Genomic DNA, 230,686 nt, shown 5'->3' on the forward strand with positions numbered 1-230,686 from the left:
CCTTCACCGCGAGCGCGCCGACCGTCCCCGCCGTGGTCTTCTGCACGACGGTCCGTCCGCCGAGGTCGAGGGACCGCAGCAGGCCGGGCGAGTTGACGGCGTCGAACCCGGGTGCGGGCGGGCCGTCCTTCAGCGCCACCCAGTCCGGGTGGCGGGCCTTGAGCGCCAGCGCCTCGTCCAGCGACTCGGCGAGAACGATCTTCTCCGCCCCCTGGGCAAAGGCCCAGGCAGCCACCGTGAAAGCGCGCATGACGTCGACCACGACCGCCACGGACGGGGCTTCGACCAGTTCGGAAATGCCAAGGAATCGAGCGTCCATCGAGTCATGATCACGCATGCCCCACCCGAAGCACCCGGACAGTGACGCGCCTCACTCGGACGGCTCGCACACGGTCTCCGCAGCCACACGGGACACCTACGGCACTCTTTCGCACGGGAGTTGACCGGGGTACGTTCCCGCCCATGCCGATGCGAATGCGGAGAACCCGCGGAGCCCGACTGCCGTACGGAACACTCGTTGCCGCGGCCACGGCCGCGCTGCTCGCGACCCTGGTCACACCCGCCGGCGCACAGCCGGAACCCGCCGCGCCCGCTGCCCGCGAGTCCCGTGAGTCCCGGCCCGTTCACTCGTACGCCGACGCGATCCGCGAGTCCGTCTGGGTCGACACCGGACTCGACGGCGACGGCGACGGGCGCGCGGACCGGGTCGCCGTCGACATCGTCCGCCCCCGGGAGACCGCGGCGGCAGGCCGGAAGATCCCGGTCATCATGGACGCCAGCCCCTACTACGCCTGCTGCGGACGCGGCAACGAGGGGCAGAAGAAGACCTACGACGCCGACGGAAACCCCGTCCAGTTCCCGCTCTTCTACGACAACTTCTTCGTCCCGCGCGGCTACGCCTTCGTCGCCGTCGACCTCGCCGGCACCAACCGCTCCGACGGCTGCGACGACGTCGGCGGCCGCTCCGACGTCCAGTCGGCCAAGGCCGTCGTCGACTGGCTGAACGGCCGCGCCCGCGGCTACACCACCCGTACGGGGGACGCCCGGGCCCGCGCCACCGCCTGGAGTACCGGGAACGTCGGCATGATCGGCAAGAGCTGGGACGGCACCATCGCCAACGGTGTCGCCGCCACCGGCGTCGAAGGGCTGAAGACGATCGTTCCGATCGGCGCCATCTCCTCCTGGTACGACTACTTCCACTCCCAGGGAGCCCCGCTCTACAACGCCAACCCGAGCTGGCTCTCCGAGTACGTCAACAGCTCCGAGGCGCAGGCCCGCTGCGGCGCCGTCCAGGACCGGATCACTGCCGGCACCCCGTACAGCGGCGACCGGACCGCCGCCTGGACCGAGCGCGACCACGTGCGGAACGCGGGCAAGGTGAAGGCGAGCGTCTTCGTCGTCCACGGACAGCAGGACCTCAACGTGCGCGCCGGCCAGTTCGGCCAGTGGTGGGACGCGCTCGCCGCCCACGGAGTCGAGCGCAAGATCTGGCTCTCCCAGACCGGCCACGTCGACCCCTTCGACTTCCGGCGCGCCGACTGGGTCCGCACCCTGCACCGCTGGTTCGACCACCACCTCCTCGGCTACGACAACGGCATCGACCGCGAGCCGGTCGCCGACATCGAGCGCGCTCCGGACCGCTGGACCACCGACCGGCAGTGGCCGCCCCGCGCCACGGCGACCACCACCCTGCGCCCGGCCCCCGGTACGGCAGCCGGGCCCGGCGTCCTCGGCCGCGCACCCGCCGCCCCCGGCTCCACCGCGACCTTCACCGACGACCCGGGCCTCGGCGAGCTCGACTGGGCGGCCCGGATCGACGGTGCGACCCCCGAGAAGGCCGGGTTCGTCACCCGCCCCCTCTCCCGCGACCTGCGGATCTCCGGCTCCTCCAAGGTGACGGTCACCGCCACCCCGACCACCGCCACCGCGCACCTCACCGCCGTCCTCGTGGACCTCGGACCCGACACGATCCGCGACTACGGGGCCGCCGGCGAGGGCATCACCACCCGCACCGACCGCAGCTGCTGGGGAGCGAGCACGCCCGGCGACAGCGCCTGCTTCAAGGAGACCGAGGCCCGCACCGCGGATGTCGGGTACACGGTCGTCAGCCGGGGCTGGGCCGACCTCGGCACCTGGGCCGACCCGGGCAGGGAGCGCCCGCTGACCCCCGGCAGGGCGTACACGATGACCCTGGACCTCGCCGCCACCGACCATGTCGTGACGGCCGGCCACCGTCTCGCCCTGATCGTCGGGGGCACCGACAAGGACCTGCTCGACCCTCCGTCGACCACGCCGACCCTGACGCTGGACCTCACCCGCACCTGGGCGAAGCTGCCGCTGGTCGGCGGCGCCGAGGCCTTCGGTCGGGCGACCTCCGGTCCGTACCCGGCCGTTCCGCCGGCCACCGCGCTCGTCCCCTCGTCGATCGGCGCCGTACCGCCGGTCGCCGTCACCGGTCCGCGACTGCCGGGATTCGGAGCCACCCGATGAACACCCTTACCCCACGCCGGAGTTCACGCCGCACCGTCGCCCTCGTGGTGGGCGCTGCCGCGCTCGCGCTGCCGCTCGTCACCGTCCCGGCCAAGGCGGCGGACAGCGCGCCCGCGAAGCCGATCCCGCGCACCGGATTCGAGACGAGCCGGGGCGCCCGGTGGACCACCGAGGCCGAGGAGGGGGACTTCCTCGCGGCCGTCGACCGGGCGAGCGCCCGGCTGTCGCTCCGGGTGATCGGCACCACCGCACAGGGGCGCCCGCTCCGGCTCGCCGCCCTCGGTACGGGCCGCACCACCGTGCTGCTCGTCTGCAGTCAGCACGGCGACGAGCCCGCGGGCCGCGAGGCCTGTCTGAGCACGGTGCGCGACCTCGCCCACGCCCAGGACCGGGAGACCTCGCGCTTCCTCGCCCGGACGACCCTCCTCGTCGTTCCCACCGCCAACCCCGACGGCCGGGAGGCCGACACCCGGGGCAATGCCGACGGCATCGACGTCAACCGCGACCACATCGCCCTGCGCACCGCCGAGGCGAGGGCGGTCGCCGCCGTCATCCGTGACCGGCGGCCCGAACTCGTCTACGACCTCCACGAGTACGGTGCCACCCCCCGGTACTACGACAAGGACCTGCTCGCCCTCTGGCCGCGCAGCCTCGACGCCGACCCGCACGTCCACGACGAGTCCAGGACGCTCTCCGAGGAGTACGTCAGGCCCGCCGCCGGGCTCGCCGGCTACAGCAGCGGCATCTACGGCATCTGGACCGACCCCCTCACCGGCAAGCCGCTCAAGCAGGTCGCGGGCGACGGCCAGGAGCGGATCCTGCGGAACACGGCCGGCATCAAGCACTCCGTGGGCCTCCTCGTCGAGACCCGGGTGGACGCGCTCGACGAGGCCGAACAGAACGACCCGGCACGCAATCACCGACGTCGGGTCGCCACCCAACACGCCGCCCTGGAGGGCGCCTTCGCCTACATCGAGGAGCGCCGCGGGCCGCTCACGGCGGCCACCGCCGCCGCCCGCCGCGCCGGATACGCCGACCGGGGCCCGGTCTTCCTCGGCGGCGCCGACAACGACCCGCCGGAGCCCGCGGAGGTCCTCGCCGACCCGCCCTGCGGCTACCGCCTGGACGCCGCGCAGTACGCCGAGGTGGGCGACGAACTCGCCCTGCACGGCGTGGTCGTCCGGCGGGAGGGCGCGGGAGTGTTCGTACCGCTGGGCCAGTCGCGGCGCGCGCTCGTTCCGCTGCTTCTGGACGGGCGGGCCACCTATCACCTCGTCAGTGGGAGTCCTGTGGAGGAGTGTTGACGATCACGCACCGCAGGGCCGGGATGGCGTGATTCCGACGTTTGCCGAGGTAAAGTTACCAACTGGTACTGACCATGCCTCGAACAGGTCCCCACGGCCTGGAAGTTGGAGAAACACCATGCGTTACATGAAGACCGCGCGGCGTGCCCTGACGGCGGCGCTCGCCACGACGCTGCTCGCCGGCGGCGTGCTGCTCGGCCAGACGGTGACCGCCGAGCCGGCGGCCGCGGCCAGGATGACCTGCAACATCACCCAGCTGAAGCACGACGCCCACAAGGAGCGCGAGCGCGCCGCCCAGCTCAAGCGTCTCGGTGCCCACACGGAGGCCCGCAGGGCCCTCGCCCGCGCCGACGCCCTGGAGAAGCGCGCCCGCCAGTGCCAGGACGCCGACAACAACAGCAAGCCGCCGCTCTGGAAGTAGGAACACACGCCGGGAAAGCGATCCGGTGAGCAAACGCGGGGCGGGTGCGGTCCGAAAGGACAGCACCCGCCCCGCGGTCGTTCCCGCCCCTACGGTCGTTCCTGCGCCCGGTCGGGTGTGACCGGCGGGGACGGCCGGTCGCCCTTCCGTCTCAGGCCTCCACCAGCTCCGCCGCCCGCTCCGCGCACCCCCAGGACACCGTCACCCCCGCGCCCCCGTGCCCGTAGTGGTGCACCAGGCGCCCGCCGTCCGGCAGCGGCACCGCCTCGATCCGCACCCCGCCGACCCGCGCCGGACGCAGGCCCACCCGGTGGCCGAGCACCCGCGCCCCCGCGATCTCCGGCCGCACCCGCGCACACCGCGCCACGATCGCCGCCGCCGTCGCCGCATCGGGCTCAAGACGCTCGTCGCCCTCCTCGGCCGTCCCGCCCAGGATCAGCCGCCCCGGCTGCGGGAAGAAGTACGTCGTCTCGCTCGACCCGGCGTCCGCCGAGGTGAACCACTCCTCGATCCCCGGGTTCTCCACCAGCACCAACTGCCCCCGCACCGGCCGCAGTCCGGGATCCGGTACGAGCTCCCGCGCCGCCGAGCCGGTGCAGTCGACGACCACCCGCGCCCCGGCCGCCGCCTCCTCGAAGCCGGTGACCGTACGCCGCTCGACGACCCCGCCGGCCGCCTCGAACCGGCCCCGCAGCCACGCCAGATGGACCGGCATGTCGATCAGCGGCAACCGCGCCGCCAGACCCACGTCGTACGGCCCCGGCACCTCCTCGGGTGCCAGCTGCCGCAGGCCCGGCACCTCCCGCGCCCAGGGGCCGAGCCGGTTCAGAACGGTGTCCGCGTGGACCCCGGCCACCCAACGCACCCCCGTCCGCTCCGGATCGGCGGCCAGCTCTCCGTACACCCGCAGCGAGACCAGCGCCCAGGCCCCGGCCTCGGCCTCCGGTGCGATCCGGTACGGCCACCACAGCGCCCCCGCCACCGCCGAGGTCGTCGCCGTCGTCTCGTCCCGCGACCAGACCCGGACCCGAAGGCCGCGTTCCGCCAGCGTCACCGCGGTCGTCAGCCCGACGACCCCGCCACCCACCACGATCACGTCGCTGTCCATGACCGGGACCGTACCGGGACCGGGACATTTCCGGGACGGACCGGCCACGCGAGCGCGGAAGACTCGATGGCATGCGCGGCGCCTACACGACCCTCGACCTCGCCCCCGCCACCCGTGCGGACGGCGTCCTCCCCGGGAGCCCCACCGGCCCCCGGCACGATCTCGTCGACCTCGTGGTCGACGGCAGGCCGCTGCTCCGGCTGCTCGACCAGGCCGACGGCGTCGACACGGTCTCGCCCCTGGCGTCCGACGTCCCGCCCGTCCTCCGCGCCGACCACGTCGAGCGGCTCCTCGGCCGTGACCCCGGGCCCGGCGACGGCCGCCGGGTGATCTACTCCTGCCCCGACTGCGAGGACCTCGGCTGCGGAGTCGTCACGGCCGTCGTCGAGCACCACGGCGAGGACGTCGTCTGGCGCGACTTCGCCTGGCAGACCGGCCCCACCGCGGACGCGGCCCGCGACGGCTACCCCGGCGTCGGCCCGTACCGCTTCCACGGCGCGGCCTACCGGTCCGTACTGCTGCGGCTCCTCGAATCCTCGGCGTGTCGTTCCGTCGCCTAGGATTCGTTCCCTGATGACTGCAACCCTCGTCGCCAAGGACCTCGCCGCCGGCCACGGCGAACGCACCCTCTTCGCCGGCCTCGACCTCGTCGTCGCCCCCGGCGACGTGATCGGCCTCGTCGGTGTCAACGGCGCCGGCAAGTCGACCCTGCTGCGGCTGCTCGCCGGCATCGACACCCCCGAGGAGGGCGAGCTCCGACTCTCCCCGCCCACTGCTGCCGTCGGCCACCTCCCGCAGGAGCCGGAGCGGCGCGCGGGGGAGACCGTGCGGGAGTTCCTCGCCCGGCGCACCGGCGTCGCCGCCGCCCAGATCGCGATGGACGAGGCCACCCAGGGCCTCGTCGACGGCACGCCCGGCGCCGACGACGCGTACGCGATCACCCTGGAGCGCTGGCTGAACCTCGGCGGCGCCGACCTCGACGAGCGCGCCGAGGAGGTCGCCGACTCCCTCGGCCTGACCGTCGGCCTCGACCAGCCGATGACCTCCCTCTCCGGCGGCCAGGCCGCCCGCGCCGGGCTCGCCTCCCTCCTGCTCTCCCGCTACGACGTCTTCCTGCTCGACGAGCCCACCAACGACCTCGACCTCGAAGGACTCGAACGCCTCGAAGCCTTCGTGAAGGGGCTGCGCGCCGGGACGGTCGTCATCAGCCACGACCGCGAGTTCCTCACCCGCACCGTCACCAAGGTCCTCGAACTCGATCTCGCCCAGCAGCAGATCACGCTGTACGGCGGCGGTTACGAGGCGTACCTGGAGGAGCGGGACAGGGCCAGGCGGCACGCCCGCGAGGACTTCGAGGAGTACGCCGGCAAGAAGGCGGCCCTCGAAGCACGCGGCCACATGCAGCGGTCCTGGATGGACAAGGGCGTGAAGAACGCCCGCCGCAAGGCCACCGACGGCGACAAGCTGGGGCGCAACGCGCGCAGCGAGGCCAGTGAGAAGCAGGCCGCGAAGGCCCGCCAGACCCAGCGCATGATCGAGCGCCTCGACGTCGTCGACGAGCCCCGCAAGGAGTGGGAGCTGCGGATGGAGATCGCGGCGGCGCCGCGCTCCGGCTCGGTCGTCGCCACCCTGCGTGAGGCCGAGGTCCGCCGGGGCGACTTCTCCTTCGGCCCCGTCACCCTGCAGATCGACTGGGCCGACCGGGTCGCCGTCACCGGGGCCAACGGCGCCGGGAAGTCGACCCTGCTCGCCGCCCTGCTCGGCCGGCTGCCGCTGGACTCCGGCGACGCGGTCCTGGGCTCGGGGGTCGTCGTCGGCGAGGTCGACCAGGCCCGGAAGCTCTTCCACGGTACGGAAACGCTCCTGGAGGCGTTCTGCGCGGCCGTGCCCGAGACGGAGCCCGCCGAGGTCCGTACCCTGCTCGCCAAGTTCGGTCTCAAGGCCGTCCACGTGATGCGGCCCGCCACCACGCTCTCCCCGGGCGAGCGGACCCGCGCCGCCCTGGCCCTGCTCCAGGGCCGGGGCGTGAACCTGCTCGTGCTCGACGAGCCGACCAACCATCTGGACCTGCCGGCCATCGAGCAGCTGGAGTCGGCGCTCGACTCGTACACCGGCACGCTGCTGCTGGTCACCCACGACCGGCGGATGCTCGACGCGGTCCGCACCACACGGCGCGTCGAGGTCGCCGACGGCAAGGTCACGGAACTCGGATGACGGTCCCGTGCGACCGGGGGCCGCGATGAGCGTCTCCTTCGGCTGGGGCCCCGTCGAGGCGCGGGTCCTCGCCCCCTCGGCCGCCTGTGTGGTCGTGGTGGACGTGCTGTCCTTCACCACCGCCGTGGGCGTCGCCGTCGAGGCCGGCGCGGCCGTGTACCCGTACCGGTGGCGGGACGCGACGGCCGTGGCGTACGCGAAGAGCGTCGGGGCGAGCCTCGCCGTGGGGCGCCGGGAAGCGACCCCCGAGCACCCCTGGACGCTCTCCGCGGCCGCCCTGCGTGCCGCGCCCGTGCCACCGCGGCTGGTCTTGCCCTCGCCGAACGGCTCCACCATCGCGGCCGAGGCGGGCGACGCGACCGTCGTCGCCGCCTCCCTGCGCAACCACTCGGCCGTCGTCCGCTGGCTCACGGACCGGGGATACGGCTCCGCCGAACGCCCGCTCGCGGTCATCGCGTCCGGCGAGCGGTGGCCCGACGGTTCGCTGCGCCCGGCGCTCGAAGACCTGCTCGGCGCGGGCGCGGTCCTCGCCGGGCTGCGGGCCGCGGGCCCGCACGACCTCACCCCCGAGGCGACCGCGGCCGCCACGCTGTGGTCGGCCACGGAGGACCCGGTCGCTGCCTTGCACGGCTGCGACTCGGGCCGTGAACTGTACGAGTACGGCTTTCCGCAGGACGTGGCCGTGGCCGCCGAGACCGACAGCTCGACGACCGTCCCCGTTCTCGTGGACGGCGCATTTCAGGAGGCACCATGACCGACGACGTCATCACCCGGCTCATCGCGATGCTGGACGACCTCGACGCGGACGTCGACGCGACGATCGACCTCGCCGACGAGATCGCGGCGAGCGGCGACCGGGCGCTGCTGCCCCGCCTGGCGGCCGAGCTCGACCGGGCGATCGCCGAGCGGAACGCGTACGCGCGTGAGCTGCTCGGCGGGGTCGTCGCGGGTGTCGGTGGCGTCGAGACCCTCCCGGTCCTGGTGCGGGCCTCCGCCGTCGACCTCGGCGACGACCAGGACGGACTGGCGACCGAGATCGTCGACCTGGTCCAGGCGGACCCGAAGACGGCCCGCGGTCTTCTCCAGCCCCTCACGGAGGACGACGACCTGTCCATCGCCAACCGCGCAGACTGGGCGATGCGCTTCCTGCCGTAGGGCCTGTCCGACGACTCCCGTCGGGTCGGGCCGGCCCTGGCCGCGCCCGTACGTGAAGAGGCCACAGCCCGGTGGGCTGTGGCCTCTTTCCTGCGGACGCGGGGGTCAGGGTCTACCAGAAGTTGCTGCAGTCCACGTGGCCGGTGCCGCTGTCCTTGATGCAGACGCGGTAGTAACTGGTGCTGCCGCCCAGCATGTTGGACCAGTCCGAGCCCGGGTCGGGGAACGTCACCTCAAGGCTGCGCTGGAACCCGGTGCCGTAACCCGACCACTTCTCGATGGAGCCGTACTTGTCCCACCAGGCGTTGGGGCCGGACGGGTCGGTGACGCGGACCCAGGCGGCCTGACACGCGGGGGACCAGCGCAGCTCGGCCTTGAGGCTGCCGTCGGCGGTGGCGGTCTGCTTGGTCACGGCATCGCCGTCACAGCCCATGGAGACGGGGCCCTTGTTGTCGCAGCCGGCGCCGGAGCAGCCGGCGGCGTACGAGGTGCCGGCGAGCGGAACCAGGGCCATGGTCATCGCGGCGGCCGAGACCGTCGCCATCTTCGCGATCATGCGCTTCATGGGCGTGCAACCTCCAGGAGCAAGGAAGATTTCAAGCCCCCCGTGGAGGCCGAAGCTGATCATGGTGGCTTGTTCTGAGCGCGTCAACGGGTAAATCGGGCGACCTTCCTGATGTCCTTGACGCCCGTACGTGAAGAGGCCACAGCCCGGTGGGCTGTGGCCTCGTTCATACGGACGCGGGGGTCAGGGTCTACCAGAAGGGGGTGCAGTCCACCTGGTCCGTGGCGGCGGGGTCGCTGATGCAGGCGCGGTAGTAGGCGGTGGGGCTGCCCAGCATGTTGGTCCAGTCCGCGCCCGAGCTGGGGAACGTCACCTGGAGGCTGCGCTGGAACCCGGTGCCGGAGCCCGACCACTTCTCGATGTGGCCGTACCGGTCCCACCACGACTCACCGTTGGTCGTGACCCGGGCCCAGGCCGCCTGGCAGGTGGGGGACCAGCGCAGCTCGACCCTGAGGTTGGAGTTGGTGCGGGACGTGGCGCTGCCCTTGGTGACGGCGTCGGCGTCACAGCCCGTGGAGACGGGGCCGCGGTTGTCACAGCCGGTGCCGTAGCAGCCGGCGGCGTACGAGGTGCCGGCGAGCGGGATGAGGGCCATGGTCATCGCGGCGGCCGAGACCGTCGCCGCCTTCGCGATCAGGTGCTTCATGGACGTGCAACCTCCAGGAACAGGAAGATAGTTGCGCCCCCCCGTGGAGGCCGAAGCTGATCATGGTCGCCTGTTCTGCGCGCGTCAATGAATTAATTCCGGCCACCTCGGGGCCGTGGTCGAAGGGCGCGAAACCGCCCCCGTGGCCCCTTGGAAGGGTCGCGGGGGCGGCTCCGGCGAACCGGTCGGAATATGTCTCCGACCTGCGCGTTCTATCGGCGCTTGCGGTCTCCCTCGCCCAGCAGGCCGGCCTTGCGCAGCGCGTCCGCCATGGCACTGTTGCCGGGCGCGGGCGCCGCCGAACGATCTCGGCCACCCCGCTCCCCGCGGTCGTTCCGGTTCCCGCCCTCGGCCCCGCGGCCGCCGCCCTGCCGCTGCTGCGGCGGCCGGCCGGAGCGCTCGCCGCCCCGGTCCCCCCGCTCGCCGCGCTCACGCTTGGGCGCCCCGCCCTGGCCGCTCTGGCCCGGCTCGTCGTCGAGCCGCAGTGTCAGCGAGATCCGCTTGCGCGGGATGTCCACGTCGAGGACCTTCACCTTGACCACGTCGCCGGGCTTCACCACGTCGCGCGGGTCCTTGACGAAGCTCTTCGACAGTGCCGAGACGTGCACCAGACCGTCCTGGTGCACACCGATGTCCACGAACGCCCCGAAGGCGGCCACGTTGGTGACGACCCCCTCCAGGACCATGCCGGACGCCAGGTCGCCGATCTTCTCGACGCCCTCCTTGAAGGTGGCCGTCCGGAACGCCGGACGCGGGTCACGGCCCGGCTTCTCCAGCTCGCGCAGGATGTCCGTCACCGTCGGCAGACCGAAGGTCTCGTCGACGAAGTCGTCCGCCCGCAGCGAGCGCAGCGCCCCCGTGTCGCCGATGAGCGCCCCGACCTCGCCGCCCGTCGCCTTCACCATCCGGCGCACCACCGGGTACGCCTCCGGGTGCACCGACGAGGAGTCGAGCGGGTCGTCGCCGCCCCGGATGCGCAGGAAGCCCGCGCACTGCTCGTACGCCTTCGGGCCGAGGCGGGCCACGTCCTTGAGCGCCCGGCGGGAGCGGAAGGGGCCGTTGGCGTCCCGGTGCGCGACGATGTTCTCCGCGAGGCCGGAGCTGATGCCCGAGACCCGCGAAAGCAGCGGCGTGGAGGCGGTGTTGACGTCGACGCCGACACCGTTCACGCAGTCCTCGACGACCGCGTCGAGCGAGCGCGAGAGCTTCACCTCGGCCAGGTCGTGCTGGTACTGGCCGACGCCGATGGACTTCGGGTCGATCTTCACCAGCTCCGCGAGCGGGTCCTGGAGCCGCCGGGCGATGGAGACCGCGCCGCGCAACGACACGTCGAGGCCCGGGAGTTCCTGCGAGGCGAAGGCGGAAGCCGAGTAGACCGAGGCGCCCGCCTCCGAGACCATCACCTTGGTCAGCTTCAACTCGGGGTGCTTGGCCAGGAGTTCGGCCGCCAGTTTGTCGGTCTCACGGGAGGCCGTGCCGTTGCCGATCGCGACCAGCTCGACCGCGTGCTCCTTCGCCAGACGCGCCAGCCTGTCCAGCGCCTGGTCCCACTTGTTGGCGGGGACGTGCGGGTAGATCGTGTCGGTGGCCACGACCTTGCCGGTCGCGTCGACCACGGCGACCTTCACACCCGTACGGAAGCCGGGGTCGAGGCCGAGCGTCGCCCGGGTACCGGCCGGCGCGGCGAGCAGCAGATCGCGCAGGTTCGCCGCGAAGACGCGGACCGCCTCGTCCTCGGCGGCCGTCCGCAGCCGCAGCCGAAGGTCGATCCCGAGGTGGACGAGGATGCGGGTCCGCCAGGCCCAGCGGACCGTGTCCTGAAGCCACTTGTCACCGGGGCGCCCCCGGTCGGCGATCCCGAAGCGACCCGCGACGATCCCCTCGTACGAGGAAGGGCCGGCGATCTCGGAGGGCTCCTCCGGCTCCAGGTCCAGGCTGAGCACGTCCTCCTTCTCGCCGCGCAGCATGGCGAGCACCCGGTGCGAGGGCAGCGCCGTGAAGGGCTCGGTGAAGTCGAAGTAGTCGGCGAACTTCGACCCCGGCCCCTCCGTGCCGTCGCCCTGACCGTCCCGCACCTTCGCCACCAGCCGGCCGCGGCCCCACATGCGCTCGCGCAGCTCGCCGATCAGGTCGGCGTCCTCGGAGAACTTCTCGGCGAGGATCGCCCGCGCCCCCTCCAGGGCCGCGGGGGCGTCCGCGACGCCCTTGTCCGCGTCCACGAAGGCCGCGGCGGCGGCCGCCGGCTCCACCGACGGATCGGCGAGCAGCCCCTCCGCCAGCGGTTCCAGACCGGCCTCACGGGCGATCTGGGCCTTCGTCCGGCGCTTCGGCTTGAAGGGCAGGTAGATGTCCTCCAGGCGCGCCTTGGTGTCGGCGGCCCGGATCCGGGCCTCCAGCTCCTCCGTCAGCTTGCCCTGCTCGCGTACCGAGTCGAGGATCGCCGACCGGCGGTCCTCCAGCTCGCGCAGATAGCGCAGCCGCTCCTCCAGGGTGCGGAGCTGCGCGTCGTCGAGCATCTCCGTCGCTTCCTTGCGGTAGCGCGCGATGAACGGCACGGTCGAACCGCCGTCGAGCAGCTCGACGGCTGCCTTCACCTGTCGCTCGCGTACGCCGAGTTCCTCGGCGATCCTTGCTTCGATGGACGTCGTCACGGTGTCCCGACTCGCCTTCTCGTGCCTCAAGCTTGCGAGTGCATTGTGCCGGGTCGGTCACCCGTACGCGGTAACCGACCCGTCCCGCGCGCGTCCCGGGGCGCGCCGACCCCCGGACGGGCGCGGCGTACGTCCCCGCGCCCCGGCTCAGTACTTGCCGACGAGGTCCGCCGGGAAGGCGCCCGCGACGGCCGCCGTGACCAGGAAGCCGCGCCCCAGCTCGGTGAGCCGCTCGACCCCGGCCGCGCCGAGGTGCTCGTACGGGGCCGCGTCGAGCCGGTCGGTGTGCTCTTCCAGCTCGGCACGCAGGGCCGTACCCGCCTCGGTCAGCTCGCCCTCGGCGTCGAGCAGCCCGCGACCGCGCAGCCGCTCCGCCGCGGCGTCCCAGTCGGCGCGCCGCCAGCCCCGGGAGCCGAGTGCCCAGCGCGGGGCCATGCCCTTGCCGGTGGCGGTGTGGGAGACGAGGGCCTCGACCGGGTCGAGCCCGGCGGAGAGCAGGGCCGCGAGGTGCCCGTCGCCCCGGTGCTCGCGCAGCAGGGTGGCGGCGTGCCAGTAGGCGAGGTGGGGCTCCTCGGGCACCGGCAGGTCCGCGTTGGCCGAGTACAGCGGCCGGGCGTGCCGGGTGCAGGCCTCGGTGGCGCGCAGGGCGAGCCCCGCAGCCTCCGCCATCTCCGGCGAGGCGACGGTCTCCTCGCCGAGCAGCCGGCGCAGGGTCGCGTCGACGGTGCGCAGCCGGGCGTCCAGGACGTCGGCGGGGGAGGAGGTCTCCCAGACGGCCGGGAGGTGCCGGGCGAGCAGCTCGTGGTTGTAGTTGTAGAAGGTCGCGGCGACCGTGCCCGCGCCGGCCGCGCCGAGGGCGGCGCTGCGCGCGGCGAGCCGCATCGCGGACTGGTCGGTGAACCCGAGGGCGCCGAACTCGCGGTCCAGGTCGGGCGAGAAGTACAGCGTGGAGTGCATCGGGTTGAGGGCGTTGTGGCAGCGGCGTCCCGCGCGCGGCGGCAGAGCAGTCGTCGTCATGACCCGAACGTTACCGACTGGTCGGTACGACGGGAACAGCCGGAGCCTCCTCGTGCGCGGGTAAGCGGACCCATGGCAGAAAAGGTGGGATCGGCGTCATTGCGGCCGTCCCGGGCTCCTCCCAGGATGGAGGCATGACGCAGCGACCCGTTCTCGTCGTCCTCTTCGACGGCGTGCAGAGCCTCGACGTCACCGGCCCCTACGAGGTGTTCGCCGGTGCCGGCCGCGCCGCCGGCGACCCGGACACCTACACGATCCGCACCGCCTCCCTGGACGGCGGACCCGTCCGCACCCACAGCGGACTGCGTCTGCTCCCCGACACCACCCTCGACGAGGCGGTCGCCGACGGCGCCCCGCACACCCTCGTCGTCCCCGGCGGCGAGGGCACCCGGGAACCCGAGCCGGCCCTGATCGACTGGCTCCGCACCCACGCCCCGGGCGCCGGGCGTCTGGTCTCCGTCTGCACCGGGGCACTGCTCCTCGCCGAGGCGGGGCTCCTCGACGGACACCGGGCGACCACCCACTGGGTGGCCTGCGACCATCTGGCCCGCTGTTATCCGGAAGTCGAGGTGGACCCGGACCCGATCTTCGTACGGGACGGACGGCTCTCCACCTCCGCCGGGGTCACGGCCGGCATCGACCTGGCCCTCGCCCTGGTCGAGGAGGACCTCGGCCGGGACGTCGCCCTCACCGTCGCCCGTCACCTGGTCGTCTTTCTGCGCCGCCCCGGCAACCAGGCCCAGTTCAGCGTCCAGCTCGCCGCCCAGACCGCCCGCCGGGAGCCGCTGCGCGACCTTCAGCAGTGGATCACCGAGCATCCCGACGGCGACCTCTCGGTCGAGGCGCTCGCCGCCCGCGCCCGGCTCTCGCCCCGCCACTTCGCCCGTGCCTTCCAGGCCGAGACGGGCGCCACCCCCGGCCGCTACGTCGACCGGGTACGCCTCGAACACGCCCGCCGTCTCCTGGAGGAGACCTCCCGCGGGGTCGAGGAGGTCGCCCGTGCCTCGGGCTACGGCACCCCCGAGGCGATGCGCCGCGCCTTCACCAAGGCCCTCGGCACCCCGCCCGCCGACTACCGCCGTCGCTTCCATTCACCCGTCAACTGAAAGGCAGCAGCATGCAGATCGCCGTCCTGCTCTACCAGGGCTTCACCACGCTCGACGCCGTCGGCCCGTACGAGCTCCTCGCCCGCATCCCCGGGGCCGAGACCGTCTTCGTGGCGAAGGAGACCGGCCCTGTCCGCAACGACCAGGGCAGCCTCGCCCTCGTCGCCGATAAGACCCTCGCCGAGGTCCCGCGACCCGACATCGTGCTCGTCCCCGGCGGCCCCGACTCCCGCGCGGCCATGGACGACCCGGAGATCCAGGCCTGGCTCCGTACCGCCGACGAGACCAGCACCTGGACGACCTCCGTCTGCACCGGCTCCCTGCTCCTGGCCGCCGCCGGCGTCCTCGACGGCCGCCGGGCCACCACCCACTGGCTCGCCTTCGAGGAGCTCAGGGCGCTGGGCGTCGAGCCCACCGGCGAGCGGGTCGTCTTCGACGGCAAGTACGTCACCGCCGCCGGCGTCTCCTCCGGCATCGACATGGCGCTGCACCTGATCGGCCGGATCGCCGGGGACGAGACGGCCCAGACCATCCAGCTCCTCACCGAGTACGACCCTCAGCCGCCGTACGACGCGGGTTCGCCGGAGAAGGCCCCGGCCGAGATCGTCGCGCGGTGGCGGGGCGTGAAGGCGGAGGACCTCCCCCAGGGGAGCTGAGCGACGGCCGTCCGGACCTCGGCTCCCGTACACGACTCCGGACCTCGGCTCCCGACGCGGATCCGGACCTCAGCTCCCGTACGTGAAGCGGGGCGCCCGGCGCTCCAGGAAGGCGGCGACACCCTCCGCGGTGTCGCCGCTGCCGCGTGCCTGCTCCGCCCAGTGGGCGTCCCGGTCCAGCCGCCCGTCGGCGAACTCCTTGGCCGCCGACTGGGTCAGCAGCGAGCGCGAGGCGAGGACCCGGGCGAACTCGCCGACCCGCTTGTCCAGCTCGCCCACCGGGTGCAGCTCGTCCACGAAACCGGTCCGCAGAGCTCGCTCGGCGTCGATCAACTCACCGGAGAACAGCAGGTACTTGGCGGTCGAAGGGCCCACCAGGGCGGCGAGCCGCCGGGTCGAGGAGGACGGGTAGACGATGCCGAGCTTCGACGGGGTGATCCCGAAGCGGGCGCCCTCCTCGGCGAACCGCAGATCGCAGGCGGCGGCGAGCTGACTGCCGCCCCCGACGCAGAAGCCCCGGACGGCCGCCAGGGTCGGCCGGGGGAAGGCGGCGAGCGCCTCCTCGGCCCGTACCGCCAGCGTCTGCTGCTCGTCCCCGGGCTCCCGGAGCGCCGAGATGTCGGCCCCGGCGCAGAAGGTGTCGCCCTCGCCCGTCAGGACAAGGACCCGGACGGCGGGGTCGGCGGCGAGCCGGTCCAGTACGTCCGGCAGCGCGCGCCACATGCCGGCGCTCATCGCGTTGCGCTTGGCGGGGTTGGCGATGACGACGGTGGCGATCCCGTCCGTGACGCTGTCCTTCAGCTGCGGATCCATGGGCCGGATGCTATCCGCCGTACCCGAACGTACGACCAGGAAGGGGTCTGCGCCGAGGAGGCACGGCATGGCCGAGGACGCCCGCGAGACGCACGGGGAGCCGGATCCGGTCCGGGACATGGTGCGCGAGGGGAAGCGGCTCAACCGGAGCTTCAGCTGGCTGGCCTGTTCCTGACCGGCGGTCTCTTCCGGCTGGTCGGCAGCGTGGTGGTGCGGGGGCCACAGTTCGGCTGGACGCTCCTCCAGGGGGCCTTCGGCCTGTTGCTCGGTCTGCTCGTCCTGTTCGACTGGCCGGACAGCAGCCGGTACGTTCTCGGGGTCTTCTTCTCGCTCGCGCTGCTCTTCGACGGCCTCGGGCTGATCGCGATCGGAGTGGGCGGGCGACGGATCGTCAGTATGGTGACGCCGGCACCGGTGGCCGGCCCGCCCCCGGAGTCGTCAGAAAGCGCACCCGATCAGTCGAACAACTGACATCGGCATACTCACCCGATCGCAAAGCAGCCGATAAGTGTCGACTTCTGGTCAGTAGGCCGGTCCACCCGCGCGCATTGCCAAGACTCGATCCGTGGCGAGAATCGAGCACGAGGGTGGGAACCGTACCGTGGAGAACCACGGGGGTGGCCCCGCCCGGCAACCGTCCTACGAAGGAGTCTGGCGCTTCACCGCTGCCGCGGTCGACGTCTCCGTCCCGCAGGCCCGGCACGCCGTACGCGACCTGCTGGTCCGCCAGGGCGTCCCCCTCCATGAGGAGATCATGGACGGCCTGCTGCTGATCGTCTCCGAGCTGGTGACCAACGCCGTGCGGCACGCGGCGCTGCTGTCCCCGGAGATAGCGGTGGAGGTGGCCATCGGCCCCGAGTGGATCCGGGTGTCCGTCGAGGACAACCACCCGTACCGCCCCAAGGCCCTGGAGGCGGACTACGGGCAGACCGGCGGCCGCGGGCTGCTCCTGGTCCGCGAGATCGCGCAGGAGGCCGGCGGCGCGTGCGACGTCGAGCACACCGCGAGCGGCGGCAAGATCATCTGGGCGGCGCTGCCCCTGGCCCCGATGGCACCGGGGCCGGGAGCCGCCATTCACCAGCCGGTCGTCACCAGCCCCCGGACGGACCCGTCAGTTCCCTGACGGCCGGCCGCGCCGCGTCGAGCACCGTCATGAACCAGGCGGAGAAGGGCGCGGCGGCATGGCGCTCGGCCAGCTCGGCGGCGGTGACGAAGACGGTGTCCTCGATCTCCTCCGGGTCCGGCCGGGGCTCGGCCTGCACCAGGCCGACGAACAGGTGGTTGAACTCCTGCTCCACCAGGCCGGAGGCCGGGTCCGGGTGGTTGTAGCGGACGGTGCCCGCCTCCGCGAGCAGCGTGGGCGAGACGCCGAGCTCCTCGAAGGTCCGCCGGGCGGCGGCGGCGAACGGCGCCTCGCCCGGGTAGGGGTGGCCGCAGCAGGTGTTCGACCAGACGCCGGGGGAGTGGTACTTGCCGAGCGCGCGGCGCTGGAGCAGCAGTCGGCCCGACTCGTCGAAGAGGAAGACGGAGAAGGCGCGGTGCAGCAGGCCGGGCGCCTGGTGGGCGGCGAGCTTCTCCGCCGTACCGATGGTCGTCCCGTCCTCGTCGACCAGTTCGAGCATGATCGGCGCCGGGGCTCCGGACGGCTGGACACCGTTCGACATGATCTCCGGCGAGATCTGAGCCGCGGTGGCTGGTGTGGTCGGCATACCCATCCTTCGCTTCGGTCCTCGCCCCGGTGGGGCCACCTCAGTCTGCCGTACAAAAGCGGCTTGTCCGTACTTCGGAGGCCGGACGTGGCCGCTCCCACCGCACCGGAGTACAACCGGCGCGGCGGGAGCGGAGGGGCGGTTTCGGGGCGACTAGACCCCGAAAGCCGCCGGATAGACGAGCGTGCCCGGCGGAACGGGGACGGAGTCGTCCAGGACGAGCGCCATCATCGCCTCGTCAGGGGCCTCGAAACCTGGCTTGATTCCATACTCAGACGCACGTACGAACCCGAACCTCGGGTAGTACTCCGGATGGCCCAGGACGAGCAGGAGCGGCTCGCCCCGCAACCGTGCCGCGTCGAGCACCGCCCGGACGACGGCCTGCCCGGCCCCCGTCCGCTGGTACGCGGGCGCCACCGAGACCGGGGCGAGTGCCGCCGCGGGGGCGTCACCGACCCGGCAGCGGGTGATCAGGGCGTGCGCCGCGATCGAGCCGTCCGGGGCCTCGGCCACGTACGACAGGCCCGGGAGCCAGGCGTCGGGGTCCCGCCGGAGCGCGTCGACCAGATCGGCCTCCGTCTCCGAGGCGTCGGCCTCCGACCCGAAGGCGGTGGCCACGACCTGCCAGATCGCCGAGGCGTCCTCGGCGGTCTCCGGGCGGGTGCGCCAGCGCTGATCGGCGGGCCGCAGGACGAATCCCGCGTACCCGTAGTCGGAGCCGTGCTCGCGCCGCAGCGTGATCTCGGCGCGGGCCCCCGCCACCGCCTCGGCCATGCCGGGCACGGTGGTGTCCGCCGCGTCGGCGTGCGCGGCGAGCGGACCGTAGTACTCGTCCCAGTCGCTCTCGGGCTGCGGGACGGTCCCCAGGACGTGGTAGCCGGCCCCGACCGCCGCCGCCGCGTTCCCGGCGACGGTGCGGAGCGCGTAGTGCTCCTCCCAGAAGGCACGGGCCACCGGGCCCGGCTCCTGGGTGGTCCAGACGCACTCGGTCAGCACCAGGGTGCCTCCCGGTGCGAGCAGCCTGCGCCACTCGGCGAGCGCCCGGTCGAAGCCGAGGACGAAGACCGAGCTCTCGGCCCAGACCAGGTCGAAGGAGCCGTCGGGGAACGGCAGTGCGCCCATGTCGGCGCGGAGGGTGCGGATCGAGCCGTCGAGCCCGCGGGCGGCGGCGGACCGCCGCAGCTCCGCGAGGAACGGCTCGTGGGTGTCGACGGCGGTCACCTCGGCGCCCGCCTCGGCGGCCAGGAGCAGCGCGGAACGGCCGGGGCCGCAGCCCAGGTCGAGCACGCGCGGACGCTCGGGCAGCTTCCCGGAGAGCGCGAGGAGTCGACGCGTGGTGGCGTCGGAGCCGGGACCCTGCCGCGGAAGACCGTGGTGCAGGGCGAAGAAGGAGTCGTGCAGAGCGTTGTCGGACAACGTGGGAAACCCTTTGTGAGAGGGCCCCGGCCGACGACGTGACGGACCGGTGGGAACCGGGATCAGGTCAGCCGGAGACCCGGAAGCTGAGGAAGGACCGGGTGCTGCCGCTGGGGGCAGCCTCCATCGCGACGGTCATCAACCTCAGCTCCTCTCTCCACGCGTTCGTACGAAAAGACTAGCAGGGGGCGGTTCTCACAGACAGAGCTTCGCCTCGTGCTCCGCGTGCCCGACCGGCTCCAGCTGGAAGGTGCAGTGCTCCACGTCGAAGTGCGAGCCCAGGCATCCCTGGAGGGAGTGGAGCATCTTCTCGTGCCCGACCGAGTCCAGCGCGCCCTGGTCCACGACCACGTGCGCCGAGAGCACCGGCATCCCCGAGGTGATCGTCCAGGCATGCAGGTCGTGGACGTCCTCGACGCCCGGCAGGGCCAGGATGTGGGCCCGTACCTCCATCATGTCGACGCCCTTGGGGGCCGCCTCCAGAAGGACGTCCAGCGTCTCGCGCAGCAGCTTGACCGTACGGGGGACGATCATCAGACCGATCAGGATCGAGGCGATCGGGTCCGCGTACTGCCAGCCCGTCACCAGGATGATGCCGGCCGCGACGATCACGGTGACCGAGCCCAGGGCGTCCGCGAGCACCTCCAGATACGCGCCGCGCACATTGAGGCTGTCCTTCTGGCCCCGCATGAGCAGCGACAGCGAGATCACGTTGGCGACCAGGCCGATCGCCGCGACCGCGATCACCAGACCGCCCTTGGTCTCGGCCGGCTCGAAGAACCGCTGGATCGCCTCGTACAGCACGTAGCCGCCGACGACGAGGAGCAGCAGACAGTTGGCGAGCGCCGCCAGGATCTCGGCCCGGGCGAACCCGAAGGTGCGGTTCCCCGAGGGGGGCCGGTTGGCGAAGTGGATCGCGAGCAGCGCCATCGCGAGGCCCACCGCGTCGGTCGCCATGTGCGCCGCGTCGGCGATCAGCGCGAGCGAGTCGGAGAGCACGCCGCCGATGATTTCGATCACCATCACGGAGAGCGTGATGCCGAGCGCGATGCGCAACCGGTTCTTGTACGCGGCCCCGGCCGTCCCCGTCGGCGCCGGTCCGCCGTGACTGTGCCCGTGGTCGTGTCCAGCCCCCATGACATGGCCTCCAGATCGTCTGTTCGCAAGTGCCCCAAGTCGCAAGTGAACTACGGGTGGGGGGTATGTGCAACACGGTACTGAACACCGTTGTCATATGCTCTGACCTGCGGCGATGCATTCAGGACCGGCCGTGGCGGGAAGGCGCCGCCCGGAGCCCTCGCGACCGGATCCGACCGTCGTTCGTGAGGCGGGCCACCGGTCGCCCATGGTGATCTCCACCGGATCGGGCCCACCCGTGAGGACACGGGTGGGCCCGGGGGAGTCCGGCCCGCGAAGCCTCGGTGAACTCATGCTCTGTTTCATCCGATAGCCTCAGCCGACGTGTCGCCGCCCCGTGCCGGGCCGCACCGCCGCGCCCGGGGCCGCCAGGGTCCCGCCGGCCCCTCCGTCAGCTCCAAGGAGTGAGTTCGTCTGTCGACCGCCATCCTCACCGGCCCGCCGGCACCCGGATCCTCGCTCGACGGAGATCTGCGGTCGCTCGGCTTCGACGTCAAGGCAGCCTCCGGCGCCGATGAGACCGGCGCCCTGCTGGCCGCCGTCCCGGCGGGCGAGCGCGTCGCACTCGTCGACCCCCGGTTCGTCGGCCATGTGCACGCGCTGCGCCTCGCCCTCACCGACCCCCGGTTCCCCGCGGCCGCCGCACCCGGCGCGCTCACCGTGCAGAACGGGGCCCGCCCCGCGCTCGCCCGCGCCCTGACCGGCGCCTCCGGCACCGACGACCTCACCGGCGCGCTCGCCGACGCCCTCGACGCCGACGGCGTCGCCGTGCACCGGCCCCAGCTCGGCACGCTCGTCGCCACCGTGCCCACCGACGCCGAGGCCCGCCACGAGGCCCGCGCCGCCGTGGACGCCGTCGACGACGAGGCCGTACGCCTCCGCTCCGCCGTGAAGGCCCACGACGGCTTCTTCACCACCTTCTTCATCAGCCCGTACTCGCGCTACATCGCCCGCTGGTGCGCGCGCCGCGGACTGACCCCCAACCAGGTCACCACCGCCTCGCTGCTCACCGCCCTGATCGCGGCCGGCTGCGCGGCCACCGGCGAGCGCGGCGGCTACATCGCCGCCGGCGTCCTGCTCCTGGTCTCCTTCGTCCTGGACTGCACCGACGGGCAGCTCGCCCGGTACGCGCTGAAGTACTCGACGATGGGCGCCTGGCTCGACGCCACCTTCGACCGCGCCAAGGAGTACGCCTTCTACGCGGGCCTCGCCCTCGGCGCCGCCCGCAACGGCGACGACGTCTGGGCCCTGGCGCTCGGCGCGATGATCCTCATGACCTGCCGGCACGTCGTGGACTTCTCGTTCAACGAGGCCAACCACGACGCCACCGCCAACACGAGCCCCACCGCGGCCCTCTCCGACCGGCTCGACAGCCTCGGCTGGACCGTCTGGGCCCGCCGCATGATCATCCTGCCGATCGGCGAGCGCTGGGCGATGATCGCCGTGCTCACCGCCGTCACCAACCCCCGGATCGTCTTCTGGGCGCTGATCATCGGCTGCGCCTTCGGCGCCTGCTACACCACGGCCGGGCGCGTCCTGCGCTCCCTGACCCGCAAGGCGAAGCGCACCGACCGGGCCGCGCAGGCCCTGGCGGACCTCGCGGACTCCGGCCCGCTCGCCGGGATCGCGGGCCGGATCCTCGGCCGCACCGGAATCCTCATGCTTCCCCCGCTGGTCCTCGCGGTGATCGCCACGGGCGCGCTGCTCGCGGCGGTCCTCGGCCGCCCCTTCGGGTCCCAGCAGACGATCGTCGCGGCCGTCCTCTACGTGGTGTTCTCCGGCGCGGCCGTCGCCCGCCCCCTCAAGGGCCCCCTCGACTGGCTGCTGCCGCCGCTCTTCCGCGCCGCCGAGTACACCACCGTCCTCGTGCTGGCCGCCCGCTCCGACTCCCCGCAGGCCCTCCCGGCGGCGTTCGGGCTGGTCGCGGCCGTCGCCTACCATCACTACGACACGGTGTACCGCATTCGCGGAGGCACCGGCGCGCCGCCCGCCTGGCTGGTGCGCGTCACCGGCGGACACGAGGGGCGCACGCTCCTGGTGACCGTCCTCGCCGCCCTGCTGGCGGACCGCGGCGACGACTTCACCTTGGCCCTGACCGCTCTCGCGGTGGCCGTCGCACTCGTGGTGCTCGTGGAGTCCGTTCGCTTCTGGGTCTCCTCCGGAGCACCCGCAGTTCACGACGAAGGAGAAACAGCATGATCGGCCTCGTACTCGCAGCCGGTGCCGGACGGCGTCTGCGCCCCTACACCGACACCCTTCCGAAGGCCCTCGTGCCCGTCGACGGCGAGACCACGATCCTCGACGGAACGCTGAAGAACTTCGCCGAGATCGGCCTCACCGAGGTCGCGATCGTCGTCGGCTACCGCAAGGAGGCCGTCTACGACCGCAAGGAGGCCCTGGAGGCGAAGTACGGCCTCCGGATCACCCTCGTCGACAACGACAAGGCCGAGGAGTGGAACAACGCCTACTCCCTGTGGTGCGCCCGCGAGGTCCTCAAGCGCGGTGTGATCCTCGCCAACGGCGACACCGTCCACCCGGTCTCCGTCGAGAAGACCCTGCTCGCCGCCCGCGGCGACGGCAAGAAGATCATCCTCGCCCTCGACACGGTGAAGAACCTCGCCGACGAGGAGATGAAGGTCATCACCGCCGAGGGCAAGGGCGTCCAGCGCATCACCAAGCTGATGGACCCGGCCACCGCCACCGGCGAGTACATCGGTGTCACCCTCATCGAGGCCGAGGCCGCCGAGGAGCTCGCCGACGCCCTCAAGGCCACCTTCGAGCGCGACCCCGACCTGTACTACGAGGACGGCTACCAGGAGCTCGTCAACCGTGGCTTCACCGTCGACGTCGAGCCCATCGGTGACGTCAAGTGGGTCGAGATCGACAACCACGACGACCTCGCGAAGGGCCGTGAGATCGCGTGCCAGTACTGACCCGACTGATTCCCTCGCCGGTCGTCGTCGACATCCGCCGGGGAGCGCTGGACGACCTGTCCGCGCTCCTCGCGGACCAGCGGATCTCCAGCAACGGCAAGATCGCCGTCGCGATCAGCAGCGGCTCGGGCCTGAAGCTGCGTGACCACTTCGCGCCCGAGCTGCCCGGCGCCGACTGGTACCCGGTCTCCGGCGGCACCATCGACGAGGCCGTGAAGCTCGCCGACGCCATGCGCGGCAAGCGGTACGACGCCGTGGTCGCCCTCGGCGGCGGCAAGATCATCGACGTGACGAAGTACGCGGCGGCCCGGGTCGGGCTGCCGCTGGTGGCCATCGCCACCAATCTCTCGCACGACGGGATCTGCTCCCCGATCTCGACCCTGGACAACGACAACGGCCGGGGTTCGTACGGTGTGCCCACCCCGATCGCCCTGGTCATCGACCTGGACGTGATCAGGGACGCGCCGGTCCGCTTCGTGCGGTCCGGCATCGGTGACGCGATCTCCAACCTCTCCGCCATCGCCGACTGGGAGCTCTCCCACCAGGTGACCGGCGAGCCCGTCGACGGCCTCGCGGCCGCCATGGCCCGCAGCGCCGGAGAGGCCGTGCTCCGCCACCCCGGCGGCGTCGGCGACGACGACTTCCTCGTCACCCTCTCCGAGGGCCTCGTGATGTCCGGCATCGCGATGTCGATCAGCGGGGACAGCCGCCCCTCCTCGGGCGCCTGCCACGAGATCAGCCACGCCTTCGACCTGCTCTTCCCGACCCGCGCCGCCAGCCACGGCGAGCAGTGCGGTCTCGGAGCGGCCTTCGCCATGCACCTTCGCGGCGCCCACGACGGGTCCGGCCAGATGGTCGAGACGCTCCGCCGGCACGGACTTCCCGTCACGCCGGAGGAGATGGGCTTCAGCGTGGACGAGTTCGTCCAGGCGGTGTCCTTCGCCCCGCAGACCCGGCCGGGCCGCTTCACCATCCTCGAACACCTCGACCTGTCCGACGACCAGATCAGGGACGCGTACGCCGACTATGCCAAAGCCATCGGTAGCTGAGCTCCGCCCGGTCGTTCACCCCCCGGGTGTGAAGGACCGGCGCAGCGGGGAGCACTGGGGCGGCCGCCTGTACATGCGGGAGATCTCGCTCAGGATCACCCGGCGGCTCGTCGGCACGAAGATCACGCCGAACCAGCTCACCTATGTGATGACGCTCGCGGGCGTCCTCGCGGCACCGGCCCTGCTGGTGCCCGGGATCCCCGGGGCGCTGCTCGGCGCGCTCATGGTCCAGCTCTACCTGCTGCTCGACTGCGTCGACGGCGAGGTGGCCCGCTGGAAGAAGCAGTTCTCCCTGGCGGGTGTGTATCTGGACCGGGTCGGCGCCTACCTGTGCGACGCGGCCGTGCTCGTCGGCTTCGGCCTGCGCGCGGCCGACCTGTGGGGCTCCGGCCAGATCGACTGGCTGTGGGCCTTCCTCGGCACCCTCGCCGCCCTCGGCGCCATCCTGATCAAGGCCGAGACCGACCTCGTCGGTGTCGCCCGGCACCAGGGCGGTCTGCCGCCGGTCAAGGAGTCGGCCTCCGAGCCGCGCTCCTCGGGCATGGCGCTGGCCCGCAGGGCGGCCGGGGCGCTGAAGTTCCACCGGCTCGTCCTCGGCATCGAGGCCTCGCTGCTGATCGTCGTCCTGGCGATCGCGGACCAGGTCAGGGGCGATCTGTTCTTCACCCGTCTCGGTGTCGCGGTCCTCGCCGGCATCGCGCTGCTCCAGACCGTGCTGCACCTGGTGTCGATCATGGTCTCCAGCAGGCTGAAGTGAGGCCGGCCGTCAGTACGCCGCTCAAGGTGGGAGCCGTCGTCATCACGATGGGCAACCGCCCCGACGACCTGCGCGCGCTCATCGACTCGGTCGCCAAGCAGGAGGGCGACCGGATCGAGGTCGTCGTCGTCGGACAGGGCACCCCGGTCGCCGGGGTGCCCGACTGGGTGCGGACCGTCGATCTTCCGGAGAACGTCGGCATCCCCGCCGGCCGGAACGTGGGCATCGAGGCCTTCGGCCCCGGCGGCACCGACGTCGACGTCCTGCTCTTCCTCGACGACGACGGGCTGCTCGCCCACGCGGACACCGCCGAACTGGTCCGGCAGGCCTTCACGGCCGACCCGCGGCTCGGCATCATCACCTTCCGGATCGCCGATCCGGAGACCGGGATCACCCAGCGCCGGCACGTCCCGAGGCTCCGCGCCTCCGACCCGATGCGCTCCTCCCGGGTGACGACCTTCCTCGGCGGCGCCAACGCCGTCCGCACCAAGGTCTTCGCCGAAGTGGGCGATCTGCCGGGCGAGTTCTTCTACGCGCACGAGGAGACCGACCTCGCCTGGCGCGCGCTCGACGCCGACTGGATGATCGACTACCGTTCGGACATGGTGCTGTTGCACCCCACCACAGCGCCCTCCCGGCACGCCTCGTACCACTTCAACGTGGCCCGCAACCGAGTCTGGCTGGCACGCCGCAATCTGCCCGCGCCCCTGGTGCCGGTGTATCTCGGCGTCTGGCTCCTGCTCACCCTGGCCCGTCGGCCCTCGCTCTCCGCCCTGAAGGCATGGTTCGGCGGATTCCGCGAAGGCTGGAAGACCCCCTGCGGACCGCGCCGCCCCATGAGGTGGCGTACGGTGTGGCGGCTGACCCGGCTGGGTCGCCCCCCGGTCGTCTGACATCGTGGTACCGACGTGCCGCGCATTGAACACGAAAGTTTCGACTTGTGAGTGACACACAGCAGGGCGGGGCGGTCGCGACGAGCGCGCCCCCGTCCGTCGACCAGGGCCTGACGCCGGCCGCGCTGGCCGCCAAGTACGGCCTCTCGGTCAGCGGCGCCAGGCCCGGACTGTTCGAGTACGTCCGTGACCTGTGGAGCCGGCGCCACTTCATCATGGCCTTCTCCTCGGCGAAGCTGACCGCCCAGTACAGCCAGGCGAAGCTCGGCCAGGTGTGGCAGGTGGCGACCCCGCTGCTGAACGCCCTGGTCTACTACCTGATCTTCGGGCTCATCCTGGGCGCGAGTCAGGGAATGAGCAAGGACGTCTACATCCCGTTCCTTGTCACCGGCATCTTCGTGTTCACCTTCACCCAGAGCTCGGTCATGGCCGGCGTCCGGGCGATCTCCGGGAACCTGGGCCTGGTCCGGGCCCTGCACTTCCCCCGGGCCTCGCTGCCGATCTCCTTCTCGCTCCAGCAGCTCCAGCAGCTGCTGTACTCGATGATCGTGCTCGTGGCGATCGTGGTCTCGTTCGGCAGCTACCCCTCCCTCCGGTGGCTGCTGGTGATCCCGGGACTGTTCCTCCAGTTCGTGTTCAACGTCGGACTGGCCATGATCATGGCCAGGATGGGCTCCAAGACCCCCGACCTGGCACAGCTGATGCCGTTCGTGATGCGCACCTGGATGTACGCGTCCGGCGTGATGTTCTCGCTCCGCACGATGCTGGCCGACAAGCCCGCGTGGATCGCCGACATCCTCATGTACAACCCGGCGGCCATCTACATGGACCTCATCCGCTACGCCCTCATCGACGGCTACGGCTCCGAGAACCTGCCCGCGCACGTCTGGATGACAGCGCTCGCCTGGGCCGTGGTCTTCGGCATCGGCGGCTTCGTCTACTTCTGGAAGGCCGAGGAGAAGTACGGCCGTGGCTGACACGAACACGAACGCGAACACGAACCGGTCCGAGGTTCCCACCGTCATCTGCGACGACGTCCACATCGTCTACCGGGTCAACACCGGTGGCGGTGGCAAGGGCAGCGCCACCGCGGCGCTCAGCCGGATCGTCGGCCGCGGCAAGGCCGAGGTCAACCGGGGCGTCCGCAAGGTCCACGCCGTCCGCGGCGTCACCTTCACCGCCTACCGCGGCGAGGCCATCGGCCTCATCGGCTCCAACGGCTCCGGCAAGTCCACGCTGCTGCGCGCCGTCGCCGGGCTGCTCCCCACCGAGAGCGGCAAGGTCTACACGGACGGCCAGCCCTCGCTCCTGGGCGTCAACGCGGCCCTCATGAACGACCTCACCGGCGAGCGCAACGTGATCCTGGGCGGCCTCGCGATGGGCATGAGCCGCGAGGAGGTCCGCGAGCGCTACGAGGGCATCGTCGACTTCTCCGGGATCAACGAGAAGGGCGACTTCATCAGTCTGCCCATGCGCACGTACTCCTCCGGCATGGGCGCCAGGCTCCGCTTCGCCATCGCCGCCGCCAAGAACCACGACGTCCTCCTCATCGACGAGGCGCTGGCGACCGGTGACCGCAAGTTCCAGATCCGCTCCGAGGAGCGCATCCGCGAGCTCCGCAAGGAGGCCGGCACGGTCTTCCTGGTGAGCCACAGCAACAAGTCCATCCGGGACACCTGCGACCGGGTGCTCTGGCTGGAGAAGGGGCAGCTCCTGATGGACGGCCCCACGGACGAGGTCCTCAAGGCGTACGAGCGGGAGACCGCCCGCTGACTCCGAACCCCGAGAGCCGCCCCCACCTTCCGGTGGGGGCGGTTCCGTTTTCCGCGCGTCGCGCCCCACCTGGAATGTTCATGCTGGCAACATCGGGCAGGATGAGGCCATGCCAGCGATCTCGGGGGGAAAGACCTACCACCACGGCGATCTGCGCAACGCGCTGATCTGTGCCGCCGTCGACCTGGCCACCGAGGGCGGCCCCGAACGGGTCGTCCTGCGCGAGGCGGCCCGCCGGGTCGGCGTCTCGCCCACCGCCGCCTACCGGCACTTCGACGGACGGGGCGAACTCCTCCGCACCGTCAGGAGCCACGCCCAGTGCGTGCTCGCCGACGCCATGGAGCGGGCCGCGGGCCGCGAGCCGGGCGCCGACGACCCGGCCCTCGCGGCGGAGCGCCGGCTCGCCGCCCTCTGCCGGGGGTACGTCGGCTTCGCCGTCGACCAGCCCGGCCTCTACCGGGCTGCCTTCTGCGTGCCCCGCCCGGCGGAGGCGGACGAGCCGATGTCGGGGCGGCAGGCGCCCGAGCCCGAGATCCGCGCGTTCACCCTGCTCCGGGAAGCCCTGGAGGCCCTCGCCCGCGTCGGCACCGCGCACCCGACCGTCCGACCCGCCGCCGGTGCCGCAGCGTGGTCGGCCGTGCACGGACTGTCACTTCTGTTGCTCGACGGGCCTCTTCGGCGCCTTCCCGCACAGCGAAGGAACGCCGTCGTCGAGACCACCCTCGCCATGGTCGTCTCCGGAACGCGCGCTCTCTGAGCTCCTGTGGAGCCGAACTTCCTTGCGGTGCAGGAGGGTTGACGACCCGTACGAGTGAGGTCCGGGGTGCCCGGCACCCCCGAATGGCGACGGCCGTCGTACAACGTAAGCTGGACCGGTCTGTTTCGCGGCAAGTAGGGCGATACCCCACGGCCATCGGGCCTCCGGCGGCGGCTCTACGGGCAGGGGTCGGCGGCGTGTCCGAAATAGGATGGATTGACTCGGCAGTGTAGAACGGGAGACGTGACGGCCATGACGCAGAATCTCCAGCTCCACGAGGGTCTCGCCGTCCCTCCGTCGGGCAGTGACCTGTGACGGAAACCCGGCAGGCGCGCACCGACGCCTCCTCGCGCGCCACCCTCGGCAAGGCCGCGGACGAGAACTTCCCCGTGGCCCCCTTCTTCCTGCCCCGGGCCTGGCGCGACGACCTGATGGCCGTCTACGGCTTCGCCCGCCTCGTCGACGACATCGGAGACGGCGACCTCGCCCCCGGCGGCGCCGACGCCCGCCACCTCGGGCTCGACCCCGAGACGGCGCGGGACCGGCTCGCCTTCCTCGACGCCTTCGAGGCCGACCTCCGCCGCGTCTTCGACGGGACCCCCCGCCACCCGCTCCTCCAGGCCCTCCGGCCGACCGTGCTGCGGTGCGGGCTCACCCCCGAGCCCTTCCTCGGCCTGATCGCCGCCAACCGCCAGGACCAGCAGGTCAGCCGCTACGAGACGTACGACGACCTCCTCGCGTACTGCGAGCTCTCCGCCAATCCCGTCGGCCGGCTCGTCCTCGCGATCACCGGCACCGACACCCCCGAGCGGATCCGGCGCTCCGACGAGATCTGCACCGCCCTCCAGATCGTCGAGCACCTCCAGGACGTCGCCGAGGACCTCGGCAACGACCGGATCTACCTTCCCGCCGAGGACCTCAAGCGGTTCCACGTCACCGAGAGCGACCTCGCCCGGCCCACCGCCGGCGCCTCCGTCCGCGCCCTGATCGCCTTCGAGGCCGAGCGGGCCCGCGACCTGCTCCACGCGGGCGCCCCGCTCGTCGGCAGCGTCCACGGCCGGCTCCGGCTGCTCCTGGCGGGCTTCACCGGCGGCGGACACGCGGCACTCGACGCGATCACCGACGCCGGATACGACGTGCTGACCGGACCACCGAAGTCCACCAAGCCGAGCCTGATGCGCCAGGCAGGAGCGGTTCTGCTCCGGGCGCGGAGAGAGGGGTGAGCGCGACCGTGGAGGCACAGCCCCAGCCGTCCGCACCGGTCCAGGCCGCCTACCGCTACTGCGAGGCGGTCACCGGACAGCAGGCACGGAACTTCGCCTACGGAATCCGGCTGCTGCCGACCGAGAAGCGCCAGGCGATGTCCGCGCTGTACGCGTTCTCCCGGCGCGTCGACGACATCGGCGACGGCACCCTCGCGCCCGAGGCCAAGCGGGAGCGCCTGGAGGCCACCCGCGCCCTGCTCGACCGGATCCGCGCCGGCGGGATCGACGAGGACGACACGGACCCCGTCGCCGTCGCCCTCGCCGACTCGGCCCGCCGCTTCCCGATCCCGCTCGAAGGCCTCGACGAACTCATCGACGGCGTCCTCATGGACGTCCACGGCGCGACCTACGAGACCTGGGACGACCTCAAGGTCTACTGCCGCTGCGTCGCCGGCGCGATCGGCCGGCTCTCCCTGGGCGTCTTCGGCACCCAGCCCGGCGCCCCGGGCGCCGACCGCGCCCCCGAATACGCCGACACCCTGGGCCTCGCGCTCCAACTCACCAACATCCTCAGGGACGTACGCGAGGACGCAGGGAACGGGCGGACCTATCTGCCCGCCGACGACCTGGCCAAGTTCGGCTGCGGCGAGGGCTTCGGCAGCGAGACCCCGCCCGCCGGTGCCGACTTCGCCGGGCTGGTCCACTTCGAAGTGCGGCGCGCCCGCGCCCTGTTCGCCGAGGGCTACCGGCTGCTGCCCATGCTCGACCGGCGCAGCGGCGCCTGCGTCGCCGCCATGGCGGGCATCTACCGCCGCCTCCTCGACCGGATCGAACGCGACCCCGAGGCCGTGCTGCGCGGCCGCGTCTCGCTGCCGGGCCGGGAGAAGGCGTACGTCGCGGTGCGCGGCCTCTCCGGCCTCGACACCCGCCACATCGCCCGGCGCGCCGTCAGGGGGCGTGCCTGATGAGCCCGTACGCCCCCGCCCGCCGGGCAACCTCGGGCACCGTACCGGCGTCCCTGCCGTCGGCGGCTCCGGCTGCCGCGACCCCGACCATGGCGAGCCGGCCCGCACCGGCGCTGCCCGCGACGACCCGAACGGAGGCCGTGTGACCCAGGAAGGAACCGGGGAGCACACCCGGCAGCCCCACGCCGTCGTCGTCGGCGGCGGGCTCGCCGGGATCACCGCCGCGCTCCAGCTCGCCGACGCCGGCGTCGGCGTCACCCTCCTCGAAGGCCGGCCCCGGCTCGGCGGCCTCGCCTTCTCCTTCCGCCGGGGCGACCTCACCGTCGACAACGGCCAGCACGTCTACCTCCGCTGCTGCACCGCCTACCGCTGGTTCCTCGACCGGGTCGACGCCGCCCGGCTCGCCCCGCTCCAGGACCGCCTCGACGTTCCCGTCCTCGACGTCGGGCACCCGCGCGGACCGCGGCTCGGCCGGATCCGCCGCGACAACCTCCCCGTACCCCTGCACCTGGCGCGCAGCCTCGCCACGTACCCGCACCTCTCCCTCGCCGAGCGGGCCTCCGTCGGCCGCGCCGCGCTCGCCCTGAAGAAGCTCGACCCCGCAGACCCGGCGCTCGACGGCATCGACTTCGCCACCTGGCTCGGCAGGCACGGCCAGTCCCCGCGGACCGTCGACGCCCTCTGGGACCTCGTCGGCATCCCCACCCTCAACGCCCCCGCCCCGCAGGCCTCCATGGGCCTCGCCGCGATGGTCTTCAAGACCGGCCTCCTCTCCGAGCCCGGCGCCGCGGACATCGGCTGGGCCCACGTCCCGCTCGGCGAACTCCACGACACCCGGGCCGCGAAGGAACTCGACGCCCTCGGGGTGCGCACCGTCCTCCGTACCAAGGCCGAGCGGATCTCCCGTACCGACGACGGACGTTGGGCCGTCGACGTACCCGGCGAGACGATCACGGCGGACGCCGTCGTCCTCGCCGTCCCGCAGGAGGAGACCCACGGCCTGCTGCCCGAGGGCGCACTCGAAGACCCCGACCGGCTCCTCGACATCGCCACCGCGCCCATTCTCAACCTGCACGTGGTCTACGACCGCAAGGTGCTGAAGCGGCCCTTCTTCACCGCCCTCGGCTCCCCGGTGCAGTGGGTCTTCGACCGCACCGACTCCTCCGGGCTCACCGGCGGCGGCCAGTACCTCGCCGTCTCCCAGTCCGCCGCCCAGGACGAGATCGACGAACCCGTCGCCGCCCTGCGCGCGAAGTACCTCCCCGAGCTGGAGCGGCTGCTGCCCGCCACCCGCGGCGCCGGGATCCGCGACTTCTTCGTCACCAGGGAGCGGACGGCCACGTTCGCCCCCACCCCGGGCGTCGGCCGGCTCCGCCCCGGCGCCCGCACCCAGGCACCGGGGCTCTTCCTGGCCGGGGCCTGGACCGCCACCGGCTGGCCCGCGACCATGGAGGGTGCCGTCCGCAGTGGTTTCAGCGCCGCGGGCGCAGCGCTCTCCGCCCTCGGCCGCCGCCATGACCATCCGCTGCAGGAGGCGGCATGAGTGTGAGTACCGGAACAAGAGGAGAGACCGTGCCGACTGTGCCGCCGGGTAATCCGGCCGTCGACACCGCGGACGTGTCCGCACTGCTGGAGCGGGGGCGGACCCTGTCCACCCCCGTACTGCGGGCGGCCGTCGACCGCCTCGCGCCGCCCATGGACACCGTGGCCGCCTACCACTTCGGCTGGATCGACGCGCAGGGCAACCCCACGGAGGGGGACAGCGGCAAGGCCGTCCGTCCCGCGCTCGCCCTGCTGTCGGCCGAGGCCGCGGGCGTCGCCCCCGAGGTCGGGGTCCCCGGCGCCGTCGCCGTGGAGCTCGTCCACAACTTCTCGCTGCTGCACGACGACCTGATGGACGGGGACGAGCAGCGCCGCCACCGCGACACCGTGTGGAAGGTGCACGGCCCCGCGCAGGCCATCCTGGTCGGCGACGCCCTGTTCGCCCTGGCCAACGAGATCCTGCTGGAGCTCGGCACGGTGGAGGCCGGCCGGGCGACCCGCAGGCTCACCACCGCCAGCCGCAAGCTCATCGACGGCCAGGCGCAGGACATCTCCTACGAGCACCGCGAGCGGGTCACCGTCGAGGAGTGCCTGGAGATGGAGGGCAACAAGACGGGCGCCCTGCTCGCCTGCGCCGTCTCCATCGGTGCGGTCCTCGGCGGTGCCGACGACCGGACCGCCGACAAGCTGGAGGAGTACGGGTACCACCTCGGGCTCGCCTTCCAGGCCGTCGACGACCTGCTCGGCATCTGGGGCGACCCGGAGGCCACCGGCAAGCAGACCTGGAGCGACCTGCGCCAGCGCAAGAAGTCCCTGCCGGTCGTCGCCGCCCTCGCCGCCGGCGGCGAGGCCTCCGAGCGGCTCGGCGAACTGCTTGCCGCGGACGCCAAGTCCAACGACTTCGACACCTTCTCCGAGGAGGAGTTCGCCACCCGCGCGGCCCTCATCGAGGAGGCCGGAGGACGCGAGTGGACCTCCCAGGAGGCCCGCCGTCAGCACGCGATCGCGATCGAGGCCCTGGACGAGGTGGACATGCCCGCCCGCGTGCGGGCGCAGCTCACCGCGCTGGCCGACTTCGTGGTCGTACGGAAGAGATGATCACCATCACCCTGATATGAGTTCGCGGTCGCCGGCCGGTGCCACGCGGCGCCGGCCGACGGCAGACCCGTAGAAGCAGAAGTTACCGACTGCGCAAAGGGGAAGCCATGACAGCGACGACCGACGGAAGCGCCGGGGCCATGGGCCCCCGGGCAGCCGCGGCCAGCAAGACGAACGACACCGACGCCTTCGCGTCGGGGCTCGGCGGGACCGCCGCGCCCGGCCTCGACGGGGCCGCCGCGCGGGCGGCGGAACGGGCCGTCGGGCACCTGCTCGCCCGACAGGACCCCGAGGGCTGGTGGAAGGGCGACCTGGAGACCAACGTCACCATGGACGCCGAGGACCTCCTCCTCCGCCAGTTCCTGGGCATCCTCGACGCCGACACCACCCGCGCCGCGGCCCTCCACATCCGCCGGCAGCAACGCGAGGACGGCGCCTGGGCCACCTTCTACGGCGGACCCGGCGAGCTCTCCGCCACCATCGAGGCCTATGTCGCCCTGCGGCTCGCCGGAGACCTGCCCGAGGCCCCGCACATGGCCCGCGCCGCCGCCTGGGTCCGCACCGGGGGCGGGATCGCCGCCGCCAGGGTCTTCACCCGGATCTGGCTCTCCCTCTTCGGCTGGTGGCGCTGGGAGGACCTGCCCGAGCTGCCCCCTGAGCTGATCTTCCTGCCCAAGTGGTTCCCGCTCAACATCTACGACTTCGGCTGCTGGGCCCGGCAGACCATCGTGCCGCTCACCGTGGTCTCCGCCAAGCGCCCGGTCCGCCCCGCGCCCTTCCCGCTCGACGAGCTGCACACCGATCCGGCCCTGCCCAACCCGCCCAGGCCGCTCGCCCCGGCCACCGGCTGGGACGGGCTCTTCCAGCGCCTCGACAAGGCACTGCACGGCTACCGCCGGGTGGCGCCGCGCGCCCTGCGCAGGACGGCGATGAACCAGGCCGCGCGCTGGATCATCGAGCGCCAGGAGAACGACGGCTGCTGGGGCGGCATCCAGCCCCCCGCCGTCTACTCGGTCATCGCCCTCCATCTCCTCGGCTACGACCTCCAGCACCCCGTCATGCGGGCCGGACTCGAATCGCTCGACCGGTTCGCCGTGTGGCGCGAGGACGGCTCGCGGATGATCGAGGCCTGCCAGTCGCCCGTCTGGGACACCTGTCTCGCCACCATCGCGCTCGCCGACGCGGGGCTCGAACCCGACCACCCGGCCCTGGTGAAGGCCGTCGACTGGATGCTCGACGAGGAGATCACCCGGACCGGGGACTGGGCCGTGCGGCGGCCCGGACTGCCCCCGGGCGGCTGGGCGTTCGAGTTCCACAACGACAACTACCCCGACATCGACGACACCGCCGAGGTGCTCCTCGCCCTCCGCCGGGTCAGGCACCCCGACCCCGACCGGCTGGAGGCGGCCGTCGCCCGGGGCGCGCGGTGGACGCTCGGCATGCAGTCGAAGGGCGGCGCCTGGGGCGCCTTCGACGCCGACAACACCAGTGCCCTCCCCAACAAGCTGCCGTTCTGCGATTTCGGCGAGGTGATCGACCCGCCCTCCGTCGACGTCACCGCCCACGTGGTGGAGATGCTCGCCTTCGAGGGACTGGCCCGGGATCCCCGTACCCGCAGGGGAATCGACTGGCTGCTCGCCGAACAGGAGCCGAACGGCGCCTGGTTCGGCCGCTGGGGCGTCAACCACGTGTACGGCACGGGGTCCGTGCTCCCCGCGCTCACCGCGGCCGGGCTGCCCGTCTCCCATCCGGCGATCCGCCGGGCCGTCCGCTGGCTCGGGTCCGTCCAGAACGAGGACGGCGGCTGGGGCGAGGACCTCCGCTCGTACCACGACGAGGCGTGGATCGGGCGCGGTGCCTCCACCGCCTCCCAGACCGGCTGGGCGCTGATCGCGCTCCTCGCGGCCGGCGAGCGGGACTCCGAACCCGTCCGGCGGGGCGTCGCCTGGCTGGCCGAGACCCAGCGCGAGGACGGCTCCTGGGACGAGCCGTACTTCACGGGCACCGGCTTCCCCTGGGACTTCTCGATCAACTACCACCTCTACCGTCAGGTCTTCCCGCTCACGGCGCTCGGACGCTACCTGCACGGGGAGCCCTCGCCCGGCAAGGCCCGCTGATGGGGCGCGAGCCGGGCCCCGGCGCCCCACCGCCGCTGCTGATCGCCTGCGCCCTCGGCATCGAGCAGCTCGCCCTGCGCACCGGGGACCGCGCCGGCGCCCCCGGGCCCGTCACCGTGCTCCGTACGGGCATGGGGCCGGACAAGGCCCGTCGGGCCGTCTCCCGGGCCCTCGGCGAGCACGGATGGCGGGACGCCGCCGTCATCGCCTCCGGCTTCTGCGCCGGACTCGCCCCCGGCATGCACCCGGGGGACCTGATCGTCGCCGACGAGACCCGCGGTCCCGACGGCACGATCTCCTGCACCGGGACCGAGCTCCTGGTGAAGGCCCTGGTCAGGGCCGTGCCCGGGCGGGCCGTCCACACCGGGCCGCTGACCGGCTCCGACCATGTGGTGCGCGGCCCCGAGCGGGCCGCGCTGCGGGCCACCGGCGCCATCGCCGTCGACATGGAGTCCGCGGCGACGCTCGGCACCGCTCGCGGCGGTCCCGGGCCGGACGGCGAGCCGGCCGCCCGCCCGGTTGCGGCCGTCCGAGTGGTCGTGGACGCTCCAGAACATGAACTGGTACGGATCGGCACGGTACGCGGGGGAATATCGGCCTTCCGTGTTCTTCGTGCCGTCCTTCCCGCATTCTTCGAATGGCACCGTTCTTTGCTGCTCCCCAGGAGGTGAGCGAGTTATGGCCATGCCGCTCCGTCAGTCCATCCGGGTCGGGACCTACCTCATCGAACAGAAGCTCCGCAAGCGGGACAAGTTTCCGCTGATCGTCGAGCTGGAGCCGCTCTACGCCTGCAACCTCGCGTGCGAGGGCTGCGGAAAGATCCAGCACCCGGCGGGTGTCCTCAAGCAGCGCATGCCGGTCGCACAGGCCGTCGGCGCGGTCCTGGAGTCCGGCGCGCCCATGGTGTCCATCGCGGGCGGCGAGCCCCTGATGCACCCTCAGATCGACGAGATCGTGCGCCAGTTGATGGCGAAGAGGAAGTACGTCTTCCTGTGCACCAACGCGGTGCTGCTCCGCAAGAAGCTGGACAAGTTCACGCCCTCGCCGTACTTCGCGTTCGCCGTGCACATCGACGGCCTGCGTGAGCGGCACGACGAATCCGTCGCCAAGGAAGGCGTGTTCGACGAGGCGGTGGCGGCCATCAAGGAGGCCAAGCGGCGCGGTTTCCGCGTCACCACCAATTCGACCTTCTTCAACACCGACACACCGCAGACCATCATCGAGGTGCTCAATTACCTCAACGACGACCTCCAGGTCGACGAGATGATGATCTCGCCCGCGTACGCGTACGAGAAGGCCCCCGACCAGGAACACTTCCTCGGCGTCGAGCAGACCCGCGAACTCTTCAAGAAGGCCTTCGCCGGCGGAAACCGGCGCCGCTGGCGCCTCAACCACTCGCCGCTCTTCCTGGACTTCCTCGAAGGAAAGGCCGATTTCCCCTGCACGGCCTGGGCCATTCCCAACTACTCGCTCTTCGGCTGGCAGCGCCCCTGCTATCTGATGAGCGACGGATACGTCCCCACGTACCGCGAACTCGTCGAGGACACCGACTGGGACAAGTACGGCCGCGGAAAGGACCCGCGCTGCGCCAATTGCATGGCGCACTGCGGCTACGAACCCACCGCCGTCCTCGCCACCATGGGGTCCCTCAAGGAGTCCCTGCGTGCGATCAGGGAGACAGTCTCCGGGAACAGCGCGTGAGAGCGGGGAAGGAGAGCGGGCGATGAGCGGCGAGTTCGACCTGCGGGCGCTGCTGGCCGAGCGCGGCGGCGAGCGGTACGAGCTGCACGCCCGCTACCTCAACCACCAGCTGCCGCGCATGCTCCACACCATCGGCTTCGACAAGGTGTACGAGCGGGCCGAGGGCGCCCATTTCTGGGACGCCGACGGCGCCGACCACCTCGACATGCTCGCCGGCTTCGGCGTGATGGGCCTCGGACGACACCACCCCGTCGTCCGCAAGGCCCTCCACGACGTGCTGGACGCCCAGCTCGCCGACCTCACCCGCTTCGACTGCCAGCCGCTGCCCGGACTCCTCGCCGAGCGGCTGCTCGCCCACAGCCCGCACCTCGACCGGGTCTTCTTCGGCAACAGCGGCACGGAGGCCGTGGAGACCGCCCTCAAGTTCGCCCGGTACGCCACCGGGCGGCCCAGGGTCGTCTACTGCACCCACGCCTTCCACGGGCTCACCACCGGCTCCCTCTCCGTCAACGGCGAGAACGGCTTCCGGGACGGCTTCGCCCCGCTGCTGCCCGACACGGCGATCGAGCTCGGCGACCTCGACGCCCTGGAGCGGGAGCTGCGCCGGGGCGACGTGGCCGCCTTCGTCGTGGAGCCGATCCAGGGCAAGGGCGTCCACGAGGCGCCGCCCGGCTTCCTGCGCGCCGCGCAGGAGCTGCTGCACCGGCACGGCGCGCTGCTCATCGCCGACGAGGTGCAGACCGGCCTCGGCAGGACCGGCGACTTCTACGCGTACCAGCACGAGGAAGGGGTCGAACCGGATCTCGTCTGTGTCGCCAAGGCGCTCTCCGGCGGCTACGTGCCGGTCGGCGCCACCCTCGGCAAGGACTGGATCTTCAAGAAGGTCTACTCGTCGATGGACCGAGTCCTGGTGCACTCGGCGAGCTTCGGATCGAACGCGCAGGCCATGGCGGCCGGGCTCGCCGTCCTCGCCGTCATGGAGGACGAGGGGACGGTCGCGCACGCGCGCCGGATCGGCGACCTGCTCTCCGGGCGACTGAAGGAGCTCGTGCCCCGGTACGAGCTGCTCCACGAGGTCCGCGGGCGCGGGCTGATGATCGGGATCGAGTTCGGCCGGCCGTCCTCGCTGGGGCTGCGCGGGCGCTGGACGATGCTCCAGGCGGCCCGCAAGGGCCTCTTCGCCCAGATGGTCGTCGTCCCGCTGCTCCAGCGGCACCGGATCCTCACCCAGGTCTCCGGGGACCACCTGGAGGTGATCAAGCTGATCCCGCCGCTGGTCATCGACGAGGCCGACGTGGACCGGTTCGTCACCGCCTTCACGGCGGTCATGGACGAGGCCCACGGCGGTGGCGGGCTGATGTGGGACTTCGGGAAGACCCTGGTCAAGCAGGCGGTCGCGCAGCGCTGACCGTGCGAAAGCCGAACTTTTGCCTCTGAGGCAAGAAACTTGCCTCAGAGGCACGTTCCTGGCGGAATGGACGCATGGACCACGTCCCCGGGGAAGCCTCCCCGGACCCCGCCACCCCGGGCGTCCCGCCCGACGTCGCCACCTCCGGCGCCCTGCCCGACGTCGCCCCGCAGCTGCGGGCCCTGCGCCGCCGCCGGGGGCTCACCCTGGAGGCCGCAGCCCAGCGGGCCGGCCTCTCGCCGGCCCACCTCTCGCGTCTGGAGACGGGGAACCGGCAGCCTTCGCTTCCGATGTTGCTCGCCCTCGCCCGTATCTACGGTACGACGGTCTCCGAGCTCCTCGGCGAGACGCTGTCCGAGCGCGACCCCGTCGTCCGGGCCGGCCGCTCCGAACCCGTCGAGGCCGACGGCTGGATCTACCGCCAGGTGGGCGGCGCCGGACGCGCCCTGCAGTGCCTGCGGGTCCACGTGCCGTACGCCACCCGGGCCGACATCGTGCGCGTCCACCCGGGCGAGGAGTGGATCCACGTCCTGGAGGGCCGGGTGCGGCTCTCGCTCGGCGAGGCCGTCCATGTCCTCGATCCCGGGGACAGTGCGCACTTCGACTCGCTCACCCCGCACCGGATCGGGGCCGCGACCCCCGGTGGGGCCGAGCTCCTCTTCGTCCACACCCTGATGCAGAGCCCCGTCGCCGAGCTGTGTCTCGGCGACGGGACCCCGCACCGGCGCTGACCCTGCCCGCCTCTTCCAGGAAAGAGACCGAGATGTCCGAGAAGTCACGAACCGTCACTGGCGAGGAGCGCGGGGAAGGCAAGTTCCCCAAGGGTCTCGTCCTCCGCCTCTTCGCCTATCTGATCGCCGGGCACCTCTTCGCAGGCTTCCTCTACCTGCTCTTCATGCTGGGCGGGCAGAACCAGTAGATCCCGCTCAGGCCTCGGTGAGGAGCCGCTCCCGCAGGCGCTCGCGGGTCTCCGGAGAGAGCTTCAGACCCTCCGTGAGGTAGGCGTCCACCGAGCCCCAGGTCGCCTCGATCGTCTCGAAGGCGCCCCGCAGGTACTCCACCCGCGCGTCGAACAGCGGGCTCAGCAGCTCCATCACCTCGGGCGACATCGCGTCCGGGTCGGTGGAGCTGCGGCGCACCTTGTAGCGGCGGTGCGGGGCGTTCGACTTCACGTAGTCGGCCTCGATTGCCTCCCGCTCGACCCCGAGGGCGAGCAGGGTGATCGCGATGGACAGCCCGGCGCGGTCCTTGCCGGCGGCGCAGTGCATCAGGGCGGGGAGGCTGTCCTCCGCCATGGAGTGCAGGACCCGGCTGTGCTCCTCGGTCCGCTCGACAATCATCTTCCGGTACGAGTCGGACATTCGGGTCGCGGCCTTGCCGTCGCCGAGGAGCTCCCGCAGTTGCTCGATGTCGCCCTCGCGGACCAGCTTCCAGAACTCCTTGCCCGCGGCCGGATCGCTGAGCGGTATGTTCACGTTCCGCACGCCGGGGAGGTCCACGTCCTGGCCCTCGACCTTCCGGTCGACCAGGTTCCGGAAGTCGAAGACGGTGTGCAGTCCGAGCGAGTCGAGGAAGACGACGTCCTCCTCGGTGGCGTGGGCGAGGTGGCCGCTGCGGAAGAGGCGGCCGGGGTGCACGGCACGCCCGTCCGTCGTCGGCAGGCCGCCCACGTCCCGGAAGTTGCGGACCTCGGCCAGCTCGGGTTCGTTCGCTTCGATGGGCGGGACCTGCGGCAGCTGCTGCGTCACGGATGCTCCTGATGGTCGACGTTCGGATGCCCGATGCGCGATCGGCTCCGGGGGCAATCATCCAGGTGGGGCCGCGATGACGCACCCCCCTGGACGGGAATGGGGGATCTGTCCGAATTGAGGCGTTGTGTGTAACGCGCCCTGTTTACGGGCGAGATGGGCCCGAGCGCGTGAGCAGGGTCATAGAAGTGACGGATCGTGGCCGTCGGCCCGGAGCAATTGCCGTACGGAAAAAGGAGATCGAGGGCCCGTCATCCACGGAGGGTGACCGGAATTCCGGGTGAAAGGCCGTACGGGGAAAGCCGTTGGAAATCATTGGCTTGTTCGCGCAGACCCCGCTCGTCTAGCGTCACCGTCAATCCGGTCGGACCGCCGAATCCTGCCACCGTCCGGAATTCCACTCATCCCATGCGTGGCAGGAGCGGGGGACCCAGGAAGTACGCCGGTCCCGCGACGCAGGACGGCTTGGGGTGAAGCCGCGTGAGAACGCGGCCGGGCATCTCCAGTCCGAACCCGACAGCTCACCTCGCAGGCGCCGGAGAGGAATTCGCCATGCCCGCGAAGGGTAAGCACCGCCGCATCAAGTCCAACCGCCTCACCCGCGGAATCGCCGCCGCCGGTACGGGAGGCGCCGTCGTCGCCCTCCCGCTCCTCGGTGCCACCGGCGCCCACGCCGCCGAGCAGGCCGCCCCGGCCACCGCTCCCGGCCAGGCCGTCACCGCCGCCGCCCAGGTGAAGGCCCCCGCCTCCGCCAAGGCCGCGCCCACCACCACGAAGGCCGCGCCGAAGACGTACTCCGTCGTGCGTGGCGACTACCTGTCGAAGATCGCCGCCGAGCACGACCTCACCGGTGGCTGGAAGAAGCTGTACGCGGACAACCGCCAGGTCGTCGGCGACAACCCCTCGCTCATCCTGCCGGGCATGAAGCTCACCCTCGGCGCCAAGAGCACCGCCAAGGCCGCCGCGCCGAAGAGCACCGCCAAGGCCGCCGCCCCCAAGAGCTCCGCGAAGAACGGCGACACCGCGCGCGCCTCCCGGAGCAGCGAGCGCGCCGCCGCCCCGGCCGCGAGCACCCAGTCGTCCGGCTCCTCCTCGTCGGCCGGCGCGACCTCCGCCTCCGGCTGGTTCGCCCCCGTCAGCGGCGGCATGTCCACCCCGTACCGCGCCGCGGGCTCGATGTGGTCCTCCGGCTACCACACCGGTGTCGACTTCATGGCCTCCACCGGCACCACGATCGTCGCGGTCGGCCCCGGCACCGTCTACTCCGCCGGCGACGGCGGCGCGTACGGCAACCAGGTCGTCATCCAGCACGCCGACGGCACCTTCTCGCAGTACGCCCACCTCTCCTCGATCTCCGTCTCCGCCGGCCAGACCGTGAGCGGCGGAGAGCAGATCGGTCTCTCCGGCGCGACCGGCAACGTCACCGGACCGCACCTGCACTTCGAGATGCGCACCGGGCCGGAGTACGGCTCCGACATCGACCCGATCTCCGCCCTGCGTTCGCACGGCGTGAACATCTGACGCCCCGTCGTCACTCGGGGGCCCGGCACGCAGGCGTGCCGGGCCTCCGGCGTGTTCCCGCTCTATTCCGGCTTGGCAAATTCTTTATCGGTGGCATATGTCACCCAGCGTCAACCCCTCCTTACGGTCGCGTAGGTCACATCCGAAAGGGAAGGATGTGCTCCCGTGGCAGACGATTCGAGATCAAGAGACAAGAACGCATTCGGGTCGTACGCGGCGATCGGTGACAGCTTCACCGAAGGTGTCGGAGACCCCGGGCCCGACGGGACGTACGTCGGCTGGGCGGACCGCTTCGCGGTGCTGCTCGCCGACCAGCTGCCGGAGCACGACGGCTTCCGCTACGCCAATCTGGCCGTACGCGGACGCCTCCTCGACCAGATCGTGGCGGAACAGGTCCCCCGGGCGAAGGAACTCGCCCCCGACCTGGTGACCTTCTGCGCCGGCGGAAACGACATCATCCGCCCCGGCACGGACCCCGACGACGTCGCCGAGCGCTTCGAGCGGGCCGTCGCCGATCTGACCTCCGCCGTCGGCACCGTCATGGTGACCACCGGCTTCGACACCCGCGACGTGCCCGTGCTCAAGCATCTGCGCGGCAAGATCGCCACCTACACCGCCCACGTCCGCTCCATCGCGGACCGCTACGACTGCCCGGTCCTCGACCTGTGGTCCCTGAAGTCCGTGCAGGACCGGCGCGCCTGGGACGACGACCGGCTGCACCTCTCGGCCGAGGGACACACCCGGGTGGCCCTGCGCGCCGCCCAGGTCCTCGGCCTTCCGGTGCCGGCCGACCCGGACCAGGCGTGGCCGCCGGAGCCCCCGCGCGGCCCGCTGGAGGTGCGGCGCGACGACATCCACTGGGCGAAGGAGTACCTCGTGCCGTGGATCGGGCGCCGGCTGCGGGGCGAGAGCTCCGGCGACCACGTCGAGGCGAAGCGCCCCGACCTCATGCCCCTGTAGTTCCGGGGCCGGCCGGCGGGTGTACGACGGCGGGGATCCGCTCCAGGACCCCGCCGGCGAACACGTCGTACAGCGGCAGCGTCTCCAGGTGGACGTAGCCGATGTGACAGTCGCAGAGGGCGAGGGGGCAGGCGCGGGGGCGCAGGGCGGAGCGGTACGAGCCGTCGTACAGGTTCCCCAGCTCGGCCTTGACGAAATGGCAGCGCCGCACCGTCCCCTCGCCGTCCACCGAGATCACCGACTCCCCGGTCCGGCAGGGCAGCCCCGCCGAGCGGTGCGGATGACGGCTGTACGGGAAGAGCGGGTCGATCCCCGTCCACTCCGCGGCCTCCGCGTCGGTGTACGTGTGCCCCTCCGCCGCGTTCACCCAGAGGTAGACGTGCGGCGGCAGTTCGGCCCGCAGCCGCCGGGCGTGCTCCGCGTGCTCGGGAAGCCCGACGACGCCGACACTGAAGCGGACGCCCCGCTCGGTCAGCTCCCCGCACTTGGCGAGGAAGCGCTCGTACGGCGTCTGCCCGGGGTGGTACGTGCACCAGAGCGCCACGCTCTCCGGGTCCGCCTCCGCCAGCCAGTCGGTCCGGCAGCTCAGATTGGTCTGGATCGCGACCCGCTCGACGTGCGGGAGGCGGGACAGCTCGACGAGCGCCCGCCGGTACCAGGAGCGGACCAGCCCCTCGCCCCACGGGGTGAAGAGGATCCGCAGCCGGTCCCCGGTCTGCGCGGCGGCCCAGCCGGTGAACCGTTCGAGCGCTGCCCGGTCGGCGCGCAGCTGCTCCCGGCTGTCCCGGCGCTTGGCGAAGGGACAGTAGGGGCAGTCGAAGTCGCAGGAGGAGAGCGGCCCGCGGTAGAGGAGCGTCAGGTCCATGTGCGCCCTCTACTTCGGCTCGTACGCGGCCATCGCGGCCCGCACCGAGGAGGAGAAGAGCTCGGGGCCGAGGCCGTCCGAGTGGGCGAGCCCCTCCGGCGACAGCCGCACGAGCCCTTCCGGTGCCCCTTCGTCCAGCCAGCCCAACGCCTCGAACCGGCCCAGTTCCGCCGGGAAGTCCACGAACGGCGAGGTACCGAACCGCTCCTCGTAACCGGCGACCGGCATGCCCTCGGCCTGGAGCAGCGACTGGAGCAGATGGCGGCGGCGGGCCTCGTCGGCGTCGACCCACCGGCCGACCTCGGCCCGTGAGAAGTCCGCGGTCTCCGTGTAGGCGTCGATGATCGTGCGTATCTCCCGCATGTCGACCGCGTAGTCGAAGGAGTAGTGGAGGGCCGAGGTGTACGAGCGGGCCCCGCAGCCCAGGCCGATCATCCCGTCCGTCTGACAGGCGTAGTCGTCGGGGCCGAGCGGTGCGGCGTCCGTCCGCCGGAACATCCGCATCGACACCTGCTCGTAGCCGTGCGCGAGGAGGTGGTCCCGGCCGCACCGGTAGAGGCGCAGTCGCTGCTCGTCCCACTCCCGGTCGGCGGCGGGGGAGATCCGGCCGAGACCGGTGAGCGGCCGGACGTACAGCGGATAGAGGTACAGCTCCTCCGGGCGCCAGGCGAGTGCGGCGTCGAGCGAGGAGCGCCAGGACTCCTCGGTCTGGCCGTCGATGCCGTAGATCAGGTCGATGTTGAGGACCGGGACGCCGGTGTCCCGGATCCGGCCGAGCGCCGATTCGACGTCGGCGCGGCGCTGCGGGCGGACGGCGGCCCGTGCCTCGGCCTCCACGAAGCTCTGCACCCCGATGCTGAGCCGGGTCGCGCCCCGATCGGCGAGCAGGGCGAGGCGGTCGGCGGTCGCCGTCGCGGGCGAGGTCTCCACGGAGAGCGGCACCGCCCGCAGATCCACCCCCATCCGCTTCTCGGCGATGTCGCAGAGCCGCTCCAGCTCGCCGGCGGTGAGGAAGGTGGGCGTGCCGCCGCCGAACGCGGCCGTCGCGAACCGCACGGGAGCCTCGTCGCCGAGGGCCTCGCGGACGGCCGTGGCCTGGCGGTCGAGGGCGTCGAGGTAGCGCGTGGTCAGCTCGTCGGGGGCGCCGATCCGGGTGAAGAGGTTGCAGAAGCCGCAGCGGACCTCGCAGAACGGGATGTGCGCGTAGAGGGAGAGCGCGTCCTTCGGCTCGTCCCGCCAGAGCGCGGCGAGGGAGGGCGCCGGGTCGGGGAGCGGCCGGTACGCCGTCTTGTGCGGATAGGCGTAGACATAGCTCCGGTACGGACGCGGGACGGTGCCGTCGCTCATGCCACGGCCTCCCGCTCCGGGCCCGCGAGCTCGAACTGCGCGTACGGGACGGTCCACACGACCTCGTGGCCGAGCCGGTGCCCGGTGTGGCCGTCCTCCCCGTACGCGGTGCCGTGGTCGGAGCAGACGATCGCGAAGCACGGGCGGCGGCTGCTCATCGCGGCGAAGAGCCGACCGATGTGCCGGTCGACGTACTCGAGGGCGGCCGCGTGGGTGGCCCGGGAGTCGCCGGCCTCGCGGGTGGCGTCCGGCAGGTGGAACCAGTTGGGCTGGTGCAGGGCGGACACGTTGACGAAGAGGAAGAGCCGCCGCTCGTGCGGGAGACCGGCGACGACCTCCTCGGCGCGGGTCACCTGGGACTCGAAGGAGGTCGGGGAGGCGACACCGAACGCGGGCTCCCAGTGGCTCTCCTGAAAGAGGCCGGGGAGCACGGAACCGAGCGGCGGCTGCTTGTTGAAGAAGCCGACGCCGCCGACGCAGACCGTCCGGTAGCCCTCGCCCGCGAGAGCGGACACGAGGTCCGGGGTGTCGTGGACGTAGGTGCCGTCGGCGGTCGACTCACTGCCCGCGAAGCGCGCCGCGAACAGGCGCGGGTGTGGGCCCGGAGTGGCCGGGGTCGGCAGGAAACCGGCGAAGATCGCCTGGTGGGAGGCGTAGGTGAAGCTGCCGGGCGCGTGCCGCCGCTCCCAGACGCCGCCGGGCAGATGACGGGCCAGGTTCGGGATGCGGCCCTCGGCCGCGAGCTCGACCGCCACGTCGTACCGCAGCGTGTCGAGGGTGACCAGGAGCAGATCGTGGCTCCCGACGATCGTGTTCATGTCGGGCTGGTTCACGCGGTGCTCGTTCCTGTGGTGCGGGTGATGCGGGTGGTGGTGTGCGGGGTACGGCTGTCCGGGAACTGGGCGGCGACCTGGGCCGCGTACGTGTCGAGGCCCTCGGCACCGCTGCCGGGCAGGCCCGTGAGGCCCGGCAGCAGATCGCCGAACGCGTTGACCTCGCCCACGGCGAAGCGGCGCCAGCCCGTGGCGGGCAGCAGGTCGACGCCGACGCACCGGGTACCGGGGAAGACGGCGGCGGCCCGCTCGCACACGTCGAGCGCGTCCGACCACCGGGCGCCGGCCCCGGCGATCGCGGCCCGGGCCGCGTCGAGGTCGCCCCGGGTGCCGCCCAGATGCAGATTGGTCATGGGGGAGCGGCTGGTGCGCAGCACCGCGTGGGTGGCCCGGCCGTCGATCACCACCACCCGCAGGTCGGCCGCCCGGCCGCCCTGGGCGGCCTTGGGCAGCCACCGCTCGACGTGCAGACCGTCCGGGGCGAGGGCGTCCACGATCGCGGCGACCTCGTGCTCGCTCGTGTAGCGGCGGACCCGAAGGGAGTTGAAGAGGGGCCCGTCCGGCCCGCGCTCCACCGAGGTGGTGGCTTGGACCCGGCCGGCGGCGTTCGTCTCGACCGCGAGCACTCCCGAAGCGGAGGAGCCGTGCGCGAGCTTCACGAAGAACCGGCGCAGACCGGACTCGGCGGTCAGGCACTTGACGTCCTCCCAGCCGCGCACGGCCGGGGCGGAGGGACCGGAGGTCGGCGACTCGGGCACCGCCACCCCGGCCGCGTGGAGCAGGCCGTGGCTCAGCCGCTTGTCGAACAGGGCCGCGAGCTCGGTGGGGTCGTCCACGAGAACAGCGCCCGCCTCGGTGACCGACCGGGCGAGATCCGCGGTGGCGGCGACGAACCGCTCGTACCAGCGGCCGGTGCCCTCGACCCGGGCCGGATCGTCGACCTCCCGAAGGAGCCGGTCGGCCTCCGGATCCTCCCCGGGCGAGTCCAGGCGTACGGTCTCGCCCTCCGCGAACCGTGCCCGGCCGTGCAGGACCTCGGGCCAGGACACCACCCGCGCCTCGGGCAGCCCGGCGGTCCGCAGCGCGTCCTGGAAGAACGCGACGCGGCGACCCGCCGGATCGCCGACGACCACGAGGCGCGGGCGGGCGGTCATTCGGCGACCGCGACGTACCGCCAGACCCGGCCGTCCTCCTCGTCGTCCGCCTCCTGCGGGTCGTCGAGGTCGACGACCACGCCGTGCGGGGCGAGCGCGGCGAGCACGCGCGAGCGCATGTCCTCCGACAGGTAGTGGTGGGAGAGGTCGAGGTGAGTGAGGTGGGTCAGCGGCTGTCCGTCGAGCAGGGCCGCCGCGCCCTCGTCCGTGAGGACGCCCATCGACAGGTCGAGCCGCTCGATCCGGGCGAGGACGGGGGCGCCCGCCACGGCGGCTGCCACGGCGTCCTGGATCACGCTGTTGCGCAGCCCGAGCGAGCGAAGGGCGGGGAACGCCGCGCCCGAGAGCAGCGGCGCGAGGTCGTCCGCCGTGCTGTCGCCGCCGTACTCGTCGGTGCCGAGCCAGAGTTCCAGCTTCTCCAGGGCGGGCAGGTCACTGCCCACGATCCCGCGAACGACCTCGGCACCCAGACCGCCGGTCTCCACGACCAGGCTCTCCAGACCGGTGTGCCGGATCGAGGGGAAGACGAGGTTCGTGCCACCGCGGACCCCGAACTCCCGCAGGGCCGGGTAGGCGGCGAGCAGCGGGGTCACATCGGACTGGATGATCCAGGAGATCTCGCAGTCCTCGCCCGCCATGTCGCCGAGGAAGACCGCCTCCAGGGTGGTGAACCGGTTGTTGGCGGCGATGAGCGCCGTGACGATGTCGGCCGACGAGTTCTCGTACGCCTCGTCCCAGCCGCCGACGACCAGGGCGCGCACCCGGCCCACGTCGACCGTCTTCAGGAACCGCTCGAACCGCGCACCCCACTGCTCGTCGTCGTCCTCGCAGTAGGTCGGCGAGGAGAGCCGCCAGGCGACGGCCGCGGCGTCGGGCAGCTCGATCTCCGTGTCCGTGTCCGGGAAGTGGAACACGGGCAGGCCGTGGAATTCCTCGATGTAGTGGCCAACGGTCATGACTGCGCTCCCGGCAACGGACGGCGTGGATCGGCTGATCCCAAGAGTTCTACCAAGCGGCACCGACAGCGCCCGCCGGTGGGTGGGCCTCCAGGGTGAGCGGGGTCGATTGTCAGACCCGGCCTCTAGCGTCGTTCTCGTGTTCGGCCGCACCGCGCCGAACGGGGAGGGGAGAGCCATGTACCGGCAGGGAGACGTACTGATCGCGCCCGTCGCGGAGACGGCCGTTCCGGAGCGGGTGAAGACGGTGGCGGGGGAGCCGAGGGACGCCCGGGGGCGCCTGGTCCTCGCCCTCGGCGAGGTGACCGGCCACGCCCACGCGATTCCCGGCCCCGGCCGACTCGTGCGGGAGCCGGGGCCCTTCGGCCCTTTCCTGCTCGAACTGCCCGAGGGCGGCCGGGTGGTGCACGAGGAGCACGCTCCGATACCGCTGCCCAAGGGCTGGTACCGGGTGGTGCGCCAGCGGGAGTACGTGCCCGGGGCGTACCGGATCGTCGCGGACTGACCGAGAGAATCCCTGGGGGCTTCCACATGAACCACGCCGACATGAACCACACCACCGCACAGGACAAGTGGCGGTCCGTCGCCGCGGCCACCGGGCCCGCCGACCGCGCCGCCGCGGAGGCCGGCGTCCGGCTCGCCTACCGCACGGCCGGCCTGGCCGAACCCGCGCGCGTGCTCTGGGCGGACTCGCCGCTCGCGGCCGTCGCGCTCGTACGGGGGCTGAGCGATCAGGGCCGTTCGGTACGGGACGAGGTGCGCACCCGGCCGTGGGCCGAGGAACGGCGCCGACTCCACGACGCCCTCGGCCCGGCGGGCTGGGCGGCCCACTGGCAGGCGACCGGGGCCCACCTCTGGGACCTCACCCGAAGCCTGGCCGACCGGATACGGGCGGGGGTGACGGAGGCCGCCACGTCGGCCGGCTCCGTGACGCCGGCCGACTCCGATGCGTCCGAGTCCGCCTCGTCCGGCACCGCCTCGTCCTCGCGAGCGGCCACCGCCGTGCGGCTCGTGCTGCTCGACGCGGTGCTGGGTCAGCACGACGCCGCCTGGCTCGCCGCCTTCGACGGTCAGGGGGACCGTCTCGCGGGCCTCGCCGTCGTTGCCGGACACGCGGGCTGGTGGTGGCCGTACGAGAACGTCGCCGTGGTCTGCGAGCGGCCCGTGGAGCTTCACCGGGACGAGGCGGGGCGCCTCGACCGGGGCGACGGCCCCGCGCTCGCCTTCGCCGACGGATTCGCCCTGCACGCCTGGCGGGGCATGCCGGTGCCCGCCGAGTTCCTCGCCGGTCTCGCAGGCCTCACCCCGGAGCGGATACGGCAGGAGGAGAACGCCGAACTGCGGCGGGTGATGCTGGAGTACTACGGCTACGACCGCTACCTCGCCGCCTCGGGAGCCCGGCACCAGCACCGCGACGAGACCGGTGTCCTGTGGCGCATCGAGCTGGACGACGACGAGGACGTGGCGATGGTCGAGGTGGTCAACTCGACGCCCGAGCCCGACGGCAGCCACCGCACGTACTGGCTCCGGGTCCCGCCCGCGACCCGGACCGCGCGAGAGGGCGTCGCGTGGACCTTCGGGCTGCACCCCGACGCGTACGAGCTGCTCGTCCAGACCTGAGCGCGTGATCCGGGAGTGGGCGGCGCGGCCGGTCCGGAGGGTGACTGGTACGGAGAGGTGAAGGGGGCCGACGGTCAGGAGTGGCGTACGGGAGGCGGCGGCGCCGGGTGCTGGGATGTGGCCGCCGGAGCCCCGGCACCCACCCTCGAAGGGACCGCCTGTGACGATCCGCCGGCCCAGCGCCGCCCGTACCGTTCGTCTGCTCGCCGCCACCGCCGTGCTCGGCGGTCTGCTCGTCGGCACCACGGCCCCCGCACTGGCCGCCGCGCCCGAGCGGACGGCCCCGCGTGCCGTCCGGGCGGAGGCGCCCGCGACGGTCACCGTCACCGGTCACGGCCGCGCGGCCGCCGCGCCCGATCTGGCGATCCTGTCCGTCGGGGTCGAGGCCACCCGCAAGACCGCGAAGGAGGCCATGGCCGCGCAGAAAACCGCCGCCGAGGCCCTCCTCGCAGTGCTGGACAAGCAGGGGATCGCCGAGCGGGACATCCGTACCGACAGCCTCTCCCTGTCCCCGGTCTACACCCAGAACGCCGCGGGCGAGAGCAAGGTGACCGGGTACCAGGCCGGGCAGTCCTTCTCCGTGAAGGTCCGGGAGATCGACCGGGCCGGGCAGGTCATCGGCGCCGTCAACGACGCGACCGGGGACTCCGTCCGGATCAACGGGGTCGTCTTCGACGTCGCCGACCCGTCGGCGCTGCGGGTGAAGGCACGGGAGGCCGCCTACCGGGACGCCTACGACAAGGCGGCGCAGCACGCGCGGCTCAGCGGCCACGAGCTCGGCCGGCTGGTCTCGCTCAGCGAGGGTGAGTCCGCGCGCCCCGGCCCCGGCGCCGTCGGCGCCATGCCCGCGGACGAGGCGAGCGTCCCGCTGGCGCCGGGCGAGATCGAGGAGCAGGTCACGGTCTCGGCGGTCTTCGAGCTGGTCTAGGGGCCGACCGGACCGACGGGGCCGATCGTCTCCCTCTCCGCCCCTGCCACCGGCGCGGTCTCCGTCTCCGTCTTCAGATCCGAGAAGGGGGCGGGGAGCCCGGCCGGGTCCCCGTCCTCGTGCGGCAGGTTCAGTTCCCGGGCGAGGGCGGCGTCGGCCCAGCGGAGCATCGCGGTCCGCGAGAGGGAGCCGGCGTAGGCCGTCGTCTGGACCGCGAGGCCGTCGAGGAAGGCGGTGAGCCGCCAGGCCGCCGCGGCCGGGTCCGTACAGCGGAACTCCCCGGCCTCGGCACCCTCCGCGATCACCCGGGTCAGCGCCGCCTTCCACTCCTGGTCGAGGGAGGCGGCGACCCGGCGCAGTCCGGGGTCGCGCAGGGAGGCCGCCCAGCCCTCGATCCAGAGGCGCCAGCCCTTGGCCTGTCCGGTCGGCGCGTACCAGCGCACCGCGGCGCGGAGTCGTCGTACGGCGGTGGAGCGGCGCCCGAGGAGTCGGCGCAGATGGGCGAGGTCGGCCTCGGCGGCGTGGGCGAAGGCCGCGGCGACCAGTTGTTCCTTGGACGAGAAGTGGTAGAGCACCAGGGCGTTGCTCACCCCGAGCGCGGAGGCCACGTCGGCGATCCGGACGGCCGCGACCCCGCGCGCCTCGATCTGCTCGACGGCGGCCCGCAGCAGCTCCTCCCGCCGCTCGGCCACGCTCAACCGCACTCTCGCCACGCCACGCAGCCTACACAGCACATGACGCGAGCATGATTGTCAACGGCTCCGGAGTGTGGCCGCATCAGTACCAGCCGTAGCGTTCGGCGATCTGCGGCAGTCGCTCCTCCACGAGCGCGTGCGCCGCGGCGCGCGGGCTCGTGCCGTCCGCCGCCGCCCGGTCGAGCATCCCGCCGACGAGCGTCCGCATCGCCGTGCGCACCCGGTCGAAGGACTGGTCGGCGTCGGCCTCGATGTCGCCGAAGAGCGTCCACCACCACCAGGCGTTGGTGCAGGAATTCACGACCACGTCGGGCAGCACCGTGACCCCGCGCGCGGCGAGGGCCTCCTCGGCCTCCGCACGGACCGGCATGTTGGCCGCCTCGGCGATCCAGCGGGCCGTGATCCGTCCCTGGTTCCCGGCGTCGATCGCGTACGACACGGCCGCCGGGACCAGGACCTCCGCCTCGGCCGTGAGCCAGGCGTCCCCGGGCTCCTCACGGTCCCCGGGGCGCAGCGCGGAGCGGTCGACGGCCCCGTGGGCGTCGCGGGCCGCGAGCAGTGCCTCGACGTCGAGGCCGTCGGGGTTCACGATCGTGCCCCGGACGTCGGCCACGGCCACCACCCGCAGCCCGGCCCGTGCCAGGAACCGGGCGGTCGCCCCGCCCATCGTGCCGAGGCCCTGCACGGACACCCGGGTCCCGGCGTACTCCCGGCCGGCCCGGTCGAGGGCGACGAGCACGGACTCGGCGACCCCGAGACCGCCCACCAGCTCGTCGAGGCCGATGCCGTCGACCTCGATCGCGAAGGCGTCGGCGAGCCGCTTCCGGGCCGCCGCCTCGTCCTCCAGGAGCGGGTACACGGCCTGCACCGAGGAGACGAGGCCCGCCTCGGCCACGGCGCGGTCCACCAGGTCCTGGGTGAGCCCCAGGTCCTCCCCGGTGGTCCAGAACCGCTCGACGTACGGCCGCATCGCCCGCAGATAACGCACGAGCACGCCGTACGCCTCGGGGGAGCGGGGGTCGCAGTCGATGCCCCCCTTGGCGCCGCCCAGTGGGACGTACCGGCCCTTCGGGTCGTAGTGCAGGGCCTCCTTCATGGTCATCCCGCGGGCGAGTCCGGCGACCTCCTCCGCCGTGCACCCCTCCCGCATCCGCAGACCGCCGCTGGCCACTCCGCGCACCAGCCGGTCGATCACCAGGTGGCCCCGGCGGCCGGTCACGTGGTCGGTCCAGCCGACGGAAAGCAGGGGGGCGGTACTCATCGGGCATCTCCTCGGGAGGACGGTCCGGCCGCCCTCGGCGAGGGTAGCCATACTGAATGGTGGTTCAGTATGGCCGACCGTCCCGACCGTTCGCCGCGCGGTCCGCCCATAATGGAACGACCCCCAGAGATCAGGAGGTCCTGTGACCGGTACCGGCTCCGACCGTTCGCCGCGGGCCCGGCTGCGCGCGCTGCGCCCCGAGTCCTTCGGCGCGGACCCCACGGGCGAGCGCCTCGCCCGTATCCACCGCTCGCCGAACTTCGCGGACGGGATCTTCCAGAACCCCGAACCTGCCCGACGCGGCCCCTCCGGCTCCAGTGTCGAGTTCGCCAAGATCTACTTCGACAAGGAAGGCCGTTCGCGCCGCGCCCCCACCGGCACGATCCCCGTCCACCCCACCACGGTCGCCGACCTGGCCAGGCCCCCGGCCACCGGCCTGCGTCTGACCTGGATGGGGCACTCCGGCGTCCTCGCCGAGATCGACGGCCACCGGGTCCTCTTCGACCCCGTCTGGGGCGAGCGCTGCTCCCCCTTCCCCTTCGCCGGCCCCAAGCGGCTGCACCCGGTGCCCGCGCCCCTCGCCGCGCTCGGTCCGGTCGACGTCGTCGTGATCTCGCACGACCACTACGACCACCTCGACCTGCCGACGATCAAGGCGCTCGCCACCACCGACACCGTCTTCGCGGTGCCGCTGGGCGTCGGCGCGCACCTGGAGCGCTGGGGGGTGCCCGCCTCCCGCCTCCGCGAGCTGGACTGGAACGAGGCCACCGAGATCGGCGAGCTGCGGCTCACCGCCACCCCGGCCCGGCACTTCTGCGGCCGCGGACTGCGCAACCGGCAGATGACGCTCTGGGCCTCCTGGGTGGTGACGGGACCCTCCCACCGGATCTTCCACAGCGGGGACACCGGATACTTCTCCGGATTCAAGGACATCGGCGCGGCCCACGGCCCCTTCGACGCCACCATGATCCAGATCGGTGCCTACTCGGAGTTCTGGACCGACATCCACATGACCCCGGAGGAGGGCATGCGGGCGCATCTGGACCTCCAGGGCGGCGGTCCCGCCGGGGTGATGCTGCCGATCCACTGGGGCACCTTCAACCTCGCCCCGCACCCGTGGGCCGAACCGGGGGAGGGCACCGTCGAGGCCGCCGCCGGAGCCGCCCAGCGGATCGCCCTGCCCATCCCGGGCGAGCCCTTCGAGCCGGGCGCCGAGCAGGTGCCGGACAGCCCCTGGTGGCGTCCGGTCGCCCGGGTCCCCTCGGGTGGCTGGGCAGCTCCGGCTCTCACCGACGGTAATCGGTCACTCACCGGCGTGTCGGACGGGAACGCGGACGCGAACACGGCCGCGAACGAGGACGTGGACGCCGGGTCGACGTCCGGCGAGCCCGGCACGGACGCCGGCCGCGGGGCACCGGAGGCGGCACGGACCCCCTGAGGGCCGAGCGGACCGGTCGGTCCGCACCCCGCCCGGGGATTCCGGTCGGGGGCGATTTCCGAAGAGGGCGGAGGCGTGGGAACGCCTCCGCCCTCTTCCGTTCCCGGCGCTCGACGCCCCTTCCCCGTCGCGACGTCGACTTTCGGCCGAAGCTTCTCGGCCTGTTGCGGAAGAGGTGATACCAGAGCGGGCGGCTCTACGGGTAAGTTTGCCAACTGCGCACCGCACATGAACGGTTGACGACTACAGTGTGTGGTTGGTGATCATCGGTAGGCTCATCGCAGTCATGTCGTCCACCATGTGAACCACCCCCGCAGGACCCCTTGCAAGAACCCCCGTAACACCCTTGCAAAGCCCCCGAGTCCACCCCCTCAGCACACTTCGCACCACGCCGAAGCACACCCCCGCAGTACGCCGATTCCTGGGCACGTACGTACCAAGGACACTCATGTCTCAACTTCGCGCACCCGCCTCGCGGTCCGATCGACGCGAGGGCGGGCGGCACGGCCGGTCAGGCGCCCGCCCCGCCCCCGGTACCGGTAGCAACCCCCCGGCGCAGTCCCCCGCGTCGCACACGACAGAAGCCCGCATACGCCCCCAACTCCTCCGCACCTCCGTGCTTCCCGCCGTCGCGGTGGCACTGGGCGGAGCCGCGGCAGTGCTCTTCACCATCCGCTCCACCGGCGCCACGCCGACGCCCGGCCTCTGGGCCGCGCTCACCGGCGCCGCCGCCCTCACCGTCGCCTCGGTGACGGCTGCCGCGCTCGGCGCGGACAGGGCCGCCAAGGCCGTCCTCGACCGCTGCAACACCCTGCGCCGCACCAGCAGCAACAGCCAGGGCGAACTGCGGACGATCGTCGAACAGTTGCGCAAGGGCGAGGGCATCGCGCCCCGCCCCGCGCTGCCGACCGGCACCGCGTCCGGCGACGAGTTCGACCTGCTCTCGCAGGAGCTGACGCGTTCTCACGAGGCCGCCGTGGCAGCCGTCGTGCAGGCGTCCCGGCTCTCCAGCAGCGTCGGCAACGAACAGAAGGTCGAGGTCTTCGTCAACCTCGCCCGGCGCCTGCAGTCCCTGGTCCACCGCGAGATCCAGCTCCTCGACGAACTGGAGAACGAGGTCGAGGATCCGGAGCTGCTCAAGGGGCTGTTCCACGTCGACCACCTGGCCACCCGCATCCGCCGGCACGCCGAGAACCTCGCCGTGCTCGGCGGCGCCATCTCCCGCCGCCAGTGGTCGAACCCGGTCACCATGACCGAGGTGCTGCGCTCCTCGATCGCCGAGGTCGAGCAGTACCCGCGTGTGAAGCTCGTACCCCCGATCGACGGTACGCTCCGGGGCCATGCCGTGGCCGACGTCATCCACCTCCTGGCCGAACTCGTCGAGAACGCCACGCTGTTCTCCGCGCCGCACACCACGGTGCTGCTCCGCGCGCAGTACGTCACGGCCGGCCTCGCGATCGAGGTCGAGGACCGCGGACTCGGCATGCCCGTCACCGAGCAGAACAAGATGAACGCCCTGCTCGCCGACCCCGACCAGGTCAACGTCGCGCATCTGCTCCAGGACGGCCGTATCGGACTCTTCGTCGTCTCGGCGCTCGCCCGCCGCCACGGCATCGCCGTACGCCTGCAGTCCAACATCTACGGCGGAGTCCAGGCCGTTCTCGTCCTCCCGCAGGGCCTCCTCGGCGCCGACCCCGAGGGTCTCGCCCAGCACGAGCGCCAGGCCGCCGCGACCGCCGGTTCCGCCGCGGTCCCGCCGAACCAGGTGCAGATGCAGCCCCAGCCGACGGCGCAGTCGCAGGCGCCGTCGCAGCCCGCGCCCGTGGTCACCGCCCCGATGACGGCCCCGGCGCCCATGACGGCGCCCATGCCGGCGCCGGCCCCCATGACGGCTCCGATGGCCCCGGCACCGGCCCACCCCTACGCGCCCGTCCCCGCGGCCATGGGCACGACGGCCCCCACCGGACTCGTCCCGCAGCCCGTGCCTCAGTCGGCACCTCAGTCGGCACCGCACTCCATGCCGCAGTCCGCGCCCTCCCCGGAGCGGACCGCCGTCCGCCACGAGAAGACCCACGACCCGCTCACGCACCCCCGTACCACCGAGCGGTCGAACGGGTACGCGGACTCCGGCCGTACGCCCGCGATACCGGCCCAGGCGGCCGGCGGCGCACACCCGGGCCCCCCGGCCTCCCTCATGTCGCCACTCCCCCCGGCGGCGCCCGAGCCCAACGGCCGGCCCGTGCTCCCCAAGCGGCGCGCCCAGGAGCACATCGTCCCGCAGCTGCGCGACGAGCCCGTGGCCCGCAAGCCCGAGGAGCACGCCCTGCACGACCCCGGCTTGATGGCCGCGTTCCAGCGCGGCATCGGTCTCGCCGAGTCCCAGCCCGCCCCCCATGAATCGCTGCGTCCAGGCGACGCGCACAAGGAGTAGACACCATGGCGAGCAATGTGCCGACCGGCCATTCCTCGGATCTCGACTGGCTGCTGAGCGGCCTGGTCCAGCGGGTCCCGTACACCCGCAACGCCGTTCTGCTCTCCTCCGACGGCCTCGTGAAATCCGTCCACGGTCTCGACCCCGACGCCGCCGACCACATGGCGGCCCTCGCCTCCGGGCTCTACTCGCTCGGCCGGAGCGCGGGCGCCCGGTTCGGCGACGGCGGCGAGGTGCGCCAGGTGGTCGTGGAGCTCGACTCCACCCTCCTGTTCGTGTCCACCGCGGGCTCCGGCACCTGCCTGGCCGTCCTCGCCGGGCGCGAGGCGGACGCCGCGGTCCTCGGGTACGAGATGGCGATGCTCGTCAAGAGCGTCCGGCCGTACCTGGTCACCCCCGCCCGGCAGGCAGCCGGAGCGGTGGGCGGCATCGGCCAGTGAACGTGACGACCCCCCAGGAAGGGCCCTGGCTCGACGACGCGGCCGGCCGGCTGATCCGCCCGTACACCGTCAGCGGTGGCCGGACCAAGCCGACCACCGCACTGGATCTGCTGTCCATGGTGATGGCGACCGGGTCGTCACCCCAGACCCACATGGGCCCCGAGCACAGCCTGGCCCTCGGGCTGTGCGACGGGCCCACCTCGGTGGCCGAGATCGCGGCACACTTACGGCTCCCCGCCGTGGTGACCAAGGTCCTGCTCTCCGACCTCGTGGACTGCGGGGCGCTCACCGCCCGCGCTCCCCGGTTCCACGCCAACCCAACCGACCGTTCCTTGCTGGAGGCAGTGCTCGATGGCCTACGACAGCGGCTCTGAGCGCCACGACAGTCTCGCGACCGACCCGTTCCCCACCGCGCTCAAGATCCTGGTGGCGGGCGGCTTCGGCGTGGGCAAGACGACCCTCGTGGGCGCGGTCAGCGAGATCGAACCCCTGAGCACCGAAGAGCTGCTGACCTCGGTCAGCGCCGCCACCGACAGCCTGGAGGGCGTGGAGTCCAAGACCACGACCACCGTCGCCATGGACTTCGGCCGCATCACGCTCGACGACCGCCACGTCCTCTACCTGTTCGGCACCCCCGGCCAGGAGCGCTTCTGGTTCATGTGGGACGAACTCTCCGAGGGCGCGCTCGGGGCGGTCGTCCTCGCCGACACCCGCCGGCTCCAGGAGTGCTTCTCCGCCGTGGACTTCTTCGAACGACGGGGCATCCAGTTCGTCGTGGCGGTCAACGAGTTCGACGGCTCCTTCCGCTACGAACCGGACGAGATTCGGGCCGCGCTCGACCTCAAGCCGGAGGTGCCGGTCGTCCTCTGCGACGCCCGGATCTCCAGCTCCGGCATCCGCACCCTGCTGACCCTCGTCCAGCATCTGCTCACCACCATCCCGGCCGCCGTGCCGAGCTACGGAGCCACGCCATGACGTACGACCCCACCGGTCACCTCCTGCTGACCCCCGTCGACAAGGACGCGCCCGCCCGTGTGCAGCGGCTGCGCGAACTCGGTCTCGGGGAGCGGCCGGAGCCGGCGTTCGACGAGTTCGCCCACCGCCTCGCGGACGTGACCGGCGCCCCGTTCTCGATGGTCAACTTCATCGACGAGAACCGGCAGTTCTTCGCCGGCCTGCACACCCCCGAGGGCACTCACTCCGGCAGCGACCTGGGCGCGGCCGCAGCGGGCGCCGGCGGCGTCGGCCGCTTCATGGCCCGCGACCACGGCTACTGCCCGCACGTGGTGGTGCGGCGCAAGGCGCTCGTCCTGGAGGACGTCTGCGACTACCCGCGCTTCGCGGGGAACCCGGTCGTGGACGAGATCGGCATCCGCTCCTACATGGGGGCGCCGCTGATAGACCGCACCGGTGTCGCGCTCGGCACCATCTGCGTGGTCGACACCGACGTCCGGCCGTGGGGGCGCGCCGGTCTTGAGACGATCAAGGCGATGGCGGCCGAGCTGATGGAGCAGATCAACCGTCGCGAGGACGGCATGTTCTGACCGGCGTATCCACGACCGGCGCGTCTCCGACCGTCAGCCTCTGACCGTCGTATCCGAGATGCCCCGACATGCCGGGAGCCCCGGTGCGGCGATGGCCGTACCGGGGCTCCTGGCGTATCGGGGGGCGACGCGTCAGGCGTGCACGGGCTCCGGCTCCGGTGTGCGGACCAGCTCGGAGAGGCGCTCCGACCAACTGCCCTTGTCCTGGCCGAGGGCGACCTCGGCCAGCCGGAGCAGCTGGATGTCGGAGGTGCCGGCCGGGGCGAAGATGTGGTGGGCGTCGCGGAGGTACCGCTCGATGGCCCGGTCCGTGAAGAGACCGGCGGCGGCGTGGATCTCCATGGCGTTACGACCGGAGTCGATCGCCGACTCGACATTCACGAGCTTGGCGTTCATCAGCTCGGTGTCGCAGGAAAGCCCCTGGTCGAGCAGGTGCACTGCGTGGTACGCGGCCAGCCGGGCGGTCATGAGACGGGACTGCATCTGGCCCAGCTTCAGCTTGACCGTGGGGAGGTCGTGGAGCGGCTTTCCGTACCGGATGCGCTCGGAGGCGAAGCGGGTGGTCTCCTCCAGGATCGCCTGGTGGATGCCGAGCGATACGGCGGTGAGGTTGGCCCGCCCGTACAGGACGCTGGAGGAGTACGCGACGGAGAGGCCGTCGCCCTCGTCGCCGAGACGGTTGGCGGCCGGAACCCGGCAGTTCTCGAAGATCAGCTCGCCGAAGCTGAAGCCGTGGAGCCCCATGGCCGGTTGCTGCGGTCCGGTCCTGAACCCCGGGCGATCGGATTCGACCAGGAATGCGGTGAGGCCCTTCGAACCGGGACCGGTCCTGACCACGACACCGTGCAGATCGCCGACGTGGCTGTTGCCGACGTAGACCTTGCTGCCGTTGAGGATGTAGTCGTCGCCGTCCCGCACCGCGCTGGCGGTCATGCCGAGGACATGACCACCGGACTCGGGCTCGGTGACCGCGATGGTCGGCAGGCACTCACCGGCGGCGATGGCCGGAAGCCAGGTCTTGCGCTGCTCGTCGCTGCCGAAGTGGACGATCTTGGCGGTGCCCAGCTGTGAGGCCTGGACCATGGCGCCCATGGCGCCGCTGACCCGGGACAGCTCCTCGATGATGATGGTCTTGGCCAGGTGACCGGCGCCCATGCCGCCGTACTCCTGGTTGATGGTGGCGCCCAGCCAGCCCTGCTCGGCGATCAGCCGTGACAGCTCGTGATGGACCGTCCGGGACGCCTCCATCTCGGCTATCCGTGGCCGAACCTCACGCTCTGCGAAATCGCGCACCGTCTCCCTGAGCTGATGATGCAGTCGACTGCTGAAGTAGCCGTCCATCCGGAGTACCTCTCCTGCGAAACGCCTGATCGGTTGTCCGGTCAGGTGGTGCATCGGCGGTGGCCCCGTCGCGTACAGGCCGACCCATTCATGGTGTTGATCTTTCTGGGACGGAGCAATATCGCCACGATTTTTGTCCGAAACCCGAGTGGTTGACGATGGAACCTGACTGTGTTTCGCGTGGTCTTGGCCTACTCGGCCCGATCCGAGCGGCATTCCGCTTAGGCGTATTCCTGCCACGTCCCCCCGGCGGCGAGGGCGCCGAAGCAGGGCCATGAGAGCGACCGGTACGCCACATGAGCGGCTTCATGACCGATTCCGGAAGTCTTCCCCTCTTCTTCCTGTACGGCTGGTGCCCCCCTCCGCCCCACCGGACCCCGCGTTCGCCCTCCAGGGGGAGGCGCGCGAGCACGCGCCCCGGCGCACAGAAGCGTCACGGAGAGTGAGTGCTCCGCTCCGCGCGCACGCCCGTCTCCGGGTGCCGGGAAAGGGTTCGTGACCACCAGGGAAAGTGCGGTATTGTTCTCATGCGCGTCCAGCCGGGGGAAACCCCAGGTCAGACGGGCAACGGGACGTGGCGCAGCTTGGTAGCGCACTTGACTGGGGGTCAAGGGGTCGCAGGTTCAAATCCTGTCGTCCCGACCATGCGGAAACGCAGGTCGGAGGCCGTTCTCTCGTGAGCGAGAGGGCGGCCTTTCGTGCGTTCCAGGCCTTGGTGGTCGCAGTGTGGTCGCATGCCCCGTCCGGGGCTGGTTCGCCGTGCTGCTGGTGGCGGGCGGTGCGGGGGAGCGGAGCCGGCCGAGGGCTTCGCGGAGACGGTGGAGGTGGTCGCGCGGTGGTCGCAGCCACGCGGGCCGGTCCGAACGGATAGCCGTCTGCTGGGCTCCGCTGAGGACGTGGTCGATGGTGTCGACGGCCTGATGCGCTGCCTGTTGGGTGAGGTGGCTGTAGAGGTTCGCGGTCGTCGACAGGGTGGAGTGCCGCAGCGTCTTGGAGACCACGGTGAGCGGGACGCCGGCGGAGATGGTGATCGTGGCGGCGAGGTGGCGCAGGTCGTGGACCGTGACCCGGGGGACGCCCGCTTCCTCGGACAGCCGGTGGAGTTGGTCGAGCACCAGATGCGGTCCGAGCGGGCGGCCGTCGGGTCGGCAGAAGACCAGCCCCGCGAACGGATCGTCGGGGTCGCCGCGAAGAGCTGGAGCGGATCGAGCCCGGCGGCGGAGCGCGGTGGCGACGCGGGGTGAGATGGCGATCCAGCCTCTGCTCGACCGGGTCTTCGGTGTCGTGAGAACGAGGCGGTTGTTGTCGACGGCGGAGAGCGTGCAGCGGATGTAGAGCACGCCCTGGTTGAGGTGGACGTCGTCCCAGTGCAGGCCGAGGGCTTCGCCCTTGCGCATGCCGGTGCCGATGAGGACCTCGAACAGATCGGCCATCTCCGGGTCGGCCTCGTGGCAGTGGGTGAGGAAGCGGGCCGCCTCCTCTGCGGTCCAGATCCGCCGCTCCGGCGACGGCGGTCGACGCAGGACCGGGGGAGAGGCCGGGTTGTGGGGGAGGCGGTGCTGGCGGACGGCGTCGCCGAGCGCGCTGGAGAGGGTGGCCAGGCACCGATACAGGGTGGTGCGGCCGCGGCCGGCGGCGAGCTGGCCGGTGACGAAGGCCGCGATGTGGCGGTGGGCGAGCTGGTCGAGCTTGAGGGTGCCGAACGCGGGGACGAGGTCGTTGCGCACGTAGTCGCGGTACCGGGCCATCGTCGTCGGCTTCAGCACGAGCGCCTTCGCCGCCAGCCACGCGTCCAGGTAGGCGGCGACAGTCTGGTTCGGGTCCGCATCGAACCCGCCGGCCGCACCCTCAAGGAACCGCCGCAGTGCCTCTTCGGCCGCATCCTGACTGGCGAAACCACCCCGGCGCACCGTCGACCTGCGGTGACCCGGGGCAGGGACGTCGACGGCGAAACCCCACGTCCCGTGGGTACTGTCGGTGAGCAGATGAGGACAGCGGGCACCGACCTGGTGACGCTGGGGGTCCCTGCAACCACAGCGACGGTAGATGCGGCCGCGGCCGACGCTGGTTCGCATGGCGATCGCCTCCACGAGGCGGAGATGGGCCTGACATCCTCAGCCTGCGACCACACGCGACCACCACGCCTGTCGGCGAGGTCGTGACCAGCAATTCTCCCTTGTCTGTGCGCCAAGGGACCCGCAGACGCGCAGTAGATTCCTCGAGTGCTGGTGGTACACGCCTCGTGTGGCCGCTGACCAGCGGAAACGGCCACGATTCGGCTGTGGACCAGTTGCCCGTCATGCGCAGAGCATGGTTGTAGACGGCACGCGCGTACGTCTTGTAGAGCTCGGCGAAAGCCTCGCGGTCGGCCGCCCGGATGCGGGACCACCCGGTGGACCGGCCGGCAGAAGGAGGCGTGGCATCGCTCCGTGCCACGCCTCCATGCCCTGTCCGCCGCCGTCCGGGGGCGAAGCGGGTCAGACCTTGACGGTCACGTACTTCTTGCCCCGGTCGTTCTCGATGACGACCTCGGCGACGTCGTCCATCGGGACCGCCGCCGAGCCGTCGAGGTTCGAGCCCTTCTCCTCGTCGGCGACGAGCCAGCTGCCGGCGATCTCGCGATCGCCGTTCTTCGCGACCACCACCAGGCGGCAGCGTTCGCCCGCCGGGACGCCCGTGACCGAGGCGTTGAGGCGGATCCAGTCGGCGGCGGGCGTCACCCGGAGGCGCATCTCGCCGCCGGTCTCCGCGCTGCGGCCCTCGAAGAACTTGACGCTCACCGGAGGGGCCGTCGGCGAGGTCGCCGTGACGGAGGGTGGCGGAGGGACGGCCTGAGCGGTCCGGTCGCCGGTGTTCTGGCCGATCAGGACACCGCCGCCGAGGAGGGCCGCGGAGGCGACGGTCGCGGCCACGGCCAGGAACGCCCGCCGCCTCAGCGCCTGGGCGGCGCGTTCGCCGCGCACCTGGCGCAGCGTGCGCTGCAGCAGCAGGTCACCGCCCTCCGGGGGACCGTCGAGGAACGCCTCCGGGGGGACCTCGCCGAGCGCGGACTCCATGTCCCGCAGTTCGTCCAGTTCTTCGCGGCACTTCCGGCACGACGCGATGTGTTCGTCGACGGTCCGCACCTCCTGCTCGTCGAGAGCGCCGAGGACGTAGGCGCCGAGCAGCGCGCTGTCGTGTTCCTTGATGCTCATACCGCCACTCCCTTCAGTTCCACGGCCCTCACTGCCTTCGGTCGGTCCACGTACATGTCTCTCAGTGCCCTCAGCGCGTAGTGCGACCGGGACTTGACCGTCCCGGGCGGGATCCCGAGTGCCTGCGCCGCCTCCGCGACGCTCCTGCCCCGGAAGTAGATCTCCAGCAGCACGTCCCGGTGATCCGGGGAGAGCCGGTCGAGTGCCTCCACGACGACCATCGAGTTCACCACGGCCTCGGCGTGGTCCTGCTCGACGGGCTGGGTGGTCACCGATTCGGCGACCTCCGTGGGACGGGCGGCCTTGGCCCGGTACCGGTCCGTGACGATGTTGCGGGTCACGGTGAGCAGCCAGCCGCGCACCGAACCCTTGCCGTTGACGAGGGCTTCCGGATGCTTCCAGGCCCGGATCAGGGTCTCCTGGACCACGTCCTCCGCGGCGCTGCGGTCGCCGGTCAGGCGCTGCGCGTACGCGAGGAGGGCCCTGCCGTGTTCCTCGTAGAGGGACCGGATCAGTGCCTCGTCACCGGTGTCCTGTTTCTGCCGACTGCGCAGCCGCAATGCCGCCATCCCTTCTCTCCGTCCTCTCCTGGGCCAACGCGATGGACACGAACGGGAGGGCGCGTCGGTTCAACCGGTGGGCGAAGTCGGCCGGATCCCGTCACCGGGCCCGGCACTCGCGGCCCTCGTTGACGCAGCGCACGAGCTCCGCCATGCGGTCCCGGGTCATCAGGTTCACGAACATGGCGTGATCGGTGACGGGGTTCCGGAGCTGCTCCGGGAAGGAGTCCACGGCGAACGGCGTGCCGTCGGGGAGGTCGTACGCGAGGGTGATCCGCAGTTGCGGCACGGGGAACGTGGCCCGGGGGCAGGTGCCGTCGGCAGCGGGGAACTGCACATGGGTGCGGTGGCCGGGGCTGTCGGTGGCGAGGCCGTTCCAGCAGCTGGGGAAGTCCAGGGTGCGGGTGGGGCGGCTGCCCCGCGGGCAGCGCGCGTACTTGGTGGTGAAGCGGTCCGGGTAGCCGAAGCAGCCCCATTGGGCGCGGATGTCGGCGCTCGGGGTGGTGGCCGCGACCGGGTCGCCCGTCACCAGCCGCAGGAAGCGGGGCATGCCGACGACCGCGCCGGTCGCGTTGCCCCGGAACTCCACCCGCACCGAGGACGCCATGAGGATCTCGCCGCTGTTGCCGTGCGCGCCGCCGCCGGCCGTGTGGGCGTCGGCGCCCGTGCGGTCGAGGCGGCGCAGCACGGGCCAGTAGTACGTGGACCGGTCGCCGCCCGCGCAGGTGGTGCCGGCGGCGTCCAGGCTCCGGTCGGTGGAGAGGGCCTCGGTGGAGAGGTTGCCGACGTAGTCGTGCGTGTGGTGCGCGCCGTTCACGATGCCCGGGGAGATGACGAAGTTGTCCGCGTTGCGGTGGCCCTGTTCGTTGCGGCCGCAGTCGATGGTGAAGGTGCCGGTGCTGGCGTCGGGTCCCCGGGCGGGCGCGCGCGTCGTCGCCACCGTCGCGATGTCCACGTACTGGTCGTCGGCGGGTACACCGGCCGCCCGGGCGGCGCCGTCGGCGCCGAACGTCGCGATGCCAAGGAGCAGGGTCAGCCCGAGCGTCACGGGCAGAGCGATCCAGAACAAGCGGGAACCGGGGGAGGGAAGAATGATCGGCACGGAAGCAGAGTTCCACCAGTGGCGTGGGTGGGCAAGATCGCCCGTCTCAGCTGGCCGGAACCATCTTCAGACCCTCCGGCGAGCATCAGCGGAACAACTGCCCCCGGACGGCTCCGTCCGGGAACTCCCGGGTGGTCAGGTTGACGTAGAAGCCGGTCGGATCCTCCTTGAGGCGGGTGATCATCGGGGCGTCCGGGGTGCTGACAGCGCCGGAGATCGCGAAGACGTTCTTCGGCACGGGAGAGAGGAACAGCGGCAGCCGAACGTCCCCGTTCTCGCCCAGGCCTCCTTCGTGGATCCGCCCGGACAGCGGCGGTCCGGTGTTCACCCAGGCCAGGGAGTAGTCGACGCGGTCCGTCCGCGGGTGCAGAAACGTGGTGCCGTGCCCGTCGGGGTCGCCGGCCTTCTTCGGGTCACCGGCCGGGATCTCCTGTCCGCCGTCCGCGAGGGCGCGCATCCTGCCGCCGTGAATGATGCCGAGCGGGTTCACCGGCTTCGCGAACGGCCGGAGCTGGCCGCGTACGGCTCCGCCGGGGAAGGCGTCGGTGTGCAGGTCGACGTAGAAGCCGTCCGGGTCGCGGCGGAGGCGTTCGGCGAGTGCCGCGGAGGACAGCGAGGTCTGTCCGGCGGCGGAATACACCGAGGTCGGCATCGGTGTGGCGAACAGGTCGGCCACGACGGCGCCGTCCGACCCGACGGCGCCCTGGTGGAGGTGAGCCCGGGCCGGCCTGTCGACGCCGTTCCAGGAGAGGGCGAAGGTGACACGGTCGCCCTTGACCTTGACGAGCGCGATGGCCTTGCCGTCCCGGTCGCCCGCGGCCCTCCCGTCCTTCCCCGGCACCTGCTGGTCGCCGCTGAGACGGGCCACCAGCGACACGGCCGTCCCGCCGCCCGGGGAGCCCCCAGGACCGTCGTCGGCCGTCGCCGGGGTCGTACCGGCGAGGCCGGCACATACGATCACGGCCACGACCGCCGCGGTGAGCCTGCGCATGTCTGTCGTCCTTCCAGAAGTGGGATCCCTTCGCGTCGAGCACGCACGCGCCGCCCCGCGGGTTCAATCCCGTCCCCCCTCCGCCCGGCACGGGCACGGCTCGCGAGCGCACTGAACCCTGACGGCTCCCGGGACGTGTGGGCCGCGGGGAACACCACTCCTCGCTTTCCGCACGTACGAGAGAGGACATCACCATGCGCGCATCCAAGGCTCTGCTCGCCGTACCGCTGGCGCTGGCGCTCGCCGCCTGCGGCGGCGGGAGCGACGGCGGCCCGAACGGCGACGGGGGACGGAAGGCAGCGGGGAAGCCCGTCCGCGGGGCGACCGTCACGGTGGCGGACTCCGGCCTCGGCTCCATCCTGGTCGACGGCCAGGGCCGCACCCTGTACGCCTTCACCAAGGACAAGGACACCTCCGGCAGCTGCGGCACGGAGTGCATCGCCGTGTGGCCCGCGCTGACCGGCTCCTCCCCCGCCACTGCGGGACGGGGCGTCGAGGCGGACCTGCTGCGCGGGGAGAGGCAGCCGGGCGGCGCCGTGCACGTCGCGTACGGGGACTGGCCGCTCTACTACTACGTCGGCGACGCAGCCGCCGGGGACGTCAACGGCCAGGGGCTGGACGGAGAGTGGTTCGCCGTCTCGCCCGACGGCAGGCTCGTCCGCACCGCCCCGTGAGCGGGCACCGGCCCGCGCCGGCCCCGGGGCCTTCGTCCCGGACGACACCCACCACGAAACACCCCCAGGGGGAGCCTTGGCCGAGATCGACATGCCGGGAGACGAGGTCGAACGCCTCGGCGGACTTCTGCGGCGGGTGGTGGAACTCATCGACACCAAGCCGTCCGGGTTCACCGCCGAGGACGTCGGACCGCCGCTGGCGCGCTCCGGCGGCAACTTCGACGACGAGTGGAACGACGGGCGCACGCAGGTCAAGCGGAACACCAAGGACCTGACGAACGCCTGCGAGGCCATCGTGAAGGCCTTCGACGACTTCGACCGCCAGATGGGCGACTCCCTGAAGGGCGACGGCGACGGCGGCCGTCCCCGCCGGTGACCCGCCGGCGGAACCAGACACGACGAGTTTGAGGAGCACGGTCCCATGACCACTGGTTCGCACAGCTTCGGGATCGGCATCCCGGAGAACTGGACGGAGTACGACCTCCACGGCGACACGCTCGCCGAGCGCCGCGCCGAAATGCTGCGGCACGCCCCGCAGAAGGAGACCAGGGACGCCATCAACGGGGCGTTCCGGAGCGCGCGGCGGATCATGGACGGCGCCCGCAGGCGCGGGGCCGTCTACGCGGCGGGCACCACGACCATGTACGAGGACGGCCTGCTGATGGCCGGGCTGATGGTCTTCAGCCTGACCCCGCCGGCCGGCGCGGACTTCTCCGCGAAGGGCCTCGCCAGGGAGTTCTCGGCCGCCGGGGGCCGCCGCCGCGAGGGCACCTCACGGACCCTCACCACGCATGCGCTTCCCTGGGTGGGGCCGGTCGGCCGGATGAGCGGCATCGAGGAGACCGAGATCGCCGAGGGCGTCTCGTCCAAGCTGGTGGTGACGCACACCTTCGTGCCGGTTCCCGGGGGAGGACGCGTGCTGGTCATCACCTGCTTCAGTCCGAACATCCCGCTCGCCGAGCCGCTGTACGACCTCTTCGACGCCATCACGTCGACGTTCTGCTTCGGCGACGGGGAGCCGGAGACCGTGGGCACGGCGACCTGACCGACGCCGCCGTCGCGGAAGGGCCCGGCCGTTCCTGATCGGAACGGCCGGGCCCTTCGGTGTGCGGCGTCAGTCGGTCAGTCGACCGTCGTCGCGGGAACGCGGACGGTGGTGAACCGGCCGTCACCGAGCTGGAGATGGGCCCGCCCCGGCTCGCTGTCCTGGCCGAGCAGACCGCGCGGCAGACGGGCGCCCACCAGCTCGCCGTCGCCGATCGCGCGCGGCGCGAGGAGTGCGCCACACCGGTTGCGGCGCACGACGGCCTGCCAGCCGCCGATGCCGCCGAGCAGCGCCTCGTTGTTGCCGGCCACGATCAGGCCCCAGCCGTCCCCCGCGCTGCCGCGGGCGAGCGCGACGAAGTCGTGGTCCAGCTCGGAGTTGATCATCATCTCGGCGTCGTCGACGAGGATGGCCCCCGCGGGGGTGTCCACCTTGCCGAGCGCGGTGCGGAAGTCGGCGACCGCGAGGTCCACGTCCGTGAAGACCTCGACGACGCCGGGCCGTCCGGCCAGCCGGCGCAGCGGGGAGGTGCGCGGAGCGATCACCACGATCTTCGTACCGAGCGAGGTCAGCGACTTCGCCATGGTGAGCAGGAGCGTGCTCCGGCCGGACCGGGGCGGACCGGCGACGACGAAGGACGGCACCTGAGACAGGTCCGTGCCGAGCGCGCTCAGTTCGTCGCCGCCGACGCCGATCATCGCCCACAGCGGGGAGACGTCCCTCGGCCGGCGCGCGAGGGCTTCCACGAAGTCCAGCTCGTCGGGGAGCACATCCACGCGGAACGGCCTGCGCGCCGCGGTCACGTCGCCGTCCCGCTCCCGGAGCCGGTCCGCGAGCGTGCCGAGCGCCCGGGCCTGTCCCGCGCCGCCGTTGTCGGAGCCGGGGATCAGCGCGGTCTGGACGCTGTTGCCGTCCTTGGCCAGGACGCCGCGTCCGGCGGGCAGGTCCTCGGGCACGCTGCGGGAGTTGAGGCCGACCATGGAGTAGTCGGAGCGCTCGTTCAGCCGCAGGACGAGCTTGTCCTCGGTATGGGAGGAGAAGCGGTTCTGGCCGAGGATCCGGTCTCCGGTCGCCACCACGTGGATGCCCGCGCCGGCTCCCTCGCGCAGCAGGAGCGTCATCGCGTCCATCACGGAACCCTGGTCGTAGCCGGAGAAATCGCGCTCGAACGCCTCGAAGCGGTCCACGAACAGCACGATGTGCGAGGGCCGTTCCTCCTCGGGCAGGATGCGGCGCAGTTCGGTGAGGTCGGCGACGCCCTGCCGGCCGAGGAGGTCACGGCGCCGGCCGATCTCCGCGCCCAGGCGGTTCAGAAGGCGCACCACCCGCTCGACCTGGGTCCGGTCCACCACGGCGCCGCAGTGCGGCAGCGGGGTGAGGGCCTGGAGGGCGCCGTTGCCGCAGTCGAGGCCGTACAGGTGGACGTCGGCGCTGCCGTGCGTCTCGGCGAGGGCGGCGGCCAGGGTGCGCAGGGTCTGGGAGCGGCCGCTGCGGGGTGAGCCGATGACGTACAGGTGTCCCGCCCGGTCGAGGTCGAGGGTGAGGGGGCGGCGCGCCTGCTCGGTGGGCACGTCCACGATCCCGTACGCCACGGGGGCGAGCCGCCCGTGCTCCGCCTCGGGAAGCGGGGGCAGGTCGGCGAGGGTGAGAGCGGCGGGGAGCGGGGGGAGCCAGGGGCGGCGGGCGGGCGGGACGGCGAGCTGCTCGGCCGCCCCCCGTACCGCCGCGACGAGGACCGAGAGGTCGGTGACCGGCTGGAAGGCGTCTTCCCGGGCCGGCGGGCGGGGCATCGGGTCGCCGAGGCCCTCCCAGTGGAGTTCGGTGAGCACCGGGGCGGGGCGGTCCTCGCCCGTCGTCGCCTCGTCGAGGCGGCGACCGCCGATCCTGCCGGTCTGGAAGGGCAGCAGCGCCGCGTGGCCGAGCCGGGCGTGGGCGCGGCCGGGGGTGCGGGGCGAGAGCTGTCCGGAGTCGGGGGCGTCGATGATGTCGCGGCTCTCGCTGGTGTCGGTGGTGCGCAGCGCGATCCGCAGGTTGGTGTTGGCGCGGATGTCGGCGGTGACCGCCCCGGACGGGCGCTGGGTGGCGAGGACGAGGTGGATGCCGAGCGAGCGGCCCCGCTGGGCGATGTTGACGAGGCCGGAGACGAAGTCCGGGAGCTCCCGGACCATCGACGCGAATTCGTCGATGACGAGGACGAGCCGGGCCATGGGGGCGAGTTCGGGGCGGCGGGTGCGCTTGTCCGTGTAGTCCTCGATGTCCTTGGCGCCGGCCTCGGCGAGGATGTGCTCGCGTCGCTTCAGTTCGGCGCCGAGCGAGACGAGGGCGCGCTCGACGAGGTGGGTGTCGAGGTCGGTGACCATGCCGACGGTGTGCGGCAGGTCCTCGCATTCGGCGAAGGCGCTGCCGCCCTTGTAGTCGATGAGGACGAAGTTCAGTTCGTCCGGCCGGTTGGCGACGGCGAGGCTCGCCACGAGGGACTGGAGCAGTTCGGACTTGCCCGAACCGGTGGTGCCCGCGATGAGCGCGTGCGGGCCGTCGGTGGACAGGTCGACGGCGAACGGGCCGTCGACGCCCTCCCCGAGGACGGCGCGCGTGCCCCGTCCCGAGATCACCCAGCGCGCGGCGACGGCGTCGGGGGTGGGCGGTTCCAGGCCGAGTACGTCGAGGAGGCGGGCGGAGGCGGGTAGCAGGTTCTCCTGGGTCTCGTCGCCGACGTCCCGGATCGGCGCGAGCGCCCGGGCCACGCCCACGCACCAGGCACGGCTCGGCGCGTCCATGCGGACCTCGTCGACGGGGTCGGCGGTGTCCTGCTCGACCCGCAGCCACTCGGGTCCGGCCACGGCCACGGCGCGGCACTCCTCGGGCAGCAGCCGGGCCTCGTCGTCGACGCAGAGCGCGTACACGCCGACGGCCGGTCCTTCGCGCAGGAGCTGGACGACGCCGGGCAGAGAGCGCAGTCTGCGGGCGCCGTCGAGGACGACAAGGATGTCGGGTTCGCCCGCGGCGCCCCCGCGGGGTGCCCGTTCCCCGGCCTGCCGGCGGGCGGCGACCACGGCGGTGAGTTCGGCGATGCGCCGGCCCACGGACTCGGCGTTCGCCCCGACGAGGGCGACGGTGTCCTCGCCGAGGGGCGCGCAGTGCGGCAGCCAGTGCACCCAGGACCAGCGGTCGGCGCCCGTGCTGCCGGACAGTACGCAGATCCGCAGGTCGGAGGGGCTGTGCAGGACGGCGACCTGGGCGATCAGCCAGCGTGCGAGCGGCTCGGCGGCGGTGCCGCCGGCGATGCCCATGACCCCGTACGCGCGCAGCGGGACGGTGACGGGCACGGCGTAGGTGGTGCGGTCGATCCTGCGGCGGTGTTCCGGCTCGGAGGGATCCTGGAGCTCCACGAGGGCGGGCCGGTCCGCGGCGCCCAGGCGCATCAGCAGGAAGTCGTCGTCGCGCCAGCGGCGCTCCCACAGGCGCTGGCGCGGTCCGGTGGCGATCAGCAGGGCGGCGGCCGGGTCGGGGGCGGCGAGTCGGCGGGCCCGCTGTTCGGCGAGGACCGCCTCGGTGACGTCGTCCTCCAGGGCGGCCTTCCGCTCCTCGTACTCCTTGAGCTGTTCCTCGTGGCTCTCCTTGCCGCGGCGCTTGTTGGAGAGCTGGGAGATGATGGCGATCACCGGGGAGAGCAGGCCGAAGACCAGGAACCTGGGGTTGTTGAAGATGGCGACCGAGACGGCGGCCATCAGCAGGGGGGCGAAGATCAGGGTGAGTTGGAGCTTGTTGCGGGCGGGCTTCCCGGGTGGGACGGGGAGCTGGAAGCGGTTGGCGACCGGCGGGGGAAGGAGCCGGGGCGGCCGGTTGTAGTCGAGGCCGACGCCGTCGTCGGAGGACTGGAGCGCGGCGTCGGGACGGGAGGGTTCGGTGAGTTCGAGCAGGACGGGGCCGACGGTGAGGACGTCTCCGAGGGGCCACGCGGTCCAGTCGCGCACTTCGGTCCCGTCGCGGGTGACGCGGTCCTGTTCCGCGGCCCGCACGGTCGCGGTGCCGTCGGCGAGGACCTTCAGGCGGGCCGCGGTCCCGGCGAGCCCTTCGGCCCTCAGCCGGATGCGGCAGGTCGTGGCCGAGCCGATCTCGTAGTCGCCGGGCGGGAGCCGGAACACCGTTCCCGCGTCGGACCCTCCGACGCCCCGCAGTTCCACCACGCCGTCGGGTTCGGGACCCGGCTCGGGTGCGGGTGCTCCGAGGGACAGCAGGGTGCCGGCGCGCAGGTCGGTCGCGGCCATGGGCTGGTCGGCGGGGAGCCGGGTGGCTCCCCGGTAGAGGACGGGCCGCTCCCCCGAGGTGCCACCGCGCAGGCGCCGGTGGAGGTGTTCGGCGAGTTCGCCCGCCGGGGACTCGGGGTCGGCCTCGATCATGATGTCCGCGGTCTGGCCCTGTTCCGGGTCGACGGCGGTGACGGTCAGGCGCATCGTCGGTGCTCCTTGGGCGCGGTGGTCACCAGGGGTGGGGGTGGGGCGAGCCGGCCGGGCCGGTCCGGGAGGGGGCCCGGTCCGGCCCGGCCGGTGCCGGTGCGGGGTCAGCCCCGGAGGCTGGCACCCATGTCGCTGTCGAACTGGGTCATGCCCTCGCCGTACTTCTTGATGTACTCCGAGATGCCCGTGAGGCCCTCGGTGACCTTGCCGTAGTTGCTCGTGTACTCCTCGACGAACGGCCTGAAGTCGCGCTGGGCGGAGGGCGTGTTGTAGCCGTCGGCCGTGAGGGCGTCCAGGTCCGTCTTGATCTTGTTGAGCTGGGCGACCGCGATGTCGTACTCGTTCATGGTCTGCTGTGCGGCGGACGCGGTCTTCTCGTCGTTGACGATGTAGTCGGCCATGGGTGTTCTCCCGTTTCCCGTCGGATGGTGTGGAGCTGGGTCGCGTGGTCCCGCGCCCTCTAAACGGAGGGTTCGGGAATTCGGTTCAGACCTTGATGGGGGCTTCTTCCGGCGGATTGGCCAGCTCGGTGTCCTGCGTGGCGTTGAGACCTCCCAGGGTTTTCTGGGGAAGGGAGGCGAGAGGGACCTCGGGGCCCTTGGTCTTGAATCCGTAGTCGTTCTCGATCTTCTTTCCGGCCAGGGAATTGCCGACGCCGTAACCGAGTTTGATGCCCGCGTTCTCCAGCGCGGTCTGGGGGTCGGTACCCTTGGCGCCGACCTCGTACCCGACGCTCACGGCCTGGCCCACGGCGCCCTTGATGATGCTGGTGAGGGCCTCGTAGCCGTACTCGTGGAGGCTGGTGACCGAGGTGGGGCCACCGGTGTTGGCGTGGTAGTCGTGGATCGGTGTGTGCTGTTCGTTGTACGAGCCCGCCGCGTCGAGCTTGGTGAGGGTCGTGCCGCCGGCGTCGGTGACCTCGACGGCGCCGTTGTTCTTGAGGTCGACGTGGAACGTGGCCGGCTGGCCGTTCTGGCCGGTGGTGGTGACGGTGCCCGTCACGCCGTCCGGGGTGACGGTGAACGTGGTGGTCTCGCCCGCGGCGGTGCCGGTGAAGGTCGCGGTTCCGTCGGGGTTCTGGGTGATGGTCGTGCCCCCGGCCGGGTCGGTCGTGGTGGCGGTGCCGTTGTTGACGGTGGTGGTCGGGCCGGCGCCGCCGGGCGGGGTGACGACGGGCTGGGTTCCCGGCCCGCCGGTGACGGTGGTGCCGTCGCTGAGGGTGACCTGCTGGGGTCCGCCGGGCTGGGCCGGTGCGGCCACGCCCGGCCCTCCGAGGGTGCCGTCCGGGCCGATGGCGACCTTGTCGTTCGGGCCGTTGCCGCCGCCCGCGACGGAGACCTCGAAGGCGCCGCCGCCGGTGGCCTTCACGTCGAAGGGGCCGCCGTGGACGGTGCTGCCGCCCGTGCCGCCGACCGGGACGTCCAGGCTCGGGCCGCCGTTTCCGGCGCCTGTCACCGTGAAGGTCTCGGGGCCTGGTGCGGGGGCCGGGTCGAGCGGGTTGTGGGGGCCGTCGATGACGCCCGCCTTCTGGCCCGCGGTGCCGGCGTTCTCCACGTCTCCCGGGCTCTTGGAGACGGTGGTGGTGCCGGTGCCGACGGTGGTGCCGCCGCCGTAGAAGCCGTCGTGGTGCAGGGTGGGTCCGCCGCCCGGTGTGGGCACGGTGATGCCGCTGTTGCCGTCGCCGCCCACGGTGCTGATGGAGGTCTGCCCGGGGCCGTTGCCGAGGGGGTTGCCCGCGGTGTCGATCGGCGTGTGGGTGGCGGGGTCGAGGTGGGTGCCGGAGGGGCCGAGGCCGGTGACGCCGCCGGGGGCGAAGGTGCCGGAGGCGGGTCCGTACGTGACGGAGAACTCGCCCTCGGGGCCGCCCTGGTTCGGTCCGTGGACGACGGTGCTGCCGGGCTCGGACACCGGATCGGCGCCATGCGTGGTGATGGTGGGACCGTTCGGGCCGTTGGACAGGGTGTTCTGGCCGCCCGTCATCTCCGGGGAGCCGAACAGGCCCCAGCCCTCCTGCTGCGGGGTGTTCACCGTCACCTGGGTGTGGGTCGCGGTGATGGCGGCGTCGCTCGGCGAGTTGTGGACGGTCAACTGCCCGGTGCCGTCGATGGTGTGGCCGACGCCGGACTCGTGGTGGATCGTGGTGGTGGTCGGGCCGTTCCCGTCGTTGCCGAGGGTGGTCGTGACGCCGTTCGACTCGTACGTGACGGTCTGGCCGTCCGTACTCAGCGTGGCGCCGTTGCCGTTGGTGACCGTGGTGGGTGCCGGTGCCGCCACCGGGCCGATGCCGCCGGGCGCGGGGGCGGGGCGCGGCGGGACCTGGACGCCGGAGCCGTCGGGGTTCTGTGTGGTGATCGTCCCGTCGGGGCCGGAGGAGACGGTGGTGATGCCACCGCCCGCCGGCTGGTGGGTGAAGGTGGCCTCACCGTTCGGGCCCGTGGTGGTGGTGACGCCCTGGCTGTCGATGCCGTTCGCCCCGACGTCGGCCTGAGCCCCGCCCGCGGTGGTGTCGGTGAGCGTGGCCACGGGGGTGTTGCCCGCTCCGGTGCCGGCGGTGACGGTGACGGGGCCGCTGGTGGCGGTGCCGGTGTGGTCCACTCCGAACGCGCCGCCGTTGTCGGTCGCGGTCGTGCCGTTCGGCCCGTGGGTGACGGTGGTGTGGGGGCCCGCCGGAGCCTGGGTGGTGACGCTGCCGTCCTGGTGGACGGTGGCGCCCGCGGTGCCGGTGCCGCCGACGGACGTCTGGGCGCCGTCTCCGGTGAGGGTGGAGGTGCTGCCGCCGGAGGTGGTGACCTGGGTCGGACCGTTCGCGGTGGCCGGGGCGACGGTGACGGACGGGGGCTGTCCCTGCTGCCCGACCGTGGTGGGCCCGTCGGCGCTCGTGGTGACGGAGGTGCCGCCCTGGCTGATCGTGGTGGCGCCGCCCGGAGTCTGGTCGACGTGGACGGGGTTGAGGGTGCCCACGGATCCGGTGGTGCCGTTCGGGCCGTGTCCCGCCTGGAGGGGACCTGAGGAGACGGCCGTGCCGTCGGTGCCGACCGTGACCGTGGTGCCGCTGCCCGCGCCGCCGACCGTGACGGTCTGACTGCCGGGCCCGGCGGGCGCCGACTTGGTGACGGTGCCGTCGGCGTGGACGCTGGTGGTGCTGCCGTCGGCGGTGGTGACCTGCGCGGGGGTGGTGCCGGTGGGTCCGTCGACGGTGACCGCCGCGGGCTGTCCCTGGGGGCCTGCCGTGGTGGGTCCGCCGGCGCTCGTGGTGACGGTGGTGCCGCCCTGGCTGACGGTCGTGACGCCGCCCGGGCCCTGGTGCAGCTGCACCGGGTTCGGACCGCCGCCGATCGTGCCGGTGACGCCGGCCGGGCCGTGACTGGCCTGGACGGGGCCGGAGCTGACGGTCGTGGTGCCGTTGGCGATGGTGACGGTGGTGCCGTTGCTTCCGTGGACGGTGACGCTGTGGCCGCCCGTCCCGTCGACGGAGATCGTGGTGTTGCCGACGTCCACGGCGCTGCCGGGGGCCGGCTGCGGGACCGCCGGTGCCACCGGGTTGCCCTGGGCGTCGGTGGCGGTGAAGGTGCCGTCGGGGGCGACGTGGATCTCCTGGCCTCCGTGCGCGATGCTCGCCGATCCGTCCGGGTCGACCGTGGTGGAGCCGGCGATGGTGACGCCGTCGGCGCCGTGGCTGATGCCGTCGAGGCTGAACTTCCCGTTCGGGTTGAGGGAGAGCGACGTCCCGTCCGGTGTGCTGAACGTGATCTCCAGCGGGGAGAACGCGATCGTCCCGCCGCCGCCCGCGGCCGTGCCGCCACCGGCGCCGTCGGTCGTGATGCCGCCCGTGGCGAGACCGCCGCCGGGACCGACCGTCACCTGCGGCTGACCGCCCGGCGGGGTCACGTCGAGACCGCCGCCCGGCTTGGTGACGACCGAACCGCCGTCCGGAGTGGTGAAGGCGACTCCGGCGGGGCCCGGGGCGCCCACCGCGATGTCGCCGTTCGGGCCGACCGTGAGCGGCGGCTGGCCGCCGGACGGGTTCAGGTCGAAGGTGCCCTGCGGGGTGACCGACAACGACGTCCCGTCCGGTGTCCCGAGCGTGATGTCGGCCGGGGAGAAGGCGATCGTCCCGCCCCCGCCGGCGGCCGTGCCGCCACCGGCGCCGTCGGTCGTGATGCCGCCCGTGGCGAGACCGCCGCCGGGACCGACCGTCACCTGCGGCTGACCGCCCGGCGGGGTCACGTCCAGGGTGCCGCCGGGGCCGTTGAACTGGACGATGTCGGGGCGGGGACCTCCGGTGTCCACGGTGAAGCCGGTGTGGTCGAGGGTGGTGACGGGGCCTCCGGGGGTGGTGATGGTCGCGCCGCCCGCCGGGGGGATGCTGGTGGTGACGTTGCCGTCCGTGACGGTGAGCGGCCCGCCCGCGCCCTGCGGGGGCAGGGTGACGGTCTGGCCGCCACCGTCGCCGTTGGCGACGTTCACTCCGCCGTCGGCGGCCACGGAGACCTGCGTCCCGTCCGGGAGGGTGACGCCACCGCCGGGTGGGCCCGTGGGCGCGTGGATCGTGGTGTTGCCGAAGTTCACGTCGACGGACCCGTCGGCCGGGTGGTGGAGCGCCACCGGCTGGCCGCCGCCCGCCGGGTTGTTGAAGACCGAGGTGACGCCGTTCTGGTTGTCGACGTTCACGCCGCCGCCCCCGACCGACGTGGAGCCGCCGTTCTCCGTCACGGTGACGCCGGTCGGCGTGGTGATCGTGTTGTTGTTCACGGTGAACTCCGGCGTGGGGGCGCCGTCGCCGGGCGAGCTGAACGTCGTCGTGCCCGCGGCGTCCTTCGAGACGCCGCCGAAGGGGCCCGAGGTCGAGAAGGTGCCGCCGGGGCCCAGCTCCGTGGAGAGCGCGGGCTTCGTCGACGGGGACGGCGCGAACTCGCCGCCGAAGACGCCTGCGGCCTTCTCCTTGAAGGTCGGGCCCTCGACCGGGGTGGACACCGTGGTCGTGGTGCCGTTCGAGGTGATGGTGTCCCCGGCCGGGCTCTCGATGGTGTTCGTGCCGTCCACGGTCGTCGAGGTGAAGCCGTCCGGCGTCGTCGTCTTGGTCGACGTCGCGTCGGGGGCCGTCGGCGCGAAGGGGAGGTCGTCGGCGGGAGGGGCCTCGGCGGCCTTCGGGGCGGGCGGGGTGGTCTTCGTCTCGGTCTTGGCGCCGTCCGGTGTCGTGACCTTCGTCTTGATCTCGCCCGTGGACGGGTCGGACTTGGTGGTGCCGTTGATGCCGTGGAAGCCGGTCTTCTGTCCCATCCCCTTGGCGTCGACGAACAGGACGTTGGACGGCTTGAACTGTCCGTTGGCGACACCCAGGCTCTCCAGGGAGAACGCCTTGCCGATGTTGCTCTTGAATTTGCCTTTGGTGACGAAGGCGTCCTTGATGCTGTTGGCGAACTTCGTGCCGCCGAAGACGGTGAGCGCCCCGGCCGTGGCCGCGCCGAGCGCAGCGCCCTTGGCCGCCGACGCGGCGTCGAACTTCTTGCCGTCGAACACAGCCGTCAGGCCGCTCGCGACGAAGCCCAGGGCGAACTCGGTGCCCGCGTCGATCGTGAACTTGGCACCGAGGGCCAGCGCGGGCGATGCCTTGAGTCCGATAAGCCCCTTGCCCAGCGGATCGATGATCTTACGGACGAACGTCGAGCTCTTCAGGGCGCCCGTGACCGCCGCGGAAGTCGTCCCGATCCCCTTGCCCACCTTGGCCAGGAACGGCGCGAACTTGGCCAGCTTCCCGGCCGCCGCGACGACCTTGCCGAGCCCGCCGAGCAGCACCCCGCCGGGCACGAGCGTGAGCAGGCCGATGATGATGTCGCCGGCGTCGATCTTCCCTTGTGACACCATGCGGATCACCGACACCGCGAACAGCACCGCGCCCAGGATGAGCCCCACGACCGGCAGGAACACCGCGACGATCGCGACGAGGATGCCCGCGATGATCTCCACCAGCGGGTTGTCCGCGAGGAAGTCGCCGAACGCCTTCACGAAGTCCCGTGCCGGAATGGCCTGCTCGGCAGCCTCATCGAGGATGACGGAGGCCTTCCGGGACCCGTCCTCCCGCAGGCGCTGGGCGTCGCGGCCGAGCGCCACGGCCGCCGACAGCTGCTCCTTCGCCGCGTCCACCTCGCCCTGCCGCTCCCGCTGAGCCTCGGCCTGCTCCGGTGTCGCGTCGGGAGCGACCGCCGGCACCTCCGTACCGGCGGTCCCGGCCACCTCCTGCCCCTGGTCGATCGCCCGGTCCAGCATCGACTGGGCGTCGGTCAGGGTGGTGGCGTACTCGTCGTACGCGCTCGCGGCCGTACGGAAGGAGTCCCTGGTCTTCTCCAGGAGCCCCGGCAGGTCCTTGCCCACACGCGTCTTCAGGGCGTCCATCGCCTGGCCCTTGCCCCGGCGGATCGCCCCGTCGTCGCGCAGCAGGTCGACGGCCTCGCCCGCTCCGTCGCCCAGTTCCCGATACGTCCCGGCCAGGGTCCTGATCGCCTCGGGGTCTCCCGGGGTGGGATCCTCTCCGAACCCCAGAACCTCCCAGCCCGTGGTGTGCCGACGCGCCATCTCCCAGCTCCTCCCGGATACGAGCCATTCGGCACCTCCTCACGAGGCGTGCCGCGATTCGGTTCAGCTCGTTTGAACCGACCCGCGGTCAGGTGCGTTTGACGGCCGACGCGACCAGCGGTGCGCGTCACCAGGCCCCTGCCGGAGGAGGACGAGAAAGATGCGTGACGCCCCGAGGAAGACGAACGACGCGCGGCGGACGGCGCGGCGGCGCACCACGGCACGAGTGACGGCGGTGTGCGGCTTCGTGGCCGTGGCCGCGCTGGCGCTGCCCGGACCGGCCCACGCACGGGACTCCGTACGGGCTCAGGCGTCCGCCGCGGCCTTCGCCTCCGTCCAGAACCGGCTCCCTCAGGCCGTGCGTGCCGAGGAGTTGACGAAGTACTACGTGATCAAGGCCCCGCAGAACAGAGGCGGTCAGCAGGAGACCCTGTTCGAGATCGCGCGGCGCACGCTCGGCGACGGCAACCGGTTCGAGGAGGTGCTGGTCCTCAACAGCGGGCGCCCGCTTCCGGACGGCTCGGTGTTCGTGAGTCCCGAGCAGCTCGTCCCGGACTTCGCGCTGATCCTGCCGGAGGACGCGAAGGGGCCGGGCGTGGAGTTCGGCGTGCTGCCCGAGGCGGCCGTCGACGCGTCGGCGAGCACCGGGCAGAGCGCGGCCCCCGCTGTCCGTACCACCACCACCAGCCGGACGGCGGGATCCTTCGGCGTGTTCGGCAACCGGATCCAGCTGCCCTGGCTGATCGGTGGCGTCGGCGGCGTCGCCGCCCTGACCGTGGCGATCGTCGCGCGCCGTCGCATCGCCCGAGCCGCCCGCGCGTCGGGCTCCACGATCGCCCGGGGCGCCCGTGTGCTGCGGCCTCGACTCCCACGCGGCCTGGCGCTCGCGCTCCGCCGTCGCCGGCGCACCGTGCTGGCTCGGCGGCTCGCGGCGGACACCCGCACGCCGGTGGTGGTGCGGCAGGCACTGCGCGAGCTGATCCCCGCTGCCGGCGCGGAGCCGAAGACGGAGCGGCCGGTACGCGTCTACAGCGTGCTCGCCGAACCCACGAAGCTGCTCGCCTCGGTGTCGGGCGGCCACACGGCCCCCGCGCCGTGGACCGCGCTGGACATGAACCGCTGGGAGCGCACCGGGCTGCCTGTCGTCGTCGAGAGCGATCCGACGGCCGACCCGACACTGGCGCTGCCCCACCTCGCCAGGCTCGGAGTGAGCGACCGGGGGGCGCAGGCCATGGTGGACCTCGGGCAGATCAACGGCGCGCTCAGCATCCGCGGCGACCTCACCGTAGCCCAGGACACCGTGGCGGCGCTGGTGCGCGGGCTCCTCGAACTCCCCCGGCAGAGCACGGTGGTCGTGTCGGTGGACCCGAGCGCGAGCGCACTGCCCGGCCTCAACGGTGTGGTGCGGGTCCGCGGGGTGGCGGAGGTGCGGGACAAGGCGCCCGAGGAGGTCCTCAACGCCGCCGAGGAGCTGGGCGTCGGTCTGGTGCGCGGGGTCGCCCGAAGCGGCGAGGTCACCGGATTCATCGTGCTCCAGGACGCGCCGACCGCCGAGGAGGCACGGGCTCTCGCGGACCTGTCCGCGCCCGCGGGCGGCGGCTGGATCGTACTCGCCGTCGGTGACGTGCCCGGCGCGCACTGGCGGTGGTACGCGGATTCCGACGGCACCGTGGACCTGGGCGTGCTCGGCCTCCGCGTGACCGTCCCCACACAGACGCTGGCGGGCGCGGGCACCGGACGGGTGTGACCTCCCCGGCACGCATTCGGAAAAGAAATACTCCCGGAGTCTGAACCCCCGGCCCGCACGGGCCGTTTGCGAAGTGACGCGCTTCTGGGCGGCGGACCGAAACGGTATCCGCATCAAAGACTCCGCCCCGGCAGTCGGCCGGCCTCCTCCCCGCTGCCGGGGCGGGCCCCTTCGAAACACGGCGGCGACACCGTCCTCCAAGAACGCGGAAATACGGAAACTCAGAAATTCGGAAAGAGGGATCCTCATGCGTAAATTCACTGTGGTTCCGGCGGTACTGACGGTCGCGGCGGTCATGCTGACGGCGGCTTGCGGGGCCTCCCCGGACACGGCTGTGACCGGCGCCGGCTCCCCCGAGCGCCCGGCCGCCTCGGACACCGGGGGGCAGCCCTCGAAGGCGGGGCGCCTGAGCGTCTGGCAGAGCAAGGAGCTGGGCCCGGTCGTCACGGACGGCGCGGGGTTCACCCTCTACCGCTTCGACCAGGACACGGCGAATCCGCCCACCTCGAACTGTGCAGAGGGCTGCGCCGCGACCTGGCCTCCGGTGCTCGTCGACGACGTCACGGCGGGCCGCGGCCTGGACGCGGCGCTGCTCGGTTCGGTGAAGCGCGCCGACGGCTCTCTGCAAGTCACGCTCGCCGGCTGGCCGCTCTACCGCTACGCGCAGGACACCGCGCCCCGGCAGACCCGTGGGCAGGGCGTCGGCGGCACCTGGTTCGCGGCCGCGCCCGACGGCACGAAGGCCAAGGCAGGGGCGGGGGGCGGGACCGAGGAGACGACGCCGCCGAGCGGGCCCCCGGCGCCGAAGAACCTCCCGGCCCTGTCCACGGTGAAGGACGAGAAGCTCGGCACGATCGTCCGCGACGGCAAGGGACGTACGCTCTACCGCTTCACCAAGGACACCGCCTGGCCGATGAAGTCCAACTGCCAGGGCGACTGCCTCAAGCTCTGGAAGCCGGCCAAGCTCGTCGACAAGAAGGACCTCAAGGGCATCGACCCGAAGCTCGTCATCCCGTACAAGCGCCCGGACGGCACCCAGCAGCTCACTCTCGACTGCTGGCCGCTGTACTGGTACACGGGCGACAAGGAGCCGGGCGACACCAGCGGCCACGGGGTGAACGGCACGTGGTTCACGGTCCGCCCCGACGGCAAGCTGGCCAAGTAGCCGCGCCGGCTCCCGGAAGACCGGTCAGGGGGCGTTTCGGAGAACATCCGAAACGTCCCCTCCTGAGGTTTTCGTCATTTCTGTGGGCGCGATGGATGGGCTCGTGGGTGGGACTCTGTTGTCGTCAATGTACCGACTCGGGAGTCGGCTCCTGCAACGCGGCAGCAGGCGTCCGATCCGTCGCAGCGGGGGGGCGAATGCTGCGATTCGCCAGGGACTCGGCTTCGACGGGGCCTCGGGCATGAGGACGTTGCGGACGTGGGCTTCGGGCCAACGGTGCTCTGAAGGCACGAGCGACGCTCCCCGGCGAAGGCGAGGTTGTAGAGGCGAGCGATGTTCAGCATGGCCTGGTGAACGCCCTCGTCTTCGAAGCGGCAGCCGTGGAGGATCTTCCACGTCTTCCTGCGTGTGAAGGTGTGCTCGCCGCGGGCGCGGACCGTGCGGTGGGAAGCGTTGTGCTCCTCCTTCCAGGCCGATAGTTCGGCCTGGCCGCGTTCCGGGTCGGGAATGACCGGGCCGGCACCGCGGTGGCCGCCGTCATCGGGCACAGTTGTCCTGCCGACCGCGGCCTTCGTGCCGGTCGCTTCCCGCGCCGTGCACCAAAACCGACAGCGACGTCAGTCGCAGGGGACTGCTGCATGGACAGGTGACACCTGACCTGGCTTGCTGAGAGGCGGCCTGGAAGGAGGTCGCAGTGCCCAAGCCGTATCCGAAGGAGTTCCGCGAGGACGTCGTGCGGGTCGCACGCAACCGTGAGCCCGGCGTCACGCTGGAACAGATCGCCGCCGACTTCGGCGTACACCCGATCACATTGTCGAAGTGGCTGCGCCGCGCCGACACCGACGAGGGTGCCAGGCCCGCACCGGTGTCGGGTGAGTCGGCCGAGCTGCGTGAGGCCCGCAGGCGCATCCGGCTGCTGGAGCAGGAGAACGAGGTCCTGCGGAGGGCTGTGGCGTATCTGTCGCAGGCGAACCTGGCGGCAAAATGATGTACCCGCTCGTCCGCGAGCTGGCCGCCACCGATGCCCTTCACCGGGTGCCGGTGGCGGTGACGTGCCGGGTGCTCAAGCTGGCCCGCCAGCCCTACTACCGGTGGCTGGACCGGCCGGTCACCGATACCGCCCTCGCCGAGGCATACCGGGCCGACGCCCTGTTCTCCTCGACGAGGCCCGCGCGGCCGGTGAGTCGATGGCCGAGCGGACCGCCTGGCGGATCTGCCGCGACAACCGCTGGTGGAGTGCCTTCGGCAAGCGGCGGGGCCGCGGCAAGAACACCAAGGCCGGCCCTCCGGTCCACGACGACCGGGTAAGGCGCGACTTCACCTCGGATGGGCCGAACCGGTTGTGGCTCACGGACATCACCGAGCACGCCACCGGCGAGGGCAAGCTGTATCTGTGCGCGGTCAAAGACGTGTACTCCGGACGCATCGTGGGCTATTCCATCGACGCCCGGATGCAGTCCAGCCTCGCGGTGAGAGCCCTGGAATCCGCCGTCGCCCGCCGCGGCCGGATCACCGGATGCATTGTTCATTCCGACCGCGGGTCGCAATTCCGCTCACGGAAGTTCGTCGCTGTTCTCGCACGTCACCGCATGGTCGGCTCGATGGGCAGGGTCGGTGCCGCAGGCGACAACGCGGCCATGGAGAGCTTCTTCGCGCTACTGCAGAAGAACGTCCTCGACCGCCGCACCTGGGCCACCCGCCAGGAACTGCGGATCGCGATCGTCACCTGGATCGAGCGCACCTACCATCGCCGCCGGCGCCAGAGACGCCTGAGCCGATTGACCCCCATTGAGTACGAGACCATCATGACCCCACCAGCAGCTCTGGCTGCATAAACCCCGCTGTCACCCGAACACGCAGCAGTCCCATGTGCCGCATCATCTGCGGTTCATATTCTGGTAGTTGAGTGTGCTGCTGTGACACGACTGGCTTCAGTGTCTGTTTCGCTGCGAACCGATGCGGGGACGCAGCTTGTACGGGACCTTGGCCACGCCCTCGCGTTCGCTCCACAGCCGCACCCCGGACCGCGTCAGTGTCCAGCCGCTGTCCTCGTAGGGCATGAGTTCTCCGACACTGAGCTGCCCGAGGAGATGGATCAGCTCCTTGGCCATCCGCAGGTCATGCTCGCGTTCTCGTTCGTCCGCGTTCGCGTACCCGTCGGCGCGAGCGGTGAACTCCTCGTAAGTCAGATCAGCGAGGCGGCGTTGATGTTCGAGCAGCGCCTCACGGCCCACGTACGCGTCGGTGTACTCCTTGCCGAAGCGGCGTCCGTACTCACGTACTCGGTGACGTTCCTCCTCGAGTGCTTCAGGACTGATGCGTCGCTGACGGGCGGTGGCGACCTCATCGGCGCGAGACAAGAGCCAGCTGAGAGGGGAGGGGCAGAGGAAGATGCCGAGCCTGTCGTACCCCTGCCATTGGCAGTGGGTGTATCCGACGGCCTGCGCGACCCAGCCGTAGCGTTCCCCTGTGCCTGTGTCCGGAGTCGGATTCTTGAACTCGATGCCGAAGGCCGGCTCAGCATCGTGCCAACCGTCCGCATCGCGCGGCTTCAGCACGGCGTCTATTCGGGTTTCCTCGCCGGTCCAGTAGCGTCCCGGCACCTGCTCCTCAATGTGGAACCACTGGTCCAACTTGCCCATAACGAAGGCACCGAGGGCCTTCTCGTCAGCGAACGTTCCAGGGCGTGGCAGCAATGCCTTCTGTCCGTAGCGCACTTACCCGACTGTACGGTCCACCTGACTCGGGGCGCGAGACTACAGCTGTTGGCGCAGAGTCCATGAGATGTCGTAATCCACATGATCGCGGTAGGTCATCGCCAGCGCCTGTACCGCCTGACGGAGGGCGTCGCGTGCGGGCCCCAGTGCGGCCTGTTCGTACAGATCCAGCACCATACGGCGGGCTTCGATGTTCGCCACGGCTGACATTGGCCCCCAGGTGGCGATCTGATCGGCAACATCCCGCAGCGGACAGACGACAACCAGCTCGTCGTGGTCGTCAACGACCCTCTGGCTACGGGCCGGCCAATGCCGCCAATGGGTGATACCTGCGGCTCCGGCAGTGGCCTCCTCCTCGTCAAGGCGAGCAAGAAGGAAGGCGATCATCGGCTCGTGGTCACGTTCATCGGGGTTGGCCGAGAATCTGCGGGGCCCAAGGGCAGGGTCGTCGTCGGGGCAATAGGTAAGCCAGCCGCTTTCGCCGCGGACCAGGATGCCGCCACCGGGCGGCACATAGGTCGCGCACAACTCGGCGGCGCACAGAGCGCCGTACCTATTGCTGGCTGCCATCCCCGTCACCCTCCCGAGTAATCCGGTGCGCCGCCACAGTAGCTGGTTCTACTGGCACCGCATCGTGAGAGGAAGGAGAGGGGGAACGGGTGCTCTGGGAGGCTGGCTTCGAGGGTCGGAGCAAGGCCGAGCTCGCGGCTTGGCGTAGACCGCTGCGTGACCGAGCGAGCGCACTCTTGGCTGTGACGTGGGAACGGCAGCGGAGGTCCTCAACACTACGGCCCGGTCCCGGGGCCACCCTGATGACTCCGAGGCAGTCGGAGGAGTTGCGATCTCGAAGCGGCTCGATGTGCTCGCGTGAGGTGTTGGTCGGACAATGGGAAGGGGTCGCGTGGGGACCAGTTGGGGACCACACGCTACACGCGGTGGTGCACGATGCATGCCTCCATGCATAACTTACTCCCGGATTAAGTCCGCTATATCCAGAAAATACCCCTGACCCGCACATCTGGGGGTCAAGGGGTCGCAGGTTCAAATCCTGTCGTCCCGACTCGAAAGAGTCGTAGGGTCAGAGGCTGTTTTGGAGCAATCCGAAGCAGCCTCTTGATCGTTTTTGGGGACCCATCGGGGACCAGTGTGCCGTGACCGGGTCGAAGCGCACCTTGACCTGGTCAGGGTGCGCTGCCCGCGCGGATGACGTCGTATCAGGTGGGTGCCGTGGGCGCACTCCTTCAGGCCCTCGCGGTCGACGGGGGCGCGTGAGGCGTCGGTCGCGGCGGGGAGCCCCGCACTGTCACGGTCTGCGTCACCCCAGCCCTGTGCGGGCGAGCGACACCCGGAACGCGTCGATGCTGCGTGCCCAGACCGGGGCCACAGGGCCGTCGGTGCCCAAGGTCAGGAGGTGGGGCCACAGGTCGGCGGAGTACGCCCGGCTCGACTCCATGGGCAGCAACGAGGGCAGGTTGTCCAGCGCGAGCACGGCGAAGGCCGGATCGCCGTCGTGGACCCTGCGTACGGGCTCCTGCCAGGTCGTCAGACGGTCGTAGACGGGCACCGCGTTGCAGGGAGATCCCAGGTCGCAGGTGACGTCGCACAGCACGCCGAGCCGTCTCGCCGGGTCGTCGAGATCGTCCTTCGTCAGCAAGGGGTGCACCGGTGCCGAGGTGCCGATGGCGTTGACCAGGATGTCGTGGGCCAGAAGCAGGCGGCGGTCCAGGTGTGCGGTCTCTGGAGTCCCCCACCGGGTGGTGCGGATCCCGGCGCGCTCCAGAGCCTCGCACGCTCCCGTGCCGCAGCGTCCCTTGGCGCCGACGACCACGGCCTCGACGGTACGGCGAGAGGACTGCCCGGAAGCCCGGAGCCCGTCGAGTGCGGCGTCCCACGCACTCTTGGCGCGGTGGGTCAGAGGGGTGTCGAGCCGCCCACGGGCGTAGAGGGCGGCGAGGGATGCCCCGGCATATCCGGCCCAGTAGCCGAACGCTGCGATCCTCCGGTCCGCGCTGTCGACGGCGTACTCCAGGTCGAGCAGTTCCCCGCCCCCGGCCGTGAACCGGCGGAGCAGCGCGGCGCCGCCGGGCTGCCCCCTGTATGCATGGCCGAAATAGATGTGCCGGTGCGACAGAGCGTACGGCTGCGGGGGAAGTTCCTTGAGGCCGAGGACGTAGGTCTCGGGTGGTGCGCTGGGCCAGGTGCCCGCCCCGGCCACGGCGCAGCCGGCGACGGCGTACGCGTCGATGGGGAAGATTCGTTGCGGTGATTCCTCCACGACCAGTCGGACTCCCCGACGCGTGAGCTCACGTGCGTGTTCCGGCGCGAGCGGAGCCCGCCGCTCCGTGACTCGCGACTCGTGCCGTACCCACACCAACACACCCACCGGCGATGCCGCCTTCCTGCACGTCGTTCACGGCGCCGAGCGGAGCTCGCGGGGCGGACCTCGACAGGCAGTCCACCAGCGGGGCGCCATGTTGACGGGAGATACCGCCCACCGTGGGCACGGCGCCCGTCGGCGGGCACAAGTGAGGGGCTCCGCCTCGAGTGGCGCGCGGTCGACGGCCGGCCATGGGATTCCGTCCGGGAAGCCCGTGCCGGCACTCGGCCGTTCGGTCTCCTCGTCGTCGATGAAGGCCACGCCGTGGTGGAGGCCGGGGACGCGAAGCTCCAGGCGCGTCCGACTTCCCTGGGCGTGATCCCTTTGCCCCCGCCATTCCGCCATGTGCAGGCCCTCGGCGGCTCGTTCCACTGCGCCACGCTGGACATCCGCGGAAGACCGCGCCCATCCGCCTCGGCGGCACGGGATATGACCGAGTTGGTCACCGGGCAGCGGACAGTCGTCCCGGCGCAAGGTCGGGAGTGATGAGGGCGCCCTGGAGCGTGACCCCAAGGCCGAACCTGGGTCCAAAGCGTTTGGACGCCGCCTGCCTGTGGGCTGAATCGGTTCGCTTCCGCACCGTCGGTCAGGTGTGCCGGGGGCCTCGACCTGGAGGGGCGAGTCCGGGCTGGTCGAGAGAGCGAGGGGCGGCCTCGGTCCAGGGGTTGACCGAGGCCGCCACGGGCGCTCCGAGGGATCCGTAGGCCTTGACCGTCACCCGTCGCGCCAATGAGGAGGGGGTAGCGCGCTGGGTGGCTGTTCGACGAGGACGTGGGGCGTCCTCCCTTGGCATCTGGCGGATCCGGAACGCCGCAGTCAGTAAATATATATACTGTCGAGTACGCAAGGGTATGAAAAATTACATGCAGATCAGGACGCTGCGCGTACCTCTGCGGGAGCGGCGCCCATGAAGCCCGCGACCTGCTACTAGAGGAAGAATCCGTGCTGGTCAGCGGCCTGCTCATACTGTTCGAGCCGTGCCTGGGTCCGCTCGGGGTCGGCATCGGCCATGGCCTGCAGCAGGGCGGCGGAGAGCATGCCGGGGGCCGCGTACGAGTCGAAGACCAGCCGTGACCCGGTCCCTGCCGTCAGCACCACGTCGGCCTCGTCGACAAGCGGGCCGACAGTGGGGTCGGTGATCAGCGCCACGCGCAGGCCGGTGCTGCGGGCGGCCCGCAGGGCGGCCAGGGTCTCCTTGGCGTGCCGGGGCATGGCGAAGGCCAGCACCCAGCTGCCGCCGGCCGCCCGGGACTGGAGTAGTGCGTCGTAGGCCACGCTGCCGCCGCGGGTCACCACGCGGACGTCCGGGTGGATGCGGCGGGCGGCGTAGGCGAAGTACTCCGCGAGGGAGACCGAGATGCGGAGGCCGAGGACGGTCAGGGGCACTGAGCGGGCCAGTTCGCGGCCGATCTCCAGTACCTGGCTGGTGTCGGCGAGGAGGCGACGGACGTTCTCCAGGTTCTCGATCTCGGCGTCGACGGCGGCCTGGAGCTCGTTGTGCCGCAGTTGCTCACGGCTGTCGGGAGTGCCGGCCACCGCGCTCAGGGCGATGGGCTGGAGAGCCTCTCGCAGGGCGGGATAACCGCTGAACCCGAGGGATACCGCGAAGCGCGTCACCGAGGGCTGGCTGACACCGACACGTTCGGCGAGCTCGGTGATGGAGAGGAACGCGGCTTCGGTGAGGTGGTCGAGCAGGTACTGGGCGATCCGTCGCTGGCCCGGGGAGAGCCGGTGCCCGTCGAAGAGCGCGAGCAACCGGTCGGCCGGCGCCAGCTCCTCCCGCCCCGGCGTGACGCCACCCGGCGTGATCGCGGCCGCCCGAGCGCGTGCCTGCTGATCCGATGACACCGGCGGACCTCCATCTCGCGTCACTCGTGTCCAACATAGCCCACGTCCCACAAGCGGATGATCATCGCGCCGATGCGGGGCCGGGCCTTCTCGCGGCTGCGGCCGCCCCGACAGCGTCAGCCGGGCGAGACCGTGACCGGTGGCCTCCGCCGTGACTGTCGGTCAGGCTCGTGGGGCGCGTGGCTCCAGCCGGTACTCGAAGGCGAGGGTGCCGGGGTCGAGGGCGGTCGCGCCGCCGTCGACGGTGAGCACCGCACCGTTCACGAACGAGGCGGCGGGTGACAGCAGCCAGGCGATGGCCTCCGCGACCTCGTGCGGCTCACCGGGCCGCCCGGCGGGCAGGACCCGGGTCACCTCCTCGTACGCCGCCTCCAGACCGTCCCCGCCCAGGCCCGCCTCGTCGGCGAACCGGTTCATCCGGCGGTCGGCCATGTCGGTGCGCACCCAGCTCGGGCAGACGGTGTTGGCGCGCAGCCCCGCGCTCCCGTAGTCGACCGCGAGCGAGCGGCACAGCTGGAGCAGCGCCGCTTTGGAGGTGGCGTAGGCGGCGTTCCCGACGCCGTTGCGCAGGGCGGACACGGAGGCCACCGCGACCACCGCGCCGCGGGCGGCGAGGAGGTGCGGGAGCGCGGCGCGCAGCAGGAGGAAGGGACCGGTGAGGTTGGTCCGCATGACCTCGTCCCAGTCCTCCAGGGTCACGTCTCCCACCCCGCCGCCCCGCCCGATGCCGGCGTTGAGCACCAGACCGTCGAGCCGTCCGTATGTGCCGACCACCGTCTCGACGAGCGAGGCCACCGCGGCGGGATCCCCGATGTCCGACGGTACGGGCAGGGCGCCGGTCTCCTCGGCGACCAGCCGCAGCGGCTCGGGGCGGCGCCCGGACACCGCCACCTTGTGTCCCGCCCGGGCCAATGACCGCGCGGTCGCCGCGCCGATCCCCGTTCCGCCCCCGGTCACCAGGTACACGCGCTCGTCCGCCATGTCGGCCGTCTCTCCCGTGGCTCGTCCGCCGTCCCGGTGATCTTAGGCCCGCGACGGTCCGGGGCCGGGCCGGCCCGCGCCTGCGTGGCACCTCAGGAGGACGGCGAGTCGGACGGCCTGGGCGACTACCGCCATGTCGCAGAGGTTGCCGCCCAGACCCGCACTGCGCTGCTCGCGCAGGATTCTGTCGAATCCGTTGAACCGCCGTCCTTCTCGTGTCTCAGAGGGCGCCGACGATGTCCTCGACCCGTTGCTTGGCATCGCCGAAGAGCATGGCGGTGTTCTCCCGGAAGAACAGCGGGTTCTGTACCCCGGCGTACCCCGAGGCCATGGAGCGCTTGAACACGATGACCTTGTTCGCCTCCCAGACGGTGAGCACGGGCATGCCGGCGAGCGGGCTGCCGGGGTCCTCGGCGCCGGCCGGGTTGACCGTGTCGTTGGCGCCGATCACGAGGACGACGTCGGTCCCGGCGAAGTCGTCGTTGACCTCGTCCATCTCCAGCACGATGTCGTACGGCACCTTGGCCTCGGCGAGCAGCACGTTCATGTGGCCGGGCAGGCGGCCGGCGACCGGATGGATGCCGAACCGTACGTCGACGCCCTTCGCCCGCAGCTTCGAGGTGAGCTCCGCGACCGGGTACTGCGCCTGTGCCACGGCCATGCCGTAGCCGGGCGTGATGACCACCGAGCGGGCCGCGCCGAGGAGTTCGGCGGTGGCCTGGGCGGTGATCTCCTGATGCTCGCCGTAGTCGACGTCCGAGGCCGAGGGCGCCTCGATGCCGAAGCCGCCGGCGATCACGGAGATGAACGAGCGGTTCATCGCCTTGCACATGATGTAGGACAGGTAGGCACCCGAGGAGCCGACCAGTGCGCCGGTGATGATCAGCAGGTCGTTGCCGAGCAGGAAGCCGGAGGCCGCCGCGGCCCAGCCGGAGTAGCTGTTGAGCATCGAGACCACGACCGGCATGTCGCCGCCGCCGATCGAGGCCACCAGGTGCCAGCCCAGGGCAAGCGCGAGGACCGTCACGACGATGAGCAGCCACAGCTCCGGAGTGATCACGAACCACACCGTCAGGGCGACGAACAGGCCCAGCGAACCGAGGTTCAGCACGTTCTTGCCCGGCAGCATGAGCGGCTTGGAGCTGATCTTCGCCGAGAGCTTGAGGTACGCCACGATGGAGCCGGTGAAGGTCACCGCGCCGATGAACAGGCCGATGAACACCTCGGCGTGGTGGATGCCCAGCGTGCCGAGCGCGTCCAGGGTCTCGGCCTCGTGGCCGCTGAGGTCGTGCTCGACGTTCAGGAAGCCGTTCCAGCTGACCAGCACGGCCGCGAGGCCGACGAAGGAGTGCAGCAGCGCGATCAGTTCGGGCATGCCGGTCATCTCGACGCCGCGGGCGCGCTGCAGGCCGATCAGCGCGCCGATCAGCATGGCCACGGCCATCAGCCCGAGGCCGGCGGTGCTGATGTCGCCGTCGATCGCGAGCACGATCGTCGCGACGAGTGCGACGCCCATGCCGAGCATGCCGAAGGAGTTGCCGAGCCGTGCCGACTCGTGCTTGGAGAGTCCTGCCAGCGCGAGGATGAACAGCAGCGCGGCAACGAGGTAGGCCGCCTGAGCGGCGATGGTCGCAGACATGTCAGCTCCGGTTGAACATGGCGAGCATGCGACGCGTCACCGCGAAGCCGCCGAAGACGTTGATACTGGCCAGAAGGATCGCCACGGACGAGAGCACCGTGACCGTCGTGCTCGCATGCCCGATCTGCAGAAGCGCGCCGACGACGATGATGCCGGAGATCGCGTTCGTCACCGACATCAGCGGCGTGTGCAGTGCGTGGTGCACATGGCCGATCACGTAGTAACCGATCACGATCGCCAGCACGAAGACCGTCACATGGGGCAGCAGCGCCGCCGGCGCGAACCCGGCGGCGAGGAAAAGCGCCAACGCGCCGAGGGCCACGCCGCCGAACCTCCGAGTCGCCGTCATCGGCGCCTTCTTCAGTGCCGGCTTCGTCTCGGCCGCCGCGGGCGCGGGGGCCGGGGCCGCCGAGACCTGCACCGGCGGGGGCGGCCAGGCCGACTCGCCCTCGCGTACGACGGTGATCGAGCGCTGTACCGGGTCGTCCCAGTCGAGGACGAGCCGGGCGTCCTTGTCCGGCGTCATCAGCTTCAGCAGGTTGACCAGGTTCGTGCCGTACAGCTGCGAGGCCTGGGCCGGCAGCCGGCCCGCCAGATCGGTGTAGCCGATGATCGTCACGCCGTTCTTCGTCACGACCTTCTCGCCCTTGACGGTGCCCACGACGTTGCCGCCGTTGGCGGCCGCCATGTCGACGATCACCGAGCCCGGCTTCATGCTCGCCACCATCTCCGCGGTGATCAGCGTCGGCGCCGGACGCCCGGGGATCAGCGCGGTGGTGATGACGATGTCGACCTCACGGCACTGCGCGCCATAGAGCTCGACCTCGCGCGCCTTGTAGTCGTCGCCCATCTCCTTGGCGTAGCCCGTCTTGGAGACCTCGATCTCCGGGGACTCGATCGACAGGTACTCGCCGCCCAGCGACCGGACCTGGTCGGCGACCTCGGGCCGTGGGTCGGTCGCCCGTACGATCGCGCCGAGCGATCCCGCCGCGCCGATCGCGGCCAGACCCGCGACGCCGGCGCCCGCGACGAGCACCTTCGCCGGCGGCACCTTGCCCGCCGCCGTCACCTGGCCGGTGAAGAACCGCCCGAACGCGTGCGCCGCTTCGACCACGGCCCGGTAGCCGGCGATGTTCGCCATCGACGACAGCACGTCCATCGACTGCGCCCGGCTGATGCGCGGCACGGCGTCCATCGACAGCGCCGTGAACGGCCGGCGGCCCAGCTCCTCGACCATCGCGGGGTCGAACGCCGGGGCGAACAGTGCGATCACCGTCGCCTCTCCCCGTACACCGTCCAACTGCGCGGGACTCGGGGCGTTGACCCCCAGCACCACATCCGCTGCCGTCGCGTCGCCGATGCGCGCCCCGGCGGCCTCGTAGGCGCTGTCGGGGAAGCCTGCGGCGACACCCGCGCCGGAGTCGACGACCACGTCGTACCCCAGTTTGCGGATCGGCTCGAGCGTGGCCGGCGTGGCCGAGACGCGGTTCTCACCTGCCCGCGCTTCCTTGAGGACTCCGACAATCACGCTTGTTCTCCGTTCACTGTTCGGGCCGTCACGGCCGTCATGACTATCGACGCCGAATCGAGTTTTGTTGTCCCTCAGAATCGGTCCGCGGCGACCTCGATCGGAAGCGTGCCAGCCGTGATTAACGCCATATGGACCGTCGTCACTTCCATGGGCGGCGGAAAGAAATCGTCGCCAGAGAGCGACGTGCCCGGCGCCAGGTTATGTCGTCAAATGCCGGGCCCACATCAGGAGTGAGGAAAGGTGACGCCCGCTTCGTAGGGCTCGGCGGTCCTGCCGTGAACTTCTTGCCTGCCGGGCACCGCACCACCACAACGCACAGGCCGAGGGCGATCCGGCGAAGGTGGACACGGCCCATTGATCGGAAGCCCATGGCGTTCTCGTCCGGGACGTAGCGGACGTGCGGGCCGCCGAAGTGAGCACTTTCCAACCTCAGGTTGAGGCGTGATGAAGCACGAGAACGGTCAGGACGGCCAGGAGGTCCATGATCCCGTCCCCGCCGAAGCGGTGGAAGGTGATGCCGGTCGTCGGACGGACGGGGCAGTTCGCTGCTTCGTCGTCGCTCGGAAGGGCGGAGGGGGACGAGGCTGAGCCCGGACGTGAGTTGGGGATCAGGTGGGGGCCCGCACGGCATGCCCGCTGGTGCACGGCGGGCTGTCACGCGCACTTCTTTCGCCCGGATCAAGTCCGCCATATCCAGAAAATACCCTTGCCCCTCACTCCTGGGGGTCAAGGGGGCGCAGGTTTAAATCCTGTCGTCCCGAATCGAAAGAGTCGTAGATCGTGGGGCCGTTTCAGGGATATCTGAAACGGTCCCTCGATCGTTTGGCGCTCGACGGGATCCTCGCCGCCGGGATCGGTCGACATCTACATGGGCCACGGCGGAACCAACTTCGGCTGGTGGGCCGGTGCCAACCGCACCGGGAAGACCCTCACCGACCCCGGCTACCTGCCCACGATCACCCGTGACGACTACGACGCGCCCATCGGCGAGGTCGGCGAACCGACCGAGAAGTTCCACGCCTTCCGCCTGGCCTGGCTGAACGGCTTCCTCCCGGGTCGGCTGTGAAGGGCCCGCAGCGCACCCTCTGCGCGCCCGCGCCCCTCTGGCGCACGGGCGCCAACGAGGTCCTCGTACTGGACCTGGCGGGGCCGGGCATACCCCTCACCGTCGAACTGCGGGGCCTGCCCGACCCTGCGGCGGACGGCGTCGGCGCGCTGCTGACCGGGAGCGCCGGGAGTGCGCGGTATCGGCGGGCACGGCGCCACGAGGAGCGCGGCGAGCACGGCCGGCAGGAGGAGCGCCGGCAGCACGGCGACCACGAGGAATGATGCCCAGCCCTTGCCTCACTTATCGATAATCGATAGATTCCCATCGTAAGTCGATGGAAGGGTGGGTCATGGGGAAGCTGACAGTGCGCGCGTTGCGTGCCGTGCTCGCGGTGGTGCTCGTCGGCACCGTGTTCGTGCAGGCGTTGATGGTGTGGGTGTTGGTCAGTGGGAATGACCCGGAGGACGGGTCGCTCCCACTGACCCCGCTGCGGGTGATCGTGGTCCTGGGGATGGTGTCGGCCCAGGTCGCTCTGGTCTGCGTCTGGCGGCTGGTGGCGATGGTGCGACGCGGAACCGTGTTCTCCCATAGCGCTTTCCGGTACGTGGACGGTGTGATCGGCGCGATCGTGGCGGCGGCCCTCCTGTGGTTCGCGATCACGGTCCTGAACGCGCCGGGCCAGCGGGAGGACCCGGGCGTCACCGTGATCATGGGCGGGATCGGCTTGGCCATCCTGGGAGTCGCGCTCATCGTCCTCGTGCTGCGGATGCTGCTCGCCCAGGCCGTGGCACGCGATGTCGAAGCCACGCGGATGCGGGCCGAGCTGGACGAGGTCATCTGATGCCGATCGCCGTCGACATCGACGTGATGCTGGCCAGGCGGAAGATGTCCGTGGGCGAGCTCGCGGAGCGTGTGGGGATCACGCCCGCCAACCTGGCGGTCCTCAAGAACGGCCGCGCCAAGGCGGTGCGCTTCGCGACGCTCGCCGCGCTCTGCGAGGTGCTCGAATGCCAGCCGGGCGACCTGCTGCGCTGGGAGGGCCAAGACGCCGAAGACGGATGACGTGCCCCGGGGCGGACGCCCCCTGGGTGTCCCGTGGTCCGAGTGGCCCCCGTGGCCGTGCGAGGGTCGGGCGGCTGCGTCAGCATCGATGTGACCTGGGAAGCACGGGATGCGTGAGAGACGGAGACGGCCATGGCAGCAGGTTGGGAGCCCCGACCCTCGACCGAGGCCGACGGAGTCGAATGGCGGCCTGCTCTGGACGTGCCCCCGCCGGGGCAGCAGCGTCGCTGGACCGTGTTCCTGCGCTGGCTGCTGCTCCTGCCGCAGTTCATCGTCGTCGCCGTGCTCTCCTTCGCCGCGTTCTTCGTCACCGTCGCGGGCTGGTTCAGTGCTCTGGTCCTGGGGCGCCTGCCCGACCCGATCGCGTCCTTCCTCGGCTCGGTCCTCGCCTACCAGACCCGGGTCACGGCCAGTGCGACCCTGCTCGTCGACCGCTACCCGCCGTTCGCCTTCGACGCCCCCGACTACCCGGTGCGCATCGAGCTGCGCGCCACCCCGCTCAACCGGCTCGCCGTGCTGTTCCGGCTGATCCTGATGATTCCGGCGGCGATCGTCGTCGGCCTCGCGCAGTCCGGCTGGTTCGCGATCAGCTGGGTGTTCTGGCTGATCGGCATCGTCCTTGGGCGCCTGCCCGAACCGGTCTTCGGCGCCACGGCGGCCGTCGTCCGGTTCCGGATGCGGCTGGCGGCGTACGTGACGATGCTGACCCCGGTGTACCCCAAGGGATTCCTGGGCGACGCCCCCGACGCCGCCTCGCAGCCCGCGTACTCCGCGACGCGTCCGCTCCGCCTGAGCACCGCCGCGCAGGTACTGCTCTGGCTCTTTCTGCTCCTTGGGCTCGCCGGTCATGTCACCTCGGGCTCGATCGACTACGACGACGCGGGCGACGACCGCCCGGATGCGGCTGCCGCGCCGGTCGCCGCGCCGGTCGGCGGCCGGTTGTCCTCGCTGGAGTCAGCCGTGGGCCAGTAGCACGTTCCATCCGCGCCGGATGAGCGCCCCCATGTCGATGGCGGGGTCGTTCAGCCACTGCATCTGGGCTCCCTCGATGATCGAGAGGAAGGTCGTCGCCACGAACTCGGTGTCGTGTTCCTCGGCCTGGCGCCCGGAGCGGAGTCGGAGGGAACCCGTCCCGCGCCCGGCCGTACGGTGACACCCACCGCGCCGCCGCCGGGGCGGGGTGCTCCTTCGGAGGAGCCGGACCGACGGTCCGTTCGGTGCCTCCGAACGGACCGTCGGGCGGTTCGCCTCCGCCCCGGTGAGGTGGGTGCCAGGCGAGCGCGGGGGCCGTGGGTGTCAGGCGAGAGCGGGGGCCCGGGTGAACCTCCTGCGGGGCGTCGGGCTCTCGTCGCAGTCGGGTTCGGGCCGTGGCTCCTCGTCGCCGCGCAGCAGGGCTACCAGCGAGGCGCGGGCCCGGGCCACGCGTGAGCGGACCGTGCCGATGGGACAGCCGATGGTCTCGGCGGCCTCGGCGTAGGGCAGGCCCAGGAGTTGGGTGAGGACGAACGCGTCCTTCCGCTCGGCCGGGATCGCGGCCAGGAGTTCGGCGAGGGCGATGCCGTCCTCGAAACCGGGGAGCCCCTGGGGCTGGGTGTGTTCGGCCTCCCGCTGCCAGTCGTCCCGATCGGACAGGCGAGGGCGGGCGGCCGCGTGCCGCAGGCTGTCGACCACCGTCCTGCGGGCTATGGACAACAGCCAGGTACGGGCCGAGGAACGTCCCTCGAACCGGGGCAGCGCGGCCAGCGCGCGGAGGAAGACCTCCTGGGTGAGGTCGTCGGCCGCCTGCCGGTCGGCGCTCAGGTAGGCCACGTACCGCCGGACGTCGTGGTGGAGGGCGCGCACGAAAAGGTCGGCCTTGGCGGGATCGCCGTCCCTGGCCGCCAGCGCGAGCAGGGTCGTCGCCGCGTCGGTGTCGGCCGTGTGCGGGGAGCGGGACGGGCTCTTCGGTCCCGGGTGGAGGGTGTCGTGGGCAGGAGTCATCGCCACAAGTCCTTAGAAGGCAAAGGGAATCCGGCGGCGCGCGAACGGCGGCACGCCGGTGACTGGTACGGCCCGCCGGAAGGGCGTGGCCGATGCCCGAGCGACGGAACTGCGCCGTCGTGCTCGGGGAGCCGGCTGTCAGAGGACAGCGAGTGCCTGTGGGGGACCTCGGGAGATGACCGAATGGGCCAGGAGGAGTCGGAGCGGGACGCGCTCGTCAGCGGCGCGAACGGGCCGGAGACGAGGCCGGTCCCGCGGTACCGGGACGACGGCGCCGAACAGGAGGCGCAGCGGCCGGAAGAGCCCAAGGGGCAGGGCTCGCAGGAGACGGAAGGCGGCCCGCTCGCCGTACGCCATCCACACGCCGCTGAGCAGCGCGGCCAGCAAGTGCGCCGAGAGCATGCCGAAAGACGAGGTCATGTCCGTCATGTCGTGGGCGGCGGGCGCCATGTGAGACATCGTCATGTGTGCCGTGTGGACGTGATCCATCGGCGTGTGCGCCGTTGTCGACGGTGGCGGGCCGGGCGACGCCTGGGACCAGGAGAACACCGTGTGCAGCACGCTCTGTACGGCCACGGTCGCCGCCGTGACGGCTGACATGCCGCGCTCGTCGCCCGCGAGGATCCAGGCGACCGCCACGGTCACGACGAAGGCGAGGGAGAGCGCCCAAGTGGCCACGGCCTGCCCGGACATCAGGATGTGGCCGGTGGCGGCGAGCAGCACGCAGACGGCCGCGAACGTCGCGGCCCGCACTCCTCGCGAACATCGGCCTGGTGTCATGGCGCGCCCATCCTTGCACCCTCCCCGGAGGTGTGACGGCGGTAGGACACCCCCTAGGCCGCCCCCTCGACCTGTCGGGTCATGAGTACGCGACTGTGGCGCGCCCCACAAGGGTGCCTCGGGAACTCGACGGTGGGTCGCGACGACTTCTGGAGGTCGACGACGGAGAGCTCCGTCGTCGAACGGAGGAGACGGAAGAGGGGGCCACATGGAGACCGCGGATGCGCCGGACATCGCACCGGCCGGGGCCGGAGGTGGCGCGGTACGAGGGCTGACCGCGCTCCTGACCACGGCCATGGCCTTCTCGATGATGCAGCTCTTCCTGATCGGAGCGCTCGGTCCGCGGCTTGTCGACCGGCTCGGCGTCTCGGAGACGGTCCTCGGCCTGACCACGACGGTGGGGTTCGGCACGGCCGCCGTGCTCTCGCCCGCCGGTGGCCGGATCGTCGACGGGATCGGCCCCCGCCGGGCACTCGTGGCGCTGCTCGCCGTCTCGGCGGTGGCGCTCGGCCTGATCGGCGCGGCTCCGGGCCCCGCACTGCTGCTCGCGGCCGTCGCCCTCGGCGGTCTGCCGCAGGCGCTCGCCAACCCGGCGACGAACAAGGCGATCCTGGCCGCCGTCCCGGCGCCGAAGCGCGGCAGCGTGACCGGCACCAAGCAGTCCGGGGTCCAGCTCGGCGCCTTCGCGGCCGGGCTGCCGCTCGCCGCCGCGGCGGGCCTGATCGGCTGGCGGGGTGCGGTGTGGCTGGCCGCCGGGGCGGCTCTCGTCGCGGCGGGTTGGGCCTGGCGGGCACTGCCGGCCGACGCGCCGCCCAAGGGCCGCCCCGCCCTCCGTACTCCGTCCCCTGCCGGCGGCCTCGTGCGCCGACTCGCCGCCTTCTCGTTCTTCCTGGGGGCCGGCATCGCCTCCGTCAACACGTACCTCGCGCTGTTCGGCGCCCGGCGTCTGGGCATGGGGCTCTCCGTGGCGGGAGCGCTGGTCGCCGTCCTGGGCGTCGCCGGGATCGCCGGACGGGTCGGCTGGTCCCGGGCCGCCACGCCCGCGCGGGCGCCCTGGCTTCCCGGCCTGCTCGCGAGCGGGGCCGTGGGCGCGGCCCTGCTTCTGGCCGCGGCCCTTCGCGTCGAGCCGCTCGTGTGGGTGGGGGCCGTGGCGGTGGGGGTGTTCGCCGTGTCCGGCAACGCGGTCTCGATGGTGCTCGTGATGCAGCGCTCCACGCCCGGCCGGGCCGGGCAGGACTCGGCGCTGGTCGCCGCCGGGTTCTTCGCCGGGTTCGCCGTCGGGCCACCGCTGTTCGGGCTGCTCGCGGAGCGCGGCCGGTACGGCGAGGGCTGGGCCCTGGTGGCGGTCGAGTTCGCTGCCGCCGGGGCCGTCGCCTTCGCCTGGGCGCTGCGGGACCGCCGTACGACGACGGGCGTCCCGGCGTGACGGGCAGGGACTGGGCCGAAGAGGCCCTCGGCCTGCTGTTTCGGCGTGTGGGGGAGACCGCAGGGCAGGTGGGCGCGCGTTTCCCGCTGTACGCCGACCCGGCCGACGGCCGGTGGACCAGCACCGGCCGGGGATCCTGGACCGGCGGGTTCTGGGCCGGACTGCTCTGGCTCAGGGCCCGGCAGACCGGCCTCGACGCACACCGTTCGGCGGCGGCCGACGCCACCGCCCGGCTCGCTCCATGGGCCGGGGCGGACACCGCGACCCGCGGCCTCATCGTCTGGTACGGCACGGCCCTGGCCGTCGGGGACGAAGCGGCCGACGCCCTGCGTGAGCGCGCGGCGACGTCCGCCCTCGCCGCCTGGGACGCGACGCTGGGCCTGATCCCCTGGGGCGCGGCGCTCGGCGGCCCACGGCTGCGGGCGCGTGCGGACGGCGTACCGGGCCTCGTACCCCTGCTGGCATCCGCCGGGGCCGAGGGGCAGGCGGCGGCCGCCGCGCACCTGCACCGTCACCTGGAGCTGTGTCTGCCGCGCGCGGGGGACCGACGCCCCCGCCCGGCCTGGCGCTGGGACGAGGCGAGCGACTGGTCGGCCGAACCCGACCCGGCGCCCGGCTGGACCAGGGGCGAGGCATGGCTGCTGCTGGCCGTGGCGGACGCCTTCGTCCACGCGAGGAACCCGTCGTCGCGCACGGACCGGCTGACCGAAGCGGCCGAACTGCTCCTCGAACGCTGCGAGTTCGTCACCGGGCCGCTCGTCCCTCCCGCCGACGCCGACCGTCCGGGCGGGCCCCTGGACACCTCGGCCGCCGCCATCGCTGCGGTCGCGCTGCTGAAGCTCGCGCTCGTCCCCGGAGCCGGGTGGGTGCCCGCGTGCGTCGCTCGCGCGGAGGCCGTCCTGCACCGGCTCACGCACGCCCACCTCACCCGCCCGGGCGGTCCCCGCCCGCCGGGCATGCTCCTCGACGGCTGCTACGACGCGCCCAACGGCACGGCCGTCCGGCACGAACTGGTCTGGGGCGACTTCTTCCTGGCCCTCGGCCTCACCGCGCTTCTCGGACGGGTCGACCTCAGGAGGGTGTGACGGCCGGATCCTGCCGGCTCCGCAGTACGCGCCGGGCGACCGAGGAGATGTGCTGCTCGTCGGGCCCGTCGAGGATCCGGGCCGTCCGGCCCGTACGGAACAGCGAGGGAAGCGGGGTGTCCGGGCCGAGCCCCGCGGCGCCGAAGACCTGGACGGCCCGGTCCGCGACGTCCTGAAGGGTGCGCGCCGCCGCCGTCTTCGCCAGCCCCACCTCCACCTGGGCGTCCCGGCCCTCGGCGACCAGCGCCATCGCCTCGTGGACGAGTGGACGGGCGGTCCGCAAGGCCAACAGCGCCTCGAAGACGTGCTGTTGGACGAGCTGCCGGTCCGCGAGCGGCCCTCGCACGCCCTGCCGTGCGGTGGCGCGCCCACACATGAGGTCGAAGGCCCGCTGGGCCTGACCGATCCAGCGCAAGGCCCGGAGCGTACGCCCCAGTTGGAGGCGCTCGCCCGCGACGGCGAGCGCCCGGCCGGGCGCGCCGACGAGGCCGTCCTCGGCGACCTCGACATGGTCGAGCTCGATCTCGTACTGCCCGGTCGCGCCCAGGACGGGCAGTTCACGGACGACCCGGAAACCGGGGGAGTCCGTGGGGACGAGGAGCAGGGACAGCCCCTCGCGGTCCCCGGCCGACCCGCTCGTGCGGGCGAGCACGGTCACCAGGTCGGCGTCCGCCGCGTTCGACACGAACCACTTGCGCCCGGTGACGCTCCAGCCGCCACCGGCCCGCCGCTCGCCCCGGGTCGCCGTGAGCGCGGGCTCTGTTCCGGGTGCGTCCGGCTCCGTCATCGCGTAACAGGCACGGAGGTCACCGGCGACCAGGCGGGTGAGGCAGTCCGAACGCACTCGCGAGGAGCCGTGCCGGGACAGCATGGTCACGTCGAGGAGGGACGCCGACCCCAGGGCGGCCGGACCGTGGTCGCTGGCTCCCTCGGCCTCGGCGAGCGACGCGTACGCGCTCAACGTCAGCCCACCGCCGCCCCGTTCGGACGGCAGGGGCAGCGCCCAGAGGCCCGCCCCGCGCGCCTCCGCCCGCAGCCGCTCCCGCACCTCGCCGGCGGCCGGTCCACCGGCGTCGAGCAGGGGCTCGCACGGGAACACCCGGTCGCGGACGAAGGCGGACACCCGCTTCCGCAGCAGGGCGACATCCGGTACGTCATGATCCGTCACGGTTTCTCCTCCATCCCGGGAACTCGACAGAACACGCGTCCGACTGCCTGCCCGGGGAAGTGGTCGGGCGCACCGGCCCGCCAGTTCCCGCACCGCATCAGTTCCCGCACCGTGACGGTCCCGCACGGTGGCAGTCCCCGAGCGCCGGCCCTCGCCGCGCCAGGAGAGGAGAGGCATGGCGTCACCAGCGACCACGCACAGCGCGGTCCGCCGCCCGCTCGACGCACTCCGTTTCGAGATCGCCGGGCCTCCGGCCCTTACCCGGGTCGTCGGCGACCACCTGGGGCGGCTCGGGGCGCGGTCGCACGACACGGGCGCCGGGGAGATCGTGCTCGACGGCGGCGGCTTCGGACCCGTCACTGCCCGCACCGCGTGGGGTGCACGCGGCTCCGGCATCGAGGACGAGGCCACCGCACAGGCCGCCACCGGCGTCATGGCCGTGCACGGACGCCGCCACGGGACACCGCGCGGCCTCGCCGTCGACTGTCTGGCCACCGCCACCGGCGTGCTCACCGTCCAGGGACTGCTCGCCGGACTCATCGGTCAGGCCCGAGGGGCCGGCCCGGCACCGCGCCTGAGCACGACGGCCGACCGCGCCGGCCTGCTCACCGTCTCCCAGTACCTCGCCGCCGCCGGAGCCGACGAGCCGGAGGCCGTCGAACCCGCCCCCGGCGGACCGCCGTTCACCTCGGCCGACGGCGTCCACTTCGAGCTGGAGACGCTCGACCCCGGAGACTGGGCCGCGTTCTGGCGGGCCCTGGAGGCTCCCGCCGATGCGATACGGGCGGGGTGGCGCCCCTTCCAGTTCCGGTACGCCACCGCCTGCGCACCGTTCCCGGTCGTCCTGCACGAGGTGACCCGGCTCCACACCTGGCAGCGGATCCGGCAGGCGGCCGGACCGTCCGGAGCGGAGGTGTGCCGACTGCGCACGCTCGCCGAGCGGGCCGGGGAGGGCGACGGCGCCGACCCGTGGGCCCTGGACGTGCTGCGCCCCGGGTACACGGCGACCGCCCCTGGTCCCGGGCCGGGTGGGGGCGCCGATGATGACCGCGCCCGTCTGCCGCTGGCCGGCCTGACCGTCCTCGAAGCGGGCCGCCGTATCCAAGCGCCGCTCGCCGCACACCTGTTGGGGCTGCTCGGGGCGCGGGTGGTCCGGATCGAGCCGCCGGGCGGCGATCCGCTGCGCGGGATGCCGCCCGCCTGCGACGGGGTCTCGGCCCGCTGGCTCGCGCTCAACCGCGGCAAGGAGGCCGTCGAGATCGACATCAAGTCGGCCGGCGACCGGCGTCGCCTGCGCGAACTCGCCGCCGAAGCCGATGTGTTCCTGCACAACTGGGCCCCGGGCAAGGCCGCCGAGCTCGCACTCGACGCCGAGCACCTGGCCGAAGCCAACCCGGCCCTCGTGTACGCCTACACCGGCGGCTGGGCCGACCGCATCGACGACGCCCCCATGGGCACCGACTTCATGGTGCAGGCCCGAACCGGCGCCGGGGAGGCCGTCCACCCGGCCGGCGAACCGCCCGTACCGTCCCTGATGACACTCCTCGACCTGCTGGGTGGACTGCACGGAACCGAGGCGGTCCTCGCCGGACTCCTGCTGCGCGAGCGCACGGGTCACGGCGTACGGGTCGAGTCCTCGCTCCTCGGCGCGGCCGACACCCTGCTCGCCCCCGCGCTGCGAAGAGCCGCGAGGGGCGAGGACCCGCGCAGGCCCGCCGGCTTCCGGCACCCGCTCCGGACCTCGGACGGCTGGATCGCCCCGAGCGACGCCTGCGCGACGGCCGCCGCCGCGTACGACGTCCGGGGGATGTGCACGGAGGACGCCCTGGACCGGCTGCGCCACGACGGCCTGACGGCGACCGCCGTCACCACCGACCTGACCGGCCTTCACCACGACCCGCGCCTGTCCGGCCCGATCGGCCGGGACGCGCACGGTGCCCCCGCCGTTCCCGACCCCTGGAGCTTCGCGTGACCGTCACCCTGACCGACCTGCTGCCCACTAGGCTCCGCCGCTCCTGGGCGGTGGACGGCACCTGCCCGGACCTCGACCTCTACAGCCTGTTCCGGGCCCGGCAGATCGCCGACCTGCACCGCACGGCCGTCATCGACGCCAAGGGCAAGCTCTGTTACACCGCTCTCGACCGCAAGGTCCGATGTCTGGCCGAGGGCCTGCGCGGCCTCGGCGTCGGCGTCGGGGACGTCGTCGCCGTACAACTCCCCAACCACCGCAACGCCGTCATCGCGGACCTGGCCCTCGCCGCCCTGGGAGCGATCGCCCTTCCCTTCCCGGTCGGCCGCGGGGCCGTGGAGGCCGAGGGCCTGCTGCGCCGCTCGGAGGCCGCGGCGGTCATCGCCGCCACGGAGCACCGCGGCCAGACGCACGCGGCTGACCTCAAGGCCCTGGCACCGGCCCTGCCCGCACTGCGGCACGTGATCGCCGCCGGACCCGGCAGCGCGCCAGAAGGAACGATTCCGCTCGCGGAACTCCTCCGTACCGACCCCACCGGCTTCGTGGCGGCCCTCCCCGACCCCGACAGCGCGGCCCGCATCCTCGTCTCCTCAGGGTCGGAGGCGGAGCCGAAGATGATCGCGTACTCCCACAACGCCCTGGCCGGCGGGCGGGGGAACTTCTTCGCCTCCCTCATGCCCGACGACACTCCGCCCCGCTGCCTCTTCCTCGTCCCGCTCGGCTCGGCGTTCGGCTCCAACGGCACGGCCGTCACCCTCGCCCGGCACGGCGGCACCCTCGTCCTGCTCGACCACTTCAACCCCGAGGCCGCGCTCGCCGCCGTACGGGACCACGCGCCCACCCACATCCTCGGCGTCCCCACCATGATCCGGATGATGCTGGAGACCAGGGAGACCAGGGAGACCAGGGAGGCCCCGGAGCGCAGGGAGGATCCTCTTCCGGCGCCCACCGCGCTCGTCCTGGGCGGCGCACCCCTCGACGAGGTCACCGCGAGGGCGGCGGCCGAGGCGTTCGGCTGCCCCGTCGTCAACCTGTACGGATCGGCCGACGGCGTCAACTGCCACACCGGCCTTCAGCACATGGTGCCGCCCACCGACCGCTCCGGTGTCGTCGCGGGAAAGCCCGATCCCCGGGTGGCGGAGATCCGCATCGCCGACCCCGACACCCACGAGGAGCTGACCGACGGGCGGATCGGCGAGATCGTCTCGCGCGGCCCGATGACCCCACTCTGCTACGTGGCCTCCCCGGACCTCGACGCCCGCTACCGCACGCCCGAGGGCTGGGTCCGCACCGGCGACCTCGGATTCCTCGACGACGAGGGTGTCCTCCACGTCGTCGGCCGCCTCAAGGACGTGGTGATACGCGGCGGCGCCAACATCAGCCCCGCCGAGGTCGAGCGCGGCCTCGTCTCCCATCCGCAGGTGCGGGACGTGGTCTGCGTGGGGGTGCCGGACCCGCTGATGGGGGAGCGGCTCGCCGCCTGCCTGGTGACCAGGGGAGCGCGGGTCCCGTCGCTCGCGGAACTCGGTGAGCATCTGGCCGAGTCGGGGCTCGACCGGCACAAGCACCCGGAGCACCTGCTCCTGCTGCCGGAACTGCCGCTCACCGCCGCCGGTAAACCGGACCGTGCCGCGCTGCGGCGCCGGATCGTGGAGGAACGGGGCGCCGCACTCGTCCAGGCGTGAGGTCACGGGGGAGGGGGAGGACCGTCACCGATGGTCCTCCCCCTCCGCCTTCCCCGCGACCTCGGACCAAGGCCCGGCGACGGCCTTCCGGATCAGGCGCCGCCCATCGACTTCTTCAGCTCGGCCGCCGCGTCGCGGTACACCGCGAGGAGGTCGAGGTCCTCGTCCGGGTAGTTGACGATGTTCACCTGCTTCGCGCCCGCGTCCGGGAGCACCGTGCCCGTCGACATGTGCGCGTTGTCGAGTACGTAGGCGGGCTTCTCGGCCGACAGGGAGGCCAGTTGGGCCGGGGTGACCGGCTCGGGGCCGTACGTTCCCACCGTGGTGGCGCCCGCGAGGCCGGCCGCCCAGGCGGTGAAGACCTGGGTGACGACGGCCGGGCTCTTCCCGCCGGGCCAGGCGGCCTTGAGTTCCCCGTTCAGCTTCGCGATCTCACCGTCGAGGCTCGTCCGCCACCGCGCGGCGGAGTCCCTCGTACCGAACAGGCCGCCCAGGCGCACCACTTCGGCCCCGGCCTTCGCCGGGTCGTTGTCGAGATTCACCTCGACCAGCTTCGCCTTCGAGCCCGCTGCCTCCTTGATCTTCGAGGCGTACGGCTCGAACGGCGCGTACAGCACGAAGTCGGCCTTCGCCACGGCCGCCAGGTCGGAGGGTTTCGGGTCGTAGTCGGGCGCGTGGTGCACGGACCGCGGCACGATCACCGTGACGTCCTCGGCCCCGGCAGCCTTGGCGAAGGCCCCCTCCCAGGTGGTCGTCACGACCACCACCGGCTTGTGACCGGCGGCCTTCGGGTCGTCCGCGCCGGAGGACGAGGAGTCGGTTCCGCAGCCGGTGGCCAGCGGAAGGACCGCGCTCAGTGCGAGGAGGGAGACGATACGGGCGATACGGACGCGGGTGCGCGCCATGAGCTGTTTCTCCGTTCGGGGATGAGGTGCGCGGCGAGGACGACAGCCCCCGCCGTCAGGACGAGGACCGGGCCGGGAGGCCAGTCCAGCCACAGGGCCAGCAGAAAGCCCGCCATGTTGACCGCGACGCCGATGCCGACCGCCCACAGGGTGATCGACCACAGCGAGCGGCCCAGACGGCGCGCGGCCAGTGCGGGCAGCAGGGTCAGGGCGTCGACGAGGAGCGCACCGGTCAGCTTGATCGCCCCCGCGACCGCGACGGCGACCAGCACGAGCAGCGCGGTGGTGAGGAGGCGCACGGGGACGCCCGAGACCTGGGCGAGCTCACGGTCGTACAGCAGCAGGGCCACGTCCCGGCGTTTCCACCAGAAGAGCGCCGGTACGACGACGGCGAGGGCGGCGAGTACGACGAGGTCGGCGTTGCCCACCGAGAGGATCGATCCCCACAGGAGCGCGAACGCGCCGGAGGCGTTGACGCCGGACACGGCGAGCAGCAGCAGCGCGGCGGCGATGGCCAGGCTCATCAGCAGACCCATCGCGCCGGACAGGCCGTCGGGCGTACGGGCCAGCGGGGCGACCCCCGCGCCGGACAGGGCACAGGCCACCAGCGCGCACAGCATCGGATCGAGCCCGGTGAGGAGCCCGACCGCGATGCCCAGCAGCGCCACGTGCATCATCGCGAACCGCACCGGCATGATGTCGAGTCCGACGATGACCACACCGATCACCGGCAGCCCGACCGCCGCGAGGAGCAGGGCGACGCCTGCCCGCTGCACCGGTACGAGCTGGAGCACGGCGCCGAGGTCGGCCGCCGCGAACGCGTTCACCGCACCTCCCGCAGACGGCCGGCGGCCATCTCCAGGACGCGGTCGCACCGTTCCGCGAGCGACCGGTCGTGGGTCACGACGACGAGGGTGACGGGCAACGCGGTCAGCACGTCCGCGGCTTCCTCCTGCCCCTCGAAGTCGAGCGCGGCCGTCGGCTCGTCGGCGAGGAGCACCTGCGCCCCGGCGGCGACACAGCCGATCGCCCGCGCCAGGTACATGCGCTGCAACTGTCCACCGGACAGGGTGTCCACGGGCCTTCCGGTCAGCGCGCCGACACCGAGCCTCTCCGCGGCCTCGGTCGCCTCCGTCGGCGCGCCACTGCTCGTCAGGAGCTCGTCGCCGCGCAGCGGAAACCGCCCGGCGGCCGGCTTCTGGGGGATCCACGCGCAGGACCGGCGCCGCGACGCCCACTCGGCGGCCGAGCGGGCGGTGTGTCCGCCGACCTCGATGACGCCGCTCGTCCGCCGGTGCAGCCCGAGGACCGCGCGCAGCAAGGTCGTCTTCCCGGATCCGTTCGTCCCGGTCAGCGCGACGCGTTCACCGGCGGCGATCTCCAGATCGACGCCCACGACCGCCTCGTTCCGGCCGTGCCGACAGGCGACTTCCCGCATGCGTATGTCCAGTCCACCCATCCTCTGCCCTTCGCCGCTGCTGTGCCGGTGCGCTGAAGGAGTCGGACGGGAGCCGCCCCGGGTTCCCACGTCGTGGCGGGGAACCCGGGGCCGTCGTCGGCCGACCTCCTCATCGCCATCCCCACCCCCGCTGGAAACAGGAGCACCTCATGAACCGCAGGCAGTTACTCCGGGCCACCACGGCCTTGGGCGCGGCAGGCACGCTGGGAGGAACCGCGGCCGGCTCCGTGGCCGCCGCAGACGGGTCGGCCGGTGCGGCCGCCGGCCCTGTGGCCGCCGCGGACGCCTCGGCCCGACCCGCCGCCGGTCCCGCCGCCGGTCCTGCCGTCGCCGCCGCGGAAACGACTCGTCCGCTGCGCGTCCACGTCGTGATGTTCGACGGCGTCGAGGAACTCGACTTCGCCGCCCCGTACGAGGTCTTCTCCGCCGCCGCCTTCTTCGCGCCGCGCCCGGTGGACGTCCGCTACGTCTCGGCCTCCGGCGCCCGTACGGTCACTGCCGCCTACGGCACGATCGTCCGGGGCATCCGTCCCTGGGCCCCCGACGAGGCGGACGTGCTCGTCGTTCCCGGCGGCGGCTACGCCCGGCGTGACAGTCCCGGTGTCTGGGCGGAGATCGACCGCGGCACCCTGCCGCGCGCCCTCGCGGCCGCCGTACGTCCTGGCCTCACCGTCAGCGCCCTCTGCACCGGCGTCATGCTCCTCTCCGCCGCCGGTCTCACCCGGAGCCGCCCCTGCACCACCCACCACAAGGCGAAGCCCGACCTCGGACAACAGGGCGGCCTCCTCAAGGACGCCCGCGTCGTCGACGACGGCGACCTCGTCACCGCCGGCGGCGTCACCTCCGGCCTCGAACTCGCCCTCTGGCTCGTCAGCCGCGAACTCGGCCCGGACGCGGCGAACAGCCTGGAGACGATGCTGGAGTACGAGGCACGGGGCACCGTCCGGACATCGCCCCGGGCCGACTGAGCCGGAGGACCCGTCGGGGTGACACGCGCGGTTCCGGGTCGGGTTCCGCGCTTCGGGGAACAGCGCCGGAAAAAAAGGTGAGAGTTGTTCACTTTCCATTGACAGGGTGGATCCCGGGACCCGAAAGTGCCGTGAGCAACCCGCGCCCGCCGATCGAAGCGAGTCCCCATGACACCGCCCGTACCCGAGTTCCCGGCCGGCTTCCTCTGGGGAGTCTCCGCATCCGCCTTCCAGATCGAAGGCTCGCTCACGGCCGACGGCCGCGGCCCGTCCAGCTGGGACGCCTTCACCGCAGAACCGGGACGGGTCAAGGACGGCTCGCACGCGGCCGTGGCCACCGACCACTACCGGCGCTACCGAGAGGACGTGGCGCTGATGGCCGAACTGGGGGTCGGCGCCTACCGGTTCTCGGTCTCCTGGTCCCGCGTCCTGCCCGACGGTCACGGACGGGTCAACGACAAGGGGCTGGACTTCTACGACCGGCTCGTCGACGAGCTGTGCGCCTCCGGGATCGCACCGGTGCCGACGCTCTTCCACTGGGACACCCCGCTCGCCCTGGAGGAGCGGGGCGGCTGGCTCGACCGGGACACCGCCGAGCGGTTCGCGGCGTACGCCTCGGTGGTCGCGGAGCGGCTCGCCGACCGGGTGCCGAGGTGGATCACCATCAACGAGCCCGCCGAGGTCACCCTGCTCGGCTACGGCCTCGGCGAGCACGCCCCCGGCAGGCGCATGGTCTTCGACGCCCTGCCCGCGGCCCATCACCAACTCCTGGCCCACGGACTGGGGGTGCAGGCCCTGCGCGCCGCGGGCGCCCGGGAGATCGGCATCGCGGCCTCGCACAGCCCCGTCTGGGCCGCCGGAGAGACTGACGACGACCGGGCGGCCGCCGAGCTGTACGACACCCTCACGAACCGTTTCTTCGCCGACCCCATCCTGACCGGCGCCTACCCGGCCGGCCTGGGGTCGCTCCTCCCCGGCCCGGTCGCGGAGGACCTCAAGACGATCTCGGCCCCCCTGGACTGGTACGGGATCAACTACTACAACCCGATGCTCGTCGGCGCCCCGCGGCCGACCGCCGACGCCGCCTCTGCCGATGCCGCCGCAGGCTCCTCCTTCGGCGGCATCGACATACCGTCGGACCTCCCCTTCGCCATCCGGCAGATCGAAGGGCGCGAACTCACCGACTTCGGCTGGCCCGTGGTCCCGGGCGGACTGCGTGAACTGCTCGCCACCATGCGCGAGCGCTACGGCGACCGGCTGCCGCCCGTGTACATCACCGAGAACGGCTGCTCGTACGCCGACGGGCCGGACCCCGAGACCGGGCGGATCGACGACGCCCGCCGGATCGCGTACCACGACGGCCACGTGCGCGCTCTGCACGAGGCGATGGCGGAGGGCGCCGATGTCCGCGGGTACTTCATCTGGTCGATCCTCGACAACTTCGAGTGGGCGGAGGGGTATCGACAGCGGTTCGGGCTCGTCCACGTCGACTACGAGACGCTCACGCGGACGCCCAAGGAGTCGTACGCCTGGTACCGCGACCTGATCAAGAGCGGCAGATGACCGCCGAGGGGACGGCGGCGGAGGGGACCGCGGCCGATCCGGCCCCGAAGACGGGTACCCCGGCGGGCGGGCGGTGGGTGGGCGCGCTGTCCCTCGCCAACCTCGGGGTCTGGGTCGGCTGGTTCGGCCCCCTGCAACTCCTCCTGGCCCGCCAGGCCGAGCACCTCACCCCCGACCACAAGGCGTCCACCCTCGCCCTGGTCACGGGAGTGGGAGCGGTCGTGTCGATGGTCGCCAACCCTGTCTTCGGCGCGCTCTCCGACCGGACGACGGCGGCCGTGGGCCGACGCATCCCCTGGGTGGTGGGCGGAGTGACGGGCGGGGCGGCCGGGCTGCTCGTCCTCGCCGGGGCGCAGAGTGTCGCGACCGTGATCGCGGGCTGGTGCCTGGTCCAGCTCGCTCTGAACGCGGCCTTCGCCGCGCTCACCGCGGCCGTCCCCGACCAGGTGCCGCCGCGGCAGCGCGGTCTCGTCGGCGGCTGGCTCGGCGTCTCCCAGGTCGTCGGCATCCTGGTGGGTACGGCGCTGGCCACCGTCGCGGGCGGGGTGGTCGGCGGCTATCTGGCCTGCGCGGTCTTCTCGGTGCTCGCCGCCGTTCCGTACGTACTGATGCGGCGCGACACCCCGCTCGCCCCCGCCGACCGGCCGGCCTTCCGGTGGGGGACCTTCCTCGGCGGTTTCTGGATCGATCCGCGCCGCCATCCGGACTTCGGCTGGGCCTGGCTCACCCGGTTCCTGATGAACCTGTCGTACTCCATCAGCACGATGTACCTGCTGTACTACCTGACCGACGCCGTGCGGTACGAGGGCGACGCGGACAACGGCGTACTGATCCTCACGGCGCTCAACGCGCTCACCCTGCTCTCCACCGTGGTGATCAGCGGCATCCGGTCGGACCGCAGCGGCCGACGGAAGCCCTACGTCATCTGGTCGGGGCTCGTCATATCCGCGGCCACCCTGCTGCTCGCCGTCTGGCAGACCTGGACCGGCGCGGTCGTCGCCTCGCTCGTGCTCGGCCTCGGCTTCGGCGTGTACACGGCGGTGGACTTCGCCCTGCTCACCGACGTGCTGCCGACGGCGGAGGACCGGGGCAAGGACCTGGGTGTCATCAACATCGCCAATGCGCTCCCCCAGGTGCTGGCTCCGGTGATCGCGGCCCCCGTCGTCACCCACTTCGGCGGGTACGCGGCCCTGTACGCGCTCGCGGGCGCACTGGCCCTGGTGGGGTCGGTCCTGGTGACCCGTATCCGCTCGGTCCCCTGAGCCTGCGTCACACCATCCGGCGCGCTCGACGGCCGACCGTCCCCTGGCGAGTCATCGGCGCTCCAGGTGTCCGAGCTCCACGGAGATGGCTTCCCGCATCAGCTCACGGGCGTGGGTCAGGGTCAGGGCGCCGCTCAGCCATCGCGTACTGAGGCCTTCGAGCAGGGCCGTCAGGCGCTCCGCGGCGGCCGTGAGGGTGGGGGCGGGAACCGACGGACACGTCTCGCCCAGAAGTGCCGCGACCTCGTGAACCCAGGCCAGACCCGCCCTGGCCAGGTCCGCGCGCAGCTCGGGGTCGAAGACCGCGCTGGCGCGCAGCTCGCCCCACGCCGTGCTGTTCTCGCGGACCTCGGGACGGTCCTGGAACTCCAGGAGCAGTGACCGTTCCAGTATCTGGTGCGGTCGGAAGGGGCCGGTCGTCCCCTCCTCCCCGGCCGTGTAGCGCTCGGCCCGGTCGCCGATGAACTCCAGGGTGTGGCGCAGGATGCCCGCCCGGTCCTTGAAGTGGTAGTAGATCAGCGCGGTGGACACCCCCGCTTCGGCCGCCAACTCCTCGACCCGTAGCCCGCGGACCCCTCGCCGGGCGATGACCCGGGCAGCCCCCTCCAAGATAGCCGTGCGGCGGTCCGTGGCCACGTATCTCCTCCTGATCGTCGCCCACAGTCTCTCATGCTGACTGAATCTTTAGTCCGAGAATTCCTTGACTGGAATTTCAGTCAAGGACAGGATGGCGCCACATCCTCCCGTCCCTCACCAGGGGAGTCCCATGGACCTGCCAGTCACGTCTCGTCGCCGACTGCTTCAACTCGGTGCGGCCGCTCTGCCGCTCGCCGCACTCGGGTCGGCACTGCCGACGGCCGCCCGCGCGGCCACGGCCCCGTCGGGCGCCACCCTGCGGATGCCGGCCGAGACCGACGCGCATGTACGTACCTTCATGGCGTGGCCCGCCCTGTCGTCCGTCTGGTCGAGCTACCTCGGCGCGGTACGCCGGGACATCGCCAACGTCGCGTACGCGATCTCGCGCTATGAGCCGGTGGTCGTGCTCGCCCGCCCCGACCAGGCCGCCGACGCCCGGTACGCCTGCGGGAGCGGCGCCTACCACGGCATCGAGGTCGTCGAGATCGCCAACGACGATCTGTGGATCCGCGACTTCGGCCCGACCTTCGTGGTCGCCCCCGGCGCCGTGGCCGGCGTGGACACCAACTTCAACGGCTGGGGCAAGACCGGCACGTCGTACGCGCAGCCCTACGCGAACGACGCCGCCGCGGCCACCACGCTGCTCGGCCAGTACGGCGTCAACCGCATCCAGGCCTCGTTCGTGGGCGAGGGCGGCTCACTGGAGACCGACGGCCAGGGCACCCTGCTGGCCACGGTCAGCTCGCTCGTCAACGGCAACCGTAACCCGGGCATGTCCCAGGACCAGGTCGAGCAGGCCATGAAGTCCGCGCTCGGCATCGACAAGGTCATCTGGGTGCCGGGCCTGGCCGGCCAGGACATCACCGACTGCCACATCGACTGCCTGGCCCGCTTCACGGCCCCGGGGGAGGTCATCCTGGACAAGCCGGGACCCGGCACCGACAGCAAGTGGGTCGCCGTCTACAACGAGACCAAGCAGGCCCTGCAGAGCGCGACCGACGCACAGGGCCGCCGACTCGACATCACCGAACTGCCCGGCCCCGACCGTCGGTACATCCGTGGCAGGGGCACCGCCTTCCTGTCCAGCTACTCCAACTACTACACCGCGAACGGCGCCGTCCTCGTCCCCCAGTTCGGCGACAGCCACGCCGACGGCGTGGCGTACGCGATCCTGCAGGCCAAGTATCCCGGCCGGAACATCGTCCAGCTCAACATCGACAACGTCGCGAGTGGCGGCGGCGGCATTCACTGCGCCACCCAGTCGCAGCCGGTCGTACCCCCGGCAGTCTGACCGGCCCACGCAAGGGATGACACGCCGGTCGCCGTCCACCCCGCGGCGACCGGCGTTCCGTGCCCTCGGCCGCCGAGAGCCCCGTGCCGCACGCTCAGGGGTGTGCGACACGGGGCTCTCGGCGGTGCGTGAGGTCAGGCGGCGGGCTTGCCCGGCTGGTCGTGGGTCGAGCAGTGGATGCCGCCGCCACCGGAGGCGATGGTGTCGATCGCGACCATCACGATGTCGCGCTTGGGGAAGTGCTCCTGGAGGATGCTCTTCGCCCGGTTGTCGGCGGTCCGGTCGCCGAACTTGGGGATGAAGACGGCGTCGTTGGCGACGTAGAAGTTGGCGTATGTCGATACGAAGTCGTCGCCTTCGCCGGTGATCCGGTCGAGGTCGGGCTGGGGGAGGTCGATGATCTCGAAGCGGCGGCCCCGGGCGTCGGTCGCTTTTTCGAGGACGGAGCGGGCCTGGTCGGCGGAGCGGGACCAGGAGTCCGGGGGTGTGCCGGGGAAGGCCTGGTCGAGGAGGACCACGCCGGGGGCGGTGAAGCGTACGAGGCTGTCCACGTGTGCGTCGGTGATGTCCTGGCCGCGTACGCCGGCGAGCCAGACGACCTTCTCCACGCCGAGGGTCTCGATGAGTTCGTCCTCGATCTGGTCCCGGGTCTTTCCGCGGTTGCGGTTGTCGTTGACGATCGAGCTCTCGGTGATGAGGAGGGTGCCCTCGCCGTCGGTCTCGAACGAGCCGCCCTCGGCGATCAGAGGTGCCTCGACACGGGGGATCCGGTACTTCGCGAGCACGGTCTCGCCGACCAGGGCGTCGTTCTCGTGCTGCTGCTTGTTGCCCCAGCCGTTGAAGTTGAAGTCGACGCCGACGACCTCGCCCTCCTCCTCGACGAAGACCGGTACCGTGTCGCGGGCCCAGAGGTCGTCGACGTCCAGGGGGATCACCTCCACCTGGGAACCGCAGGCCCGCTGCGCCGCCTTCAGCTGCGAGGGCCTGGCCATCATGATGACCTCTTCGTACTCCGCGACCGCACGCGCGATCCGTGCGATGTCCTTGCGCACGTAGGGCAGGTCCTCCGCCCAGACCGACTCGAGGGCCGGCCAGGACATGAAGGTGCGGGTGTGGCTCTCCCACTCGGCGCCCAGGCGGCGCTCGCCGCCCGGCTCGCCGTCCGGTCCCGTGCTGCCGGCAGTGCCCGTCAGGCCGGGGTCGGCGGGGCCGCAGGCCGAAGCGCCGAGGACGAGGGCGCTGATTCCGGCGAAGGAGCGGAGGGCGGAGCGTCGGGAGGGGAGAAAGGTCACGGTGGACTCCGATCGTGGACTGGCAGGACGGAGGCGGCCGGCCGCGGTGGGGACACGGGGAGTGCGGGCGCAGGTCGCAGCGCGAGTCCTGCTTCAAGGGTGCATGGTCCGCACCGCGGACGCCTGTAGCCGCAGCAGCGGGTACGGCCTCACGTCAGGCACTGTGGCACTGACTGGAATTTCAGTCAAATTCAGTGGGATGTGTGTGCTCTGCTGGTTCCGGGGCCTTCATCGTCGGGCGGCCAGGTGGGCGATCTCCACCTCGATCGCCTCTCGCATCAGCTCGCGGGCGTGTTCCGGGCGCAGGATGCCGCCGAGTCGACGCGCGTTGAGCCCTTCGCGCAGCGCCGTCAGGCGCTCGGCGGAGGAGATGACCTCCGCGGCGGTCGCGGCCGGCTGTGCGAGGGCGAGGAGCTCCGTGGTCTGCCGGATCCAGGCCGCACCCGCCTCGGCGAGTGCTTCCCGGAGCTCGGGCTCGAAGATCGCGCTGGCGCGCAGCTCGCCCCACGCGGTGCTGTTCTCGCGGACCTCCGGAAGGTCCTGGAATTCCAGCAGTAAGAACAGTTCGAGGAGCTCTCGGGGGTTCGTGGGCCCATCGGTGTCGTGCTGTCCCCGCGTGTACCGACTCGCCCGGTCGGTGATGAACTCCAGGGTGCGTCGCAGGATGCCGGCCCGGTCCTTGAAGTGGTAGTAGACCAGCGCGGTCGACACCCCGGCCTCGGCCGCGAGCTCGTCCATCCGGAGCCCGCGGACCCCGCGCCTGGCGATGGTGCGGGCGGACGCCTCCAGGATTGCTGTTCTGCGGTCCGTCACCGTGTGCATCCCTTCTGATGGTCTCCGTCAAGCGTGTCGACATCGTCTCATATTGACTGAAACTTTAGTTAGGATCGCGGGTACGTAGAACGTCACCTCCAAGGAGGTGCGCCGCCAGGTCGGGCGCAGTCTGCGGGCCACGGGGCGGAACGCATCGTCCAGGATAGAGGCATGGACATTCCCAAGCTGCTGGAAGCCGCCTCACTCCTGGTCCCCGAAGCCGTCGCCACCGAGAACGACATCACGGTGAACGACGTCTGGGAGTACCTCGCCCACGACGAGTGGGAGGTTGCTCTCGACCTGTTGGAGGGGCTCGGCGATGTCCCCCCGCTTCCGCTCGCCTTCTGGCAGAGTCTCGCCGCCGCCGCCGAGCAGATGCGACTCGACAGGAGCGCGGCCTGGTGTCACTGGCGCTGCTTCGAATCCCGCAACGGCATCATCCGAGCCGACCTCACCCTCCGACCGGCCCACGAGGCCCGCCGGCAGACACCCTTCTCCGGAGCCGGCGTCCTGCGACCGATGTGGAACATCGGAGGGAGAACCCCGACAGGCGAACCCGACCTCTGCGTAGCCGCCCTGTGGGTGGAGTTCACGCCCTTCATGGAGCTCGGAGGGCAGGCCACGGTGCGTCTCGCCCCGCTCTCCCCGTCGAAGTGGCAGCAGCTGCAGCCCGGTCAAGTGATCACCATGCACGAAGACCGGACCGTCGCCGGAACCGCGATCGTCCTGGACGTCCAGGGTCCATCGGTCCCACCACCTGTCACCTTGCAGTCGTAGCGAGGCCTGTGGGCATCGAGCACCCGTTCGCAGGCCGTGGGATCCGCCGGGATGCCGCCGGGTAGGGTGCGCGCATGGCATCTCGTAGTACTCAGATCCTCGAAGCGGCTGCCCGGGTCATCGCCCGGCGCGGGATCCGCGGGCTGCGTGTGGAGGAGCTCGCCGCCGAGGCGGGCGTGTCCACGGCCCTGATCTACTACTACTTCAAGGACCGTTCCGGGATCCTGCGCCACACGCTGGAGTTCATCAGCGAGCGGGCCGAGCGCTACACGACCGACCGCGATCCGGACGCTCCGCCCCTGAGTCCGCGCGAAGAACTGGAGGAGACACTCCTCCTGGAGCTCCAGGACACCGTCGAGGTACGGGAGAACAGCGCGGCCTGGGGCGAGTTGCGGGCGAGTGCCGTCTTCGACGAGCTGCTGCGCGAGGATCTCGCCAGGGCCACCCTCGCGTGGGCCCAGGAGGTCGCCGGGTTGCTCGGCCAGGTCCTGCCCATGGCGCCGGCGCCCGCGCTCGCCGCGGCGGGGGAGCGGCTCACGGCCCTCCTGGAGGGGCTGAGCATGCGCTGGCTCGGTGGGGGGATCACGGCGGACCACGCGCGCACCCTGCTGCGGGGTGCCATCGACGCGGAGCTGGCCGGGCTCCGCTGATCCGGGGGCATCACTCGCCCCCTCCTCTCCTTCCTCTCTGCCGTGTTCACTGCCGCGTTCTCTGGCGTGTTCCCTGTCGGGGCAGCGTTTCATCCAACATCTTGACTGGTTTTTCAGTCAGTGTCACAGTGGGGGCATTGCCGGGCTCCGCCGGCCCCGCTCACCCACCCTCACGGTGTCGAGCACAGGGCCGAGGCGCAGCGCCCGCCCCCTGGCTCTCCCCCGCCTCTTCGCAGGGGAGGAAGGAAGCACCCCCATGTACGTGACGTACGCGAGGCCGACATGCCGCTGACTCCCACCGAGCGGGACCGCCTGCTGCTGTTCACCGCCGCCGAACTCGCCCGGGCCCGCCACGCGCGCGGTCTGCGGCTCAACGTCCCGGAGGCGACCGCGCTCATCGCGGACACCGTCTGCGAGGCGGCCCGTGACGGACTGCGCCTGGCGGAGGCGATCGAGCGCGGACGCACCGTCCTGGGCCCCGACGACGTGCTGCCCGGGGTCGTCGACGTGGTCACCGAGATCCACGTCGAGGCCGTCTTCGACGACGGCACCCGGCTCGCCGCGATCGCCGAGCCGTTCGGCGCCCAGGAACGCAACGACGGCGCCCCGGGCGCCCTGCTGCCCGCCCCGGACATCATCGAGGTGCCCGAGCCGGCCCTCACGCTCCCTGTACGGAACACGGCGACCGTCCCCGTGAGCGTCACCTCCCACTTCCACTTCTTCGAGGCCAACCCGCGCCTGGACTTCGACCGCGCCGCCGCCTACGGAATGCGGCTCGCCGTGCCCGCCGGGTCGTCGTTCCGCTTCGACCCGGGCGGCGAGGCCGAGGTGGGCCTGGTCCCGATCGGCGGCGCTCGTGTCGCCATCGGATTCGCCGGTCTGGTCGACGGCCCGTTGGACGCACCCGGCGCGAAGGCGGAGGCATTGCGCAGGGCGGTGGCCTGCGGCTACCTCGGCGCGGACGGCGAGCACGGCGCGGACGGCGAGCACGGCGCGGACAGCCCGGACGCCTCGGACAGTGTGAACGGTGTGAATGGTGTGAACGGCGCCGACGCTGCGTACAGCGGCGCTGCCGCCGCTCTGGAAGGAACGACCCTGTGAGCAAGCCGACCAGGCACAGCGACCACTGTGCGCCGGGCGTCAGCCGGCACGTCGACCCGTACGAGTACGCCACCGTCCACGGCCCGCGCGCGGGGGACCGGGTCCGGCTGGGCGACTCGGGGCTCGTCGTCCGGGTGGAGTCGGATTCCCAGCAGCCGGGCGACGAGTTCCTGGCCGGCTTCGGCAAGACCGCCCGCGACGGAATGCATCTGAAGGCCGCGGCCGTCCGCGAGACGTGCGACGTCGTCATCGCCAACGTGCTGGTCATCGACGCCGTCCTCGGCATCCGCAAGGTGTCGATCGGCATCCGTGAGGGCCGCATCCACGCGATCGGCCGGGCCGGGAACCCCGACACGGTCGACGGCGTCGATGTCGTCGTCGGCACCGGGACGACCATGATCCCGGGCGAGGGCATGATCGCCACCGCCGGAGCCGTCGACACCCACGTCCATCTGCTCTCGCCCCGGATCATGGAGGCCTCGCTCGCGAGCGGCGTCACCACGATCATCGGGCAGGAGATCGGGCCGAGTTGGGGCGTCGGGGTGAACTCGCCGTGGGCGCTGCGCCATGCGTTCAACGCGTTCGACGCCTGGCCGGTCAACATCGGTTTCCTGGCCCGTGGTTCGTCCTCGGACCCGGCGCCGCTGGTCGAGGCGCTGGCCGAGGGCGGTGCGTCCGGCTTCAAGGTCCACGAGGACATGGGCGCCCACACCCGGGCCCTCGACACCGCGCTCCGGGTGGCGGAGGAGCACGACGTGCAGGTCGCCCTGCACAGCGACGGCCTCAACGAATGCCTCTCGGTCGAGGACACCCTGCGGGTCCTGGACGGCCGGACGATCCACGCCTTCCACATCGAGGGCTGCGGCGGCGGGCACGTACCCAACGTCCTGAAGATGGCGGGCGTGCCGAACGTCATCGGCTCCTCCACCAACCCGACCCTGCCCTTCGGCCGTGACGCCGTCGCCGAGCACTACGGGATGATCGTCTCCGTCCACGCGCTCAAGACCGACCTGCCGGGTGACGCCGCCATGGCGCGCGACCGGATCCGGGCCGGGACCATGGGGGCGGAGGACGTCCTGCACGACCTCGGCGCGATCGGGATCACCTCCTCCGACGCGCAGGGGATGGGAAGGGCCGGCGAGACCGTACGCCGGACCTTCGCCATGGCCGGGAAGATGAAGGCCGAGCTCGGACCCATGGAGGGCGACAGCGCGCACGACGACAACGCGCGCGTGCTGCGGTACCTGGCCAAGCTCACCATCAACCCGGCGATCGCCCACGGCCTCGCGCACGAGATCGGTTCGATCGAGGTCGGGAAGATGGCCGACATCGTGCTGTGGCGGCCGCCGTTCTTCGGCGCCAAGCCGCAGATGGTCATCAAGAACGGCTTCCCCGCCTACGGTGTGACCGGCGATCCCAACGCCGCCACGGACACCTGTGAACCGCTCGTCCTCGGACCGCTGTTCGGCGCGCACGGCGCCACGCCCGCCGACCTCTCCGTGGCCTTCGTCAGCCGCGCCGCCGCCGAGTCCGGATCCTTCGGCCGCCCGTACGACGCCATGGCCACCCGCCGCCGCAGGGTCGCCGTGCGCGGTACCCGGGGCATCGGCCCCGCGGACATGATCGGCAACACGCGCCTGGGCGACGTCCAGGTCGACGGGCGCAGCGGCCTGGTCACGCTGGACGGGGAGCCCCTGCGCTCAGAGCCGGCCCAGGAGGTCTCGCTCAGCCGCCTCTATTTCCTCTGACCGCCGTCGCCCTTCCTTCTGCAGCTCACGCACCATCCTCCGTTCCGAAGGTGAACACTCCCCGACTTTTCTCTTGACTGAATTTTCAGTCGAGAGGAAGATTTCATCCACGAGAAAGAGATCTCCGATGACCGCATTCCGAATGCCCGCCGAGTGGTCCGAGCACGAGCGCTGCCTCATGGCCTGGCCCACCCGCCCCGACCTCTGGGGCAGTGTGCTGGACGACGTCAAGGAGGAGTACGCGAACGTCGCGCGGGCCATCGCCGAGTTCGAGCCCGTGACGATGGTCGCCCCGCCCGGCCACGGCGACGAAGCCCGGACCTGGTGCGGCCCGGAGATCACCGTCGTCGAGCTTCCGCTGGACGACTCCTGGTTCCGCGACTCCGCGCCGCTGTTCGTGCTCGACGGCGAAGGACGGCGCGCCGGCGTCGACTTCCGCTTCAACGCCTGGGGCCGCAAGCACCACCCCTACGACTCCGACGACCGGGTCAGCGGCCTGCTCCTGGAGCACCTCGGGGTGGACCGCATCCCCTCCGGAATGATCCTGGAGGGCGGGGCGATCACGGTCGACGGTGAGGGCACGCTCATCACGACCGAGCAGTGCCTGCTGCACCCCAACAGGAACCCCGGCCTGAACCGGGACGAAATCGAGGCCGAGCTGAAAACGCAGCTGGGCGTCCGTAAGGTTGTCTGGCTTCCGTACGGTGGCCTGCTGGACACCGAGACGGACGGTCACGTCGACGGAGTCTGTGCCTTCGCCGCCCCCGGCAAGGTCGTCGTCTCGCTGCCCGACGACCCCGCGCACCCCGACTACGCCCGGATGCGCGCCAACCGCGCGGTTCTGGAGGCGAGCACCGACGCCCAGGGCCGGCCGCTGGAGATCGTCGACGTCACGCAGACCGCGTTCGTCGACGTCGCCGAGGGCGAGGTCGAGGTGTCGTACCTGAACTACTACGTCGCCAACGGCGGCGTCGTCGTCCCCGTGGCGGGCCTGCCCCAGGACGACGCCGCCCTCGCGGTGATCGCCGCGGCCCACCCCGGCCGCAAGGTGGTCGGCGTGCCGGCGCTCGCGATCGCGTTCGGTGGCGGGGGAGTGCACTGCATCACGCAGCAGGTCCCCGTCGCCCGTCCCCTCGCCTAGGGGGTGTTTCGAAAGTCCCGCACAGCACCCGGGACTTTCGAAACGCCCCCTAGCCCGGACCGACCGCTCCTGCCGGGCCGTCCCCGCGGTCCGGCAGCCTCCCCCATCGCGTACGCACAGACCGTACGGAAAGAGAGCGCGACGATGACCACACCCGTACCCCGTACCAGCAGACGCACCAGCGTCTCCCGTGGCCGTCCGGCCGGCCGCCGCCGCGCCGCCGCGGCCGCCCTCCTGACGGCGGCGGCCCTGGTCGCGGCCTGTTCGGGGCCGCCCAAGGGCGGGGGGAGCACCGGCGACTTCACCCTCTCGAAGACCACGCCCGCGGCCAAGGGCGAGATCGACTCCTTCACCTGGGCCGTGTACGCGGAGCCGCCGACGCTCGACTACACCGTGGCGTTCGACTACCCGCAGAACACGATCCTCTCCAATGTGTGCGAGAGCCTGATGCGCTGGACGCCGGGCCTCACCCTCGAACCCGGGCTCGCCGAGAAGGCCTCCAACCCGGACCCGAAGACGTGGGTGTACGACCTGCGGCGCGGGGTGCGCTTCCACGACGGCCGGACCATGACCGCCGACGACGTCGTCTTCAGCCTCGGCCGCCAGACGGACCCGGACAACGCGGCGGCCTGGGCGCAGAACTTCCAGAACGTGGCCTCCGTACGGAAGACGGGCCCGCTCCAGGTCACCGTCAAGCTGAAGAAGCCCGACTCGCAGTTCCCGCAGTACATGGCGACCGCCGCCGGTGTGGTCGCCTCCAAGGCGGGGGTCGAAGCGGCCGGCAAGGACTACGGCACCTCCGGGGGACTCGCCTGTACCGGACCGTTCGAGCTCGGCACCTGGAACAAGGGCCAGTCCGTCGAGCTCGACCGCTTCGACGACTACTGGGGGAAGAAGGCCAAGTCCGGCAAGGCCGTCTTCCGGTTCATCACCGATCCCTCCGCCCGTACGAACGCCCTGCTCAGCGGGGAGGCCGACGGCGGTTACCTCATCCCCACGGAGAGCTACGCCCGCCTCAGGGGCAGCGGCGTCGGAAAGCTCTACTTCGGCGAGGGCCTCAGCACGGTCAACGTCAACATCACGAACATGAAGGGCCCGCTCGGCGACATCCGTGTCCGGCGCGCGCTGTCCATGGCCCTGGACCGCTCCGGGTTCGTCAAGGCCGGCCTCGGTGGCGTGGGAACCGTCACGAACTCGCTCACCACCCGTGCCGCCTGGGCCGCCGGCTCGGAACAGACCAGGAAGAAAGCCCTCGACGCCCTCCCGAATGTCACGCCCGACATCGAGAAGGCCAAGGCACTGATCAAGGAGGCCGGCGCCACCGGCAAGACCCTGACCGTCGCGACCAGCTCGATCGGCCAGGACGTCTCCCTCCTCGCCACGGCCGTCCAGGCCGCCGGAGCCCAGATCGGTCTCGACATCCAGCTCAAGACCATCGCCCCGAACGCGTTCACCGCACTGTTCACCGACCCCGAGGCGCGCGAGGGCATCGACATGTTCCCGCTCACCTACTACGACTCGATCACCGACCCGCTGGACCTGCTCACGAACTTCAAGACCGGCGCCTACATGAACTTCGCCGGGTACAGCGACAAGAAGTACGACGAGGGCATCGACCGGGCGGTCTCCGTGTACGACCCGGACAAGCGCCTCGCGATCGAGGCGGAGCTGCAGAAGCACGCCGCCGAGCAGCTGCTGTGGATCCCGGTCGCCGAATGGCCCACCGCCGTCTTCCTCAACAAGCGGATCACCGGCGCCCCCACGACCATCTCGTACATGTACTACCCGTGGGCCGCCGATGTGGGGTCCGCGCCGTGAACTTCGTGAGATTCGCCGTCCGACGGGCCGCCGAGATGGCGGCCACCCTCCTCGTGGCGTCGTTCGTCGTCTTCGGCGCCATGTACCTGGCGCCCGGCAGCCCGGCGAGCTTCCTGCTCTCCGGCCGCTCGGCCTCGCCCGAGGCGCTCGCCGCGATCAACGCCCAGTACCACCTCGACGAGCCCTTCCTCGTCCGTTACCTCACCTGGCTCGGCGACATGGTCCAGGGCGACTTCGGGCGGTCCATCACGTACCGCACGGACGTGTCCCGGCTCCTTGCCGACCGCCTGCCGACCAGCCTGCTGCTGATCGCGATGGCACTCGTCGTGGTCGTGGTCATCGGTCTGGTGCTCGGCTGGGTCTCCGCCGTACGCGGCGGCGCCACCGACTCCGCCGTCCTCGTCACCACCACGTTCGCCGTCGGCACCCCGTCCTTCGTCGCCGCGGTGCTGCTCCAGGCACTGTTCGCCGTCAAACTCGGCTGGTTCCCGAGCGGCGGCGCCGGCGAGGGATTCCTCGACAAACTGTGGCACCTGACACTGCCGTCGATCGCCCTCGCGCTCTATCTGATCGGCATGCTCGCCCGGGTCACCCGCTCCGCGATGCTCGAAGCGCTCGACAGCGAGCACGTCACGGTGGCCCGCAGCCGGGGCGTGCCCGAGCGCCAGGTCATCCGCCGCCATGTGTTCCGCAACTCCCTGGGCACCGTCCTCACCACCGGCGGCCTCATCGTCTCGACCCTGCTGGTCTGCACGATCCTCGTCGAGACCGCCTTCAGCATCGGTGGCATCGGACAGCTCCTGGAGCTGTCCACCACGACCAAGGACTTCCCGACCGTCCAGGCCATCTCGCTGATCATCGTCGCCCTGTTCATGATCGTGAACCTCATCGTCGACCTCGTGCTCCCCCTGGTCGACCCGCGGATCACCCTCGGATCGAAGGGGTCCTCCGCATGACCGCCGTCCTCACCCGTCGGCCCGGCCTCGCCAAGATCCGCACGGCCCGGTCCCCGCTCCACCTCCTCAGCCTGGGCTTCGTCGTCCTCGTCGTCGCCGGAGCGCTCCTCGCCCCCCTGGTCGTGCCGTACGACCCCAACGCGGTCGACCTGGGGAACGCGCTCGCCGGACCCTCCGCCGAGCACCTGCTCGGCGTGGACGCCGCGGGCCGCGACACCCTGTCCCGGCTGCTCCTCGGAGCCCGCACCTCGCTCCTCGGCCCCCTCGGAGTGGTCCTCTTCTCCACCCTCGCCGGTGTCGCCGTCGGCACGGCCGCGGCCTGGCGGGGCGGCTGGCTCGACTCGGTCCTGTCCCGCAGCACCGAACTCGTCTTCGCCTTCCCCGGCATGCTCCTGGCGATCCTCATCATCTCGATCTACGGCGAGGGGCTGCTGGCACCCGTCATCGCCCTCGCCCTCGCCTATCTGCCTTACGTCAGCAGGCTGACGCGTTCCCTCGTCCTGGCCGAACGCACCCGCCCCTACGTCAGCGCGTACCAGGTCCAGGGCCACTCGGCACTCCAGATCTGTCTGCGCCACATCCTCCCCAACATCGCGCCCGTCGTCCTCGCCCAGTCCACCATCAACTTCGGTTACGCCCTGATGGACCTGGCCGGCCTGTCCTTCCTCGGCCTCGGCGTACCGCCGCTCACCCCGGACTGGGGCCGCATGGTCTTCGACGGGCAGACCGCCGTCCAGCACGGCTACCCGCTGTCCGCGATCCTGCCGAGCGTCCTCATCGTGCTGACCGTGGTCGCCTTCAATGTGGTCGGCGAGCGCTGGGCCGACCGCGTCGCCAGGAGAGACCGATGAACACTTCCGACAGGCCTGCCCTCGACATCCGAGGGCTCCGGATCACCCTGCCCGGCACCGCTCGGCCCGTCCTCGACGGGATCGACCTCACCGTCGCCGCCGGCGAGACCGTCGCCCTCGTCGGCGAGTCCGGCTCCGGAAAGAGCCTCACCTCACGCAGCGCCCTGCGCCTGCTGCCGCCGCGCGCGGTCACCGAGGGCACCGTCGTCGTCGACGGCCACGACGTCCTCACCCTGGACAGCGACCGGCTGCTCGCACTGCGCACCGGCACCGTGGCCATGGTCTTCCAGGACCCGCGGGCGGCCATCAACCCGCTGCGCCGTATCGGGGACTTCCTCACCGAGAGCGTCCGCCTGACCCGGACGATGACCGCCGCGCAGGCGGATGCCCGCGCTGTCGAACTCCTCGAAGCGGTGGGCCTGGACGGCGCCGCCCTGGCCAAGTACCCCAGCCAGGTGTCCGGCGGCATGCTGCAACGCGTCATGATCGCCGCCGCGTTGATGGGCGACCCCACCCTCCTGCTGGCCGACGAGCCCACCACGGCGCTCGACGTCACCACCCAGGCCGAGGTCGTGGCTCTCCTCGGCCGGCTGCGCGAACGGTTCGGCACCGGGCTGCTGTTCGTCACCCACGACCTCGACCTCGCCGCCGCCATCAGCGACCGGGTGTACGTGATGTACGCCGGGCGGATCGCCGAGAGCGGCCCCGCCGAAGAGATCTTCGCGCGCCCCCGCCACCCCTACACGGCCGCGCTCCTCGCCTCCACCCCCCGCCTGGAGAACCCGCGAGGCCGCCTCGCCGCCATCGACGGTCAGCCCCCCGACCTCCGGACGGCGCTGACCGGCTGCGCCTTCGCCGCGCGCTGTTCGCTGGCCACCGAACTGTGCGCCCAGCAGGCCCCGCTGCCGTCCCCCGCCCCGGGACGGCCCGAACACCAGGCGGCCTGTCACCACACTGACCGGCTCCAAGGGAGTGTCGTCGATGCCTGAGAACGCCGTGAGAGCCGAGAGCACCGAGAGCACCGGGCGGGCCGAGGGCGCGTGGTACGGCGAGAACGCCGACGACGTACTGGTCGTCAGGGGCCTGCGAAGGACCTTCGGAGCCGTACGGGCCGTGGGCGACGTGTCCTTCACTCTGCCGCACGGCGGATCGCTCGGCATCGTGGGGGAGTCCGGCTCCGGAAAGACCACCACCGCCCGGATCGTCGTCGGCCTGGAGCAGGCCGACGAGGGCGAGGTCCACGTACGCGGCCGGTCACGGACCCTTCGCGGCCGTGGCCGCGCGCAGCGTCTCGCCCGCGCCCGTGAGGTCCAGATGGTCTTCCAGGACCCCTTCCTGTCGCTCGACCCGAGGACCAGCGTCGAGTCCGCCCTCCGCGAGACGCTGCGGCTCCACTTCCCCGAGCGGGACCACGCCGAGCGGATCCGGGAACTGCTCGACCAGGTCGGACTGGGCACCCGGGCCGCCGACGCGCTGCCGCGTCAGCTCTCGGGCGGCCAGCGACAGCGCGTGGCCATCGCGCGGGCCCTGGCGGTGGAGCCGGCGGTCCTCGTCCTCGACGAGGCGGTCGCCGCACTCGACGTGTCCGTGCAGGCGCAGATCCTCAACCTGCTCGCCGACATCCGGGAGCAGACCTCGGTCGGCTACCTCTTCATCACCCATGACCTCGGAGTGGTGCGGTGCGTCACCGACGACGTCATCGTGATGCGACACGGGGCAGTCGTCGAAGCGGGGCGTACCGCCGATGTGCTCGCCGATCCCCAACACCCTTACACCCGGCTCCTGCTGGAGTCGGTGCCCCGCCCCGGCTGGGACCCGGAGCGCATCTCGGCCGCTCGCCGGGCGCTCCAGGGGCCTGCCTGACAACGCGCGTCGGGGCCGGCGGGGAGCGGGCGGCCGGTTCAGGCGTTGGCCGCGAGGGTGAGGACCAGGGTACGGATGACCGCCCCGGAGTCGACCCCGGCGTCCAGGGACTCCACCGCGGCCAGTCCGTCGACGGCCGCGGCGACGGCCTCGCCCAGGGGGCGCGGGTCGAGGTCCCCGCCACGCTCGTCGGCCAGAACCTGGAAGAGAGCGACGAAACAGGCGCGCCAGTCCCGGTACTCCACCTCCAGGGACTCCCGTACACGGTCGTCGTTCAACGCGTGCCAGTGCAGGGCGGAGTGGAGGTGGGCGAGATCCGTTCCCTCGGGCCTGCCGAGCAGGTCGAGCACCCGCTCGGCGCGCTCGGCGAAGGTGCCGGGGGCGGCGACGGCCTCCTCCAGAGGAGAGATCCACTCGGGGCGGATGTCCGCGATGACCGCGACCACGAGGTCGGTCCGGTCCTGGAAGTGGTAGTGGCACATCCCGTGCGACACCCCGCACAGCGCCGCGACGTTACGGGTGGTGAACCGCTCGCTCATCTCGCCCGCCAGCAGGGTGCGGGCGGCCGCGATCAGTCGCGCGCGTGTCTGCTCGCCCTTGGCAGAGGCCCGTGACCGCGGTGTCGCGCCCGTCGTCCGGGTTCGGGGCGCGGGAGCGGTGGGATTCCGGGAGTTCTTCGCGGATGCTGCCATGGCCTCACTCTAGTCAGGCTCCGTGCCCGCCACCTGCGGTCTTCATGGCTTCCTGAGAGGTCCGGGGCCGACGATGCCGGCCGTCGGGGCCGAGCGATGCCGAGCAGTACTGTCCAAAATATTGACCGAGCGCTCGGTCAGTTTTAGTTTTCCGGCCAACCGCGGACGTTCCGCGGGGAGTTGAAGCAGGAGGCAGCAGTGAACCGATCCGAACCCAACCGCCACGCCCGACCGGGTCTCAACAGGCGAGGATTCCTGATCGCGGCCGGCGCGACCGCCGCGGCGGCGACCCTCGCGGCGACCCGGTTCCAGGCCGGCGCCGCCACGGCCGCCGGCACCCTCAGGGTCCCGGTCGAGGACGCCCGGCACACTCGTACATGGATGGCCTGGCCCGACAGCACGTCGATCTGGGGCAACAAACTGAGCGGCGTCCAGACGGACATCGCTCTCATCGCCCGTACGATCGCGAAGTACGAGCCGGTCATCGTGTGCGCCAACTCCGGAAGCGCCGCCAAGGCCCGCCAGCTGTGCGGCTCCTCGGTCACCGTCATCAGCTCGGTCCCCGTCGACGACTGCTGGATGCGCGACTCCGGGCCCGTCTTCCGTACCGACGGCGCCGGTGGTCTGGACGCGGTCGGCCTCAATTTCAACGGCTGGGGCAACAAGCAGGCCCACGCCAAGGACGCCCTCGTCGCCGGACGCATCGCCTCCTACGTGGGCGTGCCGATCACCTACGCCGACCTGGTCGGCGAGGGCGGTGCCATCGAGCAGGACGGTGCCGGCACGCTCATGGCCACCCGCAGCAGCCTCGTGAACCGCAACCGCAACCCCGGGGTGTCGGAGCGCCAGTTGGAGGCGGCCATGTGCGAGGCGTACGGCGCCTCCAAGGTCATCTGGTTCGACGGCGTCCGGGGTCAGGACATCACCGACGACCACGTCGACGCCACGTCCCGCTTCCTGGCCCCCGGCGAGGCCCTCGTGCAGATGCCGCTGTCGTCCGAGACCGACGCCTACGCCCGGGACGCGCGCCAGCAGTTCACCATCCTGTCCGGCTCCACGGCCGCCGACGGCACCCCCATGGACACGATGCGTCTCCAGGGCCCGGACTACTACAAGATCCGCTCCACCAACGACGACTTCCTCGCCTCCTACGCCAACTTCTACCTCTGCAACGGCGCCGTGATCAGCGCCCACTTCGGGGACACGCGCGCGGACCAGGCGGCGAAGGCCACCCTGGCCCGCCTCTACCCCGACCGTGTCATCGAGCAGCTGAACATCGACCGCCTCGGCACGGGCGGCGGCGGCATCCACTGCGTCACCCAGCAGCAGCCCGCCCGGTAGCGCCGGTAGAGCCGGTAGCTCAGGCCACCGGGGACCGCGCGGGCGCCGACGGGCATCGCGCGTGGTCCCCGGGCCGGCCGAACGGCTTCTGACAGTACGGCCGTTGTCCCACCACCATCGAGGAAAGGCGCACAGGGTGAACGACAGGTCCAGCAGTGGCGGGGGCGGGCTGAGGGCGGGGGCCCTGGGGACCTTCGACTCCGTGGTCATGGCGGTCGCGGGCTGCGGACCGGCGTACATCGTCGTCGCGCTGATTCCCGCTCTCGTCGCGACGGTCGGCTTCGCCGCTCCGGCCGCCCTGCTCTACGGCGCGATCCCCATGGTCGGCATCGCCCTGGCCTTCCGATACCTGGGACGGCTCGACGTCAACGCGGGCGCCACGTACTCCTGGGTCGCCAGGACCCTGCACCCCGTCCTCGGCTTCCTCAGTGGATGGGCCGTGGTCGCCGCGACCGTCCTCTTCATCATCGCTTCGACGACTCCCGCGGGGATGGCCACCCTGTCCCTCTTCGACGAGGACCTGGCCCGGAACGACGTCCTGGCCACCGGGGTCGGCCTCGGCTGGTTCCTGCTGATCGCGGCCCTCGTGGCATCGGGTACCCGGATCGCCGCTGGGGCGCGTGCCGTCGCCGTGGGAACACAACTGGCGCTTCTGCTGGCCGTGGCCGTCACCGCGCTGACGCAGGACACCCACGCCGCCGCCTTCTCCCTCTCCTGGTTCGGATTCGAGCACTTCGACGCGACCCACTCCTTCACCGCCGGCGCGCTGATCGTGGGCGCCCTGTACTGGGGCTGGGACGTGACGGCGAACCTCAGCGAGGAGACCCGCAGCGGCCGGGGCGGCTCCGGCCTGGGCGGTCTGATCGGCCTTCTCGTCGTCGCCACCACGCTCCTCACCCTGACCGTCAGCGTGAACGTGCTCCTGGGGCCGGGCGCCGTGACCGCGACGGACGCGAGCTTCCTTCTCAAGCTCGGCGAGGCCGCCTGGCCCGGAGTGGGCGGCACCCTGCTCGCCCTCGCCGTACCGCTGGCCATGGTCGCCACGCTGGAGACCACGCTCCTTCAGGCGACCCGCACGCTGTTCGCCATGGGACGCGACCGCACGGTCCCCTCGTTCCTCGGCCGGGTCCACCCACGACGGAAGACCCCCGTGGCCTCCACGCTGGTCGTCTGCGCGGTCGCGGTGACGACCCTGACGCTCATCACGCTCACCGCCCCCGGCTTCGGAATCCTCGACGACGCCCTGATGGGAATCGGCCTGCTGATCGCCTTCTACTACGCGCTGGCCGGCGTCACCGTCACCGTGGCCTTCCGTAGCGTGCTGTTCTCCTCGCCGGGCAATCTGATCCTCCTGGGGCTGTGGCCGCTCGCCGGCGTGGCGTTCAACGTCTGGGTCTTCGTGGCCTCGGTCCGGACCCTGTCCGGGACACAACTGGCCATCGGCCTCGGCGCGTTGGCCGTCGGGCTGATCCCGCTGGGAATCGCCCGCCTCCAGGCCGGGCGGGCGTTCTTCCACCTCCGACCGCTCAATCCGCAGGAAGCGGCCGCCGTGGAGGCGTACGCAACGGACGACCTGCCGGAACTCCGCCCCGCCGACGGCCGACGGGACGGCCTCCTGTCGGACTTCTGAACCGCGCCGCCCGGAATCCGTACGAATCGGAATCCGCACGAACCGGAACCCGTACGAAGGAGCACCGCCATGGCCGCCTGGCTGCGCCGCAGCACCTCAGCGCCCGTCTACGACCCGGCATTCGGCGACACGGCACTCGCCGAGGGGCGCGAGGACATGCTTCTGGGCCGGTGGGAAGGCGCCCGCGACCTGCTCGCCCGGACCCCGGACGACTGGGACCGGCGGGCGCACCGTATCCGGCTGCTCGCCGACGCCGCGGCGGGCAGACGCACCGTGGACCTGTGGCAGGCCTCGGAACCGCGGAACCCCGACGCCGCCGTACTCCGCGCGGAGACCGAAGTGATGCGGCTGTTCGCCGCCGCCCGCGCGGGGCGGACACCCGACGCCGAAAGGCTGGAGAGGGCCGCCGGACTCTGCCACCGAGCGGCCGAGCTCGCGCCCGCCGATCCGCACCCGTGGGTCTCGCTGCTCACCCTGGGCAGGCTCCACCCGAACGGGCACCCCGAGATGTCGGCCTGGTGGAACGAGATCCTCACCCGGGATCCGTACCACCGCGAAGGCCACCACCAGGCGCTGCGCTACCTTTCCGCCCGCTGGCACGGCTCGTACGGCACGGCCCTCAACTTTGCCTGGGACGTGGCGAGTTCGGCGCCGTACGGATCGCCGCTCCCAATCCTCGCTCAGGTGGCACGTGCCGAGCACTACCGGCACCGGGTGCGGACGGAGGGGAAGGCCGTCCTCGGTCTGACACATCACTGGAGCGAGGCGCGGGCCCTCGGGGACCTTCGCAACGCGCTGGACAAGTGGGTCGCCCACCGCGTACCCCGGGCACAGGACGTCGCCGACCTCAACTACCTGGCGCACGGCCTCGTCAAGGCGGCGATGGCCGACCGGGCGGGCGTCGTCTTCCGGCTGCTGGACAACCGGGCCACCGAGGTGCCCTGGTCCTACACGGGGGACCCGGAACAGCTCTTCGTCCGCTGGCGCGACAAGACCGCGTCGCCATCCGCTCAGTCATCGGCATCCGCTTAGAACCCGTTGTTCTATCGAGCGTGTGGGTGTTTTGGCTCGAACGGGGTTCTGGGTTGGGTGATGTTCGGGTGGTCCGGGCATGAAGGCAGGGCCTCTTGGTAGCTCGGGGGTGCGACCCCATCCGAGCAGCTCCAGGAGACCCTGTTGCCGAGGCGGCCCGCGCGGGGCTGGCCGAGGCGGCAGCCGAGACGGAACGGCTGGAGGCGGCACGCACGGCGAGCGCGGAAGCAGCGGCCCGCTCGCGGGAAGCCGCGGGAGCGGCGGCTAAGGCGCAGGCCCAGCAGCAGAAGGCGGCACGGAACGTCGAGAAGCTGACCAGCCCCGACGGGTGAACCACCACGCGCAGGCCCGAGACGGTGTACCGCGTGAGGCCAGGTCGGCGCTGCTGATCAGCCCACCACGCCAGCGAGGCGCTGGGCAGATGGCAGCTGGCGCGAAATGGATATGGCCCCACTCGTCGGTCTGGCCCAACATCCAGGCGACGTACCCAGCGCCAGGAGTCCGCGATCGGGCGCTGGGCTGCCAGCGTGGAGAACTCAACAGCCGTAGTCACCGCCACGAGTGAACGGACCCTAGCCCGATGACGAGGCTGGCCGCGCGGCCCATCCTCCCAGGAGAGGAAGCTGCGATCTTTGCCCAGGCGGACGAGCTCAACGCCCACATCGCTCGGCTCCTCGAACACTACGGGTAGGCTTGTAGGTATGGGAATTGACTGGGAGAACATGCTCGGCGCAAGCGGTAACGGCCTCGACGATGCCTACGACAGCGCGGTCTCCGCGGTCATCTACAGCGATGACCCGGTGGAGGACCGTCGGCCACTCCCAGTCGGCGAAGAGCACGACGACACAGACGGCTTGCGCTGAACTGAGCGCACGCACGAAACGCCCCGGCAAGCCGCGGCGTTTCGCCGTCTCATAACCCGTTGTTCCATCGAGCGTGTGGGTGTTTTGGCTCGAACGGGGTTCTGGGTTGGGTGATGTTCGGGTGGTCCGGGCATGAAGGCAGGGCCTCTTGGTAGCTCGGGGGTGCGACCCCATCCGAGCAGCTCCAAGCGACCCTGTTGCCGCAGTTCTACGCGTCCGCGCCCGTTGCGTCCAACCCTGCCGCTCCGTCGTGTGACTGCATCGCGCACGCGTACGGGAATGCCGCCGATCATGGCCAGCGGGTTCCCCGGTATCCGTCGGACATGTCGGACGCGGAGTGGGCGGCCGTCCGTCCGCTGCTGCCGGTTCCGGCGTGGCTGGAGGGCCGGGGCGGGCAGCCGGAGGGCTACTGCCACCGGCAGATACTCGACGCGGTCCGCTACCTCCTCGACAACGGCATCAAGTGGCGGGCGATCCCGGCCGACTTCCCCGCGTGGGACCGCGTCTACGCGTTCTTCCGCCGCTGGCGCCGCCAGGGCCTGATCAACGAATTCCACGACCGGCTCAGGTCACGGGTTCGCGAACTGGAGGGCCGGCAAGCGGAGCCGACGGCTGCGATCATCGACTCACAGTCCCTGCGGGCGGCCGACACCGTCGGCGCCGGCTCACGCGGCTGGGACGCGGGCAAGAAAGTAGGCGGCCGCAAGCGCCACATCGCGGTGGACTGCGGCGGCCTTCTCCTGGCTGTGAGGGTCACCGCGGCGTCCGTCCAGGACCGCGACGCGGCCACGCCCGTGCTGGAAAGACTGCGTGAACTGCACCGCAAGATCGCTGTGGTGTGGGCCGACAGCGGCTACGTCGGCCGGCTCGTTGGCTGGGCCAAGGACGCCCTCCACCTCGCGCTGACCATCGTCAGACGCAGTGACGACCAGAAGGGGTTCGTGATCCTGCCCCGACGCTGGGTCGTCGAACGCACACTGGCCTGGCTGATGCACCGCCGCCGTCTGGTCCGCGACTACGAACGCCTGCCCGCCACCCACGAAACGATGGTCATGTGGTCCATGACCATGATCATGGGACGCCGTCTCGCCCGCGGGCGCCCCGCACTCACGCGGCAGCCGAAGGTTCCTTCGACACGGCGGCCGGGGTGAACACCCCGGGTGTCTCCTCAGCCGCCCAACCACGGGCCACCAGCCGCTTCGCCATCGACCGCACACACTCGATCTTCGCGGGCACCTCCTCCCGCCCCAACGCGACGGTCAGAGCCCTGGCCCTCACCCCACCCATGGATGCCTCGGCATCCAGCACGGCCATGACCCGCTGATAATCCTCGGGCAGGACACGGGCAGAGACTCCCTCTCGACGGCACGGCACCACCATGACCCCGGCCACAACGGCATCCGCACCATTCACCGCGGCCTGCCGCCGGGCACCGGCCGGCCCGCCAAGGACCTCGGCCACCGTCTCCCGCGCGATGACCAGCCGCTCCAGACGTTCTTCCGCCTCCCCAAGCTCGGCCACGATCCGGTCGGCCTCCTCCCGCAGCCTCTCGATCACCTCACGCGCAGCCGTCTCCTTCGCTTCCAGCAGACCCAGCACAGACGTCATCGGCCACCCCACCGTCACGGAGAAACAAGACGCCCTATCCCTGCCTCACCACAACGGAACCCACTCCCACCAGCAGAAATCCAGCTACCACGTTCGGAACAACAACGGGTTCTTAGCCGCCGGCAGCTACCCGGCGCTCCGCGCGACCGCGGTGTCGCCCACAGGACCGGCCGCGTCGGCGAGCAGCCGCTCGCCGCGCACCTCGACGCGTCGGCGCTCGTCCAGCCGTTCGGTGAGCCAGTGGTGCCAGGCCCGATGGTGGTGTGCGGCCGGCTCGTCATGGACGTCGAGGAAGACGTCGGGCGCAGTCGGTCGCGGCCAGTGCGGCCCGGATGCGTAGGTGGTAGTCGTGGGCGGTCTCCTCCGGCGTCCGGTCTTCCCGCCGTGCGGCGGGAAGGACGTACGACTCCCAGCCGTCCGTGGCCGAGAAGACGGTGACCCGGTGGCCCTCGGCGCGCAGATGGCGGGCCAGGGCGTCGGCCGCCGGGAACGGGCCACCGAGATGGCCGGGATGGAGCTCGCCGTTGGGCGTGGGCAGGGCGGACATCATGTCCGCGCCCCTTCCGGATCGTCGTGGTTCGGGGAGCCTGATCGCCGAAGTGGCGCATTGCGAAAAATTGTTCGACGAATCCTGTGTGAGATGTGTTGACTGAAAATTAAGTCAATCCCTAGGGTGGCGCAGCCCTACCAGCTCTGGCTGGCGGGGCGGTCGGGTGGCCCCGAGGGCCGCCCCCTACCTAGGAGGCCAGATGGGGCCAGTCGCCTCGAAGACCGGGGATTCCGCACCTCCTGCGGGCATCGAGCAGCACTCGATCGACTGGGTGCCCCTCGCGGAACGGCACGGCAAGCCTTCGAGTGTCGGTGCCATCTGGTTCGTCGGCAGTCTCAATCTCACCGGTCTCGCGACCGGCGTCGTGACGCTCTCCATGGGGGCCTCGCTCGTCTGGACGGTGATCGCCACCGTCCTCGGCTCGCTCTTCGGCACGTTCTTCATGGCGTTCCACTCGGCCCAGGGTCCTCAGCTGGGCCTGCCTCAACTGGTGCAGTCCCGACCACAGTTCGGGTACGTGGGTGCCGCGCTGACCGTATGGGTGTTCGCCCTGGTCAACTACGTGGGCTTCAACACCTCCGACGCCCTGCTCTCCGGACAGGCCGTGAACCTGCTCACCGGGATCCCCAACGGGATCGGATATCTGCTGGCCGCCGGGGTGGCGACCGTGATCGCCCTGTTCGGCTACGACTGGATCCACCGCTTGAACAGATGGCTCACCTGGCCCTTCGTCGTGGTCACCGCGGCCATCACCGCCGCCGCCCTGCTCGGCGGAGGGCTGCCCGCCGGCGTCTGGGACGCCGGCCCCTTCGAACTCGCGCCGTTCATGCTCGTGTTCGTCTTCGTCGCCGGATTCCAGCTGGGCTGGGCGCCGTACGTCTCGGACTACTCGCGCTACCTCAGACCCGATGTCTCCGTCCGCAGCACCTTCTGGTGGACCTATCTGCCCAGCGCGGTCTCCGGGATCTGGGTGTTCATCCTCGGCGCCGTCGTCTCGGCCGGAGCGCCCGAGGGAACCGACCCGGTGACCGCGCTGAAGCTCGCGGGGGACCGGTTGTTCAGCGGATTCGGCACGGTCGCCGTCGTCGTGCTGCTGATCGGGCTGCTCTCGATCATGGCGATCAACCAGTACGGCGGCAGCCTCACCATGATCTCGATCGTGGACTCGTTCCGGCCGGTCAAGCCGACCCGGGCCATCCGGGTCGTGACCATCGGGATCATGCTGGTGGCCGTCGGGTCGATCTCGACCCTCGTCGGAATCGACCGCTTCAACTGGTTCTTCGCCAACGTGGTGGTCGTCCTGACGTACCTGTTCATCCCCTGGACGGCCGTCAACCTGGTGGACTTCTTCTTCGTCCGGCGCGGCCAGTACGTCGTGAAGGAGATCTTCAACCCGCGAGGAATCTACGGCCGTTGGGGCTGGCGCGGAAACCTCGCCTATGGGATCGGTCTGGCCTGCATGGCCCCGTTCATGGTCATCACCGGTCTCTACGTCGGACCTGTCGCAGAGATCCTCGGCGGCGTCGACTGCTCGGTCTTCGTCGGCCTGCCGGTGGCCGGCGGCCTGTACTGGATCTTTGCCCGAAGCCTCGATCTGGCCACCGAGCGTCGGATGGTCCGAGAGGAGGGGCTGCTGGCGCCACTTCACTGAGCACATCGCGCTGCACGTACAGAACTCCCGGAAGAAGGAGCATCACGTGAAGACACAGCACGACGACGGCGACAAGCCGGGCATCTCCCGCAGAACCCTCCTGGCCCGGACCGGTGCGGCCGCCGCCGCACTGGCGGTGGGGCCCGTACTCGGCGGCGTCCAGCCGGCCCTGGCCGCCTCCTGGCGAGTACCCGGAGAGGACGCGCCGCACAAGCGGACCTGGATGTCCTGGCCGTCCAGCTACACGATCTGGGGCAACCTGCTGTCCAAGATCCAGGCCGACATCGCCAAGCTCGCCAAGGAGGTGGCCAGGTACGAGCCGGTCATCATGTGCGCGGACGGATCGTCGGCCGCCTCGCAGGCCAGAACCGCCTGCGGGTCCACGGTCACGGTGATCAGCTCGATCCCCGTCTCGGACTGCTGGATGCGCGACACCGGTCCGCTGTTCCGCGTCGACGGAGCCGGCGGCATGGACTCCTTCGGGCTGAACTTCAACGCCTGGGGCGAGAACGCCACGACCTTCTACGGCCTCCCCGCCTCCGCCTACGCCAAGGACCGCCTGGTCGCGCAGCGGGTCGCCGCCTACACGGGTGTCCCGTTCGCGAAGGCCTCCGTGGTCGGTGAAGGCGGCGGCATCGAGTACGACGGCGACGGCACGCTCATGGCGACCGGGAGCTGCTGGCTGAACAGCAACCGCAACCCCGGCAAGTCGCGGAGCCAGGTGGAGGCGGAGCTGCTCTCCCGGTTCGGCGCATCGAAGATGATCTGGCTGCCCGGCGTCACCGGGGAGGACGTCACCGACGGTCACATCGACGGCACCGCCCGCTACATCAAACCCGGTGTGGTCATGGTGCAGTTGGCCGGCGCCGTGCGGCCGGACGTCTGGACCGCCAACGCGGCGGCCATCCGCGACGTCCTGGTGAACGCCACCGACGCCAGGGGGCGCCGACTGCAGGTCCTCACCATCGAAGGGCCCGACTCCCTGCCCCGTATCCCGTCGGGCCAGCGAGGGGACTTCCTCAGTTCCTACATGAACTGGACGGTGACCAACCAGGCGGTGATCACCACCCAGTTCGGCGACACCGCGAAGGACGCGGCGGCCAAGACGGCGATCGCCGCCGCCTACGGCAGGCCCGTCGTCCAGCTCAACCTCGACAGCCTCTACGGAAACGGCGGCGGCGGCGCGCACTGCGTCACCATGCAGGAGCCCAACCGCTGAGCAAAACGCCCGGGTCTCGGCTTCGAGACCCGGGCGTGCCCGTGCGGGACCCGGACGTGTCCGAGGCCCGACGGCGCCACTCGGCCGTACGGCGTCACCACCTCAGGTGGTGACGCCACGTCCGGTGGGAACAGTCAGCCGGACAGCGTCACTTGCCGAGCCACGCGTTGTGGATGGCCAGCGTCGACGTGTTGCCCTGCTTGTCCGTGACCACGGCGGAGAGCGAGATGCCGTTGTCCTTCGCCGGGTTCTTCACGGAGATCCGGCCGTTCAGGACCTGCACGAGCTTCCAGGTCTTCCCGTTGTCGTAACTCACCGACACCTTCAGCGACTTGAGGTTCTTCCCGGCCGCCGAGCCCTGCACGGTCACCGGGACCACGACCGGCGCCAGAGCCGGGGCGCGCGAGGTGAGGTCGACGGGGGCTCCGAAGCGGACCGTGGACACCGGCAGCGCCGTGGTGGCCGTGACCGGCTTCGAACGGAACGTGAAACTCGTCTCGACGCGGGTGGAGGCCGCGGCGGTCTTCGCCGGGCGTTCCGCGGAGGTCACCAGCCGGTACTCGGCGTCGGAGGCGTCGACCGCGAAGGGACGCGAGCCGCTCAGCGGGTCGTCGCTCTCGCCCACCTTGACGCCGTCGCGGTACAGCGTGGACGTGGCCGAGGTGTCCGCCGTGAGACCCACGTGGCCCCCGCCGTCGGCGAACAGCGGCACCGAGCCGACGAGCTGCTGCTTACCCGACGTCGGGTCGGGAGCGGTCCGGAACACGCCCATCCGCTCGCCCAGGAGCGGGCCGAAGACGCCCGTGTTGAACGTTTCCCGGTACGTCCTGCCGGCCTCGTAGCGCTTCGGCCGGACCATCTCGTAGGCACCCTCGAAGGCCGGGTAGCCCCACTGATCGGGCTCGCCCACCTGGTTGAACCTGGTGAGCCACTCGACATCGTCGCCGGTGGAGACGAGGAACGTCCGCGTGCCCGGCGCCGCCTGCGTCGCGGAGAACCCGTTGCCCTCCGGCGCGCCCGGCAGATGGGGGTACGGGGAGACGAGGGCGGACTTGCCGGGGGCGGAGGCACCGATATCGACCTTGAGCGTGGCCAGCTCGTTCGCCTTCACGTGCTTGGTGTAGCCGGTCGCGATCCGGTTGGTCCCGCCACCGAAGGCCACCGCGTACTGGGTGGTGGCGTCCTTGAGGAAGTGCGCGTCCCACGTCTGCAGGAGCGAGCCGTCGGTGACGGCCGGACCCAGGTGGGCGGTGCGGAAGCCGGTGAAGCCCCTGAGGACCCAGCCGTTGCCGACACGGCCGATCTCGGTGTCGACCTCGTAGTACGTGCCGGCGGACTCCGCCCGGTCGATGCCGGGCACGGTCAGGTCCACCGGCTTCGTGGTCCGCGCGTCGGCGGTGAGCGTGGTGGCGCCGGAGATCTCCAGCTTCGGCTGGGCGATCCAGTCGGTGCCCTTGGTGTAGTCGTCGGGATCCTGGTAGACGGCCGTGTTGAAGGTGTACGAGCCCTTGGGGACACGGATCGTGTGGCTGCCCGGCTCGTTGTCGACGCGGGCCTGGAAGCCGGCGGCGGGGCCACCGACACCGGAAAGCGTGCTGGAGAAGTTCTGGGCGTCGGCGCCGTCACGGCCGACGGTCCTGACCGTGACGTCGTAGGACTCCACCTCACGGACGGCCACCGCGGCCGTGCGGACGGACTGGCCCGCGCCGGTGGCGGTGACGTAGCCCGAGAAGGTGCCGTCGGTGTCGCCGACCCTGGTGTCCGCGACGAGGTCGACCTCGGCCCTGCCACCGGCGGGCACGGTCACCTTCGAGGCGCCGAGCGTGAAGAACCCGGCCGCAGCCGGCTTGCCCTTCTGGTCCAGGGTGGACACCGACAGGTCGAGGGTGACGTCACTGGTCCCGAGGTTGCGGTAGGCGAGCGTCCGGGTCTCGGGCCGGTCGTCGGCGTGCGGCCACTGCGCCACGCCGAAGTTCAGCGAGACCGGCTCGGCGACGACGCTTTGGGTCAGCGCCTTGTCGACCTGGACGCGACCCGAGCCCTGCTGGAAGGCGGTGTAGTCGCCGCCCTTGGCGGACCCGGTCAGCGCGCCCTTGAGCTCGGCGGACTTCCAGTCCGGATGACGCTGCTTCAGGATCGCGGCGGCGCCCGCGACGTGCGGGGTGGCCATGGAGGTGCCGTCGATCTGCAGGTACCCCGGCGCGGGGTGCGGCGTGCCCGGGTCCGTGTCGATGGCGCTGCCGGCGGCGGCGGCCGCGGTGATGGCGACGCCGGGCGCGGTCAGGTCCGGCTTGACGGCGCCGTCGCCGACGCGCGGGCCGACGCTGGAGAAGGAGGCGATCCTGTCGTCCTTGTCGACGGCGCCGACGGTCAGCGCGGAGTCCGCGCTGCCCGGTGAGCCCACCGTCTCGGCGCCGTACTCGCCGTCGTTGCCCGCCGCGATGGCGAACAGGATGCCCTTCTCGGCGGTGAGCCTGTCGACCGTGGCTTCGAGCGGGTCGGTGCCGGGGCTGTCGGGGCCGCCGAGGCTGAGGTTGACGACGTCCGCGCCTTCGGCGGCGGCCCACTCCATGCCCGCGATGACGGCGGAGTCGTCACCGAAGCCCTGGTCGTCGAGGACCTTCCCGCTGATCACCTTGGCGCCGGGGGCGACGCCCTTGAACCGGCCACCGGACTTGGCGCCGGTGCCCACGGCGATGGACGCGACGTGGGTGCCGTGTCCGACGCGGTCCACGGCGTCGGGGGAGGTGGAGAAGTTCTTCTCGCCGACGACCTGGGGCGCGAGGTCCTCGTGGGTCCTGTCGACGCCGGTGTCGAGCACGGCGATCTTGACGCCCGTGCCGTCGTACCCGGACTCCCACGCCTTGTCGGCGCCGATCTGCCGGACGCTGCGGTCCAGGCTCGCCGCGCGGACCCCGTCCAGCCACACCTTGCCGATGCCGGAGGCGGTGGCGCGCGCGCCGCTGGCCCGGCGGTCGGTCAGCGCCTCCCACACCCTGGCGACGTCGTCCTGGGACGTACGGATGGCGTCGGCGTTGATGGTCGGGAACGTGCGCCGCAGCTGGGTGTCGCCGGCCGTACGGACCTCGGCCCGTGCGGCACCGGCACCCCCTTCGTACTGCACGATCAGCTTGAGCCCGTCCCGATGGCTCTTGCGCAGCTGCGCGTCGGTGAGCACGTCGAGGTCGAAGAGTCGCTGGTCCAGCTTGCCGGCGGCGATCAGGCGCTGCGCGTCGCTCGGGACCACCAGGGTGTGGCCCTTGATGCGCTGCACCTGTACGGGTATGTGCTCACGGCCCGCGGCGGACTCGAAGCCCACCATCCGGCCCTTGGCGTCCACGACCACGCGGTCGCCCGTGATGAGCGGGATCCGCCGGTTGCCGTCGACGTGTGTGATGTCCGGCGTGGCCGCCGGGTTCGCCGCGTTCGTGACGATCGCGGTCGCGGGGCCGGTCATGCCTGCCACGAGCGCCACCGAGGTGGCCGCCGCGATGGTGAAGGCGCGTGCTCTGTGCACTTGTGCGCGCAAGTCTCCCCCAGGAGCTTGGGATGAGGTCGAGTGGTCTTTCCGGCCGGGGCGCAACGACGCCCGACGCCGGTCAGCGCAGTATGTGAGGTGATCAACGACGGCGCGGGCGTAGGGGATTGAGGCGCGTGGTTTCAAGCCATCGGGAGGGCCGCGAGTTTGATGGGGCCACGACGGTGGTGTGACGGCACCGTGACGGCGGATCGATGCTTCCGCGACACCGGCGCACGTCGGCGCGCATCGACCCCTCCGGATCACAGGCCCCGCACGGGTTTCGGGGGCGGGCGCCCCACGGCCGGAGGGCGTCCCTCCCATTGGCCGTATCCGCATCAGGAGGGAGCTGCCCTCCGGCACACGGCGAGGGGCCGTTTCAGAAGGATCTGAAACGGCCCCTCGGTCGGTGGTGCCGACAGGTCTAGTCGAACGGGTCGAGCGTCACGTACGCCTGCTGCGGGTTGCCGTCGTGCACCAGGGACTCGTGCGCGCCGACGTCGTCGAAGGCGAAGCCGTACGCCTTTCCGTCGGCCATCTGGGCGTGGATCTTGCGGGAGTAGTGGTTGGTCACCGAGTCCTGGTAGAAGCCGGCTGACGAGGTGTCCGGCTGGTTCGGGTTGGTGAGCAGCGTGGATCGGTTGTAACCGGCGCAGAGGGTACGGGAGATGGGACCGCGCACCTGGTCGTTCGGCGCGTCGAGGAGCTTGTAGCAGCCGAAGATGCTGTCGGAGTCGGGCTTCTGGAAGGAGGTGACGACGGCCCCGGAGCTGTTCGTGAAGTTCATGACGTTGCCGGAGACCCGGCCGAAGTACTTCACCGAGGGCTGGTTCGCGAACGGCGTCACGGTCAGGGTCGAGGTGGCGTACTTGCTCCAGACGCGGTTGATGTAGTCGTTCATCACCCCCGACGGCAGCGCGCCGGCCTCGATTCCGTGGCCCGGCGCCAGCGCGCGCAACACCGTGCCGTCCGCGCGGGTCTGGATCAGGTTGGCCCAGCCGCCCGGCTGCCCGCGCAGCGCGTCGTAGAAGCCCCGGTAGCCGCCGGGCTTGAGGCGTCCCGTGTTCACGACGGTGCCGTCCGGGCGCTTCACGCCGACCGCGTACGGCGCCGAGACCATGTCGACCTGGGTGCTGTTGATCCAGAGGCCCGAGTCGTTGAGCGTGTATTCGGACCAGTTGAAGAGGATGTTCCTGTTCGGGTCGCTCGGGTTCTGCACCGCGGGCTGTACGAGCCCGCCCGTCGCCAGCTTGAACACCAGCTTCTGTCCGTAGCTGAAGTAGATCCGCCCCGAGAACTTCGGCAGCCGGATCGTCATCGACCCGCCGTTGGCCGGGCCGGCGATGGCGGCGTCGGGCGCGGGAACGGGCGTGGACCCTCCGGCCGGCCAGGGATGGAAGGTGCCGTTCGCGTCCGCCCACCCCTGCCGGCCCGTCGAGAGCTCGGTGCCGAGGTTGTAGACGTAGACCTGGTCGCCACGGCCGGAGTTGTTCTTAAAGGTGAGCGGAATGGTCGCGGGGACGGCCGCCTCGACGGAGTCGGAGGGGCCGGCGAGGGTGACGACGGTGCTGATCAGCGCGGCGGCGACCAGTGAGAGGAGTGGGGCGCGCGTGCGCCTGCGGCGTGCGGACACGTGGGGGCTCCTGGGAGGTGGGGGAGTGGGGGAGCGGGAGATCCGTGTGGACGAGAACGTTTTGAGAGCGCTCTCAAGAATGGTGAGAGTGAGATGGACCTGTCAATGGTGTGGACCGGTTCGAGCGCACCGAGCGGGCTTCGGGGCGAGTTCGGAGCGCCCGATCGGCTCAGGCGCGGCGCGCCTCGGCCGCGAGGGTGGCGGCCGGTGGAGGATCGAACCCGGGGTCGGCCTCACGACCGGCCGCCCGACATCCACCTTCCTCTCGTGCGAAGAGATCCGGCCATGAAACTGTTCGAGGACCCGCTGTTCCAGTACCTTGCCGACGGCCGGGAGCCGGAGCGCGCCAAGGGTGAGAACCCCGGCGCCACTTCGGGGCGGACGTGACCACCGCGCCGCGTGGGGACGCGCCGGGCGGGGACGCACTGCGTGAGGACGCACCGCGTCAGGGTCGCTACGGCGAGACCGTGTTCCCTCCCGGGCAGGCGGGTGAGGGTGAGCGCATCGACTTCGGCGCCCTCGCCTACGACGACACCACCATGGCGCGGCTGCGCGCGCTCGGGGCCGGCCCGGGGTGGCGGTGCCTCGACGTGGGTGCCGGCACCGGCACGGTCTCCTGTCGGCTGCTCGAAGAGGCCGGGGTGACGGGCGTGCTCGCCGTGGACCGGGACGTACGTTTTCTGAGCGAGCGGCCCGTTTCCGGACTCGACATGCTGGAGGCCGACATCACGGCCCCGGACTTCGACCCCGGCCGGTTCCGGCTCGTCCACGCGCGCTTCGTGCTGATGCACCTTCCCGAGCGCGAGCGTCTGATCGCCCGGCTTGCCGAACTCGTCGAGCCCGGAGGTGTGTTGGTCCTCAGCGACGCGGTCGACCTGACGAGTGACCGGGCGCCCGGCACGCCGTACACGGAGGTGATGCGGGCGATGTGGCAGGCGCTGCGGGACACCATCGGCACCGATGTCTCCTGGGTTCCGGCCTACCCGCAGTTGCTGCGCGGTGCGGGCCTCGTCTCCGTCGGGGCCGAGATCCATGTGCCGCCCCTGCTGCCCGGCAGTCCCATCAGCCGTTTCTGGGCGGACACGTGGGAGCGGAGCAGGGCGCCGATGATCGCCACCGGTCGCGTCGACGACGCTGCCGTCGACGGGGCGATCCGATACCTGGGCTCCGACGAATGCGCCGCACTGTCGGCCGGCATGCTCACGGTGTGGGGCTGGAAACCGGAGGAGGGTCGGCGCTGAGCGATGCCCCGTCCGTCGTCGGGCGGCCGGAGTCCCGGTGTGTCACCGGGTCGACATGGTCGACGGTCCGCCCCGGCCGTCGGATCCTTCACCACCTCTCCATGTGATGCGTTTTCCTGGTCGTGGGCGCTGGATTCCCCCGGCGGACAGTCCGATGAACGTCGCTGATCACGGGGAATGATCTCCGCCAGTTGTGACGGGCCTGTCGTCGGCCACCCGGGCGGGGCGGTATGCGTCCTTCCGCGCCCTTGTCATGCGCACATAGCTTGTCCCCGGTCCGCAGTCAGGAAGTCAACGGACGGGGGAGTCCGATGCCACCCACACGCCTGTCGACGCGCGCACGAACACTGCTCATCGGAGCGGTCCTGCTCGCCTTACCGGCCGTCACGACCACACCGTCGGCCGCCGTGATCGGCGCCGCCGAACGCCCCGGTGAGCAGAAGAGGCCGGCCCAGGAGCAGCCGGATCTGCCGTACCCGAACATCGACGTACGCGGCGACAAGCGCGTCACGCCCACGGCCGGGCAACTGCGCGCGGCCCAGGAGCTCGACGGCGCGGCGATCCGCTGGGGCCGGTTCGGTACGCCGAGGCTGCTCACCCCGCAGGGCCGCAACGCGCTCACCGCCACGAGCGCCACCGATCCGCAGAGCCTCGCGCTGGACCACATACGCGAGCACGCGGCCCTCTACGGCCTGTCCGCCGCCGAGTTGGACGCCCTCACCGTCGTCACGTCGTACCGCACCGAGCACAACGGAGTACGGCACGTCTTCATCGGCCAGAGCGACCGGGGCGTCCCCGTCCACGGCGCCCGTCTCTCGGTCGCCGTCGACGCCTCCGGCCGCATCCTCACCGTCACCGGCAGCCTCGTCGCGGAGGCCCGCGCCACCGGGACGGCCGTCCTCGGCAAGGCCGCCGCACTGGACAGGGCCGCGGCCTCCGTCGGCACCGACTCCCCGTCCGGCGCCCCATCCCACTCCCCATCCGGCGCGACCACCGCCACCGCCACCCGGGTCACCTTCCCGCTCGCCGACGGCACCGCCCGTCCTGCCTGGCGGACCACGCTCACCGCCGACAACAAGCACCTGTACGACATCGTCGTCGACGCGGGGAACGGCACCGTCCTCCAGCGCACCGACCTCACCAGCAACGAGGGCCCCGAGGGCCGGGTCTTCACCGGCCAGAACCCCACCCTCGGCAGCGCGGCGACCGTGCCCTTCAGCGGCCTCGGCCGCTCCTGGGTCACCGGCCGGGTCACCACCGGCAACAACGGCGAGGTCTCCCAGGACCTCGACGGCGTGGAGACCCTCGGTCACCAGCCGCAGACCCCGGCGGCCGGAGACCCGGCGTACCAGCACTTCGCCTACACCTTCACGGACGCCTTCCGTACGAGCGGCGGAACCGACCTCACCACCGACCGGGACGCGGTCGTCACCCAGGCCTTCTACTACGCCAACCGCATGCACGACCACCTCTACGGACTCGGCTTCGACGAGGCCTCGGGCAACTTCCAGGAGGACAACCTCGGCAACGGCGGCGCCGGCGGCGACCGGGTCCAGGTCTACGTCGACTTCGACGCCAACGGGGACTCCGCCTGCAACGCCAACTTCGGTACCCCCGCCGACGGCCAGAACCCGACCATGCGGCTCTTCGTCGGACGCGCCTCCTGCGACAACCACAACGTGCACCGGGCCATGAACGGCGACACCGTCGCCCATGAGTACAGCCACGGCCTGTCCCACCGGCTCGTCGGCGGCGGCGACATGGGCGACGGAGTGCAGACCGGCGCGCTCGGCGAGGGCTGGAGCGACGCGGTGGCCACCTCCCTCTGGAACGACCCGGTGTACGGCGAGTACAACAACGGCCGGCCCACCGGCATACGCCGCGTCGCGTACGACAACAGCCACCTCACCTACGCCGACCTCTGCGACGACGGCACCTGCAGCGTGCACTCCGACGGCGAGATCTGGGCCACCACCATGTGGGACATGCGCACCGCGCTCGTCGGCGCGTACGGGTACACCACGGGAAAGCAGCGGCACGAGCAGCTGATGGTCGACGGCATGAAGCAGACGCCGTCCTCGCCCGACTTCCTCGACGCCCGCGACGGCATCCTCGCCGCCGACCGCGCCAACCACGGCGGCGCCAACCAGTGCCTGCTGTGGGGCGTGTTCGCCCGCCGGGGCATGGGCGCGAGCGCCACCTCGCCGAGCCAGGGGCAGGCCAACCCGGCGACCGACCACCCGGCGAGCTGCCGGCCCACCGCCGACGCGGGCGGCCCGTACACCACCAAGGAAGGCTCTGATGTACGGCTCGACGCCGGCGGCTCCACCGTCCCCGGTGGCGGCGGCAGTTACAGCTGGGACTTCGACGGCGACGGCGCCTACGACGACGCGACCGGCGTCAGCCCGCTCTTCGACCGGGTCGGCCAGGACGGCACGTACACCGTCGGCCTGCGCGTCGGCAACGCCGCCGGAGCCGACACCGACACGGCGACCGTGACCGTCACCAACGTGGCGCCCACGGTGAACCTGACCGTCCAGGGCCCGCGCGAGGAGGGCGGCAGGCTCACCGTCTCCGGCACGGTCACAGACCCGGGCTGGCTCGACCCGCTCACCGCGACCATCGACCCCGGCGACGGCAAGCCCGTCGCGTTGCCCGGGCAGTTGGAGAACAACCGGCCCGACGCCACCCTCACCTTCAGCCGCGAGATCGCCTTCGGCGACAACGGCACCTTCACCGTGAAGATCTGCGGCAGCGACGACGACACCAGCACCTGCCGAGAGGCCGACGTCACCGTCGCCAACGTCGACCCGACCATCGCCCTCGACAAGACCGGTGCCGTGCCGCTCGCGGGCGGCCGGACCCTCGTCGTCCGCGCGGGCGAGGAGAAGCGGTACACCGCCCGGATCACCGACCCCGGCAGCGACGACGAGACCATGAGCTGGGCCTGGGGCGACGGGACACCGCCCACCACGACCACCTCGCTCGTCAATCCGCCCGGCACCGACCCCGCCCGCAGCCCCAGCGTCCAGCCGCGCGACCTGACGGACGCCCCGGCCCACACGTACACCAAGCCCTGCCTGTACAACCTGTCCCTCACGGCACGCGACGACGACGGCGGCACCGGGACCGACGGGACGCCCCTCATCGTCCAGGGCCATGCCCCGCTGTCACTCCTCGCCGACGTCTGGTACGTCAAGTACCTGACCGGCGACCTCACCGGGCTCGGCAAGGAGACGCTGGACTGCTACCTGAAGATCGTCCAGCACTCCAGCGCGGTGTTCTCCGAGAAGGTCGACGTGTCCACCCAGGGCAAGGCCGCGAACGTCCTCTTCCTCAACCTGCTCATGGACCCGAAGCGGTCCCTCGACCGCCAACTGCTGGCGGCCTGGCTGAACTTCGCCAACGGAGCCTTCGACCCGTACGAACTCGTCGACACCGACAGCGATCTGAAGGCGGACACCCCCTTCCTGGAGGCCGTCCAGAACGCCGAGAAGGTACGCCTCGACCCCCAAGCCACCAAGCAGCAGCTGTCAGCCCAGGCAGCCATTCTCACCTGCATCAACATCCCGCTCGTATGACACGGATGTCGCTGCTGCCGCGCGCCGCCGCCACCCTGCTCCTCGGGGTGGCGGTTGCCGCGTGCACCGACGGCACCCCGCGGGAGCGGCCGACCCCGCCCACCCGCACGTCCACCCCCGGCCCGGGCTCGACCGCGACACCGCCGACCCCCTCCCCCACCACGACGACAGCGGTACCCGCGTCGCCGTCCGCCGCCCCGGCCGCCCTCACCCAGGACGACACCGGCCGCACCTTCACCCTCCCCCTCGGCGACACCACCCAGCTGCGCCTCTCCGGCCGTTGGCGCGCGGCAACCCCCACTGTCGACGGCACGGCGATCGCCCTCGTGCCGGTCGACTTCGAGTCCGATCCGGGGTTCCGCGCCTGGGACGTCCGCGCCGTGCGGCCAGGCGTGGCGGTGCTGCACACCTCCGGACAGGAAGGGCTGCGGATCACCTTCCGGATTCGGTGAGCATGCGGCCGACCCGCTGAGGCACGGTCGATCGGTCCCTGTCACCGCCGCGCGGGTGGAAGGCGGCTGGCGGGTCGCCGCGACGATGCCTTTGGAGGGCCGATGAGCATCAGGGTGAACACGGCCCTGCGGGCTTCCTGCTGAAGCGCTCGGGCCCTGCCCTGCTCGTGGAGGCGGTACGGGCGGGGCCCGGAACAGGGTCGGCATCGCCGCCTGGGTCTGGGAACGCTCGCGAAGCGCACGAGTCACCGACCAGGGGCAGGTGATGTCACCTGAACGCGTCGAGCAAGGCGGGGCGCCGGGGGTGGTCAGCCGGCGGGGGTGATCGCGGACAGGCCCTTGCGCAGGTCTTCGGGGTTCATGACCGGCGAGTAATGGATCTTGGCGTGGAGCAGGCGGAAGAAGGGCTCCGAGATCTTCGGCAACTGCGAGGGGTCGCCCAGGTCGAAGAACAGATACGCCGTACGAGAGCCGTTCTCGACGGTGAAGTAGGCGGCCTCGGCGTGGATCTCCTGCAGTGTCTCCTCCATGACCTTCTGCAGGGTGCCCTGTCTGATGGCCTCGTTCGAGGCCGGGGTGTCCATCTGAACCTTCAGGAGCATGCGCATGACGTCGCCTCTCCCGACCGGGCGGGCGCACCGTTCGCTACGCCCTCGACACCCGGACGCGCTCAGTTCAAGCCTCCCCCTTCCCCTCCGGCGCGACCACTCGGCGGAGGGGAAGGCGCGTCGGGAGGGTGCCGGTAGGCGTGTTGGCAGGCGTCTCGGGCTGCAGGTCGCGGGCGAACCAGGAGGGCGACCAGCGCGTGACCGAGGGCCCTCGGCCCGTCTCTTGTACGCGGCTACTCGCCGGCTGTGTCCAGTGCGGGCTCGATCCGCCCGAGCGGGCCCGGCCAGCCGTGTCCCATGCCCTCGAACGCGGCCTTGCCGAGCGGCGAGTCGAGGTCGAACCCGGCGTGGTCGAGGAAGAGCCGCGTACCCGTTCCTTCGGCCTCAAGTCGCCAGGTGATGGTGGTGTCGAGGCTCCCCGGGGCGAAGCTGTAGCGCAGCAGTCGTTCCGGCTCCACGGCGAGCACCTCGCATTCCTGGTGGCCCCACTGCCCCATGTCCAGGGTGAAGCGGTGTCCCACCTCCGCACGTACGTCCCCGGCGGCCCACCAGCGCGCGTGCAGCTCGGGGTCGGTGAGCGCACGCCACACGGCCCGGGGCGGGTGGGCGATGAACCGGTCGCAGTGGATGGTCCGGAGTTCGGCGGTCATGGGGATTCGTCCTCGGTTCCTGCGGTCGTCGGTGTGGTGGTGGGGTTGCCGTTGTCGCCGTCGTCGGTCGCGGCGGTTTCGCCGATGTCGTCCAGCACCTCGCGCAGGGCTCCCATGCGGGCGCGCCAGGAGCGGTCGACGTGGCGGGCGGCGGGCTGTGGGCGGCGGGCGGTCGATGCGGCGGGCCGCGAGGGTCGACGCGCGAGGGGTCGTGTCCGGTGCGAGGCTGAGGGCGTACCTGGCGTGCGTACCCCGGAAACGTGAAAGGCCTTCGCCATGATCACCACCGACTTCGTACCCGGCTCGCCCTGCTGGCTCGACCTCGGCGCCCCCGACGTCCCGGCCGCCGCGGCCTTCTACGGCGGCGTGCTCGGATGGGACTACGAGTCCATGGGGGAGGGGGAGGACATGGAAGGCGGGATGTTCCGGAACGACGGGAAGATCGTCGCCGGACTCGGCAAGCTCACGGAGCAGGGCGCGCGCTCGGCCTGGATGATCTACTACAGCGTCGCCGACGCGGACGCGACGACCCGGGCGGTGGAGGACGCGGGCGGCACGGTCCGGGTGGCGCCGATGGATCTCGACGAATGGGGCCGGATGGCGCAGTACAGCGACCCGATGGGCGGGCAGTTCGCCGTCTGGCAACCGGGCTCGAACAAGGGCGTCGAGCAGGTGGACACGCCGGGCTCACTGTCCTGGACCGAGCTGTACACGAGCGACGCCTCGGCCGCGAAGCAGTTCTACGGCAGCGTCTTCGGCTGGCAGTTCAGCGACATGCCGATGCCTGGCGGGGCGGGTGGCGCGTACACCATCATCACCCCCGCCGGACTGCCCCAGGAGCGGATGCACGGCGGCCTCATGCAGGTGAGCGAGGCGGACCTCGCCCTCGCGCACGGGCGGCCGTACTGGCACCCCGTCTTCGCGGTCACCGACTGCGACACCGCGGTCGCCAGGGTCACCGCGAGCGGCGGCAACGTGCAGATGGGCCCTGACGATGCGGAGGGCGTCGGGCGGCTCGCCGTCTGTCTGGACCCGTCGAAGGCCGACTTCGTGGTCCTCGCCCCGTCGGCCCCCTGAGCGAGGGCCGGTCAGGCGTTCCGCCGTGCCCGCGTCAGCGGGCCAGTCGGGCGTCCAGCCACTGGAGGACCTCCGGCGTCACCGGGTCGGTGATGTCGGCGAACTCCTCGTGCTTCTTCAGGAACTTCGCCACGTACGGGCAGACCGGCACGATCCGCATCCCGGAGGCGCGCACATCGGTCAGCGCCTGCTCGACGAGGATCGAGGCGAGCCCCTGGCCCGCGTAGGCGTCGTCGATCTCGGTGTGGAAGAAGACGCGCCGGTCGTCGCGGTCGCGGTACGCCGTGAGGCCGGCGCGCCGGTCGCCGACGAGGATCTCGTAGCGGTGCCGCGGGTCGACGTGCCGGACGACGGGGGCGACGGGGATGGTGGCTTCCTGCTCGCTCATGACGTTCCTTTCGGGAGTGAGGGGTGCGAGGGGTCGGGGGTGTGGGGGTCGGGGTGCGAGGGTTCAGCCGCGGGGCGGGTTTCCGCGGGGTCGGAGGGCGGCGTTCGGCAGGGCCGGGGCCGGGAGGCGGTCGCCGGGGTAGCCCTCGACGTGCCCGAAGCGCTCGGAGGCGCGCTCCCATTCCTCCCTGGCCTCGACGATGTCCTGGTTGTCGCGGCCGATGAAGTTCCACCACATGACGATCTCCTCACCGAAGGGCGTGCCGCCGATGAGGACCGCCCGCGCGCGGTGGTCGGACCCGTTCGTCAGGGTGAGCGTGGTGTGTCCGGTGTCGACGTAGCCGAGTTCGGCCGGGCGCAGGAGGGTTCCGGCCAGGCGGACGTCTCCTTCGTCGACGAGCAGGCCGTGCTCGAACGCCGGGTCGACGGGGAGGGTGACCGTGGTGCCGGGGTCGAGGAGGAGTTCGGCGCCGAGGAGCGGGCTGAAGGTGCGTACGGGGGAGGTCTCGCCGGCCAGTGAGCCGAGGAACACCCGGAGTTCCGCCCCTTCGAGCCGTATCGGCCCGGGCGCGTGGTGCTGGAAGTCGCGGTCGGTGTGGCGGTGTTCGTCGGGCAGAGCCACCCACAGCTGCACCCCGTGCAGGACGGTGGTGCCGGGTGTGGAGACCTCGGTGTGGCTGATGCCGTGACCGCCGGTCATGAGGTTCAGCTCCCCGGGCCGTACGAACGCGTGGCTGCCCAGGCTGTCGCGGTGCTCGATCTCCCCGCTGAAGAGCCAGCTCACGGTCTGCAGACCGGTGTGCGGGTGGGGAGCGACGTCCATTCCGCCGGACTCGGCGACGGCGTCGGGGCCGTAGTGGTCGGCGAAGCACCAGGCCCCGATGAGCGTCCGTGACCGCTGGGGCAGTGTGCGCCGTACGGTCATGGCGCGTGGGCCACCCAGCGGGACGTCTCGCGCGGCGAGGATCTCGACCTCCGTGTCGTCCATGCCCGACCCCTCTCCGTCCGTACTCGACCTACGATGTAGTTTCGATTTCAACAACTATGCATGATCATAGCCCCAGAACCCGTGACGCGCACGGATTCCTCGAATCCTCGAATTCCTCGAAGGAGCGCCTGGTGAACGACATGGCACACGCCCCCGACGGCCGACGGGTCTACCTCGACAAGCAGAGCCCGACGGCCTACCAGGCCCTGGTCCGTACGGCCGACGCCGTCCGCGCGACCGCGTCCGATGCGGGCCTCGACCGGATCCTGGTGGAGCTGGTCAACCTTCGCGTCTCCCAGATCAACGGCTGCGCCTCCTGCCTCGACGTCCACACCAGGGCCGCGCTCCGGGCCGGCGAGACGACCCGGCGCCTCGGCGTGCTCCCCGCCTGGCGGGACACCGAGCTCTTCACCGCACGCGAACGCGCGGCCCTCGCCCTCGCGGAGGCCACGACGGACCCGGCGGACGGCCGTGCGCAGGAACGGGCCTACGAGGCGGCGCGCGCGGTCCTGGACGACGACGAGATCTCCGCGGTGCTCTGGGTGGCGATCACCATCAACGCCTTCAACCGCGTCTCGATCCTGAGTCGTCATCCCGTACGGGAGCCGGGCCAGGCCGTCCGGGAGCCGGGGCACCCCGCACCGGAGCCGGGCCAGGCCGTACGAGACGCCGCGCCCGGGCCGCTCGCGGCGGACGTCAGGATCTGACCCACTCGGCGTCGGTGGCCGCCAGACGTCCCGTGACCACGGCGGCCACCGCGAGCAGCCCCAGCGCCACCCCCAGGACGAGCGAGAGCCCGGCATCGAGGAGCAGGGCACCGACGAGGGCGCCGAGGACCATCGCCAGCACGGAGAGGATCCGCCGAGCGGGCCGGGGCCCCTCGTCGCCGGCGTCTCCGGACCCCGCGGCCAGTCCGGTCAGCGTCTGGGTCAGCACGGTCGTGGTCAGGTCCGGTACGCCGATGCGCCGGGCGACCGCGGTCTGCGTTCCCATCGCGAGAGCGAGGGCCACGATCAGGGCGTACCGGCCCGGCGTGCCCACGCGGTCGTGCGCCACGACGGCGATGGCGAAAGCCGCCGCGACCAGCACCGCCTGCAGGACCATCGCCGACGCGAGCAGCCGCCCGCGATGCGCGGCGAACCGGGTGCCGAACCGGCCACCCGCCACCGCACCGACGAGGAACGCCGCGAGGGACACGACCGAGGCCGGCGCGGACAGGCCCGCGGCTCCCGCCAGGGCGAAGCCCAGCAACACCACGTTGCCGGTCATGTTGGCCACGAAGACCTGCCCGAGGCCCAGATAGCTCACCGCGTCCACCAGGCCGGTCAGGACCGTCAGCGTCAGCATGAGGGGCGGCAGCGGCCCGTGCCGGTCCCCCTTCGGCGGCACCAGCGTGTGGGCCGCGTCGACGAGCAGCTTGCGCATCCTCGGATGCTATCCGCGCCGCCGCGCCGGACCGGGTCGCGCCACCCGGACCGGCTGCCCGCGCACCACGTCGCGGAAGGCGATCGGGGTCTGCCCGGTGCGCTGGTGGAAGAACTTGCTGAAGTGCGTCGCGCTGGAGAAGCCGAGGTGGTCGGCGATGCGGGCGGCGGGCAGGTCGCTGTGGGCCAGGAGCCGCTTGGCCTCCAGGACGACGCGACGGTCGATGAACTCCTTGGCGCCGAGGCCGGTGGCGGCGAGGGTGGCGCGGGAGAGCGTGCGGGGCGCGTAGCCGAGGGCGCGGGCGTACTCCTCGACCCGGCGGGTGCGGGTGAAGTCCTGCTCGACGGCGTCACGGAAGCGTGGATACGTGGCGTCGGGCTCGGCCACGGGGCCGCCGACGGGCGCCGTGAGGTGGGCGAGACGCAGGACGAGGACGGACAGCAGATGGCGCAGGGCCGCGGTGTGGACCTCCAGCGGCAGATGCCCGAGCGCGCCGAACTCGGCGGCGAGGTGGTCGGCGGCCAGCCGCAGGGCCGCGGCCTCGCCGGGCAGCGGGCGGCGCAGGACAGGGGCGTGCGGGTCTTCGAGACGGGCGCCCGAGGCGGTGGCCGGGTCGAGGAACTCCTGCCGGAACAGGATCAGCGTGCCCTCGGCATGGGTGAGGTCGCCCCACTGCTGGACCTGGCCGGGGCGCACCCACAGCCACGAGCCGGCGTCGAGCGCGTACGCCGTGAAGTCCACCGTGTGCGAGAGCGCTCCGCCGGAGAGGGCGATCAGATGGTGGAAGTCCGGCCGCTGGGGGAGCGCGAGCCGCTCGGCGGGCACCCGGCGGCGCAGGTCGGCCAGGGGCAGCACCTCGACCCCGGCGGGGGTTCCGGCGGGTGCGGTGAAGGAGACCTCGGGGATCCCCTGGTCGGCGGCATGTCGGTTTTTGACCATCACTGGTCCTCAGCGTATCCAGGTCTGGCTGCTCAGCGCCCCTAACTTGGGGGTATCGGCTCGTCCGGCTCCCTCGGGACGGCGGAAAAGAGCAAGGCACGACGTCATGAGGAGACTGGTCATGAGTACCGCCAAGAACACCGTTCTGACCGCCGCGGGCGAGCTGTTCGGGAAGAAGGACCCGAGCGCCGTGGACCGCTGGGTGGCCCCCGGCTACATCCAGCACAGCGCCCTCGTCGCCGACGGCCCCGAGGCCCTGCGCGGGCTGGTCGCCGCTCTCCCCGACGGCTTCCGTTACGAGGGCGCCCGGGTGATCGCCGACGGCGACCTGGTGGCCCTGCACGGGACGTACCACGGCTTCGGCCCCGACCCGCTGGTCGCCTTCGACGTCTTCCGCGTCGACGGCGACGGCCGGCTCGTCGAGCACTGGGACGCCCTGACGCCTCTGGTCGCGGACACCGCCTCGGGCCGCTCGCAGACCGACGGCCCCGCCGACATCACCGAGCCGGGGACGACGGAGGCCAACCGTGCCCTGGTCGCCGAGTTCGCGCGGAAGGTCCTGATCGGCGGCGACTACTCGGTCCTGACCGACTACGTCTCCACCGAGACCTACCACCAGCACAACCCGGAGGCCGCCGACGGCCTCGACGGATTCGGCGCCGCCGCCGCGAACTGGGCCGCGCAGGGCAAGAACCTCGTCTACAAGACCGTCCACAAGGTCATCGCCGAGGGTGAGTTCGTCCTGCTCCAGTCCGAGGGCGAGTTCGGTGTCCCGGTGGCGTACTACGACCTCTTCCGCGTCGCCGACGGCAGGATCGTCGAGCACTGGGACGTCATCGCCCCGGTCCCGGCCGAACTGCCCCACGCCAACGGCCTGTTCTGACCGCCGAGGCCGCGGCCCCATCCCGTTGGTGGTGCTTTCGGGCGGTGTGGGCGGGCGGCGACCGTGTCCGTCGGCGCGGCGGGCCGTTGTGAGGGTGTGATTTCTACACGACGCATGTCCACAGTCCTCGCCGTCGCCGCCGCCTTCTCGTGCCTCGGCGCGTCCGCGGCACAGGCCGTCGCCACCACCAGCCCGCTCGGTCCGCCGATCAATCCGGTCAGCGAGCTCGACGCCCTCGCCACGACCGGGATTCCCGAGGAGTCCAAGGACGCGTTCCCCGGCATCGCCGGTCAGCTCGGTGGACTCAACCGGCTGAACGACGTGAACCAGCTCCACCAGCTCACCGACCTGGCGGCGCCGGCCACCGGGCTGCTCCCCGAGATCTCCTGACCGATCCTTCGGGGACGGCCGAACCGGCATCGTGCGCCAGGGCGCGGTGCCGGTTTCGTCTGTGCGACTTTCGTCTGTGCGGTTCCTCCGTGCGGGTCTTCTGTGCGGGTCTTCTGTGCGGCTTTTCTGCGGGGCCTTCGCTGTGCGGCCGTGCGACCGCCCGGTGTCACCAGCCGAAGCGGCGGTCCACCAGCGCGGCGAACTCCTCGAACGACAGGACGCGGTCGCCGTTCTGGTCCGCCTGGTCGAACAGCGCCGAGGCGTCGTCGTCGCTCCCCACTCCCCAGAAGGGGATCACTCCCTGCGCGGCGAGGGTGGGGCCCTTGGCCCGCAGGGCGTTGATCACCTCGATGCGCGTCAGGGCGCCGTCGTGGTCGAGGTCGAGCGCGTCGAAGAGAGTACGGGCCTTGTCGCTCATGATCTGTCCTGTTCCCTGTGGCCTGGCCGCGTGTCGGCCGATGCGTCCCTGTGCGGAAGGACGCGGCATTCGGCTCGCACGTTGCCTCCGGGCCCGTCATCGAGCCTAGGGGGTGTCCTGCCGATCAGGCCGGGCTCGCGACGCCTGGCACCGCGCCTCGCCGCGTTGTCGTCGGTCGGCATGGCTCCGCCATGCCTCCCTCCTCCGCCTTGCGATGCCCGGCACCAGACGCCGCTCCCTGATCCGGCCTGATCGGCAGGACACCCCCTAGTCCGGCGGCGCGGGGACGGGCCGGCGGGAGGTTGTCCACAGGTTTCACTCGGTGCGGCCGGGGGTGTCCTTGGCGGCCGATAGGGTGGGTGAATGGTCCTTTCCGACGGTTCCGCCGTGATCTCCGAGGCAGCGCAGGTGCTTCACCGCGTCTTCGGTTACAGCTCCTTCCGAGGCGAGCAGCAGGAGATCATCGAGCAGGTCGTCGACGGCGGCGACGCTCTCGTGCTGATGCCGACCGGCGGCGGAAAGTCCCTCTGCTACCAGATCCCGGCCCTCGTCAGAGACGGCACCGGCGTCGTGATCTCGCCCCTCATCGCCCTCATGCAGGACCAGGTGGACGCGCTCAGGGCCCTCGGGGTGCGGGCCGGGTTCCTCAATTCGACCCAGGATCCGTACGAACGGCAGGCCGTCGAGCAGGCCTTCCTCGCGGACGAGCTCGACCTGCTCTATCTGGCTCCCGAGCGGCTCAGGACCGAGGGCACCCAGCGGCTCCTCGACCGGGGCAAGGTGTCGCTCTTCGCGATCGACGAGGCGCACTGTGTCGCCCAGTGGGGCCACGACTTCCGGCCCGACTACCTCGCGCTGTCCATGCTCCACGAGCGCTGGCCGAAGGTGCCGCGGATCGCGCTGACCGCGACGGCCACCGAGGCCACCCACAAGGAGATCGCCGCGCGACTCGGTCTGGAGGAGGCCCGGCACTTCGTCGCCGGCTTCGACCGGCCCAACATCCAGTACCGCATCGTCCCGAAGAACAGCCCGCACAAGCAGCTGCTCGAACTGATCAGGACCGAGCACGAAGGGGACGCCGGAGTCGTCTACTGCCTCTCCCGCGCCTCGGTGGAGAAGACCGCAGCCCTCCTCGTGGAGAACGGCATCGACGCCGTCCCGTACCACGCCGGCATGGACTCCCGTACGCGTGCGGCGAACCAGGCCCGCTTCCTCCGGGAGGACGGGGTCGTCGTGGTGGCGACGATCGCCTTCGGCATGGGCATCGACAAGCCGGACGTGCGCTTCGTGGCCCACCTCGACCTGCCCAAGTCGGTCGAGGGCTACTACCAGGAGACCGGCCGCGCCGGGCGTGACGGCGAGCCGGCCACCGCCTGGCTGGCGTACGGCCTCCAGGACGTGGTCCAGCAGCGCAAGATGATCGACGGCTCCGAGGGCGACGAGCAGCACCGGCGCGCCCTCGCCATGCACCTGGAGGCCATGCTCGCGCTCTGCGAGACGGTCGACTGCCGCCGGGTGCGCCTCCTCGCGTACTTCGGTCAGAAGGGCGAGCCCTGCGGCAACTGCGACACCTGCCTGACCCCGGCCGAGTCCTGGGACGGCACCGTCGCGGCGCAGAAGCTGCTGTCCACCGTGTGGCGGCTGGCGAAGGAGCGGCGTCAGAAGTTCGGCGCCGGCCAGATCATCGACATCCTGCAGGGCAAGAAGACGGCCAAGGTCATCCAGTTCGACCACGACGGGCTCTCGGTCTTCGGCGTCGGATCGGAGCTGGGCACCGCTGAGTGGCGCGGGGTCGTCCGCCAGCTCCTCGCGCTGGGGCTCCTCGCGGTGGAGGGCGACTACGGGACGCTCGTGCTCACGGAGGACAGCGGAGAGGTGCTCGGTGGGCGCCGCACCGTCACGATGCGCAAGGAGAAGGCGCCGACCACCGCCTCCCGCAAGGAGTCCGGTGCGCGCTCGGGGAAGGGCGCCCGTGTGCCGGTCGACCTGCCCGCGGCCGCGGTTCCGGTCTTCGAGGCGCTGCGCGCCTGGCGCGCGGCGACGGCCCGCGAGCAGGGCGTCCCGGCGTACGTCGTCTTCCACGACGCCACGCTGCGGGAGATCGCGACGCGGCTCCCCGCGACGGTCGAGGAGCTCGGCACCGTCGGCGGCGTCGGCGAGGCCAAGCTCACCAAGTACGCCGAGGGTGTGCTCGGCGCGCTGGCGGAGTCCGGTGCCGCGGCCGGTGTCACCAGTGAGGCCGCCGCCGCGGACGCCGCCGCCGCGTCCGCTGTCGCCGCGTCCGCGGCGGTCCCGGCCGCGGCCTCCGCGCCGTCCGCACCGAAGTCCGGCGCTCCGTACGACGAAGCGCCGTACGACGAGGAGCCGCCCTATGACATGGACGGGACGGAAGAGCCGCCGCCCTGGGACGACTGGCGGTAGACCGGGGTGGACCGCCTGCCTCAGGCGGGCTGGGGTGTGAGGCGGCGCAGGCCACGCCGGTCGTAGTAGTGGGTCATGGCGAGACCGAACGCCAGGGCCAGGACCACGCCGACCGCGATCATGATCCAGCCGCGGGCCAGTCCGGCGTCGGCGCGGGCGTCGAAGTACAGGATGGACCGGACGCCCGCGCTGAGCTGGTGCATCGGCTCGAAGACGCCGAGGAAGCGGTAGAAGCCCGGGGTGGCCTCCAGGGGGACGGTCGCGCCGGAGGAGGGGAGGGCCAGCGCGATGAAGACGAACATGGAGACGAGCTGGCCGATGCCGCCGAACGCGGCGTTGATGGCCTGGACGCCCAGACCGACGGCGACCGTCGCGCAGTAGGAGAAGATCCACAGCATCGGCAGGTGCGAGGCGTCCATGCCCAGGACCGAGATCGTCGCCACCATGACGAGCGTGGTGGTGAGGACCGAGATGCCCGCCGTCATCAGCATCTTCAGGACCAGTGTCTGCGTGCGGTTGATGGGCACCGTGGGGTACCGGGAGTGCCAGGGGCCGATCTCGCTGTCGGCATAGCCGAGCGAGGTGTCGACGCCGCTGTTGACGAGGTTGCCGCCGATGAAGCCGCCGAGGACGAGCAGCAGCGTGTAGTAGAAGGCGGTCAGGCCCAGACCGGTGTGCCGGCCGATCGGATGGCCGACCTGGGTGGTGACGGCCACCGGGTCGGCCAGGAGCAGCCGGGTCGTCGGGACCTGGCTGGTGGCCACCAGCTGTTCGCCGATGGTCAGCGAGGCCCGGTGGGCCGCGCTCTGGTTGATCTGCGCCGTCAGCGACGACCCCAGACTGCCGAGGCCGGGATTGGTGAGGACGGTGAGCGTCGGCCGTACCGTCGCCCGGTTCGTGGTCAGGGCGGCGACGGACGCGGTGAAGTTCTCCGGGACGACGAGGGCGCCGAAGATCTTGCCGGACGCCAGCGCGTCCTGGGCCTCGGCGCGGTCGAGCCGCTGCCAGTCGACGCTGGTCTTCGAGGAACCGGAGGCGACGATCGCGTCGGTGATCTGCTTCCCCAGGTTCTCCCGCTGTCCGGGCAGCGGATCGCCCCGGTCCTCGTCGACCAGGGCGACGGGCAGTCTGTGCAGGTTGTCGTTCGGGTTGAGGATGCCGCCCATGTAGAGGAGCGAGAGGCCCACGGCGACCAGTGCGCTCAGGACGGTCGGTACGAGCCACAGCTTGGGGTTCCGGACGAGGGCCCCGGCGCGGACCTGCGGGCCGGGGGTGTTCGGGGGGATCGCGGACGTCATGGTGTCATCGTCGACGCGGGCGCCGTCGTGGCGGGGATTGCGGCCCGTACGGGTGGGGCGGGCGTGTCGGCGCCGGGAGGGCCGCGAGCCGCAGGGGTTCGGGTCCGGTTGCGGAGCCCTGTACGTCACGTTTGAGTGGGAACGACCCCCCATGTGTCTCTGGAGCTGACATGTCGATGGCGTTCGGTTCACCTTTCGGTTCGGCGGACCCGTTCAGCGACTTGCTGAACCGGTTCTTCGGAATGTCGCCGGGGTCGTCGCCCCCGGCCGTACAGCGCGTACCGATCGGGCGGCTGCTGACCGAGTCCTCGTACGAGCTCCTCAACCTGGCCACCCGCAAGGCCGACGAGGACGGAACCTCCGACCTCGACACGGAACACCTGCTGTGGGCGGCGACCCGGGTCGACCCCTCGCGCAGGCTGCTCGCCCAGGTCGGCGTGGACCCCGAGGCGCTCGCGGCCCAGCTCGACGAGGTGCTGCCCCGGGAGTCCGGCGAGCCCTCCTCGGAGCCCGGACTCACCCCGGCCGCCAAGCGCACCCTGGCCGCCGCCTACGGCCGCTCGCAGGAGGCGGGCGTGTCGTACATCGGCCCCGAGCACATCCTTGCCGCGCTCCTCGACGATGCCGACTCGGGCGCCGGCAGGCTCCTGGGCGCGGACGACCACGACGTGAAGAAGCTCCGCGGCCTCGCCGACCGGGCGACCCGACCCGACGGCGGCGCCCCGGCGGCAGGGAAGCAGCCGAAGCAGCCGGCGACGACCCTGGACGAGTTCGGCAGGGACCTGACGGACGAGGCGAAGGCGGGCAGGCTCGACCCCGTGGTCGGCCGTGCCGAGGAGATCGAACAGACCATCGAGATCCTCTCGCGGCGCTCCAAGAACAACCCCGTGCTCATCGGCGAGCCCGGCGTCGGCAAGACCGCCATCGTGGAGGGCCTCGCCCAGCGGATCGTGGCGGGCGACGTGCCCGACACCCTGAAGGGCAAGCGGGTCGTCTCCCTCGACCTGTCGGGCCTGGTCGCCGGAGCGCAGTACCGCGGCCAGTTCGAGGAGCGCCTCAAGAAGGTCATCGAGGACGTCCAGCAGGCCGGCGGCGACATCATCCTCTTCATCGACGAACTCCACACGGTCGTCGGCGCGGGCGCGTCGGGCGAGGGCGCCATGGACGCGGGCAACATGCTCAAGCCCGCCCTCGCGCGAGGCGAGCTGCACGTCGTCGGCGCGACGACGATCGACGAGTACCGCAAGCACATCGAGAAGGACGCCGCGCTCGAACGGCGCTTCCAGCCCGTCCTCATCCCGGAGCCCACGGTCGAGGAGACCGTGCAGATCCTCGAAGGACTGCGGGACGCGTACGAGGCCCACCACCAGGTCCGGTTCGCCGACGGCGCCCTGACGGCGGCGGCCGAGCTCTCCGACCGGTACATCAGCGACCGCTTCCTGCCCGACAAGGCCATCGACCTGATGGACCAGGCGGGCGCGCGCGTGCGGCTGCGCAGCGCCGGCCGCTCCACCGAGGTCGTCAGCCGGGAGGACCGCCTCGGCAAGCTGCGGCGCGAGAAGGACCAGGCCGTGGCCGCCGAGCAGTTCGAGAAGGCCTCGGACATGAAGCGGCAGATCGCCGAGGTGGAGGGCGAACTGGCGGGCATCGAGGAGCGCCGTGAGGGCGTCGTCTCGGTCACCGCCGCCGACATCGCCGACATCGTCTCGCGCCGCACCGGCATCCCGGTGTCCCAGCTCACCGCCGGCGAGAAGGAGAAGCTCCTCAAGCTGGAGGAGGAGATGCACGCCAGGATCGTCGGCCAGGACGAGGCGGTCACCGCGGTCTCCGAGGCCGTACGCCGCAACCGCGCCGGCATGGGCGACCCGAACCGCCCCGTCGGCTCGTTCCTCTTCCTCGGGCCCACGGGCGTCGGCAAGACGGAACTCGCCAAGACGCTCGCCGAGCTGCTCTTCGGCGTGGCCGACCGCATGATCCGGTTCGACATGAGCGAGTTCCAGGAGAAGCACACCGTCGCCCGGCTCGTCGGGGCGCCTCCGGGATACGTCGGCTACGAGGAGGCCGGCCAGCTCACCGAGAAGGTCCGCCGCAACCCGTACAGCGTGGTCCTCTTCGACGAGGTGGAGAAGGCGCACCCCGACGTCTTCAACACACTGCTGCAGATCCTCGACGACGGGCGGCTCACCGACGGGCAGGGCCGCACGGTCGACTTCCGGCACTGCGTCATCATCATGACGTCCAACATCGGCGCCCACCGGATCCTCGCCCACGAGGGCGACGCGGCCGAGCTCAAGGGCGAGCTGATGGAGGATCTGCGGGGCCGGTTCCTGCCCGAGTTCCTCAACCGCATCGACGACATCATCGTCTTCCACAGCCTCACCGAGAAGGACCTGTCGGAGATCGTCGACCACCTGCTGGACCGCAGCAAGCACCGCGTGCACGCGCAGGGCCTGACCCTGGAGGTCACCGAGGCGGCGAAGAAGCTGCTCGTGGCCCACGGCTACCAGCCGGAGTTCGGCGCCCGGCCGCTGCGGCGCACGATCCAGACGGAGCTCGACAACCGCATCGCCTCCCTGCTGCTCGGCGGAGAAGCCGACCCGGGGGACACGATCGTCGCCGATGTCGTCGACGACTCCCTCCACTGCACGATCCACCAGGGTGACGGCGCCGGAGCCGGCGCGACCCCCGAGACGGCCGCGGCGACCGCCACCCCCTGACGGCAAGGAGTGACCGATGGCCCATCACCACCACAAGTCGAACGAACAGGTCGAGGGCGACCCCGGCACCGGCCACAGCCGCGGAATGCCCCGCCGCCCGGACGAGGACGAACTCGCGGAGCGCCTGGAGGAGGACCGCGAGGAATTGGGCCTTCGCCCGGACAGGGAAAGGCAGGCCGACTAGCTCAGTCCCTCGGTGCGGGACGGCAGGCCGACCAGCTCCACGGCAAGGCCGACCGGCTCAGTCCTCGGGCAGCCGCTCCAGAGCGGCCGCCACATCGGTGTGGCCCGCGATCTCACGGAGAGCGCGGGCCATCACCGATCCCGGCTGCCGCGCCACGGTCACCAACCCGACCGGCACGGTCCGGGTCGGCTCGACCAGCGGCACCGCTCGCATGCCGTGCGGCGCACTCCACGGGTCTACCGGACGGCCTCCCGCAAAGCCCATCGCCACACGTCAGGCCACGGGCAGCGGGTGCAGCCGCTCGTCGCCCGTGTACACGTTCATCGAGGACCCGCGGAGGAAGCCGACCAGGGTCAGACCGCTCTCCGCGGCGAGGTCCACCGCGAGCGAGGAGGGCGCCGAGACCGCCGCGAGCAGCGGGATCCCGGCCATCACCGCCTTCTGCACCAGTTCGAACGAAGCCCGGCCGCTCACCATCAGGACCGACCCGCGCAGCGGCAGAAGGCTCTCCCGCAGGGCGTGGCCGACGACCTTGTCCACGGCGTTGTGCCGGCCGACGTCCTCCCGCAGGCACAGCAGCTCGCCCTCGGCCGTGAACAGCCCGGCGGCGTGCAGACCGCCCGTGCTGTCGAACACCCGCTGGGCCGCCCGCAGCCGGTCCGGGAGGGTCGCCAGGACGTCCGTCCCGATCCGCAGCGGGTCCTCGGAGACCGTCCAGGCGGCCGTCGTGCGCACCGCGTCCAGACTGGCCTTGCCGCACAGTCCGCACGAGGACGTCGTGTAGAAGTTCCGCTCAAGAGAGGCGTCGGGGGCGGCCACGCCAGGCGCCAGACCGACGTCGACCACGTTGTACGTGTTGCCTCCGTCGGCCGTCGCGCCCGCGCAGTAGCGGATGCCGGCCACGTCCTCGGCGGTGTGCACCACGCCCTCGCTCACCAGGAAGCCGACCGCGAGGTCGAAGTCGTCGCCCGGGGTCCGCATCGTCACCGTCAGCGGGCGTCCGCCGACCCGGATCTCCATCGGCTCCTCGGCGGCCAGGGTGTCCGGGCGGTAGGAGGAGTCCCCCTCGCGCACGCGCAGGACGCGCCGCCGTACGGTCACTCGTCCCATGGTCGGTTCCTCTCCTCGGAGCGCCGCTCCGACGCTGTGGTGTGATCGCGCCGTTCCGGGCGGCCTCGTACGACTGTGCCATGAGGCGCGTTCGAGGCGGACGACGACTCCCACGTCCACGGTGTCACGGGCGGCGAGGCAGGGCTCCGGCGGGTCGGCGGGGTGCACCAGGACGAACCGGCCGACGTCGTGGTGCCCCGGCAGCGGTCGTTCGGCCGCGCCCTCGTCAGGTGGCGGCCGGTTCGATCGTCACCTTCACGTGCTTCATGATCGGCTGGTCGCTCTGCGTGCTGTAGTCGACCAGCGCGCACAGCACGTTCATCTCGGGCATGTAGCCGGCCGCGCAGCCCCGGGGGATGTCGTACGGAATCGCGAGGTAGCCGTTCAGGTGCCGCCGGCTGCCGTCCTTCGCGGTGCTCGTGATGTCGACGGGTCCCATGTCGTCGATCCCGCGTTCGCGCATGTCGGCCCGGTTCATGAAGACGAGCGTGCGCAGGTTCTTGATGCCGCGGTAGCGGTCGTTGTCCGAGTAGATGGTGGTGTTCCACTGGTCGTGGGACCGCATGGTGCCCAGGGCCAGCATGCCCGGCTCGGGCACGACGTCGGGCAGCGGGGCGCTGGAGAACTCGGCGCGCCCGGACGGGGTGAGGAAGACCAGTTCGCGGGCCGGCTGCTTGATGCGGAAGCCGAGCGGGAGGCGGACCCGCCGGTTGAAGTCCTCGAAGCCGTCGAGGGCCTTGGCCATGGTGTCCCGGATGCGGTCGTAGTCCTCGATGTACCACTCCCAGGGCGTGGCGCTGTCGGGGAGCGCGGCACGGGCCATGCCGGCGACGACGGCCGGTTCGGACAGCAGCTGCGAGGACGCCGGGCGCTTCATGCCGACCGACAGGTGGACCATGCTCATCGAGTCCTCGACAGAGGTGCTCTGGACGCCCTTGCGCTGGTGGTCCTTCTCGGTCCGGCCGAGGCAGGGGAGGATGAGGGCCTGCTCGCCGTGGACGATGTGGCTGCGGTTCAGCTTGGTGCTGACCTGGACGGTGAGGTCGCAGGTGCGCAGCGCCGCGTAGGTGAGCGGGGTGTCGGGTGCGGCGAGGGCGAAGTTGCCGCCCATGCCGACGAACACCTTGATCTCGCCGCGCCGCATCGCCTCGATGGTGCGGACGGTGTCCAGGCCGTGCTCGCGCGGCGGCTCGATCTCGCAGACCTCGGCGAGACGGTCGAGGAACGCGTCGCTGGGGCGGTGGTCGATGCCGCAGGTGCGGTTGCCCTGGACGTTGCTGTGCCCGCGTACGGGGGAGGGTCCCGCGCCCTCGCGCCCCAGGTTGCCCCGGAGCAGCAGCAGGTTGACGATCTCCCGGACGGTGTCGACGCCGTGCTCGTGCTGGGTGAGACCCAGACACCAGCTGACGATGGAGCGGTCGGCCTCGCCGTACACCTGCGCGGCCTTGAGGATGTCGGCGCGGCTCAGCCCGGACTGGCGCTCGATCTCCTCCCACGGCGTGCCCTCGCACAGGGCGCGGTACTCGTCGAAGCCGGAGGTGTGGCGGTCGACGAACTCCTGGTCGAGGGCCTTGGGGTCGGTCGCGGACCGCTCCAGGATCGCCTTGGCCATGCCGCGGATGAGCGCCATGTCGCCGCCGATGCGCGGCTGGAGGTTGAGGGTGCTGGTCTTCGTCGTCTTGAAGAGCGCCATGTCCGTGAAGTCGTGCGGGACGATGGTGCGGGTCGCGGCTGCCTCGACGAGCGGGTTGACGTGCACGATCTGGGCGCCGCGGTGGTAGGCCTCGGCGAGGGCGGTGAGCATCCGGGGCGCGTTGGAGGCGGCGTTCACCCCGAAGATGAACAGCGCGTCGGCGGTCTCCCAGTCCTTGAGGTCGACGGTGCCCTTGCCCGTGCCCAGGGAGTCCTGGAGGGCTCGGCCGCTGGCCTCGTGACACATGTTGGAGCAGTCGGGCAGGTTGTTGGTGCCCAGCTCGCGGGCCATCAGCTGGTAGAGGAAGGTGGCCTCGTTGCCGAGCCGTCCCGAGGTGTAGAACGATGCCTGGTTGGGGTCGTCGAGGCCGCGCAGGGCTCGGCCGACCACCTCGAACGCGTCCTTCCAGGTGATCGGGACGTAGTGGTCCGACTCCGGGTCGTAGACCATCGGCTCGGTCAGCCGGCCCTCGTTCTCCAGGTCGTAGTCGGTCCACTCGGCGAGCTCGGACACCGAGTGCGCGGCGAAGAACTCCCTGCCGACGCGCTTACGGGTCATCTCCCAGGTGACGTGCTTGATCCCGTTCTCGCAGATGTCCAGGTGCAGGCCCTTGGTGTCGTCGGGCCACGCGCAGCCGGGACAGTCGAAACCGGTGTTCTCGTGGTTCATCCGCATGATCGCGCGAGGGCCGTCCACCAGCGCTCCCTCGCGTACGAGGAAGTTGGTCACGCTCTTGGCGGCGCCCCAGCCCGCGGCGGGGTGGTGGTACGGGTGGAACTCGGGGTCGCCCTCGGGTGTCGGGCCCACCCGGGGCTCCAGGGGGTCCTGTGCGCCGGCTGCTTCCTGGTCGGTGCTCAAGGCAGTTCACCCTTTCACCTGCGGATATATGGGGCGCGACGGAACGAAAGGGCGCCCCTTGGGCAGGCTATGCCCGCCGGATCACGGGTGCCACTCGATCCCCGGAAGGCCGTACGGGCTGCGCACCGGATCATGCGCGCCTACGCTGACGCTGTCGTTTTCATGCCTTTTGCAGGTCATTGTCTTTCGGCGGGAGTCCCATGGTCGTCGTACAACCCGTCGTCGCCCCGCCCTCCCGGGCGGGCGTGTTCCTCGTGGCCACCGTCAACCCCGGCGGTGAGAGCACGGTGCGGGAGGCGCTCCAGGAGCTGACCGGCCTGATCCGGTCGGTGTCCTTCCGTTCCCCCGAATCCGCCCTCAGCTGCGTCGCCGGGATCGGCTCCGACGGCTGGGACCGGCTCGTCGGCGGCCCGCGCCCCCGGGAGCTCCACCCGTTCCCGGCGCTCCGAGGCCCCCGCCACCGCGCCCCGGCCACCCCCGGTGACCTGCTGTTCCACGTACGGGCCCGGCGCATGGACCTCTGCTTCGAACTGGCCCGGCTGATCGTGGAGAGCCTGGGTGCCGCGGTGACTGTCGTCGACGAGGTGCACGGTTTCACGTACTTCGACGAGCGCGACCTCCTCGGCTTCGTCGACGGCAGCGAGAATCCCGGGGGCCAGGTGGCGGCCGCGGCGGTCCACATCGGCGACGAGGATCCCGGGTTCCGCGGCGGCAGCTACGTCATCGTGCAGAAGTACCTGCACGAGATGCCGGCCTGGGACGCGCTCACCGTCGAACAACAGGAGCACGTCATCGGCCGAGGCAAAGCGTCCAACGTCGAGATGCCCGACGACGTCAAACCGGCGAACTCGCACGTCGCGCTGAACACGATCGTCGACGAGGACGGCGTCACCCGGCAGATCTTCCGCGCGAACATGCCGTTCGGGCGGATCGGCGGCGGAGAGTTCGGCACGTACTTCATCGGCTACGCGCGCACGCCCGCCGTCACCGAACGCATGCTGCGCAACATGTTCCTCGGGGACCCCCCGGGCAACACGGACCGCATCCTCGACTTCTCCCGTGCCGTGACCGGCGGCCTCTTCTTCGTACCGAGCGCCGACCTCCTCGACGACCTGCCCGCCGCGCCGCCGGAAGCCGCCGCCCGCCAGGGAGACTCCCTGGGCATCGGCGGCCTGAAAGGAGCCTGACAGCCCATGACGACCCCCGACGCCCCGACCCCCGGTGCCCCGACGGACGCGTACCACGGAGCCGACACGAACAACCTGCACCGCGAACTCGCCCCGATCACCCCGGCGGCCTGGGCCGAGATCGAGGAGGAGGCCCGTCGCACCTTCCGGCGCAACGTCGCCGGCCGCCGCGTCGTCGACGTCCCCGACCCCGGAGGCCCCGGACTCGCCGCCGTCGGCACGGGACACCTCACCGACATGAGCGCACCCGCCCCCGGCGTCACCGCCCGCCTGCGCGAGGCGAAACCCCTGGTCGAACTCAGGGTGCCGTTCACCGTCGACCGGGCCGCCGTCGACGACGTCGAGCGCGGCTCGAAGGACTCCGACTGGCAACCCGTCAAGGACGCCGCGCGCGCCATGGCGTTCGTCGAGGACCGGACGATCTTCGACGGGTACGAGGCGGCCGGCGTCGACGGACTGCGCGCCAGGTCCTCGAACCCGGTCGTCCGGCTGCCCGCCGAACCGCGCGACTACCCCGACGCGGTGAGCAGGGCGCTCACCGCGCTGCGCCTCGCCGGTGTCGACGGCCCGTACGCGCTGCTCCTCGGCGCCGACGAGTACCGGGCGGTCAGCGAGACCTCCGACCACGGCTACCCGATCGCGGCGCACCTCGGCCGGATGCTCGACGGTTCCCCGATCTGGGCGCCGGCACTCAGCGGCGGCTTCGTCCTGTCCACCCGCGGCGGCGACTTCGAGCTGTTCCTCGGCCAGGACCTGGCGATCGGCTACACGGGGCACGACGCGAACAGCGTCCAGCTCTACTTCCAGGAGACGCTGACCTTCCGCACGTACACGGACGAGGCCGTCGTCGTCCTCGAAGCCTGAGAGCCGGAGCTGCGGGGAACCCTTGAGGCCGCCATGAACAACAGGTTGCTGCTCGCCGCCGTACCCCGGCTCGTCCTCTCGGCGGCGGTCGCGGCGGCGGCGGGAGCCGTGGTCGGTGCCTTCACCCACGCACCCCTCGGCGTGCTCTCCGGGATCGCCGTGGGGGAGACGCTCTTCGTCGTGTCCGGGTGGATCGCCCTGTGGCCGATGGACGCCACCACCACCCATCGCAACGTACGCCGCGAGGAGTTCCGGCCCGTCGTCGAGGAACTGGCCGTCGTCGGGACGGCCGTGTGCGGACTCGTCGGCATCGTGGTGCTGCTCCTGGTCGGCAAGTCCGACCTGAGCCACGCCGCCGCGGCGACCGCCCTCGCCGGAGTGTTCATGGCCTGGGCGGCCCTGCACCTGATGTACGCCACCCGGTACGCGTACATCTACTACGAGAACCCCGGCGGCGGGATCGACTTCAACTCCCGGGAACCGCCCCGGTACAGCGACTTCCTCTACTTCAGCTACAACCTCGGCATGACCTACCAGGTCTCCGACACCGACGTCTCCAGCACCACGATCCGCTCGGTCGCCCTCCGTCACTGTCTGCTGTCGTACGTGTTCGGCGCCAGTATCCTGGCCACCACCATCAACCTCGTCACGGGAATCGTCACGGGCTGAGGAAGGCCCGGGTGTGGAGACCGCCTCATGACCACCGCCGTCGTCGTCGGCGCCGGGCCCAACGGGCTCGCAGCCGCCGCCCTGCTCGCGCGGGAGGGCCTTGAGGTCACCGTCCTGGAGGCCGCCGAGGAGATCGGCGGCGGCACCCGCAGCTACGAGGCCGTCCTGCCCGGTCTGCTGCACGACCACTGCTCCGCCATCCACCCGATGGCCGTCACCTCGCCCGCCCTCCGGTCGCTCGACCTGGAGCGGCACGGGCTGCGCTGGCGGCAGCCGGAGATCGACTGCGTCCATCCCCTGGACGACGGCACGGCCGGTGTCCTGCTGCGGTCGGTGGCGGAGACCGCGGCGGGGCTCGGCGCCGACGGCGGCCGCTACCGGGCCCTGCTGGAGCCTTCCGTACGACGGTGGGACGCGCTCGCCGAGGACGTCATGGGCCCACTGCTCCGACTTCCGGCGCATCCCGTGCTGCTCGCCCGCTTCGGTCTGCCGACCGTTCTGCCGGCGACGGCCCTCGCGCGGTTCTTCTGCACCCCGCAGGCGCGGGCGCTGTGGGCGGGAGTGGCGGCGCACTCCTTCCGCCCGCTCTCGGACCCGTTCGGCTCGGCCATCGGGCTCGGCATCCTCGTCGCCGGTCATACCGCCGGCTGGGCAGTCGCCGAGGGCGGTTCGCGATCCATCGGCCGCGGCATGGCCTCCGTACTCCGCGAGCACGGTGCCACGATCCACACGGGCGTACGGATCACCGACCGCCGACAGCTCCCGCCCGCCGACGTGACCCTCCTCGACCTCGATCCCGGCCAGGTCGCCGACATCTACGGCGACCTGTTGCCGCCTCGCGTGTCAGCCGCCTACCGACGCTTCCGGCGCGGCCCCGGCGCGTTCAAGGTCGACCTCGCCGTCGAGGGCGGTGTGCCCTGGACGGACGAGCGGGCGCGCCGCGCCGGGACGGTACACCTCGGCGGTCCGCTCGACGAAGTGGCCTTCACCGAGAAGGAGGTGACGCAGGGCCGGATGCCCGAGCGGCCCTTCGTCCTCGTCGGTCAGCAGTACCTCGCCGACCCGTCCCGGTCCGTCGGCGACGTCCACCCCGTCTACACCTACGCCCATGTCCCGTACGGCTACGAGGGCGACGCGACGGAGGCGGTCCTCCGGCAGCTCGAACGCTTCGCGCCCGGCGTCCGCGAACGCGTCGTCGGCCGACACGTCATCCGGCCGGCCGAGTTCGCCGCCACCAACCCCAACTTCACCGGCGGGGACATCCTCACCGGTGCCAAGACCGTCCCCCAACTCCTCCTGGGCGCCCGGCCCGCGCTCGATCCGTACTCCACCGGGCTGCCCGGCGTGTTCCTCTGCTCGGCGGCCACCCCGCCGGGCCCCGGCGCCCACGGCATGTGCGGCGCCGGGGCGGCGGCCTCCGCGCTGCGTCACCTCGGGGCGCGGCCCACGTGGCGGGACGGTCAGCCGCGCCACCACGGCGCGCGTACGTAGGCCCCTGGGGGGTGTCTTGCCGATCAGGCCGGATCAGGGAGCGGTGCCAGCCGCCGCGAGCCCGGCCTGATCGACAAGACACCCCCTAGTCGCCGAGGGACAGCACGACCGCCGTGGTCCGCCCCTCGGGCGTCACGTAGGTGACGGTGTCGCCCGCGTGGTGGCCGAGCAGCGCGCTGCCGAGCGGGCTGTCGGCGGTGACCACGGTCCGGTCGAGCGCGGCCGCGACCTCGCCGATCTGGACGGTCGTCTCCGTGCCGTCCTCGAACCGCACCTTCACCGTGCTGCCCATGCCGACCGCGTCGGTACCGGGAGCCCCGGCGGCGTCCGCCTCGCGCAGCCGCCCGTCGATCTCGTCGATGCGGCGGTCCAGACGGTCGAGTTCCGTGGCGCGTTCGAGTTCGTCGGCCTGGTCGGCCCGGTCGCCCGTCTGGTCGCCACCCCCGCCCCGCAGGGTGACGGCGACGGCCTCGCGTTCGGTGCGCAGATCGTCGAGCTCCCGCTCCAGTGCCTCGCGGGCGACGGCGCTGATGGGCTCGGGTCCACCGGTCATTCCTGCTCCCGTTCTGCGGCGGCACGGTTGCGTGTCGCAGGTCAAAGGCGGCATTTACGACATTGTCAGCAGGATCTCGCCCAGAGGCGTGGGCGGTGGTCAGTTCTTGCTCGGGCTCGGGCTGGTCGGTGCCGCCGCCGTGACCGGGATGTCGTAGACGTGGTCCGGGGTCACGATGCGGGTGATGGCCTGGCCGAAGAGGGTGCTGGGCTCCTCGTTGTCGTGCGGCGTGTCCGTGTTGAGGAGGACGACCAGGGTGGCTTGCGGCTCGGGCAGATAGATCGTCAGCGACTCGTAGCCGGGCAGTGAGCCGTTGTGGCCGATCCAGCCCTGGATGTTGAAGATGCCCATCCCGTATCCGGCACCGGGGATGCTCGTCGGATACGTCTTGAGGCGTTCGGCCTGGGTCTTGGGAGTCAGCAGCTCGCCGGTGGCGACCACCCGGGCCCAGGTGCGGAGATCCTGGAGCTTCGAGATCATCGCGCCCGCCGCCCAGCCCCAGGAGGGATTCCAGTTCGTGGCGTCCTCGACCTGGCCCGAGGCGGTCTGGATCGTGTAGCCGTGGGCGTGCGGGCTGGGGAACGCGGCGTCGGTCGGGAAGACGGTGTTGCGCAGGCCCGCCGGGTCCAGGACGTTCTCCTGGATGAACTCGTGCAGCGGCGTGCCGCTGACCTTCTCCACGACCAGCCCGAGCAGGATCAGGTTGGTGTTGCAGTACTCGAACTCGGTCCCGGGCTGGAACTGGATCGGGTGCTTGAACGAGTAGTCGAGCAACTCCTGCGGGGTGAACGGGCGATCGGGGTTCGAGGTGAGCGCCTTGTAGAAGTCCTCGTCCGCGGAGTAGTTGAACAGCCCGCTGCGCATGGACGCGAGGTTCCGCAGGGTGATCTTGTCGCCGTTCGGCACGCCGTCGATGTACTTCGAGATCGGGTCGTCGACGCTCACCTCGCCCTGGTCGACGAGTTCGAGCAGGGCGGTCACCGTGAAGGTCTTGGTCTCGCTGCCGATCCGCATGAACAGGTTGGGGGTCATCGGCTGCCCGGTGGCCTTGTCGGCGACGCCGAACGAGCGGATGTACGTGCCCTTGCCGGGGGCGGAGAGCCCCACCGTGACACCGGGGACGCCCGCCTCCTTCATCACGTCCTGGATCGCCTTGTCCAGGCGGGCGGCGACGGCCGGGGTGAGTTCGGGGAAGTCCCCCTGCGCGGCGGGCGCCTGCGCGGCCAAGTACGGTCCGAGGGAAGGCTGTTCGGCCGCTGCCACGTACGGGCCGGGGGCGGGTGGTTCGGCGGCGAGGGCGGTCCCGGCGCCCAGCGGGGCGGCGAAGATTCCGAGAGCCGCGATTCCCGCGCAGAAGCGCCTGCGGCATGTGCGTGAGTACCTCACGGCGGCCTCCTGCCGACGGGGACAACACTCCATCTCAAGGCTAGGCCGGGCCGGACGGGCTCGCACGGTGGCCCCGTGGCCAGGTCTGTTACGTTGCGGGTCCCGGCGCGCGGAGGACGCGGGCCGGACCGCGAAGGAGAAGGAGACCCGCACGATGGCCGTCATCCACAAGACCACGATGCAGCCCACCAAGCTGGAACTGCTCGCCGCGTGGCTCCCCTCCCGGGAGTGGCACACGGGCGGGGAAGAGGCGCGGCCGGTGAAGGCCGGCGGATTCCGGCTCGACGACCCGGCGGGCGAGGTCGGCATCGAGTTCATGGTGGTGACCGACGGCGAGGACGACGGAGCGGCCGCGTACCTCGTCCCCATGACCTACCGTGCGGGCCCCCTGGAAGGCGCCGAGAGCGCCCTCATCGGCACCTCGGAGCACGGCGTCCTCGGAACGCGCTGGATCTACGACGGCACCCACGACCCGGTACTGGCCGCCCAGTTGCACGCGCTGTTCACCGGCCGGACCCAGGCGCAGGCCCAGTCCCTGTCGGACGTCCTCGACCCCACCGTCGCCGTCTCGCCCGTGGAGACGGGCAACGCGGCCGACGCGGAGCTCGTACAGGTCACGGACGCCCCCGACCACACCGACGTGGTGGTCCGGACCCCCGACGCGTCCGCCCCGCTGACCCTCCGCGTACGACGCGTCCTCGGCGCCGGTACGGACCCTGCTCAGGCCACAGACGGCCAGGTCACCGCCGAGTGGCGCCGCCCCGACGGAACCACCGTCCGGGAAGTGTTCGCCCTCGCCTTCGCCAAGCCGGGCTCCTAGCGGAGCCGGACCACGCCTGGGCGCGGGTCCGGTGGTCCGTCCGAACGGCGCTCCTCCGGTGGTCCGGTTCGGCACGGCCGGCACACCCCCTAGACCCAGTTGACCTCCGCCGCGGTGAGCAGGGGGTCGTCCAGCAACTCCCAGAGCGGGACGGCGTAGTTGCCCGTGCCGTAGCGGCCGCCGAAGTGGAGGCCGAGGACGCGGTGGTCGTCGAGGTCGAAGACCGGGGAGCCGCTGTTGCCGCCGAGGGTCGAGCAGTCGTGCTTCAGCACCAGGCCGCCCGGGGTGAAGTCGGTGGCCGCGCCCGGCTGGAGGCGCTTCACGTTGTAGACGTCCATGAAGATCCGGCGCATCGATTCGGGTTCGTTGCGCCGGCCGTCCCAGGCCGGGTAGCCGACCACGTACACCGGGCGGCCGGGAACGCTCGCCGGGGCGTCCGCGGCGACCGCGAGCGGGGTGGGCAGGCCGCCGTCCGCCGAGGGCTCGATCCGCAGCAGGGCCATGTCGACGTCCTGGTGGATGCCGATGATCTCCGTGATCTCGTACGACACGGACGCCCCGGGCGCCTCTCCGGCGAGCGGCAGTTCCTCCGCCGGGTCGACCCGCGCCGACATGCCCTGCTCGAAGGTCCACCGGCCGTCGCCGTCCGCCGAGCGGCTGAATTCCACCGCCACATGACGGTTCGTCATCACCGCGCGCGGGCCGACGAGGAAGGCCGTGCCGATCCAGTCCAGTCGGGGGTGGCCGCTGACCTCGACCCGCCCGACGCGGGCCAAGGACTCGCGGATCGCCGGGCGTTGGTCGTCGAGGACCGCCCATTCGTCGTGCTGCGAGGCGAAGTCCTGGCGTTGCACCAGGATTGCCGGGCGGCCCTCCAGGAGGACGATCGCCTCCACACCGAAGGACTCGTCGCCGTCGAGCTCGTCCTCCCGGTGCGAGGCCAGCTTCTCCAGGCCGCTGACCCCGGCCTCCAGGACGCGCGCCCGCTCTTCGCGGGCGAAGCGGGAGATCTCGGCCGCCGGCGCCACGTCGGCGGGGAGTTCGAACGTGGACTCGGCGATCTCTGCCTCCAGTTGGCCGCGCACCCGCGCGGCGACCTCCCGCAGATCTCCGAAGATCCGCTCGGTGGAGGTCGCGACCGGCGACACGCTCTGTGGTCCGTTCGGCATGGTTCGCTCACCTCGGCTTCCCGTTCCCGTTGGTGGTGTTCGTCGCGCTCATCGGGTTCGTCCCGTTCGGCGGGCCCGTTCCGTTCGGTGCGTTCGGCGGATGGGTCGGCGCCGGTCGGCCCGACTGGGCGGCCATGATCTCCTCGTACAACTCCGCCCGGAACTCCTTGATATGGGCGAGGATGCCGCTCATCTGGGTGCCGACGTTCACGAACTTGGTCCTGGCGCCCTGGAACTCGACCTCGTCCACCTTCCGCGTCCCCCGGTGCAGCCCCACCACCGTCCAGTCGTCGAGGCAGACCGGGGAGCCGGAGGAGCCGCCGCGGGTGTCGGTGAAGTACAGGATGTCCTGCTCGTCCGCCCGGTAGACCAGGTTGTTGCGCAGCGCGACCCGCTTCGGCAGACCGCCCGGGTGCTGGATGATGTTCACCGGCACGCGCTGCCGCTCCCGGACGAGCAGCGGCCGCGTGGAGACCCGGAGCGTCGGACGCTGCTCCTGGTCGGGCGCGAGCCGCACGATGGCGTAGTCGAGCGTCGCGTCCCAGGCCTCCAGCTCACCGGCCGTCGCCTCCGGCGTCGTCGCCGTGTTCTCGACGAAGTCGAAGCGCGAGCGGGACATGAGCGCCTGGAGCCGCAGGTCCTCGTCGCTCACGTAGGGCCGGACACCTGCCTCCCACGAACGGGCCATCACCACATGGTGGTTGGTGATCAGCAGATCGGGGGCGATCATCCAGCCCGTACCGCCGTGCGGATAGGACGGGAGCAGTGGTGCCCCCGACTCGTACGGGGGGATGCGCAGAAGCGCGACGGAGGCCCCGGCCCGGATCCCGCCGTGCAGGAACTCGTACGGCACGGTGTCGTCCTGGAGGACGATCTCCTCCTTCATCTCCCCGGGCATCATCTCCGCCGGCAGCTCCGCTTCGCCCGTGATCGAGCGGGCGACGGCGTCGAGGGCACTCTGCAGGACGGCGCGCGGGCCCGGTTCACGGGTCTGCTCGATCGCGTTGTGCAGCCAGATCTCCAGCGGCACCAGACCGTCGATCAGCCGCTCGACCTGGTTCATCGCGTTCAGGTCGGCGTGGACCTGCTCGCGGGGGTCGGCCACCGGTTCGAGCGTGGCCGTGAAGTTGCCGGGGATGCCCTTGAGCAGGGACGGGCGAAGCGCCCGGTCGGCGAGTCCCGCCTCCATGGCGGCGTTGCGGACCCGGACGAGTTCCTCCTGCGGCAGGAACGGTTCCTTACGGAGCGCGGCCCCGGCGGCGTTCGGCGGCGGACGCGTCCACAGACCCGTACTGCCGTGACGAGGGCGCGGGCCCGCCCAGGGCTCCGACGGCGGTCCGGCGGGGGTACGGTCGCCCGCGGAGCCGCCTCCGGCTGCGTCCTCCGGCGCGGACCCGCGGGGCACCGGACCCGCGTCCATCGCGGATGCGACCCCGAGCAGCAGGTCCCCGCTGCCGTCCCGGAGCGTGAGCGCCTGCCGGGCGACGCTGTCCAGGGTGCCGCGCCGCCGCGCCTCCCGAAGGTCCCACTCGATCCGCTCGCGGTCCAGGTGGGGCGCGTCGCCAGGGAGCGCGTCGGGCTTCCCGGCCGCCGTCTCCAGGATGCGGGTCAGCGGCCCGCGGAGTTCGGGCTCGTCGGTGAGGGTGTTGTCGATCCAGCCGGCGAGCTCGGTCACCACCGCCTCCTCGTCCGCCGGAAGCCCCACCAGCCGCAGGGTGTGCTCCAGGAGCTGGGGATCCTCAGGGCAGGCCGTGGCCGCCGCCGTACGCGCCAGGGACGGCTGCCGGGCCAGGTCGGCGTCGGGCATCCCCCGCAGCGTCCGGGCCAGCCGCTCCCGCGCCGGGACGGCGTCGACGTCCGCGAGGTCGGCGAGCCGCGACCGGGCGACGAGGATGCCCAGGGACTCGAACCGCAGCCCCAGACCCGCCGCGATCTCCTCGGCCTCCTGGAGGTCCCGGTCCGCGTCCGCGAAGTCGCCCGTGTCCTGAGCGAGCCGCGCCGACAGCTGCAGCAGTTCCAGCTGGGTCTCCGCGCAGCCGGCCTCCTCCGCCCTGTCCGCGGCCCGCTCGGCGCTCGCGAGCGCCTCCGCGGTCCGCCCGGATCGGGCGAGCGTCTCGGCGAGCAGCGCGTGCAGTCGGCTGCACGGCGTCCACGGGCGCCGCTCGGCGAGCCGCTGCGCCGCGTTCTCCACGTACCCCTGGGTGAGCAGGTCCTCGACCTCGCGCGCGGCGATCCGCTCCCAGTCCTCCTGGTCGGCCTCGGTCATGATCTGGTCGGGCACGTGGCCGCCGATCCTGCCGAGGAGGAATGCGGCGGAGCGGTGCGGCATCTCCAGGTGGGTCGAACCGCCCAGGTAGACGGCGACGCCCGGATCCCAGCGCTCCTCCACCGTACGGGGGTTCTCCCCGAGCCTGAGCCGGTGGTAGAGCTCCTCGGCGCGGTTCCTGGTCCCCTCGCGGGCCGCGTAGTACGCGACGGCGCTGCGGTCCACGGCCCGCATCAGATCGGTCCGCGCGCTGTCCGAGAGGCGCAGCATGATGGCCCGTAGATCGGCCCGGTGCCTGATGGCGTCGGGACCGGCCGACTCCATCAGGTCGACGCGTGAGGTGAGCAGTCCGTAGAGCCGCCGGGCCTCCGCTGCGGTCTCCACCCGCAGCCCCGCCGGACCGGCGAGGACCTCCCGGACCAGGTCGGGGGTGATGAAGCGGAGGGCGAGTCCGGCCTGGACGAGGGCTCGGAGGTCGTCCTCCGCTATGTGCTTGAGGATGCGGTCGTACAGCGTGCCCTGGATGAGCATCTGGTCGACCTGACGGTCGAAGTAGCGCCGCCGGGACGGGAGTCCGCGCAGGAGTCCACCGAGTGAGGGGGAGTCGCTGCCCACGGTGACCGCCGTGCGGGCCGCCAGCTTGAGGCTCAGCGGATGGCCGCCGATCCGCTCCGCGAGGTCCTCGGCGAGCGCCTCGTCGAGGACCCCGGAGGACATCAGGAGGTCCACGGAGGCCTGGTGGTCGAGCTCGGTGAGCTCCATCGTGCGCGGGGTGAGGACCCGGGCCGGATGGTCGACCGGCGCGCGCCCGGAGACGATGTACCGGAGGCGTGAGTAGTCCGCCCGCAGCGCCGTCCAGATGGCCCACATGCGGGAGATGAGCGGGGAGCCCCGGTACTGGGACTCCTCGGCGGAGTCGAGCACGACGACGAACGGCGGCGGTGACCCTCCGGGCGTCGGCCGGACGGCCTCGGCGACCAGGGATGCGATCCGGTGGGCGAGTTCCTGCTCCCGGGCGCTGGCGCGGGCGTGGAAGTCGGACGAGTAGTCGCGGGCGAGAGTGGCCCTGGTGCCGGCCAGTTGGTGGAGGTCGTCGAGCTCGTTGCGTTCCCCGCGCTGGGCCGCCGCCGTCCGCTCGCACTCGTCGGCGAGCGTTTCGAAGGCGGTGCGCTGGGCGGGATGCTGGACGCCGAGCTGCCGGGCCATTTCCGCGATCATGGTGGCGGGTTCGTGGACGGAGAGGGTGGGACGCGCGAAGTCGATGTAGGCGAAGGGGAATCCGGTGGGCGACGCGGCCAGGGCGTCGACGAGGAACTTGGCGAGCAGGGTGCTTTTGCCGATGCCGCCGATGCCGTGGAGGATCACCGGGGGCTCCGCCGGCTCCTCGGGGAGCGCGATGTAGGCGTGCAGGGCGTCGAGTTCGGCGGTGCGGCCGTGGAAGGTGCCCCGGATCAGCCGGTGCATCGGCTGGAGCAGCCTGGCCGCCTCCAGCCGGTGCTGGACCTCGTCGACGGGGGGCAGTCCGGTGACGCCCGGCACCCGGCTGAGCCAGAGCACGGCCTGAAGGGTGTCGGACAGCTCCGCGACGTCATCGCCGTGGGGCTGGGCCTGGGCCTGGGATTGGGCCGGGGCCTCGGGGTGCGGGTCGGCGGGCGGCAGGACCTTGACGGTGCCGGTGAGGAGCGTCAGGGCCATGCGTTCCGGGCCGGGGCCCTCGGGCCGCAGACCGATATTGGTCCGCAGGGCGTCCAGGGCGGCCTCCGGGCCCGCGAGGCCCGTCAGGGCCGCCTCGCGGATCTCGGGCTTGAGCGTCCAGACCGTGGCATCGGGGGAGGGCAGGGCAGTGCAGTCGTCGACGAGTTCGAGGACGGCCCGCCCGGTGGCCCGCTCCTCACCGGGCAGCCGGAGCAGTTCCGGGTCGAACTCCTGGAGCAGGCAGGCGGCTTCGCGGTAGGAGCGGCGTGGATCGGGCAGGGCGGCGGCGGGGGCGGTGAGGCTCGCGCGCAGGGCGTCGCGCAGGAGGTGGGCGGTCCCGTCGGTCCGCGGCGCCGTCGGTGGCAGCGCCCGGTGGAGCCGTACGACGTCCTCCACGGCCGTACACAGTCTGCGCATGTAACTGTCTCCGTTGGAAGGGCAGTCGACGGCACGTAGCACCTCGGCCACGGCCGTCTCCGTCAGCTCCTGGACGGAGTCCTCCCGCCCGGTGGTGGCCGTGTCGGTGAAGAACTCCTCGAAGAAGGCCCGGAGATCGCCCTCGTCGGCGAGGCGCGTGGTGTCACGGCACTCGTTCTTGCGTATCTCGTACGGGAGTTGGCGCATCGTCGTGGCGTATCCGAGCAGCACCAGACGCGGCACCGTCTCGGCGCGTACCGGGGTGTGCTCGTAGATCGCCCGGGCCAGGACGCCGATGGCGTCCCATACGTCCGATTGCGGGTCGAGCCGGTCGCAGTCGTCGAGGACCAGCCAGAAGCGGTCCTCGGAGGCGGTGGCGCGGGCGACGATCCGGTGCGCCGCGTCCTCGAAGCAGGGCAGTGGATCGTTCAACCGTGTGGGGTTCAACGGAAATCCGTCGGCCTCCGGGCCCGCGACGAAGGCCGCGAGCCGCTCCATCAGACGCGCCGCCGTCGAGGTGCGGGACAGGGTCACCCGGACCGGCCGGAAGTTCTCGTGCTGGCCGAGATGGCGGATGAACTCGTACGTGTAGGAGCGGCCGCTGTCCGGGGGACCGTCGACGATCAGCACCGTCTGCTCCGGGTCGGCGAGGAAGCCCCGAAGCTTCTCGCGCAGCTCGGACCGGTCCAGGAAGACCGCCGTCCCGTGCTTCAGGAGGTGGCTGTGGAAGGGGTCCTGCGGCGAGCGCCGCAGGCTCTCGTCCTCGCGCAGCCGGGTGAGGAGGTTCCGGGCCTCGGCGCCCTGCTCGAAGGCGTGCGGGGCGTCGATGGCGGCCAGCGCGTCGAGACCGGTGAGGACGGTGAGCAGCCGGCGCTGGTGGGCGATGTCCCGGCGGGCGGCCGCGATCACCAGAAGGGCGTTGCGGTCGGCTTCCGGGGTGAGCGGCAGGTCGTCGACGAAGTCGGCGGGGAGGCCGGAGCGCAGCAGTTTCTCGCGTGGTTCGGGAGTGTCGAGGAGGTGATCCCGTACCCAGCTGGCGACGAGTCCCCACTCGGTTTCGGTGAGCGGCATACCGCACCTGCCCGGCGCTCTTGGCGCAGCGCCGGTCGCTCCGGCGCCGGGACGTGAGATCGGTCAGACGGCCGATCTCTTTCATCGTTCCACCCGGCAGGCAGGGTCGCAATCCCTGTGGGGGCAAGCGGAAGTCAAGGACGGGGCCAGCCAGGGACGCCGGGCACGGGTCACGTCGGGGATGCCGACGACGCGGCACGTCAGGGATGCAGAACGATGTCCTCGTACGACTCCAGGCGCCGCCAGCGCTCCTCGGGCGCCCGCACCGCCGGCATCACGTCCACGTCCGGCAGCGGCCCGAACTCCAGCTCGGTGATCTCCGCGACGTCCGAGACCGGCACCTGGTACGTACGGAACGGGCCGAGCGGCGGCGGAGCGCCGGCCGTCGCCCCCGCGAGCGCCCGCTCCGCGTCCCGGCTGAGGTCGGGGCTCTGGTCGAGCACGTACGCGGCGGCGGCGAGTGCCCCGTCCTGGAGGAACGCGGCCACCTTCCAGAACCGCATCGGCACCTGGATCCCCCGGTACGGCGGGTCGGAGTCCTGGAGCACCGGACCGGTGAGGACCGTCAGCTTGCGTTCGAACGTGGCGGCATGGTCGAGGAGGTAGTTCTCCAGGCCCTGCCAGAGCTGTTTGCCCTGGTTGAAGACGTCCGCCTGGGGTGCGGCGTTGGTGAAGTGGAAGGTGTCCTCGTTGGCGCGGAGCGCCGTGGCCGAGGGCCCCCAGACCGGGTCGAGCCGGCGGACGAGATGGCCGCGGTCCAGGCTGTTGTTCCGGTAGATGTCGTCGCCCGCCTGCTGCTCCTCGGGCAGCCGGGGGTCGAACTGCCAGACGTCGTTCCGGGCCACGTCCTCCTGCAGCTCCCGCCCCTCGATGCACACGGCCGTCGAGGCCGCGAGGCGCCGGCCGGGCCGGAAGACCACGGTGAAATGGGTGTACGGCAGGATCACCGTCCCGACCGATTCCCGGGTCGGGAGCGGCAGCGGGACGACCGGGCCGAGGAAGGCCTCGTCGTAGCCGGTGCGGTCGGCGAGCGCGTCACGGCGGCCACCGCGCGGGGCCGGAGGGGGCGGGGGATCGGAAGGGTTCATACGATGTAAGTACCGCGTGGAGAGGGTCGCGCTCGGCGCCGGACCACAGGCCACTCGATCAGACGCCCGCGTCCCCTTCGCAAGCTCTCCGCATCGCCCTGTTTCCCCCGCTTTCCTCCTCTTCCGTCAGGAGGCACCCCATGGCCACCGGACTCGCCCTTCACGTCGGACTCAACAGCGTCGACCCCGCCCGCTACGAGGGCTGGGAAGGCACCCTGGTCGCCTGCGAGAACGACGCCCACGACATGGCGCGGCTCGCCCGCACCGCCGGATTCGAGAGCACCGTCCTGCTCACCCCGGACGGCACCGTCGCCAACGTCACCACCGTGCTCGCCGACGCGGCCGCCCGGCTCGGACCCGGCGACATCATGCTCGTCACCTACTCGGGCCACGGCGGCCAGCTGCCCGACGCCACCGGTTCCGACGACGAGCCGGACGCGCTCGACGAGACCCTGGTCCTCTACGACCGCCAGTTCCTCGACGACGAGGTCCAGCAGGCCTTCAGCGCCTTCGCCGACGACGTACGGATCGTCACCTTGTTCGACTGCTGCCACAGCGGCAGCAGCATCGAACTCCCTGGCGGACCGGAGGCCGACGGCACGGCCCGCCACATGCCCGAGCCCGAACAGCGGCAGCTGTACGCGCGCGACCGGGAGTTCTACACCGAGCTCCGGCGCTCGCTCGCCGAGGCCGCACCCCGTGACGGAGCGGGCCCCGACGTGCTGCTCGTCTCGGCCTGCCAGGACAACCAGGTCGCCTCCGACGGCGACGTCAACGGAGCCTTCACCGAGGCCCTGCTGAAGGTGTGGGACGACGGTGCCTTCCGAGGCGGCTACCGCGACTTCCACCGGGCGATCCAGCGCAGACTGCCTCCGACCCAGAGCCCGAACCTCTACCTCACCGGCACCCCCGACCAGGAGTTCCTGGGCCAACGGCCGTTCACGGTCTGACCGGGACCCACCCGCCGCTACGGTCGGAGCGCCGTCGCCAGTTGCGCCCGCGAGCGGACGTCGAGCTTCTGGTAGATCCGGGTCAGCCGCGCCTCGACCGTCTTCACGCTCAGGTACAGCTTCGCCGCCGCCTCCTGGTTGCTGGCGCCCTGGCTCACGAGGCGGGCGAGCCGCAGCTCCGCCTCCGTGAGCGAGGAGAGCGCGGGCAACGCCTCCTCGCCGACGGTGCCGCCTCCGGGGTTCTCTCCCGCCGCGCCCGCCGGGGACTCGCTCGCCAGGGCAAGCCACGGGGTCGCGCAGGCCCGCTCGAACACCGAGGCCGCCGTGTGCAGCGCGCTCTGCGCCGCCGACCGGCGCCGTCTGCGGCGCTCGACCCGGGCCAGCGCGATCAGCGCCCGCCCCCGTTCCAGCGGAAGCCCGGCGCGCCCGAAGGCCTCCGCCGTACGGGTGAGCAGCTGAGCCGCCTCGTCCGTCCGCCCCTCCGCCGCGAGCCACAGGGCGTACGCCCGGTCGCAGCCCAGCAGAACCGTGGACCGGCCGAGCCGGGCCGCCACCGGCCGTACCTCGTCGAGGAGCGCCAGGGCCTCGTCGCCCGCGTCGTGGGCGAGCAGCGCCTCTGCCAGCTCCTCGTGCCAGCGCAGCATCGACGGGTCCACGGTCGACTGGGCGCGTTCGTCGGCCTGGACGCGCCGCAGCGTCTCCAGGGCGGCGGCGACGTCCCCGTTGATGAGCTGGACCCGGCCGAGCGCGTACCGGCTGCGGGAGAGGAAGACCCGGTCACCCTCCTCCTCCGAGGCCTGGACGCTGCGCCGGGCATAGCTCGCCGCCCGCGCGAAGCTGCCGCCGGCTGTCTCCGCGAGCGCCAGCGTGTACCAGGCGGGGCCGGGGGACAGGCCCGCCTCCAGGGTGAGCGCGAGGGACTGCCCCGCGTGCGCGAGGGAGGCCGCGCAGGCGCCCCTGCGGGACTCGACGGCGGCCAGTGTGGAGAACAGCTCGATCGTGTCCTCCACCGAACCGCGCCGCTGGACCAGGGGCAGGAGCGCGTTCAGTTCGTCCCGGGCATCCGTCAGGCGGTCGTCGAACAGGGCGTGGCGGATCGTCAGGATCTGTGCGGCGTTGCGGATCCCGAGGGGCCGCTCCGCAAGCTCCAGGGCACGGGCCTGTGCGAGCACCGCCTCCGCGTCCGGTTCACCGAGGGCCCGCTCCATCCGCGCCTGCACGGTCAGCGCCTGCGCCGCCGTGCGCGGATCGCCCATGGAGGCGGCGAGCGCGGCCGATTCGACGGCCGCCGTCCGCGAGCGCTGCGGATCGCCGTCCGCCAGCACGTACTTGACGGCCAGTCGCAGCTGTACGGCGGCCCGCAGCGCGGTGTCCCCCTCCGAGTCCTCCATGGCGTGGACGTACATCTCGTCGAGCCCTGTCAGCCCCTGCCCCGCCGTGTCGAGTACGGCCAGCCGCGCCCTGACCCGGTCGGCGGGCACCGCGTCCCGGGCGAGCAGATCGGTGGCGGCCCGCATGGCGAGGTCGGCGCGGGCCGCGCGGGCCGCCTCCTCGGCGGCGTCGACGAGCCGTGCGATCCGCTGGGTTCCGTGCCGTCCGGGCGTCGACTCGGCGGCCAGCAGGGCGAGTTCGGCGGCGAGCGCGTTGTTGCCGCGGCGCCGGGCCAGGTCGGCGGCGGCCGCGACCTCGGCGGCGAGGTCCTCGTCCGGGCTGTCGGTGGCCAGCGCCCGGTGCCGTACGGCCTCCACGGGGTCGTCCACGACCTCCGCCAGGGCCGCGTGCCCGGCGCTCCGCTCGGCCCAACAGGCGTCGTGCACCAGGGTCGAGGGCAGCAGCCCGGCGGTGAACGTCAGCGAGCCGTCCTCGGAGAGCGACACGAGACCCGCCCGCTCGGCCGCCGCGAGGTCCGCCTCCGCGTTGGGCCGCCCCGCCCTCCGTACCAGCGTCGACGAGGGCCGCAGCGCGAGGGCCGCGAGCAGCAGCGTCTCGCGTACGGCCAGGGGCGCGGCGCCCAGGAGCTGGCGGGCGAGATCGCGGGCGCGCCCGGAGAGCGTCAGTGCCTCCGCGTGGTGCACGGGGGTCCGCGCGTCGGCCAGTGAGCGGCCCACGGCGAGCGCGAGCCGCGGATTGCCGCCGCTGGCGCGGTGGATGCGGCCGGCCATCCGGGAGGGGAGTCGGTGGTGGATGAGGAGTTCGGCGATCTCGTCGGCGTGCAGCGGGGGCACGAGCAGCACGTCCGCCTCGGACGGCACCCAGAGGTGGGCGGCGTGCGGGTCGTCGGGGCGGTGGGGTTCGCGGTAGGGCTCGCCGGCCTCGCCGTACGGCTCCGGCGTCTCGACGGCCACCACCCGCAGCGCGGGCGGCGCCAGGTGCAGGGCGAAGCGCAGCAGGTCCGCGCTGTCCGCGTCGACGTGCTGCACGCCGTCGACGACGAGGAGGACGGGGCCCCGGTAGGTCAGGGTGCGCAGGATCTGGGCGATGCCGAGCCGGAGCGCGATCGGGTCCCAGCCGCCCGCGTCGAGCGGGGCCTCGCGGCAGAGCATGGCGACGGCGGTGCGCTGGGGGCCGGGTAGTTCGTCGAAGACCGCGGAGGCCTCGGGCGGGGTGGAGTCCAGTCCCGGCCAGGTCACGCTCGCCGCCACCGAGGCCACGAGCGCGGCGGCCGAGGCCCCGGGTATCTCGCGGTCGGACGGCAGGGTCGCCAGCCACAGGACGGTCTCGCCGCGTGCCTCGGCGCGGGTCGCCTCGGCGAGCGCGACTTCTGTCTTGCCGACTCCGGCGGGTCCGGTGAGCAGGGCACGGCCGCGGAGGTGGAGGGCGCGTTCGAGCCGGCCGAGGAGTTCCTCGCGGCCCACCGGAGCAGAGGGTCCCCCCGGAATCGCCGCGCGCAGGGCGGCGTACGGAGCTGTCGTCACTGTCCACCACCTCCGGCGCGCTCGGGCCCCGGCCCATGAGCCCCGTGGGCAGAGAATACGGAGCCCACCGGCGGAGTCCAGGCCCCTTGTCCGGCATACGGACAGTGCACCGCGGCGGGACGACACCCCGAAACGCCAGGACGCGCCCGTGGTATAGACCACGAGCGCGTCGCTGACCAGCAATGATGCTGATGTGGGGGGTGGTTCAGAGGTGGAACTGTGGTGCCTTAGAAGGTCAGGCTCCACGAGTCGATGTAGCCGGTGTCACCCGTGGCCACATCGCGGACCTGAAGCTTCCAGGTGCCGTTGGCGACCTCGCTCGACGCGTCGACGGTGTACGTGGTGAGTACGTTGTCGGCGCTGTCCGAGGAGGAGGACGTCTTGAGGTTGCGCACCGTGCCGTCGGGGGCGATCAGGTCGATGACCAGGTCCCCGCGCCAGGTGTGCTTGATGTCCACGCCGACCTTGAGGGCGGCGGGAGCGTTGCCGGTGCGGCCGGTGACGGCGATCGAGGACGACACGGTGGTGTTGTCCGGGACCGTCGCATCGGTCGCGTTGGTGAAGACGGTGCCGGCCGGCGGGGTGGTGGTGACGGCGTCGACGGTCTTCGCGGAGTCGGCGATGCCGGTGCCGCAGCCACCGGTGCAGGTGCCGGGCAGCGGGCGGGCGTTGGCCTTGATCGCGGACTCGATCTCGGCCGGGGTGAGCGTGCTCTTGGCCGACTTGAGCAGGGCGGCGAGGCCGGCGATGTGCGGCGCCGCCATCGACGTGCCCTGGTAGGGCTTGTAGTTCTCGGCCGACTGGGTCGTCGCGCCCGAGTTCAGCGTGGAGTAGATGCCGTTCTCGGGGGTGGTGACGGTGCCGGGCGTGTCGGTCGAGCGGCGGGTCTCGCCGCCGGGCGCGGCCACGTCCACGATGGCGCCGAAGTTGGAGTAGTACGACCGGTTGCCCTCACGGCTGGTGGACGCCACGTTGATGACGTTCGCGCAGTTCGCGGGGGTGAATCCGGAGGCGTTGGCGTTGCTGTTGCCCGCGGCGACGACGACGGTGGTACCGCGCGAGACGGCGCCGTTGATCGCGGTCTGGTAGACGCTCGGGCAGGTCGCGCTGGCGCCGCCCAGGCTCAGGTTGATGACCTTGGCCGGGGTGGCGTTGGCCGGGACGCCCGGCACGGAGCCGCCCGACGCCCAGGTGATCGCGTCGGCGATGTCGGCGGACGAGCCGCCGCACTTGCCGAGCACGCGCACGGGCTGGATCTTCGCGTTGTACGCGATGCCCGCGATGCCCTTGGTGTTGTTCGTGACGGCGGCGATGGTGCCGGCCACGTGGGTGCCGTGCCAGGACGAGTTGGACGCCGTGGAGCCGGCGCCGCACTCGCCGGCGGTGGCGTTCCAGTCGCCCTCGTCCTTGGAGTCCGCGTCACGGCCGTTGCCGTCGCGGGCGTCGGCCGAGGTGGAGATGAAGTCGTAACCGGAGACGACGTTGGTCGCCAGGTCCGAGTGGGCCGCGTAGCCGGTGTCGATGACCGCGACGGTGACGCCGGAGCCGGTCGTCTTGTCCCAGGCCGCGGGAACGTTCATGCCGCCGGTGGGCTCGAAGAGGTCCCACTGCTTGGCGTAGTCGGTGTCGTTCGGCGTGACCGCCATCGCGTAGGCGCGGATGTCGGGCTCGACGGAGGCGACGGACGGGTCGGCGCGGAACGCGGCCATGACCTCCGTCAGGTCCTGCTTGGTGGCGCTGTCGCCCAGGTCGACCAGGGCGCCACCGCCGGCGAGACGACGCTCGAAGGAGAGCTTCTCGCCCGTCTTCGCGGCCTTCTCGGCCGTGTCGCTCTTCGCGGCGGTGTTGGAGCCGGCCTCGGCGGCCTTGCTCTTGTAGGTGACGATGACCTTCTCGACCGGGGCGCTGGGGAGCGCCCGCATGGTCTGCGAAGCCGGTGCGGGCTTCGGGGTGGCAGCGCCCGGGGCGGCGGCGATCGCCCCGGTCGTGGCAGCGGCGCCGAGGATCGCGGCGCTCGCGACCACGGATATGACTCTCCGCCTGGAACCGTTCAAGGTGTGGCCCTTTCGAGTACGACGTAGCTGCGGAGCAGTGGCGGCGGCGCGGGACACACGGGGCGAAGTGGGGTCGCGATCCGGCATTCCCTGGGCTGGGGGGCCCTTGCGCCGCCACCGGCGCGACGGCCCGGGTCAAGGCCGTCACCGGCGGATGCCACCCTCCGCATGCACCTGTCAGTGGTGCGGTCGGGGGATGATATCTGCCGGTGCGGAGGACAGTAGGGAACGGGGGGGTGAACCCGATACGGGGAAAACCCTTGTCACCCCTCACGGGGCGGCGGGGGGTCGGTGAGGGGAGGTGCGACCGGGAGTGCGGCGCGGGGTGCCCGGGCGGGAAACCGACGCCGCGTCACGCGCGCGCTGAGCGGGGAAAGCAGGCCCGGTTCGGCGGGAAGGTACGTACCTGCTCAGCGGTAAAGGTACACACCAGCCGAGGGGCACGACGACGCGGGTCGGCGGGCGGCCCCGCGGCGAGGCCGGCGCCGTCCGTGGGGCCGTCGTGGAGGGGCCTGGACGGTGTGCGGGCGCCGCGCGGACGGCGCGGCGCGGGACGGGTGGGCTCGGCCGAGTTCGACGTCGTGGCGGGACGGTGTGGGCTCAGCCGGGTTCGACGTCGTGACGCGACGGTGTGGGCTCAGCCGAGTTCGAGCGTCGTGACCCCGTACACGCGCTCGCGTGCCACCGGGCGGACCGGGCCCGTGTACATCCTGGCCGTCTCGAACGTCGGCTCGAGGCCCCGCTCCTCGGCCAGCCGGGCCGCCGCCGGATTCGACTCCGGCATGTCCACCGCGATCCGCGACGAGCCGAACTCCCGCGCCTCGGCGGCCAGCGCGTCGAGCAGCGCGGCCGCGTCGGCCGGACTGTCCGCGAACAGCGGCCCCACCCGCGCCTCGTCCTGGGCCGGGCGGACCACCCCGTACCCGGTCGGACGCCCGTCGACGATCCGGACCAGCGCACGATGGCCGGGCGTGGCCAGCCAGGCGGCGAGGAACCGCGGTCGGTCGGCATGATGGCACGCGCTGTCGTACGCGGCGAGGGCGGCGGGGTCGACGGACCCGGCCGGCACGACACCCGACACCGGGCCGTCGGGCGCGGGGACCTCGCCCACGTAACGCGCCGTGCGGTGCGCCGTCGTGAAGCCGGAGCGCCGGTAGTTGTCCTGCTGCGACGGCACCCCGTCCAGCCCGACGGACCGGTCCCCGGCATGGGCGAGCGCCGCCCGCCAGGTGGCCAGACCGTGACCGAGGCCGCGGAGTTCGGGGCGTACGAGGTAGAAGCCGAGGAACGCGTACGCGTCGTCGTACGTGACCACCGAGATGGCGGAGACCGGCTCCCCCTCGACCCGGCCGAGGAAGAAGCCCCGGGGGTCCTGCGCGAAGAACGCCCCGGCGTCCGAGAGCCCGGGATTCCATCCCTCCTCGGCCGCCCAGGAACGCACGAGCGCCCAGTCCCGCTCCGTGGCGGGGGAGACGGACAGCGGGCCGGAGGAGGCGGAGGCCATGGGATTCCTTCAGCAGCCGGGGCGGACGGACGCTCGACGTCTCGATGTGAGGAACTGTCTGAAACACGGACAGAACCCCTGCGAAAAACCGGGCAAAGCGCGGCGAGCATAGCGCCACCCGAGACCGGGCCCGCCCGCGGCCGATCGATTCCGGCCGCGGACTCCTCGGCGGGGGAGCCCTCGGTCAGTGGACGAGACGGAGGCGCGGGCCGGCCACCGTGAGCCGGACGGTCTGACCCCACGTCAGCTCCAGTGCGTCCGACTCGACGCCGTCGCCGAAGGCCACCAGACGGTCCGACTCGACGGTGAGGCGCAGCCCCTGGCCCGGGTCGAGGAGCCCCTCGACCCGGCTCGTGCCGGTCGCCGGCGACGGCCAGGCCTCGCGGACGAACCAGGCGAGCCGGGCATCCGCCGGTGCGGGCAGGGCGAGCGCGCTGGAGCGCTGCTCCCACAGGGACCGCAGCCAGCCGGTGGCCCCGGTGCCGGTGCCGACCAGGACGCCCGAGGAGGCCTGGGCCTCGGGCGGCAGCTCCGTCGCGTCGAGGTCCAGCGTGTACCGGGCTGTCTGATGGCCGCGCGGCCCGACGTAGATCTCGTTCAGCGCCAGGAGCCGCTGCGCGTCGTCGGTGACGGCCTCCACCATCGTCAGCTCGTCGACCGCCGCCCCGGCCCCCGCCGCGTACGGCAGGAGCCGTCGCGCCCGGTCCGCCCGGTGGCGGACCAGAACGCCCGGATTGCGCCCCGGATCGGCGTCGATCCCGATGACCGGCTGCCCGGTGAGGTACTTCGCCGCATTGGCGACCAGACCGTCCTGGCCGACCACCACGACCACGTCCTCGGGCCCGAACAGGAACCGGTCCAGATCGGCGCGCTCCACCCGGGTCTGCCGCCACGTCAGCGGCACCGCGCCCGCCACTTCGGCCAGTGCCCGGTGGGTGCGCTCGTGCCGCTCGCGCACGGCGTCGACCGACCGGCCGCGCGCGGAGAGGAAGAACGCGGCCTGGCCGTGCGTACCGTGCCGGGCGAGCAGCTCCTCGTACTCCGTGGTCCGGTGCACGAGCACCGCGCGCGGCGCGAGGCTCACGACCGGGCTCCGCCCTCGCCCAGCTTGGCGAGCAGCCCCGTCAGGACGTCCGGCGAGAGCGTCAGGTGCTCGATCCGGGGCAGGTTCTCGGCGGCGCGGGTCACGGCGAGGGCGTGCAGGGTGGCCGGTTCCACCTCGGCGTGCGCCCGCAGCCACTCGGACTGCGCCCCGGCGCGCGCCTCGCCGACCTCGCGCGCCGCCTCCGCCTCGGCCCGTGCGAGGCGGACCTTCCGTACGGCCTCGGCCTCGGCCCGTACGGCGTCGGCGGCGGCGTTCTCCTCCGCCTCGCGGCGCGCGTTGGTGCCGCGCTGTTCGACGAGCCGCTCCTCCTGGCGGGCCAGCTCGATCTTGCTGGCGAGCTCGTTCTCCGCGATGGTGCGCTCGCGTTCGACGGCGACCGCGCGACGCTCGTACGTCGCCCGGTCGGCCTCCTGCTGGATCTGCTCGCGGGCGGGGGTGCGCAGGGCACGCTCGACCTCGGGCTCGGGCCGGATCGCGACCACCCGGACGGCGACGACCTCGATGCCGGTGGCCGGCAGGCGGGGCTCGGCCGCGAGTCCGGCCGTGACGCGGTCCCGGACCGCCGCCACGCCGTCGACGAGCGCCTCGGCGAGCGCGGTGCGGGCGAGGACGTCGAGGGCGTGCTGCTGGGCGGTCTCGGTGAGGAGGGTGGCGATCTGCTCCAGCGGAGTGCCGCGCCACGCGCCGGTGTCGGGGTCGATGGAGAAGTCGAGCCGGGTGGCGGCGGCGGCCGGGTCGCCGATCCGGTACGTGACGGTGGACTGGACGCTGACGTCCTGGAAGTCGGCGGTGCGCGCGTGGAAGGCCATGGCCAGTTCGCGGTCGTTCACCGGGACCTCGGAGAGCGCCGCGGTGAGCGGCCGGAACCAGAAGCTCAGGCCTTCGCCGTCGTGCACGAGCCTGCCTCGGCGCTGGTGGCGGATGTGTGCGGTGGGCGCGGAGCGCAGATGGCGCCAGCCGGCCCGCCGGGTGATGTCGGCCATGAAGAAACCCCCTTGTCGTCATGTTGACGATAGGGGGTTTCCTTGATTGTCGTCAAGATGACGAATTCAAGGTCATCTCCTGCTCCCGGCCCCGCGTCCCGAGGTCGGGGACGCGGGGAGACGGGACCGCCTGGAGCTCCCACACCCCACGCGCGGGCGTGGACTCCACGGGCGTGGCCAGGGTCACGGCCACGGGCTCCGCCACCGGAGCGGCCTCGGGGGAGCCGCCCTTCGTCAGCAGCACCACACCCCGCGCCGCGACCAGTGACGCGCCGGCCGCGACCAGCCAGCCCCACGCGCCCGCGCGGAACGTCTCGCCGAGCAGCGCCACGCCGATCACCGCGGCGGCCGCCGGGTTGGAGAGGTTGACCACGGCCAGCGGCGCCGCGAGGCCGCCCCGGTAGGCGGCCTGGGAGAGCAGCAGGCCACCCGTCGCGAAGGCGGAGATGAGCACCGCGAGCAGCGCGGTCTGCCACCAGGTCGGCTTGCTGCCCGGGAGTTCGAGCGCGAGCGCGGCCGTCAGCGTCTGGGTGAGCGCGGAGGCGACGCCCGAGGCGATCCCGGAGGCCGTGGCGTGCCCGAGCCCGCGAGGGGCCCGCCCCTTGGAGGTGTGCCGGCCCGAGGCGAGGGCGGCGATGAGCAGCGCCGTCGCCGCGGCGACGACCAGGGACTCGCGCAGGCTCAGCGCCTCGCCGGGCGCCGTGGGGCCGGTCACGGCGACCAGGCCGACGAGACCGGCCAGGGTCCACAGCGCCCCGCGCCACTCGGTGCGGGTCACCCGTCGCCGTGCGGCGTACGCGCCGAGCGGCAGCGCCGCCACCAGGGTCAGCGCGCCGAGCGGCTGGACCAGGGTCAGCGGTCCGTAGTGCAGGGCGGCCACGTGGGCGAGGGCTCCGGCGGCGTTGAGGCCGACCGCCGACCACCACTGGCCACGGGCCAGCAGCGCGCGCAGCGCCCCGCGCCCGTCCTGGACGGGGGAGGCGGCGGCGAGCCGGGACTGGGCGACGGCGGCGAGCGCGTATCCGGCGGCGGAGACGAGGGAGAGGAGCACCGCGACGACGGTGCCGGTGGCGGGGTTCATCGGAGGGCTCCGACCGGAAGAGGGGCCGTACCGAGCGTGCGGGGTACGGGTGGGGGCGCCGTCCGGCGGCCGGGGGCGCGCACGGAGAGCAGGGCGAGGCCGAGGATCGCGGCGGCGGCGAGCGCGTCGAACCAGTAGTGGTTGGCGGTGCCGACGATGACGATCAGGGTGAAGAGCGGGTGCAGCAGCCACAGGACGCGCCAGCGGGACCGGGTGGCGGCGATCAGTCCGATCGCGACCATCAGGGCCCAGCCGAAGTGCAGGGACGGCATGGCCGCGAACTGGTTGGCCATCGAGTCCGTCGCCGGCGTCGCCCCGTACACCGAGGGGCCGTAGACCCGGGCGGTGTCGACGAGTCCGCTGGCGGCGAGCATCCGGGGCGGCGCGAGCGGCATCAGCAGGTGCAGCGCGAGCGCGGCGGCGGTGACGAGCGCGAGGACGCGGCGCGACCACACGTAGTGGGCGGGGCGGCGCAGGTACAGCCAGACGAGGAAGGCGAGCGTGGCCGGGAAGTGCACGGCCGCGTAGTACGTGTTCGCGGTCCGGATCAGCGGTTCGCCGTGCAGGAGCAGCTGCTGGATCGTTCCCTCGCCCGGCAGGTGGAGCGCGCGCTCGGCGTCCCAGACGCGGTCGGCGTTCCGGAAGGCGCGGGTCTCGTGGCCGTTGGCGAAGAGCCGGCCGAACTTGTAGACGAGGAACAGCGTGGTGACGAGCGCCAGCTCGCGCAGGAGGGGCGGTCTGGCGGTCTCGCCGCCGTCCCCCTCGCCGTTCCCGTCCCCGGCCCCGTTCTCGTCGAGTCCGGCGGGGCCGGGGGTGGGCGTCATCCCCGGTCCTGCAGGACGAGGTCCTCGTATCCCGCGTGTCCCGCCAACCATCGTGCGGCCCTCTAATCAGTCAAATCGCCAACAAACGGAGTGAGCCTAGATCCGATTTCATCGAGACGCAAGCGTCTCGATACGTTTGCGTCTCGATTGTGCACCCCCTACTCTCGTATGTGCAGAGACAGAGGTGTCCTGGAGGGATCGATGTCCACGTCCACGTCCGCGTCCACAGAGGCCGCCACCGCCGCCGCCCGTCGCAGCAAGATCACGCCGGAGCGCGAGACGGAGCTCTACGACGCCGTCCTCTGCCTCCTGCGCGAGGGCGGCTACGACTCCGTGACCATGGAGGGCGTCGCGGCCCGCACCAAGTGCGGCAAGGCCACCCTCTACCGGCAGTGGGGCACCAAACCGCAGCTCGTCACCGCCGCGCTCGCCCAGCGCCGCTGCACCGTCTTCACCGGCATCGACACCGGCACCCTCGCCGGTGACCTGCGCGAGGCGGGCCGGATCGCCGCCTCCCACCGCGAACGCGACGCCGAACTCATGGAGGCCGTCGCCCAGGCCTTCATCCAGCACCCCGACCTTCGCGCCGCACTCCGCGAGACCGTCATCGCCCCCGAGATCGCGGCCATCGACGCGGTCGTGGCACGCGGGGTCGCGCGCGGCGAGGTCGACGCCGACAACCCCGCGATCGGCTTCGTCGCCCCCTGCTTCCTGGGCATGCTCCGCATCGAGCGCCTCTTCGAGGACCGCTTCACGGACGTCTCGACCATGTGGACCTTCGTCGACGCCGTCCTCCTTCCGGCGCTGCGCGTCGAGGGGTGAGTCGCGGGCCGGTGCGTCAGGCTTGAACCATGCCCGCAGAACCCACCCAGCCCGCCCGGTCCGCCCCTCACGTCCGCGTCCGCCGAATCTACGAGACCCCCTCGCCCGACGACGGCGTACGCGTCCTCGTCGACCGGCTCTGGCCGCGCGGACTCGCCAAGACCGACGCCCACATCGACGAATGGCCCAAGGCGCTCACCCCCTCCACGGAACTCCGCCGCTGGTACCACGGAACCGAGGGTGAGTACGAGGAGTTCTGCCGCCGGTACGAGGCCGAACTCGCCGTCCCCGAGGCCGCGGTGGCCCTCGACCGTCTGAGAGACCTCGCGGCCGAGGGGACGATCACCCTCCTGACGGCCGCCAAGGAACCGTCGGTCAGCCACACGTCGGTACTGCGGCGGGAGCTGGACCGACGGCCGGGAACATAGCCGTCAGGACAGGTTCCCGCGCAGCCTCGGCGCCTCGGTGGCCGCGTCGACCACCGCCGGCCCGCCCGCCGCTCCCGTAGGGACGCCCTCCGCACGGTCGGCCAACTCCCGTGCCCACGCCACGAGTCCGGCGGCATCGATCCCGTACGCGGCGGCGGCAGCCACGCTCCCCGGCCCGCCCGCGAGCCGGTCGGCGCCACGGCGCAGCAGCCGCGCCCCGCCCGCCGTGTTGCCGCGGGCGGCGTGCGTCAGGCCCACGGCGAGCTGCGCGAGGCCCTGCCACAGGTCCCGCTCCGACTCCGGGCCGGACTTCCAGGCGTCCTCGAAGACTTCGTGCGCGTGGAAGGGCATCCCGGCGTCGAGCAGCCGCTGAGCCTCGCGCAGGGTCTCGTCGGGGCCGCGCACGACCCCCTCGGGCTGCCGGGGCACGCCCTCCGCCCCGTACGGCAGCGGCCGGCCGAGCCCGTCGCGGGGGCGCGCACTGCGGGCCCGCCCCTCCTCGTCACGGTCCCTGCCGCGGTCACTCGCTGTCCGGTTCACCCGTCCATTGTCGCCCCCGGGACGATCAGGACCGCTAGGCTCGTCGGTCCGGCGCACCCCGGGTCCGCGTGGGTCGCGCGGGCAGGTCATGACAGCAGCTCTTGTGGGGAGAGTGAGTCACCGGTGCCGTCGGAACCCGAACAGCCGCCGCGCGCACGGCCGTTGAAGACGGCTACCGCTCCATGGCGTACGGATCCCGCCAGCGGCCCATCGCGAGGGAACCTCCTCGAACGCGAACCGGAACTCGCCGCGGCCGCCCACGCCGTCGACAGCCTCGTGGCCGGGTCCGCGGCCGGACCCGTCGAGAGAGGTGCCGCCGACGGATCCGCGCACGGCGGCGGCATCCTCGTCTACCGGGGAGAGCCGGGCATCGGCAAGACCGCGCTCCTCGCCGAGATCGGCCGCTCCGCCCGGGACCGGTGCACCGTCCTGACCGCCCGAGGCGGCGAGACGCTCACCTCGGTCCCCTTCCACCTGACCCGCCAACTCCTCCAGCCCGCCCTCGACGGCCTCGGCGGCGCGGCGGTCCGTGACCTCCTCCACGACCACTTCGACCTCCTCGCCCCCGCGCTCGGGCTCGCACCGCCACCCCTGTCCCCGGCCGCGCCCGCCGACCCGCAGGGCGTACGGGACGGACTCGTCCGCCTCCTGGACGGCCTCGCCGAACTGCTGAGGGACCGGCCTCCGGTGCTGCTCGTCGACGACGCCCAGTGGGCCGACGCGGAATCCCTGGCCTGGCTCGACGCCTACACCCGGACCCGTCGGGACGGAGACCTCCCCGCCCTGATCGTCCTGGCCCACCGCCCGCTGCCGAACGAGCCGAGCCCTCCCGGCAGACGGAGCGAACCGGGTGACCGGCATGACCCGCGTGACCCGCGCGGGTCGGGTGACCCCCGGGACCCCGGAGTAGCCGCCACCCTCGCCTCGCTCCGCGACCGCGCCGTCCTGACCCTGGGCCTGCACGCCCTCACGGCCGACGCCACCGCCGTACTGGCCCGCGACGCGCTCGGCGGGCAGCCGGACGAACCGTTCTGCCACGAACTGTGGACGGTGACCTCGGGGAACCCGTACGAGACGGTCGAGCTGCTCGCCAAGGCCCGCGACCGGATGGTCGAACCCGTCGCAGGATCCGCCGCCCTCCTCCGCGACCTCGGCGCCGGAACGCGCGGCGGAGGCCTCGTCGCCCGCCTGGAGGCGCTCGGTGCCGGTCCGACCCGCCTCGCCTGGGCGATCGCCGTCCTCGGCGCGGACAGCACGCCGCAGCTCCTGGCGGCGCTCACGGGGATGACCCCGAACGAGGTGGCCGACCACACCGACCGCCTCCGCCGGGCCAGAATCGTGACCGCGCCGCATCCCGGGGGCTCACCGGCCGGCACCGGACCCACCGGCCCCCTGGAGTTCGCGCACCCGCTCATCGCGACCGCCGTGTACGGATCGGTGTCCCCGGCCGTGCGGACCGCCCTGCACGGGCGCGCCGCCTGGGCGCTCACCGAGGCGGGCCACGGACCGGCCGCCGCCTCCCGGCACCTCCTCGAAGTGCACCCGGACGACGACGAGGACGTCGTGCGACGGCTGCGGGCCGCCGCCGTCGAGCACCTCGCCGTCGGAGCCCCCGACGCGGCCCGCCGCTGCCTGGACCGGGCCCTCGCGGAGCCGCCGGGCCCCGAGACGTACGCCACCGTCCTGTACGAACTGGGCTGCGCGTCCCTGCTCACCGCGCCCGCAGCCACCGTCCGCCATCTGCGCTCCGCGCTCGACCTGCCCGGCCTCGACGACGCCCTCCGCATCGACGCCACCTACCGGCTCGCCCAGGTCCTCGCCCACAGCAACCAGCTCCAGGAGGCCGCGAGGACCGTCGCGACCGAGGCCGCCCGGACCCCGCCCGGCACCGGCCGACGGCGCCTCCAGGCCGCGCACTTCATGTACGAGGGGTTCCAGGCCGCCGAGGAGGACGGCCCCGGCCGCTCCCGCCGCCTCACCGAACTCACCGCGGACTTCACCGGCGCCGACAACTCCGAGCGGGCCCTGCTCGCCGTCCGCGCCTTCGACGCGATGCTCCGCGGCGAACCCGCCGCCGAGATCGTACGGCTCTGCGACCGGGCCCTCGCCGACGGCACACCCGCCCGGGGGCTGGGCTGGACCGACACCACCTGGGGCTTCGAGATCCCGGCGCTCACCGGCATCGCGTACGCGTTCGCCGACCGTCCCGACCGGGCCGAGGCCCTCTTCGGCGAGGCGGTCCGGGCCTTCGAGATCTCCGGCTGGAGCGGCGCCCACCTGGCCTTCGCCCACACCCTCCTGGGTCTGGCGCACCGGAGGCGCGGAAACCTGCCCCGGGCGCAGCACCACCTGGAGGAAGGACTCCGCCTGGCCGACCGGGTCGGCACCGGGCTCCCCGTCCACTGGGACACGGCCTGCCTCCTCGTCGACACCCTGCTCGCCCGCGGCCGTACCGCCGAGGCCCGGAGCGTCGCCGACCGCTACCGCTTCGGCCCGCCCTGGCCGGGCGCGATCGTGCTGCCCGACGGCCCCAGCGTCCTGGGCCGGCTCCTGCTCGCCGAGGGCCGGCACGAGGAGGCGGTCGGCACGCTGGAAGCGGCGGCCGAGGCGCTGACCGTCCGCGGCCGCCACCACGGCGTCTGGGCCCCCTGGCCCTTCGACCTCGCCCGCGCCCTCGCCACGACGGACCCGGACCGCGCGGCCCGGATCGCCACCGAGGCCCACGCCCACGCCGAACGCCTCGGCACCCCCACCGCCCGAGGCGAAGCCCTCCGCTGCCTGTCCCTCTTCGCCACCCGGCCCGAGTCCCGCCGCCTCCTCACCCGAGCCGTCGCCCACCTGGCCGCATCCCCCTCCCGCTACGAGGAGTCCCGCGCCCGCCTGGACCTCGCCCACGCGACGGGCTCGGCCGCCACCCTCGCCGAGGCGAGGTCCCTGGCCGCCACCTGCGGCGCGGTGACAGCCCGTGCGTCAACCCACCCGCCGGAGTGAGGTAATGTTTCCCCTGCACGACGACGCGGGGCAAGCCCCACGGAGACGCGCATCGGGACGTGGCGCAGCTTGGTAGCGCACTTGACTGGGGGTCAAGGGGTCGCAGGTTCAAATCCTGTCGTCCCGACTCGAAAGAGTCGTAGATCAGGGGCCGTTTCAGAGCAATCTGAAACGGCCCCTTGATCGTTTTTGGGGACCACTTGGGGACCAGCGCACTGGACGGGGGAAGCGCCCCTTGGCTTGGTCAAGGTGCATTGCCGGCCTCCCGGGTGGCTCGGGTGCGTTCTCTGCCCACGTCGGCAGCGACGTGGTGACGTGGTTCGTCACCACTGCCGGCGCGAACGCAACGGCATTCCGGTCCCGGAGACCCACGACCCAAACGCGCGCCTCTGCCCTGTACCCGTCTCCCTTGCCAAACGCGCTCGTGAACACACACATGCAGGCCCTTCACGGTTAAGCGCCACCGGTCACTGCCATGTGGGGCCGCGGGCCCGGTGAAGGAACAGCCTGTCCACCCTCGCTGCCGTGACGCGGGAACATTCCATCCGGGCCTTGCCGTGCGAGCGAACGTCGACGTTGTGGGGCCCGCACTGAGGATGGCTCCACTCACCGATTGCACAGTGCCTGAAGCGATGGTCCTGACCGGGAAGTTGAGGTCATCCCTCCGGCCTCACATGCATGAGTCGATCGCCGCCCCTTGCGCTTCGTGATGCGCAAGAACCTTCTCTGCGTTCCGCGTCGGATGGGTTGATGCATCGCGAGGCCGACGGACGAGTCGCTCCTTGAGCTCTGCGGGGCGCCTGTCCTCCGCCTCCCGAATCTCAGTTGCATTCGCGACGATGTCAACTGTGCGCTGTATGTGTCTCTTTGGGTCGCAAGCGCGTGACCTGTGGCGGTCACCAGACCGTCGACGCTTTGCGCCAAGGATCCAGGCAGGTTGCTGCAGCGCATTTCACCTCACCAAGACACCGTGGTAGGACTGCGTGGCTGACTGATCGTCATATGGGGGATTTCACATCATGGCTGTCACGGTGCCGGACTGGGCGGACACGCTGCTGGATCTGGTGGGGGTGAACCGGCCCAACGTGGACGAGGACGCCTACCGGGAGATGGCGGACGCGCTGCGGGAGTTCGCGGACGACCTCGCCGACGACGGCCAGCTCGCCAACAACCACATGGAGCGCCTGCTGTCGTCGGGCCACGGCGAGGCCATGGACGCGCTGAACGAGCACTGGGGCAAGGTCAAGGGCAAGCATCTCAAGGACATGGTGTCCGCGGCCCGTACGATCGCGGGTGCGCTCGACATGGCGGCGGGCGCGATCGAGGCCATGAAGTGGAAGGCGGTCGCGGAGCTCGGGATCCTGGCGGGTCAGACTGGTCTGGCCATGGCGCTGATCCCGGTGACCGGTGGCCTGTCCGCGTTGCTGGGCGCCGGAGCGATCGCGTTCACGAAGAAGCAGCTGCTGAAGCTCATCACGGGGGGCCATGGAGGAGGCGGTCGGTCACATCGTCTCGGTGATGACCGAGCCGGCGGTGGCGGCGCTGGAGAACATGGCCGCTGACCTGGTCGTCCAGGTCAGCATGGACGCCCTGGGCGTCCAGAACGGTGTGAACCTCGACCAGACGAAACAGGCTGGCAAGGACGGCTTCAACGAGGGTGTGCAGGGCGCGAAGGAGGGCCTCAACCTCGCCTCCGCCGGAGGCAGCGGTGGCGGCGGCAAGGGCAAGGGCCTCCACAACGAGCACGACGAGCACGACAACGCCGGCACGAAGCTGAACGGCGTGAGCGCCGGGATCCACGGCATATCCGTCGACCACAAGAACAACGACGACGACTTGCGCGACCGCTTCGCCCGGCAGCGCAAGGGCGACCATGCCGACAGCAACGGCGGGTCTCAGCAGCGCAGAGACTCCGGTCCCGACGCCCACACCAGGCCCAATTCGGTCAGCGATGATGTTGCTCCCGCGGACGGACCTCGTCCTGCCTGGGGTGCTCCCGCTCACGCTGCGCCGAACCCACGTATCGAGCTACCGCTACGGTCAGTGGTTCGGGCCCAGTTGGGCGTCTACCCTCGACGAACGTATCGAGGTCGACGTGTTCGGCGGCGGAGCCATCTGGGCTCGTGAGGACGGCTCTCTGCTCATCTACCCGCGCCTGCCTCGCCCCGGCGGCGAGCAGGTCTTCCCTCTGGAGGGCTACCGGCTTCCCCTCGTCCATGGCGGCGTCGACGGTGACGCGACCACCTACGAGGTGCGCGACCCCCACGGGGGTCCGGTCCGGAGCTTCACCGGCAACCCCTACCGGTCCTCGACCGCCTACTGGCTGTCCGCGGTCGAGGACCGAAATGGCAACCGCGTCGACTTCGCGCGCCGCGCCGACGGCGCCCCGGCCGCCGTGACCCAGGACATCGGTGCTGTACTCAGCGAACAGCCCGAGCCGCTTGTCGTCGGCTCACCCGAGTGCGTTCCCCAGCCCTGCGACCTCCACCCCGAGCAAATCGTCGAACATGAATACCTCGGCCTGCTCCCCGAGGATCTGCAGGAAGCCATTGCGACGTGGGAGGAGGAGCGCCTCGAAGAGGACGAGCAGGAAGCGGAAGCGGACTTCCCCACCGAGTACTCCAGCGACCTGTCCCTCGCCCCGGGCTGGAAGGTCGGCGGCTTCGCCACCTGGCACCTCACCGACCCGCGCACCGTCGACTGCACCACGTGCGGCACTTCCATGCCCCCGCTCCTCACCGCCCACTACGTCGAGTGGGATCCCGCCTCGGAGAGCTGGGCTCCGCTGGAAGACCGCCGCCCCGATCTGTACCGGCACGTCATCACCCCCACGGGCGTGTACCTGGGGCGCGGATACCTTCGTATCCACACCTGCCCCACAGACGCGTTCCACCCCCATCGACTGAGCTTCCAGTAGCAGTGGAGAGAGCCCTCCGGGATCTGGCCGGGCCACATCACGTCCCACAGCACCTCTCGGGCGTACACCGCCGGCAGCCTCCTGCAACGACGCCCAGGTGTTCACGGATGCCGGGCGAGCCGCCAAGACGCTCCTGAACATTGCTTTGAGCGCTGTGCCCGGAGGGTGAACGTTCCGAGACCCGGGTGGACACGTGCGGCTTGCCGTACCGGGCGGCCCGGCAGCGTCACGGCCGAGGCTGGGCCGCCGCCAGGCGATCGCCAACCTCCGAGGGCGCACCTGCTGCTCGGCGCGTGGATGGCGGTCGACGATTTGGTCTGCTGGTGTTGCGCAGGGCGTAGCGAGGTGGTGACCCGCGGAAGCGGGTGGCTTAGAGACATGACGAGGGCGACGGCGGTCAGCAGAACAAGTGCACTCTAGGAGAGGGCGCTGCCCGTGGTGGGCAGGACCTGTTCGGCCCAGATGACCTTGCCTTCCGGTGTGTACCGGGTGCCCCAGTGCTCGCTGAGCTGGGCCACCAGGAACAGTCCGCGGCCTCCCTCGTCCGTGGTGGCGGCGTACCGCAGATGCGGGGCGGTACTGCTGCCGTCCCACACCTCGCAGGTCAGCGTGCGATCGCGCAACAGACGAACGCGAACTGGCGCGGCGGCGTACCTGATGGCATTGGTGATGAGCTCGCTGAGGATCAGTTCTGTGGTGAAGGCGAGTTCCTCCAGGCCCCACTCCTCGAGTTGCCCGGCCGCGAGGCCGCGCACGGCGCCGACCTCGCTCGGGTCGAACGGTACGTCCCACTCTGCGACCCGGCCGGGGCCCAGAGTCCGTGTCCGGGCGATGAGCAGCGCGATGTCGTCGGCCGGCCGGACCGGGAGCAGGGCGTCGAGCACGGCGCGGCGGCTGGCTTGCGGGTCTCGGTCGGGGTGGCTCAGCGCCGTGCGCAGCCTTTCCAAGCCCTCTGAAATGTCCCGGCTCCGCTCCTCGACCAGCCCGTCGGTGTACAGGACGAGCTGACTGCCTTCCGCCATGTGCAGTTCCATGCTCTCGAACGGCATGCCTCCCAGCCCCAGCGGGGGACCGGCCGGCAGTTCCGAGATCGTCGTCGTGCCGTCCGGGGCGACCACGAGCGGGGGCATGTGCCCTGCCCGCGCCATGGTGCAGTTCTGCGAGACCGGGTCGTAGACGGCGTACAGGCAGGTTGCGCCCAGGACACCGCCGTCCGAGGGTGTGCTGTCGCCTTCCTGGTCCATGCGCTGGACGAGGTTGTCGAGACGGGCGAGGAGTTCGTCGGGCGGCAGATCCAAGGAGGAGAAGTTGTGCACGGCCGTGCGCAGCCGCCCCATGGTGGCCGCGGCGTGCAGGCCGTGCCCGACGACGTCTCCGACGACGAGCCCGACGCGGCTGCCCGGCAGCGGGATCACGTCGAACCAGTCCCCGCCCACTCCGGACTGGGCGGGCTGGTAGAAGTGCGCGACGTCCACCGCGCTCTGCTCGGGCAGATCCCGCGGCAGCAGGCTGCGCTGGAGCGTCACGGCGAGATGGTGTTCGCGGGTGTAGCGGCGGGCGTTGTCCATGGTGACCGCGGCGCGGCCGACAAGCTCCTCGGCCAGGGACAGGTCGTCCTCGTCGAACGGTTCCGGCTTCTGCGACCGCCAGAAGTTGACCACCCCGAGCACGACGCCCCTGGCCTTCAGCGGAGCCGCGATGAGCGAGTGGATCCCGTAGCCGACGATCGCCGATGCCCGCGGCGCGTCCTGGGCGTGCCAGCCCGGCGCGTCATGGAGATCGGGCACGAGTTCGGCTGTGCCCGCGCCGTATCCGCGGGCCTGCGGCGTGGACGGCAGGAATTCGATCAGGCTACCGAGCGGATACAGCGGGTGATCGGAGCGGATGCCGCTGACCGCCGTGCGCCGCATGTCGGCGCCCGGGCCGGGCTCGTCGCCCTTCAGGACCGGGTCGGCCAGGTCGACCGTGACGAAGTCCGCGAACTGGGGAACGGCGACGTCGGCCAGTTCCTTCGCGGTGCGGACCACGTCGAGGGTGGTGCCGATGTCACCCCCGGCGTCGTACAGCAGCTTGAGCCGCTTGCGGGCCGTCTCCGCCCGGCTGCTCAGGAGCTGCATCTCGGTGGAGTCGCGGATGGTGACCGCCGAGCCCTGCGGGCCCGTGGGCCGCTGATTGACCACGAGCAGCCGGTCCCCGGCCTCCAGTACCTCGTCGGTGGCCACCCGGCCGGACAGCAGCAGTTCCGCCATTCGGCGATCCATGCCTACCTTGTCGACGGGGCGTCCTTCGGCGTCGTCCGGCAGGCCGAGCAGCCGTCCGGCCTCGTCGTTCGCCAGGAGTAGTCGTCCTTCGCCGTCCGTGATCAGCACCCCTTCGCGGACGGAGTGGAGCACCGCGTCGTGGTGCTCGTACATGCGGGTCATCTCCTGCGTGCCGAGCCCGTGGGTCTGGCGGCGCAGTCTTCGGCTGATCAGCGCCGTGCCGACGGTGGCCAGAGTCAGACCGATGGCGAGGGCCAGGAGGATGACCGGAAGCTGGCGGTCGGCGATGCCGGTCACGCTCTCCACCGTCAGGCCTGCCGAGACCAGGGCGACAACCTCACCCTCGGGCGAGGTGACCGGGACGATCGCCTGGATCTCCTTGCCGAGCGGCCCCTCCACGCTCTCGGTGTGCACCTGGCCGGCGAGTGAGGGCTCGATCGTGCCGACGAACCGCTCGCCGATGCGGTCGGGCTGGGGGTGGCTGTAGCGGATGCCGTTCGTGTCCATCACCACGATGAAGTCCACGCCTGCGTCCTTGCGTGTCTCCTCGGCGAGGGGCTGCAGGATCGCGGACGGGTCCGGCGACCTCAGCGCTTCCTGCAGGCCCAGGGAGTTCGCGAAGGTCTGAGCCACGGAAACCGACCGGTTGCGCGCTTCGCGGTCGATGTCGTACCGCGACTGCAGCACCAGGGCCAGCAGGGCCCCGGCGGCGAGCAGCACCACGATCGCCACCTGAAGGACGAAGACCTGTCCGGCGACGCTTCCGAATCTTCTGCCTAGGTTCGACCGCACCGGTACGCCGGGTACGAGAGACGAGACGGGCTCACAACCCAGTTGTAACACCTCCCCGCGACCAGGGCTCCCGGCGTTCACGGTACGCATCTGGGCCACGACACGAGGATCCCACCGCTGCGGGTCAGAGGGATGGGTGTTGATCATGATCTGGGAGACGAGGGCGTCCAGGTCGAGGTGCTCGCTCTCCCGGCCGCGGGACAGTGCGTTCGGTCCAGCGCAGGAAGGCGGTGACGTCCGACCTCCAGGCGCGGAGCGGGGCGGTGCATCCTCTTCCGCGGCGCCGGCAAGCGAGAGGTGGACACAGCCCGAGTCGTCGCGGCGGCCGGGGAGACCGATAAGCCGTCCGCGTGGTTCGTTCCTCGACTCCAGCCGTGAGGACGGTGTGCGAGAGGGCCCACGCGAGGGATGCCGGCGAGCCGGTGTGACCGGCGAGACAGACGGTGCGCGGGGTCCTCGGCCGCCTGCGCTCCTCACCCATGTTCTAGCCTGCGGCAGGATGCTGTCCGCACGCCACCGCAACGGGTGATGGAAGCTCGCTCCTCGGCTGAGACGTCCTTCTCGCTGCCTTCCGATGGTGCAACAGCACTTCCTCCGTGGGGACCAGTTGGGGACCACACGGTGTGCGCGGTGGCGAAGGGCCTGGGTGTTCTCACACAACTCGCGCCCAGAATTGGTCCGTTATGTCACGACAATCCCCATGACCCCTACTCCTGGGGGTCAAGGGGTCGCAGGTTCAAATCCTGTCTTCCCGACTCGAAAGAGTCGTAGATCAGGGGGATGGTCGTGCCCACGGCGGAACCGAACTCGGCCGGCACGTCACGGGTGAAGTCCGCCGGCGGTCCTCCAGGTGGTAGGTGATCTCCCGCTCGGTGAGCAGCACGTCGAGGGGGACGACCGTGCAGCGGGTGGGGTCAGGGCTTCGGGACGGTGTTGATGTAGTCGGTGCCGGTGCTGTGGAAGCCGTCCACCGTCTTCTGGACGTCCGCCTGGGAGACGGCCTCGTCGGCCTTGTGGTAGACCCAGTCGACCTTCATGTCCCAGATGCGCGGGCCACCGGTGAAGGGGAGGTCGATGAGCCAGTTGCTGAAGTGGATGTCCATCTGCTCGCGCGGGACGTACTTGCCGGAGCTGGTGAAGAGCTTCGTGCCGTCCAGGGAGTAGGTGACCTTTCCGTCCATGGCGGTGATCATCATGGTGTGCCAGCCGTCGAGGCGCCGCTTGAGGGTGTTGTGGACCCGGTCCGGCGGGTCGGCCCTGTACCAGCTGACGTTGTCTAGCTGCGGACCCACCGAACCCCAGCCGCCGTTCGGCAGGTACTCGAAGTCGAGTTCGCTGTAGTTCTCCGAGGAGTCCGACGGGGAGATCGGGAAGAACGTCTGGACGACGTGGTCGCCGTCGCGTCCGTTCGTGGGCTTGTCGCTGAGGTGGACCCGGGCGGCGAAGGTTCCCCTGAAGAAGTTCCGGCCCGTGGTCTGCACCTCGACCTGCGTGGTGCCCTGCTCGGTGCCGTCGGTGGAGGAGCGCAGTCGTAGGACCTTGCCCCCCTGGGCCGTCGGGTCGGAGGGGAAGGCGGCGCCGTCGGCGCTCCAGGTGTCCTTGATCCCCGGGCCGCCTCCGCCGGTACGGATCTCCCAGCCGTGCGCGGCGAGGGAAGGGTCGTCGGCGCCGGTGTAGTTGAAGTCGTCGAACAGGGTTCCCGGCGGTCCGGTGGGCGTCGGCGAGGCGTCCTGAGCGGGCCCGGCGGCGTCGGAGCCCCCGCCGGTCGCGGGGTCGGCGGAACACGCGGCGAGTACGCACAGGAGGGCGGGCAGCGTGAGCGCGGTCCACGCTCGGCGACGAGAGGTGCGGCGGGGCTGACTCACGCAGGCTCCTTGGGGCGTAGAGGCGGTGACTGGACACGCCCGTTGCATGCGGGGCAATCGCTGATCGCATGAATTGAGCGGTCATCCTAGCGAAGGATTCAAGCCATCCCGCCTCGTGTTCGCGACCCGGCCACCCAAGGGTCGGGAGGCGCCCGTTGACATTCCGATCCGGTTACGACATCCGATCGGACTGTGTCAAAAACGCACATCGCACACCAATCGATTCAGGTCATGCGCTACGGTCCGCTCTACGCTTCAGCAGTCTCCACACCCTGCACAAAAAGGCCACAAGTCATGCGCCAAGCCGCCACATACTCCGGGCGCGGATCGCTCCACTCGGCACAGCCCGACGTGGCCGAATCACGTCAGGGGGAGCCTGCTCCGGCACCGGTGTTCGTCGACCAGTCGGGTCTGCGCAGCCGTCTGCTGCGGCGCTTCGGCTGGCCGGTCTCCGTGGTCGGAGCGATCCTGGCGGCCGCCATGGGCAGCAGCCTCATCGGTGGGCAGTCGGACGCCCCGGCGATGGGGATACCGCCGAAGCCCTTGTACTTGCCCGCCAAGGGGCCCTTGTCGCCCTCCTCGCCCTAGAGGGCGCGGTCTGCGACACCCCACCCGAAATGTTCGGCCATCACGCCGAACATCGGGACATTCCATGGCATGCCGCGATCATCGTGCCGCCCGGAGCAACGCCCGCGGGCCGGGCCGAGCGTGCCTGATCGTCCGCACCACCCATCTCCAGGAGCGCCCTTGTCCCGCCACCAGCGTCGTCGGCAGTCCCTGCTGAGACCGCGCCGACTGGCTGCGCCGCCGCTGCGCTTCTTCATGCCGCTGTCCCTGCTGGCCTGCTTGCTCGCGCTCCTCGTCCTGCGCGGCCTCGCCACCAACGAGGCGTTCCACGACACCCGGATCGCGACCTCGGTCGACAAGACGACCGTGCCGGAGAACCTGCTCAAGGGCGGCCCGATCATCGACGCGCGCGGCACCAGGAACGAGCGCCCCGTGAGTTATCGGATCCCCGACCGCACCGTGGTCCTGAGCTTCGACGACGGCCCCTCGCCGGAGTGGACCCCGAAGATCCTGGACGTGCTCGCGGCCCACGACATCCACGCGGACTTCTTCGTGACCGGCGCGATGACCACGCGCCACCCGGAGCTGATCCGGCAGATCGTCGCGGGCGGCCACGAGATCGGCGTGCACACCTTCACCCACCCCGATCTGGTGTACCAGTCCGAAACCCGGATCGGCTGGGAGCTGGCGCAGACGCAGCTGGCGCTGGCCGGCGTCGCGGGCGTCCACAGTGCGCTGTTCCGCCCGCCGTACTCCTCCGACGCCTCGGCGCTGGACGACTGGAACTACCCGGTGATCAAGTACGTGGGTTCCCACGGCTACCTCACCGCGTTCATCGACCGCGACACCGACGACTGGAAACGTCCCGGTGTCGACGCGATCGTCGAGGCGGCGATGCCGCGCAAGCCCGGCGCGGGCGAGCTGATCCTGCTGCACGACGCGGGTGGCGACCGTACCGAGACCCTTGCCGCGCTCGAGCAGATCATCGAGAAGCTGCAGGGCGAGGGGTACCGCTTCGCCACCATCTCCGAGGCGCTCGGCGCCACCGACGCCACCGTGCCGGTGCACGGCTACCAGCTGTGGGCGGGCAAGTGTTTCATCTGGGCCACCCAGGCCGCCGTGCTCACCCTGCCGGTGCTGGTCGCTCTGCTGGCCGTCGTCGGCTTCCTCAACTTCGGACGGTTCGCGCTGATGCTCGTCCTCGCGCCGCTCCACGCCCGGCGCTCCCGGCGGCGGGACGCGTGGGGACCGCCCGTCACCGAGCCGGTCACCGTCCTCGTCCCGGCCTACAACGAGCGCGAGTGCATCGCGAACACCCTGAACTCCCTCGCCGCCAGCGACTATCCGATCGAGGTGATCGTCATCGACGACGGCTCGACGGACGGCACCGCGGACATCGTCGAGGAGATGCGTCTGCCGTTCGTCCGGCTGATCCGCAAGGCCAACGGCGGCAAGTCCACCGCGCTCAACGTCGGCATCGCGGCCGCGTCGCACGACATCATCGTGATGATGGACGGCGACACCGTCTTCGAGCCGTCCACCGTGCGAGAGCTGGTCCAGCCGTTCGGCGACCCGGCGATCGGCGCGATCGCGGGCAACGCCAAGGTCGGCAACCGCGACAGCCTGATCGGAGCCTGGCAGCACATCGAGTACGTCCTCGGCCACAACCTGGACCGCCGGATGTACGACATGCTCAACGTCATCCCGACCATCCCCGGCGCGGTCGGCGCCTTCCGCAAGGAGGCCCTGCGGCGGGTCGGCGGAATGAGCGATGACACCCTCGCCGAGGACACCGACATCACCATGGCGGTGCTCTGCGACGGCTGGCGGATCGTCTACGCCGAGCGCGCCCGCGCCTGGACCGAGGCCCCCGCCAGCCTCCAGCAGCTCTGGTCCCAGCGGTACCGCTGGAGCTACGGCAGCATGCAGGCGATGTGGAAGCACCGCCGCGCCGTGATCTCCCGCGGCCCGGCCGGACGCTTCGGCCGGCTCGGGCTGCCGCTCGTCGTGATGTTCGGCGTCGTCGCCCCGCTGCTCGCGCCGCTGGTCGACATGTTCCTGCTGTACGGCGTGCTGTTCGCGGACGCCCCGATCACCCTCGCCAGCTGGGGCGGCTTCATCCTGCTCCAGGCCGTGCTGTCCTGGTACGCCTTCCGGCTCGACGGCGAGAAGCCCCTGCATCTGATCAGCCTGCCGATCCAGCAACTGGTCTACCGGCAGCTGATGTACATCGTCCTGTTGCAGTCCACGATCACGGCGCTGACCGGTGGCCGACTGCGCTGGCAGAAGCTCCGGCGCACCGGCGAGGTCGCCGCACCGGTGGAGGCCTGACCATGACCGCATCCTTCGAGTTCGGGGGAAGCCAGGACACCGTCCGGCTGAGGATCCCCGCCGCTCTGCGACGGGAGTCCCAGCCGGAGTCCCAGCCGGAGCCGTCGGCACCGTCCCCGCGCAAGGGCGGCCGAGACCGCTACCTCGACCTGCTGCGCGCGCTGGCGCTGGTCCGTGTGGTGATCTACCACAACTTCGGCTGGTTCTGGCTGCCCGTCGTCTTCCCGTCGATGGGCGTGATGTTCGCGCTGGCCGGGGCGCTGATGACACGCTCGCTCAGCCGTCCCGCCCTGGGAGTCATCCGGGGCCGCATGCGCCGGCTCCTGCCGCCGATGTGGCTGTTCGGCGCGGTCGTACTCACCCTTGAGATCGTCGACGGCTGGGGGCCCGACGCCGAGGGGCATCCCAACTGGTGGTGGGGCAAGCTGCTGTTCTGGCTCGTGCCGCTCAGCACTCCGCCGTACGCCGAATCACTCAACGGCTTCGACCATCTTGTGGGGCCGAGCTGGGCGGTGCAGGTCGTCGTCCCGCTCTGGTACCTCCGCGCGTACCTCTGGTACGTCCTGCTCTCGCCGTTGATGCTGTGGGCGCTGCGGCGGATGCCGGTGGTGACGCTGTCCGCGCCGATCGCGCTGACGATCGTGCTGAACACCTTCTTCATCGACCAGGAGTTCCTCTACGGCCGGGTCTGGGAGAACCTCAGCGACTTCGCTATGTTCGGCTCCTGCTGGATCCTTGGCATGGCTCACCAGGAGGGTCTGCTCAAGAAGATCCCGCAGTACGTCGTGCCGTCCGTCGCGCCGCTGATCATGGTGGCCGGCTGGTGGTACCTGCAGACCCGGCCGGTCGATCCGACCGTGCACACCGACATGGAGAGCTGGCCGATAGCCCAGGCCCTGTGGTCCTTCGGCTTCGTCGCCCTCCTGCTCCACATCAGTCCTTCCTGGGAACAGTGGCCCCGACCGCTGGAACGCTGGAACGGTCTGATCAGCCTGCTCAACGCACGCGCTGTCAGCGTCTATCTCTGGCACCAGACCGCGTTGGTGGCCGCCATCCCGCTGATAGACCCCCTCTGGTCCGTCGGCTTCTTCTACGAGAACTTCCAGTGGCTGCTCGTCAGCCAGTGGTTTCCGCTGATGGTGGCGATCCCCCTGACCGGACTGCTGGTGCTGACCTTCGGCTGGGTCGAGGACATTGCCGCGAAGCGCTCTCCGCGGCTCTTCCCGTACCCGCGCCGCGTGCGGGGCAGGCGCCGGGCCGGCGCCTGACGCGGGCCGCCCGAACCGCGGGCGTGCAGGGACGGCAGTGACCCGCGCCACCGATTCCGGTGCCGCGGGTCACTGGTCAGGGCTCGTGAGCTCCTGCCTCGGGATGCCGAATGTGTACCGCGCCAGCCTGTCGCGCCCGCGGGATACGGCGTGACTCTCGCGGATCGAGTGACGGGACGGTGCAGGCGCACACGATGTGCGCGAACCTCGCACGGGCCAGTCGGTCGTGTCGATGTCTCCGCCCCGACAGCCGGAGACCTCACCGAGGCGCGCGGCCGTGCAGGCGGCGAAGAGGACGACCGGCCCCCAGCCTCGGTACTCACCGTGGGAGGCGGCCACGAGCGCGCCGGCCGGCTGGACGAGCGCCTCCCGGTCGGGAGGGGCCGGAGCCACAGCGCTACCTCGCAGCCCGGGCCCGTAAGATCGCAGCCGACGACGGCAGGAGACCAGCATGTGGAAGCGGGCCCTGGGCCGGGCCGGGGTCAGGGAGCCACGGCTACGGCGGGACTACACCGCGCAGCGCCAGGCGGTGCGGAGCTTCGCGACGGCCGAGTACGCGGCCGTACGCCTGCTGCTGCCCGCCGCACTGGTCCCGCACGTCGTGGCCGCCGTCGCGTTCATGCACGACACCGACGATCGGATCGACCGCGGAACACCGGACGAACGAGCGTCCGCGCTCACGGAATGGGACGGGCTCGTACGGAAGGCTCTCGCCGAAGGTGACTCCGCACTGCCCGTGCTGCGCTGCCTGGTACGCACCGTCGAACGCCACCCGGACGTACGCACGTATGTGGACGCGTTCCTGCGGGGCTGTGAGCGCGAGGTCGCGTGGCGGACCATCGCGGACGAGGAGGAGCTGGAGCGGTACGTGGAGGAGTACTCCCTGCCCGCGCTGATGCTCACGGCCTGCCTCCTCGCGCCCGCGGAGACGTCCGCGCGAGAGGCGTTCACGGGCGGCTGCCACCGCCTCATGCGGGGCATGCAGCGCATCGACTTCCTGGAGGACCTGTCCGAGGACCTGCGCGCGGGCCGGACGGGCGTCCCCGCCGACGCGGTGGCGCGCCACGGTGCGGACCTCACGCGGCCCGACGCGGCGCTGGGCCGGCTCGTCCAGGAGCAGGCGGACCTGGCCGACACCGACCTGACGGCGGCAGCCTCCCTCCCGGGCGTGGCGGCCCCTTCGTACAGGCCCTTCCTGCGGGCCCTCATCGGGGTCCAACGCCTCCGCCTCGACGCCGTACGCCACCATGGCGCAACCCTCGCGACACGGACCTCCGGCCCCGCGGCCCCGGCGTCCGCCGCCCTGCTGCTCCGCGAGACAGCAAGCCGAACCCGTCGGGCCTCGCGGGCCGGGCACTGAGGTCGTCCGCGGTCACTGCCGCTCCGCACCACCCCGTACCCCGTACGAACCACCCAAGAGAGGCCACGCGTTGAAGGTGATCCTGTTCGGGGCGTCCGGCATGGTCGGCCAAGGTGTGCTGCGCGCCTGCCTGGAGGACCCCGAAGTGACCGAGGTCCTCGCCGTCGTCCGCCGCCCGCTCGGTCGCACCGCCCCCAAGCTCCGCGAGGTGCCGCACTCCGACTTCGCCGACCTCACCCCGATCGCCGGCGAACTGGCCGGGGCCGACGCGTGTTTCTACTGCCTGGGTGTCTCCGCGGCCGGGCGCGACGCCGTCGAGTACGAGACGATCACGTACTCCTACACGCTGGCGGCCGCCCGCGTGGTCGCCGCCGGCAACCCCGGCCTGACCTTCGTCTACGTCTCCGGAGAAGGCACCGACAGCACCGAGCAGGGCCGCTCGGCCTGGGCCCGGGTGAAGGGCCGCACGGAGAACGCCCTCCTGGCCATGGACATGCACGCCTACGCCTTCCGGCCGGGATGGATCCAGCCCCTCCACGGCGAGACCTCGGGCACACGTTGGTACCGCGTGATGTACCGCCTCACCTCATGGCTCTACCCGGTCATCCGCCGCGTGGCCCCCCGATTCGTGACCAGCACCGAACAGGTGGGCCGCGCCATGCTCGCCGCCACCCGCCTGAACGGTGCCGGGCCCCACATCCTGCGGACCGCCGAGATCAACCGGCTCGGCGCCTGACCGGCCGAGGAACGGGGGAACACCGCGAGCATCCACGGACCCATCGCTCAACGCGTACGCCGCCACCACCCGCTTCAACGGCCGGAGCACCGTCACCCCGGACGCCGACCACGCGACCGGCGTTCCCTACTGCCGGCCCTGAACCACCCCTAGGGGGTGTTTCGAAAGTCCCGCACAGCACCCGCGGCGCCCGGCACGCCCCCTCGCCGCACCGGCCAAAGGCCCAAGTAGCTCCTCCCCCACTCTCGGCTTCGCTCGAGCGGGGGGACCCCCATCGAGGGCCTTCGTCCGGCACGCCGAGGGCACGCACCGGACACCGCGGGCACCGCACAGGACTTTCGAAACACCCCCTAGCCCTTGCTCAGTTGGTCGTGAAAGCGGTGGGCGAGGTCCGTCAGCTCTTCCGCGTTCCGCGCGGTCTGCTGGAGGTCGATCAGGACCTCGTCGGCCCCGGCCGCATGGGCGGCGAGCAGGTAGTCCGACACCTGCGCGACCGTTCCCCGACGCGGAACGGTGTCGCCCGGAGCGGTCTCGGCCGTCACCACGGGGTTCACCCGGACGACGGTGCGCAGGGCCTCGGGGTCACGCCCGTTGGCTTCCGCGATCTGCCTGATCTGGCCTATGACGTGGGTCAATTGGGGAATCGGCAGCGCTGCTCCCGCCCAGCCGTCCGCGCGCCGGCCGATGCGCTCCAGGGTGGCCGGGGTGAAACCGCCCAGGAGCACCGGCGGGCGGGGGCGCTGTACGGGGAACGTCTCGATGTGCGCACTCGGCATCTTCCACAGTGCCCCCTTGTACGCGGCCGACGTGCCGGACCAGACGTGGTCCAGGACGTCGAGGATCTCCTCCAGCCGTGCCCCTCGCCCCTGCCAGGGGACACCGATGGCCTCGTACTCGTCGGACGACCAGCCGAGCCCGAATCCGATGTCGAGCCGGCCCTGGCTGAGGATGTCGACGGACGTCAGCGAACGGGCCAGCAGGAGCGGCGAGTAGAAGGGCGCGTTCAGCGTGCTGGTTCCGAGACGCAGCCGTCGGGTGGCGTGCGCCAGGAAGGACAGGGTGACGACGGGGTCGAGGAAGGTGCGGTAGGCCTCCGGTAGCGGACCGCCGCCGGGATACGTGTCACGGGGTTCGGTCGGGACGAGGGCGCGGTCGCCCACCCAGAGGCTGTCGAAGCCGATCGCTTCGACCGTGGCGGCGAACTCCGAGATCACGGTGGGGTCCGTGAACAATCCGTACTGGGGGGCTCCCAGGCCGATCTTGACCATGTCTGTCACCTGTTCGAGAAAGTGCGGTGGTCCGTTCTCGGACCACCGTGCCGTACACGGATCGACATGTGATCAACAACGGGTGAATGCGCTGCTCAGTGCCTTGCCGCAGGCGGTCGGCCATCAGACGGCCCGGCGCCCGCCGCGCCCGGTGCTCGCTGCTGCCGCGGCCAGGGCGACGGCTGTCGGCAAGAGCTCCGTTGCCGATGCCGGCCAGGACCATGACTTCCACCACGAGTTCGGCGTCGAGTCCGATGCTCACCTTGGCCATGGCGGGAACCCAGCTCCGGGAAACCCGCTCGCGGGAGCGGATGGGTGGTGCCTAGGGTCCTCGTATGACGATGGTCGCGATCTTCAGTGGTGCCGGTATCTCCACCGACTCGGGCATCCCCGACTACCGGGGTCCGAACGGCATGTGGCGGAAGGACCCCGAGGCCGAGCGGCTCGTCACGTACGGGCCGTACATGGCCGATCCGGAGATCCGCCGCCGCTCGTGGCGGATGCGCCTCGACGGTCCGGTCCTGAGCGCCGAGCCGAACGTGGCGCACCGCGCGATCGCCGCGTACGAGCGGACGAGCGGCAACCCGCTGCGGGTGATCACGCAGAACGTGGACGGGCTGCACCAGGCCGCTGGGGTGCCCGCGCGGAAGGTCCTCGAACTCCATGGCTCGGCACGGGCGGTGGTGTGCACGGCCTGCCACGCGCGCTCGGCCATGGCGGAGGCGCTCGACCGGGTACGGGCCGGTGAGGACGACCCGGCGTGTCGGGAGTGCGGCGGGATCCTGAAGTCGGCGACGGTGATGTTCGGGCAGCGGCTCGATCCGGTGGTGCTCGGCAACGCCATGTCGATCGCCAAGGCCACCGAGGTGTTCGTCGTGGTCGGCAGCAGCCTCCAGGTCCAGCCGGCGGCCTCCCTCGCGGGGATCGCGGCCGAGCACGGCGCCCGGCTGATCATCGTGAACGCCGAGCCCACCCCGTACGACCCCGTAGCCGACGAGGTCGTACGCGAGCCGATCGGCACGGCGCTGCCGGCGCTCCTCGACCGGCTCCGCTAGCGCTGTGACCGCATAGCGGTTGGATGTGCGGTGACGTCCGATCCGACCGCTGGAGGCGTGGTGGCCGACCCGTCCATGTGCGCGGACCGACTGATCAGGAGAGGCAGCGGCTGCAGCCTGCGGAGCGCAGACAGGCAGGGTGAGGCGCCCGTGCGTCGGCTCGGTGGTGCCGTCGTCTGCCTCGTCGGCGCTGCAGGATGGCTACGGAATGGTGGATTCCGGAGAGGTGTGAGCCGATGTGGGTGGCTGGTGAGGCGTACGAGCCGTACGTAGGCCGGTGGAGTCGTCTGGTGGCACACCGGTTCGTTCGCTGGATGGGTGCGGCTCCCGGGGGGAGCTGGCGCGATGTCGGGTGCGGCACGGGTGCGGTGACGCAGGCTGTGCTGGATGTGGCCGAACCGGTGACGGTCGTCGGCGTCGACCCGTCGGCCGGCTATGTGGCGTACGCGCGGAAGAGCGTCACGGACCAGCGGGCGGGGTTCGTCCTGGCCGACGCGGTGAACCTGCCTTTCGCCGACTCCACGGCGTCGGTCGCCGTGAGCGGGCTCGTGCTCAACTTCGTACCGGACGCACCACGGGCGGCCGCCGAGATGGTTCGTGTGGTCCGGCCCGGCGGGCTGGTGGGGGCGTACGTCTGGGACTTCGAGGAGGGAGGCATGGAGGCCATCCGTGCCTTCTGGGACGCCGCGTCCGCCCTGGACGCGGACGCGGCCGACCTGGACGAGGCCGTCAGGTTTCCCCTGTGCGGCCGGGCGCCGCTGGGTGAGCTGCTGGTCGGGGCCGGGCTTGAGGACGTCGAAGTGGACGAGATCAGCGTGCCGACCCGCTTCTCGGGTTTCGACGACTACTGGCAGCCGTTCCTGGGAGGGCAGGGGCCGGCGCCCGCCTATGTGGCCTCCCTGTCGGAGGATCAGCGCGCGGGGCTGCGTGAGCGGCTGCGCTCTGCACTGCCCCCGGCGGCGGACGGCTCGATCGCCCTGCGTGCGCGGGCCTGGGCCGCGCGGGGCACGCGCGGAACGTGAGCGGGTCGCCCGGAGACAGCAGCCCGGTCGGGCGGCGGGTCAGCCCCGTGCCCTGATGTGGTGGCGGTACCCGCGCCCCCGCCCGCCCGTCGCCGAGTACGCCCTGACCCGCGGGCCCGTTCGAGCTGCGTCGCGACCCTCCCGGAGAGACGATGGAATCGGGGAACGGCCGATGCCCGGAAGGGGAATCCGCCATGGCGCTGCTGAAATCCGCGCGGTTCCGCGGGGATCCGGTCCTGGAGCGGATACGTGCCGGAACGACGTCCTCCTACCTCACGTACGGTCAGTCCGGGAGCCACATCGGAGCGGTCCAGTACGGGCTCATCGACCTGGGCTACTCCATTCCGAGCGGCGCGACCGGGTTCTTCGGGAACGAGACGTCGGCAGCCGTAGTCCAGTTCAAGCAGGACCAGGTGCCGCCCCTGACGCCCACCGACCCGGTGGTCGGCATCGGCACGATGACCGCGCTGGACACGGCGTGGGCCATGCCGTGCGCCGACCGCGACGAGTGGCTGTCCTGGCAGACCCGGCGCATACCGGCCTTCGACTTCAACCGCAGCCGTGAACTGGCCAGGCGGCCGATCACCTCGTACACCTTCAACCCCGAGTCCGCGGTCATCCCGGTCCAGTTCCGAACCGCGATGACGGTCGGCCTGGAAGCCCTGCTCGACCCGGCCGGATCACCCGACGGACCCTTCACCCCGTCGGCCACCTGGGGAGCGAGCCCGCTCGACCTCGAACACTGCCACATCGTGGTGGACGTACCCTCGCCCTCGACGGCCTGGCTCGACACACGGAACAAGTACATCGCCCTCCGGACGCGATCCACCGCGCTGATGAACCAGGCCGACCTCTCGGGTCACACCACCTTCGGCCCCGCCTGGACCGTGGTCTACAAACAACTTCTGACGGCCCCGGGCGTCGGAGCCACCCAGGGCTACCTCGATCAGTACACCGAATTCCTCGACGAGGTGCTGAGAACCAGCGCGACGACGACGGAATCCGTACGCCTCCTCTGGCACACCTTCGATTCGGACAACTGGCGCCCCGTCGAAATGGCGGACAACGATCCGCGCCGGGCTTGGTGGAACCACGTCGTACCAGCCCCGTCCGGAGTGACGCGCACACCCTTCGGGAGCGACGAGGGAGCCGTGGCGGCGCACACCTTCCTCTTGGGCGACCTGCAGTTCGTCGTCGACGAGTTCGCCGTGATCACAGCTCTCGCCCCGACATACATCGAGGCGGCGGCGCTGGTGGGCCTGGAGGAGAAGCACATCTTCGCCGCCATGCAGGGACTGCCGTACCCGTAGGGGCTGCGCAGGGTGGGTGGCGGCTGCTTCGTGGGACCCGGCGACCTCCTGGTCACCTCCCGGTCGGCCTGCTCGGGAATCGTGTGGGCGATGCCGTCTCTCGCGTCCACCTCGCTGTTTCCGCGCGCGGACCTGCGGATACGCTCGTCGGCATGCCGAACCGTGTTCCTTTCAATGATGCGCTTCTCTCCACCGTGGGCACCCCCGAGCGGGCCGAACTCCTCGACAGCAGTCCGCGGTCACGGGTGTGGCGGGTGCGGCTCGCCGACCGGCGGCTGGTGATCGTCAAGCAGATCACCGACGACGGAGACACGGGCGCCGATTCGGACACGCGCTTCGCGCGGGAGGTCGCCGGGCTGCGCCTGGCGGGGCGGGCCTCCGGGCGCGCCGTGGCCCCCGCGCTGCTCGCCACGGACCCCTCCTCGCGGGTGATGGTCCTCGAGCACCTGGACGACCTCGGCAAGACGGACGACTGGATGCCGGGGTACGCCGAGTCGCTCGCCCGGCTGCACGCCCTGACCGGGCCGTCCGACGTGGGCGAACTGCCGGTGTGGTCAGGGCCCACGGCCGCCGACGCGGATTCCTTCCTCGCCCTGGCCAGGGCGCTCGACGTGCCCGTACCGTCCACGGTTCCCCATGAACTCGCCGGACTCCTGGAGCGGTTGGACCCCACTCCGCACCATGCGCTGCTGCACGGCGACCCCTGCCCCGGCAACGATCTGCGCACCGCCGACGGCATTCGCTTCGTCGACTTCGAGCGGGCCTCGCTCGGCAACGGCCTGATCGAACTCGCCTACTTCCGCATCGGCTTCCCCACCTGCTGGTGCGCCATGTCGGTCACCGCGGCCCCGCTCACGGAGGTCGAGGACGTCTACCGGACCACCTGGCGCGACCTCACCGGGAAGGACGTCCCGGGTGACCTCGCCGACGCGTGCGCAGGCTGGCTGATCCAGGGCGACGCGCTCGTCGAGCGGGCCCACCGAGGGACGGTCGACCAGCTCGCCCGGGTACCCGCCGAGGACTTCGAGTGGGGCTACGTCTCCGCCCGTGAGCGGCTCGTCCACCGCCTGGGCGTGGTCGCGGACATGACCCGCGACCACGATCACCTGCACGCCGTCGGCCGCCTCAGCTCCGCCCTGGCCAACCGCCTGCTCGAACGCTCGCCGAAACTGCGCCCGCTGCCCACGCACGACGCCCGCCCTTGGTTCTAGACCGTGCCGAACTGGACGACCACGCAGTCGGCCTGACACAACGACGGGCGGCGGGGGTCAGCGTCGGGGGTAGACGCTGAGGATGGCATGGGTGGCCGGTTCGGCCCCCGGGGCCTTCTCGTTGACGGGTGTGTCCTCGTACAGCGCCACGTCACCGGTCACACGGGTCGGGAGCGTCACGTTTCCGTCGAGCTTCGTGGGCTTGCCGGTGGCGAGATCAAGGGCGATGAGGCCGGCCGATCCGGACGTCGTCACAGCGCCGTACGCCGTGCCGGAGTTGTCGACGCCGCGGAACTGCACCCCCGCACGGGACTCCGTCTCGCCGAAGCAGTAGCCCTTCCCGGCCTGGAGATCGAAGGCCACATCCCCGTTGACCAGGTAGCGGCCGTTGTCACTGAGGATCGTGTCGCCCCCGCTGGTGAGAACGGAGGTCAGGCCGTCGCACGTGACGCTGATCGTCGGCTTTCCGGTGCGCTCGTCGTGCAACGCCCACACGTAGTTCATCGCCAGGCCGGAGATGTTGTAGTCCTGGTTCTTGGACGGCCATCGGGCCACGAGGTAGCCACCGCGGACTCCGTAGGCCACTCCCTTGTCCAGACCGCTCTCGGAAGCCGCGCCCGAAGGCACCACCTGCTGCCCGGCCCAGGCGTCGGCGACGGCGAACTCGGGCTGGGTGAAGCTCTTCACCCTGACCGCGAATTCGGGAGTGCTCTTGCCCCGGGAGGGCGTGGTCGTGCCGGTGGCGGCGTCCACGACCGCCATTCCGTCAGGGGTCTGCACGGTCACGGTGCCATCGGTGTCGTGGGGGAAGACACCGCCGTCCGTCCCGGGGACCCTGACCTGGTGCGCCGGGGCTACGCCGGTCCCGGAGGAGTCCGCCGGAAACACGGCGAGACGAACGGCGGGCTTCCCCTGGTTCAGCGCGTCCTTGCCCTCTCGAACCGACACCGCCAGCACGACGAAGTCCTTCCCGCCCTTGCTGGTGACCCCCAGATCCGCGTCCTCGGCCCGGAACTCGTCGGGCCGCGCGCTCGGCTTCCAGGGTGCGCTCGACCAGCGGACGGCGCCGGTGGCCGCGTCCCGTGCCTCCACGCCGAGCGCCTTGCCGTCCGGATACGTCTTGAGGAGCAGCACCAGTTTCGCGTGCGGCGCGACGGCCGGCCGGTCCAGCCGCTCCGTCTGCATGACGGCCCACCCCTTGGCACCGTCGAACGCGGGTGGGAGCTGCCGCGCCTGCGCCCGAGGCACCGCGGGCTTCTGCGGTGAGGAACTCTTCGGCGGCGGGCCGGGCGTCTCGGACTTCCCCGCATCGCCCTCCGGCGAACCGCAGCCTCCCACGGCGAGTACGGTCATGGCTGCAAGTGCGCCTGTCAGTAACTTCTTCACGTTCGGCCTCACCCTCATCGACCCTGCATGTCCCGGGAAACTATCCTTGATCGCATCACCACATGAGGCCCGGTTACAGGTACCGACTGCGCGGCCGTGTGCTGCGCGGCTGAGTCGCGGCCCCGCTCCGCCGCTCGTCCCGGTTCGGTGACCCGCGTCACAGCAGGCTCCTGTCAGCAATCAGGGCGCCATCTCGTTCAAGGGGCACGCGAACGAGACAGGAGCCACGCCATGAAGCACCGCATCGTCGTCCTCGGCGCCGGATACGCCGGGGCCTTCGCCGCCGGAAACCTGGCCCGTCGGCTTTCGCCCGCCGACGTCGAGATCACCGTCGTCAACGCCGTGCCCGACTTCGTCGAGCGGATGCGGCTCCACCAGCTCGCGATCGGCCAGGACCTCGCGGTCCGCAAGCTCGCCGACGTGTTCGCCGGCACCGGGGTGCGGTTGCGCCTGGCGCGCGTCACCGGTGTCGACCCCGAGCGCCGGACCGTCGCGGTGACCGGCGAGGACGGCGACGGCGAACTCGCTTACGACACGCTCCTCTATACGCTCGGCAGCACCGTCGCCCACCATGGCGTCCCCGGCGCGGCCGAGCACGCCTTCGATGTGACCGGCCGGTCCTCGGCACTGCGACTGCGCGAACGCATGGACACCCTGGGCGCGGGCGGCACCGTACTGGTCGTCGGTGAAGGGCTCACCGGCGTCGAGACCGCCACCGAGTTCGCCGAGTCGCGGCCCGACCTCTCGGTCGCGGTGACCGCCGTCACCGCGAAACCGGTGACCTGAGGGGGAGCGAGGACGGCATCCCCTCGCCTCTCGCGGGCAGCGGCGCGCTCCTATCGGCGGGGATCGCCGGCGTCGGCGGACTCTCCCGGTGAGACGAGTCCTGTCTCGTACGCGACGACGACGGCCTGCGCCCTGTCGCGGAGGGTCAGTTTGCCGAAGATCCGGGCCACATGGGTCTTCACCGTCGCCTCACTGAGGGTCAGTTGCCGCGCCAGTTCGGCATTGGACAGCCCTCGGCCCATGAGTGTCAGCACTTCCCGCTCGCGCGGCGTCAGCGCCGCCAGGTCCCGGTGGACGGCCGGGGTCGCGGGGCCCGCACCGGTGCCGGCGGCGAAGCGCTCCACCAGGCGGCGGGTGATCGAGGGCGAAAGGAGGGCATCGCCGGTGTCGACCAGGCGTACCGCGGCGGCCAGATGCGCGGAGGTGACGTCCTTGAGCAGGAAGCCGCTGGCTCCGGCGGCGAGGGCGGCGTAGACGTAGGAGTCGAGGTCGAAGGTGGTCAGCATGATCACCCGGCAGTCCGGCGCCTGTGCGAGTACCTGGCGGGCGGCCTCCAGGCCGTCCATGACCGGCATCCGGATGTCCATCAGCACGACGTCGGGCCGCAGCCTCCGTGCGGCGGCCACGGCCTCGACCCCGTCGCCGGCCTCACCCACCACGTCGATGCCGCGGGCGGTCAGGATCAGGCGGAAACCGGTGCGGACCAGCTCCTGGTCGTCGGCGATCACGACGCGAGGGGCGGGCTCGGTACCCGTCGTCATGGCCGGTCCAACGGGATCCGGGCGCGGACGCGGTAGCCGCCGCCGAGGCGGCGGCGGGCGTCCAGGTCACCGCCGTAGACGCCGACCCGCTCCCGCAGACCGAGCAACCCTCGGCCCGTTCCGTTCGCTTGGCCCGTCCCGTCGGTTCGGCCCGTTCCGTTCGCCTGGCCCGGGACCGGCTCACCTCGCGAGGGCCGGCCCGCCGACAGGACGCTCGGTCCGCTGTTCAGCACCTCGACTCGCAGGTAGTGGTCCGCATACCGCACCGTCACCTCGGCTTTCGCTCCGTCCCCGTGTTTGAGGGCATTGGTCAGGGCCTCCTGGACGATCCGATAGGCGGTGACATCGATCCCGGTCGGCAGCGGGCGCGGCTCACCGGAGACGCGCACCTCCACGGGCAGGCCGGCGAAGGAGACGCGGTCGATCAGCGGGCCGAGCCGGCTCAAGCTCGGCTGCGGTGACAGGTCCATACCGTAGGGCTCGTCATCGCCGTTCTGTGCGGGTGCGAGCAGGCCGAGCAGGTGCCGCAGCTCGGTCATCGTGTTCCGCCCGGCGGTCTCGACGGCGCTCATCGCCGCCGCGGCCTCGTCCGGCATCGTGGCCAGCACCTCGCGGGCCGCCCCCGCCTGGACCACCATGAGGCTCACGTTGTGGCTGACGATGTCGTGGAGCTCGGCCGCGATCCTGGCCCGCTCGGCGTCGACCGCGATCTGTGCCGCGCTCTCCCGCTCCCGCTCCAGCAGCCAGCCGCGCTCCTCGACGGCCGCCCGGTGCAGCCGCCGGGCCCGGACCACCGCCACGCACAGGTACCCGGCGGCGCCAACTGCTGCCGCCAGGGCGATGATCAGCCAGATCGTCCCGGATCCCCACACCGGATCATCCTCTCAGCCGCACGGCCCTCTCCTCGTCAGTCCCCGGATGCAGCTCCGTACATCCCAGGGATGACCTGCCCGGACGGATACACGCGGGGGGTGACGCCCCGTCCGCGACACCCGCCTAGGTTCGAGCCATGACGACTGATCAAGGACACGCCCGGCACGTGGTGGTGCGGCTGGAAGACGTGCACAAGGAGTACGGCGACGCGAAGGCCCTGGACGGCCTGTCGCTGGAGATCAGGGCGGGGGACGCGGTCGCCGTGATGGGCCCCTCGGGCTGCGGCAAGTCCACCCTGCTCAACATGGTGGCCGGCCTGGACCGGCCGACCTCGGGCACGGTCGAGGTGCAGGGTCATGACCTCGGAAAACTGAACGAGACCGGATTGGCGCTGTTCCGGCGGCGGAACGTCGGCATGATCTTCCAGTTCTTCAACCTCATCGACGATCTGCCCGTCCTCGACAACGTGGCGCTGGCCGCACAGTTGACCGGCACCCCGGCCCGGCAGGCGCGCCGCCGTGCCCTGGAGCTCCTCGACGAACTCGGCGTCGCCGAACGCCGGAACAACTATCCGGCGACGCTCAGCGGCGGCGAGCGGCAACGGGTCGCCGTGGCCCGGTCCCTCATGAACCGTCCCGCGCTGCTGCTGGCCGACGAACCGACCGGCGCCCTCGACAGCCGCTCGGGGGAGCAGGTGATGGACCTGCTGATCGATCTCAACCAGATCGGACAGACCCTGTTGATCGTCACCCACGACCCGCAACTGGCCACTCGCTGCGCCAGCCGGCTGATCCGGGTCGCCGACGGCCGGGTGGCCGGCGAGAGCGCACTGGAGGCGAGGGTATGAGCGCCGTCTGGAGAGCGTCACGCGGGGCCGTCAAGCGTCGTCGGCTCCAGACCTTCGTCATCGGGCTCGTCGTCCTCTGCTCCACCACGACCGTCCTGCTGGCGCTGGGACTCCTGGCCGCCGCCTCAGGTCCCTTCGACACGGTGTACGCCGAACAGCGCGGAGCCCATACGGTGGCGACCTTCGACACCACGAAGGTCTCGCCGGAGGAGCTGGCCCGGACCGCCCGGCAGCCAGGGGTGGAGGCCGCGGCCGGGCCTTTCGGGCAGGCCGTCGTCGACATCCCCGAGCGCTGGCTCTGGACGGCGGGCGGCAGCCTCACCGTGGTGGGCCGAGCGGATCCGGCCGGACCTGTGGACCGGGTCGAGCTGCTGGAAGGCCACTGGGCCACCGCGCCCGGCGAGATCGTCGTCAACTGGTCGGTCGGGGGCTCCCCGGACCCGGAGTTGCTGGGCACCAAGCTGGAGAACCCCGGAGGACCGACCCTGACCGTCGTCGGGTTCGCCGCGAGCATGAGCAAGTCGGCGAGTGCCTGGGTGTCACCCGAGCAGATGGCCGCGCTGCATCCGTCCTCCGCCCAGATGCTCTACCGCTTCACGGAGTCCTCCACCGAGGCCCAGCTGGCCGCCGGGCTGGCCGGGGCCACCGCGGGACTGCCCGAGAAGTCGCTGACCGGCGCACAGTCCTACCTGGCCCTCAAGCAGGCCTTCTCCGCGCTCGTCGACTCCTATCTCCCGTTCATGACGCTCTTCGGTGTCCTCGGCCTGCTGGTCTCCGTCCTGATCGTCGGAAACGTGGTCAGCGGGGCGGTCGTCTCCGGGTACCGCCACATCGGGGTGCTCAAGGCCCTGGGCTTCACACCGAACCAGGTCGTCGCCGTCTACCTGACCATGCTCTCCGTACCGGCCGTCGCGGGCTGCCTCCTGGGCACCCTGCTCGGCAACGTGCTGGCCGGCCCGATCCTGAACGTCGCGTTCACCGGCATCGAAGTGGGCCGGGCCTCCGTCGGCGACATCGACCCGTGGGTCTCCGTCGCCTGCCTCCTGGGCATGCCCGCCCTCGTCCTGCTGGCCGCTCTGGTCCCCGCGCTGCGCGCCCACCGGCTCCCCGCGGCTCAGGCGATCAGTGCGGGCAGCGCGCCGCGCACCGGGCGCGGGCTGCGCGTCCAGCGGATCCTCGGCGCCACCCGGCTGCCGCGCCCGGTCAGTCTGGGTCTGGGCCAGCCGTTCGCCCGCCCCGGCCGCACCCTGCTGACCATGTCCGCCATCGTTCTCGGGGTCACCACCGTGACGCTGTCGACCGGACTGACCAGCACCATGCTGGCGTTCGGCAACGTCGGGCGGGAGGACGGCGGCGCCAGGATCCAGGTGGCGGCGGGGGAGCCGGGCGACGCCCGGACGACTCCCCGGCTCAGCGACCGGCAGATCGACGAACGACTCCGCTCCCTTCCGGGCGCGGCGGGGGTACGGGCCCGCGCACTGGCCCAGGCGAACATGACCGGGCAGAACCAGCCCGTCTTCGCCGATTTCTACCGCGGGGACGATTTCTCGTACACCCATACGATCGTCAAGGGCCGTGCACCGGCGGCGGCGGGCGAGATCGTGGCCGGACCGTCGTTCCTGACCCAGCGCGGACTGAAGGTCGGTGACCGGGTCGATCTGGAACTGAGCGGCAGGCGGATCTCCGCGACCGTCGTGGGTCAGCTCATCGAAGGCAACGCCCGGGCCCTGGAGGCCACCTGGCAGACCCTCGCTCACCTCGCGCCGAACACACGCGCCACCGAGTACACGGTACGGCTCGCGCCCGGCGCTGACGCGCGTGCGTACGCCGAGGCGGTCGAGGCGCTCGACCCAGGCCTGCGCGCGTCGGTGGCGGACTCGGAGAACACCGGCACGACCACCGTCGTCACGTTCTCGACGGTGTTCACGGTGCTGCTGACCCTCGTTGCCTCGCTCGGCGTCTTCAACACCGTCCTGCTGAACACCCGAGAGCGACGCCGGGACCTGGGCATGCTCAAGTCGATCGGGATGACCCCCCGTCAGGTGGTGGTGATGACGGTGACCTCCGTCGCCGCGTTGGGCGCGGCCGGTGGGCTGCTCGGCATTCCGCTGGGGGTCGTGGCGCACCGCCTCGTCGTGGACAACGTCGGAGTGGTCTCCTTCCCGGCCCCCATGAAGGACGTGTGGCACGCACCGCAGTTGGCCGCGATGCTCTTGGCGGGTGTGGCGATCGCCGTCCTCGGCGCCCTGGTCCCGGCCCGGTCGGCAGCGAGGACGACCATCGCCTCGGTGTTGCACACCGAGTGATCACCCATCGGCACCCGTCTCCTGGCACCTGTCTCCGGGATCCGGCACACGACACCCCACCGCGTCAGCCGTCGGCTGCACGGAAAGGGAGTCCGCTTCCGTGCGGCAGGGGCGGTCGGAGCCGGTCCCGCCACAGTTCACCGGGGGTCACAGCGGCTGCGCGGGCCAGTCGAGGAGTCTCGCGCCGATCACTGCCGTCTGGAGGGTGTAGCGCTGGACGGGGTCGGTGGGGTCCGACCCGGTGAGGCGGTGGATGCGGGCGAGGCGGTACGTCAAGGCCCGGACGCTCAGGCTCAGTCGGCGGGCGGCCTGGGCGCTGACGCAGCCGGTGTCGAAGTAGGCGGTGAGGGTCTCCAGGAGGGGGCCTGCGCCGCCGCGCGCCTCCTGGAGGGGGCCGAGCACGGTGCGTACGAGGTCGGCCATGGCCTGCCGGTCGCGGGTGAGGACGGGGTAGACCAGGAGGTCGGCGGCGTACAGGACCGGTTCGTTCAGGTCCATGCGGGCCGCGAGTTCGAGGGCGTTGAGGGCTTCCTCGTAGGAGTGGACGACACCGCCCGGACCCGGGTGGGGTCGGCCGACGGCGACCTGGCCGCCGTCGGTCGCGGCGTACGCCTGCTTGGCGAAGTGAGCGAGTACCTCGGGTTCGTCGGCGGGCGCGATGCAGATCAGCCGGCCGTCCTTGGTGGTGAGCAGGATGCGGCGGTTGCCGAAGCGGGCGGCGAGCGAGGCCTCGACGGTACGGGTGACCTCGTAGCCGTCGCCGTACGACTCCCGCCCCTGGGCGACGGCCACGGCGTGGGCGTGCGAGAGGAGCAGCCCGAAGCGTTCGGCGCGTTCGGCTATCCGGCCGAGACCGCTGCGGCCGTGCAGCAGGTCGTCGATGAACTCCCTGCGGTGGGCCTCTTCCTGACGAACCGCCAGATGTTGTGCCAGCTCGTGGCCTTCGGCGAAGGCGTCGACGGCCTGCTCGACAGCGCTCAGGAGGTGCTCGGCGGCGCCCCGCGACAGGCCGGAGCGGACGTGCTGAGCGGCCGAGAGGTGGGCCCGGACGAGGGACCGTAGACCGATGCCGGCCTTCGCGGCCCGATCCCCGCGGGACCGCAGTGCGTCCCGTTCCTCACGGGTGAGCCTGCGGCCGGTCGCGCACACTTCCGTCAGGATCTCGGCGAATCCCTCCAGATGGTCCACCGTCGTGTCCTGCTCCGTCACGGCCCCTCCCGCCTGCCCCGACACGCCATTGACGCGTTCCTGACGCGTGGGGATCAAGACTGCCACGGCGCTCGCGGATGCTCGGCACCGGCATCAAGAAGGCGTCAAAGGCTGCCGGGTTGCGGCAATGACCGGATGGGTGGGGATGTGTCAGGGTGGGGTGACGGCAGGGCGTGGGCGAGGCCCCGATGCCGGGACACGGAAAGCGTGAGCGGAGGGGGAAGGCCATGGGGGAGCTTGCCAAGCTGTTCCCTGACGAACCCGGGGCCGCCACCGGTCCGTCCCTGCGTGGCTCGACTCCGTCCGTACGCATCGGGACGTAGTTCAGCCGGGTTCCTTCCTTCCTTACGAGGCGGGGCGCTCGCGGGCCGCGCTCGCGGCCGGCTCTCCGGATGTGCTTCCCGGCCGCCCCCTCGTGCTGCCCTCGCCCCCTCATCGCCCTCTCCTCGTGCCGCCCTCGTGCCGCCCGAGGCTGCGACTGCCGCTTCCCACCGTCGACTTGCTCCATCGACTTCCTCCACCGACACGGGGTTCTCTCATGGATTTCCTGACCGCGGGCCTCGGCGTGCTCGTCGCCGTCGTCCTGATCATCGCCGTCGCTCTGCTGTTCGTCGTCAGCCGGCTGTTCCGGAAGGTGGAGCAGGGCAAGGCACTGATCGTCTCCAAGATGCGGAAGGTCGACGTGACCTTCACCGGACAGATCGTGCTGCCCGTCCTGCACAAGGCCGAGGTCATGGACATCTCGGTGAAGACCATCGAGATCTCCCGGACCGGCCGGGACGGCCTGATCTGCCGGGACAACATCCGCGCGGACATCCGGATCTCGTTCTTCGTACGGGTCAACAAGACCGTCGACGACGTCATCAAGGTCGCCCAGGCCATCGGCACCGAGCGGGCGAGCGACAAGGACACGCTGCAGGAGCTGTTCAACGCCAAGTTCTCCGAGGCGCTGAAGACGGTCGGCAAGCAGCTGGACTTCACCGATCTGTACACCAAGCGCGAGGAACTGAGGTACCGGATCATCGAGATCATCGGCATCGACCTCAACGGCTACAGCCTGGAGGACGCGGCCATCGACTACCTGGAGCAGACCCCGCTCGCCCAGCTCGACCCGGGCAACATCCTCGACGCCCAGGGCATCCGCAAGATCACGGAACTGACCGCTGTCGAGAACGTCCGCACGAACGAGTTCCGCCAGCACGAGCAGAAGGAGATCACCCGGCAAAACGTCGACGCCCGCGAAGCCATCCTGGAGCTGGAGCGGCGTCAGGCCGACGCCGAGATCAAGCAGAAGCGCGAGATCGACACCGTACGGGCCAGGGAGGAGGCCGAGACCGCCCGGGTGGTGGAGGAGGAGCGGCTGCGGGCACAGAGCGCGTTCCTCAGGACCGAGGAGCAGCTCGGCATCCAGCGGGAGAACCAGGCCCGCGAGGTGGCCGTCGCACAGAAGAACCGCGAGCGGGTCATCGCCGTCGAGAACGAGCGGATCGAGAAGGACCGTCTCCTCGAAGTCATCGCCCGGGACCGGGAGACCGAACTGACCCGTATCTCCGCCGAGAAGGAGGTGGAGTCGGAGCGCCGGGACATCGCCGAGGTGATCCGCGAGCGGATCGCGGTGGACCGGACGGTCGCCGAGCAGGAGGAGTCCATCAAGCGGCTCCGTACGGTCGAGGAGGCCGAGCGCACCCGGCAGGCGATCGTCATCGCGGCCGAGGCGGAGGCCCAGGAGAAGCTCGTCAAGGACATCAAGGCGGCGGAGGCGGCCGAGCAGGCCGCCGTGCACCGGGCCGCCGAGGAACTCACCCTGGCCGAGGCCCGCAGCAAGGCCGCCGACATGGACGCCCGCGCCAAGATCCGCCTCGCCGAGGGAGTGCAGGCGGAAGCGGCGGCGGAGGGGCTCGCGGCGGTGCAGGTCCGCGAGAAGGAGGCCGGTGTCATCGAGAAGGCCGGCCGCGCGGAGGCGGAGGCCACCGAGGCACGGCTGCGCGCCGAGGCCGTCGGCACCCGGGAGAAGGCCCTCGCCGAGGCGACCGCGATCGGCGAGAAGCTGAAGGCCGAGGCAGCCGGTCTGACCGAGAAGGCGGCGGCGATGGCGGCGCTGGACGAGGCTTCCCGGGCCCACGAGGAGTACCGGCTCCGGCTGGAGGCGGAGAAGGACATCCGGCTTGCCGGGCTCGACGTCCAGCGGCAGGTCGCGGAGGCCCAGGCGACCGTCCTGGCCACCGGTCTGGAGCACGCCGACATCAACATCGTCGGCGGGGAGTCCGTCTTCCTCGACCGGCTCGTGCAGTCGATCGCCCTCGGCAAGTCCGTCGACGGCTTCATGGACCATTCGCGGACGGCGCAGGCGCTCGCCGGGCCCTGGCTGAACGGGGAGGGGTCCTTCACCGAGGACCTCACCACGGTCCTGGGCTCCCTGACCAGCGCCGACGTTCAGAACCTCAGCGTCTCCGCGCTCCTGGCGAAGGTCATGAAGTCGGGCGTACTCGACGCGGGCGCTGGTGCCGGCACCAGCGCCGGCGGCAGCGACATCGGTGTCCTCAACGGCGCCGTCAAGGGCTGACCGCCCCGGGGGGAGCGGTCACGACGGGTCCGGTGCCGTGCGCGGGGGGCACGGCACCGGACCCCCTTCACCACCTTCACAGGGGAGCGGAACGGGATGAGCGCCGGAATCGACCAGGACACGTACGCCGTGCTGCGTGACCGGCTGGCCACGCAGGGGACCGAACTCGCCCGGCGCGCCGGGGAACTGAACCGGGCCCGCACCGCCGAGTTCGGCTCCGGTGAGCTCGACCTCGCCGGCACCGGCCGACTGCGCACCGAGCGGAACGCGGTCGCGCGGGACGTCGTCGCCGTCGGCGACGGCCTTCTGCTCCTCGGTGGTCTCACGGCCGCCGAGCGCAGCGACGAGAGGCCCGTCGGTGACGTCTTCACGCTGTACGACCGCGACCTGAACGCGCTGGCCGCCGACGCCGTGCCCGGACTGCTCGACGACCCCGCCTTCGTGCGGGAGTTCTCGGCGCTGCACCGCTACTTCAGGGGCGCCCGCCTGGTGCGGCTCCGCCGGGTGGAGGGCCGGCTGCTGGCCGTCTTCCGGGTCGGGGAGCAGGCCGACGACCTCCGCGTCCTGCGGTGGTCGGTCGGTCCGGCCGGAGAGACGGCGTTCCTGGACGCGCGAGGGGAGCGCGATCACGTCCTTCCCCCCTCGCACGACGTCGACTGGGTGGAGACGACCCGGGACGACCACGTGCCGGGCCGGTACCCGCACATCTCGCTCGGCGGCCGCGCCTTCCTGTCCACGGCGGGCGGGACGCTGACGGTCAAGACGGAGAACGACACCGGGACGGGGGAGGGCGTCCACGCGGAGCCGGTCGACGAGCCCCTGCAGTCGCTGGCCGACGCCGAGGTCGCGTACGCCACCGTGGGCCGTCTGCTCCTGGCCCGCGTCCGCCCGTACAAGGAGGAGACCGACCGCCACCTCGTCCTCAACACCCTGACCGGGACCGTCGTCAGGCTGGACGGCATCGGACGGGCCTGCCTGCGGCTGCCCGGGGACGAGGGGATCGTGTTCCCCGGCGGCTACTGCCTCTCCTCGGGCACCGTGAAGACCTTCGACACCCTGACGTCCCTCGACATCGCGAAGTCCTTCGACGCCGCGCACCCCTCCGGTACGGGGGCCGACGGGCCGGCCTTCGAGCGGGTGGTCTGTTCGCCCGACGGCGAGGACCTCCTCTACGTCTTCCACGACCAGAACGAGGGCCGCTGCCTCCTCCTTCCGTACAACCTCATCCGCAAGGAGATCGCGAATCCCGTCACCGGCAGCGGGTACGCCCTCTTCGACGACGGCACGATGACCGTGCTGCGGGCCGGCGACGGGGAGCCCGGCCGGCTCCATCCGGTGCAGATCTGGCGCACCCCGTACGTCGCCGACACCCACGCGACCGGCACGACGGACGGACCACTGGGACGCATCGGCAACGCGGATCTCGTCCGGGGCATCTCCGACTGCCTGTCCATCGCCCGGCAGGCCACCGAACCGACACCGACCGGCGAGGTGTACGAGGCGCTCGTCGCCGCGTGCGCCCGCGCGGCCGACGCCCACCACTGGCTGGGCGCCTCCGAGGCCGGGGACCTCCGCACCCCGCTCGACGAGGTGCGCGCCACCGCCGAGCAGGTCCTCGGCGAGTTCGAGACGGTGACGGCCCTCACCCGGCAGGCGGCCGAGGCCCTGGCGGAGGCGGGGCGACGGATCGGCAGGCTCGCCCGGCTCGTCCGCGGCGAGGCTCCCACCACCGCCGAGGAGTGGATCGCGCGGATCACCGAACTCCGCCGCGCCCAGGGGCGGCTGATCACCCTCAAGGAGATGCGGTACGCGGACACCGACGGCATCGACGCCCTCGCCCGGGACATCGAGGAGGACATCACCGCGGCCGCCCGGCGCGCCGTCGACTTCCTCCGCGGCGACGACGCCTTCACCGGCCACCACGCCGACGTGGAGCGGATCGAGGCCGAGGCGGGGGCCCTGACCGCCGTCGCCGCTACGGGACCCGTGGCCGAGCGGCTCGACGCGCACACCGCCGGACTGCGGACGCTCGGCGAGATCGTGGCCGGTCTCGACATCGCGGACGCGACCCTCCGCACCTCGGTCCTGGAGCGGATCGCCGGAGTGCTGGGCGCGGTCAACCGGGCGAGGGCCGTGCTCACGGCCCGCCGCGCCGAACTCCTCGACGGCGAGGGCCGGGCCGAGTTCGCCGCCGAGTCCGCCCTCTTGGGACAGGCCGTCACCGCCGCCCTGGCGGCGTCCGACACCCCCGAACTCTGCGAGGAGCACCTCGGCCGCCTGCTGCTCCAGGTGGAGAACCTGGAGTCCCGGTTCCCCGAGCACGACGGATTCCTCGCCGACCTCGCCGAGCGGCGCACCGAGATCCAGGACGCCTTCACCGCGCGCGAGCAGTCGCTCAGGGACGCCCGCGCCCGGCGCGCCGAACGCCTGGCCGGCTCGGCGGGCCGGGTCCTGGACGCGATCGCCCGACGCGCCTCCGCCCTGGACGGCCTCGACGACGTGCACACCTACTTCGCCTCCGACGCCATGGTCGTCAGGCTCCGCCGGACCGCCGACGCACTCCGGGAACTCGGCGACCAGGTCAGGGCGGAGGAGCTGGAGGGCCGTCTCGCCGCCGCCCGGCAGGAGGCCGGGCGCGCGCTGCGGGACCGCGCCGATCTGTTCTCCCGCGGAGGCGACACCCTGCGGCTCGGCCGGCACCACTTCGCCGTCAACCGGCAGGCCACCGAGCTGACGCTCGTCCCGTACGGCGAGTCCCTCGCGTTCGCGATCACCGGGACGGACTACCGCGCCCCCGTCCTCGACCCGGACTTCACCGCCACCCGGCCCTACTGGGAACGCGCCCTGCCCTCCGAGTCACCCGAGGTCTACCGCTCCGAGTACCTGGCCGCACGTCTCCTCGCCGAACACGGCGCCGACGCCCTGGCGGGCGCGGACCTGCCCGAACTCGTACGCGAGGCGGCATCGGCCGCGTACGACGAGGGCTACGAGCGGGGCGTCCACGACCACGACGCGGCGCTCGTCCTGAACGCCGTACTCGGACTGCGGGAGCACGCGGGCCCGCTCCGCCATCCGGCGGCGGCACGCGCCGCGGCGCAGATCTTCTGGGCGGGCCTCCCCACGTCCGGGGCCCGGGAGCAGTGGGCCCGCAGGGCGGTCTCCCTGACCAGGGCACGGGACCTCTTCGGGGCCACCTCGCCCGTCGAAGGCCTCCGGCGGGAGCTGGCCGCCACGATCGGCGATGCGACGGCCGCCGCGTACCTCGTGGAGGAACTCGCCGCCGGACCACGGGGCTTCGCCGTCTCCGAGACGGCACGCACCTTCCTGGACAAGTTCCGCAGGACCGTCGGAAGCTCCGCCTACGACGACGACCTCAGCACGCTCACCGACCCCGCCGCCCGGCGACAGCTCGTCGAAGGCTGGCTCGGTGCGTACGCCTCGGCCTCCGGCGAGCCGGTCGACGACGGCGTGCTCACGGAGGCCGTCACCGTCGAACTCACCCCGGGGCTCGACCGCTACGAGGTGGACGCACCCACCTCGACGACGGTCGGCGGTCTCCTCGGTACCCACCCCCGGGTCCGGGGAGGTGCGCTGCGACTGCGCCTGGACGAATTCCTCGTCAGGACAGCGGAGTTCGCCGCCGATGACGTGCCCGCCTTCCGCGCCTACCAGCGGACCCGGGCCGAACTCGTCGCCGCCGAACGCGTCCGGCTGCGGCTCGACGAGTACCGGCCGCGCGTCATGTCCACCTTCGTCCGCAACCGGCTCGTCGACGAGGTCTACCTCCCCCTGATCGGCGACAACCTCGCCAAACAGCTCGGGGCCGCGGGCGATGCCAAGCGCACCGACTCCCACGGCCTGCTGCTGCTCCTCTCCCCGCCCGGCTACGGCAAGACGACCCTGATCGAGTACGTCGCCGACCGCCTGGGGCTCCTCCTCGTCAAGATCGACGGGCCGGCCCTCGGCCGGGCCACGACCTCGCTCGACCCGGACGAAGCGCCCGACGCGGCCGCGCGCCGGGAACTGGAGAAGATCGCGTTCGCCCTGGCCGCGGCCAACAACGTCCTGCTGTACGTGGACGACATCCAGCACTGCTCGACCGAGCTGCTCCAGAAGTTCATCCCCCTCTGCGACGCCACCCGCACGCTCGGCAGCCACGACCTGCGGGGCAAACGCTTCGCCGTCTGCATGGCCGGAAACCCCTACACCGAGTCCGGGCAGCGCTTCCGGGTCCCCGACATGCTCGCCAACCGCGCCGACGTCTGGAACCTCGGCGACGTCCTGACCGGCAAGGAGGAGGCCTTCGCCCTCAGCTTCGTCGAGAACGCCCTCACCTCCCACCCCGTCCTGGCGCCGCTCGCCGGCCGCGACCCCGCCGACCTGGAGCTGCTCACCCGCCTTGCGGCGGACGACCCCACCGCACGCCGGGACCGTCTCGCCCACCCCTACGCCCCGGCCGAACTCGACCGCGTCCTCG

General features: G+C 71.7%; 185 protein-coding genes, 2 tRNA genes, 8 pseudogenes and 1 riboswitch (2 of these 196 only partly in view). Of the genes and pseudogenes, 111 read left to right on the forward strand and 84 right to left on the reverse strand.

The genetic code is table 11. The features are described from left to right. Positions 1 to 319, reverse strand: the 5' portion of a protein-coding gene (locus tag OG514_RS26030) for a 2-phosphosulfolactate phosphatase (RefSeq protein WP_266898831.1). It extends 371 nt beyond the left edge of the window; only the first 319 of its 690 coding nucleotides appear in the window; the start codon lies at positions 317 to 319; the stop codon falls past the left edge of the window. Positions 320 to 468: 149 nt separating this feature from the next. On the opposite strand from OG514_RS26030, the gene OG514_RS26035 reads away from it, so the two are divergent. The 3 genes from OG514_RS26035 (at position 469) to OG514_RS26045 (ending at position 4,215) form a co-directional block, all read left to right on the forward strand. Beyond that, positions 469 to 2,490: a Xaa-Pro dipeptidyl-peptidase gene (locus OG514_RS26035; protein WP_266900964.1), complete on the forward strand. Its 2,022-nt coding sequence runs from the start codon at positions 469 to 471 to the stop codon at positions 2,488 to 2,490. Beyond that, complete coding sequence (locus tag OG514_RS26040) at positions 2,487 to 3,794, forward strand: M14 family metallocarboxypeptidase (protein ID WP_266898833.1); 1,308 nt, start codon at positions 2,487 to 2,489, stop codon at positions 3,792 to 3,794. Before OG514_RS26035 ends, OG514_RS26040 begins: the two co-directional genes overlap by 4 nt. A 127-nt stretch (positions 3,795 to 3,921) precedes the next feature. Further along, entirely contained in the window at positions 3,922 to 4,215 is a 294-nt protein-coding gene (locus OG514_RS26045; RefSeq protein WP_266898835.1) for a hypothetical protein, read from the forward strand. Between the two features lie 151 nt (positions 4,216 to 4,366). On the opposite strand, the gene OG514_RS26050 is transcribed toward OG514_RS26045, so the two are convergent. Beyond that, complete coding sequence (locus tag OG514_RS26050; RefSeq protein WP_266898837.1) at positions 4,367 to 5,323, reverse strand: FAD-dependent oxidoreductase; 957 nt, start codon at positions 5,321 to 5,323, stop codon at positions 4,367 to 4,369. A 71-nt stretch (positions 5,324 to 5,394) separates the two neighbouring features. On the opposite strand from OG514_RS26050, the gene OG514_RS26055 reads away from it, so the two are divergent. The 4 genes from OG514_RS26055 to OG514_RS26070 are packed head-to-tail and all read left to right on the forward strand — an operon-like array spanning position 5,395 to position 8,692. After that, positions 5,395 to 5,883 (forward strand): hypothetical protein, encoded by a 489-nt coding sequence (locus OG514_RS26055; RefSeq protein ID WP_266898839.1) that lies wholly within the window; start codon positions 5,395 to 5,397, stop codon positions 5,881 to 5,883. Between the two features lie 13 nt (positions 5,884 to 5,896). Continuing rightward, positions 5,897 to 7,537 carry an ABC-F family ATP-binding cassette domain-containing protein gene (locus OG514_RS26060; protein ID WP_266898841.1) on the forward strand — a complete coding sequence of 547 codons (1,641 nt, stop codon included), beginning with the start codon at positions 5,897 to 5,899 and terminating at the stop codon, positions 7,535 to 7,537. 25 nt (positions 7,538 to 7,562) lie between these two features. Further along, positions 7,563 to 8,291: a 2-phosphosulfolactate phosphatase gene (locus OG514_RS26065; protein ID WP_266898843.1), complete on the forward strand. Its 729-nt coding sequence runs from the start codon at positions 7,563 to 7,565 to the stop codon at positions 8,289 to 8,291. Beyond that, entirely contained in the window at positions 8,288 to 8,692 is a 405-nt protein-coding gene (locus OG514_RS26070; protein WP_266898845.1) for a hypothetical protein, read from the forward strand. The genes OG514_RS26065 and OG514_RS26070 overlap by 4 nt, the downstream gene beginning before the upstream one ends. A 112-nt stretch (positions 8,693 to 8,804) precedes the next feature. Here OG514_RS26070 and OG514_RS26075 read toward each other — a convergent pair whose 3' ends face one another. The 4 genes from OG514_RS26075 to OG514_RS26090 form a co-directional block, all read right to left on the reverse strand. Further along, positions 8,805 to 9,257: a DUF2690 domain-containing protein gene (locus OG514_RS26075; RefSeq protein WP_266898847.1), complete on the reverse strand. Its 453-nt coding sequence runs from the start codon at positions 9,255 to 9,257 to the stop codon at positions 8,805 to 8,807. 190 nt (positions 9,258 to 9,447) lie between these two features. Continuing rightward, positions 9,448 to 9,903 carry a DUF2690 domain-containing protein gene (locus OG514_RS26080; protein ID WP_266898849.1) on the reverse strand — a complete coding sequence of 152 codons (456 nt, stop codon included), beginning with the start codon at positions 9,901 to 9,903 and terminating at the stop codon, positions 9,448 to 9,450. Between the two features lie 212 nt (positions 9,904 to 10,115). Next, positions 10,116 to 12,554: a Tex family protein gene (locus OG514_RS26085; RefSeq protein ID WP_266898851.1), complete on the reverse strand. Its 2,439-nt coding sequence runs from the start codon at positions 12,552 to 12,554 to the stop codon at positions 10,116 to 10,118. A gap of 147 nt (positions 12,555 to 12,701) precedes the next feature. Next, a complete protein-coding gene (locus tag OG514_RS26090; protein ID WP_266898853.1) occupies positions 12,702 to 13,571 on the reverse strand; it encodes a hypothetical protein in 870 nt (289 codons plus the stop codon). A gap of 134 nt (positions 13,572 to 13,705) precedes the next feature. Between OG514_RS26090 and OG514_RS26095 the strand changes: the two genes are divergently transcribed. Further along, the gene (locus tag OG514_RS26095; RefSeq protein ID WP_266898855.1) at positions 13,706 to 14,677 is read left to right on the forward strand and encodes a GlxA family transcriptional regulator; all 972 of its coding nucleotides are present in this window, start codon (positions 13,706 to 13,708) and stop codon (positions 14,675 to 14,677) included. Positions 14,678 to 14,688: 11 nt separating this feature from the next. After that, on the forward strand, positions 14,689 to 15,333 hold the full coding sequence (locus OG514_RS26100; protein ID WP_266898857.1) for a DJ-1/PfpI family protein: 645 nt from the start codon (positions 14,689 to 14,691) through the stop codon (positions 15,331 to 15,333). A 69-nt stretch (positions 15,334 to 15,402) separates the two neighbouring features. Here OG514_RS26100 and OG514_RS26105 read toward each other — a convergent pair whose 3' ends face one another. Continuing rightward, positions 15,403 to 16,146, reverse strand: coding sequence for an enoyl-CoA hydratase/isomerase family protein (locus OG514_RS26105; RefSeq protein WP_266898859.1), 744 nt, complete (start codon positions 16,144 to 16,146; stop codon positions 15,403 to 15,405). A gap of 165 nt (positions 16,147 to 16,311) precedes the next feature. Between OG514_RS26105 and OG514_RS26110 the strand changes: the two are divergent. Beyond that, positions 16,312 to 16,551, forward strand: a pseudogene (locus OG514_RS26110) (HdeD family acid-resistance protein); the annotation flags it as partial. Positions 16,552 to 16,747: 196 nt separating this feature from the next. Continuing rightward, positions 16,748 to 17,269, forward strand: a complete 522-nt coding sequence (locus OG514_RS26115) for an ATP-binding protein (protein ID WP_266900965.1) — start codon at positions 16,748 to 16,750, stop codon at positions 17,267 to 17,269. On the opposite strand, the gene idi is transcribed toward OG514_RS26115, so the two are convergent. The 3 genes from idi to OG514_RS26130 form a co-directional block, all read right to left on the reverse strand. Next, a complete protein-coding gene (gene idi / locus OG514_RS26120) occupies positions 17,235 to 17,855 on the reverse strand; it encodes an isopentenyl-diphosphate Delta-isomerase (RefSeq protein ID WP_266898861.1) in 621 nt (206 codons plus the stop codon). The two genes, OG514_RS26115 and idi, sit on opposite strands and share 35 nt — an antisense overlap. 153 nt (positions 17,856 to 18,008) lie before the next feature. Further along, positions 18,009 to 19,271 carry a bifunctional class I SAM-dependent methyltransferase/N-acetyltransferase gene (locus OG514_RS26125; protein WP_266898863.1) on the reverse strand — a complete coding sequence of 421 codons (1,263 nt, stop codon included), beginning with the start codon at positions 19,269 to 19,271 and terminating at the stop codon, positions 18,009 to 18,011. A gap of 195 nt (positions 19,272 to 19,466) precedes the next feature. Further along, a complete protein-coding gene (locus tag OG514_RS26130; RefSeq protein WP_266898865.1) occupies positions 19,467 to 20,408 on the reverse strand; it encodes a cation diffusion facilitator family transporter in 942 nt (313 codons plus the stop codon). Between the two features lie 414 nt (positions 20,409 to 20,822). Between OG514_RS26130 and OG514_RS26135 the strand changes: the two genes are divergently transcribed. The 18 genes from OG514_RS26135 to OG514_RS26220 all read left to right on the forward strand — a co-directional run bounded on the left by OG514_RS26135 (position 20,823) and on the right by OG514_RS26220 (position 39,525). Continuing rightward, positions 20,823 to 22,607 (forward strand): DUF5941 domain-containing protein, encoded by a 1,785-nt coding sequence (locus OG514_RS26135; protein WP_266900966.1) that lies wholly within the window; start codon positions 20,823 to 20,825, stop codon positions 22,605 to 22,607. Then, positions 22,604 to 23,341 carry a phosphocholine cytidylyltransferase family protein gene (locus tag OG514_RS26140; protein ID WP_266898867.1) on the forward strand — a complete coding sequence of 246 codons (738 nt, stop codon included), beginning with the start codon at positions 22,604 to 22,606 and terminating at the stop codon, positions 23,339 to 23,341. Before OG514_RS26135 ends, OG514_RS26140 begins: the two co-directional genes overlap by 4 nt. Then, a complete protein-coding gene (locus OG514_RS26145) occupies positions 23,329 to 24,390 on the forward strand; it encodes an iron-containing alcohol dehydrogenase family protein (protein ID WP_266898869.1) in 1,062 nt (353 codons plus the stop codon). Before OG514_RS26140 ends, OG514_RS26145 begins: the two co-directional genes overlap by 13 nt. Further along, entirely contained in the window at positions 24,368 to 25,147 is a 780-nt protein-coding gene (locus tag OG514_RS26150) for a CDP-alcohol phosphatidyltransferase family protein (protein WP_266898871.1), read from the forward strand. The genes OG514_RS26145 and OG514_RS26150 overlap by 23 nt, the downstream gene beginning before the upstream one ends. A 47-nt stretch (positions 25,148 to 25,194) precedes the next feature. Beyond that, positions 25,195 to 26,040, forward strand: a complete 846-nt coding sequence (locus tag OG514_RS26155; RefSeq protein WP_266900967.1) for a glycosyltransferase family 2 protein — start codon at positions 25,195 to 25,197, stop codon at positions 26,038 to 26,040. Between the two features lie 47 nt (positions 26,041 to 26,087). Further along, positions 26,088 to 27,017 carry an ABC transporter permease gene (locus OG514_RS26160; protein ID WP_266898873.1) on the forward strand — a complete coding sequence of 310 codons (930 nt, stop codon included), beginning with the start codon at positions 26,088 to 26,090 and terminating at the stop codon, positions 27,015 to 27,017. Further along, entirely contained in the window at positions 27,010 to 27,813 is an 804-nt protein-coding gene (locus OG514_RS26165) for an ABC transporter ATP-binding protein (protein WP_266898875.1), read from the forward strand. The genes OG514_RS26160 and OG514_RS26165 overlap by 8 nt, the downstream gene beginning before the upstream one ends. A 109-nt stretch (positions 27,814 to 27,922) precedes the next feature. Continuing rightward, positions 27,923 to 28,570: a TetR/AcrR family transcriptional regulator gene (locus OG514_RS26170; protein WP_266898877.1), complete on the forward strand. Its 648-nt coding sequence runs from the start codon at positions 27,923 to 27,925 to the stop codon at positions 28,568 to 28,570. A gap of 311 nt (positions 28,571 to 28,881) precedes the next feature. Continuing rightward, positions 28,882 to 29,793: a squalene synthase HpnC gene (gene hpnC, locus OG514_RS26175; RefSeq protein ID WP_266898879.1), complete on the forward strand. Its 912-nt coding sequence runs from the start codon at positions 28,882 to 28,884 to the stop codon at positions 29,791 to 29,793. Continuing rightward, positions 29,790 to 30,740 (forward strand): presqualene diphosphate synthase HpnD, encoded by a 951-nt coding sequence (gene hpnD, locus OG514_RS26180; protein ID WP_266898881.1) that lies wholly within the window; start codon positions 29,790 to 29,792, stop codon positions 30,738 to 30,740. The genes hpnC and hpnD overlap by 4 nt, the downstream gene beginning before the upstream one ends. Positions 30,741 to 30,882: 142 nt before the next feature. Further along, on the forward strand, positions 30,883 to 32,283 hold the full coding sequence (gene hpnE / locus OG514_RS26185) for a hydroxysqualene dehydroxylase HpnE (RefSeq protein WP_266900968.1): 1,401 nt from the start codon (positions 30,883 to 30,885) through the stop codon (positions 32,281 to 32,283). After that, on the forward strand, positions 32,280 to 33,380 hold the full coding sequence (locus OG514_RS26190) for a polyprenyl synthetase family protein (RefSeq protein WP_266898883.1): 1,101 nt from the start codon (positions 32,280 to 32,282) through the stop codon (positions 33,378 to 33,380). The genes hpnE and OG514_RS26190 overlap by 4 nt, the downstream gene beginning before the upstream one ends. Positions 33,381 to 33,487: 107 nt before the next feature. Next, on the forward strand, positions 33,488 to 35,497 hold the full coding sequence (gene shc / locus OG514_RS26195) for a squalene--hopene cyclase (protein ID WP_266898885.1): 2,010 nt from the start codon (positions 33,488 to 33,490) through the stop codon (positions 35,495 to 35,497). Continuing rightward, the gene (locus OG514_RS26200) at positions 35,497 to 36,168 is read left to right on the forward strand and encodes a 1-hydroxy-2-methyl-2-butenyl 4-diphosphate reductase (RefSeq protein ID WP_266898887.1); all 672 of its coding nucleotides are present in this window, start codon (positions 35,497 to 35,499) and stop codon (positions 36,166 to 36,168) included. Before shc ends, OG514_RS26200 begins: the two co-directional genes overlap by 1 nt. A 7-nt stretch (positions 36,169 to 36,175) precedes the next feature. After that, positions 36,176 to 37,198, forward strand: coding sequence for an adenosyl-hopene transferase HpnH (hpnH, locus tag OG514_RS26205; RefSeq protein ID WP_266898889.1), 1,023 nt, complete (start codon positions 36,176 to 36,178; stop codon positions 37,196 to 37,198). A gap of 22 nt (positions 37,199 to 37,220) precedes the next feature. Beyond that, on the forward strand, positions 37,221 to 38,606 hold the full coding sequence (locus tag OG514_RS26210) for an aspartate aminotransferase family protein (RefSeq protein ID WP_266898891.1): 1,386 nt from the start codon (positions 37,221 to 37,223) through the stop codon (positions 38,604 to 38,606). A gap of 74 nt (positions 38,607 to 38,680) precedes the next feature. Then, positions 38,681 to 39,337 carry a helix-turn-helix domain-containing protein gene (locus OG514_RS26215; RefSeq protein WP_266898893.1) on the forward strand — a complete coding sequence of 219 codons (657 nt, stop codon included), beginning with the start codon at positions 38,681 to 38,683 and terminating at the stop codon, positions 39,335 to 39,337. A 32-nt stretch (positions 39,338 to 39,369) separates the two neighbouring features. Then, complete coding sequence (locus OG514_RS26220) at positions 39,370 to 39,525, forward strand: DUF6126 family protein (protein WP_266898894.1); 156 nt, start codon at positions 39,370 to 39,372, stop codon at positions 39,523 to 39,525. 7 nt (positions 39,526 to 39,532) lie between these two features. Here OG514_RS26220 and OG514_RS26225 read toward each other — a convergent pair whose 3' ends face one another. Then, positions 39,533 to 40,354: a tyrosine-protein phosphatase gene (locus OG514_RS26225; protein ID WP_266898895.1), complete on the reverse strand. Its 822-nt coding sequence runs from the start codon at positions 40,352 to 40,354 to the stop codon at positions 39,533 to 39,535. A gap of 360 nt (positions 40,355 to 40,714) precedes the next feature. Further along, a riboswitch (cyclic di-AMP (ydaO/yuaA leader) is annotated at positions 40,715 to 40,902 on the forward strand. Positions 40,903 to 40,906: 4 nt separating this feature from the next. On the opposite strand from OG514_RS26225, the gene OG514_RS26230 reads away from it, so the two are divergent. Then, positions 40,907 to 41,875 carry a LysM peptidoglycan-binding domain-containing M23 family metallopeptidase gene (locus tag OG514_RS26230; protein WP_266898896.1) on the forward strand — a complete coding sequence of 323 codons (969 nt, stop codon included), beginning with the start codon at positions 40,907 to 40,909 and terminating at the stop codon, positions 41,873 to 41,875. A gap of 165 nt (positions 41,876 to 42,040) precedes the next feature. Further along, positions 42,041 to 42,835, forward strand: a complete 795-nt coding sequence (locus OG514_RS26235) for an SGNH/GDSL hydrolase family protein (protein ID WP_266898898.1) — start codon at positions 42,041 to 42,043, stop codon at positions 42,833 to 42,835. On the opposite strand, the gene OG514_RS26240 is transcribed toward OG514_RS26235, so the two are convergent. From OG514_RS26240 to OG514_RS26260, 5 genes are read right to left on the reverse strand one after another with little or no spacing between them, the layout of a single operon-like run. Then, positions 42,822 to 43,700 carry an STM4011 family radical SAM protein gene (locus OG514_RS26240; protein ID WP_266898900.1) on the reverse strand — a complete coding sequence of 293 codons (879 nt, stop codon included), beginning with the start codon at positions 43,698 to 43,700 and terminating at the stop codon, positions 42,822 to 42,824. The genes OG514_RS26235 and OG514_RS26240 overlap by 14 nt on opposite strands. Before the next feature lie 9 nt (positions 43,701 to 43,709). Further along, positions 43,710 to 45,047: an STM4012 family radical SAM protein gene (locus OG514_RS26245; RefSeq protein WP_266898902.1), complete on the reverse strand. Its 1,338-nt coding sequence runs from the start codon at positions 45,045 to 45,047 to the stop codon at positions 43,710 to 43,712. After that, entirely contained in the window at positions 45,044 to 45,865 is an 822-nt protein-coding gene (locus OG514_RS26250) for an STM4013/SEN3800 family hydrolase (protein ID WP_266900969.1), read from the reverse strand. Before OG514_RS26250 ends, OG514_RS26245 begins: the two co-directional genes overlap by 4 nt. Before the next feature lie 11 nt (positions 45,866 to 45,876). Then, entirely contained in the window at positions 45,877 to 47,034 is a 1,158-nt protein-coding gene (locus OG514_RS26255; protein WP_266898904.1) for an STM4014 family protein, read from the reverse strand. Next, entirely contained in the window at positions 47,031 to 47,990 is a 960-nt protein-coding gene (locus OG514_RS26260; protein ID WP_266898906.1) for an STM4015 family protein, read from the reverse strand. Before OG514_RS26260 ends, OG514_RS26255 begins: the two co-directional genes overlap by 4 nt. A gap of 178 nt (positions 47,991 to 48,168) precedes the next feature. Between OG514_RS26260 and OG514_RS26265 the strand changes: the two genes are divergently transcribed. The 3 genes from OG514_RS26265 (at position 48,169) to OG514_RS26275 (ending at position 50,538) form a co-directional block, all read left to right on the forward strand. Further along, complete coding sequence (locus OG514_RS26265) at positions 48,169 to 48,495, forward strand: hypothetical protein (protein ID WP_266898908.1); 327 nt, start codon at positions 48,169 to 48,171, stop codon at positions 48,493 to 48,495. Positions 48,496 to 48,521: 26 nt separating this feature from the next. Beyond that, a complete protein-coding gene (locus OG514_RS26270) occupies positions 48,522 to 49,610 on the forward strand; it encodes a DUF6745 domain-containing protein (protein WP_266898910.1) in 1,089 nt (362 codons plus the stop codon). A gap of 160 nt (positions 49,611 to 49,770) precedes the next feature. Next, complete coding sequence (locus OG514_RS26275; RefSeq protein WP_266898912.1) at positions 49,771 to 50,538, forward strand: SIMPL domain-containing protein; 768 nt, start codon at positions 49,771 to 49,773, stop codon at positions 50,536 to 50,538. Here the strand turns inward: OG514_RS26275 and OG514_RS26280 are convergent. Continuing rightward, positions 50,535 to 51,251, reverse strand: coding sequence for a TetR/AcrR family transcriptional regulator (locus tag OG514_RS26280; RefSeq protein WP_323181609.1), 717 nt, complete (start codon positions 51,249 to 51,251; stop codon positions 50,535 to 50,537). The genes OG514_RS26275 and OG514_RS26280 overlap by 4 nt on opposite strands. Before the next feature lie 64 nt (positions 51,252 to 51,315). Then, complete coding sequence (locus OG514_RS26285; RefSeq protein WP_266898914.1) at positions 51,316 to 52,494, reverse strand: Glu/Leu/Phe/Val dehydrogenase dimerization domain-containing protein; 1,179 nt, start codon at positions 52,492 to 52,494, stop codon at positions 51,316 to 51,318. Between the two features lie 142 nt (positions 52,495 to 52,636). Here OG514_RS26285 and OG514_RS26290 point away from each other — a divergent pair, with 142 nt between their 5' ends. The 6 genes from OG514_RS26290 (at position 52,637) to OG514_RS26315 (ending at position 58,347) form a co-directional block, all read left to right on the forward strand. After that, complete coding sequence (locus tag OG514_RS26290; protein WP_266898916.1) at positions 52,637 to 53,932, forward strand: MBL fold metallo-hydrolase; 1,296 nt, start codon at positions 52,637 to 52,639, stop codon at positions 53,930 to 53,932. A gap of 448 nt (positions 53,933 to 54,380) precedes the next feature. Further along, complete coding sequence (locus tag OG514_RS26295; RefSeq protein WP_266898918.1) at positions 54,381 to 56,363, forward strand: ATP-binding protein; 1,983 nt, start codon at positions 54,381 to 54,383, stop codon at positions 56,361 to 56,363. Between the two features lie 5 nt (positions 56,364 to 56,368). Next, the gene (locus OG514_RS26300; protein ID WP_030313740.1) at positions 56,369 to 56,803 is read left to right on the forward strand and encodes a roadblock/LC7 domain-containing protein; all 435 of its coding nucleotides are present in this window, start codon (positions 56,369 to 56,371) and stop codon (positions 56,801 to 56,803) included. Between the two features lie 2 nt (positions 56,804 to 56,805). Then, positions 56,806 to 57,177 (forward strand): DUF742 domain-containing protein, encoded by a 372-nt coding sequence (locus tag OG514_RS26305; RefSeq protein WP_037637413.1) that lies wholly within the window; start codon positions 56,806 to 56,808, stop codon positions 57,175 to 57,177. Beyond that, on the forward strand, positions 57,155 to 57,778 hold the full coding sequence (locus OG514_RS26310; protein ID WP_266898921.1) for an ATP/GTP-binding protein: 624 nt from the start codon (positions 57,155 to 57,157) through the stop codon (positions 57,776 to 57,778). The genes OG514_RS26305 and OG514_RS26310 overlap by 23 nt, the downstream gene beginning before the upstream one ends. After that, a complete protein-coding gene (locus OG514_RS26315) occupies positions 57,775 to 58,347 on the forward strand; it encodes a GAF domain-containing protein (protein ID WP_266898923.1) in 573 nt (190 codons plus the stop codon). Before OG514_RS26310 ends, OG514_RS26315 begins: the two co-directional genes overlap by 4 nt. Positions 58,348 to 58,479: 132 nt before the next feature. Here OG514_RS26315 and OG514_RS26320 read toward each other — a convergent pair whose 3' ends face one another. Then, positions 58,480 to 59,688 carry an acyl-CoA dehydrogenase family protein gene (locus OG514_RS26320; protein WP_266898925.1) on the reverse strand — a complete coding sequence of 403 codons (1,209 nt, stop codon included), beginning with the start codon at positions 59,686 to 59,688 and terminating at the stop codon, positions 58,480 to 58,482. Positions 59,689 to 60,256: 568 nt separating this feature from the next. Between OG514_RS26320 and OG514_RS26325 the strand changes: the two genes are divergently transcribed. After that, positions 60,257 to 60,333: transfer RNA gene (locus OG514_RS26325), tRNA-Pro, on the forward strand. Here OG514_RS26325 and OG514_RS26330 read toward each other — a convergent pair. The 6 genes and pseudogenes from OG514_RS26330 to OG514_RS26350 all read right to left on the reverse strand — a co-directional run bounded on the left by OG514_RS26330 (position 60,312) and on the right by OG514_RS26350 (position 65,535). Then, complete coding sequence (locus OG514_RS26330; protein ID WP_266898926.1) at positions 60,312 to 61,598, reverse strand: site-specific integrase; 1,287 nt, start codon at positions 61,596 to 61,598, stop codon at positions 60,312 to 60,314. The two genes, OG514_RS26325 and OG514_RS26330, sit on opposite strands and share 22 nt — an antisense overlap. A gap of 364 nt (positions 61,599 to 61,962) precedes the next feature. Next, positions 61,963 to 62,124, reverse strand: a pseudogene (locus tag OG514_RS39565) (RNA polymerase sigma factor); the annotation flags it as partial. Between the two features lie 41 nt (positions 62,125 to 62,165). Then, positions 62,166 to 62,882: an anti-sigma factor gene (locus OG514_RS26335; protein WP_266898927.1), complete on the reverse strand. Its 717-nt coding sequence runs from the start codon at positions 62,880 to 62,882 to the stop codon at positions 62,166 to 62,168. Continuing rightward, on the reverse strand, positions 62,879 to 63,451 hold the full coding sequence (locus tag OG514_RS26340; protein ID WP_190104880.1) for a sigma-70 family RNA polymerase sigma factor: 573 nt from the start codon (positions 63,449 to 63,451) through the stop codon (positions 62,879 to 62,881). The genes OG514_RS26335 and OG514_RS26340 overlap by 4 nt, the downstream gene beginning before the upstream one ends. Before the next feature lie 91 nt (positions 63,452 to 63,542). Continuing rightward, a complete protein-coding gene (locus tag OG514_RS26345; RefSeq protein WP_266898928.1) occupies positions 63,543 to 64,544 on the reverse strand; it encodes a DUF1996 domain-containing protein in 1,002 nt (333 codons plus the stop codon). Positions 64,545 to 64,629: 85 nt separating this feature from the next. Continuing rightward, positions 64,630 to 65,535 (reverse strand): CHRD domain-containing protein, encoded by a 906-nt coding sequence (locus tag OG514_RS26350; RefSeq protein ID WP_266898929.1) that lies wholly within the window; start codon positions 65,533 to 65,535, stop codon positions 64,630 to 64,632. A gap of 194 nt (positions 65,536 to 65,729) precedes the next feature. On the opposite strand from OG514_RS26350, the gene OG514_RS26355 reads away from it, so the two are divergent. The 3 genes from OG514_RS26355 (at position 65,730) to OG514_RS26365 (ending at position 67,254) form a co-directional block, all read left to right on the forward strand. Then, positions 65,730 to 66,209: a hypothetical protein gene (locus OG514_RS26355; RefSeq protein ID WP_190104878.1), complete on the forward strand. Its 480-nt coding sequence runs from the start codon at positions 65,730 to 65,732 to the stop codon at positions 66,207 to 66,209. 76 nt (positions 66,210 to 66,285) lie between these two features. Beyond that, on the forward strand, positions 66,286 to 66,585 hold the full coding sequence (locus OG514_RS26360; protein ID WP_266898932.1) for a hypothetical protein: 300 nt from the start codon (positions 66,286 to 66,288) through the stop codon (positions 66,583 to 66,585). Between the two features lie 45 nt (positions 66,586 to 66,630). After that, the gene (locus OG514_RS26365) at positions 66,631 to 67,254 is read left to right on the forward strand and encodes a hypothetical protein (protein WP_266898934.1); all 624 of its coding nucleotides are present in this window, start codon (positions 66,631 to 66,633) and stop codon (positions 67,252 to 67,254) included. 77 nt (positions 67,255 to 67,331) lie between these two features. On the opposite strand, the gene OG514_RS26370 is transcribed toward OG514_RS26365, so the two are convergent. The 3 genes from OG514_RS26370 to OG514_RS26380 all read right to left on the reverse strand — a co-directional run bounded on the left by OG514_RS26370 (position 67,332) and on the right by OG514_RS26380 (position 78,284). Then, complete coding sequence (locus tag OG514_RS26370) at positions 67,332 to 71,708, reverse strand: FtsK/SpoIIIE domain-containing protein (RefSeq protein WP_266898936.1); 4,377 nt, start codon at positions 71,706 to 71,708, stop codon at positions 67,332 to 67,334. A 107-nt stretch (positions 71,709 to 71,815) separates the two neighbouring features. After that, a complete protein-coding gene (locus OG514_RS26375; RefSeq protein ID WP_266898938.1) occupies positions 71,816 to 72,112 on the reverse strand; it encodes a WXG100 family type VII secretion target in 297 nt (98 codons plus the stop codon). An 85-nt stretch (positions 72,113 to 72,197) separates the two neighbouring features. Further along, positions 72,198 to 78,284 carry a hypothetical protein gene (locus OG514_RS26380; RefSeq protein ID WP_266898940.1) on the reverse strand — a complete coding sequence of 2,029 codons (6,087 nt, stop codon included), beginning with the start codon at positions 78,282 to 78,284 and terminating at the stop codon, positions 72,198 to 72,200. Positions 78,285 to 78,444: 160 nt separating this feature from the next. Between OG514_RS26380 and OG514_RS26385 the strand changes: the two genes are divergently transcribed. Both OG514_RS26385 and OG514_RS26390 read left to right on the forward strand, forming a co-directional pair. Continuing rightward, positions 78,445 to 80,031 (forward strand): hypothetical protein, encoded by a 1,587-nt coding sequence (locus OG514_RS26385; RefSeq protein WP_266898942.1) that lies wholly within the window; start codon positions 78,445 to 78,447, stop codon positions 80,029 to 80,031. 247 nt (positions 80,032 to 80,278) lie between these two features. Then, the gene (locus OG514_RS26390) at positions 80,279 to 81,196 is read left to right on the forward strand and encodes an SCO0930 family lipoprotein (protein WP_266898944.1); all 918 of its coding nucleotides are present in this window, start codon (positions 80,279 to 80,281) and stop codon (positions 81,194 to 81,196) included. A 302-nt stretch (positions 81,197 to 81,498) separates the two neighbouring features. Here the strand turns inward: OG514_RS26390 and OG514_RS26395 are convergent. Then, positions 81,499 to 81,789 (reverse strand): annotated as a pseudogene (locus OG514_RS26395) (IS5/IS1182 family transposase); the annotation flags it as partial. Between the two features lie 101 nt (positions 81,790 to 81,890). Here OG514_RS26395 and OG514_RS26400 point away from each other — a divergent pair. Then, positions 81,891 to 83,031: pseudogene (locus tag OG514_RS26400) on the forward strand (IS3 family transposase). Positions 83,032 to 83,127: 96 nt separating this feature from the next. On the opposite strand, the gene OG514_RS26405 reads toward OG514_RS26400, so the two are convergent. From OG514_RS26405 to OG514_RS26435, 7 genes are all read right to left on the reverse strand, one after another. Further along, positions 83,128 to 83,913 carry a hypothetical protein gene (locus tag OG514_RS26405; protein WP_266898946.1) on the reverse strand — a complete coding sequence of 262 codons (786 nt, stop codon included), beginning with the start codon at positions 83,911 to 83,913 and terminating at the stop codon, positions 83,128 to 83,130. A 39-nt stretch (positions 83,914 to 83,952) separates the two neighbouring features. Next, on the reverse strand, positions 83,953 to 84,483 hold the full coding sequence (locus OG514_RS26410) for a DUF6221 family protein (protein WP_266898948.1): 531 nt from the start codon (positions 84,481 to 84,483) through the stop codon (positions 83,953 to 83,955). 745 nt (positions 84,484 to 85,228) lie between these two features. Further along, on the reverse strand, positions 85,229 to 86,296 hold the full coding sequence (locus tag OG514_RS26415; RefSeq protein ID WP_323181610.1) for a saccharopine dehydrogenase: 1,068 nt from the start codon (positions 86,294 to 86,296) through the stop codon (positions 85,229 to 85,231). Positions 86,297 to 87,217: 921 nt separating this feature from the next. Then, the gene (locus OG514_RS26420) at positions 87,218 to 88,138 is read right to left on the reverse strand and encodes a MurR/RpiR family transcriptional regulator (RefSeq protein ID WP_266898950.1); all 921 of its coding nucleotides are present in this window, start codon (positions 88,136 to 88,138) and stop codon (positions 87,218 to 87,220) included. A 162-nt stretch (positions 88,139 to 88,300) separates the two neighbouring features. Further along, on the reverse strand, positions 88,301 to 89,119 hold the full coding sequence (locus OG514_RS26425; RefSeq protein WP_266898952.1) for an SDR family NAD(P)-dependent oxidoreductase: 819 nt from the start codon (positions 89,117 to 89,119) through the stop codon (positions 88,301 to 88,303). Positions 89,120 to 89,339: 220 nt separating this feature from the next. Then, positions 89,340 to 90,758 (reverse strand): Re/Si-specific NAD(P)(+) transhydrogenase subunit beta, encoded by a 1,419-nt coding sequence (gene pntB / locus OG514_RS26430; protein ID WP_266898954.1) that lies wholly within the window; start codon positions 90,756 to 90,758, stop codon positions 89,340 to 89,342. Between the two features lies 1 nt (position 90,759). Beyond that, complete coding sequence (locus tag OG514_RS26435; RefSeq protein WP_266898956.1) at positions 90,760 to 92,286, reverse strand: Re/Si-specific NAD(P)(+) transhydrogenase subunit alpha; 1,527 nt, start codon at positions 92,284 to 92,286, stop codon at positions 90,760 to 90,762. Between the two features lie 856 nt (positions 92,287 to 93,142). Between OG514_RS26435 and OG514_RS26440 the strand changes: the two are divergent. From OG514_RS26440 to OG514_RS26460, 5 genes and pseudogenes are all read left to right on the forward strand, one after another. Then, positions 93,143 to 93,316: pseudogene (locus OG514_RS26440) on the forward strand (beta-galactosidase); the annotation flags it as partial. A gap of 35 nt (positions 93,317 to 93,351) precedes the next feature. Then, positions 93,352 to 93,618: a hypothetical protein gene (locus tag OG514_RS26445; protein WP_266898958.1), complete on the forward strand. Its 267-nt coding sequence runs from the start codon at positions 93,352 to 93,354 to the stop codon at positions 93,616 to 93,618. Positions 93,619 to 93,686: 68 nt separating this feature from the next. After that, the gene (locus OG514_RS26450; protein ID WP_266898960.1) at positions 93,687 to 94,178 is read left to right on the forward strand and encodes a DUF2975 domain-containing protein; all 492 of its coding nucleotides are present in this window, start codon (positions 93,687 to 93,689) and stop codon (positions 94,176 to 94,178) included. Next, complete coding sequence (locus OG514_RS26455; RefSeq protein WP_266898962.1) at positions 94,178 to 94,399, forward strand: helix-turn-helix transcriptional regulator; 222 nt, start codon at positions 94,178 to 94,180, stop codon at positions 94,397 to 94,399. Before OG514_RS26450 ends, OG514_RS26455 begins: the two co-directional genes overlap by 1 nt. Before the next feature lie 132 nt (positions 94,400 to 94,531). After that, positions 94,532 to 95,371, forward strand: a complete 840-nt coding sequence (locus OG514_RS26460; RefSeq protein WP_266898964.1) for a DUF4389 domain-containing protein — start codon at positions 94,532 to 94,534, stop codon at positions 95,369 to 95,371. 324 nt (positions 95,372 to 95,695) lie between these two features. On the opposite strand, the gene OG514_RS26465 is transcribed toward OG514_RS26460, so the two are convergent. Both OG514_RS26465 and OG514_RS26470 read right to left on the reverse strand, forming a co-directional pair. Then, the gene (locus tag OG514_RS26465; RefSeq protein WP_266898966.1) at positions 95,696 to 96,379 is read right to left on the reverse strand and encodes a sigma-70 family RNA polymerase sigma factor; all 684 of its coding nucleotides are present in this window, start codon (positions 96,377 to 96,379) and stop codon (positions 95,696 to 95,698) included. Positions 96,380 to 96,517: 138 nt separating this feature from the next. Continuing rightward, positions 96,518 to 97,159: a hypothetical protein gene (locus OG514_RS26470; RefSeq protein ID WP_266898968.1), complete on the reverse strand. Its 642-nt coding sequence runs from the start codon at positions 97,157 to 97,159 to the stop codon at positions 96,518 to 96,520. A gap of 208 nt (positions 97,160 to 97,367) precedes the next feature. Here OG514_RS26470 and OG514_RS26475 point away from each other — a divergent pair, with 208 nt between their 5' ends. Next, positions 97,368 to 98,585 (forward strand): MFS transporter, encoded by a 1,218-nt coding sequence (locus tag OG514_RS26475; protein ID WP_266898970.1) that lies wholly within the window; start codon positions 97,368 to 97,370, stop codon positions 98,583 to 98,585. Between the two features lie 68 nt (positions 98,586 to 98,653). Beyond that, the gene (locus OG514_RS26480) at positions 98,654 to 99,670 is read left to right on the forward strand and encodes a sugar ABC transporter permease (RefSeq protein ID WP_266898972.1); all 1,017 of its coding nucleotides are present in this window, start codon (positions 98,654 to 98,656) and stop codon (positions 99,668 to 99,670) included. Here the strand turns inward: OG514_RS26480 and OG514_RS26485 are convergent. Continuing rightward, positions 99,657 to 100,838: an acyl-CoA dehydrogenase family protein gene (locus tag OG514_RS26485; protein WP_266898974.1), complete on the reverse strand. Its 1,182-nt coding sequence runs from the start codon at positions 100,836 to 100,838 to the stop codon at positions 99,657 to 99,659. The two genes, OG514_RS26480 and OG514_RS26485, sit on opposite strands and share 14 nt — an antisense overlap. 175 nt (positions 100,839 to 101,013) lie before the next feature. On the opposite strand from OG514_RS26485, the gene OG514_RS26490 reads away from it, so the two are divergent. Both OG514_RS26490 and OG514_RS26495 read left to right on the forward strand, forming a co-directional pair. Next, positions 101,014 to 102,810, forward strand: coding sequence for a CoA transferase (locus tag OG514_RS26490; protein ID WP_266898976.1), 1,797 nt, complete (start codon positions 101,014 to 101,016; stop codon positions 102,808 to 102,810). Beyond that, on the forward strand, positions 102,807 to 104,492 hold the full coding sequence (locus OG514_RS26495; RefSeq protein WP_266898978.1) for a class I adenylate-forming enzyme family protein: 1,686 nt from the start codon (positions 102,807 to 102,809) through the stop codon (positions 104,490 to 104,492). The genes OG514_RS26490 and OG514_RS26495 overlap by 4 nt, the downstream gene beginning before the upstream one ends. Before the next feature lie 92 nt (positions 104,493 to 104,584). Here OG514_RS26495 and OG514_RS26500 read toward each other — a convergent pair whose 3' ends face one another. Genes OG514_RS26500 through OG514_RS26510 form a run of 3 tightly spaced genes read right to left on the reverse strand, consistent with a single transcriptional unit; the run spans position 104,585 to position 106,856 of the window. After that, positions 104,585 to 105,397 (reverse strand): metal ABC transporter solute-binding protein, Zn/Mn family, encoded by an 813-nt coding sequence (locus OG514_RS26500; RefSeq protein WP_266898980.1) that lies wholly within the window; start codon positions 105,395 to 105,397, stop codon positions 104,585 to 104,587. Continuing rightward, entirely contained in the window at positions 105,346 to 106,224 is an 879-nt protein-coding gene (locus tag OG514_RS26505; protein WP_266898982.1) for a metal ABC transporter permease, read from the reverse strand. Before OG514_RS26505 ends, OG514_RS26500 begins: the two co-directional genes overlap by 52 nt. Continuing rightward, positions 106,221 to 106,856: a metal ABC transporter ATP-binding protein gene (locus OG514_RS26510; RefSeq protein ID WP_266898984.1), complete on the reverse strand. Its 636-nt coding sequence runs from the start codon at positions 106,854 to 106,856 to the stop codon at positions 106,221 to 106,223. Before OG514_RS26510 ends, OG514_RS26505 begins: the two co-directional genes overlap by 4 nt. A 149-nt stretch (positions 106,857 to 107,005) precedes the next feature. On the opposite strand from OG514_RS26510, the gene OG514_RS26515 reads away from it, so the two are divergent. From OG514_RS26515 to OG514_RS26525, 3 genes are all read left to right on the forward strand, one after another. Next, complete coding sequence (locus tag OG514_RS26515; protein ID WP_266898986.1) at positions 107,006 to 107,824, forward strand: DJ-1/PfpI family protein; 819 nt, start codon at positions 107,006 to 107,008, stop codon at positions 107,822 to 107,824. Between the two features lie 168 nt (positions 107,825 to 107,992). Beyond that, positions 107,993 to 109,387 (forward strand): glycoside hydrolase family 1 protein, encoded by a 1,395-nt coding sequence (locus OG514_RS26520; RefSeq protein WP_266898988.1) that lies wholly within the window; start codon positions 107,993 to 107,995, stop codon positions 109,385 to 109,387. After that, complete coding sequence (locus OG514_RS26525; protein ID WP_266898990.1) at positions 109,384 to 110,649, forward strand: MFS transporter; 1,266 nt, start codon at positions 109,384 to 109,386, stop codon at positions 110,647 to 110,649. The genes OG514_RS26520 and OG514_RS26525 overlap by 4 nt, the downstream gene beginning before the upstream one ends. Before the next feature lie 51 nt (positions 110,650 to 110,700). Here OG514_RS26525 and OG514_RS26530 read toward each other — a convergent pair whose 3' ends face one another. Further along, positions 110,701 to 111,285 carry a TetR/AcrR family transcriptional regulator gene (locus tag OG514_RS26530; protein ID WP_266898992.1) on the reverse strand — a complete coding sequence of 195 codons (585 nt, stop codon included), beginning with the start codon at positions 111,283 to 111,285 and terminating at the stop codon, positions 110,701 to 110,703. A gap of 130 nt (positions 111,286 to 111,415) precedes the next feature. Between OG514_RS26530 and OG514_RS26535 the strand changes: the two genes are divergently transcribed. Next, entirely contained in the window at positions 111,416 to 112,576 is a 1,161-nt protein-coding gene (locus OG514_RS26535) for an agmatine/peptidylarginine deiminase (protein WP_266898994.1), read from the forward strand. Positions 112,577 to 112,710: 134 nt separating this feature from the next. On the opposite strand, the gene OG514_RS26540 is transcribed toward OG514_RS26535, so the two are convergent. Further along, a complete protein-coding gene (locus OG514_RS26540; protein WP_266898996.1) occupies positions 112,711 to 113,868 on the reverse strand; it encodes an agmatine deiminase family protein in 1,158 nt (385 codons plus the stop codon). A 228-nt stretch (positions 113,869 to 114,096) separates the two neighbouring features. After that, positions 114,097 to 114,690, reverse strand: a complete 594-nt coding sequence (locus OG514_RS26545; RefSeq protein ID WP_266898998.1) for a TetR/AcrR family transcriptional regulator — start codon at positions 114,688 to 114,690, stop codon at positions 114,097 to 114,099. A gap of 162 nt (positions 114,691 to 114,852) precedes the next feature. Between OG514_RS26545 and OG514_RS26550 the strand changes: the two genes are divergently transcribed. The 10 genes from OG514_RS26550 to OG514_RS26595 all read left to right on the forward strand — a co-directional run bounded on the left by OG514_RS26550 (position 114,853) and on the right by OG514_RS26595 (position 125,586). Then, positions 114,853 to 115,458, forward strand: a complete 606-nt coding sequence (locus OG514_RS26550) for a hypothetical protein (protein ID WP_266899000.1) — start codon at positions 114,853 to 114,855, stop codon at positions 115,456 to 115,458. A 74-nt stretch (positions 115,459 to 115,532) separates the two neighbouring features. Then, a complete protein-coding gene (locus tag OG514_RS26555) occupies positions 115,533 to 116,108 on the forward strand; it encodes a TetR/AcrR family transcriptional regulator (protein WP_266899002.1) in 576 nt (191 codons plus the stop codon). A gap of 282 nt (positions 116,109 to 116,390) precedes the next feature. Continuing rightward, positions 116,391 to 117,209, forward strand: coding sequence for an urease subunit gamma (gene ureA / locus OG514_RS26560; RefSeq protein ID WP_266899004.1), 819 nt, complete (start codon positions 116,391 to 116,393; stop codon positions 117,207 to 117,209). Continuing rightward, positions 117,206 to 118,957: an urease subunit alpha gene (locus tag OG514_RS26565; RefSeq protein WP_266899006.1), complete on the forward strand. Its 1,752-nt coding sequence runs from the start codon at positions 117,206 to 117,208 to the stop codon at positions 118,955 to 118,957. The genes ureA and OG514_RS26565 overlap by 4 nt, the downstream gene beginning before the upstream one ends. A 127-nt stretch (positions 118,958 to 119,084) precedes the next feature. Beyond that, positions 119,085 to 120,098 carry an agmatine/peptidylarginine deiminase gene (locus OG514_RS26570; RefSeq protein ID WP_266899008.1) on the forward strand — a complete coding sequence of 338 codons (1,014 nt, stop codon included), beginning with the start codon at positions 119,085 to 119,087 and terminating at the stop codon, positions 120,096 to 120,098. Between the two features lie 144 nt (positions 120,099 to 120,242). Beyond that, positions 120,243 to 121,916 carry an ABC transporter substrate-binding protein gene (locus tag OG514_RS26575; protein WP_266899010.1) on the forward strand — a complete coding sequence of 558 codons (1,674 nt, stop codon included), beginning with the start codon at positions 120,243 to 120,245 and terminating at the stop codon, positions 121,914 to 121,916. Beyond that, positions 121,913 to 122,872 (forward strand): ABC transporter permease, encoded by a 960-nt coding sequence (locus OG514_RS26580; RefSeq protein WP_266899012.1) that lies wholly within the window; start codon positions 121,913 to 121,915, stop codon positions 122,870 to 122,872. Before OG514_RS26575 ends, OG514_RS26580 begins: the two co-directional genes overlap by 4 nt. Next, positions 122,869 to 123,723: an ABC transporter permease gene (locus OG514_RS26585; protein ID WP_266899014.1), complete on the forward strand. Its 855-nt coding sequence runs from the start codon at positions 122,869 to 122,871 to the stop codon at positions 123,721 to 123,723. The genes OG514_RS26580 and OG514_RS26585 overlap by 4 nt, the downstream gene beginning before the upstream one ends. Next, entirely contained in the window at positions 123,720 to 124,712 is a 993-nt protein-coding gene (locus OG514_RS26590) for an ABC transporter ATP-binding protein (RefSeq protein WP_266899016.1), read from the forward strand. Before OG514_RS26585 ends, OG514_RS26590 begins: the two co-directional genes overlap by 4 nt. Next, a complete protein-coding gene (locus OG514_RS26595) occupies positions 124,705 to 125,586 on the forward strand; it encodes an ABC transporter ATP-binding protein (RefSeq protein WP_266899018.1) in 882 nt (293 codons plus the stop codon). Before OG514_RS26590 ends, OG514_RS26595 begins: the two co-directional genes overlap by 8 nt. A 38-nt stretch (positions 125,587 to 125,624) precedes the next feature. On the opposite strand, the gene OG514_RS26600 is transcribed toward OG514_RS26595, so the two are convergent. Further along, positions 125,625 to 126,278 carry a TetR/AcrR family transcriptional regulator gene (locus OG514_RS26600; protein WP_266899020.1) on the reverse strand — a complete coding sequence of 218 codons (654 nt, stop codon included), beginning with the start codon at positions 126,276 to 126,278 and terminating at the stop codon, positions 125,625 to 125,627. A gap of 198 nt (positions 126,279 to 126,476) precedes the next feature. On the opposite strand from OG514_RS26600, the gene OG514_RS26605 reads away from it, so the two are divergent. From OG514_RS26605 to OG514_RS26625, 5 genes are all read left to right on the forward strand, one after another. Then, the gene (locus OG514_RS26605) at positions 126,477 to 127,619 is read left to right on the forward strand and encodes an agmatine/peptidylarginine deiminase (protein ID WP_266899022.1); all 1,143 of its coding nucleotides are present in this window, start codon (positions 126,477 to 126,479) and stop codon (positions 127,617 to 127,619) included. Between the two features lie 136 nt (positions 127,620 to 127,755). After that, positions 127,756 to 129,249 (forward strand): APC family permease, encoded by a 1,494-nt coding sequence (locus tag OG514_RS26610; RefSeq protein WP_266899024.1) that lies wholly within the window; start codon positions 127,756 to 127,758, stop codon positions 129,247 to 129,249. Between the two features lie 69 nt (positions 129,250 to 129,318). Further along, the gene (locus OG514_RS26615; RefSeq protein WP_266899026.1) at positions 129,319 to 130,281 is read left to right on the forward strand and encodes a hypothetical protein; all 963 of its coding nucleotides are present in this window, start codon (positions 129,319 to 129,321) and stop codon (positions 130,279 to 130,281) included. 701 nt (positions 130,282 to 130,982) lie between these two features. Then, on the forward strand, positions 130,983 to 131,144 hold the full coding sequence (locus OG514_RS26620) for a hypothetical protein (RefSeq protein WP_173864715.1): 162 nt from the start codon (positions 130,983 to 130,985) through the stop codon (positions 131,142 to 131,144). A 323-nt stretch (positions 131,145 to 131,467) separates the two neighbouring features. Beyond that, positions 131,468 to 132,295 (forward strand): IS5 family transposase, encoded by an 828-nt coding sequence (locus tag OG514_RS26625; RefSeq protein WP_266899030.1) that lies wholly within the window; start codon positions 131,468 to 131,470, stop codon positions 132,293 to 132,295. On the opposite strand, the gene OG514_RS26630 is transcribed toward OG514_RS26625, so the two are convergent. Both OG514_RS26630 and OG514_RS26635 read right to left on the reverse strand, forming a co-directional pair. Continuing rightward, positions 132,252 to 132,752, reverse strand: a complete 501-nt coding sequence (locus tag OG514_RS26630) for a hypothetical protein (RefSeq protein ID WP_266899032.1) — start codon at positions 132,750 to 132,752, stop codon at positions 132,252 to 132,254. The two genes, OG514_RS26625 and OG514_RS26630, sit on opposite strands and share 44 nt — an antisense overlap. Before the next feature lie 277 nt (positions 132,753 to 133,029). Next, positions 133,030 to 133,302: a class I tRNA ligase family protein gene (locus OG514_RS26635; RefSeq protein WP_266899034.1), complete on the reverse strand. Its 273-nt coding sequence runs from the start codon at positions 133,300 to 133,302 to the stop codon at positions 133,030 to 133,032. Positions 133,303 to 133,501: 199 nt separating this feature from the next. Here OG514_RS26635 and OG514_RS26640 point away from each other — a divergent pair, with 199 nt between their 5' ends. Together OG514_RS26640 and OG514_RS26645 are read left to right on the forward strand one after the other, a co-directional pair. Further along, entirely contained in the window at positions 133,502 to 134,953 is a 1,452-nt protein-coding gene (locus tag OG514_RS26640) for a cytosine permease (protein ID WP_266899036.1), read from the forward strand. 46 nt (positions 134,954 to 134,999) lie between these two features. After that, a complete protein-coding gene (locus OG514_RS26645; protein WP_266899038.1) occupies positions 135,000 to 136,172 on the forward strand; it encodes an agmatine/peptidylarginine deiminase in 1,173 nt (390 codons plus the stop codon). 148 nt (positions 136,173 to 136,320) lie between these two features. Here the strand turns inward: OG514_RS26645 and OG514_RS26650 are convergent, their stop codons facing one another. Further along, positions 136,321 to 139,629 carry a S8 family serine peptidase gene (locus tag OG514_RS26650; RefSeq protein WP_266900972.1) on the reverse strand — a complete coding sequence of 1,103 codons (3,309 nt, stop codon included), beginning with the start codon at positions 139,627 to 139,629 and terminating at the stop codon, positions 136,321 to 136,323. A gap of 484 nt (positions 139,630 to 140,113) precedes the next feature. Continuing rightward, positions 140,114 to 141,322: a glycoside hydrolase family 64 protein gene (locus OG514_RS26655; protein WP_266899040.1), complete on the reverse strand. Its 1,209-nt coding sequence runs from the start codon at positions 141,320 to 141,322 to the stop codon at positions 140,114 to 140,116. A gap of 425 nt (positions 141,323 to 141,747) precedes the next feature. On the opposite strand from OG514_RS26655, the gene OG514_RS26660 reads away from it, so the two are divergent. The 3 genes from OG514_RS26660 (at position 141,748) to OG514_RS26670 (ending at position 146,596) form a co-directional block, all read left to right on the forward strand. Beyond that, complete coding sequence (locus OG514_RS26660; RefSeq protein ID WP_266900973.1) at positions 141,748 to 142,563, forward strand: class I SAM-dependent methyltransferase; 816 nt, start codon at positions 141,748 to 141,750, stop codon at positions 142,561 to 142,563. A gap of 311 nt (positions 142,564 to 142,874) precedes the next feature. Next, complete coding sequence (locus OG514_RS26665; protein WP_266899042.1) at positions 142,875 to 146,144, forward strand: M36 family metallopeptidase; 3,270 nt, start codon at positions 142,875 to 142,877, stop codon at positions 146,142 to 146,144. Further along, positions 146,141 to 146,596, forward strand: a complete 456-nt coding sequence (locus OG514_RS26670; RefSeq protein ID WP_266899044.1) for a hypothetical protein — start codon at positions 146,141 to 146,143, stop codon at positions 146,594 to 146,596. The genes OG514_RS26665 and OG514_RS26670 overlap by 4 nt, the downstream gene beginning before the upstream one ends. Positions 146,597 to 146,904: 308 nt before the next feature. On the opposite strand, the gene OG514_RS26675 is transcribed toward OG514_RS26670, so the two are convergent. Further along, the gene (locus tag OG514_RS26675) at positions 146,905 to 147,204 is read right to left on the reverse strand and encodes a hypothetical protein (protein ID WP_266899046.1); all 300 of its coding nucleotides are present in this window, start codon (positions 147,202 to 147,204) and stop codon (positions 146,905 to 146,907) included. A 233-nt stretch (positions 147,205 to 147,437) separates the two neighbouring features. After that, positions 147,438 to 147,854 carry an SRPBCC domain-containing protein gene (locus tag OG514_RS26680; protein WP_266899048.1) on the reverse strand — a complete coding sequence of 139 codons (417 nt, stop codon included), beginning with the start codon at positions 147,852 to 147,854 and terminating at the stop codon, positions 147,438 to 147,440. Positions 147,855 to 148,130: 276 nt separating this feature from the next. Between OG514_RS26680 and OG514_RS26685 the strand changes: the two genes are divergently transcribed. Further along, entirely contained in the window at positions 148,131 to 148,931 is an 801-nt protein-coding gene (locus OG514_RS26685; RefSeq protein ID WP_266899050.1) for a VOC family protein, read from the forward strand. Between the two features lie 34 nt (positions 148,932 to 148,965). On the opposite strand, the gene OG514_RS26690 is transcribed toward OG514_RS26685, so the two are convergent. Beyond that, positions 148,966 to 149,319, reverse strand: a complete 354-nt coding sequence (locus tag OG514_RS26690; protein ID WP_266899052.1) for a GNAT family N-acetyltransferase — start codon at positions 149,317 to 149,319, stop codon at positions 148,966 to 148,968. Between the two features lie 63 nt (positions 149,320 to 149,382). After that, positions 149,383 to 150,306: a pirin family protein gene (locus OG514_RS26695; protein ID WP_266899054.1), complete on the reverse strand. Its 924-nt coding sequence runs from the start codon at positions 150,304 to 150,306 to the stop codon at positions 149,383 to 149,385. 140 nt (positions 150,307 to 150,446) lie between these two features. Between OG514_RS26695 and OG514_RS26700 the strand changes: the two genes are divergently transcribed. Beyond that, positions 150,447 to 151,013, forward strand: a complete 567-nt coding sequence (locus tag OG514_RS26700) for a carboxymuconolactone decarboxylase family protein (protein ID WP_266900974.1) — start codon at positions 150,447 to 150,449, stop codon at positions 151,011 to 151,013. On the opposite strand, the gene OG514_RS26705 is transcribed toward OG514_RS26700, so the two are convergent. Together OG514_RS26705 and OG514_RS26710 are read right to left on the reverse strand one after the other, a co-directional pair. Continuing rightward, entirely contained in the window at positions 151,003 to 151,731 is a 729-nt protein-coding gene (locus OG514_RS26705; RefSeq protein ID WP_266899056.1) for a YoaK family protein, read from the reverse strand. The genes OG514_RS26700 and OG514_RS26705 overlap by 11 nt on opposite strands. A 9-nt stretch (positions 151,732 to 151,740) precedes the next feature. Further along, complete coding sequence (locus OG514_RS26710; protein ID WP_266899058.1) at positions 151,741 to 152,670, reverse strand: helix-turn-helix transcriptional regulator; 930 nt, start codon at positions 152,668 to 152,670, stop codon at positions 151,741 to 151,743. Positions 152,671 to 152,791: 121 nt separating this feature from the next. On the opposite strand from OG514_RS26710, the gene OG514_RS26715 reads away from it, so the two are divergent. Both OG514_RS26715 and OG514_RS26720 read left to right on the forward strand, forming a co-directional pair. Next, complete coding sequence (locus OG514_RS26715) at positions 152,792 to 153,553, forward strand: nuclear transport factor 2 family protein (RefSeq protein ID WP_266899060.1); 762 nt, start codon at positions 152,792 to 152,794, stop codon at positions 153,551 to 153,553. Between the two features lie 114 nt (positions 153,554 to 153,667). Beyond that, positions 153,668 to 153,943 (forward strand): hypothetical protein, encoded by a 276-nt coding sequence (locus OG514_RS26720; RefSeq protein WP_266899062.1) that lies wholly within the window; start codon positions 153,668 to 153,670, stop codon positions 153,941 to 153,943. 166 nt (positions 153,944 to 154,109) lie between these two features. Here the strand turns inward: OG514_RS26720 and OG514_RS26725 are convergent, their stop codons facing one another. Continuing rightward, positions 154,110 to 154,361, reverse strand: coding sequence for an EF-hand domain-containing protein (locus OG514_RS26725; RefSeq protein ID WP_266899064.1), 252 nt, complete (start codon positions 154,359 to 154,361; stop codon positions 154,110 to 154,112). A gap of 363 nt (positions 154,362 to 154,724) precedes the next feature. On the opposite strand from OG514_RS26725, the gene recQ reads away from it, so the two are divergent. Then, complete coding sequence (gene recQ, locus OG514_RS26730; protein ID WP_266899066.1) at positions 154,725 to 156,782, forward strand: DNA helicase RecQ; 2,058 nt, start codon at positions 154,725 to 154,727, stop codon at positions 156,780 to 156,782. A gap of 20 nt (positions 156,783 to 156,802) precedes the next feature. Here recQ and OG514_RS26735 read toward each other — a convergent pair whose 3' ends face one another. Continuing rightward, entirely contained in the window at positions 156,803 to 158,080 is a 1,278-nt protein-coding gene (locus tag OG514_RS26735) for a YhgE/Pip domain-containing protein (protein ID WP_266899068.1), read from the reverse strand. A 170-nt stretch (positions 158,081 to 158,250) separates the two neighbouring features. Here OG514_RS26735 and OG514_RS26740 point away from each other — a divergent pair, with 170 nt between their 5' ends. After that, the gene (locus OG514_RS26740) at positions 158,251 to 160,797 is read left to right on the forward strand and encodes an ATP-dependent Clp protease ATP-binding subunit (protein ID WP_266899070.1); all 2,547 of its coding nucleotides are present in this window, start codon (positions 158,251 to 158,253) and stop codon (positions 160,795 to 160,797) included. A gap of 16 nt (positions 160,798 to 160,813) precedes the next feature. Continuing rightward, on the forward strand, positions 160,814 to 160,981 hold the full coding sequence (locus OG514_RS26745; protein WP_266899072.1) for a hypothetical protein: 168 nt from the start codon (positions 160,814 to 160,816) through the stop codon (positions 160,979 to 160,981). 57 nt (positions 160,982 to 161,038) lie between these two features. Here the strand turns inward: OG514_RS26745 and OG514_RS26750 are convergent, their stop codons facing one another. The 3 genes from OG514_RS26750 to OG514_RS26760 form a co-directional block, all read right to left on the reverse strand. Beyond that, a complete protein-coding gene (locus OG514_RS26750; RefSeq protein ID WP_266899074.1) occupies positions 161,039 to 161,194 on the reverse strand; it encodes a hypothetical protein in 156 nt (51 codons plus the stop codon). A gap of 60 nt (positions 161,195 to 161,254) precedes the next feature. Further along, the gene (gene fdhD / locus OG514_RS26755) at positions 161,255 to 162,091 is read right to left on the reverse strand and encodes a formate dehydrogenase accessory sulfurtransferase FdhD (RefSeq protein WP_266899076.1); all 837 of its coding nucleotides are present in this window, start codon (positions 162,089 to 162,091) and stop codon (positions 161,255 to 161,257) included. A gap of 226 nt (positions 162,092 to 162,317) precedes the next feature. Next, positions 162,318 to 164,603, reverse strand: a complete 2,286-nt coding sequence (locus OG514_RS26760; protein ID WP_323181665.1) for an FdhF/YdeP family oxidoreductase — start codon at positions 164,601 to 164,603, stop codon at positions 162,318 to 162,320. Positions 164,604 to 164,842: 239 nt separating this feature from the next. On the opposite strand from OG514_RS26760, the gene OG514_RS26765 reads away from it, so the two are divergent. Genes OG514_RS26765 through OG514_RS26780 form a run of 4 tightly spaced genes read left to right on the forward strand, consistent with a single transcriptional unit; the run spans position 164,843 to position 168,853 of the window. Next, positions 164,843 to 165,829 carry a Dyp-type peroxidase gene (locus OG514_RS26765; RefSeq protein ID WP_266899080.1) on the forward strand — a complete coding sequence of 329 codons (987 nt, stop codon included), beginning with the start codon at positions 164,843 to 164,845 and terminating at the stop codon, positions 165,827 to 165,829. A 6-nt stretch (positions 165,830 to 165,835) separates the two neighbouring features. Further along, on the forward strand, positions 165,836 to 166,693 hold the full coding sequence (locus tag OG514_RS26770) for a family 1 encapsulin nanocompartment shell protein (protein WP_266899082.1): 858 nt from the start codon (positions 165,836 to 165,838) through the stop codon (positions 166,691 to 166,693). A 33-nt stretch (positions 166,694 to 166,726) separates the two neighbouring features. After that, positions 166,727 to 167,362: a DUF1345 domain-containing protein gene (locus OG514_RS26775; RefSeq protein WP_266899084.1), complete on the forward strand. Its 636-nt coding sequence runs from the start codon at positions 166,727 to 166,729 to the stop codon at positions 167,360 to 167,362. Between the two features lie 27 nt (positions 167,363 to 167,389). Continuing rightward, positions 167,390 to 168,853 carry an NAD(P)/FAD-dependent oxidoreductase gene (locus OG514_RS26780; RefSeq protein WP_266899086.1) on the forward strand — a complete coding sequence of 488 codons (1,464 nt, stop codon included), beginning with the start codon at positions 167,390 to 167,392 and terminating at the stop codon, positions 168,851 to 168,853. 85 nt (positions 168,854 to 168,938) lie between these two features. Here the strand turns inward: OG514_RS26780 and OG514_RS26785 are convergent, their stop codons facing one another. After that, positions 168,939 to 169,406: a GreA/GreB family elongation factor gene (locus OG514_RS26785; protein ID WP_266899088.1), complete on the reverse strand. Its 468-nt coding sequence runs from the start codon at positions 169,404 to 169,406 to the stop codon at positions 168,939 to 168,941. Positions 169,407 to 169,505: 99 nt separating this feature from the next. Then, on the reverse strand, positions 169,506 to 170,792 hold the full coding sequence (locus OG514_RS26790; RefSeq protein WP_266899090.1) for a serine hydrolase: 1,287 nt from the start codon (positions 170,790 to 170,792) through the stop codon (positions 169,506 to 169,508). A gap of 154 nt (positions 170,793 to 170,946) precedes the next feature. Between OG514_RS26790 and OG514_RS26795 the strand changes: the two genes are divergently transcribed. After that, positions 170,947 to 171,612, forward strand: a complete 666-nt coding sequence (locus OG514_RS26795) for a 1,4-alpha-glucan branching protein (protein ID WP_266899092.1) — start codon at positions 170,947 to 170,949, stop codon at positions 171,610 to 171,612. Positions 171,613 to 171,701: 89 nt separating this feature from the next. On the opposite strand, the gene OG514_RS26800 is transcribed toward OG514_RS26795, so the two are convergent. The 3 genes from OG514_RS26800 to OG514_RS26810 all read right to left on the reverse strand — a co-directional run bounded on the left by OG514_RS26800 (position 171,702) and on the right by OG514_RS26810 (position 179,318). Next, on the reverse strand, positions 171,702 to 172,781 hold the full coding sequence (locus OG514_RS26800) for a serine protease (protein WP_266899094.1): 1,080 nt from the start codon (positions 172,779 to 172,781) through the stop codon (positions 171,702 to 171,704). A 7-nt stretch (positions 172,782 to 172,788) separates the two neighbouring features. Next, the gene (locus OG514_RS26805) at positions 172,789 to 178,230 is read right to left on the reverse strand and encodes a trypsin-like peptidase domain-containing protein (RefSeq protein ID WP_266899096.1); all 5,442 of its coding nucleotides are present in this window, start codon (positions 178,228 to 178,230) and stop codon (positions 172,789 to 172,791) included. A 200-nt stretch (positions 178,231 to 178,430) separates the two neighbouring features. Next, on the reverse strand, positions 178,431 to 179,318 hold the full coding sequence (locus OG514_RS26810; RefSeq protein ID WP_266899098.1) for a DNA/RNA non-specific endonuclease: 888 nt from the start codon (positions 179,316 to 179,318) through the stop codon (positions 178,431 to 178,433). 140 nt (positions 179,319 to 179,458) lie between these two features. Here OG514_RS26810 and OG514_RS26815 point away from each other — a divergent pair, with 140 nt between their 5' ends. Next, positions 179,459 to 180,268 carry a caspase family protein gene (locus OG514_RS26815; protein ID WP_266899100.1) on the forward strand — a complete coding sequence of 270 codons (810 nt, stop codon included), beginning with the start codon at positions 179,459 to 179,461 and terminating at the stop codon, positions 180,266 to 180,268. A 17-nt stretch (positions 180,269 to 180,285) separates the two neighbouring features. Here the strand turns inward: OG514_RS26815 and OG514_RS26820 are convergent, their stop codons facing one another. The 7 genes from OG514_RS26820 to OG514_RS26850 form a co-directional block, all read right to left on the reverse strand. Continuing rightward, entirely contained in the window at positions 180,286 to 183,183 is a 2,898-nt protein-coding gene (locus tag OG514_RS26820) for a LuxR family transcriptional regulator (protein WP_266899102.1), read from the reverse strand. Between the two features lie 227 nt (positions 183,184 to 183,410). After that, on the reverse strand, positions 183,411 to 185,105 hold the full coding sequence (locus OG514_RS26825) for a S8 family serine peptidase (RefSeq protein WP_266900975.1): 1,695 nt from the start codon (positions 185,103 to 185,105) through the stop codon (positions 183,411 to 183,413). A gap of 769 nt (positions 185,106 to 185,874) precedes the next feature. Then, positions 185,875 to 186,741 (reverse strand): GNAT family N-acetyltransferase, encoded by an 867-nt coding sequence (locus OG514_RS26830; protein ID WP_266899104.1) that lies wholly within the window; start codon positions 186,739 to 186,741, stop codon positions 185,875 to 185,877. 184 nt (positions 186,742 to 186,925) lie between these two features. Further along, on the reverse strand, positions 186,926 to 187,825 hold the full coding sequence (locus OG514_RS26835; RefSeq protein WP_266899106.1) for a hypothetical protein: 900 nt from the start codon (positions 187,823 to 187,825) through the stop codon (positions 186,926 to 186,928). Then, positions 187,822 to 188,829, reverse strand: a complete 1,008-nt coding sequence (locus OG514_RS26840) for an SPFH domain-containing protein (protein WP_266899108.1) — start codon at positions 188,827 to 188,829, stop codon at positions 187,822 to 187,824. Before OG514_RS26840 ends, OG514_RS26835 begins: the two co-directional genes overlap by 4 nt. A 52-nt stretch (positions 188,830 to 188,881) precedes the next feature. Next, a complete protein-coding gene (locus tag OG514_RS26845; RefSeq protein WP_266899110.1) occupies positions 188,882 to 189,910 on the reverse strand; it encodes a DMT family transporter in 1,029 nt (342 codons plus the stop codon). After that, complete coding sequence (locus tag OG514_RS26850) at positions 189,907 to 190,734, reverse strand: phosphatase PAP2 family protein (RefSeq protein WP_266899112.1); 828 nt, start codon at positions 190,732 to 190,734, stop codon at positions 189,907 to 189,909. Before OG514_RS26850 ends, OG514_RS26845 begins: the two co-directional genes overlap by 4 nt. A gap of 201 nt (positions 190,735 to 190,935) precedes the next feature. Between OG514_RS26850 and OG514_RS26855 the strand changes: the two genes are divergently transcribed. Both OG514_RS26855 and OG514_RS26860 read left to right on the forward strand, forming a co-directional pair. Next, a complete protein-coding gene (locus tag OG514_RS26855) occupies positions 190,936 to 191,556 on the forward strand; it encodes a TetR/AcrR family transcriptional regulator (protein WP_266899114.1) in 621 nt (206 codons plus the stop codon). A 29-nt stretch (positions 191,557 to 191,585) separates the two neighbouring features. Further along, complete coding sequence (locus OG514_RS26860; RefSeq protein WP_266899116.1) at positions 191,586 to 191,984, forward strand: DUF488 domain-containing protein; 399 nt, start codon at positions 191,586 to 191,588, stop codon at positions 191,982 to 191,984. Positions 191,985 to 191,987: 3 nt separating this feature from the next. Here OG514_RS26860 and OG514_RS26865 read toward each other — a convergent pair whose 3' ends face one another. Beyond that, positions 191,988 to 192,524, reverse strand: a complete 537-nt coding sequence (locus OG514_RS26865) for a DUF309 domain-containing protein (protein ID WP_266899118.1) — start codon at positions 192,522 to 192,524, stop codon at positions 191,988 to 191,990. A 162-nt stretch (positions 192,525 to 192,686) separates the two neighbouring features. Between OG514_RS26865 and OG514_RS26870 the strand changes: the two genes are divergently transcribed. The 3 genes and pseudogenes from OG514_RS26870 to OG514_RS26880 all read left to right on the forward strand — a co-directional run. Then, a complete protein-coding gene (locus OG514_RS26870; RefSeq protein ID WP_266900976.1) occupies positions 192,687 to 195,515 on the forward strand; it encodes an AAA family ATPase in 2,829 nt (942 codons plus the stop codon). A gap of 53 nt (positions 195,516 to 195,568) precedes the next feature. Further along, positions 195,569 to 195,642, forward strand: a tRNA-Pro gene (locus OG514_RS26875). Between the two features lie 892 nt (positions 195,643 to 196,534). Continuing rightward, positions 196,535 to 197,928: pseudogene (locus OG514_RS26880) on the forward strand (DUF6531 domain-containing protein); the annotation flags it as partial. Positions 197,929 to 198,848: 920 nt separating this feature from the next. Here OG514_RS26880 and OG514_RS26885 read toward each other — a convergent pair. From OG514_RS26885 to OG514_RS26895, 4 genes are all read right to left on the reverse strand, one after another. Further along, positions 198,849 to 201,485 carry a SpoIIE family protein phosphatase/ATP-binding protein gene (locus OG514_RS26885; RefSeq protein WP_266899120.1) on the reverse strand — a complete coding sequence of 879 codons (2,637 nt, stop codon included), beginning with the start codon at positions 201,483 to 201,485 and terminating at the stop codon, positions 198,849 to 198,851. Between the two features lie 124 nt (positions 201,486 to 201,609). Then, on the reverse strand, positions 201,610 to 201,966 hold the full coding sequence (locus OG514_RS39475) for an SsgA family sporulation/cell division regulator (protein ID WP_353962705.1): 357 nt from the start codon (positions 201,964 to 201,966) through the stop codon (positions 201,610 to 201,612). 433 nt (positions 201,967 to 202,399) lie between these two features. Further along, positions 202,400 to 203,350 (reverse strand): glycoside hydrolase family 16 protein, encoded by a 951-nt coding sequence (locus tag OG514_RS26890; protein WP_266899122.1) that lies wholly within the window; start codon positions 203,348 to 203,350, stop codon positions 202,400 to 202,402. A gap of 365 nt (positions 203,351 to 203,715) precedes the next feature. Then, complete coding sequence (locus OG514_RS26895) at positions 203,716 to 203,910, reverse strand: hypothetical protein (RefSeq protein ID WP_266899124.1); 195 nt, start codon at positions 203,908 to 203,910, stop codon at positions 203,716 to 203,718. 262 nt (positions 203,911 to 204,172) lie between these two features. Here OG514_RS26895 and OG514_RS26900 point away from each other — a divergent pair, with 262 nt between their 5' ends. From OG514_RS26900 to OG514_RS26915, 4 genes are all read left to right on the forward strand, one after another. Further along, complete coding sequence (locus OG514_RS26900; protein ID WP_266900977.1) at positions 204,173 to 206,248, forward strand: bifunctional polysaccharide deacetylase/glycosyltransferase family 2 protein; 2,076 nt, start codon at positions 204,173 to 204,175, stop codon at positions 206,246 to 206,248. Between the two features lie 2 nt (positions 206,249 to 206,250). Continuing rightward, complete coding sequence (locus tag OG514_RS26905) at positions 206,251 to 207,516, forward strand: acyltransferase (RefSeq protein WP_266899126.1); 1,266 nt, start codon at positions 206,251 to 206,253, stop codon at positions 207,514 to 207,516. Positions 207,517 to 207,967: 451 nt separating this feature from the next. Then, positions 207,968 to 208,876 (forward strand): squalene/phytoene synthase family protein, encoded by a 909-nt coding sequence (locus OG514_RS26910; protein ID WP_266899128.1) that lies wholly within the window; start codon positions 207,968 to 207,970, stop codon positions 208,874 to 208,876. Positions 208,877 to 208,952: 76 nt separating this feature from the next. After that, a complete protein-coding gene (locus OG514_RS26915) occupies positions 208,953 to 209,612 on the forward strand; it encodes an epimerase (RefSeq protein WP_266900978.1) in 660 nt (219 codons plus the stop codon). Between the two features lie 350 nt (positions 209,613 to 209,962). Here the strand turns inward: OG514_RS26915 and OG514_RS26920 are convergent, their stop codons facing one another. After that, complete coding sequence (locus tag OG514_RS26920; protein WP_266899130.1) at positions 209,963 to 210,880, reverse strand: TIGR03619 family F420-dependent LLM class oxidoreductase; 918 nt, start codon at positions 210,878 to 210,880, stop codon at positions 209,963 to 209,965. Positions 210,881 to 211,079: 199 nt separating this feature from the next. After that, positions 211,080 to 211,151 (reverse strand): annotated as a pseudogene (locus tag OG514_RS26925) (DUF2191 domain-containing protein); the annotation flags it as partial. Positions 211,152 to 211,215: 64 nt separating this feature from the next. Between OG514_RS26925 and OG514_RS26930 the strand changes: the two are divergent. From OG514_RS26930 to OG514_RS26945, 4 genes are all read left to right on the forward strand, one after another. Then, a complete protein-coding gene (locus OG514_RS26930) occupies positions 211,216 to 211,935 on the forward strand; it encodes a Sir2 family NAD-dependent protein deacetylase (RefSeq protein ID WP_266899132.1) in 720 nt (239 codons plus the stop codon). 236 nt (positions 211,936 to 212,171) lie between these two features. Further along, complete coding sequence (locus tag OG514_RS26935) at positions 212,172 to 212,957, forward strand: class I SAM-dependent methyltransferase (protein ID WP_266899134.1); 786 nt, start codon at positions 212,172 to 212,174, stop codon at positions 212,955 to 212,957. A gap of 194 nt (positions 212,958 to 213,151) precedes the next feature. Beyond that, positions 213,152 to 214,267 carry a peptidoglycan-binding protein gene (locus tag OG514_RS26940; RefSeq protein WP_266899136.1) on the forward strand — a complete coding sequence of 372 codons (1,116 nt, stop codon included), beginning with the start codon at positions 213,152 to 213,154 and terminating at the stop codon, positions 214,265 to 214,267. Between the two features lie 152 nt (positions 214,268 to 214,419). Next, positions 214,420 to 215,478, forward strand: a complete 1,059-nt coding sequence (locus OG514_RS26945; RefSeq protein ID WP_266899138.1) for a phosphotransferase family protein — start codon at positions 214,420 to 214,422, stop codon at positions 215,476 to 215,478. A 57-nt stretch (positions 215,479 to 215,535) separates the two neighbouring features. Here the strand turns inward: OG514_RS26945 and OG514_RS26950 are convergent, their stop codons facing one another. Beyond that, entirely contained in the window at positions 215,536 to 216,831 is a 1,296-nt protein-coding gene (locus OG514_RS26950; protein ID WP_266899140.1) for a hypothetical protein, read from the reverse strand. A gap of 264 nt (positions 216,832 to 217,095) precedes the next feature. On the opposite strand from OG514_RS26950, the pseudogene OG514_RS26955 reads away from it, so the two are divergent. Beyond that, positions 217,096 to 217,626: pseudogene (locus OG514_RS26955) on the forward strand (FAD-dependent oxidoreductase); the annotation flags it as partial. A gap of 74 nt (positions 217,627 to 217,700) precedes the next feature. Here OG514_RS26955 and OG514_RS26960 read toward each other — a convergent pair. Continuing rightward, positions 217,701 to 218,411, reverse strand: coding sequence for a response regulator transcription factor (locus OG514_RS26960; protein ID WP_266899142.1), 711 nt, complete (start codon positions 218,409 to 218,411; stop codon positions 217,701 to 217,703). Continuing rightward, the gene (locus OG514_RS26965) at positions 218,408 to 219,283 is read right to left on the reverse strand and encodes a sensor histidine kinase (protein ID WP_266899144.1); all 876 of its coding nucleotides are present in this window, start codon (positions 219,281 to 219,283) and stop codon (positions 218,408 to 218,410) included. Before OG514_RS26965 ends, OG514_RS26960 begins: the two co-directional genes overlap by 4 nt. Positions 219,284 to 219,420: 137 nt before the next feature. On the opposite strand from OG514_RS26965, the gene OG514_RS26970 reads away from it, so the two are divergent. Beyond that, positions 219,421 to 220,131, forward strand: a complete 711-nt coding sequence (locus OG514_RS26970) for an ABC transporter ATP-binding protein (RefSeq protein WP_266899146.1) — start codon at positions 219,421 to 219,423, stop codon at positions 220,129 to 220,131. Next, on the forward strand, positions 220,128 to 222,437 hold the full coding sequence (locus OG514_RS26975; protein ID WP_266899148.1) for an FtsX-like permease family protein: 2,310 nt from the start codon (positions 220,128 to 220,130) through the stop codon (positions 222,435 to 222,437). The genes OG514_RS26970 and OG514_RS26975 overlap by 4 nt, the downstream gene beginning before the upstream one ends. A gap of 147 nt (positions 222,438 to 222,584) precedes the next feature. Here the strand turns inward: OG514_RS26975 and OG514_RS26980 are convergent, their stop codons facing one another. Beyond that, positions 222,585 to 223,646, reverse strand: coding sequence for a CdaR family transcriptional regulator (locus OG514_RS26980; protein ID WP_266899150.1), 1,062 nt, complete (start codon positions 223,644 to 223,646; stop codon positions 222,585 to 222,587). Between the two features lie 538 nt (positions 223,647 to 224,184). Here OG514_RS26980 and OG514_RS26985 point away from each other — a divergent pair. Continuing rightward, the gene (locus tag OG514_RS26985) at positions 224,185 to 226,209 is read left to right on the forward strand and encodes a flotillin family protein (protein ID WP_266899152.1); all 2,025 of its coding nucleotides are present in this window, start codon (positions 224,185 to 224,187) and stop codon (positions 226,207 to 226,209) included. A 96-nt stretch (positions 226,210 to 226,305) separates the two neighbouring features. Continuing rightward, positions 226,306 to 230,686 carry the 5' portion of a DNA repair ATPase gene (locus OG514_RS26990; RefSeq protein WP_266899154.1) on the forward strand. It continues 464 nt past the right edge of the window, so only the first 4,381 of its 4,845 coding nucleotides appear in the window; the start codon lies at positions 226,306 to 226,308; its stop codon lies off the right edge, out of view.

It is taken from the genome of Streptomyces sp. NBC_00572 (assembly GCF_026341815.1).
In the GTDB taxonomy this organism is placed as follows: Bacteria; Actinomycetota; Actinomycetes; order Streptomycetales; family Streptomycetaceae; genus Streptomyces.

Coding starts and splice junctions, on each gene's coding strand:
- OG514_RS26035 (WP_266900964.1), top strand. CDS start 469: ATGCGAATGCGGAGAACCCGCGGAGCCCGACTGCCGTACGGAACACTC.
- OG514_RS26040 (WP_266898833.1), top strand. CDS start 2,487: ATGAACACCCTTACCCCACGCCGGAGTTCACGCCGCACCGTCGCCCTC.
- OG514_RS26045 (WP_266898835.1), top strand. CDS start 3,922: ATGAAGACCGCGCGGCGTGCCCTGACGGCGGCGCTCGCCACGACGCTG.
- OG514_RS26050 (WP_266898837.1), bottom strand. CDS start 5,323: ATGGACAGCGACGTGATCGTGGTGGGTGGCGGGGTCGTCGGGCTGACG.
- OG514_RS26055 (WP_266898839.1), top strand. CDS start 5,395: ATGCGCGGCGCCTACACGACCCTCGACCTCGCCCCCGCCACCCGTGCG.
- OG514_RS26060 (WP_266898841.1), top strand. CDS start 5,897: ATGACTGCAACCCTCGTCGCCAAGGACCTCGCCGCCGGCCACGGCGAA.
- OG514_RS26065 (WP_266898843.1), top strand. CDS start 7,563: ATGAGCGTCTCCTTCGGCTGGGGCCCCGTCGAGGCGCGGGTCCTCGCC.
- OG514_RS26070 (WP_266898845.1), top strand. CDS start 8,288: ATGACCGACGACGTCATCACCCGGCTCATCGCGATGCTGGACGACCTC.
- OG514_RS26075 (WP_266898847.1), bottom strand. CDS start 9,257: ATGAAGCGCATGATCGCGAAGATGGCGACGGTCTCGGCCGCCGCGATG.
- OG514_RS26080 (WP_266898849.1), bottom strand. CDS start 9,903: ATGAAGCACCTGATCGCGAAGGCGGCGACGGTCTCGGCCGCCGCGATG.
- OG514_RS26090 (WP_266898853.1), bottom strand. CDS start 13,571: ATGACGACGACTGCTCTGCCGCCGCGCGCGGGACGCCGCTGCCACAAC.
- OG514_RS26095 (WP_266898855.1), top strand. CDS start 13,706: ATGACGCAGCGACCCGTTCTCGTCGTCCTCTTCGACGGCGTGCAGAGC.
- OG514_RS26100 (WP_266898857.1), top strand. CDS start 14,689: ATGCAGATCGCCGTCCTGCTCTACCAGGGCTTCACCACGCTCGACGCC.
- OG514_RS26105 (WP_266898859.1), bottom strand. CDS start 16,146: ATGGATCCGCAGCTGAAGGACAGCGTCACGGACGGGATCGCCACCGTC.
- idi (WP_266898861.1), bottom strand. CDS start 17,855: ATGCCGACCACACCAGCCACCGCGGCTCAGATCTCGCCGGAGATCATG.
- OG514_RS26130 (WP_266898865.1), bottom strand. CDS start 20,408: ATGGGGGCTGGACACGACCACGGGCACAGTCACGGCGGACCGGCGCCG.
- OG514_RS26140 (WP_266898867.1), top strand. CDS start 22,604: ATGATCGGCCTCGTACTCGCAGCCGGTGCCGGACGGCGTCTGCGCCCC.
- OG514_RS26150 (WP_266898871.1), top strand. CDS start 24,368: ATGCCAAAGCCATCGGTAGCTGAGCTCCGCCCGGTCGTTCACCCCCCG.
- OG514_RS26155 (WP_266900967.1), top strand. CDS start 25,195: ATGGGCAACCGCCCCGACGACCTGCGCGCGCTCATCGACTCGGTCGCC.
- OG514_RS26170 (WP_266898877.1), top strand. CDS start 27,923: ATGCCAGCGATCTCGGGGGGAAAGACCTACCACCACGGCGATCTGCGC.
- OG514_RS26190 (WP_266898883.1), top strand. CDS start 32,280: ATGAGTGTGAGTACCGGAACAAGAGGAGAGACCGTGCCGACTGTGCCG.
- shc (WP_266898885.1), top strand. CDS start 33,488: ATGACAGCGACGACCGACGGAAGCGCCGGGGCCATGGGCCCCCGGGCA.
- OG514_RS26200 (WP_266898887.1), top strand. CDS start 35,497: ATGGGGCGCGAGCCGGGCCCCGGCGCCCCACCGCCGCTGCTGATCGCC.
- hpnH (WP_266898889.1), top strand. CDS start 36,176: ATGGCCATGCCGCTCCGTCAGTCCATCCGGGTCGGGACCTACCTCATC.
- OG514_RS26210 (WP_266898891.1), top strand. CDS start 37,221: ATGAGCGGCGAGTTCGACCTGCGGGCGCTGCTGGCCGAGCGCGGCGGC.
- OG514_RS26215 (WP_266898893.1), top strand. CDS start 38,681: ATGGACCACGTCCCCGGGGAAGCCTCCCCGGACCCCGCCACCCCGGGC.
- OG514_RS26220 (WP_266898894.1), top strand. CDS start 39,370: ATGTCCGAGAAGTCACGAACCGTCACTGGCGAGGAGCGCGGGGAAGGC.
- OG514_RS26230 (WP_266898896.1), top strand. CDS start 40,907: ATGCCCGCGAAGGGTAAGCACCGCCGCATCAAGTCCAACCGCCTCACC.
- OG514_RS26240 (WP_266898900.1), bottom strand. CDS start 43,700: ATGGACCTGACGCTCCTCTACCGCGGGCCGCTCTCCTCCTGCGACTTC.
- OG514_RS26245 (WP_266898902.1), bottom strand. CDS start 45,047: ATGAGCGACGGCACCGTCCCGCGTCCGTACCGGAGCTATGTCTACGCC.
- OG514_RS26250 (WP_266900969.1), bottom strand. CDS start 45,865: ATGAACACGATCGTCGGGAGCCACGATCTGCTCCTGGTCACCCTCGAC.
- OG514_RS26255 (WP_266898904.1), bottom strand. CDS start 47,034: ATGACCGCCCGCCCGCGCCTCGTGGTCGTCGGCGATCCGGCGGGTCGC.
- OG514_RS26260 (WP_266898906.1), bottom strand. CDS start 47,990: ATGACCGTTGGCCACTACATCGAGGAATTCCACGGCCTGCCCGTGTTC.
- OG514_RS26265 (WP_266898908.1), top strand. CDS start 48,169: ATGTACCGGCAGGGAGACGTACTGATCGCGCCCGTCGCGGAGACGGCC.
- OG514_RS26270 (WP_266898910.1), top strand. CDS start 48,522: ATGAACCACGCCGACATGAACCACACCACCGCACAGGACAAGTGGCGG.
- OG514_RS26285 (WP_266898914.1), bottom strand. CDS start 52,494: ATGAGTACCGCCCCCCTGCTTTCCGTCGGCTGGACCGACCACGTGACC.
- OG514_RS26295 (WP_266898918.1), top strand. CDS start 54,381: ATGTCTCAACTTCGCGCACCCGCCTCGCGGTCCGATCGACGCGAGGGC.
- OG514_RS26300 (WP_030313740.1), top strand. CDS start 56,369: ATGGCGAGCAATGTGCCGACCGGCCATTCCTCGGATCTCGACTGGCTG.
- OG514_RS26310 (WP_266898921.1), top strand. CDS start 57,155: ATGGCCTACGACAGCGGCTCTGAGCGCCACGACAGTCTCGCGACCGAC.
- OG514_RS26315 (WP_266898923.1), top strand. CDS start 57,775: ATGACGTACGACCCCACCGGTCACCTCCTGCTGACCCCCGTCGACAAG.
- OG514_RS26320 (WP_266898925.1), bottom strand. CDS start 59,688: ATGGACGGCTACTTCAGCAGTCGACTGCATCATCAGCTCAGGGAGACG.
- OG514_RS26335 (WP_266898927.1), bottom strand. CDS start 62,882: ATGAGCATCAAGGAACACGACAGCGCGCTGCTCGGCGCCTACGTCCTC.
- OG514_RS26340 (WP_190104880.1), bottom strand. CDS start 63,451: ATGGCGGCATTGCGGCTGCGCAGTCGGCAGAAACAGGACACCGGTGAC.
- OG514_RS26350 (WP_266898929.1), bottom strand. CDS start 65,535: ATGCGCAGGCTCACCGCGGCGGTCGTGGCCGTGATCGTATGTGCCGGC.
- OG514_RS26355 (WP_190104878.1), top strand. CDS start 65,730: ATGCGCGCATCCAAGGCTCTGCTCGCCGTACCGCTGGCGCTGGCGCTC.
- OG514_RS26365 (WP_266898934.1), top strand. CDS start 66,631: ATGACCACTGGTTCGCACAGCTTCGGGATCGGCATCCCGGAGAACTGG.
- OG514_RS26370 (WP_266898936.1), bottom strand. CDS start 71,708: ATGCGCCTGACCGTCACCGCCGTCGACCCGGAACAGGGCCAGACCGCG.
- OG514_RS26375 (WP_266898938.1), bottom strand. CDS start 72,112: ATGGCCGACTACATCGTCAACGACGAGAAGACCGCGTCCGCCGCACAG.
- OG514_RS26380 (WP_266898940.1), bottom strand. CDS start 78,284: ATGGCGCGTCGGCACACCACGGGCTGGGAGGTTCTGGGGTTCGGAGAG.
- OG514_RS26385 (WP_266898942.1), top strand. CDS start 78,445: ATGCGTGACGCCCCGAGGAAGACGAACGACGCGCGGCGGACGGCGCGG.
- OG514_RS26390 (WP_266898944.1), top strand. CDS start 80,279: ATGCGTAAATTCACTGTGGTTCCGGCGGTACTGACGGTCGCGGCGGTC.
- OG514_RS26410 (WP_266898948.1), bottom strand. CDS start 84,483: ATGGCAGCCAGCAATAGGTACGGCGCTCTGTGCGCCGCCGAGTTGTGC.
- OG514_RS26425 (WP_266898952.1), bottom strand. CDS start 89,119: ATGGCGGACGAGCGCGTGTACCTGGTGACCGGGGGCGGAACGGGGATC.
- pntB (WP_266898954.1), bottom strand. CDS start 90,758: ATGTCTGCGACCATCGCCGCTCAGGCGGCCTACCTCGTTGCCGCGCTG.
- OG514_RS26450 (WP_266898960.1), top strand. CDS start 93,687: ATGGGGAAGCTGACAGTGCGCGCGTTGCGTGCCGTGCTCGCGGTGGTG.
- OG514_RS26455 (WP_266898962.1), top strand. CDS start 94,178: ATGCCGATCGCCGTCGACATCGACGTGATGCTGGCCAGGCGGAAGATG.
- OG514_RS26460 (WP_266898964.1), top strand. CDS start 94,532: ATGGCAGCAGGTTGGGAGCCCCGACCCTCGACCGAGGCCGACGGAGTC.
- OG514_RS26465 (WP_266898966.1), bottom strand. CDS start 96,379: ATGACTCCTGCCCACGACACCCTCCACCCGGGACCGAAGAGCCCGTCC.
- OG514_RS26470 (WP_266898968.1), bottom strand. CDS start 97,159: ATGACACCAGGCCGATGTTCGCGAGGAGTGCGGGCCGCGACGTTCGCG.
- OG514_RS26475 (WP_266898970.1), top strand. CDS start 97,368: ATGGAGACCGCGGATGCGCCGGACATCGCACCGGCCGGGGCCGGAGGT.
- OG514_RS26490 (WP_266898976.1), top strand. CDS start 101,014: ATGGCGTCACCAGCGACCACGCACAGCGCGGTCCGCCGCCCGCTCGAC.
- OG514_RS26500 (WP_266898980.1), bottom strand. CDS start 105,397: ATGGCGCGCACCCGCGTCCGTATCGCCCGTATCGTCTCCCTCCTCGCA.
- OG514_RS26510 (WP_266898984.1), bottom strand. CDS start 106,856: ATGGGTGGACTGGACATACGCATGCGGGAAGTCGCCTGTCGGCACGGC.
- OG514_RS26515 (WP_266898986.1), top strand. CDS start 107,006: ATGAACCGCAGGCAGTTACTCCGGGCCACCACGGCCTTGGGCGCGGCA.
- OG514_RS26520 (WP_266898988.1), top strand. CDS start 107,993: ATGACACCGCCCGTACCCGAGTTCCCGGCCGGCTTCCTCTGGGGAGTC.
- OG514_RS26525 (WP_266898990.1), top strand. CDS start 109,384: ATGACCGCCGAGGGGACGGCGGCGGAGGGGACCGCGGCCGATCCGGCC.
- OG514_RS26535 (WP_266898994.1), top strand. CDS start 111,416: ATGGACCTGCCAGTCACGTCTCGTCGCCGACTGCTTCAACTCGGTGCG.
- OG514_RS26545 (WP_266898998.1), bottom strand. CDS start 114,690: ATGCACACGGTGACGGACCGCAGAACAGCAATCCTGGAGGCGTCCGCC.
- OG514_RS26550 (WP_266899000.1), top strand. CDS start 114,853: ATGGACATTCCCAAGCTGCTGGAAGCCGCCTCACTCCTGGTCCCCGAA.
- OG514_RS26555 (WP_266899002.1), top strand. CDS start 115,533: ATGGCATCTCGTAGTACTCAGATCCTCGAAGCGGCTGCCCGGGTCATC.
- ureA (WP_266899004.1), top strand. CDS start 116,391: ATGCCGCTGACTCCCACCGAGCGGGACCGCCTGCTGCTGTTCACCGCC.
- OG514_RS26570 (WP_266899008.1), top strand. CDS start 119,085: ATGACCGCATTCCGAATGCCCGCCGAGTGGTCCGAGCACGAGCGCTGC.
- OG514_RS26575 (WP_266899010.1), top strand. CDS start 120,243: ATGACCACACCCGTACCCCGTACCAGCAGACGCACCAGCGTCTCCCGT.
- OG514_RS26585 (WP_266899014.1), top strand. CDS start 122,869: ATGACCGCCGTCCTCACCCGTCGGCCCGGCCTCGCCAAGATCCGCACG.
- OG514_RS26590 (WP_266899016.1), top strand. CDS start 123,720: ATGAACACTTCCGACAGGCCTGCCCTCGACATCCGAGGGCTCCGGATC.
- OG514_RS26595 (WP_266899018.1), top strand. CDS start 124,705: ATGCCTGAGAACGCCGTGAGAGCCGAGAGCACCGAGAGCACCGGGCGG.
- OG514_RS26600 (WP_266899020.1), bottom strand. CDS start 126,278: ATGGCAGCATCCGCGAAGAACTCCCGGAATCCCACCGCTCCCGCGCCC.
- OG514_RS26615 (WP_266899026.1), top strand. CDS start 129,319: ATGGCCGCCTGGCTGCGCCGCAGCACCTCAGCGCCCGTCTACGACCCG.
- OG514_RS26620 (WP_173864715.1), top strand. CDS start 130,983: ATGGGAATTGACTGGGAGAACATGCTCGGCGCAAGCGGTAACGGCCTC.
- OG514_RS26625 (WP_266899030.1), top strand. CDS start 131,468: ATGTCGGACGCGGAGTGGGCGGCCGTCCGTCCGCTGCTGCCGGTTCCG.
- OG514_RS26630 (WP_266899032.1), bottom strand. CDS start 132,752: ATGACGTCTGTGCTGGGTCTGCTGGAAGCGAAGGAGACGGCTGCGCGT.
- OG514_RS26635 (WP_266899034.1), bottom strand. CDS start 133,302: ATGATGTCCGCCCTGCCCACGCCCAACGGCGAGCTCCATCCCGGCCAT.
- OG514_RS26640 (WP_266899036.1), top strand. CDS start 133,502: ATGGGGCCAGTCGCCTCGAAGACCGGGGATTCCGCACCTCCTGCGGGC.
- OG514_RS26650 (WP_266900972.1), bottom strand. CDS start 139,629: ATGACCGGCCCCGCGACCGCGATCGTCACGAACGCGGCGAACCCGGCG.
- OG514_RS26665 (WP_266899042.1), top strand. CDS start 142,875: ATGCCACCCACACGCCTGTCGACGCGCGCACGAACACTGCTCATCGGA.
- OG514_RS26670 (WP_266899044.1), top strand. CDS start 146,141: ATGACACGGATGTCGCTGCTGCCGCGCGCCGCCGCCACCCTGCTCCTC.
- OG514_RS26675 (WP_266899046.1), bottom strand. CDS start 147,204: ATGCGCATGCTCCTGAAGGTTCAGATGGACACCCCGGCCTCGAACGAG.
- OG514_RS26680 (WP_266899048.1), bottom strand. CDS start 147,854: ATGACCGCCGAACTCCGGACCATCCACTGCGACCGGTTCATCGCCCAC.
- OG514_RS26685 (WP_266899050.1), top strand. CDS start 148,131: ATGATCACCACCGACTTCGTACCCGGCTCGCCCTGCTGGCTCGACCTC.
- OG514_RS26690 (WP_266899052.1), bottom strand. CDS start 149,319: ATGAGCGAGCAGGAAGCCACCATCCCCGTCGCCCCCGTCGTCCGGCAC.
- OG514_RS26695 (WP_266899054.1), bottom strand. CDS start 150,306: ATGGACGACACGGAGGTCGAGATCCTCGCCGCGCGAGACGTCCCGCTG.
- OG514_RS26700 (WP_266900974.1), top strand. CDS start 150,447: ATGGCACACGCCCCCGACGGCCGACGGGTCTACCTCGACAAGCAGAGC.
- OG514_RS26705 (WP_266899056.1), bottom strand. CDS start 151,731: ATGCGCAAGCTGCTCGTCGACGCGGCCCACACGCTGGTGCCGCCGAAG.
- OG514_RS26710 (WP_266899058.1), bottom strand. CDS start 152,670: ATGGTCAAAAACCGACATGCCGCCGACCAGGGGATCCCCGAGGTCTCC.
- OG514_RS26715 (WP_266899060.1), top strand. CDS start 152,792: ATGAGTACCGCCAAGAACACCGTTCTGACCGCCGCGGGCGAGCTGTTC.
- OG514_RS26720 (WP_266899062.1), top strand. CDS start 153,668: ATGTCCACAGTCCTCGCCGTCGCCGCCGCCTTCTCGTGCCTCGGCGCG.
- OG514_RS26725 (WP_266899064.1), bottom strand. CDS start 154,361: ATGAGCGACAAGGCCCGTACTCTCTTCGACGCGCTCGACCTCGACCAC.
- recQ (WP_266899066.1), top strand. CDS start 154,725: ATGGTCCTTTCCGACGGTTCCGCCGTGATCTCCGAGGCAGCGCAGGTG.
- OG514_RS26735 (WP_266899068.1), bottom strand. CDS start 158,080: ATGACGTCCGCGATCCCCCCGAACACCCCCGGCCCGCAGGTCCGCGCC.
- OG514_RS26740 (WP_266899070.1), top strand. CDS start 158,251: ATGTCGATGGCGTTCGGTTCACCTTTCGGTTCGGCGGACCCGTTCAGC.
- OG514_RS26745 (WP_266899072.1), top strand. CDS start 160,814: ATGGCCCATCACCACCACAAGTCGAACGAACAGGTCGAGGGCGACCCC.
- OG514_RS26750 (WP_266899074.1), bottom strand. CDS start 161,194: ATGCGAGCGGTGCCGCTGGTCGAGCCGACCCGGACCGTGCCGGTCGGG.
- fdhD (WP_266899076.1), bottom strand. CDS start 162,091: ATGGGACGAGTGACCGTACGGCGGCGCGTCCTGCGCGTGCGCGAGGGG.
- OG514_RS26765 (WP_266899080.1), top strand. CDS start 164,843: ATGGTCGTCGTACAACCCGTCGTCGCCCCGCCCTCCCGGGCGGGCGTG.
- OG514_RS26770 (WP_266899082.1), top strand. CDS start 165,836: ATGACGACCCCCGACGCCCCGACCCCCGGTGCCCCGACGGACGCGTAC.
- OG514_RS26775 (WP_266899084.1), top strand. CDS start 166,727: ATGAACAACAGGTTGCTGCTCGCCGCCGTACCCCGGCTCGTCCTCTCG.
- OG514_RS26780 (WP_266899086.1), top strand. CDS start 167,390: ATGACCACCGCCGTCGTCGTCGGCGCCGGGCCCAACGGGCTCGCAGCC.
- OG514_RS26785 (WP_266899088.1), bottom strand. CDS start 169,406: ATGACCGGTGGACCCGAGCCCATCAGCGCCGTCGCCCGCGAGGCACTG.
- OG514_RS26795 (WP_266899092.1), top strand. CDS start 170,947: ATGGCCGTCATCCACAAGACCACGATGCAGCCCACCAAGCTGGAACTG.
- OG514_RS26800 (WP_266899094.1), bottom strand. CDS start 172,781: ATGCCGAACGGACCACAGAGCGTGTCGCCGGTCGCGACCTCCACCGAG.
- OG514_RS26805 (WP_266899096.1), bottom strand. CDS start 178,230: ATGCCGCTCACCGAAACCGAGTGGGGACTCGTCGCCAGCTGGGTACGG.
- OG514_RS26810 (WP_266899098.1), bottom strand. CDS start 179,318: ATGAACCCTTCCGATCCCCCGCCCCCTCCGGCCCCGCGCGGTGGCCGC.
- OG514_RS26815 (WP_266899100.1), top strand. CDS start 179,459: ATGGCCACCGGACTCGCCCTTCACGTCGGACTCAACAGCGTCGACCCC.
- OG514_RS26825 (WP_266900975.1), bottom strand. CDS start 185,105: ATGCGGGCGCTCCCCAGCGCCCCGGTCGAGAAGGTCATCGTCACCTAC.
- OG514_RS26830 (WP_266899104.1), bottom strand. CDS start 186,741: ATGGCCTCCGCCTCCTCCGGCCCGCTGTCCGTCTCCCCCGCCACGGAG.
- OG514_RS26840 (WP_266899108.1), bottom strand. CDS start 188,829: ATGGCCGACATCACCCGGCGGGCCGGCTGGCGCCATCTGCGCTCCGCG.
- OG514_RS26845 (WP_266899110.1), bottom strand. CDS start 189,910: ATGAACCCCGCCACCGGCACCGTCGTCGCGGTGCTCCTCTCCCTCGTC.
- OG514_RS26850 (WP_266899112.1), bottom strand. CDS start 190,734: ATGACGCCCACCCCCGGCCCCGCCGGACTCGACGAGAACGGGGCCGGG.
- OG514_RS26855 (WP_266899114.1), top strand. CDS start 190,936: ATGTCCACGTCCACGTCCGCGTCCACAGAGGCCGCCACCGCCGCCGCC.
- OG514_RS26860 (WP_266899116.1), top strand. CDS start 191,586: ATGCCCGCAGAACCCACCCAGCCCGCCCGGTCCGCCCCTCACGTCCGC.
- OG514_RS39475 (WP_353962705.1), bottom strand. CDS start 201,966: ATGGGTGAGGAGCGCAGGCGGCCGAGGACCCCGCGCACCGTCTGTCTC.
- OG514_RS26900 (WP_266900977.1), top strand. CDS start 204,173: ATGCCGCTGTCCCTGCTGGCCTGCTTGCTCGCGCTCCTCGTCCTGCGC.
- OG514_RS26905 (WP_266899126.1), top strand. CDS start 206,251: ATGACCGCATCCTTCGAGTTCGGGGGAAGCCAGGACACCGTCCGGCTG.
- OG514_RS26910 (WP_266899128.1), top strand. CDS start 207,968: ATGTGGAAGCGGGCCCTGGGCCGGGCCGGGGTCAGGGAGCCACGGCTA.
- OG514_RS26920 (WP_266899130.1), bottom strand. CDS start 210,880: ATGGTCAAGATCGGCCTGGGAGCCCCCCAGTACGGATTGTTCACGGAC.
- OG514_RS26930 (WP_266899132.1), top strand. CDS start 211,216: ATGACGATGGTCGCGATCTTCAGTGGTGCCGGTATCTCCACCGACTCG.
- OG514_RS26935 (WP_266899134.1), top strand. CDS start 212,172: ATGTGGGTGGCTGGTGAGGCGTACGAGCCGTACGTAGGCCGGTGGAGT.
- OG514_RS26940 (WP_266899136.1), top strand. CDS start 213,152: ATGGCGCTGCTGAAATCCGCGCGGTTCCGCGGGGATCCGGTCCTGGAG.
- OG514_RS26945 (WP_266899138.1), top strand. CDS start 214,420: ATGCCGAACCGTGTTCCTTTCAATGATGCGCTTCTCTCCACCGTGGGC.
- OG514_RS26950 (WP_266899140.1), bottom strand. CDS start 216,831: ATGACCGTACTCGCCGTGGGAGGCTGCGGTTCGCCGGAGGGCGATGCG.
- OG514_RS26960 (WP_266899142.1), bottom strand. CDS start 218,411: ATGACGACGGGTACCGAGCCCGCCCCTCGCGTCGTGATCGCCGACGAC.
- OG514_RS26970 (WP_266899146.1), top strand. CDS start 219,421: ATGACGACTGATCAAGGACACGCCCGGCACGTGGTGGTGCGGCTGGAA.
- OG514_RS26975 (WP_266899148.1), top strand. CDS start 220,128: ATGAGCGCCGTCTGGAGAGCGTCACGCGGGGCCGTCAAGCGTCGTCGG.
- OG514_RS26985 (WP_266899152.1), top strand. CDS start 224,185: ATGGATTTCCTGACCGCGGGCCTCGGCGTGCTCGTCGCCGTCGTCCTG.